The organism is Paenibacillus pabuli NBRC 13638 (assembly GCF_001514495.1).
GTDB lineage: Bacteria > Bacillota > Bacilli > Paenibacillales > Paenibacillaceae > Paenibacillus > Paenibacillus pabuli.
In genome coordinates, this window is record NZ_BCNM01000002.1 from 1 (window position 1) to 230686 (window position 230686).

209 protein-coding genes, 2 tRNA genes and 1 riboswitch (1 of these 212 cut by a window edge) are annotated in these 230686 nt (G+C 46.7%); of the genes, 53 read left to right on the top strand and 158 right to left on the bottom strand.

The genetic code is table 11. From position 1 onward, the window contains the following. Positions 1 to 3665: DNA polymerase III subunit alpha (locus tag PPA03S_RS03555; RefSeq protein WP_062319944.1), on the bottom strand; the 3665-nt coding region annotated here is incomplete at its 3' end. Positions 3666 to 4126: 461 nt separating this feature from the next. On the opposite strand from PPA03S_RS03555, the gene PPA03S_RS03560 reads away from it, so the two are divergent. From PPA03S_RS03560 to PPA03S_RS03570, 3 genes are all read left to right on the top strand, one after another. Further along, positions 4127 to 4456, top strand: a complete 330-nt coding sequence (locus PPA03S_RS03560; RefSeq protein ID WP_024629128.1) for a YtrH family sporulation protein — start codon at positions 4127 to 4129, stop codon at positions 4454 to 4456. Between the two features lie 21 nt (positions 4457 to 4477). Next, positions 4478 to 4966: a sporulation membrane protein YtrI gene (locus PPA03S_RS03565; RefSeq protein WP_062319946.1), complete on the top strand. Its 489-nt coding sequence runs from the start codon at positions 4478 to 4480 to the stop codon at positions 4964 to 4966. Between the two features lie 99 nt (positions 4967 to 5065). After that, the gene (locus PPA03S_RS03570) at positions 5066 to 5407 is read left to right on the top strand and encodes a YtpI family protein (RefSeq protein ID WP_174532104.1); all 342 of its coding nucleotides are present in this window, start codon (positions 5066 to 5068) and stop codon (positions 5405 to 5407) included. Positions 5408 to 5568: 161 nt separating this feature from the next. Here the strand turns inward: PPA03S_RS03570 and PPA03S_RS03575 are convergent, their stop codons facing one another. The 3 genes from PPA03S_RS03575 to PPA03S_RS03585 form a co-directional block, all read right to left on the bottom strand. Then, positions 5569 to 6903, bottom strand: coding sequence for a DRTGG domain-containing protein (locus PPA03S_RS03575; RefSeq protein ID WP_062319948.1), 1335 nt, complete (start codon positions 6901 to 6903; stop codon positions 5569 to 5571). 206 nt (positions 6904 to 7109) lie between these two features. Next, positions 7110 to 7397 carry a hypothetical protein gene (locus PPA03S_RS03580; protein WP_062319949.1) on the bottom strand — a complete coding sequence of 96 codons (288 nt, stop codon included), beginning with the start codon at positions 7395 to 7397 and terminating at the stop codon, positions 7110 to 7112. A 96-nt stretch (positions 7398 to 7493) separates the two neighbouring features. Continuing rightward, complete coding sequence (locus tag PPA03S_RS03585) at positions 7494 to 7841, bottom strand: YlbF/YmcA family competence regulator (RefSeq protein ID WP_062319951.1); 348 nt, start codon at positions 7839 to 7841, stop codon at positions 7494 to 7496. Between the two features lie 270 nt (positions 7842 to 8111). Between PPA03S_RS03585 and PPA03S_RS03590 the strand changes: the two genes are divergently transcribed. From PPA03S_RS03590 to PPA03S_RS03610, 5 genes are read left to right on the top strand one after another with little or no spacing between them, the layout of a single operon-like run. After that, complete coding sequence (locus tag PPA03S_RS03590; RefSeq protein WP_062319954.1) at positions 8112 to 9479, top strand: YheC/YheD family endospore coat-associated protein; 1368 nt, start codon at positions 8112 to 8114, stop codon at positions 9477 to 9479. 30 nt (positions 9480 to 9509) lie between these two features. Further along, a complete protein-coding gene (locus PPA03S_RS03595) occupies positions 9510 to 10697 on the top strand; it encodes a YheC/YheD family endospore coat-associated protein (RefSeq protein WP_062319956.1) in 1188 nt (395 codons plus the stop codon). A 60-nt stretch (positions 10698 to 10757) separates the two neighbouring features. Further along, entirely contained in the window at positions 10758 to 12131 is a 1374-nt protein-coding gene (locus tag PPA03S_RS03600) for a YheC/YheD family endospore coat-associated protein (protein WP_062319957.1), read from the top strand. Then, positions 12131 to 13237 (top strand): YheC/YheD family endospore coat-associated protein, encoded by a 1107-nt coding sequence (locus tag PPA03S_RS03605; RefSeq protein ID WP_062319959.1) that lies wholly within the window; start codon positions 12131 to 12133, stop codon positions 13235 to 13237. Before PPA03S_RS03600 ends, PPA03S_RS03605 begins: the two co-directional genes overlap by 1 nt. Before the next feature lie 35 nt (positions 13238 to 13272). Beyond that, positions 13273 to 14469, top strand: coding sequence for a YheC/YheD family endospore coat-associated protein (locus tag PPA03S_RS03610; RefSeq protein ID WP_062319961.1), 1197 nt, complete (start codon positions 13273 to 13275; stop codon positions 14467 to 14469). An 85-nt stretch (positions 14470 to 14554) separates the two neighbouring features. On the opposite strand, the gene PPA03S_RS03615 is transcribed toward PPA03S_RS03610, so the two are convergent. Both PPA03S_RS03615 and PPA03S_RS03625 read right to left on the bottom strand, forming a co-directional pair. Continuing rightward, positions 14555 to 15241: an HAD hydrolase-like protein gene (locus PPA03S_RS03615; protein WP_062319964.1), complete on the bottom strand. Its 687-nt coding sequence runs from the start codon at positions 15239 to 15241 to the stop codon at positions 14555 to 14557. A gap of 255 nt (positions 15242 to 15496) precedes the next feature. After that, complete coding sequence (locus PPA03S_RS03625; protein WP_062319968.1) at positions 15497 to 16480, bottom strand: Gfo/Idh/MocA family protein; 984 nt, start codon at positions 16478 to 16480, stop codon at positions 15497 to 15499. 409 nt (positions 16481 to 16889) lie between these two features. On the opposite strand from PPA03S_RS03625, the gene PPA03S_RS03630 reads away from it, so the two are divergent. The 4 genes from PPA03S_RS03630 (at position 16890) to PPA03S_RS03645 (ending at position 20487) form a co-directional block, all read left to right on the top strand. Further along, positions 16890 to 18521, top strand: a complete 1632-nt coding sequence (locus PPA03S_RS03630; protein WP_062319970.1) for a thiamine pyrophosphate-binding protein — start codon at positions 16890 to 16892, stop codon at positions 18519 to 18521. A 12-nt stretch (positions 18522 to 18533) separates the two neighbouring features. Next, complete coding sequence (locus PPA03S_RS03635; RefSeq protein ID WP_062319972.1) at positions 18534 to 18902, top strand: carboxymuconolactone decarboxylase family protein; 369 nt, start codon at positions 18534 to 18536, stop codon at positions 18900 to 18902. 187 nt (positions 18903 to 19089) lie between these two features. Next, positions 19090 to 19440, top strand: a complete 351-nt coding sequence (locus tag PPA03S_RS03640) for a hypothetical protein (protein WP_062319974.1) — start codon at positions 19090 to 19092, stop codon at positions 19438 to 19440. 54 nt (positions 19441 to 19494) lie between these two features. Next, entirely contained in the window at positions 19495 to 20487 is a 993-nt protein-coding gene (locus PPA03S_RS03645; RefSeq protein ID WP_062319975.1) for a 3-oxoacyl-[acyl-carrier-protein] synthase III C-terminal domain-containing protein, read from the top strand. A 172-nt stretch (positions 20488 to 20659) separates the two neighbouring features. Here the strand turns inward: PPA03S_RS03645 and PPA03S_RS03650 are convergent, their stop codons facing one another. The 7 genes from PPA03S_RS03650 to PPA03S_RS03680 form a co-directional block, all read right to left on the bottom strand. Beyond that, positions 20660 to 21229 (bottom strand): manganese catalase family protein, encoded by a 570-nt coding sequence (locus PPA03S_RS03650; RefSeq protein WP_062319978.1) that lies wholly within the window; start codon positions 21227 to 21229, stop codon positions 20660 to 20662. Between the two features lie 90 nt (positions 21230 to 21319). Further along, positions 21320 to 21595: a spore coat protein CotJB gene (locus PPA03S_RS03655; protein WP_062319980.1), complete on the bottom strand. Its 276-nt coding sequence runs from the start codon at positions 21593 to 21595 to the stop codon at positions 21320 to 21322. Next, positions 21585 to 21824, bottom strand: coding sequence for a spore coat associated protein CotJA (locus PPA03S_RS03660; protein ID WP_062319982.1), 240 nt, complete (start codon positions 21822 to 21824; stop codon positions 21585 to 21587). The genes PPA03S_RS03655 and PPA03S_RS03660 overlap by 11 nt, the downstream gene beginning before the upstream one ends. A gap of 197 nt (positions 21825 to 22021) precedes the next feature. Then, entirely contained in the window at positions 22022 to 23410 is a 1389-nt protein-coding gene (locus PPA03S_RS03665; RefSeq protein ID WP_062319984.1) for a hemolysin family protein, read from the bottom strand. A gap of 46 nt (positions 23411 to 23456) precedes the next feature. Next, positions 23457 to 24593 (bottom strand): radical SAM/CxCxxxxC motif protein YfkAB, encoded by a 1137-nt coding sequence (yfkAB, locus tag PPA03S_RS03670; protein ID WP_157283929.1) that lies wholly within the window; start codon positions 24591 to 24593, stop codon positions 23457 to 23459. A gap of 218 nt (positions 24594 to 24811) precedes the next feature. After that, positions 24812 to 25936 (bottom strand): HD-GYP domain-containing protein, encoded by a 1125-nt coding sequence (locus PPA03S_RS03675; RefSeq protein ID WP_062319986.1) that lies wholly within the window; start codon positions 25934 to 25936, stop codon positions 24812 to 24814. 69 nt (positions 25937 to 26005) lie between these two features. Beyond that, complete coding sequence (locus PPA03S_RS03680) at positions 26006 to 27436, bottom strand: bifunctional metallophosphatase/5'-nucleotidase (RefSeq protein ID WP_062319987.1); 1431 nt, start codon at positions 27434 to 27436, stop codon at positions 26006 to 26008. Between the two features lie 122 nt (positions 27437 to 27558). Here PPA03S_RS03680 and PPA03S_RS34175 point away from each other — a divergent pair, with 122 nt between their 5' ends. Both PPA03S_RS34175 and PPA03S_RS03690 read left to right on the top strand, forming a co-directional pair. Continuing rightward, entirely contained in the window at positions 27559 to 28305 is a 747-nt protein-coding gene (locus PPA03S_RS34175) for a molybdenum cofactor biosynthesis protein (protein ID WP_062319990.1), read from the top strand. A 124-nt stretch (positions 28306 to 28429) separates the two neighbouring features. Beyond that, positions 28430 to 29479: an HD-GYP domain-containing protein gene (locus PPA03S_RS03690; protein WP_062319992.1), complete on the top strand. Its 1050-nt coding sequence runs from the start codon at positions 28430 to 28432 to the stop codon at positions 29477 to 29479. A 135-nt stretch (positions 29480 to 29614) separates the two neighbouring features. Here PPA03S_RS03690 and PPA03S_RS33635 read toward each other — a convergent pair whose 3' ends face one another. From PPA03S_RS33635 to PPA03S_RS03730, 9 genes are all read right to left on the bottom strand, one after another. Then, a complete protein-coding gene (locus PPA03S_RS33635) occupies positions 29615 to 29746 on the bottom strand; it encodes a YjcZ family sporulation protein (protein WP_208642727.1) in 132 nt (43 codons plus the stop codon). 142 nt (positions 29747 to 29888) lie between these two features. Next, entirely contained in the window at positions 29889 to 30608 is a 720-nt protein-coding gene (locus PPA03S_RS34180) for a M23 family metallopeptidase (protein WP_062319995.1), read from the bottom strand. Positions 30609 to 30986: 378 nt separating this feature from the next. Continuing rightward, positions 30987 to 32384 (bottom strand): Fe-S cluster assembly protein SufB, encoded by a 1398-nt coding sequence (gene sufB / locus PPA03S_RS03700; RefSeq protein ID WP_062319997.1) that lies wholly within the window; start codon positions 32382 to 32384, stop codon positions 30987 to 30989. Positions 32385 to 32404: 20 nt separating this feature from the next. Then, positions 32405 to 32836 carry a Fe-S cluster assembly sulfur transfer protein SufU gene (gene sufU / locus PPA03S_RS03705; RefSeq protein ID WP_024629096.1) on the bottom strand — a complete coding sequence of 144 codons (432 nt, stop codon included), beginning with the start codon at positions 32834 to 32836 and terminating at the stop codon, positions 32405 to 32407. Beyond that, positions 32826 to 34046, bottom strand: a complete 1221-nt coding sequence (locus PPA03S_RS03710; protein ID WP_062319998.1) for a cysteine desulfurase — start codon at positions 34044 to 34046, stop codon at positions 32826 to 32828. Before PPA03S_RS03710 ends, sufU begins: the two co-directional genes overlap by 11 nt. After that, positions 34043 to 35347 carry a Fe-S cluster assembly protein SufD gene (gene sufD / locus PPA03S_RS03715; protein ID WP_062320000.1) on the bottom strand — a complete coding sequence of 435 codons (1305 nt, stop codon included), beginning with the start codon at positions 35345 to 35347 and terminating at the stop codon, positions 34043 to 34045. The genes PPA03S_RS03710 and sufD overlap by 4 nt, the downstream gene beginning before the upstream one ends. 24 nt (positions 35348 to 35371) lie before the next feature. Beyond that, positions 35372 to 36151 carry a Fe-S cluster assembly ATPase SufC gene (gene sufC, locus PPA03S_RS03720; RefSeq protein WP_062320002.1) on the bottom strand — a complete coding sequence of 260 codons (780 nt, stop codon included), beginning with the start codon at positions 36149 to 36151 and terminating at the stop codon, positions 35372 to 35374. 373 nt (positions 36152 to 36524) lie between these two features. Then, positions 36525 to 37100 carry a DUF1802 family protein gene (locus tag PPA03S_RS03725; RefSeq protein WP_062320004.1) on the bottom strand — a complete coding sequence of 192 codons (576 nt, stop codon included), beginning with the start codon at positions 37098 to 37100 and terminating at the stop codon, positions 36525 to 36527. 128 nt (positions 37101 to 37228) lie between these two features. Continuing rightward, positions 37229 to 37690 (bottom strand): Dps family protein, encoded by a 462-nt coding sequence (locus PPA03S_RS03730; RefSeq protein ID WP_062320006.1) that lies wholly within the window; start codon positions 37688 to 37690, stop codon positions 37229 to 37231. Positions 37691 to 37989: 299 nt separating this feature from the next. On the opposite strand from PPA03S_RS03730, the gene mtnK reads away from it, so the two are divergent. Beyond that, the gene (mtnK, locus tag PPA03S_RS03735) at positions 37990 to 39207 is read left to right on the top strand and encodes an S-methyl-5-thioribose kinase (protein ID WP_062320008.1); all 1218 of its coding nucleotides are present in this window, start codon (positions 37990 to 37992) and stop codon (positions 39205 to 39207) included. Between the two features lie 46 nt (positions 39208 to 39253). After that, positions 39254 to 40327 carry an S-methyl-5-thioribose-1-phosphate isomerase gene (mtnA, locus tag PPA03S_RS03740; RefSeq protein ID WP_062320010.1) on the top strand — a complete coding sequence of 358 codons (1074 nt, stop codon included), beginning with the start codon at positions 39254 to 39256 and terminating at the stop codon, positions 40325 to 40327. 123 nt (positions 40328 to 40450) lie between these two features. On the opposite strand, the gene PPA03S_RS03745 is transcribed toward mtnA, so the two are convergent. Next, a complete protein-coding gene (locus PPA03S_RS03745; protein WP_062320013.1) occupies positions 40451 to 40753 on the bottom strand; it encodes a YunC family protein in 303 nt (100 codons plus the stop codon). Positions 40754 to 40983: 230 nt separating this feature from the next. Between PPA03S_RS03745 and PPA03S_RS03750 the strand changes: the two genes are divergently transcribed. After that, positions 40984 to 41568, top strand: a complete 585-nt coding sequence (locus PPA03S_RS03750) for a hypothetical protein (protein ID WP_062320015.1) — start codon at positions 40984 to 40986, stop codon at positions 41566 to 41568. Positions 41569 to 41706: 138 nt separating this feature from the next. Here the strand turns inward: PPA03S_RS03750 and PPA03S_RS03755 are convergent, their stop codons facing one another. After that, on the bottom strand, positions 41707 to 42093 hold the full coding sequence (locus tag PPA03S_RS03755; RefSeq protein ID WP_062320016.1) for a DUF423 domain-containing protein: 387 nt from the start codon (positions 42091 to 42093) through the stop codon (positions 41707 to 41709). 278 nt (positions 42094 to 42371) lie between these two features. Between PPA03S_RS03755 and PPA03S_RS03760 the strand changes: the two genes are divergently transcribed. Both PPA03S_RS03760 and PPA03S_RS03765 read left to right on the top strand, forming a co-directional pair. Beyond that, the gene (locus PPA03S_RS03760; protein WP_062320019.1) at positions 42372 to 42842 is read left to right on the top strand and encodes a hypothetical protein; all 471 of its coding nucleotides are present in this window, start codon (positions 42372 to 42374) and stop codon (positions 42840 to 42842) included. Between the two features lie 37 nt (positions 42843 to 42879). Next, a complete protein-coding gene (locus tag PPA03S_RS03765) occupies positions 42880 to 43728 on the top strand; it encodes a DegV family protein (protein ID WP_062320021.1) in 849 nt (282 codons plus the stop codon). A gap of 61 nt (positions 43729 to 43789) precedes the next feature. On the opposite strand, the gene pdaA is transcribed toward PPA03S_RS03765, so the two are convergent. Further along, a complete protein-coding gene (gene pdaA / locus PPA03S_RS03770; protein WP_062320652.1) occupies positions 43790 to 44569 on the bottom strand; it encodes a delta-lactam-biosynthetic de-N-acetylase in 780 nt (259 codons plus the stop codon). A 154-nt stretch (positions 44570 to 44723) separates the two neighbouring features. Then, positions 44724 to 45122, bottom strand: coding sequence for a hypothetical protein (locus PPA03S_RS03775; RefSeq protein ID WP_062320022.1), 399 nt, complete (start codon positions 45120 to 45122; stop codon positions 44724 to 44726). A gap of 149 nt (positions 45123 to 45271) precedes the next feature. Here PPA03S_RS03775 and cysC point away from each other — a divergent pair, with 149 nt between their 5' ends. Continuing rightward, positions 45272 to 45910 carry an adenylyl-sulfate kinase gene (gene cysC / locus PPA03S_RS03780; RefSeq protein ID WP_062320024.1) on the top strand — a complete coding sequence of 213 codons (639 nt, stop codon included), beginning with the start codon at positions 45272 to 45274 and terminating at the stop codon, positions 45908 to 45910. A 112-nt stretch (positions 45911 to 46022) separates the two neighbouring features. Here the strand turns inward: cysC and PPA03S_RS03785 are convergent, their stop codons facing one another. From PPA03S_RS03785 to PPA03S_RS03820, 9 genes are all read right to left on the bottom strand, one after another. Next, positions 46023 to 47858, bottom strand: a complete 1836-nt coding sequence (locus tag PPA03S_RS03785) for an ABC transporter ATP-binding protein (RefSeq protein WP_062320654.1) — start codon at positions 47856 to 47858, stop codon at positions 46023 to 46025. 12 nt (positions 47859 to 47870) lie between these two features. Next, positions 47871 to 49061: a nucleotidyltransferase domain-containing protein gene (locus PPA03S_RS03790; RefSeq protein ID WP_062320025.1), complete on the bottom strand. Its 1191-nt coding sequence runs from the start codon at positions 49059 to 49061 to the stop codon at positions 47871 to 47873. Beyond that, on the bottom strand, positions 49051 to 49533 hold the full coding sequence (locus PPA03S_RS03795; RefSeq protein WP_062320027.1) for a lasso peptide biosynthesis B2 protein: 483 nt from the start codon (positions 49531 to 49533) through the stop codon (positions 49051 to 49053). The genes PPA03S_RS03790 and PPA03S_RS03795 overlap by 11 nt, the downstream gene beginning before the upstream one ends. Positions 49534 to 49537: 4 nt before the next feature. Continuing rightward, entirely contained in the window at positions 49538 to 49837 is a 300-nt protein-coding gene (locus PPA03S_RS03800) for a lasso peptide biosynthesis PqqD family chaperone (protein ID WP_062320029.1), read from the bottom strand. Next, complete coding sequence (locus tag PPA03S_RS03805) at positions 49834 to 50781, bottom strand: hypothetical protein (RefSeq protein ID WP_062320031.1); 948 nt, start codon at positions 50779 to 50781, stop codon at positions 49834 to 49836. Before PPA03S_RS03805 ends, PPA03S_RS03800 begins: the two co-directional genes overlap by 4 nt. Positions 50782 to 50926: 145 nt before the next feature. Next, entirely contained in the window at positions 50927 to 51061 is a 135-nt protein-coding gene (locus PPA03S_RS32730; RefSeq protein WP_157283957.1) for a paeninodin family lasso peptide, read from the bottom strand. Between the two features lie 83 nt (positions 51062 to 51144). Then, the gene (locus PPA03S_RS03810) at positions 51145 to 53076 is read right to left on the bottom strand and encodes an asparagine synthase-related protein (RefSeq protein ID WP_062320033.1); all 1932 of its coding nucleotides are present in this window, start codon (positions 53074 to 53076) and stop codon (positions 51145 to 51147) included. After that, positions 53073 to 54341, bottom strand: a complete 1269-nt coding sequence (locus PPA03S_RS03815) for a sulfotransferase family protein (RefSeq protein WP_062320035.1) — start codon at positions 54339 to 54341, stop codon at positions 53073 to 53075. Before PPA03S_RS03815 ends, PPA03S_RS03810 begins: the two co-directional genes overlap by 4 nt. Positions 54342 to 54690: 349 nt before the next feature. Further along, positions 54691 to 56025: an MFS transporter gene (locus PPA03S_RS03820; RefSeq protein WP_062320037.1), complete on the bottom strand. Its 1335-nt coding sequence runs from the start codon at positions 56023 to 56025 to the stop codon at positions 54691 to 54693. 262 nt (positions 56026 to 56287) lie between these two features. Between PPA03S_RS03820 and yhbH the strand changes: the two genes are divergently transcribed. Both yhbH and PPA03S_RS03830 read left to right on the top strand, forming a co-directional pair. Further along, entirely contained in the window at positions 56288 to 57454 is a 1167-nt protein-coding gene (gene yhbH, locus PPA03S_RS03825; RefSeq protein WP_062320039.1) for a sporulation protein YhbH, read from the top strand. Then, positions 57451 to 58887, top strand: coding sequence for a SpoVR family protein (locus PPA03S_RS03830; RefSeq protein ID WP_062320041.1), 1437 nt, complete (start codon positions 57451 to 57453; stop codon positions 58885 to 58887). Before yhbH ends, PPA03S_RS03830 begins: the two co-directional genes overlap by 4 nt. Positions 58888 to 58995: 108 nt before the next feature. On the opposite strand, the gene PPA03S_RS03835 is transcribed toward PPA03S_RS03830, so the two are convergent. The 7 genes from PPA03S_RS03835 to PPA03S_RS03865 form a co-directional block, all read right to left on the bottom strand. Continuing rightward, positions 58996 to 61449 (bottom strand): EAL domain-containing protein, encoded by a 2454-nt coding sequence (locus PPA03S_RS03835; protein ID WP_326100174.1) that lies wholly within the window; start codon positions 61447 to 61449, stop codon positions 58996 to 58998. A 293-nt stretch (positions 61450 to 61742) separates the two neighbouring features. Continuing rightward, on the bottom strand, positions 61743 to 64571 hold the full coding sequence (locus tag PPA03S_RS03840; protein WP_062320045.1) for an endo-1,4-beta-xylanase: 2829 nt from the start codon (positions 64569 to 64571) through the stop codon (positions 61743 to 61745). A gap of 190 nt (positions 64572 to 64761) precedes the next feature. Beyond that, positions 64762 to 66522 carry a sensor histidine kinase gene (locus tag PPA03S_RS03845; RefSeq protein WP_062320047.1) on the bottom strand — a complete coding sequence of 587 codons (1761 nt, stop codon included), beginning with the start codon at positions 66520 to 66522 and terminating at the stop codon, positions 64762 to 64764. Positions 66523 to 66533: 11 nt separating this feature from the next. Further along, on the bottom strand, positions 66534 to 68153 hold the full coding sequence (locus tag PPA03S_RS03850) for a response regulator transcription factor (protein WP_062320049.1): 1620 nt from the start codon (positions 68151 to 68153) through the stop codon (positions 66534 to 66536). 235 nt (positions 68154 to 68388) lie between these two features. Beyond that, complete coding sequence (locus PPA03S_RS03855; protein WP_062320051.1) at positions 68389 to 69393, bottom strand: LacI family DNA-binding transcriptional regulator; 1005 nt, start codon at positions 69391 to 69393, stop codon at positions 68389 to 68391. A gap of 129 nt (positions 69394 to 69522) precedes the next feature. Then, complete coding sequence (locus PPA03S_RS03860; protein WP_062320053.1) at positions 69523 to 70527, bottom strand: globin-coupled sensor protein; 1005 nt, start codon at positions 70525 to 70527, stop codon at positions 69523 to 69525. 244 nt (positions 70528 to 70771) lie between these two features. Then, positions 70772 to 72667: a PrkA family serine protein kinase gene (locus PPA03S_RS03865; protein ID WP_062320055.1), complete on the bottom strand. Its 1896-nt coding sequence runs from the start codon at positions 72665 to 72667 to the stop codon at positions 70772 to 70774. 360 nt (positions 72668 to 73027) lie between these two features. Here PPA03S_RS03865 and PPA03S_RS03870 point away from each other — a divergent pair, with 360 nt between their 5' ends. Next, positions 73028 to 73873 (top strand): DUF2161 domain-containing phosphodiesterase, encoded by an 846-nt coding sequence (locus PPA03S_RS03870; protein WP_062320056.1) that lies wholly within the window; start codon positions 73028 to 73030, stop codon positions 73871 to 73873. Between the two features lie 88 nt (positions 73874 to 73961). On the opposite strand, the gene PPA03S_RS03875 is transcribed toward PPA03S_RS03870, so the two are convergent. From PPA03S_RS03875 to PPA03S_RS03885, 3 genes are all read right to left on the bottom strand, one after another. Further along, positions 73962 to 74588: an FMN-dependent NADH-azoreductase gene (locus PPA03S_RS03875; protein ID WP_062320059.1), complete on the bottom strand. Its 627-nt coding sequence runs from the start codon at positions 74586 to 74588 to the stop codon at positions 73962 to 73964. A 237-nt stretch (positions 74589 to 74825) separates the two neighbouring features. Beyond that, positions 74826 to 76049 carry an aminotransferase-like domain-containing protein gene (locus PPA03S_RS03880; RefSeq protein ID WP_062320061.1) on the bottom strand — a complete coding sequence of 408 codons (1224 nt, stop codon included), beginning with the start codon at positions 76047 to 76049 and terminating at the stop codon, positions 74826 to 74828. Positions 76050 to 76189: 140 nt separating this feature from the next. Then, complete coding sequence (locus PPA03S_RS03885; protein WP_062320064.1) at positions 76190 to 76846, bottom strand: response regulator transcription factor; 657 nt, start codon at positions 76844 to 76846, stop codon at positions 76190 to 76192. 441 nt (positions 76847 to 77287) lie between these two features. On the opposite strand from PPA03S_RS03885, the gene PPA03S_RS03890 reads away from it, so the two are divergent. Then, complete coding sequence (locus tag PPA03S_RS03890; RefSeq protein WP_062320066.1) at positions 77288 to 77698, top strand: uroporphyrinogen-III C-methyltransferase; 411 nt, start codon at positions 77288 to 77290, stop codon at positions 77696 to 77698. After that, on the top strand, positions 77695 to 78759 hold the full coding sequence (locus PPA03S_RS03895; RefSeq protein WP_062320067.1) for a phosphodiester glycosidase family protein: 1065 nt from the start codon (positions 77695 to 77697) through the stop codon (positions 78757 to 78759). Before PPA03S_RS03890 ends, PPA03S_RS03895 begins: the two co-directional genes overlap by 4 nt. A gap of 341 nt (positions 78760 to 79100) precedes the next feature. Here PPA03S_RS03895 and PPA03S_RS03900 read toward each other — a convergent pair whose 3' ends face one another. From PPA03S_RS03900 to PPA03S_RS03930, 7 genes are all read right to left on the bottom strand, one after another. Beyond that, on the bottom strand, positions 79101 to 80114 hold the full coding sequence (locus PPA03S_RS03900; RefSeq protein ID WP_062320069.1) for a LacI family DNA-binding transcriptional regulator: 1014 nt from the start codon (positions 80112 to 80114) through the stop codon (positions 79101 to 79103). 98 nt (positions 80115 to 80212) lie between these two features. After that, a complete protein-coding gene (locus PPA03S_RS03905; RefSeq protein ID WP_062320071.1) occupies positions 80213 to 83584 on the bottom strand; it encodes a GH36-type glycosyl hydrolase domain-containing protein in 3372 nt (1123 codons plus the stop codon). A gap of 40 nt (positions 83585 to 83624) precedes the next feature. Further along, positions 83625 to 85790, bottom strand: coding sequence for a beta-glucosidase BglX (bglX, locus tag PPA03S_RS03910; protein ID WP_062320073.1), 2166 nt, complete (start codon positions 85788 to 85790; stop codon positions 83625 to 83627). A gap of 133 nt (positions 85791 to 85923) precedes the next feature. Continuing rightward, positions 85924 to 87522, bottom strand: a complete 1599-nt coding sequence (locus PPA03S_RS03915; RefSeq protein ID WP_062320075.1) for a type 2 periplasmic-binding domain-containing protein — start codon at positions 87520 to 87522, stop codon at positions 85924 to 85926. Positions 87523 to 87577: 55 nt separating this feature from the next. Next, on the bottom strand, positions 87578 to 88480 hold the full coding sequence (locus PPA03S_RS03920; RefSeq protein WP_062320077.1) for a carbohydrate ABC transporter permease: 903 nt from the start codon (positions 88478 to 88480) through the stop codon (positions 87578 to 87580). An 18-nt stretch (positions 88481 to 88498) separates the two neighbouring features. Then, positions 88499 to 89458 carry an ABC transporter permease gene (locus PPA03S_RS03925; RefSeq protein WP_062320079.1) on the bottom strand — a complete coding sequence of 320 codons (960 nt, stop codon included), beginning with the start codon at positions 89456 to 89458 and terminating at the stop codon, positions 88499 to 88501. An 11-nt stretch (positions 89459 to 89469) separates the two neighbouring features. Beyond that, positions 89470 to 90234 carry an alpha/beta hydrolase gene (locus PPA03S_RS03930; protein ID WP_062320081.1) on the bottom strand — a complete coding sequence of 255 codons (765 nt, stop codon included), beginning with the start codon at positions 90232 to 90234 and terminating at the stop codon, positions 89470 to 89472. A 468-nt stretch (positions 90235 to 90702) separates the two neighbouring features. Here PPA03S_RS03930 and PPA03S_RS03935 point away from each other — a divergent pair, with 468 nt between their 5' ends. Beyond that, positions 90703 to 91620, top strand: coding sequence for a serine hydrolase domain-containing protein (locus PPA03S_RS03935; protein ID WP_062320083.1), 918 nt, complete (start codon positions 90703 to 90705; stop codon positions 91618 to 91620). Further along, positions 91617 to 92048 (top strand): GNAT family N-acetyltransferase, encoded by a 432-nt coding sequence (locus tag PPA03S_RS03940; RefSeq protein ID WP_062320085.1) that lies wholly within the window; start codon positions 91617 to 91619, stop codon positions 92046 to 92048. Before PPA03S_RS03935 ends, PPA03S_RS03940 begins: the two co-directional genes overlap by 4 nt. A gap of 93 nt (positions 92049 to 92141) precedes the next feature. Here PPA03S_RS03940 and PPA03S_RS03945 read toward each other — a convergent pair whose 3' ends face one another. The 15 genes from PPA03S_RS03945 to thrS form a co-directional block, all read right to left on the bottom strand. Next, a complete protein-coding gene (locus PPA03S_RS03945) occupies positions 92142 to 92396 on the bottom strand; it encodes an AbrB/MazE/SpoVT family DNA-binding domain-containing protein (RefSeq protein WP_062320086.1) in 255 nt (84 codons plus the stop codon). A gap of 172 nt (positions 92397 to 92568) precedes the next feature. Further along, positions 92569 to 93033 carry a tRNA (uridine(34)/cytosine(34)/5-carboxymethylaminomethyluridine(34)-2'-O)-methyltransferase TrmL gene (gene trmL, locus PPA03S_RS03950; protein WP_062320088.1) on the bottom strand — a complete coding sequence of 155 codons (465 nt, stop codon included), beginning with the start codon at positions 93031 to 93033 and terminating at the stop codon, positions 92569 to 92571. Positions 93034 to 93169: 136 nt separating this feature from the next. After that, on the bottom strand, positions 93170 to 94258 hold the full coding sequence (serC, locus tag PPA03S_RS03955; protein WP_062320090.1) for a 3-phosphoserine/phosphohydroxythreonine transaminase: 1089 nt from the start codon (positions 94256 to 94258) through the stop codon (positions 93170 to 93172). A gap of 405 nt (positions 94259 to 94663) precedes the next feature. After that, positions 94664 to 96088: a type I glutamate--ammonia ligase gene (glnA, locus tag PPA03S_RS03960; RefSeq protein WP_062320092.1), complete on the bottom strand. Its 1425-nt coding sequence runs from the start codon at positions 96086 to 96088 to the stop codon at positions 94664 to 94666. A gap of 413 nt (positions 96089 to 96501) precedes the next feature. Continuing rightward, positions 96502 to 97566, bottom strand: coding sequence for a 3-deoxy-7-phosphoheptulonate synthase (gene aroF, locus PPA03S_RS03965; protein WP_062320094.1), 1065 nt, complete (start codon positions 97564 to 97566; stop codon positions 96502 to 96504). 221 nt (positions 97567 to 97787) lie between these two features. Then, positions 97788 to 98741, bottom strand: coding sequence for a 4-hydroxy-3-methylbut-2-enyl diphosphate reductase (locus PPA03S_RS03970; RefSeq protein ID WP_062320096.1), 954 nt, complete (start codon positions 98739 to 98741; stop codon positions 97788 to 97790). Between the two features lie 67 nt (positions 98742 to 98808). After that, positions 98809 to 100269, bottom strand: a complete 1461-nt coding sequence (locus PPA03S_RS03975) for a sensor histidine kinase (protein ID WP_062320099.1) — start codon at positions 100267 to 100269, stop codon at positions 98809 to 98811. Between the two features lies 1 nt (position 100270). Further along, entirely contained in the window at positions 100271 to 100960 is a 690-nt protein-coding gene (locus tag PPA03S_RS03980; protein ID WP_062320101.1) for a response regulator transcription factor, read from the bottom strand. A gap of 196 nt (positions 100961 to 101156) precedes the next feature. Further along, positions 101157 to 102833 (bottom strand): S1C family serine protease, encoded by a 1677-nt coding sequence (locus PPA03S_RS03985; protein WP_062320103.1) that lies wholly within the window; start codon positions 102831 to 102833, stop codon positions 101157 to 101159. A 148-nt stretch (positions 102834 to 102981) separates the two neighbouring features. Then, the gene (locus PPA03S_RS03990) at positions 102982 to 103644 is read right to left on the bottom strand and encodes a response regulator (protein ID WP_062320104.1); all 663 of its coding nucleotides are present in this window, start codon (positions 103642 to 103644) and stop codon (positions 102982 to 102984) included. Beyond that, positions 103641 to 104678 carry a HAMP domain-containing sensor histidine kinase gene (locus tag PPA03S_RS03995; RefSeq protein ID WP_062320106.1) on the bottom strand — a complete coding sequence of 346 codons (1038 nt, stop codon included), beginning with the start codon at positions 104676 to 104678 and terminating at the stop codon, positions 103641 to 103643. The genes PPA03S_RS03990 and PPA03S_RS03995 overlap by 4 nt, the downstream gene beginning before the upstream one ends. Positions 104679 to 104681: 3 nt before the next feature. Next, positions 104682 to 105737: a cell wall-active antibiotics response protein LiaF gene (liaF, locus tag PPA03S_RS04000; protein ID WP_062320108.1), complete on the bottom strand. Its 1056-nt coding sequence runs from the start codon at positions 105735 to 105737 to the stop codon at positions 104682 to 104684. Positions 105738 to 105914: 177 nt separating this feature from the next. Further along, positions 105915 to 106148, bottom strand: coding sequence for a hypothetical protein (locus PPA03S_RS04005; RefSeq protein ID WP_245683506.1), 234 nt, complete (start codon positions 106146 to 106148; stop codon positions 105915 to 105917). Positions 106149 to 106238: 90 nt separating this feature from the next. Next, a complete protein-coding gene (locus PPA03S_RS34185) occupies positions 106239 to 106745 on the bottom strand; it encodes a 3D domain-containing protein (protein ID WP_062320657.1) in 507 nt (168 codons plus the stop codon). Positions 106746 to 107194: 449 nt separating this feature from the next. Next, positions 107195 to 109132: a threonine--tRNA ligase gene (gene thrS / locus PPA03S_RS04015; protein ID WP_062320109.1), complete on the bottom strand. Its 1938-nt coding sequence runs from the start codon at positions 109130 to 109132 to the stop codon at positions 107195 to 107197. A 78-nt stretch (positions 109133 to 109210) separates the two neighbouring features. On the opposite strand from thrS, the gene PPA03S_RS33200 reads away from it, so the two are divergent. Continuing rightward, positions 109211 to 109468, top strand: coding sequence for a hypothetical protein (locus tag PPA03S_RS33200; protein WP_167665974.1), 258 nt, complete (start codon positions 109211 to 109213; stop codon positions 109466 to 109468). Positions 109469 to 109527: 59 nt separating this feature from the next. Here PPA03S_RS33200 and PPA03S_RS04020 read toward each other — a convergent pair whose 3' ends face one another. Next, positions 109528 to 110472, bottom strand: a complete 945-nt coding sequence (locus tag PPA03S_RS04020; RefSeq protein ID WP_062320111.1) for a putative sporulation protein YtxC — start codon at positions 110470 to 110472, stop codon at positions 109528 to 109530. Positions 110473 to 110651: 179 nt separating this feature from the next. Here PPA03S_RS04020 and PPA03S_RS04025 point away from each other — a divergent pair, with 179 nt between their 5' ends. From PPA03S_RS04025 to PPA03S_RS04040, 4 genes are all read left to right on the top strand, one after another. Next, positions 110652 to 111056: a hypothetical protein gene (locus PPA03S_RS04025; protein ID WP_062320113.1), complete on the top strand. Its 405-nt coding sequence runs from the start codon at positions 110652 to 110654 to the stop codon at positions 111054 to 111056. Between the two features lie 312 nt (positions 111057 to 111368). Beyond that, the gene (locus PPA03S_RS04030) at positions 111369 to 111863 is read left to right on the top strand and encodes a cation:proton antiporter regulatory subunit (protein WP_062320115.1); all 495 of its coding nucleotides are present in this window, start codon (positions 111369 to 111371) and stop codon (positions 111861 to 111863) included. A 4-nt stretch (positions 111864 to 111867) separates the two neighbouring features. After that, positions 111868 to 113106 carry a cation:proton antiporter gene (locus tag PPA03S_RS04035; RefSeq protein ID WP_062320117.1) on the top strand — a complete coding sequence of 413 codons (1239 nt, stop codon included), beginning with the start codon at positions 111868 to 111870 and terminating at the stop codon, positions 113104 to 113106. 112 nt (positions 113107 to 113218) lie between these two features. Then, positions 113219 to 114124, top strand: a complete 906-nt coding sequence (locus PPA03S_RS04040) for a YitT family protein (RefSeq protein ID WP_062320119.1) — start codon at positions 113219 to 113221, stop codon at positions 114122 to 114124. 101 nt (positions 114125 to 114225) lie between these two features. On the opposite strand, the gene PPA03S_RS04045 is transcribed toward PPA03S_RS04040, so the two are convergent. From PPA03S_RS04045 to metA, 6 genes are all read right to left on the bottom strand, one after another. After that, the gene (locus PPA03S_RS04045; RefSeq protein ID WP_062320122.1) at positions 114226 to 115239 is read right to left on the bottom strand and encodes a zinc-binding alcohol dehydrogenase family protein; all 1014 of its coding nucleotides are present in this window, start codon (positions 115237 to 115239) and stop codon (positions 114226 to 114228) included. Then, on the bottom strand, positions 115236 to 116213 hold the full coding sequence (locus tag PPA03S_RS04050; RefSeq protein WP_062320659.1) for an aldo/keto reductase: 978 nt from the start codon (positions 116211 to 116213) through the stop codon (positions 115236 to 115238). The genes PPA03S_RS04045 and PPA03S_RS04050 overlap by 4 nt, the downstream gene beginning before the upstream one ends. Positions 116214 to 116473: 260 nt before the next feature. Next, complete coding sequence (gene mqnC, locus PPA03S_RS04055; protein ID WP_062320124.1) at positions 116474 to 117610, bottom strand: cyclic dehypoxanthinyl futalosine synthase; 1137 nt, start codon at positions 117608 to 117610, stop codon at positions 116474 to 116476. A 244-nt stretch (positions 117611 to 117854) separates the two neighbouring features. Then, positions 117855 to 119048 (bottom strand): trans-sulfuration enzyme family protein, encoded by a 1194-nt coding sequence (locus tag PPA03S_RS04060; protein WP_062320126.1) that lies wholly within the window; start codon positions 119046 to 119048, stop codon positions 117855 to 117857. Then, entirely contained in the window at positions 119041 to 120228 is a 1188-nt protein-coding gene (locus tag PPA03S_RS04065) for an aminotransferase class I/II-fold pyridoxal phosphate-dependent enzyme (RefSeq protein ID WP_062320128.1), read from the bottom strand. Before PPA03S_RS04065 ends, PPA03S_RS04060 begins: the two co-directional genes overlap by 8 nt. A 24-nt stretch (positions 120229 to 120252) precedes the next feature. Further along, entirely contained in the window at positions 120253 to 121170 is a 918-nt protein-coding gene (metA, locus tag PPA03S_RS04070) for a homoserine O-acetyltransferase MetA (RefSeq protein WP_062320130.1), read from the bottom strand. A 195-nt stretch (positions 121171 to 121365) separates the two neighbouring features. Then, positions 121366 to 121491: riboswitch (SAM riboswitch) on the bottom strand. Positions 121492 to 121944: 453 nt separating this feature from the next. Here metA and corA point away from each other — a divergent pair. Further along, a complete protein-coding gene (gene corA, locus PPA03S_RS04075; protein ID WP_062320132.1) occupies positions 121945 to 122880 on the top strand; it encodes a magnesium/cobalt transporter CorA in 936 nt (311 codons plus the stop codon). A 106-nt stretch (positions 122881 to 122986) separates the two neighbouring features. Here corA and PPA03S_RS04080 read toward each other — a convergent pair whose 3' ends face one another. From PPA03S_RS04080 to PPA03S_RS04115, 8 genes are all read right to left on the bottom strand, one after another. Continuing rightward, a complete protein-coding gene (locus PPA03S_RS04080) occupies positions 122987 to 123988 on the bottom strand; it encodes an HRDC domain-containing protein (RefSeq protein WP_062320134.1) in 1002 nt (333 codons plus the stop codon). A gap of 182 nt (positions 123989 to 124170) precedes the next feature. Then, the gene (locus tag PPA03S_RS04085) at positions 124171 to 125049 is read right to left on the bottom strand and encodes an ROK family protein (RefSeq protein ID WP_062320136.1); all 879 of its coding nucleotides are present in this window, start codon (positions 125047 to 125049) and stop codon (positions 124171 to 124173) included. A gap of 71 nt (positions 125050 to 125120) precedes the next feature. Then, a complete protein-coding gene (locus tag PPA03S_RS04090) occupies positions 125121 to 125816 on the bottom strand; it encodes an MOSC domain-containing protein (protein ID WP_062320138.1) in 696 nt (231 codons plus the stop codon). Positions 125817 to 125841: 25 nt separating this feature from the next. Next, positions 125842 to 126945, bottom strand: coding sequence for a phosphodiester glycosidase family protein (locus tag PPA03S_RS04095; RefSeq protein WP_062320662.1), 1104 nt, complete (start codon positions 126943 to 126945; stop codon positions 125842 to 125844). 5 nt (positions 126946 to 126950) lie between these two features. Next, positions 126951 to 127844 (bottom strand): 5'-3' exonuclease, encoded by an 894-nt coding sequence (locus tag PPA03S_RS04100; protein WP_082703998.1) that lies wholly within the window; start codon positions 127842 to 127844, stop codon positions 126951 to 126953. Positions 127845 to 128030: 186 nt separating this feature from the next. Further along, positions 128031 to 128396 (bottom strand): arsenate reductase family protein, encoded by a 366-nt coding sequence (locus tag PPA03S_RS04105; protein WP_062320140.1) that lies wholly within the window; start codon positions 128394 to 128396, stop codon positions 128031 to 128033. A gap of 393 nt (positions 128397 to 128789) precedes the next feature. Further along, positions 128790 to 129773, bottom strand: a complete 984-nt coding sequence (locus PPA03S_RS04110; RefSeq protein ID WP_062320142.1) for an RluA family pseudouridine synthase — start codon at positions 129771 to 129773, stop codon at positions 128790 to 128792. Further along, positions 129770 to 130351, bottom strand: coding sequence for a cob(I)yrinic acid a,c-diamide adenosyltransferase (locus PPA03S_RS04115; protein WP_062320145.1), 582 nt, complete (start codon positions 130349 to 130351; stop codon positions 129770 to 129772). Before PPA03S_RS04115 ends, PPA03S_RS04110 begins: the two co-directional genes overlap by 4 nt. 137 nt (positions 130352 to 130488) lie before the next feature. Between PPA03S_RS04115 and PPA03S_RS04120 the strand changes: the two genes are divergently transcribed. Then, positions 130489 to 131100, top strand: coding sequence for a DedA family protein (locus PPA03S_RS04120; RefSeq protein WP_062320147.1), 612 nt, complete (start codon positions 130489 to 130491; stop codon positions 131098 to 131100). Positions 131101 to 131192: 92 nt separating this feature from the next. On the opposite strand, the gene PPA03S_RS04125 is transcribed toward PPA03S_RS04120, so the two are convergent. From PPA03S_RS04125 to PPA03S_RS04155, 7 genes are all read right to left on the bottom strand, one after another. After that, the gene (locus PPA03S_RS04125) at positions 131193 to 131732 is read right to left on the bottom strand and encodes a bifunctional adenosylcobinamide kinase/adenosylcobinamide-phosphate guanylyltransferase (protein WP_062320151.1); all 540 of its coding nucleotides are present in this window, start codon (positions 131730 to 131732) and stop codon (positions 131193 to 131195) included. Positions 131733 to 131769: 37 nt separating this feature from the next. Beyond that, positions 131770 to 132321, bottom strand: coding sequence for a type 2 periplasmic-binding domain-containing protein (locus PPA03S_RS04130; RefSeq protein ID WP_062320153.1), 552 nt, complete (start codon positions 132319 to 132321; stop codon positions 131770 to 131772). A 160-nt stretch (positions 132322 to 132481) separates the two neighbouring features. After that, on the bottom strand, positions 132482 to 132703 hold the full coding sequence (locus PPA03S_RS04135; RefSeq protein ID WP_323374397.1) for an aspartyl-phosphate phosphatase Spo0E family protein: 222 nt from the start codon (positions 132701 to 132703) through the stop codon (positions 132482 to 132484). Positions 132704 to 132892: 189 nt separating this feature from the next. Continuing rightward, the gene (locus PPA03S_RS04140) at positions 132893 to 134101 is read right to left on the bottom strand and encodes an aminotransferase class I/II-fold pyridoxal phosphate-dependent enzyme (protein WP_062320156.1); all 1209 of its coding nucleotides are present in this window, start codon (positions 134099 to 134101) and stop codon (positions 132893 to 132895) included. A gap of 13 nt (positions 134102 to 134114) precedes the next feature. Further along, on the bottom strand, positions 134115 to 134615 hold the full coding sequence (locus PPA03S_RS04145; protein ID WP_024628343.1) for an Lrp/AsnC family transcriptional regulator: 501 nt from the start codon (positions 134613 to 134615) through the stop codon (positions 134115 to 134117). Positions 134616 to 134774: 159 nt separating this feature from the next. Next, positions 134775 to 135170 (bottom strand): spore coat protein, encoded by a 396-nt coding sequence (locus PPA03S_RS04150; protein WP_062320157.1) that lies wholly within the window; start codon positions 135168 to 135170, stop codon positions 134775 to 134777. A gap of 34 nt (positions 135171 to 135204) precedes the next feature. Continuing rightward, entirely contained in the window at positions 135205 to 135438 is a 234-nt protein-coding gene (locus PPA03S_RS04155; protein WP_062320159.1) for a hypothetical protein, read from the bottom strand. 98 nt (positions 135439 to 135536) lie between these two features. Here PPA03S_RS04155 and PPA03S_RS04160 point away from each other — a divergent pair, with 98 nt between their 5' ends. Continuing rightward, a complete protein-coding gene (locus PPA03S_RS04160; RefSeq protein ID WP_062320161.1) occupies positions 135537 to 136757 on the top strand; it encodes an NAD(P)/FAD-dependent oxidoreductase in 1221 nt (406 codons plus the stop codon). A gap of 67 nt (positions 136758 to 136824) precedes the next feature. Here PPA03S_RS04160 and PPA03S_RS04165 read toward each other — a convergent pair whose 3' ends face one another. From PPA03S_RS04165 to PPA03S_RS04180, 4 genes are all read right to left on the bottom strand, one after another. After that, complete coding sequence (locus tag PPA03S_RS04165; protein ID WP_062320163.1) at positions 136825 to 138042, bottom strand: MFS transporter; 1218 nt, start codon at positions 138040 to 138042, stop codon at positions 136825 to 136827. A 127-nt stretch (positions 138043 to 138169) separates the two neighbouring features. Continuing rightward, complete coding sequence (locus PPA03S_RS04170) at positions 138170 to 138736, bottom strand: hypothetical protein (RefSeq protein WP_062320166.1); 567 nt, start codon at positions 138734 to 138736, stop codon at positions 138170 to 138172. 119 nt (positions 138737 to 138855) lie between these two features. Beyond that, positions 138856 to 139275, bottom strand: coding sequence for a DUF350 domain-containing protein (locus PPA03S_RS04175; RefSeq protein WP_167665975.1), 420 nt, complete (start codon positions 139273 to 139275; stop codon positions 138856 to 138858). Between the two features lie 70 nt (positions 139276 to 139345). Next, complete coding sequence (locus PPA03S_RS04180) at positions 139346 to 141715, bottom strand: endonuclease MutS2 (protein ID WP_062320167.1); 2370 nt, start codon at positions 141713 to 141715, stop codon at positions 139346 to 139348. 187 nt (positions 141716 to 141902) lie between these two features. Here PPA03S_RS04180 and PPA03S_RS04185 point away from each other — a divergent pair, with 187 nt between their 5' ends. Then, complete coding sequence (locus PPA03S_RS04185) at positions 141903 to 142268, top strand: phage holin family protein (RefSeq protein ID WP_062320169.1); 366 nt, start codon at positions 141903 to 141905, stop codon at positions 142266 to 142268. Between the two features lie 213 nt (positions 142269 to 142481). After that, positions 142482 to 142868 (top strand): cupredoxin domain-containing protein, encoded by a 387-nt coding sequence (locus PPA03S_RS04190; RefSeq protein ID WP_326100159.1) that lies wholly within the window; start codon positions 142482 to 142484, stop codon positions 142866 to 142868. 105 nt (positions 142869 to 142973) lie between these two features. Here the strand turns inward: PPA03S_RS04190 and PPA03S_RS04195 are convergent, their stop codons facing one another. From PPA03S_RS04195 to leuB, 15 genes are all read right to left on the bottom strand, one after another. Next, positions 142974 to 145682 carry a cell division protein ZapA gene (locus tag PPA03S_RS04195; protein WP_062320173.1) on the bottom strand — a complete coding sequence of 903 codons (2709 nt, stop codon included), beginning with the start codon at positions 145680 to 145682 and terminating at the stop codon, positions 142974 to 142976. A gap of 138 nt (positions 145683 to 145820) precedes the next feature. Then, entirely contained in the window at positions 145821 to 148274 is a 2454-nt protein-coding gene (gene pheT, locus PPA03S_RS04200; protein WP_062320175.1) for a phenylalanine--tRNA ligase subunit beta, read from the bottom strand. Between the two features lie 72 nt (positions 148275 to 148346). After that, on the bottom strand, positions 148347 to 149381 hold the full coding sequence (gene pheS / locus PPA03S_RS04205; protein WP_062320177.1) for a phenylalanine--tRNA ligase subunit alpha: 1035 nt from the start codon (positions 149379 to 149381) through the stop codon (positions 148347 to 148349). A gap of 458 nt (positions 149382 to 149839) precedes the next feature. Beyond that, positions 149840 to 151732 carry a ribosomal protection-like ABC-F family protein gene (gene abc-f, locus PPA03S_RS04210; protein WP_062320179.1) on the bottom strand — a complete coding sequence of 631 codons (1893 nt, stop codon included), beginning with the start codon at positions 151730 to 151732 and terminating at the stop codon, positions 149840 to 149842. A gap of 478 nt (positions 151733 to 152210) precedes the next feature. Next, a tRNA-Gly gene (locus PPA03S_RS04215) sits at positions 152211 to 152281 on the bottom strand. Positions 152282 to 152292: 11 nt separating this feature from the next. Continuing rightward, positions 152293 to 152366 (bottom strand) — tRNA-Pro (locus PPA03S_RS04220). Between the two features lie 139 nt (positions 152367 to 152505). Then, positions 152506 to 154632: a bifunctional diguanylate cyclase/phosphodiesterase gene (locus tag PPA03S_RS04225; RefSeq protein WP_062320181.1), complete on the bottom strand. Its 2127-nt coding sequence runs from the start codon at positions 154630 to 154632 to the stop codon at positions 152506 to 152508. Positions 154633 to 154923: 291 nt separating this feature from the next. Next, positions 154924 to 155880 (bottom strand): aldolase catalytic domain-containing protein, encoded by a 957-nt coding sequence (locus PPA03S_RS04230; protein ID WP_062320183.1) that lies wholly within the window; start codon positions 155878 to 155880, stop codon positions 154924 to 154926. A gap of 83 nt (positions 155881 to 155963) precedes the next feature. Beyond that, positions 155964 to 157274, bottom strand: a complete 1311-nt coding sequence (locus tag PPA03S_RS04235) for a DUF4129 domain-containing protein (RefSeq protein WP_062320185.1) — start codon at positions 157272 to 157274, stop codon at positions 155964 to 155966. Beyond that, entirely contained in the window at positions 157271 to 158386 is a 1116-nt protein-coding gene (locus tag PPA03S_RS04240; protein ID WP_062320187.1) for a DUF58 domain-containing protein, read from the bottom strand. The genes PPA03S_RS04235 and PPA03S_RS04240 overlap by 4 nt, the downstream gene beginning before the upstream one ends. Before the next feature lie 3 nt (positions 158387 to 158389). After that, on the bottom strand, positions 158390 to 159358 hold the full coding sequence (locus PPA03S_RS04245; RefSeq protein ID WP_062320189.1) for an AAA family ATPase: 969 nt from the start codon (positions 159356 to 159358) through the stop codon (positions 158390 to 158392). A 126-nt stretch (positions 159359 to 159484) separates the two neighbouring features. Beyond that, a complete protein-coding gene (locus PPA03S_RS04250; protein WP_062320191.1) occupies positions 159485 to 160588 on the bottom strand; it encodes an ATP-binding protein in 1104 nt (367 codons plus the stop codon). Between the two features lie 442 nt (positions 160589 to 161030). Further along, the gene (locus PPA03S_RS04255) at positions 161031 to 161447 is read right to left on the bottom strand and encodes a hypothetical protein (protein ID WP_062320193.1); all 417 of its coding nucleotides are present in this window, start codon (positions 161445 to 161447) and stop codon (positions 161031 to 161033) included. Positions 161448 to 161805: 358 nt separating this feature from the next. Then, entirely contained in the window at positions 161806 to 162345 is a 540-nt protein-coding gene (locus tag PPA03S_RS04260) for a peroxiredoxin (RefSeq protein WP_062320195.1), read from the bottom strand. A gap of 279 nt (positions 162346 to 162624) precedes the next feature. Beyond that, positions 162625 to 163710, bottom strand: coding sequence for a 3-isopropylmalate dehydrogenase (gene leuB / locus PPA03S_RS04265; protein ID WP_062320197.1), 1086 nt, complete (start codon positions 163708 to 163710; stop codon positions 162625 to 162627). A 231-nt stretch (positions 163711 to 163941) separates the two neighbouring features. On the opposite strand from leuB, the gene PPA03S_RS04270 reads away from it, so the two are divergent. After that, positions 163942 to 164922 carry an aldo/keto reductase gene (locus tag PPA03S_RS04270; protein ID WP_062320199.1) on the top strand — a complete coding sequence of 327 codons (981 nt, stop codon included), beginning with the start codon at positions 163942 to 163944 and terminating at the stop codon, positions 164920 to 164922. 222 nt (positions 164923 to 165144) lie between these two features. On the opposite strand, the gene PPA03S_RS04275 is transcribed toward PPA03S_RS04270, so the two are convergent. The 4 genes from PPA03S_RS04275 to ilvB all read right to left on the bottom strand — a co-directional run bounded on the left by PPA03S_RS04275 (position 165145) and on the right by ilvB (position 170443). Next, positions 165145 to 166686: a 2-isopropylmalate synthase gene (locus PPA03S_RS04275; protein ID WP_062320201.1), complete on the bottom strand. Its 1542-nt coding sequence runs from the start codon at positions 166684 to 166686 to the stop codon at positions 165145 to 165147. A 235-nt stretch (positions 166687 to 166921) separates the two neighbouring features. Next, positions 166922 to 167914, bottom strand: coding sequence for a ketol-acid reductoisomerase (gene ilvC / locus PPA03S_RS04280; protein ID WP_024628318.1), 993 nt, complete (start codon positions 167912 to 167914; stop codon positions 166922 to 166924). A gap of 298 nt (positions 167915 to 168212) precedes the next feature. After that, positions 168213 to 168695, bottom strand: a complete 483-nt coding sequence (gene ilvN, locus PPA03S_RS04285; protein WP_062320203.1) for an acetolactate synthase small subunit — start codon at positions 168693 to 168695, stop codon at positions 168213 to 168215. Beyond that, positions 168692 to 170443 carry a biosynthetic-type acetolactate synthase large subunit gene (gene ilvB / locus PPA03S_RS04290; RefSeq protein ID WP_062320205.1) on the bottom strand — a complete coding sequence of 584 codons (1752 nt, stop codon included), beginning with the start codon at positions 170441 to 170443 and terminating at the stop codon, positions 168692 to 168694. Before ilvB ends, ilvN begins: the two co-directional genes overlap by 4 nt. Positions 170444 to 171043: 600 nt before the next feature. Between ilvB and PPA03S_RS04295 the strand changes: the two genes are divergently transcribed. Beyond that, positions 171044 to 171487 carry a GNAT family N-acetyltransferase gene (locus PPA03S_RS04295; protein ID WP_062320666.1) on the top strand — a complete coding sequence of 148 codons (444 nt, stop codon included), beginning with the start codon at positions 171044 to 171046 and terminating at the stop codon, positions 171485 to 171487. 6 nt (positions 171488 to 171493) lie between these two features. Here the strand turns inward: PPA03S_RS04295 and PPA03S_RS04300 are convergent, their stop codons facing one another. The 9 genes from PPA03S_RS04300 to PPA03S_RS04340 all read right to left on the bottom strand — a co-directional run bounded on the left by PPA03S_RS04300 (position 171494) and on the right by PPA03S_RS04340 (position 180319). Next, positions 171494 to 171871, bottom strand: coding sequence for a hypothetical protein (locus tag PPA03S_RS04300; protein ID WP_062320207.1), 378 nt, complete (start codon positions 171869 to 171871; stop codon positions 171494 to 171496). 214 nt (positions 171872 to 172085) lie between these two features. Then, a complete protein-coding gene (locus tag PPA03S_RS04305) occupies positions 172086 to 173048 on the bottom strand; it encodes an ABC transporter permease (protein WP_062320208.1) in 963 nt (320 codons plus the stop codon). Next, positions 173049 to 174128 (bottom strand): ABC transporter permease, encoded by a 1080-nt coding sequence (locus PPA03S_RS04310; protein WP_062320210.1) that lies wholly within the window; start codon positions 174126 to 174128, stop codon positions 173049 to 173051. After that, the gene (locus PPA03S_RS04315) at positions 174121 to 175659 is read right to left on the bottom strand and encodes an ABC transporter ATP-binding protein (RefSeq protein ID WP_062320211.1); all 1539 of its coding nucleotides are present in this window, start codon (positions 175657 to 175659) and stop codon (positions 174121 to 174123) included. Before PPA03S_RS04315 ends, PPA03S_RS04310 begins: the two co-directional genes overlap by 8 nt. Before the next feature lie 339 nt (positions 175660 to 175998). After that, on the bottom strand, positions 175999 to 177039 hold the full coding sequence (locus PPA03S_RS04320; protein WP_062320214.1) for a BMP family lipoprotein: 1041 nt from the start codon (positions 177037 to 177039) through the stop codon (positions 175999 to 176001). Positions 177040 to 177615: 576 nt separating this feature from the next. Beyond that, a complete protein-coding gene (gene rplT / locus PPA03S_RS04325) occupies positions 177616 to 177975 on the bottom strand; it encodes a 50S ribosomal protein L20 (RefSeq protein WP_017689664.1) in 360 nt (119 codons plus the stop codon). Positions 177976 to 178053: 78 nt separating this feature from the next. Then, the gene (gene rpmI, locus PPA03S_RS04330; protein ID WP_062320217.1) at positions 178054 to 178254 is read right to left on the bottom strand and encodes a 50S ribosomal protein L35; all 201 of its coding nucleotides are present in this window, start codon (positions 178252 to 178254) and stop codon (positions 178054 to 178056) included. A gap of 24 nt (positions 178255 to 178278) precedes the next feature. Continuing rightward, positions 178279 to 178773, bottom strand: coding sequence for a translation initiation factor IF-3 (gene infC / locus PPA03S_RS04335; protein ID WP_024628309.1), 495 nt, complete (start codon positions 178771 to 178773; stop codon positions 178279 to 178281). Between the two features lie 307 nt (positions 178774 to 179080). Next, a complete protein-coding gene (locus PPA03S_RS04340) occupies positions 179081 to 180319 on the bottom strand; it encodes a glycosyltransferase family 2 protein (RefSeq protein ID WP_062320219.1) in 1239 nt (412 codons plus the stop codon). A 713-nt stretch (positions 180320 to 181032) separates the two neighbouring features. Here PPA03S_RS04340 and PPA03S_RS04345 point away from each other — a divergent pair. Together PPA03S_RS04345 and PPA03S_RS04350 are read left to right on the top strand one after the other, a co-directional pair. Further along, entirely contained in the window at positions 181033 to 181560 is a 528-nt protein-coding gene (locus PPA03S_RS04345; protein ID WP_062320221.1) for a phosphatase PAP2 family protein, read from the top strand. A gap of 50 nt (positions 181561 to 181610) precedes the next feature. Beyond that, positions 181611 to 182759, top strand: a complete 1149-nt coding sequence (locus PPA03S_RS04350) for an MGDG synthase family glycosyltransferase (RefSeq protein WP_062320222.1) — start codon at positions 181611 to 181613, stop codon at positions 182757 to 182759. 94 nt (positions 182760 to 182853) lie between these two features. Here the strand turns inward: PPA03S_RS04350 and PPA03S_RS04355 are convergent, their stop codons facing one another. From PPA03S_RS04355 to PPA03S_RS04365, 3 genes are all read right to left on the bottom strand, one after another. Continuing rightward, positions 182854 to 184407: an ABC transporter substrate-binding protein gene (locus PPA03S_RS04355; RefSeq protein WP_062320224.1), complete on the bottom strand. Its 1554-nt coding sequence runs from the start codon at positions 184405 to 184407 to the stop codon at positions 182854 to 182856. Between the two features lie 103 nt (positions 184408 to 184510). Further along, positions 184511 to 185410, bottom strand: a complete 900-nt coding sequence (locus tag PPA03S_RS04360; RefSeq protein WP_062320226.1) for a carbohydrate ABC transporter permease — start codon at positions 185408 to 185410, stop codon at positions 184511 to 184513. Positions 185411 to 185440: 30 nt separating this feature from the next. After that, entirely contained in the window at positions 185441 to 186346 is a 906-nt protein-coding gene (locus PPA03S_RS04365; protein WP_157283935.1) for an ABC transporter permease, read from the bottom strand. Between the two features lie 402 nt (positions 186347 to 186748). Between PPA03S_RS04365 and PPA03S_RS04370 the strand changes: the two genes are divergently transcribed. Beyond that, complete coding sequence (locus PPA03S_RS04370; protein WP_062320230.1) at positions 186749 to 188995, top strand: helix-turn-helix domain-containing protein; 2247 nt, start codon at positions 186749 to 186751, stop codon at positions 188993 to 188995. A gap of 117 nt (positions 188996 to 189112) precedes the next feature. On the opposite strand, the gene trmB is transcribed toward PPA03S_RS04370, so the two are convergent. Together trmB and PPA03S_RS04380 are read right to left on the bottom strand one after the other, a co-directional pair. Continuing rightward, positions 189113 to 189862: a tRNA (guanosine(46)-N7)-methyltransferase TrmB gene (gene trmB / locus PPA03S_RS04375; RefSeq protein ID WP_062320232.1), complete on the bottom strand. Its 750-nt coding sequence runs from the start codon at positions 189860 to 189862 to the stop codon at positions 189113 to 189115. Positions 189863 to 190014: 152 nt separating this feature from the next. Continuing rightward, positions 190015 to 190215 (bottom strand): hypothetical protein, encoded by a 201-nt coding sequence (locus tag PPA03S_RS04380; protein ID WP_062320234.1) that lies wholly within the window; start codon positions 190213 to 190215, stop codon positions 190015 to 190017. A gap of 271 nt (positions 190216 to 190486) precedes the next feature. On the opposite strand from PPA03S_RS04380, the gene mnmL reads away from it, so the two are divergent. The 4 genes from mnmL (at position 190487) to PPA03S_RS04400 (ending at position 194328) form a co-directional block, all read left to right on the top strand. Further along, on the top strand, positions 190487 to 191440 hold the full coding sequence (gene mnmL / locus PPA03S_RS04385; RefSeq protein ID WP_062320235.1) for a tRNA modification radical SAM protein MnmL/YtqA: 954 nt from the start codon (positions 190487 to 190489) through the stop codon (positions 191438 to 191440). A 1-nt stretch (position 191441) separates the two neighbouring features. Then, positions 191442 to 192029 carry a tRNA 5-(aminomethyl)-2-thiouridylate-methyltransferase MnmM gene (gene mnmM / locus PPA03S_RS04390; RefSeq protein ID WP_062320237.1) on the top strand — a complete coding sequence of 196 codons (588 nt, stop codon included), beginning with the start codon at positions 191442 to 191444 and terminating at the stop codon, positions 192027 to 192029. Between the two features lie 268 nt (positions 192030 to 192297). After that, positions 192298 to 193275, top strand: a complete 978-nt coding sequence (locus PPA03S_RS04395; RefSeq protein ID WP_062320238.1) for a type I phosphomannose isomerase catalytic subunit — start codon at positions 192298 to 192300, stop codon at positions 193273 to 193275. 75 nt (positions 193276 to 193350) lie between these two features. After that, positions 193351 to 194328, top strand: a complete 978-nt coding sequence (locus PPA03S_RS04400; protein WP_062320241.1) for an alpha/beta fold hydrolase — start codon at positions 193351 to 193353, stop codon at positions 194326 to 194328. A 125-nt stretch (positions 194329 to 194453) separates the two neighbouring features. On the opposite strand, the gene odhB is transcribed toward PPA03S_RS04400, so the two are convergent. The 10 genes from odhB to PPA03S_RS04450 all read right to left on the bottom strand — a co-directional run bounded on the left by odhB (position 194454) and on the right by PPA03S_RS04450 (position 208263). Then, on the bottom strand, positions 194454 to 195728 hold the full coding sequence (odhB, locus tag PPA03S_RS04405) for a 2-oxoglutarate dehydrogenase complex dihydrolipoyllysine-residue succinyltransferase (protein ID WP_062320243.1): 1275 nt from the start codon (positions 195726 to 195728) through the stop codon (positions 194454 to 194456). A gap of 5 nt (positions 195729 to 195733) precedes the next feature. Beyond that, positions 195734 to 198607: a 2-oxoglutarate dehydrogenase E1 component gene (locus PPA03S_RS04410; RefSeq protein ID WP_062320245.1), complete on the bottom strand. Its 2874-nt coding sequence runs from the start codon at positions 198605 to 198607 to the stop codon at positions 195734 to 195736. A gap of 606 nt (positions 198608 to 199213) precedes the next feature. Then, the gene (locus PPA03S_RS04415; protein WP_326100149.1) at positions 199214 to 202735 is read right to left on the bottom strand and encodes a DUF5704 domain-containing protein; all 3522 of its coding nucleotides are present in this window, start codon (positions 202733 to 202735) and stop codon (positions 199214 to 199216) included. Between the two features lie 150 nt (positions 202736 to 202885). Then, positions 202886 to 204169, bottom strand: coding sequence for an S-layer homology domain-containing protein (locus PPA03S_RS04420; protein WP_439955827.1), 1284 nt, complete (start codon positions 204167 to 204169; stop codon positions 202886 to 202888). Positions 204170 to 204500: 331 nt separating this feature from the next. Beyond that, on the bottom strand, positions 204501 to 204944 hold the full coding sequence (locus PPA03S_RS04425; RefSeq protein WP_062320251.1) for an NUDIX domain-containing protein: 444 nt from the start codon (positions 204942 to 204944) through the stop codon (positions 204501 to 204503). Positions 204945 to 204977: 33 nt separating this feature from the next. After that, the gene (locus tag PPA03S_RS04430) at positions 204978 to 205496 is read right to left on the bottom strand and encodes a GNAT family N-acetyltransferase (RefSeq protein WP_062320254.1); all 519 of its coding nucleotides are present in this window, start codon (positions 205494 to 205496) and stop codon (positions 204978 to 204980) included. Positions 205497 to 205663: 167 nt separating this feature from the next. After that, entirely contained in the window at positions 205664 to 206086 is a 423-nt protein-coding gene (locus tag PPA03S_RS04435; protein WP_326100148.1) for a GNAT family N-acetyltransferase, read from the bottom strand. 167 nt (positions 206087 to 206253) lie between these two features. Beyond that, a complete protein-coding gene (locus tag PPA03S_RS04440) occupies positions 206254 to 206622 on the bottom strand; it encodes a YybH family protein (RefSeq protein ID WP_062320256.1) in 369 nt (122 codons plus the stop codon). A gap of 29 nt (positions 206623 to 206651) precedes the next feature. After that, positions 206652 to 207161: an 8-oxo-dGTP diphosphatase gene (locus tag PPA03S_RS04445; RefSeq protein ID WP_062320258.1), complete on the bottom strand. Its 510-nt coding sequence runs from the start codon at positions 207159 to 207161 to the stop codon at positions 206652 to 206654. A gap of 316 nt (positions 207162 to 207477) precedes the next feature. Beyond that, on the bottom strand, positions 207478 to 208263 hold the full coding sequence (locus tag PPA03S_RS04450) for a DUF3891 family protein (RefSeq protein WP_062320260.1): 786 nt from the start codon (positions 208261 to 208263) through the stop codon (positions 207478 to 207480). A gap of 193 nt (positions 208264 to 208456) precedes the next feature. On the opposite strand from PPA03S_RS04450, the gene coaA reads away from it, so the two are divergent. Then, positions 208457 to 209386 (top strand): type I pantothenate kinase, encoded by a 930-nt coding sequence (gene coaA / locus PPA03S_RS04455; RefSeq protein ID WP_062320262.1) that lies wholly within the window; start codon positions 208457 to 208459, stop codon positions 209384 to 209386. Positions 209387 to 209451: 65 nt separating this feature from the next. Continuing rightward, entirely contained in the window at positions 209452 to 209814 is a 363-nt protein-coding gene (locus tag PPA03S_RS04460) for a DUF423 domain-containing protein (protein ID WP_062320264.1), read from the top strand. A gap of 68 nt (positions 209815 to 209882) precedes the next feature. Here PPA03S_RS04460 and PPA03S_RS04465 read toward each other — a convergent pair whose 3' ends face one another. The 14 genes from PPA03S_RS04465 to PPA03S_RS04530 all read right to left on the bottom strand — a co-directional run bounded on the left by PPA03S_RS04465 (position 209883) and on the right by PPA03S_RS04530 (position 221690). After that, a complete protein-coding gene (locus PPA03S_RS04465) occupies positions 209883 to 210437 on the bottom strand; it encodes a histidine phosphatase family protein (protein ID WP_062320266.1) in 555 nt (184 codons plus the stop codon). Between the two features lie 30 nt (positions 210438 to 210467). Continuing rightward, positions 210468 to 211253 (bottom strand): glutamate racemase, encoded by a 786-nt coding sequence (gene murI, locus PPA03S_RS04470; protein WP_245683507.1) that lies wholly within the window; start codon positions 211251 to 211253, stop codon positions 210468 to 210470. Between the two features lie 301 nt (positions 211254 to 211554). Beyond that, entirely contained in the window at positions 211555 to 211944 is a 390-nt protein-coding gene (locus PPA03S_RS04475) for a hypothetical protein (RefSeq protein ID WP_062320270.1), read from the bottom strand. Next, positions 211941 to 212192: a hypothetical protein gene (locus PPA03S_RS04480; protein ID WP_062320272.1), complete on the bottom strand. Its 252-nt coding sequence runs from the start codon at positions 212190 to 212192 to the stop codon at positions 211941 to 211943. Before PPA03S_RS04480 ends, PPA03S_RS04475 begins: the two co-directional genes overlap by 4 nt. Before the next feature lie 23 nt (positions 212193 to 212215). Beyond that, positions 212216 to 212908 carry a GNAT family N-acetyltransferase gene (locus PPA03S_RS04485; RefSeq protein WP_062320274.1) on the bottom strand — a complete coding sequence of 231 codons (693 nt, stop codon included), beginning with the start codon at positions 212906 to 212908 and terminating at the stop codon, positions 212216 to 212218. A 234-nt stretch (positions 212909 to 213142) separates the two neighbouring features. Beyond that, positions 213143 to 214027 (bottom strand): serine/threonine-protein kinase, encoded by an 885-nt coding sequence (locus PPA03S_RS04490; RefSeq protein ID WP_062320276.1) that lies wholly within the window; start codon positions 214025 to 214027, stop codon positions 213143 to 213145. Then, positions 214024 to 214605, bottom strand: coding sequence for a GNAT family N-acetyltransferase (locus PPA03S_RS04495; RefSeq protein ID WP_082704000.1), 582 nt, complete (start codon positions 214603 to 214605; stop codon positions 214024 to 214026). The genes PPA03S_RS04490 and PPA03S_RS04495 overlap by 4 nt, the downstream gene beginning before the upstream one ends. After that, positions 214598 to 215182 carry a DJ-1/PfpI family protein gene (locus tag PPA03S_RS04500; protein ID WP_062320279.1) on the bottom strand — a complete coding sequence of 195 codons (585 nt, stop codon included), beginning with the start codon at positions 215180 to 215182 and terminating at the stop codon, positions 214598 to 214600. Before PPA03S_RS04500 ends, PPA03S_RS04495 begins: the two co-directional genes overlap by 8 nt. Before the next feature lie 58 nt (positions 215183 to 215240). Continuing rightward, on the bottom strand, positions 215241 to 216161 hold the full coding sequence (locus tag PPA03S_RS04505; protein WP_062320281.1) for an SDR family oxidoreductase: 921 nt from the start codon (positions 216159 to 216161) through the stop codon (positions 215241 to 215243). 80 nt (positions 216162 to 216241) lie between these two features. Next, entirely contained in the window at positions 216242 to 217558 is a 1317-nt protein-coding gene (locus PPA03S_RS04510) for a F390 synthetase-related protein (protein WP_062320283.1), read from the bottom strand. Continuing rightward, positions 217555 to 218415: an MBL fold metallo-hydrolase gene (locus PPA03S_RS04515; protein ID WP_062320285.1), complete on the bottom strand. Its 861-nt coding sequence runs from the start codon at positions 218413 to 218415 to the stop codon at positions 217555 to 217557. Before PPA03S_RS04515 ends, PPA03S_RS04510 begins: the two co-directional genes overlap by 4 nt. Then, a complete protein-coding gene (locus tag PPA03S_RS04520; RefSeq protein WP_062320287.1) occupies positions 218409 to 219404 on the bottom strand; it encodes an NAD-dependent epimerase/dehydratase family protein in 996 nt (331 codons plus the stop codon). Before PPA03S_RS04520 ends, PPA03S_RS04515 begins: the two co-directional genes overlap by 7 nt. Then, on the bottom strand, positions 219401 to 220699 hold the full coding sequence (locus tag PPA03S_RS04525; protein ID WP_062320290.1) for an ATP-grasp domain-containing protein: 1299 nt from the start codon (positions 220697 to 220699) through the stop codon (positions 219401 to 219403). The genes PPA03S_RS04520 and PPA03S_RS04525 overlap by 4 nt, the downstream gene beginning before the upstream one ends. After that, complete coding sequence (locus PPA03S_RS04530; protein ID WP_062320291.1) at positions 220689 to 221690, bottom strand: beta-ketoacyl-ACP synthase III; 1002 nt, start codon at positions 221688 to 221690, stop codon at positions 220689 to 220691. The genes PPA03S_RS04525 and PPA03S_RS04530 overlap by 11 nt, the downstream gene beginning before the upstream one ends. A 1027-nt stretch (positions 221691 to 222717) precedes the next feature. Here PPA03S_RS04530 and PPA03S_RS04535 point away from each other — a divergent pair. Then, entirely contained in the window at positions 222718 to 223071 is a 354-nt protein-coding gene (locus tag PPA03S_RS04535) for a hypothetical protein (RefSeq protein ID WP_062320293.1), read from the top strand. A 24-nt stretch (positions 223072 to 223095) separates the two neighbouring features. Here the strand turns inward: PPA03S_RS04535 and PPA03S_RS04540 are convergent, their stop codons facing one another. Further along, complete coding sequence (locus tag PPA03S_RS04540; protein WP_062320295.1) at positions 223096 to 223473, bottom strand: hypothetical protein; 378 nt, start codon at positions 223471 to 223473, stop codon at positions 223096 to 223098. A gap of 109 nt (positions 223474 to 223582) precedes the next feature. Here PPA03S_RS04540 and PPA03S_RS32150 point away from each other — a divergent pair, with 109 nt between their 5' ends. The 4 genes from PPA03S_RS32150 (at position 223583) to PPA03S_RS04560 (ending at position 225655) form a co-directional block, all read left to right on the top strand. Then, a complete protein-coding gene (locus tag PPA03S_RS32150; RefSeq protein ID WP_245683508.1) occupies positions 223583 to 224101 on the top strand; it encodes a glycoside hydrolase family 25 protein in 519 nt (172 codons plus the stop codon). 146 nt (positions 224102 to 224247) lie between these two features. Beyond that, positions 224248 to 224865, top strand: coding sequence for a M23 family metallopeptidase (locus PPA03S_RS04550; protein ID WP_062320299.1), 618 nt, complete (start codon positions 224248 to 224250; stop codon positions 224863 to 224865). Between the two features lie 90 nt (positions 224866 to 224955). Then, on the top strand, positions 224956 to 225207 hold the full coding sequence (locus PPA03S_RS04555) for a YqxI family protein (protein WP_501193425.1): 252 nt from the start codon (positions 224956 to 224958) through the stop codon (positions 225205 to 225207). A 22-nt stretch (positions 225208 to 225229) separates the two neighbouring features. After that, complete coding sequence (locus PPA03S_RS04560; RefSeq protein WP_062320302.1) at positions 225230 to 225655, top strand: hypothetical protein; 426 nt, start codon at positions 225230 to 225232, stop codon at positions 225653 to 225655. Positions 225656 to 225705: 50 nt separating this feature from the next. Here PPA03S_RS04560 and PPA03S_RS04565 read toward each other — a convergent pair whose 3' ends face one another. The 7 genes from PPA03S_RS04565 to PPA03S_RS04595 form a co-directional block, all read right to left on the bottom strand. Further along, complete coding sequence (locus tag PPA03S_RS04565) at positions 225706 to 226050, bottom strand: hypothetical protein (RefSeq protein WP_167665976.1); 345 nt, start codon at positions 226048 to 226050, stop codon at positions 225706 to 225708. A 161-nt stretch (positions 226051 to 226211) separates the two neighbouring features. After that, complete coding sequence (locus tag PPA03S_RS04570; RefSeq protein ID WP_062320307.1) at positions 226212 to 227111, bottom strand: TIGR01777 family oxidoreductase; 900 nt, start codon at positions 227109 to 227111, stop codon at positions 226212 to 226214. Positions 227112 to 227194: 83 nt separating this feature from the next. After that, positions 227195 to 227716 carry a hypothetical protein gene (locus PPA03S_RS04575; RefSeq protein ID WP_062320309.1) on the bottom strand — a complete coding sequence of 174 codons (522 nt, stop codon included), beginning with the start codon at positions 227714 to 227716 and terminating at the stop codon, positions 227195 to 227197. Between the two features lie 40 nt (positions 227717 to 227756). Then, complete coding sequence (locus PPA03S_RS04580) at positions 227757 to 228314, bottom strand: DJ-1/PfpI family protein (protein WP_062320310.1); 558 nt, start codon at positions 228312 to 228314, stop codon at positions 227757 to 227759. A 648-nt stretch (positions 228315 to 228962) separates the two neighbouring features. Continuing rightward, positions 228963 to 229694 carry a YdcF family protein gene (locus PPA03S_RS04585; protein ID WP_062320312.1) on the bottom strand — a complete coding sequence of 244 codons (732 nt, stop codon included), beginning with the start codon at positions 229692 to 229694 and terminating at the stop codon, positions 228963 to 228965. 52 nt (positions 229695 to 229746) lie between these two features. Next, positions 229747 to 230298 carry a nucleotidyltransferase family protein gene (locus tag PPA03S_RS04590; RefSeq protein WP_326100142.1) on the bottom strand — a complete coding sequence of 184 codons (552 nt, stop codon included), beginning with the start codon at positions 230296 to 230298 and terminating at the stop codon, positions 229747 to 229749. A gap of 271 nt (positions 230299 to 230569) precedes the next feature. Next, positions 230570 to 230686, bottom strand: the end of a protein-coding gene (locus PPA03S_RS04595; RefSeq protein ID WP_245683509.1) for a DMT family transporter. Its footprint extends 741 nt past the window's final position; 117 of the gene's 858 nt are visible here — the last part of the coding sequence; its start codon lies beyond the right edge, outside the window; the stop codon is at positions 230570 to 230572.

Below are 230686 nucleotides of genomic sequence, written 5' to 3' on the forward strand. Positions count from 1 at the left end.
GCCTGCCGTGGCAGAGCCGCCGGGCGCGAAGCACTGCCGCTGCCGGGCTTGCCGCGCCGGTCGCGGCTGCGCAGCTGCTGTTCCAGTGCCGCCGATGACAACGGCGCCACTTCCTCAGCCAGCAGCTTAAACCCTTCGTCCTGCTGCTGCACCTTGGCGCGCACGACGAGCAGTTCACCTTTCCCGACATGCTGCTGGCTGCGCCGCCATACTTCGTGAAAGAGAACCACTTCACAGCGTTCAATCTGGTCTTCCAGCTCCATGAACGCCATAGCTTTCCCCTGTTTCGTCGTAATCGACTTCACAGACACGACCATCCCGGCTGCGACCGCCATCGTATCGTCAGCCGCTTCCGTCAGCTCCATAATGCGATCTGCGCCGCTGGATTCGAGCACATCCTCATAATCATCCAATGGATGACCCGAGAGATACAAGCCTAACAGTTCACGCTCAAGTTCTAACTGCTGACCTGCGGAATATGGCGGAATTTCGGGGTATTCAATCTCCCAGTTCGGCGTCTCCACAAAATCAAATAATTGAATCTGCAGATCCTCACGCTCTTTCCGCCATTTCAGCGCCGCTTCCACGGTCTCATCCAGCATTGCCAGCAATTGGGCCCGGTGCCCTGGCAGCGTGTCAAACGCTCCTGCCTGAATCAGCGATTCAATCACTCGTTTGTTGCATACACGCAAATCGACACGACGACAAAAATCGAGCAAGCTGTCGAATGGTCGTTCCTGTCGAACGATCATGATGCTTTCCATCGCCTGGGTCCCGACATTTTTCACCGCAGCCAGCCCAAATCGTATCGCCCCGGCTGCTTTATCTAGATCCGAATTGTGATCCGACAATCCATCTTTCCCCTGTACATCAGACATTTCATGCTGTTCGGAATGCGAGGACTCCGCCTCTACAGTCCCCTGCAGGCGTTCGGCCGCAGAAACGGTCATCACGCCTGAATTAATCCGATCTTCGGACTGCTCTGATACAGCCGTCGCTGCCTGCCACTCGTATGCACCACCGTCTTCGTCTAGTGCGGGGCCCGGGTCATCTGGAAGAGGAGCTTCACCGTACTCCGCTTGTCCCGAATAATGCTCTTCATCATGTACGGCGTGTTCCAGCGTAGGACTTGCTGTACCATCTTCACCCTGCTCTCCCACTAAACGTTGGGTTTCCGCCGCTTGTCCAGCCCTGGTGCTGCGGGATGATGCAATCACAGGTGTAAACAGAATACCGCTCTCATTCACATCCGGCGGAAGTACTTCAATATCCATGCGACGGCATTCCACAACGTACTCCGCTACTTTCCGGTGACTGCCCATCACGGCTGTTAACATGGATGCCATAAAATGAATGGGATAATGTGCTTTTAGATAAGCCGTCTGGAAAGCCAGCACGCCGTACGCAGCGGCATGGGCACGTGGAAAACCGTAGTTGGCGAACTTGACGATCATGTCATAGACCAGATCTGCCTCCGCTTCGGTATACCCTTGCTTCAGGCTGCCCTGAACAAAATGTCCACGTTCCAGATCCAGTACTTCCCGTTTCTTCTTGGAAACCGCTCTGCGGAGCAGATCAGCTTCACCGAGAGAGAAACCCGCCATCCGGGAAGCAATCTGCATAATTTGTTCCTGATATACAATGATGCCGTACGTATCCTTGAGGATGGACTCCAGATCGGCATGAGGGTAGTCCACTTCGATCTGTCCATGCTTACCCTGAATGTATTTGGATATAAATTCCATCGGACCTGGACGATATAAGGCCACGACGGAGATTACATCTTCAAATACACTTGGCTTAAGCTCCTTCAGGACGCGGCGTACCCCCGCGGATTCGAGCTGGAAGATGCCCATGGTGTCGCCTCGGCCAAGCATCTCATACGTCAGTGCATCGTCGTCCGGAATATGTCGAAAGTCAGGAATTTCACCGTTTTCGCCAATCCAGCGCAGGCAGCGTTCAATAATCGAGAGGGTTCGCAGACCAAGAAAGTCCATTTTGAGCAATCCAATCGACTCCAGATTTTCCATGGAATACTGTGTTAATGCTGTTCCCTCGCTGCCCTCTTGAAGCGGAACGGCATCCGTCAGCGGATCACGGGAAATGACAACCCCCGCCGCATGTGTGGAAGCATGGCGAGGCATCCCTTCCACCTTCATGGCCATGTCGAGCAACTCACGTGTTTTCGGCTTGGTCTCATACAGAGCCTTCAGTTCAGGCGTGGCTTCCATCGCCCGCTGAATGTTAATGCCGAGCTGAGCAGGAATCAGCTTCGCTGCCTTATCCACTTCGCCGTAAGGCACATTCAGTGCACGTCCGACGTCCCGAACGGCTGCCCGGGCAGCCATCGTACCAAAGGTAATGATCTGGGCCACATGGGCCTTGCCATATTTTTGAGCAACATAGTCAATGACTTCATCCCGTCGTTCATCGCTGAAGTCGATATCGATATCCGGCATGGAGATCCGTTCAGGGTTCAAAAACCGCTCGAAGAGCAGGTTATACTTCATGGGATCAACATCCGTAATACGCAAGGTATAGGCCACAAGACTTCCCGCCGAGGACCCCCGTCCCGGGCCCGTAACGATTCCCTGCCTGTGGGCGTAGGCAATAAAATCCCATACAATCAGAAAATAATCCGAGAATCCCATACTGTCGATAACCCGAAGTTCATAATCCAGTCGCTGTTCAAGTTCGGCTCTGAGCTCTGTGTCCGTCCAGCGCGATGATGCAGTATAGCGCTCTTCCATTCCCTCTTCGCACAATTGACGCAAATATGCAGAAGGACTTTTCCCTTCAGGCAGCGGTCTGTACTCCGGCAAAATCGATTTGCCGAATTCCAGTTGCAGCTCACACGAATCCGCGATGCGAACCGTGTTCTCCAGGGCCTCGGGGACATGGGGGAACAATCGAGCCATCTCTTGTTCACTCTTGAGATAGAGCTGATTGGTTCCGATGCGCAGCCGATTCTCATCATCTACTGTCTTTCCTGTTCCGATACAGATCAATACATCTTGCAGCTCGGCATCTTCTTCTGACAGGTAATGGGCATCATTCGTGGCAACCAGTGGAATATCAAGTTCTGATGCGAGACGAATCAGCTGAGGGTTCACTCTTTTTTGCTCCGATAGCCCGTGATCCTGCAACTCCAGATAGAAATCGGCACCAAAGATAGTTTTGTAACGCAGCGCCGCACGGCGTGCTTCTTCCTCTCGTCCATGCAGCAGATGCTGGGGAACCTCGCCGCCCAGACAAGCACTTAGACAGATAATACCCTCGTGATGGGCAGCCAGACTCTCCATATCAATACGTGGTTTGTAGTGGAAGCCTTCCAAATGTCCTATCGAGCACAGTTTCATCAGATTGCGATAACCCGTCATATTTTTGGCCAGCAAAATCAGATGATGGATCGGTTGATCCTTGCGGCTTCCCCGTTCCTTGCGAGACCCAGCAGTCATATAAGCCTCACACCCGATGATCGGCTTGATGCCTCGCTCCATACATGCTTTATAAAAGGGAATCGCGCCATACATTACACCGTGGTCGGTCAGCGCAAGCGTAGTCATTCCAAGATCTGCGGCCTTATTCACGAGATCCGGTATACGCGCAGCGCCGTCCAGCAAGCTATATTCACTGTGAACGTGCAAATGCACAAAAGAACTCATGTTTTTTTCTTCCTTTCGCCGTGATAAATGCAGCACTATGCTTGTCATCAGTCGCCAAATGCTAGTTGCTGCACTATCTTCTTTCCGTATTTTCATCTTTCGGTTCCGACCGAAAGTCGCTTTCTAAATTCATTCCAGATTGCTTGTCCTGCCGAATGGCGAGTCGATTTCCCAAGGAACATAGGACATCTTATTTGGCTCCCATGCCCTCTTTTTTCCATCGTAAGGAACTCCGGACGCGTTATTCCCTAAAATTCTCTAAATTAAATGCCACAAACGGGCCAAAATTTCGAAATTTTCAGACCAAGTTTTGAAGACATGCTCTAATTAAGAATGCTTTATTATTCTATTTTATCATAACGTTCGGGGGCACGCCCATACAATAGAAGTACAAGCCGCTCCCCCTGTTACGGACCAAAGACAGGAGGTATGCTGCTGGGGTCTGAAAGGGGTGTTGCCGGATGAGCACATTTTTGTCCAAAGCTATTCTTGATTTCTTCATTGCGTTTGGAATCGTGCTGGGCGGCGCGATGATTGGAGGTATAGGAGCCGTGGTCTCTCTCCAGCCTCCGACACAGACGATGCTTGATGTCGCCGGAAAAATAAAAATTTGGGCGCTCGCGGCGGCCGTTGGCGGTACGATTGATCCCATGCGGGTGATCGAAAGCAACGTGCTCGACGGCAATCTGTCACCGGCGGTCAAACAAATTCTGTATCTGATATCCGCTTTTATGGGCGCCCACATGGGTACCGAACTGGTGAAATGGGTCTGCGGCGGAGGACGGGGTTAGCATGACTCCGGGACAGCGCCCATGAGGATTCCGCCTTTTTCACGTTACCGCCCGCTTATGCGCATGACCGCTGTCTTTGTTCTGGGAATGATCGCCGGCTGTGTCGTGTACAATGGTGTATTTCACCTGAGTTACAACGAGTTGTGGCTCAACAATCAGGAGTTGCAGCTCCAGCTGCATCAGAATGAGGAGGATATTAAAACGCTGAAAAAATACAGTAAACGCCAAACCGTCATCAAGGAAATCAAAGTCCGTGCAGAGGAATCCGACAAAGGTCCGGACGAGGCTTCACTGAAAGTGATGTTGCAGAAGCTGGGAGACGAGCTTGAGGTTCTCCGGGGCCGGGATGTCTTCAATATTGACGAGTACAGCAAAATGACACGGATCATGCTGAACCAAAAAGTGTACACGGTCAGAGAAAAGGAATATACCGTCCAGGTAAAAACGATGCTGGTAATGGAAGGTGTGCTGCAAGTTTGGGTACAGATTCGGATGCACGTTCCGGCTTAGAAAAGGGATGACAGCCCCCGGAAAAAAACTGCCCTTGCCCTCTGCCTGCATGGTACAATAAAGGCAGTAAATGCTTTCCAGAAAAGGAGCTGCGTCTTCGTGTTCATCGATGTACTCAAATACGCCCTGATCGCCATCTTTGCCCTGGCCATGGTCTGTTCAGCCTTGAACAGCATTCGTTCGCGCAGGACAACGAATCCCGTCTCCGTAGGCCTCTATCGTTCATGGACCAACATCTGGATGGGCGGCATGTTGATTATTCTTGCCCTTATCCTGATGTTCGTCTTTACCGGTTCCACCTTATCCGTGGTTGTGGAAGCGCTATTTCTGATTATGGGAGCGTATAACCTGTTCGCTGGGTTACGTAACCGCAGTTATTATGCCCGGCTTCAGCAGCATGCGGGTGATGGAACCAAAAAGGCATCCAGTCAATCGGCCTAAGACGCTTCAACCCATTTCCTGTCATCCCAAAAAGAGAGTATCCTCAACGATCGTACAAGCCTGACCCTCGTTCATTTTGGGTAGAGTGGCTGTGTCGATCAGAGGGTACTCTCTTTTTTCGGAACTCATCTGTCCGTCCGAACCCAAGGTTATCCATGTCTCTAGGCATGGTCAATGGATTGCAGCGTCATCACCGCTTTGCAGACCACATTCCCGTCACGGGTAATAACAATATCCATTTTGCAGGTCCGGCGACTCGTCTCCAGAATAATTGGACGAACCAGAATCTGATCTTCAATCTGCACGGGACGGACAAAATAGGTCGTCACATTATCCACCACATGGTCGTTACCTGTAACATCCCAGGCTGCACGACGTCCCGCCTGTGTCATTACATTCAGCAGAACCCCTTCCGAGATGGTGCCCAGATCTGTCGCCATCTGCGGGATGATGAATCCATGGAAAAACAATTCGTTATGCTCTCCGCGCTCTTCAGCGAACCCGTTCCAGATCAGATGGTCAAACGTTTCTCCAAGCTGTGGCTGTTTCTGTGCATCGCGCATGGCCTGCAGCACTTCCTTGCGTGTAACGGATGCAATCAGTTTACGGTTTCGATCCACAATGGGCAGGAAATCAATGCCTTCCCATGTCATGATCTGAGCAGCCGAGGCCAGAGAGGTTTGCAGCGAAGCCGTAATCGGGCGGCGAACAACACACTTCTCAATACTCTGATCTTCTTTTAATTCACTGACATCTTTCAGACTGACAATACCGATAACCCGGTTCCACTCATCGACTACAGGAAAACGATGTTCTCCCGTCTCCGAAACGAGCATGTGAAAGTCTGCAGCCGAACTGGTGACCTTTAGCACCTGCAGACGGGGCTTCTGCCCGATAATATCCTCAACCAGCATAATTTTTTTCTTAATCAGCCGATCGAAGATTGCCCTGTTGATCATTGAAGCCACCGTAAACGTATCATGTCTGGAAGAAATGATGGGCAGCCCGAGTTCATCCGCCATCAATCTCACTTCACGGCTTGTCCCGAAGCCACCTGTGATTAACACTCCTGCACCCTGTTCAAGCGCAAGGGAATGCGCGTTATCCCGGTTTCCAACAATGAGCAGACTTCCCGCGTCAATGTAACGCGCCATCGCTTCTTCTTTCATGGCGCCGATCACATATTTGTGAAGCGGTTTGGCCAGTCCGTCACTGCCGCCCAGCACATGGCCTTCAACGATGGTTACCACATCGGCAAAAGTCAGCTGCTCTGTCATGCCGCGGGGTCTTTTCTCGATCCGCACCGTCCCAATTCGTTCCTTGGTCACGACCAGGCCAAAGTTCTCTGCCTCTTTAACCGCACGATAGGCTGTCCCTTCACTTACCCCCAGCTCCCGTGCCAGTCTGCGTACCGATATTTTGCTGCCTACCTTCAGTTGTTCAATATGTTGAAGTAACTGTTCATGCTTTGTCACGTTTTCTTCCTGTCCGTCCATCTGTACCACCCCCGAAGATGCATCTGTACTATTCTGTATCTATTATATCACGACCTAAGGAAAATAACCCCATTCCCTGTCTCTTTCTTATCAGAATTGACCCAGTCAATCGTGACAAACAACATATCAGATGAACGATTCAATGAACGGCATAAAAAAAAGACCGGTACCTTTCAAATGAAAGGAAAACCGGCCTTGCTCAAACCTTATACAGACTTGCTCTGCTCCTGCTTGTCCAGCAGTTTCATCTCCCATTGCCGCAGCTTTGCCCGGCGAACAGCTTCCAGTGCACGCTTCTTCTCTTCATCTACACCTAGAATAAAATGAAGATGTGCACCGACGATCAATAACGAGAAAAGCACCCAGACGATGCCAAAAATATTAACCCAGTCCATTCCACCGGCGAACGAAATTCGCGGCAGTGCGATCACCAGCATAGACAGTGCAATAAGCAAATAGATTACATGTTTTGCCTTTTTCAACCTTTTCACCATTCACAGCTCCTTCGTTCTTGATCGACTCTATATGTCTAGTCTATGAACGAAGATGCGGTAATATGAAAGGTTCAGGTAAATAATCGGGACAGGTGTTTAAGCTTCTGCGCCACCATAGAGATGACCCAGGCTGTCTGCAATAATTTTGTTCACGTCTTCGATAATGACACTCAGACGACGCTCAGCGTCGAACAGACGACGAATATTCAGGTTCAAACTCAGGACCTCAAATAATTTTTCCATTTTCTCCATCTCATCCGGAGCAGGCATATCCCCGCTCATCATACGTTGCTGCAGCTCCATCTGTTGATCGCGGAAGTTATCCAGCATCGCCTTTGCTTCCGGGTCCGTTTCAATCAGCTTCATTGCCGAAGTAATTTCCTCCACCTCACTGCTTTCTCTCAGGGCTTTGGCCAAGTCATTTGCTTTGTCATAAATGTTCACTATTATTCCTCCTCGATATTGGGTTGTCATTTTTATCATTCATTTAATTCTCAGCGTAACGTTCACCCGTGTTAATACACGCATTTCGGTTCCATCAAACAAAGCTGGCGGGAACAGGCTACTTATCACCTGCCGTCAATTAATGCATTTAATCCAAATGGGTCAATCACCAAGGGTTATATGTCCTCATATGATGAAGCACATGCCATGTTTAGATGCCGTTCAACTTCGAGATCAGACATCAAGTTGCCGCCCGGAAGGAGATCCGTGATGTCCACTAAAAAAGTAACGATTCAGGTTACCGGCTCGGGCATCCTGCAGGACGACGTCATCATGCTGGGCGAAGGGGTACTCAAGGCCCTTAAAATCCCTTCGGGAAGGCCGCTTCAGCTGCAATTCGGCTCTTTCCGCCGTGAAGTCACAGTCATTCCGGTACCACGGTATGACGGGCTGCGCATTAATCAGACGGTCGCCAGCAAGACCGGCCTTGTTCCTCGCTCGGTCCTGAGGGTATCCTATCGTTCAGCCAGCCGTACGCTTCGCCTGGGACCCTACATCAGTGTAATGGTCAGCCAGGATTATCCCGATCAGACCGATCGGCCCTTTGGCTCCATCACGATGTTCTGTCAAGAACTGGTGCATGCCTGCCGTAAGCAGGGCGCCTATGTATCCTTTTTCACACCGGAGGATATTGGAGCGGTAACGGGTTATATGAAAGGCTGGGTGTATGATGACGGCTGGAAAAAGACCGTTCTGCCTATAGCAGACGTCGTCAATAACCGGCTGACGTCCCGTAAGCTTGAGAACAAACCTAGCGTACAGCATTTCATGAAAGAAGTAAAATCGCTCTATGGTACACAAACCTTCAACGAAAAATTTCTGGACAAAAACGAAGTATTCGATGCCCTAAAGTCCATATCGACGCTGAAGAGAGTCCTTCCCGAATCCCATTTGCTCAAAGCTTCGGCTATGCTCAAAACCATGTGTAACCGATATCCGGTTGTGTTTCTCAAGCCGGTTCGCGGGTCACTGGGCAAGGGGATTATCCGGGTCTCCCGTCAAAGCGATGGAAGTTTCCTCACCCTCGCCACTGCCGTTGGAGGTACCCGCAAACAAACGTATACCTCTCTGGATAAACTGTATGCCAGTCTGTCAGGGAAAATGAAAACGACGCGTTACCAGATCCAACAGGGTCTGACTCTTATTGATAATAGCGGCAGACCCGTAGATTTCCGTGCGCTTGTGCAAAAGAACCGTACGGGCAAATGGAGTGTGACCTCCATCGTCGCACGTATTGCAGGGGGCAGCCATTACGTATCCAATCTGGCAAGGGGTGGAAGTCTCAGTACCGTCAAGGAAGCTGTAGCCAAAACCCAGTTGTCCGGGTCAGCCAAAGCCTCGGCTTATGCAGCTCTGCATACGGCTGCTTTGGATATCGCCAAAGGCATTGAGGGAGCGATCCCTGCCCATTTTGGTGAACTCGGCATCGATCTGGCCTTGGATACTTCGGGTAGAGTTTGGCTGCTCGAAGTCAATTCCAAGCCATCCAAGAACGATAATACACCGCTTAGCGAGAGCAAGATCAGACCTTCGGTCAAGGCCATGCTGGAATACTCCACCTACCTGGCTGGCTTCTGAAGAGTCACCATTGAATGGAGGTGCAGAACGATGTTCCCACACACTCAGACCAAAACAGTAGCGATCCTGGTTCGGGCAACAGAAGACTCGCCTCCTTTCGCGGATGAACTCTTCTGTCGTAGACTCAGTCTGGCAAGTTATCGATACGGCTTGAATATCATCGTGCTGGCCGTACCAACTGATCCTCATGTATCCCCGTTGAAACAGGGTTATGCATACATTAGAGGGCAATGGGATACGGTGCCTCTTCCTGCAGTGGACCTGTTGATGGACCGCTGTCTGCAGCCGCTCCCCAAAACATTCAGACAACAACTTCAGGACCTGGTTCCTCCCGGCGGCAGACCTCGCCGTTACTGGTCTGCTTCCTTGCCTGGTAAGTGGAAAGTGCACCGCATCTTGTCTGGTGATGACAGATTGCGTGCGCTTCTTGCACCCACGACAATGCTTCAATCCAATACCTTGTGGCAACGCTGGCTGGAAGAATGGCCCCAAGGCATTTTCTTCAAACCTGTGTCGGGCACTCATGGTAAAGATACTTTTCGTCTCTATCGCGGAGACCATCATTCCTCCTGGATCATAGAGGGGAGAAATACACGCAATGAACTAATTCACCGTACATTTGATCGCCCTCAGGACGTATCAGCCTGGTTGGATTTACACAAGGCCGAAAAAAAGATGATTATGATGCCGTATCTGGAGCTGAGTCATCATGGACGACCGTTTGACATCAGAGCCTTGGTGCAAAAAAATGGGCACGGACGCTGGTCTCTAACCGGATGCATGGTACGGGAAGGACCCACAGGTTCACTCACTTCCAATTTGCATGGAGGGGGAAAGGCTCACCCTGCGCTTCCTTATCTGCTGGAACGCTACGGGAGCGTTCATACCAACGATCTGCTGGAGGAGATCAGGCATGCTGCAGCCCTCATCCCCACCCTGCTCGAGAGCCACTTCGGCAGGCTTGCTGAATTGGGGCTTGATTTCGGAGCAGATGTCCAGGGACGACTCTGGCTGCTTGAAGCCAATTCAAGACCGGGCCGCTCCTCATTTGCAGAGGCAGGTGACCGACGAATGCATGCTCTTACCTACACCCGGCCGCTGGCCTATGCCCGTTATTTGCTGCAACAACATGTTCTAACGGACGTAACGCGTCCACTGAAAATGCCGAATACATCCAGCAAAGCTGGCCTGAAACCCATCCCGATTCACGGCGGCTGAGGCCCGCATCGCCCTGCTTGCCATGGAACAAAGGATCTTTTCAGGATAGGAGGATAAATCATGAGTTTGACCTTTTGCAATCTGCATTTCACAAAGCAGCCGGATAAAGTGGTTTATGTATCCAACGCGTTAATGAAAAGCCTAAATCTATCCGGCAAAAAAACGATACATCTGCGGTTTGGACGTGACCGGGTACCTGCCACGATCAAACCAATCAAAAAAGCAGGTAAACATCTCTATCTCGCCTCAGGCATACGCAATCTGATGAACGTTCCAAAAAGAGGCAGTATCTACCTTCGCAACCTGCAGAATGATGAAGTTCAACTGGGGCCATTGATTGGCGTATTGTCTGACGGACCAGCTACTGGTACCAGCCCTTTTGGCTCCCGTACGGGTTTCATTAAACAGCTGCTCCGCGAAGGCAGCCGCAAATCCTATATTTATGCGTTTACCCCACGAGATATTAACTGGCAGAATGAAACAGTATCCGGCTTTTTTCTTAACGATAATGGAAGCTTCAGTCGGAAAACAGTACCTCTGCCCGATGTCGTGTACAACCGATTGCCCAGCCGCCGCTCCGACTTCTCACCAGCGATCAATCAACTGAGGGAGCGATTCATTCGACGTAAAATCCCTTTCTTCAACTGGAGCTTCTTTAACAAATCAGATATCTACAATTTGCTGGAGAATGACCCGGCAGCAGGGAGATATATACCTGAGTCCATCACCAATCCGACGGTGGAACAGATGAGAGAGATGCTCGATCGCCATCAGTTTGTCTACTATAAGCCTACAGCGGGCAGTTTGGGCAATGGCATCTACCGATTGACCTACTCCCCCAAACGTGGATATTTTGCCCGATATCGAAAAAAAAGCGGCAACGCACTTCTGCGCTTCGGCTCATTTAACAGCCTGATGCGCATGCTTCAAGGCAGACATGGCAAACAGCTTCGCGGTTATGTTGTTCAACAAGGCATCCGTCTTATCGAGATTGACGAGTGCCCCATTGATTTTCGTTTTCACATGCACAAAAACGGCAACAATCAATGGGTCGTCGTTGGCATCGGCGCCAAAAAAGCTGGTCGCGGCAGTGTAACCACTCATATCAAAAACGGCGGCTCCCTGATGACACCGGAGCAGGCACTCAAGCGCAACTTTGGTGAGCGCTCTGGAGAAGTGCTTCAGCATGCCAAATCTGTCGCAATAACACTGGCCCAGGCGATTGAAACCCAGCACCAGCATCTGATTGGTGAGATTGGCTTTGATCTGGGCATTGATCAGGAGGAACATGTATGGATGTTCGAAGCGAACGCCAAACCCGGCCGCTCCATTTTCCGTCACCCTTCGCTGCGGCTGGAAGGAAAATCATCGGTGGAGCACATCCTGGAACATTGCCTGTATTTGAGCAAATTCCGGAAGAAAGACGACATTTGATGGGATTGCAGGATGATTTCAAACCCGTTATTGCTATCCTGACCATGCATGATGATCGACGAATGTTCAGAGGAAACCATCAGAACTTCCTGGATATTGTGCAGACGGGTGAAACTATGGGATATGTGGTGTACGTCGTGACTGTCCGAGATTTAAATGTGAGCGGCCCCACTGTGAAAGGATACACGTACAACAATGGAAGCGGGAGATGGACTTCACAGTCCTTCCCTCTTCCCCATGTACTCTACAATCGGATTCCCAACCGGGAAGATGAACGAAAGCCTTCAGTACAGCGCAAAATTGAAGAATGCATGCGCTCTGGCATCGAGCTGTATAACCCTTTTTTCTTCAATAAATGGAATCTGTTTGAATGGCTTAAGAAATCCAAATCTACCCAGCACTTAATACCCTATACTCGCCGGATGCGAACGGCCTCCGCTCTGGGTACGGTGCTGAGATCATACCCTTACCTGTATCTGAAACCCGAGAGCGGCAAGGCTGGCAAGGGTATCATGATGCTCAAGTTCCAGGAAAGAGAGCGTCTGCCCTACCGGCTTAAAATACAAAGTACCCGTAAGAGTACCACATACAAAACAGCTACACTCGCCAAATTATGGACCCGAATTCGCAAGGAAACCGGCCACACGCCTTATATTATGCAACAGGGCATTGAACTGGCATCATCACACAAACGTCCATTCGATCTGCGAGTACTCGTACAAAAGAACAGCAAGGGTCAATGGAGCGTAACCGGCGTTGGTGCCCGTCTGGCCGGCTCTCGAAGCATTACCACCCACGTTCCGCGAGGAGGTACGGTGGAGGATCCGGAAAAACTGCTAACCGATCTGTTTGGGGAAGAAATGTCGGATTCATTGATGAAACGCGTGAAATCCACTTCATTGTTGATTGCAAGACAAGTGGAACGGGGCTCAGGTCATACCCTTGGCGAGATGTCCATGGACCTCGGCGTTGACGAACTTGGAGAGATCTGGTTCTTTGAAGCGAACGCGAAGCCGATGAAATTTGATGAACCGCAGATACGACGCAGATCTCTGGAACGCATTTTTCAGTACAGCGCCTACCTTGCCCGTCAGTCCAAACGATGATGAACAGGAATAACAGCAAAAGAAGGTGATTGTTTGTGTCCTCACCTGTTCTGGGCATTATGACGTTGTACTTAAATGAACATCGCGCTCTGGAAGAACGGAGTATATACCGCAGAATGATCCTTGAGGGGCGCAAGCGGGGACTCGATATCTATGTGTTCACACCTGCCGATGTACATTCAGGAGGCAAGCGGATTGAGGCTTTGGTCTTTCATTCGGAAAAGGGTTGGTCCCGGGAATGGCGTTCATTCCCGGATATGATCTTTGACCGCTGCCGTATACAGCGTAATCACAGATTCCAGCAATTGCTTGCCTTTCGGGAAAAATATGGGCACCTTCTCTTTTTGAACCGTCCACTACGCAATAAATGGACGATTCATCAGACGCTCTCGGGGAAATCAGCCTTTCGTGAGCATCTGCCAGATACCGTTCTGTTTCAGGATATGTCCGATGTGAATCGAATGCTGAAAGCCTCCTCACTCATCTATCTGAAACCCATTAATGGAACGGGAGGACGAGGTATTCTCCGTATCGAACGCAGCGGTAGCGAGGCTAACACGGTTCTAGTGCAAGGACGGGACCAAAAGCGCCGGATCATTACCCCGCGCAAAGTCCATCTGTCACGCCTTGGTTCACTACTCACGCATTGGAATATGAAAGATAAATACCTTGTTCAGCAAGGTATTCAACTTCAGCTTCCGAATGGTCGTGTTCATGATTATCGAATGCTGGTCCAGAAGAACGGTGAAGGGGAGTGGGAATTGACCGGTTGTGCAGGACGGATGGGCGCAGAGAAAAGTGTTACTTCCAATCTGCATGGCGGCGGCCAGGCTATTGCGATGCACAAATTGTTGAAACAGTGGATTACCGATGAGGAGGAACGGACTGAAATCAATGCCACTGCAGAGAAATTCGGGATTGACGTTGCCACATTTCTGGAGAACACCTATGGTGCCTTGTGTGAATTGGCTCTGGATCTGGCGATAGACAAGAGCGGACGCATCTATTTGCTGGAAGTGAATCCAAAACCTGCGCGTGAGGTGTTTGCCCGTATTGGTGAGCAGGATACCTACACCAAAGCTATTACCCAACCACTGGAGTACGCCTTGTGGGTGTACCGTAACCATCCACATTCGAATCGTCCCCCTCGCGGAGTAAAGGTAACCAAACCTGTCAAACGCGTAAGAGGTAAAGCTTCAACCCTCAAAAGAACCAGAAAACCACCATTATAATTGGCGGATAATTAACATTAAAACGAATTCTTAAACAAAAACCTACCACTCCACGTCCATGCGGACGTGGGAGCGGTAGGTTTTTCTATTCTGCTTCCCGATATAAACGAAGGAGTTCCGTAAAATCAGAGATCAGTGCATCCGATCCGGCAAGTTCTTCGTCCCGACCGAACCCCGCATAGGCGCAGCCGATAACGGTCTGATTGTTCATTTTGCCTGCCTCCACATCAGAAGAGCGATCCCCGACCATCCATGCATCCTGAATCCGATGCTTCTCAAGCAGGATTTGAACCAGGTTAACTTTGGATGGTGTCTTGTACTGTCCTGCACTATACACGCCTTCAAAGAGCGGCATGATCTCATGAGCAAAGGCTACGCCTTTGACATAATCCTCCAGACCGTTACTGGCAACAAACAACCGCACACCCTGTTCCTTCAATGCTTCCAACGTCTCTTTTACATGCGGGTACAACTGAGAGCTTCCCCCATCCAATCCCTCAATCTCCAACTGGAGCAACAGTTCGTCAGCACGTCGATGGGCCGCTACGGACGCTTCAGGCATAACCACTTTCCATATATCTTCAAGTAACATTCCTAGGCTCCCCAGCATCCGTTCTTCAGGGGGAGTCTCTCCCTCATAATGCCCCTCAGCTCGCAATGTATCGAACAACTGCTGATAGGCTGGAAGCAACAGGGTCTCAGTCTGAAACAACGTACCGTCCATATCAAATATCATTGCTTCCGGTTTACGCAATACCGTCTCTCTCGTCATGTCCAATGTTCCTTTCCGATTGGGATATGTATTCGGAATCGTTCCCCCTCCATGATAAACATAAACGTTTGCCAGTGTAAACCGCGCAATGTAAAACAATTGGTATCATCAACATTATACACAACCAACAAACCTGAAGTATCCGCTGTTGTTGAGAACACCGCATCAGCAACGGAAGAGGTATCGGCCATGACGGAGGAACAACTTGCTTCCTTGCGGGAAATATTGAACACAAGTCTACTTCGAGCGTCAGCATCATTTTAGGGACGGGATTGATTCGGGATTACGCAGCGCCTCAAGAACTAGTTGGGCCTGATAGCCATCGTTAAAATCGTATATTTTGGCAGGTTTCCCCTGAATACGTGCAATGACATGTTTGAGTACAGGCAGCTGACTTAAAGATTCCTGTACTTCAACTAGGCCCAGGGGTTGTCCAACAGGTCCGCTCCACAGCTGATCCCAGTTTTCTAGAGCAATCGTTCCTTCCGTGCCATATACAATCATGGAGACACGTTCCTCACCTGCAATATGGGCGATTCCGTTCAACTGGACTCGGGTTCCATCCTCCAGCTCCATTGCGGCTTGAATTTCATGTTCACATTCATCTGTGTTTTGAGGATACTGAACCTGACTGTCAATCACACGAATAGCTCCAAACACGGTTTGGATCATATGAATCCAGTGGATGCCGACTTCAAGAATGAAACCTCCCTGCTCCCGGCTGGTAATCCATTCATTCTGCTGCCACGCCCGTGGCCACTGGGGAAATTGCAGGATCAGATCCATTTTTCGAATCGTTCCAATCGTCTGCTGCTCGATCAACTGTTGCAGCTTCACAACGGATGGTTCATGTGGCATGGAGAAATGGATAGCGTGCACGACCCCTGCCTTCTCAGCTCCCACCAGCATCGCTCTCGCTTCCTCCACACTGTTTGCCAGCGGCTTCTCACAGAACACGTGAATCTGGCGCTTCAATGCCTCCATAACGACGGGATAATGAAATTTTGGCGGCACTGCAATATAAAGCAGATCAATCGAATGTTCATCCAGCATTTGCTTATAATCCGTATACATTTTTGTATCTGGATGAGAGACAGCAAACGTTATCAAATGTTCCTCACTTGAATCGCATACCGCTACGATCTCGACGTTTTCGGACAGCTCTGCCTGTTCCGCTTCCCGTATCATATGTAATCCCATTTTACCCAACCCAACAACAGCCATTTTTATCGTTGTCATTCATCTCACTCCAATCGGATTCCAGTATAACAGAAAGTTAATTCTTGCCAATCATTTGCACTGATGCGAAATACGAAACGTACGACTCTAATTGATCTACAGATGAAATAATTTATCAAATTATATATTTTTTTATATTTTATTCAATATTTATTTCTTCGTAGGTAATTTGTCGCGGGAATATATAACCCGTTTAATTTCCTATATTCAACAAGTCATTAAGCGCTTACAACCTAAGAATCAGGAACTTATACTCATAAAATGAGTTGACAAAAAACCACAAAAAAAGATACTCTTCCTAGTAACAAGGATCCATTTCCTTTTACAACCTTAGACAACGACATACACACCAAAAATGGAATCTGACCTGTGGGTCTAAAAACCTATTTTGTGAAGCGAGGTGTCCCGCATGAGAACAGTTGCGGACTATTTGGCAGAAGCTCTGCGTAATTTAGGCATTACTCATGTCTTTGGTATTATCGGAAAATCCATATGTCCTGCTGTCCTGAAAATGGTCGATTATGGCTTGGAATTCATTCCAGGCCGCCATGAATCCAGTTCAGGCTTTGCCGCCTCTGGTTATGCCCTCCAGACAGGGAAGCTGGGTGTCGCCTTTGCCACGTCAGGTCCGGGCGGAACCAACTTGCTCACCGCCGCAGCCCATGCCAAGGCCAACAACTTGCCTGTCCTGTTTATTACGGGTCACCAATCCATTCAGGAACTGGGGCTTCCACAATGTCAGGACTCCTCTTCCTATTTGGCCGATCTGGCTGACATGTTCCGTCCGGCAACGCTATTCAGCAAACTGGTGGAACGTGGTGATCATTTTAGCACCCTATTGAATCACGCCCTTTCCATTGCACTTGGTCCCAACAAAGGGCCGGTCCATCTCTGTCTTCCGTTTGATGTACAGACTGAAAAACTCGCTGATTTCCGGGTTGTCATCCCGGAGCCTGAGCCCCTGATTAGCGTATCCAACCTGAATCGCGTTCTCCCCTTACTTCAACAGTCCAGTCACCCTTTAATCATTGCAGGCAAAGGTGTCAGTCGCGCCAGAGCCCATGATGAATTGCTCCAATTTGCCGAACGTTTCCATATTCCTGTCATTACTTCTCCAGGTGGAAAAGGGACCATTGCTTGGGATCATCCTCTCTACCATGGGCCTTGCGGTGTTGGCGGCTTCCCTCATGCAGATGAGCTGCTGAATCAAAGTGATCTCTACATTGTGCTCGGTTCACGTCTAAGTGATATGACGATCTGTAATTTGAAACCTGAGAACCATCCTGCACATCTGATTCAATTCGACGCCGATCCTACATTCGTTGGTAAAATCCTTAAATCTCAAACCTTACATATCACCGGCGATTTGAAGGACAACATGCAATTTTTACTCGGTACAATGACAGACCAACCTGCTCTGCAAATGGAAACGACAACGGTTGATTACACCGTTCCCCTGCCGGATCTGCCGAATCTGTCTCTGGCTTCCGTGCTGGACGAGATGAGCGAGTTGCTGCCGTATGATCATAAGCTCTTTGTCGATGATGGGAGCCATGGTTTTCACGCGGTGCAGCGATATAAGGTTAAGAAACCCGGCAGCTTTGTGTTTGATGCGTACTTTGCCTGCATGGGTAATGCCATCGGCATGGCTATCGGAGCGAAAACTGCCGCACCGGAAGAAACCATTGTGTGTATCACAGGTGATGGATGTTTCATGATGCTTGGAACCGAGATCAACACCGCTGTCTGCCACAACCTGCCCGTCATCTTCATCGTTGTGAACAATAAACAGCTGGACATGGCACTCAAAGGTATGGAGAAAACAACAGGCAGAATCGATGGCACCTTGTTTGAAGTTCCCATGGACGCAGCAAAATTTGCTGAATCTCTTGGTGCTGTAGCCTTTCGAGCAGAAACTCGCGACGAATTCGCCTCCGCTCTTCAGACAGCACAGCAGCTGAACCAGGTTACCGTCATTGAGCTTCTGACTGATCGCGACGAGATTCCGCCCACGGCTCACCGTACCGTGACTTTGAATTAGGAGGAGCAAGGCATGAGTGAACAAGTAACTCAAGGATTAGAGCGTTTTGCAAAGCTTTCCGGTGAATATGGTGCCAGAGCACTGGCACCGATAAAGGATCAGTTTCCTGAGCTCGCCGAGTTTATTATGGGAACGGCTTACGGAGATATTTTTCAGCGAACAACCATTACGGATCAGTGGAAAGAAGTCGCAATAATCTCTTCATTAATCACGCAGGGACAATATGAACAATTAGGCGTTCATTACACGATGGCACTTAGCGTTGGTGTAACTGTGGATCAACTTAAGGGAATTCTGCTTCACCTGGCACCGTGTGTGGGGGCTCCCCGTGTCATCAGTGCTTTTAATATATTGCTTGCTACACTTGAAGAAATCCAATAATTCACTCTTCTACATTTTTATACACGATTCGACTTTTTTATTGATCTTATTACATCTCTACCTTTATAATATGGTTAAATTATCCTTCGAATCCGCCTACATCTCAGAAGCAGTTGAACGAGGGCCTCAAGGCCTATGATTTGGTTAGCAGGATAGCCTTAACTCATTTAAAGGAGAGAGAACAATCATGGGAAGTTTTATACTGAAGACCGACGTTCCGAACAAGGTGCTAAACATTGAACTGGAGGGCTCTTTCTCTCAAGAAGACGGTTTGCGTTCCATCTCGGCATATCAGGATACGATTGCTCCGATTAACACCAAGGAGTATGCGTTGAATATTGATTGCAAAAGGTTAAATGTAACTGCTCCGGAAATTGTGCCTCTTCTCGAGGGCTGCCTGCAGATGTTTAAAAAAGACGAATACAAAAAAGTGGTGTTGACGCTTGAGAATAATGCCATTCTGAAAATGCAGCTGTCTCGTCTTGGGCGGTCTGTCGGACTGGACAATCTTGAGATCATCTCCACGGTTACTACCTAATATAGCAGGCGGACAAGCTGGGGGTTCACCCATCCGCTCAGGAGGAGAATGAAGATGGCAGGGATTCGTATTGTAGATATCGATATCTATCATCCAACGAACAAGGTGGGCAATGACTTTTACATTGAACATTTTGATGCGAGAGGTACAGATATTCGGGGATTGTTAAAGGCACTGGGACGTGATACACGTTACAAAATTGACAACGATGATGAAAATTCACTAAGCATGGCCTTTGAGGCGGCCAGTAATCTCCTCGAAAAGACCGGACTCACTGGTGTCGATATCGATTTGATTGCTTATGCAAGTCAAACGCCGGAATATATCTTTCCTACGAATTCCTTAATGATTCATCGCCTGATTAACGGGGCATCCCATACGATCTGTATTGACAGCAATGCCAACTGCGCAGGCATGACCGCAGCCTTTGAACAGGTAAGCCGCCAGATGCTGGGTAATCCCAGAATTCGTCGTGCTTTAATTATCGGCTCGGATTACGTGGCTCCTCATGCCAGTCCAGACGATCCCGTATACTTTGCCAATTTCGGGGATGCAGCAGCAGCTGTGATTGTTGAACGGGACGAACAGGCAGTCGGTTTTATTGACTCGATCTATCAGACCGATACCTGTGTGTATGGCAATTCCCTCTTCCCGGCAGAAGGTCTGGCAAAACTGGGCCAAAACGGCGTTGATGCTGGTGCCTTCCATGTAAAGTTCATACCGTTTGATGATTCGATCTGTGTAGGTGCAGCCTCTGAATCGATTCGCACTCTACTGAGTCGTAACGAGATTGGAGCAGAAGAGATCAAAGCCGCTTGCTTCTCCCAATTGTCCATCGGTAATATTCGTTCGGTATCCGAGAATATCGGCATTGCTGAAGATATCGCCGTCTACATCGGAGACGAGTTCGGATACACCTCAACCAGCAGTCCGTTTATTGCATTACATCGAGCGATTACGTCCGGACAAATTCAGCGTGGTGATAAAGTGCTGTTCTGGACTGTTGGAGCTGGGTGGCAAAATGTTGCCATGGTTGTTGAATATTGAGAGCATGATACACCGATTTCAAAGAAGCTGGACAGACCTTTTTACCCAAAAGGATTGTCCTGCTTTTTTTTGTAATGCTCTGGAATGGTGACTTTCACGGAAATAAGACAGATCCATGACAAAAACCGCTCTCTAGGAAGAGAACGGCAATAAGAACGATATGTGGTCCTTTTCAGAAAATTTTCTTCGTCTCCCGATCATCCTTCAGAATCTCTACTGCCTCCCGGAAACGCAAGGAATGCACAATCTCCCGTTCCCGCAGAAACTTGAGACTATCCTGAAGATCAACGTCATCCGTCAGATCAATTAACCACTGATATGTAGCTCTGGCCTTCTCTTCCGCTGCAATATCCTCGTACAGATCAGCAATGGGATCTCCCTTCGCTTGAATATAAGTTGCGGTGAAAGGTACACCCGAAGAATTCGTATAAAACAGGGCAGAATCGCGCTGTGCATAGTTCGGCCCAAGTCCCGCTTCTTCCAGCTGTTCCACTGAGGCATCCTTTGTTAGCTTGTAGATCATCGTGGCAATCATCTCAAGGTGTGCAAATTCCTCCGTACCGATATCATTCAATAGCCCGATAATCTTGTCCGGAATCGTATACCGCTGGTTCAAATACCGCAAGGCAGCCGCCAGTTCTCCATCTGCGCCTCCATATTGTTCCGCCAGCAATTTTGCCATATGAGGATCACATTTGCTAACCCGAACGGGATATTGCAGTTTTTTCTCATACACCCACATACAGACGCCCCCTTTAGAATTTAAATTAATCTGCTTACGTTTCCCCGAGCTCCCGTCAGGATAGCTTGCAAGGAAGCTCAGGGCTGTTACTCACACTTGCCAAGGCCATGGTGTCTGAGACCACTCCCAAGGATATTTGGAGAACGCATGACCAAAGTTCATCAGCGGTCCGTACAATTGCTGAAACTCATGCGCCACTCTCATGCGCTCCTGGCTGAATTTGTTATACTGCTCAATGCTCTGATAGTCACCCGGATGGGTGTCCAGATACAGGTTCAGCTCAACCAATACAAAATCCAAGGCCTGGAGTTCCTCCAACAGTTCATAGTATTTTGCATCACAGACTTTTGGTGTTTCAGGTTCCATCCGCTTCCACCTTCCTCCCCTTCGATCTCGCAGGTGTATATGGACTGTACAAAGCAGGCCACAACGTTCCGATTCTCAAGGCTTCCGCTGGACTGTATTGGGGCCAGCCCATCGGCTGAAATGGGATAAATAATTGCGGAGGAACCAGATAGGTACGGATTTCAATCGGTTTACATGGATCAAACGGCCCCACAAAAGGGGCGTACGCTCGAAGCTGCGGATCTTTCATTAGAAACGCCTCCTTCATCAATGAAATGATGCTTCCCAACGACACATTCTTGTCATCGCTTTCCCGTCTCTATATTCCTATGTTTTAGATTTTGCAGCTATACGCCTTCCCAATAAAAAAAGACCTTTGGAAGGAACCACTCGGGCCGTTTCCAAAGGTCTTACTTTCTTCTGCATACAGAATAGCTTGTATTCAATTCACCTGTTCGTTTCATCATCATTCTGCAAAGAAGGCAGCTCGGATAATTCCTCTTCGTGATTATTCTCTTGAGGAATGGTCTGCTTGTATACCTTCACTCGGGTAATCCGCAGACGAGTGGATTCCTCCACTTCAAAGACATATCCGTTCTGTTCCCGTGTTTTGCCTTTGGCCGGACTGCCTTCAAGCTCCTTGAACAGCCAGCCACCAATCGTGTCGACTTCCTGATCCTCGATGATCGCTCCGGTCCATTCATGAACCTCTTCAATCAGGGAACGTCCATCAATGGAAAAGGCCTCTCCGCTGCGCTCCATATGAGGGCGCTCGTCTTCAAACTCATCATACAGATCGCCAACGATCTCTTCCAGAATCTCTTCCGCAGTCAGCAAACCCGCTGTGCCGCCGTACTCGTCAACCACCAGCGTCATCTGGGAATGTTTCTTCTGCATGAGACGCAGCACATGACTGATCTCCATTGATTCTGGGACGTTCAAGATCGGACGAACAAGTCCAGCGAGATTTTGCTGCTGTTCCGGTTCAGCAAGAAGCAGATCGGTAATATGGATGAAGCCGATGATTTCATCCTTATCCTCTACCGCCACAGGATAACGAGAATGCTTCGTTGTATTGATAATTTTCAGATTTTCTTCCAGAGACATGTGAGTATATAGACAGTCCATGTCGGTACGCGGCAGCATAACTTCACGTGCCAGCATGTCCGAGAAATCAAAAATATTGTCCATCAGTTTGATTTCGTCCTTGTCAATAACCCCACTTTTGGCGCTCTGCTTCATCAAAATACGAAGTTCATCTTCCGAATGGGCTTCTCCTTCGCCGGCCGGTTCAATACCTGCCATTCGAAGCAATGCATTGGCCGACGCATTTAATACCCAGATAAACGGGAAGAAGATTTTGTAAAATAACAGCAACGGTGCCGACAGTAACAAGGCCACTCCGTCTGTTTTTTGAATCGCCAGAGATTTGGGCGCCAGTTCGCCTAATACAATGTGCAGAAACGTAATGATACAGAAACCGATGATGACCGACACCGTAGATATAAGCCCCGTATCCGCCACACCAAGTTTGAACATCAGCGGCTCCACCAGCAGTTCGGAAATGGCCGGCTCACCGAGCCAACCAAGGCCCAGCGATGTTAGCGTGATCCCGAACTGGGTTGCCGACAAATAAGCATCCAACTTCCCATTCACCTTCAATGCATAACCAGCCAACTTATTCCCTTCACTCTGCAATTGAGTCAGGCGAGTCTGTCTTACTTTAACCAGGGAAAATTCCGCTGCGACAAATACGCCGTTCAAAAATACGAGCAAAAAAACACAGACCAGATTAAATACCAACTGCCCGAGATGAAATTCGGTATGAATACCCAAGTCGAAACTCCCCTTTTTGATCTATTTCAGGAATACACCTGGAATATCAACGTGTGATTGCTTTTCTCGATTTGAAATCCACACCTTTGTAATACATATCTGCCACCAGCAGATTCGGTCCGCAGCAGGATGCAGCATCACAATGACAGTTCACGGTCTGATTCAAAGGATGTTCCGCCGACCATTCATGGAACACATCATCCAACTTTCGGTCACGAATGTTGCCAAACGCCGGGATATCCGCAAAATCGGTCACATACACGTTACCTGTAAACATGTTGACGTTCACCCGATTACGACCGTCAGGATCGTTACGTACAGTTACATTAGGTTCGTTATACAAACGATTGATCAGTTCTCGATCCTGATCGGCAGCACTGCATGCAAAGAATGGGAGTGTACCAAACAACATCCACATGTCTTTGTCACGCACATCCAGCAAACGATGAATAGCCGCTCTCATGTGATCCAGAGAAAGCACGGGCAGCGTAGAAGCAAAGTTCGAATTATACATCGGATGTACTTCATGACGCACACAGCCCATCTCACGAATCAATTGATGAATGCCCTCAAGCTTGTCATGGGTACGGAAGTTAATCATGGACTCCGCTGAGATAAACATGCCCGCTTCGCTGAGTTTGCGGGAATTTTCAATCATTTTCTCGTACATCTTCACTGCGACTTCACGTTTTACCGGTCTTCCGCTGTTCGCAAACCCGACTTGGTGGAAGTCATCGGCATTCAGATAGTTGAATGAGATATGCATCACATCCAGATAAGGCAACAATTGCTCGTAACGATGGATATCCAGCGTCAGATTCGAGTTGATCTGGGAACGAATTCCCCGTGCCTTGGCATATTTGAGCAGCGGAATGATCATCTCGTCCACAGTTTTCTGGCTGAAGCTCGGCTCCCCGCCAGTCAGACTGATCGTCTGAAGATGCTCTACCTCGTCCAGCCTTTTCAACATCAACGGCAAAGGAAGTGCAGGTGCTTCGCGCATCGTCAGCATATCGCCTACCGCACAATGCTCACAGCGCATATTGCACAGATGAGTCACAGTCATTTCTACACTGGTCAGCACATGGCGTCCATATGTACGCAAAGAGCCGATCGGATCCCAAGGATCATTAGTCGGCGATAAAGGCATCGGCTGTACCGATCCTGAGTTTAGCATGGTCATTGTTCTTCACCTTATTCCTTTTATTAACCTAAAAAGTTTATTTTACATCATACTCCGTCAATAATCTTTTTGGAGTTATCTTTAATCATAGCACAATTCCCTGTGCTCTGGCATGAACATGCTCTGTCCATTACATGACAAAAAAACGCCCCCGTAATCTGCGAGCTTCACGGACCCACAGATTACGATATGAGCGCTGACTTAGGTTAAGATAGACGTCAGCTATCAAAAAATTCACTTCTTGCTTGAGTTGGCGGTAAGTCTTCAACACCTTCAACACCTGTAATCATAGTAGACAGGGCTGTAGACAAATCGATCTCATAAGGTGCGCTTAGCATCTGCCCGTCAGCATCCTTGAGAACACGAATACGCGGACGCTGCGGAATACGTGAATGAATGTCTGCAACTACCCCGATCTCTCCCGTACTCAACGTGACAGAAAGGCCAAGAGGGTAGATTGCTACACAGTCTCGGAACTTCTCCAGCATCCGCTGTTCATACAGTGTACCTGAACCCGTGTATAAGACTTCCACCGCCTGATGTGGCAGCAAAGCTTGTTTATACACCCGATTGGTCGTCATTGCATCATACGAATCGGCAAGAGCCAGCCATTTGGCATACTCATGAATTTCATTGTCTTTCAACCCAAATGGATAGCCGCTGCCATCGATTCGTTCATGGTGCTGTAATGCGCAATGTGCAGCAAGGAGCGGTATACCCGGTTCATCTTTGAGAATACGATGTCCATATGTAGTATGCTGCTGTATGATTTTAAATTCCTCGTCGCTCAATCGGGCAGGCTTGTGCAAAATCTCTGGAGCGATCTGCGTTTTACCGATATCATGCAGTAAAGCTCCCAATCCAATCTCCATTAACTGCTGCCGAGTATAGCCCGATGCCACACCAAGAACCAGTGTATATACACATACATTGAGAGAGTGATTATACAAGTCAAAATCACTGGAGTTCATGTCCATCAGCATAATCATGGCTTCCTTCTGACTACCAATGTCCTCCAGAATCGTATTCATTAACCCACTGAGTGCTTTACCAAAGTGCGGCATTCGACTTTTGGTTTTTAGACCCGACATGCTATGGAACTGCTGTTTGATCTCAACCAATGCTCTGCGCCTGGTCTCTTCCCGAAGCATATCCGGAATAATGATATCTTCTGTAGCTGCATCATTGACATATACATATCCAATCCCCAAATCCTTCAAACGTACAATCAACCGACTGGTCAGTTCCACTCCCTCACTGAGCAGAACCAGACCCTCTTCACTATAAATTCGTTTCCCCAGCTTCATGCCAGGCTGCAATAGGTTTATATGTACTAAACGCACAGCCTATCCTCTCCCGCTCCGTAGATGTAATTTCCACTAGCCGCCGCTTCAGCAGAAGGCAAGTACTTGTTATTTTGCATGCCAGCGGGATCGCAGACTGTCATCGAGCGCCCCTGGTCTTTTTAGTTCTATTTCAAGCAGATCACGTATGAATTCCGGTAGACGATAAGAAGTGCCGGTTCCACGTGCAAGTGAATGATAACCCACATTAAACGTAAACATGTCGAGAGTCCCAACAACGTATTCATCTTCATCATGAACCCGCTTGCCATCTATATACATGGCACCAATCTTCTCATACGCAGGCAAATGTGGATGATATTCAACCTCCATCCCATCCATGCACAATGTTCCAAGAATGTCCCCCCGGAATCCAAATCCGATAATGGGTTTACGTGAAAACTCTGGCAACAGGGACTGTTCCAGTGCTTCACGAATTTGACTTCCATTCAAACATATTGTACAGGCATTAATTGGAGATGGACATAGGGAATGTAACATTCCTTTTGTAATATCGCCCTCCGGTAGATCTCCAAGAAGCTGCCCGGCATTAACAAGTGACACTTGTGCGCCCGTAAACCGGCGAACCGCCTGGGCAAGCAATGAAGCAAACGGAGATTCTCGATCGTAATCTATGGTTAGGGTTCTGTCCGTAATAACAGCTGTCTGCCCAAGTGAACGTGCGGCTTCAGTTCGGTGTGTGGCTATAGCCAGGGAAACCTGTTCTTCAAGCATCACGTTCTGGACAGGAACACAACCACTGCTCACCAGTCTAACTTCATTGGTTCCACATTCCCGCTCCAATACCACTTTACCGAGCCACTGGCCAAACTTGCCTGCTGCTCCAAGAACCGTTTGCCCAATAACGAATGGTTCTTCGAGAACATGATGTGTATGTCCGCCAAGGATGACATCTATGCCAGGGATCTGTTCAGCCATTCTTTGATCGGTTGAAAGCCCCAGATGTGATAAAACAACCAGTACATCCACCTGAGGGCGCAAGGCTTCCACTTGCTCACGCAATGTCTCCACTGGATCCAAAACATTCCATCCCAGCAACTCATAAAAAGCGGTAAAGGGCGCTGTAGACCCAAGCAGACCGATACGAAATGCACCCTTTTCCACAATAACAGATGATTTCATCCAGACAGGTGGCAGGCCCGTTGCCTGCTCCACAACATTTCCACATACCACAGGACACAGCAGACCCGCATAAGATTGGGACAGCTGCTCTGGGGTGAAGGTCAATCCTTCATTGTTGCCAATCGTTACGGCATCATAACCGGTCAGATTGAGTACATCTACATTGGCTGCCCCCAGAGTCCCTTCCGTCTCAACCGCCATCCGGTCCATATGGTCCCCGATATCAAGTACCAGAACATCCTCGGCCTGTTCCTTTTCCTGTCTGATCATGGCGGCGATGGAGCTCATGGTGCCAAAATGACTATGGATGTCATTCGTATGCAGAATTGTTAACGTTTGTGTCTTCATGGTACTCATCACACCGCCTCCTCCATATCCTCTTCTTAACGTACATTCCTCTAATGGATAAGCATAACATTTTCCGTGTCGTTATGATATATTTAAAGGGTTTAGAGATGAAAAAGAGGTGAGCTATTCGCATGAAATTGACCATTCAATTATTCGCAGGAATCGCTGAACGACTGGGCACATCCCAGCTTGAATATGAGTACCCGGGGACTGATCCGACCCCAGTACAGTTAAAAGAAAATCTGGGTGTCGCTTATCCTGAAGCGGCTGCTTTAATACGTGTTTCCTTTTTGGCAGTAAATCAGCAGTATGCTCCTGCCGATATTTTAATCAAGGCCCAGGACGAAATCGCTTTAATTCCTCCCGTGTCTGGAGGAGATGGTACTGATTCGAGCGATCATGAACATAGGTCTTCTTATCCGGAACACCGAACCGATGACGGATTATTTCTTATAACCCAGTCCCCATTGTCCGTTGAAGCAACAACCGGGCTCGTCATTACTGCAAACCATGGAGCGGCCCTTACGTTTGTAGGTACTACCCGTGAAATGACCGGAGAACAACGAACCGTCTATCTGGAATACGAAGCCTACGTCCCCATGGCGCTTTCACAGATGGCGAGGATTGGCAGTGAAATCTCCGAACGCTGGCCAGGTGTGCGCTGTGCGATCAGCCATCGAATTGGCAAGGTGGACGTGGCTGAGATCAGCGTCGTGATCGCTGTTTCCTCACCTCATCGCAATGACTGTTATGATGCAAGCCGTTATGCCATTGAACGACTCAAACAGACTGTTCCCATCTGGAAAAAAGAAATATGGGAAGATGGCTCGGAATGGAAAGGTCATCAGCTAGGACCCTGGAACCCCATGGACAACTGAATAATTAGTCATTAAACCTCTTGAAGTAGTGATGAAATTAGTAAATAAGTCGTTGTCAACCCATTTTTTTCTTGTTATTATAATTCTATGTGTCGATATTAGTCGAGGAAAAGGTGGTTTATACGTGAGAGTGCATGTTACTGATCTTAAACCTGGTGACCTGTTAAAAAATGATGTGTACAACCGTTCGGGTCTCCACATGCTGATGAAAGGTTCCACGCTCAGCGACGATGATATTTCCAAGTTGCTGCAGCACGGGATTGATTATGCAGATGTAGAGCATACAACAACCGACCTACACTCTGATGCACAAACCTTACCTTCCGATCAAACCCGTTTGTTAACGACCTTGTTTAACGATACGATCAAAGGTACCGAATCTCTGTTTCAACAAGCGATGGAGAAAGGTTTTATTGACGAGACTCAGGTCGATGAAATTCTGATAACCCTGACGGGACAGCTTGAAAAACAAAAGGATGTTGTCTCCTTGCTGCTGATGCTTGACGGGGACAATGATTATACTTACAACCACTCACTGCAAGTCGGAATGCTCGCTTTTTATATTGCTGGCTGGATGGGCTACAATCCTGAAGAATGTCTCAATGTGGCAAAAGCAGGATACCTTCATGATATTGGCAAGTCCAAGATTCCTCATGAAATATTACATAAGCCGGGGAAATTGACCCCCGAAGAGTTCGCAGAGATGAAGAAGCATACGTTCTACGGGTACGATATTATTAAGGAATCCACTCAGGATGAACTTCTCGCCAAAGTCGCGCTCCAGCATCATGAGCGAGAGGATGGAAGCGGTTATCCACACGGACTGAAAGGAGACGAGATTCACCCTTATGCCCGTATAACAGCCGTAGCAGACGTTTACAGTGCCATGACAACCAACCGGGTATATCAGACCAAACAGGAGCTAATCTCCGTTCTGTGCGAGCTGTACAGCCTTAGCTTCGGTCAACTGAACGGCGAGGCTACCCAAGAGCTCATCAAACATATGCTGCCCAATTTCATAGGCAAACGGGTTCTGCTTACTACGGGCGAAACTGGCCTGATTGTGATGAACAATCCCGCAGATTACTTCCGACCACTCGTACAGACCTCTACAGCCTTTATTGATCTAGCGAAGGAAAGAGACATCGCTATCGTTGAAATTTATGTACAGTAGCATGAGTTGCACAGTTATGCGATGTAATAGATATAGCATGTCAACGCTCAGAATACAGTATTGCGTTACTACATGTGCTAAAAAGGGGAGCCATTATGGCTTCCCTTTTGTGAATTCCTATTCCTACATTCCGGATTAAACGCAGAATGCTTTCGTGATGATAACCAACAGAATGAACAGTACCAAGATCGCACCAGTGTTTGTGAACATATTGTATCCACCAACGCCGCCTACATTGCCCCCACAGCCATATCCTACTTCGCTCATGTGATTGCCTCCTCTTTCTTCAGGTATACCCTAACATATGACGTTGGCCGTTTCGATGAACCGGGCGAAGTGGCAACATTCCATAAATGGTTGTCTGCCTGGTTTAAGACAATTAGTAAAGTGGTTATTCCTGATCCGCCAGCTAATTTGGGGAATTGGGTGAAACCTTAATTCCCTTTTCCTTGCGATACATAATGACAAGCATTCTCCAAAAATCATAACTGCCTGTGTCGTTCATCATAAACGACTGGTAGTGATGGTACGCTTCCTCTGCCCAAGGCGGGCATGCCATGTCGGAGGTCTTTTTCTGCTGCTGAATCCAAGCTGATTGGACTTCCAGTGTCCGTTCCATCGCGATAAAGCGTTTCTTCTCATCCGCCGTCATAAGCATCTCCTTCGTTTCTCCGTCAGCTGAACTATATGCAGATTGCAAGTAGAACCCTGGATCAACAACACCATTCTCACTAGCCGTATATCCATACGATGGTGTGCTGGACTTGCGTACCTCGTAGTGCACATGCGGCCCCGTACTTTCCCCTGTGCTACCCTGGTTGCCAATCATCTGCCCTTGTTTCACTTGCTGTCCGAGTTTCACTTTAATTCGAGAAAGATGAGCATAACAATGCAAGTACCCCCTATGATCCTCTATTGCAACAGTAAGCCCATAACCGCCGAATCCTGAGCCCGTAACACCTTCCGCAGCAAAACGTACGGTCCCGTCCATAAATGCATATACAGGGCCATTCCATGGCTCTGTGACCAGGTCAACGCCGCGATGGAACGTCTGCCCGCCAGAAATAGGATGAATACGATAGCCAAATGAACTGGTAATGCGATAGCCTTCAAATGGATTTAAGCTCATACATTCACATCCTTTTCTATCATTAGATGCGTAAGTCTAGCAAATAGCTTGTGCTATTGATCCTATTTTATTACAAAAAGCACTGCCCAGAATCGCATAAGGAAACCTCCTGGTCTCTCCACGCATATATACTAGACGGTGCAGTTACACTTAAAACAAAATGTTCTGTAAAGTTTAACTATATTCCTCCTTTCAACCAACCGCCTAAAATTGAATCTTCCAGCCGGGAGTGACATGAGAGTAAATGATCATAAAAAAAGATCGAGGGATTTAACTCCCTCGATCTTTCCTTGACCCTGTATAAGACTACGTGAAACGAATTGACGTAGAGCCAGCGTAATCAGAATCTACGTTTCCGAAACGGATTATGACAGCGGATTAACCGATACTGCCTTCCATTTCGAATTTGATCAATCTGTTCATCTCTACCGCATATTCCATCGGTAGTTCCTTCGTGAACGGTTCAATAAAGCCCATGATGATCATCTGTGTTGCTTCAGCATCGGTCAGACCGCGGCTCATCAGGTAGAAGAGTTGATCCTCGGACACTTTGGATACCGTAGCTTCATGCTCCAGCATAATGTTATCATTCATGATTTCATTGTAAGGAATCGTATCGGATGTGGACTCATTATCCAGAATGAGCGTATCACATTTGATATTGGATTTCGCGCCTTCCGCTTGGCGACCAAAGGAAGCCAGACCACGGTAGGTTACTTTACCACCATGTTTACTGATCGACTTGGATACAATCGTTGATGTTGTATCTGGAGCCAAGTGAATCATTTTCGCCCCTGCATCCTGATGCTGATTTTTACCAGCTACAGCGATGGACAGAACCGAACCTTTAGCTCCGCGGCCTTTCAGTACAACGGCTGGATATTTCATCGTCAGTTTGGAACCGATGTTGCCATCGACCCATTCCATCGTTGCATTCTCCTCCGCAACTGCACGTTTCGTAACCAGGTTGTAGATATTTGGTGCCCAGTTTTGAATCGTTGTGTAACGAACACGGGCATTTTTCTTACAGATGATCTCAACGACAGCACTATGCAGTGAGTTCGTGCTGTAGATTGGAGCTGTACAACCTTCTACATAGTGAACGAAGCTGTCTTCGTCCGCAATGATGAGTGTACGCTCGAATTGTCCCATATTTTCGGAGTTAATCCGGAAATAGGCTTGCAGAGGCACTTCACATTTTACGCCTTTAGGCACGTAGATGAAGCTTCCTCCGGACCATACGGCACTATTCAATGCAGCAAATTTGTTATCAGCCGGTGGAATAACGGTTGCGAAATATTCACGCAGGATTTCCGGATGCTCTCTAAGTGCAGTATCCGTATCCATGAAGATTACGCCCTGATCTTCCAATTCTTTTTGCATGTTGTGGTATACAACCTCGGACTCATACTGAGCCGATACACCTGCGAGGAACTTTTGCTCCGCTTCAGGGATACCCAGTTTATCAAAAGTTTCCTTGATTTCGGAAGGTACCTCTTCCCATGTTTTTCCTTGTTTTTCAGAAGGACGAACATAGTACTGGATGTCATTGAAATCCAAACCGTCGAGATCTCCGCCCCATTTAGGCATTGGCATTTTTTCGAACTGTTTCAGGGACTTCAAACGGAATTCCAACATCCATTCCGGTTCGTTCTTGATTTTCGAAATCTCCGTAACAACTTCTGCAGTCAGACCTTTACCGGTTTGAAAGATGGATTTGTGTTCGTCGCGAAAACCATATTTATACTCTTCCATTTCTGGTGCTTTTTTAGCCATCTTGCTCTACCTCCCTATCGTTATTGTACATTGTCCTCTTCGTCAATTCCTTTGCGTAGTGCATTCCAGGCCAATGTGGCACATTTGATGCGTGCAGGGAACTTGTTCACACCGGATAGGGCTTCGAGATCTTCATAATCGTCGAAATCGACTTCTTCCCCTTTCATCAGTGAGGAGAAACGGTTAGCCATATCGAGTGCCTGATCCATCGTTTTGCCTTTGACTGCCTCCGTCATCATCGATGCCGAAGACATGCTGATGGAACAACCTTCCCCCGTATACTTGGCTTCCTGAACGATTCCGTCTTTCAGCAAAAGTTGCAGTGAAATCCGGTCGCCGCACGTTGGATTATTCAAATTCACCGTGACAGCGTCATTATCAAATGTTCCGCGGTTGCGCGGGTTTTTGTAGTGGTCCATTATGACACGCCGGTACAGATCATCAAGTTGCATCGCCAAAATACTCCTTTGTCTGGATTAAGGCGCTGACAAGCCGGTCCACATCTTGTTCGTTATTATATAGATAGAAGCTGGCACGAGCTGTTGAACTGACTTCCAGCCAGCGCATCAGCGGCTGACAACAGTGGTGTCCGGCACGAATGGCTACGCCACTCGCATCCAGCACGGTTGCCACATCATGCGGGTGCACATCACCGAGGTTAAATGTAACCACTCCGACATGACGCTTGGCTGGTCCATAAATGGTCAGTCCGTCAATCTCAGCCATACGTTCCGTTGCATAAGCTGCCAGCACACTTTCATGATGAGCTATCTCATCCATGCCAATCTGCTCCAGGAAATCGATAGCAGCACCCAATCCAACCGCTCCTGCGATAATCGGGGTCCCACCTTCAAATTTCCAAGGAAGCTCTTTCCAATTGGATTCATAGAGACCAACATCATCAATCATTTCACCGCCGAACTCAACCGGTTCCATGGACTCCAGCAGCGCCTTTTTGCCGTAAAGTGCACCGATTCCGGTTGGTCCGCACATTTTATGGCCGGATAATGCGTAGAAATCACAGTCCAGATCCTGCACATCCACCTTCATGTGCGGTGTGCTCTGCGCACCGTCTACTACGATGACAGCACCATTGCGGTGTGCAATTTCAGCGATTTGTTTTACGGGATGAACAACACCCATAACATTGGATACATACGCAATTGCTACAATTTTGGTCTTGTTTGTAACCGTCTTTTCCACATCAGCAAGATCAATATTGCCATCTGGCTGAAGCGGAATGTATTTCAATGTCGCACCCGTTTCCTTGGCTACCTGCTGCCAAGGAATCAGATTGCTATGATGCTCCATCTGCGTAATAACAATTTCATCGCCTTCTTTGCATACTGTGCGTCCGTAGGACGAAGCCACCAAATTCAAAGCGGTCGTTGTTCCACGGGTGAAAATAATCTCCTGTGTGCGCCGTGCGTTGATAAACTTGGCAACTTTCTCACGCGCGCCTTCATAAGCATCTGTCGCACGACTTCCAAGCGTATGAACACCACGATGCACATTAGAGTTCTCGTATTCATAATAATGTTTAATCGCTTCGATTACAGCCAGCGGCTTCTGCGAAGTCGCGGCGTTATCTAGATATACGAGCGGGTGTCCGTTGATTTCCTGGTGGAGGATCGGGAACTGCTCGCGAATGGACGGGTTCATTGTCCCAGTTTCCGTTCGATGAGAGACTGCAATTGGGTACGCAGTGCTTCCAGAGGAATATCCGCCACCACCGGAGCCAGGAAGCCGTAAATGATCAGGCGTTCCGCATCCGTACGGTTAATCCCGCGCGACATCAAGTAGTGAATCTGCTCTACATTGACTTGACCTACAGAAGCCGCGTGACCTGCTGTTACATCATCCTCATCAATGAGAAGGATTGGGTTGGCATCTCCACGTGCTTTAGGGCTCAGCATCAGTACTTTTTCTGTTTGCTGTCCATCCGCTTTGGTAGCGCCTTTCTCAATCTTCGTAATTCCGTTAATGATGGCAGAAGCTTCCTCACGCATAACTGCACGAGTGATCATCTGGCTTGGCGTGTTTTTACCAAAGTGACGTGCTTCAGTAGTGTAGTTGATTTTCTGGGAACCGGAGCCTACTGCAATGACTTTGGAATCAGAGCTTGAGCCGTTTCCTTTGAGAACTGTCATCGTGTTGCTTGCCGTATCGCCGTTGTTCATCTCACCAACGATCCACTCAATCGAACCATCGTTCTCTACTACTGCACGGCGGAAAGATACGTCTGTAACACTCGCGCTCAACTGATGAACCGAAGCGAAACGAACTTTGGCGCCTGCTTTCACGAATACTTCCACAACACCGTTATGGAAAACAGGTGAAGACAATTCGCCGGATACGTAGTTATCCACATAAGTGACAGAGCTGTTTGCTTCAGCAACAACAAGCACGTGTGGAGCAAACGTTGCAGATGCATCATCGGTGAGGAGAACTGCTTGCAATGGAACTTCAATCTCTACGTTTTTTGGAACATAGAGGAATACTCCGCCGTTCCATAGTGCTGCGTGCAGGGCTGCAAGAGAATGCTCATCTGCTTTCACAGCCGTATTCAGATATGGTTTTACCAGATCGCTGTGTTCGCGAACGGCTGTAGCCAGATCCGTGAAGATAACTCCTTTTGCTGCAAGATCAGCAGACAACTTGGAGTATACAGTACCGGAATTGCGCTGGATAACCAGACTGCCTTCGGCTTGATCCTGAACCAGATCCTTAATGGATGCAGGCACTTCTTCCAAAGAAGTAATTGCTGCACTTGTTTTATATGTGCCATACTCGCTGACATTCCAGCGTTCGATTTTTTGTTTTTCCAGTTTGGGAAGCGCAAGCCCACTTGCAAGCTTTAGGGCTTCGAGCCGCTGCTCGGTCAACCAGCCGGGTTCATTGTTGCTTTCCGACAAGGCGCGAAGCGCTTCAGATTCAACCGGAAGAATTGTTTGTGTAGTCATTGATTATCCTCCTCCGTTTTGTCTTTACGCTTGACCTACAGTTTCGTCTGTAATTCCCAGCTCTTCCTTAACCCAGTCATATCCTTCAGCTTCCAGACGATGAGCGAGCTCAGGTCCGCCAGATTTCACGATACGACCTTGCATCATTACGTGTACGTAGTCAGGAGTAATGTAGTTCAACAGGCGTTGATAGTGAGTGATGATCAGGAATCCGCGATCTTCGCTCTTCATTGCGTTTACACCGTTTGCCACGATTTTCAGAGCATCGATATCCAGACCGGAGTCAATTTCATCGAGTACTACGATTTTTGGATCAAGCAGCATCATTTGCAGGATCTCGTTCCGTTTTTTCTCACCACCGGAGAAACCTTCGTTCAGGTAACGGTGAGCAAATTCAGGATTCATGTCGAGCTCTTTCATTTTACCTTCCATTTGGCGAATGAACTTGATCAGGGAGATCTCGTTACCTTCACCACGACGTGCGTTGATTGCGCTACGCAGGAAGTCAGAATTCGTTACACCAGCAATTTCACTCGGGTATTGCATAGCCAGGAACAGACCTGCACGAGCGCGCTCGTCTACAGCCATATCCAGTACATCTTCACCATCAAGTGTAATTGTACCGTCAGTTACTTCATATTTAGGGTGCCCCATAAGTGCAGAAGCCAGTGTTGATTTACCTGTTCCGTTCGGACCCATGATGGCGTGGATTTCTCCACCTTTCATTTCCAGGTTGATGCCTTTCAGGATTTCCTTACCTTCGATCGTCGCTTTCAGACCTTCAATGACGAAATTCGTAGCCATGTGTATTGTTTCCCTCCATTGATTAAATTGATGTTTACTGTCGAAAACGAAAAAGCGCCTATTAATTATCTGAACAGGGCTTCCCCTGAATTTCTCCTGTACTCCAATCTCCAAAGCAAGAATCACTTTAGAATAATTCTAAACTGATTCTCAATGATTATCAAGTCATTTCCTAAGAACTCTTTTGTCCCTTACAGGAAACATTATTCTATCTGATTCTATAATAAAAGACGGATTGAATCAAATGACAATGCTCTTCGTCATAAATAAACCGTGAGAAAAATCACAGTAATTCACTTTTTATCGAATCTGCTCCTCTCAAACCAAAAAAGGACTTATCCATCCACCGGACAAGTCCTTTCGTTAAATAACATTACATTTTGAGTGCCTCGTTAATTTTCTGCACCTGTTCGTCAAAATCCGCAACGTCCAACACCGGCGTCATTTCGCGCGGCACCGGACCATTCGGAATGGAAATCCATGATCGGCATCCGTTGTATTCGGGCAATACGGGAATTTCCATCGGTTCCTTCAAACGGTACACTCGAAGTATCAATACGTGAAGTGGATCTTTGCGTTTCCACTTCAGGCGGTATTCGGCAAAATCCGCCGTCCACATATGAAGTTCAAGAAGTCGATCCAGCATCTCCTGATCTCTGATCTCCAGATCCTGTGTCACTTCAGCATATGCCGTGAGACGGATCGTCGAAGCCTCCGGCACCCATTCGGCCAGTGATTCCTCAACATAGAAATGATCAGAGGACTTTACCAGTTCTTTACGCTGATGTTCGTAAGTCGGATACAGATAGAATGCTGGACTTTTCAACTCAAAACGTTTGGTTTCCTCCACAATCCCGCCTTTACGCATCACCATAATCTGGCGACCTGTTTCCAATGCCCGGATTGCGGAGGCCCATTCTTTTAATGCTGGTATCGTTGTGCCTAACATAAAGTTGTCCTCCCGAAATCAGTCTTGTCAGCAGTATAGTCGCTTGACGTTATTCTGACAATGTGAATGGGATAAAAGCAAATCTCTATTGGCAAGGCGACGAACCAAATCGACCGGTAAGACTGGAATTAGCCCAAGAAAGAGCGAAGCATCCACATATGTTTCTCCAGATCGGCTTTGAAACCTGTCAGCATATCGGATGTTGGTTGGTCTTCCGCAGCTTCTGCTACTTCAATACCTTCCTGATACTCGTTCGACAATGTCGCAAAATCCTCAATCAGGTTCTGCACCATTGTTTTTGCGTCTTCGCCACCTGCTGCTTCCTGGATGGAAGACAATTCAAGATACTCTTTCATTGTAGCCGCAGGGCTTCCCTTGAGGGTAAGGATACGTTCAGCTATTTCATCCATTTGTACAGTTACTTCATTATAGAATTCTTCGAATTTTACGTGCAGCGTGAAAAAGTTAGGTCCTTTTACGTACCAATGATAGTTATGGATTTTAACATACAGGACGTTCAGGTTTGCCACCTGACGATTAAGTACTTGTTCCACCGATTTTGCTTGATTTGTTTTGTTTTTTGTAGCCATCTTAATCCCATCCTTTTATTATAAAATTAGTCTGACATACACTTGAATCAGGTTCCCTGAATGTGAATGACAGAGATTTACCATTTCGGCACCACCTGATGGCGGAGAGCTTTGTCGGCGGTATTTCTATCAACCGTCCGGCCTATTTGTTTTTACCCTTGCACAGGAAGTTCGAAACAAGTCTAGTGTGGGTTGTCTCAAAAAAAGGGTACAATTCCCCAGCTATTTCCGATATACTGACATATACCAAGCAAAGAAGTGGGTTTTCCTGTTTCTTCATATATATGGAGGTGGCATTCTTGTCCCAATATCACCCTTTAACCCCCCAGGAAGCAATCGAACTGGCCAAAACATTACCGGGTCCATTTGCGGCAGATGCAAATCTGGCATGTCGTGAGGTTGGCGACGGCAATCTGAATTTGGTTTTCCATATCACGGACCAGAACTCCGATAGAAGTATCATTATCAAACAGGCTCTTCCTTATGCGAAAGTGGTCGGAGAATCCTGGCCGCTGTCTCTGGTACGTGCCAGAATTGAACGGGAAATCTTGCAGGAAGAGTATCGCCTCTGTCCGGGAATGGTGCCTGAAGTGTACCATTATGATGACGATCTTGCGTTAACGGTGATGGAAGATTTGAGCGATCATGTGATTATGCGCAAAGGCCTCATTGATGGCGGAACATATCCTCTCTTTGCACAGCATATAGGGGAGTTCATGGCAAGAACATTATTTTTCACGTCAGACCTTGGCATGAACCAGCAGCTGAAGAAGGAGAAACAAGGCAGATTCGTCAATCCGGATCAATGCAAAATAACAGAAGATCTGATCTTTGATGAGCCATATCGCATGGCTGAGAAAAACAATTATGAGCCTTCCATTGAAGATGAAGCGGAAGCACTTCGTACAGATGGAGAACTTCATCTTGAAGTAGCCTTACTGCGCGAGAAATTTTTGACTCATGGTCAAGCTCTGCTTCATGGTGATCTGCACACAGGCAGCATTTTTGTTACGCCTGAATCCACCAAAGTTATTGATCCCGAATTTGCGTATTTTGGTCCCATGGGATTCGATGTGGGGGCCGTACTTGCCAACCTGCTTCTCCATTACGCTTCCCTGCCAGGCCGAATTCAGGATCAGACGGCTCTTCTTGAACGTGAAATGATTTTGCTGGATATGGTTCATGACGTATGGACTGAATTCGAATCCCGTTTCCGCAGCCTGTGGGCTTCGGATCTGGTTGATCCCATGGCTAAAGCGCCTGGCTATGAAAACCTTTATATACAACAATTATTCAGAGATTCTGCTGGCTTCGCAGGTGCAAAAATGGTCCGCCGTATTGTCGGACTTGCACATGTCGCAGATATCGATACGATTGAAGAAGCGACAGAACGTGAACGTGCTCAGCGCAAAGCGCTGGCGATCGGTAAAGCACTCATCAAGCGTAATCGCACTCTGAATACTATCGGTGAACTCCTAGATACTGTAGCTACTGCGGTTACTACCCTCAAAGTGTAACTAAAGGAACTCATAAAGGCTTAACTCAAGGAACGGAGGAACATCCATGACAACCCCTGAACATCAGCCTCTGTCCTCCCTTATATGGAAAAAGGACAAGCTCGAAATGCTTGACCAGCGTCTGCTGCCTGAAACGATTCTGATGCTGAAACTGTATACACCCGAGGAAGTATGGGAATCCATCCACTCGATGAAAGTACGCGGTGCTCCCGCGATCGGGATCGCTGCTGCATTCGGCGTAGTACTCGGTGCCAAGGCATATGACGGACTAGCCGTACAAGGCTGGCTGGATCATGTAAAATCCATCTGTGCTCATCTTGCCACGTCCCGTCCCACAGCAGTCAACCTGTTCTGGGCGCTGGATCGCATGATGCAAAAAGCCAGTGACCTTGCTGAATCCGGTGCAAGCATTGAAGATAGCAATGCTGCTCTTGAAGCAGAAGCTCTCTTAATTCAAAAAGAAGACGAAGAAGTTTGCCGCATGATCGGTGAAAACGCTCTTCCTTTGTTCGCAGACGGAATGGGTGTACTTACACACTGTAATGCAGGCGGACTTGCAACCGCGAAATACGGAACAGCGACTGCACCGATGTACCTCGCTCACGAGCGCGGCATCAACCTGAAAGTATTCGCAGACGAAACCCGTCCTGTCCTTCAGGGTGCACGCCTTACGGCCTTCGAGCTCCAGCAAGCCGGTATTGACGTTACCTTGATCTGCGACAACATGGCAGGCATGGTGATGTCCAAGGGCTGGATTCAGGCCGTTATCGTTGGTACAGACCGCGTCGCTGCCAATGGGGATGTAGCTAACAAAATCGGAACTTACAGCGTAGCGGTCCTTGCCAAAGCGCACAATATTCCGTTCTATGTAGCCAGCCCACTGTCCACCATTGACCTGTCTACGCCATCGGGAGATCTTATTCCAATTGAGGAACGTGCTGCGGAGGAAGTAACCGAAGGATTTGGCAAACGTACAGCACCGCAAGGTGTGAAAGTATTCAACCCGGCTTTTGATGTCACTCCTAATGAATATGTAACGGCCATTATTACGGAAAAAGGTGTTGTTCGCGCTCCTTTCCAAGAGAATCTGGCTGCCTTGTTCTCCAAGGATGAAGCTTAATTCGCGAAAGCAAAGTACACCAAGATGTAGTTATGGTTGTAAAGTTCGTTTTCATTTTTGAAAGGATCGATAACAAGGGCTTCCCACTTGGGGAGCCCTTGTTCATCATTAATTATTCATGGACTAGATCATCTTGAGTAATGCTTCTACACCCGTCATGCCAACCGTTATGCCTATCGCTTCTGCTTCCGTTGTCACCGACTCCATAGGTGCATGCAGCAGCTGGTCCAATGTGCGCACGCCAACCGCCCGAGCTGCAATAATTTTGCGATCCCCAAGCTTCTCATTAAGTAATCCCACATCGAGTGCTCCGCACATGATATATCCTTTGGATGTATTAATCGTCAGTAATGTCGTTTTGGGCAGCTTCACCTCTACCCCGACCAAGACATGCTCTCCAACCACAATCGGCTCCATTGTCACCATAATTTCCCGATACACCTCCTCTTCCACAGGTCACGATAATTGTATGCCTGTTGCTGAATTGCCGTGTGGACACCTGCGGAAAAGGGATGGAAATGCTTATATTCTGCTTCAATTCGCCAATTCGGCTACTTATTTTCTATGTCTCCAGCACTATGATTATTGGTATTTTAATGATATAGTGTATTGAAGCGTTTTATAAGCTGACATATCTTTTAACGGGGCTGGGATGAATGAAAGAAACCTTATCCAACAAAGAAGAAATCGGCTTTTTATTTAATGTCGATATTCTTATTAAGAGCCGCTCGAATGCATTGGCACTGCAGTCCCTGTTGGAGTTCATAAACAAAGAGGAACAAATTGCAGACTTTCGGATTCAATCGGGCATAGAGCTTGGCAAAATTATCGAAGTGACACTCCAGTCCAAGAAGGACGCCTTCGCTTCACTTCATAAAGGACGAAAAAAATCACAACCTAATGAAGAACAGAAGACGTCTTCTCCAACACAAGCGACGGCTTCACCTGTTCCTGTTCCAGCCGCACCGCAGAACCAGACAGAAACACCTGCTTCCCAGAAAACGCCTTCGGCCGAACCACTCAACACTACCAACGGGAATTCATTCGACGTATGGATTGATACCCTGATCAAAGAGAACCGGCTTACACGGATTGTTGTGAACAACAAGAACGGCAAACATCAGAGCATTCCCTGTCGCATCTTGAATTTTGACCGGGAAAACAGTATTGTGAGCGTCTACCATGTGGATGAAAAACAAGTGTATTCGTTCCGAACCAATGAAATCGATGAGTTTCTCTAACTTAATCAGCATTTAACCAAAAGCAACTTACGAGGGAATTTCACACATTTCCTACGCAAGTTGCTTTTTCTGATGTTCTTTCATGTAACAACTAAATGGCACATTACAGGTTTTGCAGATACGCAGGCTTGAAGATGATTAAGAGCGATCTTTGCCCCGCTGCCATACGTCGATTGCCAATAACAGCCACCCAACAATAAAGGCCACTCCACCAATTGGTGTGATTGCTCCCAACATTTTATTACCTGAAATACTCAAGACATACAGACTGCCCGAGAAAATGATAATTCCGACGAACAGTAGGCGAGCTGCCCATTTAAGCTTGGCGGACGGTCCCAACTGACCTGCGGTTAAACCAATAATGAGCAGTGCGATTGCATGTATCATGTGATACTGTACTCCAGTTTCATACACTGCTATGGCATCTGCTCCAATTTGATCCTTGAGCATATGGGCACCAAATGCACCTATTGCGACAGACAGCATCGTCAATACAGCACCAACCATCATCCATTTCCGTTGCATGTGCTTCTCTCCCTCAATTCAATCTCTCACTATTATTTTAGCGAATCCTTGTCGTGTTTACCAGCGAGCTACCGTGTCTGAGCGCAAGCATATGTCTGCTTATATATAGTTTGTTCATCTTTTTCCTCGAAAACGGTGAAAACTGGCTTAAAACCTTGATTTTTATCGATAATTATGGAAAAGTAAAAAGGTGTGTCTACATGCTCTGATGAGAATCATAACATCCCGATGGGGTTAATTACATTCATGACAACAACTAAGGGAGAGATAAACCATTTATGGACAACCATCATAACCAGAATAACTACAATTCTTATCCATCCGGCTCGGGCTCAGATCATTCAGATCCCGACCATTCGTTTACGCCTTATCCACCAGCACCGGAAGATCGTTCTTTGGATCGGCTCAAGCATTCCGGCCCTGGCATTGCAAGCTTCGTGATTGGTTTGGTTTCAATCATTGGCTGCATATTAACTATCTTTATGGCTACTTTGGCTATAAACAACTCCATTGGCATTGTAACCACACCGATTCAAGTGGAAGAAATAGCGCTGCATCCAGCTGTCGTTCTGGCTTCACTCTCCATTCTTGTTTGTCTCGTGCTTAACCTGGCCGGACTCATACTAGGCGTGATCGGTCTTGTTCTGAAGAACCGGAAGAAGGTCTTTGCCATTATCGGAACGTTGCTTAATGGGATCATGATTCTGGCCACAGCAGGGCTTGTTATTGCAGGCATCTACATGATATAAAAGCTTATACAAATTTTCGTATCCAAAGGAGAATGACATGTCACGAATCAAAATTTTCACGGACAGCACAAGTGATCTGGCCCCAGCATGGATCCAGCAGCACGATATTGGTATCATTCCTTTATATGTCGTATTTGGTGACGAATCACTGAAGGACGGTGCTGAAATCAAGCCAGAGCAGCTCTATGAACGTGTAAGCAGGGACGGGCGTCTTCCCAAAACGGCAGCACCTTCCCCTGCTGATTTCCTGACGGCATTTCAACCTTACATAGAACAAGGACATGATATTTTATATATCAGCTTGTCTTCTGAACTTTCGTCAACATACCAAAATGCGATATTGGCCAGTTCTGAATTTCCGGAAGGACGCATTTCTGTCGTCGATTCTCTGAATCTGTCTTCCGGGATTGCTTTGATGGTGATGAAGGCTGTTCATGCAGCAGAAAAAGGACAGAGTCTCAGGGAAATCACCCATCTCGTTGAAGCGATTAAACCGAATGTCCGAACTGAATTTGTCATCGATACACTGGAGTATCTGCATAAGGGCGGACGCTGCTCTGGTATGCAGAACCTTATTGGCAGCCTGCTGAAAATAAGGCCGGTCATTCGGGTAGCGGATGGCAAAATGTCACCAGCGTACAAAGTCCGTGGCAAACGCGAAAAAGCTCTCGAACAAATGCTCCAAAACACACTTAGCCACAAGAAACAGATCGATCCAGATCTCGTTATTGTCGTCCATACCATGGCTGAGGAAGATGCGCTTGGTTTACAGAAGTCACTGCAGGAGCAGACAGGAGCACGAGTGGAGTTAACTACAGCTGGCTGCGTAATATGCAGTCACTGTGGTCCCAAAACGATCGGAATCATTTATAACACGGTTCTATAAGTAAAAGGGCATCCTGGGCTATAATAGCTCGGGATGCCCTTCTTTATGTTGAAGCCGTATATTAGTAACTTTTCGTTTTTAGATCATTCAAATTTTTGAATGCATATCCTTGTTTGCGAGCCTCATCAATAATGGAGCCCAAGGCCTCCGTATTGTCTTTCGAGACGGAATGAAGCAGAATGACTGCACCCGGATGCAGCTGTTTCAAAACTTGCTGACGCGCGTAGTCTGCCCCTCTTTGAACTTTGGTATCCCAATCTTTATAGGCAACGGACCAGAATACATTGACATAACCCTGGGCATGACTCTCCGCAAGCGTCCGGTTATTGAAAATTCCGCGCGGTGGCCGCAAAAAAGTCGCTTGCTGACCCGTCAACCGATTAACCTCTGATCGAACCTGATCAAGCTCTGTTCTCAATTTCTCATTGGAAACCCTGGTCATATCGGGATGGCTCCAGGAATGGTTACCTACAATATGCCCTTCTGCTGCCATTCGTTTTACCAGTTCAGGCTGATCCTTCAGATAATGTCCGGTAACAAAAAAAGCAGCGGGTACTTTCTTGTCACGAAGAACATCCAAAATGGCTGGGGTAAACCCGTTCTCATAACCATTATCAAATGTAAGGTACAATTCTTTCTGTTTGGTATCCCCCAGGAAGATGGCATCATTATTTTGTAAAATCTGTTTAAACCCTTCCTGATCAATGGAAGGCAACTGGCCGTTTTGACTTTTTTTGAAGCCAAAGTGATAAGCTCCGTTTATAGGCGATGCTTCAGTCTGTGCCGGTAATATACCGAAAGTCAATATCGCCAGCAACATGTAAAGAACCATTCGCTTCATGGCTATCCGCTCCTGTTCCTGAAAATTTCGGTTTGTCGTTTCCATCACGAACACCTTCAGGTAATATGCCACAGGAACAGCTGATGTATGTAATTTTGAATCACAAATCACTTCACATACAAGAACCCGTAGGCTCCCACTCCCATCTCTTCATTCAAAATCGCTTTTGGTCTCGTTCAGGATGATGAAACAATTCAAGTAATGTCTGAGGTTTGCCACTGGAAGCGAGCCACTCTCGAACCATTTCTATGGCGCGGGTCTGCCCGTCTCCGCTATCACGCCAGGTCAGCAGCTCAATAACCTTAATAATCAAGGCAGACATATTATGGTTATCGTGTTCAGATCGATCTGCCCGCAATTTGTGGTACAAGGCTTCTTGCTCCCAATCAAGCAAAATCTCGTCACCAATAGTAGGTTTCATCAATGTATATGCCCGGCCGCACTCTGAACAACGAACTGCACTGATTTGCTCCTGAGCAAAGCTTACTCGAATGTCCTGCCCGCAATCCGCGCATTGGAAATAAACCTGTATGTTGTGTATGTTATCGTCCATGTTGGTCTTCCTCCTGCTATGTATGTACTACATCTATACCCGAAATGTCGATGACTCACGCTAAAATTGTTCAAATTCACAAGGTGCTATAATCTTGTAAATATGTTAAAATATTATACATATCATGAGTAGGAAGAGGCGGGATATCCATGTCGAAGGAAGAACGTAACATTACCTGGCAGCAATCCAGCTTAAACAGACAGGATCGGGAGAAACATAACGGACATCGAAGTTGTGCCTTATGGTTCACCGGGTTATCTGGTGCAGGAAAATCCTCTCTAGCATTTGCTTTGGAGCAGTACCTGCACGAAAAGGGAGTTCATGGTTATGTCCTTGATGGGGATAACGTACGACATGGACTGAATCGGGATCTTGGCTTCACGGCGGAGGATCGGCAAGAAAATCTGCGCCGAATCGGTGAAGTATCCAAGTTGATGGTAGATGCCGGGTTATTTGTTCTTTCTGCCTTTATCTCACCTCATGCACAGGATCGGGAGATGGTTAAACAACTCTTTGAAGCTGATGATTTCATTGAAATCTATGTTCGTTGCTCCATTGAAGAGTGTGAGCGGCGTGATCCGAAAGGTCTTTACAAAAAAGCCCGCAGCGGTGACATTCCGCATTTCACAGGAATATCTGCTCCCTATGACATTCCGGAGAGCCCTTCCCTTGTCATCGATACCGAGGAGTTGTCCATTGATGAAGCCGTGCAGGAAATCGTGCAGCATCTGGAACGGATCGGGGCCCTTAAGCTAACAAATCCTGTAAGTAATGCTATGGTTCATTAAATCGTTGGTTACGGACAATCGTTACTAAAAGAGACATAAAAGGCGCAGCCTCAATGGTGCGCCTTTTTCATTTGTGTAATGCATTTTACAGTCCCGGATTAGCGGTGATGTTTCACTGCCCTACTACATCTGCCTGCATATTCAACAGTTTGCTGAAGGTGCCTACCGAATCAGCTGCCAACTGCTGATACCCCCCTTGTTGGATAACGATTCCCTCATCCAATACAATGACCCGGTCAGCTGTACGAATCGTGGATAGTCGATGGGCTATGACAATAATGGTAACTTGCCCTTTCAGCCGCTCCAGGGCCTCATGAATATGCTGTTCGTTCTCACTGTCCAACGCACTTGTCGCCTCATCCAACACCAGTACAGAAGGATTCCGAAGCATGGCACGGGCAAGCACCAGACGCTGACGTTCACCCCCAGATAGCCGGATCCCCCGATCCCCAATCAGGGTATCCAGTCCTTGTGGCAATTTGCGGACAAACGTGGCAGAGGAAGAAAACTGTAATGCTTGCCACATCTGTTCTTCACTGGCATCCGGATCCACCAGGCGCAAGTTTTCACGAATGCTTGTATGGAACAGGAAAGGATCCTGAGACACATATCCAATGGTACTTCTCCAGGCCAGCAATCTCTCCTCGGTCAAAGGCACTCCATCAATCAGAATCTGTCCACTTTCTGGACGTACAAGTCCCATAATCAGATCGATCATTGTACTCTTTCCGGCGCCCGACTTTCCTACAATGGCCGTCATGCCTTTTGCAGGAATGACAGCATTCGCTTCATACAACGAGTATGTATCGCTGCCTTCATATCGATAATTGACACGCCGACACTCAATGGATTCCTTGAAAATCAACGGTTCACGCGGACCAGGTGCCGTCAAGTCCTGATCATTTATTACATCGGAAGCCACGGCGTTACCACCAATCTCGCGGCTTTTCGCCGTCTCCATTTGCAGCTGCCTCACAATCCGAAACGCGGGCAGCATGGAACTCATATACTCCAGATTGGATTGAATGGACGTAAATCGTGGCCACAACCGGGAAAAAATAAGGATAATGAGCAGCAAACTTGCCGGAGGAACAGCGAGCACATGCAGGGATAAGTAGATAAATGCTGCAATAATGACAGCAGCCGATACCCGGTGAATCAGCTGTGTACCACTGTTTAGCTGACTGAACTGAATCACGTTACGTTCAATCTGCCCACATATGCGCTCAAACCAGCTAATATGTGATTTTTCGAGCATGTTACTTTTGATATCCTTGATCCCGTTAAAGTGCTCCGTAATGCCATTATAGTAGCTTTGGGAATATTCGGACGTCTGATCCCCGATTTGTTTTGCCTGCTTCACAAACTTTCTAAGGAAAATAAACAATGCCAACCCGCAGATCAGTACAAGCGTAGTTAACTTGGCAGACAACCAGAAAGCCAGACCAATTTGAATGCCTGTGAAGATCAAGGAAGCCGCCATTTGCAGCAAAATATTCGTTCCCTGACTAACTCGCGCAAGCTCGGTCGTTAATATATGATTAAAGTCGGATTTTCGTTTTTGGAGAAAAAAAGACCACTGCGCCATTATGATGGCTCGGTAGGTTTCCATGCGTAACGTTCGAACAAATTGCTGCTGGATCCGAGTGTTTCGAATCGTCTGAAGGCGTTGAAGCCACGCCTGTCCAGAGACGATGACTACAAAGGTCAGCAGCACTAACAACAGCCTACCGTTCTCGGGAATACGATTTAATAGGTCTGCAACCCAGGGTAAGTGCAGACTCGAAGAACCCATCTCAAAAACACCAATGAGACTTAACATCGGAACAAGCATATAAATGCCAATTCCCTCCATAAGACTAATGCAGATCATACCTAGAAGGTTCCAATATAACACTGGACCCGTTACCCGGTGCAGCTTTCGCATAAAAAATTGCAGTTCCGAAATCATGCGTTATCCTTATCCCCTCTCCGTCATCGTGTTCCTTTTTATTCGCCGCCAGAACCAGAGAAACGGACGTAATGGAAAATACAGAAAATGCAATGAACGTGGAAGCGGCAGCTGATCTACATCCCAGGTAGTTGGATATAAACGCTCTATGAAGAAAAACAGTTTCTGCCTTGTACTGCGCAGTGCAAACAAATAGGAACGATAACTCTTCACATCGGCCGGACTTTCAATCATCTCATTCATGAACAATACGCCGCGTCTGGCTAATTTCTCTCCCGCACGTTCGTGAGAAGACAACAAAGCCAGATAATTGGCATCCAGAGGGGTGTTCAACAATACCGAGGCAAGGCGAAGAGCTTGTGAACCGATGGGTAACCTTCCTTCTGCTTTCAGGCGTCGTTCCACTTTGTTCACGTCCAGGGGCATGCTCCGAATCATCTGGTCAATATCCAGTAACCAGCGCAGCCTGAACCATCCATGTCTTGCGCCATGCGTCACCAAGTATGCCCACAGATCCTCCCTTTCCAGCATACGGACGGGCGTTTGGGTGTAGGAACTGAATCGGCTTCGTTTCCACAATAGTTCAAAATCGGTTTCCCTTCCGGAATCCGGGTTCAGACGCCAATGAATCTCTACTTGGGTTCTCTTGACCGGGTGTTTGTAGCAAATATGATGTTCCCGCCATTTCGAGCTGGAAACGGTAGCTGTTCGCTTGCCTTCCTTGGATTCATAACCAAGTGATTCAAGGATCTCTTCAGCGGACTCCACGTCATTAAAGGGGATGAGGATATCCAGATCTTTCGATGTCCGCAATGAGATATCCCCGTATAGATCATGAGCCAGTGCAGGGCCTTTAAGTGTAATATTGCGAATGCCCCGTTCGCGGAAAGCACCACAAACCTGCTCCATCTCGGCAGTCAGATGTAACATACGGAACGTATTCGCCGTATATTGCTGCCTCAGGTTTTCTACAACAAAAGCGGGAATGATCGCTGAATTCCAATCTTTTATTTTCAGATAGAGAACAGAGTACAATCGATGATGATAGACAAGCCGCAAAAAGAGCTGCCAGTCTGTTCCCTGCAGTCGCGTTTTGACATCCTCAGAGGCTAGATCTGTGAGTTCACCTCTAATCATGCTCAAAATCAGCTTAAGCTCCTGCGGAAAATTGATTGTATAGTATTCAAATTCATGTGTCATAGACAATCTCCCCAGATCCCTTCTCAGGACATCGTTTGCCAAACACGCCGACAACCGTATATTGGTCCATAGTATCAGCTCCGGTCACGATCAATTTACCACTTCGCAGCCAGGCATGAGCCATCATTTGTCCAGTTTCATTCCGTGCAGTTCCCATATATAGAGTACTGTCAATTTTACGACGTTCCAGCATCTTCATCGCAGCAATAGCCATCACCAGACAACGGCTTTCCCATAATGTGTATTTGCTGGCTACCAGTATGGCTTTGGAGATATTTCGTATCGTCTTCACTTCATTTCTTTGAAGTCCACTCATCGGCGTTTCGTACATTGGTGTACCCAAACCTGGAGCAATCTTGGCAAAGGGCATCGCCTTCAGGATTCGTGCCCATCCAAGATGGATGTAAGCCTCCCACACCAATCCACGAATTTCACGTGGCAACGAGAAATAAGCTTTTATTTTACGTAACATCGCTCTATTCTCCGCGGGTAACTTCAATTAAACCTTCTTGCGTCAGATGCTCAAGAAATTGTACAACCTGATCCTGGCATACTGCTGGTTCAATATCATATTCAGAGGCTAACACCTCTACCAACTCAGCCAAAGTTTGTTCCTCACTCAGCAGATCCCAGATGCGTCCACCGGTGCTGCCCAGGTTATAGTACTTTCCGGTATGAATGCTCATCATGACTTTCTCTCCGCCCATATCACTGACCAGGTTGCCTTCCTTGCGCATTAAACAATCTTCGCCATTCATTGGTTTAGTTGTTGTCATTGTCCTGTATACACTCCTTTACGTACATGATCGATAATCCGGTCTGCCATCTCAAATGCAGTAAAATCAGGTCCTGATCTTGTGATTCTGAAGACTTCGATACTTGCGGACAAACGTGAAACCGTCTCAAATAACCACTGCGCCAGACCTTGTCTGGAGACAAGCCCACTACGGAAGGTATGAGAACAAAGCATATGCAAGCGTTCCAATCCGGCAACTGCCATCAGCTGAACGGGTATTTGTACTTCCTCCGGCTTTGGATCAAGCTCAAATACAGCAGCAAGCGGAACAGATCTATCATGAAAATAGTGCTGGACAGGAATCGCGTATTTCGTAATCTCCGCATGCACGGTTGCATAATCCTGTTCCTTCATGCCGAATCCGTCCAGGCTGGGCTGCCACAACTTTTGCTGCGGATACCCGGGCGATACAATCGCTCTACCGCCTGCATCCCACGTCAGTGCCACAACATCATCCGTCAAGAGCGGATAACCACGCGAAGCAAGTGCTGCGGATAATGTGGACTTTCCTGCACCGGAATGCCCAACAAATGCATACGCCCATCCATCAATGACCACTGCGCTTCCATGTAGAGGCAAAATGCTGCGCTGCATCATAATGACGGCCATACATGTGCCTAGGATAAATAATCGTACCTTTTTATTGTCAGCTCCCGGTTCAGGAGATACTATGATTCTATTTCCCTGTTCCATAAAAAAAAGACCGATATCCTCAATTCGAAAAAAAAGACTTCCATCCCGGGCAACAAAGTTGTCTTTCCCCACGTCCCACTCGTTCCAACGTGATGTTAAATCAGCTATCTGGATGTGTACATCAACAGTGGCAGCATCTGATTCTGTACCGCCCTGCACGATTTGGAGTTCGGGCAATGGAAATTGGCTCAGCCAACGCAAGCCATAAGCTTCATACTGCACAGGCAACAATGAATGACTCCTCCTTTGCAATTCTTCATGGATATAAAAAAAGCCCTTATATTCATATTGCTCAAATATAAGGGCGGAGGCGAAAAGATGGATTTGTTGCCTTTCCGCCCTTTAAGTATAATGGCACAGGTTAATGCTTAATTACTTAGGAAGTAGACGGATCGTAAATGTCAGCATCATGAACGGTAACCCAGTCGATTTGTCTGTAACCCGTTCCCGCCATAGTTTGGTTTACTTCCAGAACTTCCAGTGCAGGTGCTTGCCATTCTTTCTTTTCCATTTGCATTGTATTCACCTCCCTTCATGAGTCAACGGATTAATGAGCCATTATTTCAGTTCATGTCATTCATTCCACTTGTCATATCAAAACTTTCGTAAGAATCGATATACGATCAAGCTGTGCATCATCAACCGCAAGTCCGGGTGGGAAGCAAGCTCCGGCCGGGGATCGGGAAATTTGGACAGTGCTGATTGGATTCGCTCTGTGTTCAATATGCCAGCGACCCGGCTGTCAGAACATAACGTGCGCAATTCATCCGTAAAGGCATTCCAGTTCGGAATCATGCGATGCAACCAATCTGCAGGCTGGACTCCGCGTACTCGCTGATTTAATCTCACTTTATCAGGCAGCTCGGGTGAGGTAGCCCGACGAATTAAGGACCGGTCCGTCCCTTGACTCACATATTGTTCAATCGGCACGGACAGACAGAAGCGAATCACTCTGGCGTCACTGGTAGGGTCTCGCTCCCATGCTCGATAACGAAGTGAGCATTTGGTAGCTACTGCGCCGTTTTTGTTCGCGATAGCCAGATTGTTGAACTTCTCTGCTCGTACTTTGAGTGCATCGGCCTGAGCACCGCCTTGTAACACGATAATCGATTTGAGCCGATCCAACACACCCGTTCGCCTTGCAAAATCCGGATGAATGAGCTGCACAGATGCGGGCTGGCCGGCTCCTTTGGACATTGATTTAAACCATTCCGGATATGCTTTTCGTCCGGTAATTTTAGCAATACGCGAGAATTTCATCCCGGTCCGTTCACTGTACTGCTGCATTTCCCGAAGCCACCGGAACCAGCGTCCGCTTTTCAGCAAACTGGCATAATAGTCCAATGCAGGTCCCCATGAAACGGTGAAGTTGCCTCGTGCTCCAGTCAATAGAATACCTGCATCCTGCTGGCTCGCTTTTTCATAGAAACCGCGAATCCAGAACGAATTCTCAAAGTATTTGTAGGGCATTTCCATAATATCAAGCCAAGTATCCACTTCACTAAGAGGGCTTCTTCCCTCAAAATCGAGATAGTTCTCTGTAATATTACCGACATGATTAACCGTGGATTGAATAAACGGACGTTCATCTGCTAGCAGTGTTTTTGACGTATAATCCGTAAAATCAGGTACTGGAACGTAACTGTACGCATTTAACCTCTTTCCCTGGCTCCGCAATGTTCCAGAGGCAAATCCAACAACCGCTCCAGAGTCCAGGCCTCCACTTAATGCCGCAGATACCTGTCTATGTGTCCGCAGACGCGATGCGACAGCTTGACCAAATATCTCACGGAAAGCCTCCACATATTCCCCATCGGACTTGAGCTTTAGCGGCTCTACTTCATCCCAGCGATGGTATTGTTTCTGTTCCAGCCTTCCATCCCTGAAGCTAAGCGTATGTGCAGGAGGAAGCTGGCTCACTCCTCGATAGACGGTCGAATGAATATCCGCGGAATCATGCATGTCAGGGATCGCGAGAAATTCGGATAACCAAGTTTCATCCAATTCTTTATGTACGCCCTCCAGCTGCAGCAATGGCTTCATTAATGTACAGAAGGCAAACCTTGGACCATCGTGTCGAAAATAGAAGGATCTCATGCCTGTAATATCTCTGGCAGCAAAGAGTCTGCGCTTGCGATCGTCCCAGATCGCAAAGGCGAAATCACCAAGCAGTTTGTCTGCCAGATTTTCATCCCATCGTTGATAGGCTCTCAAGATCAGCTCACTATCCGACAACCCCGCCAATTCCGTTCTGGATATGGACAATTGGTCTGCCAGCTGTTCCCGATTGTCGAGAATGGCATCGGCCGTGATCGACAGACCGCTTACCTCATCATACAAAGGCAATTGCTCGCTGACCGACTCCGGTGTAATCCACTGGGCGTGGCAACTCAAGAAGGCTTCATTCCCCTTCCACACGCCCGTTGTATCTGCCGGAACGTGTCCCAGACTGGCGTACAGCCGCCAACTGTCCTCCCATAACGCTTGCTGACCATCGGTATGAACAATTCCTGCTATCGCGCTCATGACTTTCCTCCCCGGAGTATCTTGCGCTGTGAAGCCCAGGCGCTGATCTGGTGACCGAACGGTATCCAGGATTTGATACGCTGAATTTTGCTGTGAGCAGATGCTAGCTGTGCCTTCAATCGTTCCCGCTCAGTGTATCCTCGCTCCAGCCGATTATCAGCTGCCCGCAGTGCAGCTTCCAGCTGCCTGATCGTTGCCAGTGCTGCCAGTGTCGGGTCAGGTGTTTCCGGTTCATTCATTGCTCGATCATTCCTGTTTCCGGGATGCTCGTTCCTTATGACCTCTACAGGCTTAATCCGGTAACCTTCCTGCCAATTACATCCGGTTGCTTCAGACAATTGACGGGTAAGCCGCTGTATGACATCCTGATCCGGGCTCGCTTCGTAACGGATACCGGTCCATTGCTCTGCCTCTTCCAACTGTTCACTGTATCCCAACCGATGGAACAGATCTGCACCGACTATGCGGCAGTACATTTCAACTTCCTGTGGATTAAGTATGTTTTTCCAGTTGTTAACAGAACCTTTATGTGCTTCCTGATGGGAAGACAAGAACGGGTCACCGACCCCCATACTGTAAAACATGTTGGATTTAGCACTATCCAGAAACCGTCCATATTGCTCTATACCTTGTTCATATCCGATGCCAAGAAATCCGCACAGTTTCTCCATTTCTTCCTGAGGGCTGGACACAAGCTGTTCATACTGTATTTCATAGGCATGCTCATGTTTTTCCGCAAAATAATCATTCAATCGAAGCATACCCAGCGTAAGATCGACTGCCTTCATATTGAGATTAGGACTCTGCAAACTATGAATCAGTTCAAAGCCTTCTCCTGTATGGCGATTTACCTTTTTGTAGGATGCAGCTATGGCAAGGGGATTACGCTGGAGATGAATACGCTTGGACTGTGGGAACAAGCGATCCAACCACTCCAACATATAATAGTAACGAGGAGATTTATCTACGATAAAGTCAGCACCGCTTCCTTCCAGAAATCCGTTATAAATTTCAAGAGCAAAGCTTCGGCAGGCCTTCTCAAAACCTTCGTCAGACACCATAGCGCTGTAAAACTGACGGATGATCGCGCTTCCGCCATAGGGGCGGGAATCAGCCTTTTGCAAATCTACAAGATTCATCAGAAACCACATTTCCTGCGTGGCAAAAATCCGGCTGTGATTTTGTAGCATCACGGTGGATAGCGAACTTCCACTACGAGGTACACAGAGTAAAAAGACAAGTCCGTTACCTTGAACATCTACCAATGGCAGCCTCTCCTCTGTAAAATTAAAATAAGCGTGGCACTTGGTAAAGCTATCTATAGAAATGGATTATATACTTTCGACAACTTTTAGATACGGTATGTATTCATAGTTTTACTCTATGATACAAAATGTATCATGTCAATCTTTTATTTTCACCTTTTCATAATATTTTTCTTTATACTCTATTCGGCTATCTGTCGTTTAAGCACTATATACATATTCGATTGCTCTTTGGATTTATGACAGGTTGCATAAACATGAAAAAGCCCCGAGAACTGTTTAACATTAACAGGCCTACGGAGCTTCTATTATTAATGAGGAACATTAGCTGCACCTCTATATGAACCACTTATCGCATTGAACTGACTTTTGACCCTTTTGATGAAATACGATACTTCAGATCCTGTTCTGCCTGATCTGCCTGAGTAGCATCGGACATTCCCTGCTGAACCTTGACGGTCAACAATACTGCAATTCCTGCAACGAAAAAGAAAATTAGAGACAGAATGCCCCACCGGGTTGAACCTGTGATTTGACCTACCCACCCAAATACAAACGGTCCAAAAATGGAAGAAAATTTCCCGGTAATATTGACGAACCCAAAATACTCTCCTGTTCTGCCGGCAGGCATCAGATTACTGAACAGGGAACGTGCTGTCGATTGACTTATGCCCTGTACTACACCTACCAGTCCGGCAAGCAGATAGAAATGAATGGCATCCGTCATAAAATAGCCCAAGATCACGATGCATATGTAGATGGACAAGCTCGCCATTAATATTCGCTTCGCTCCCGAACGTTGTGCCCATGCACCCATCATCAACGTGCAAGGGTAACCGATAAACTGGGTAAGCAGTAAAGCGAACATCAGATCGGCGGTCCCAATTCCAATGCTTGTGCCATAGATCGTTGCCATCAGGATAATCGTATTGATTCCGTCGTTAAAAAACCAGAAAGCGACCAACATACGCATCAATTGGGGAAAACGCCGGATCTGACTAAAGGTTTGGCGAAGTCTGCGCATGCCCACCCTCGCAGATCCTTTCCACGAACCGGGCATATCCGGTGCAGCAGGCCGACGCTCAGCATGGCGAAATATAGGAATGGAGAACACCAGCCACCACAGCGCGACAGAGATAAAGGCAAGTCTTGTTCCGGCAAGTGTACTGCCCATTCCAAACCAACCGGGCTGTTGAATCATCAGCAGATTGACTGCAAGCAGCAACCCGCCCCCCATATAACCATAGGCATACCCTTTGGATGAGATCAAGTCCCTTCGGTCGGGGGATACCAGATCAGGCAGCATTGCATCGTAGAAGGTATTGCCCCCTGCAAAACCGATCGTTGAAATGACCAGCAGAGCAGAAGCCAGTATATAGTCGCCCTCTCCGATAAAGCTGAACCCGAGCGTAGCGATGATGCCAATGATGGAGAACACTCGCAAAAAGTCGCCCTTGCGTCCCGATAAATCTGCTAAAGTTCCCAGCAAGGGTGTTAACAGCGCTACGCATAACATGCCCATGGAATGTGTATACGCCAGATACGATGCGGCAGTATCTGCATCCAGGGTGGCGGCGGCCACTGAAGCATAGAAGACGGGAAGAACGGCTGCAAGAACTGTCGTCGCATAGGCCGAGTTGGCCCAATCATACATAATCCATGCCTTAACTGCCCGATTATCCAAATGGTATCCTTCCTTTTGCACACATCCTTCCGAAGGATGTCAGAGTGAATGCCTGTCCCTATTGTAAAGGAAGATTGTCACAATTGTTCATTATTTCTGTAAAAAGTTCACGACTATCTCTACAATTCAGATGGCTCCAAAAGGGAAACTCGTGTAATTGTATCATTTTATCTACGCATGCATCACATATCGTCCCCGCCCGTGAATATACTTAATTACCGACAGGCCAAACTGTGCCGCGTAATCAATGGGGGGTGCCTATATGTCAAATTCACACCAGCCTTACTCGTTCGTCGTATCTCGGGAAGATTGGTCGCTTCACCGCAAAGGGTACCAGGACCAGCAGCGCCATCAGCAAAAGGTTAAAGATGTCATCAAACAGAATCTGCCTGATCTAATTACCGAAGAGAACATCATTATGTCTGATGGAAAACAAATCATTAAGGTACCAATCCGCAGCCTGGATGAGTACCGTTTTGTGTATAACTACCAAAAGCAAAAACATGTGGGTCAAGGAGATGGTGACAGTCAGGTCGGGGATGTCATCGGACGTGATCCCGCTTCACAGAAACCAGGCAAAGGCGAAAAGGCCGGAGATCAGCCAGGGCATGACATCGTCGAAGCCGAGGTGAGTATCGAGGAATTGGAAGATATGCTTTTCTCCGAACTGGAACTTCCGGATCTGAAGCAAAAAGACAAGGATCAGATCGAGACACATACCGTTGTATTCAACGATATCCGCAAAAAAGGCATGCAGTCCAACATTGACAAGAAACGCACCATTCTGGAGAATCTGCGTCGCAATGCCACAACAGGCAATCCAGGCATTCATCATATCAGTCCGGATGATCTGCGTTACAAGACATGGGAAGACAAAATCATTCCACAGTCCAATGCGGTCATCATCGCCATGATGGACACTTCCGGGTCCATGGGTTCCTTTGAAAAATATTGCGCCCGCAGCTTTTTCTTCTGGATGACCCGTTTCCTGCGCCGCCAGTATGAGAAAGTGGAGATTGTTTTCCTCGCTCATCATACCGAGGCCAAAGAAGTGACCGAAGAGGAATTTTTCACCCGGGGCGAAAGCGGGGGGACCATCTGCTCCTCTGTATATATGAAGGCATTGGATATTATTGACAGCCGTTATCCTCCTTCCAGCTACAACATCTACCCTTTCCACTTCTCCGACGGGGATAACCTGACCTCGGATAATGAGCGGTGTGTCAAACTGATTGGTGAGTTAATGAAGCGCAGCAACATGTTTGGATATGGCGAGGTGAACCAGTACAACCGCAGCAGTACACTGATGTCCGCCTATCGCCATATCAAGATCGACCAGTTCATGTATTATGTGATCAAAGAAAAAGGCGAAGTGTACAAAGCTTTGCGCAGCTTTTTCCAAAAACGGGAAGGAGGCAGCGTAGGATGACAGATGAAATCCGCGATCTTGAATACGCCATTGCTGAAATTATGGAGATTGCCGATGGATTTGGCCTCGATTATTATCCCATGCGTTATGAGATATGCCCCGCAGACATTATTTACACTTTTGGGGCTTACGGGATGCCAACCCGGTTCAGTCACTGGAGCTTCGGAAAAACTTTTCATAAAATGAAGATGCAATATGATTTTGGACTCAGTAAAATCTATGAACTTGTTATCAATTCGAATCCTTGTTACGCCTTCCTGCTGGATGGAAACTCGCTGATCCAGAACAAACTGATTGTCGCACACGTGCTGGCGCACTGTGATTTCTTCAAGAACAATGCCCGGTTCTCCAAATCCAATCGCAATATGGTCGAAAGCATGGCGGCCACCGCTGATCGGATCAGTAACTATGAGATGGAATATGGAACAGAGGCCGTTGAAGCGTTCATTGATGCGGTCATCGCCATTCAGGAACATGTTGATCCCCAACTGATTAAACCCCGCCATTTGGACAAACAACGCTATATGGAGATGAAAATGCGGGAACAACGCGGGGAGAAACCACCACGACCTGAAGGTCGCTATGATGATCTGTGGTCACTGGATGATGTCCAGAATGAAGAAACACCTGTAGAAGGAATTCAGGTACATCACTTCCCGCCTGAACCGGAAAAAGATGTCATGTGGTTTATCCAGGAATTTTCCGAAGTGTTAACGGATTGGCAGAGGGATATTATGAGCATGATGCGTGAGGAGATGTTATACTTCTGGCCGCAGATGGAAACTAAGATCATGAATGAAGGCTGGGCCTCCTACTGGCATCAACGCATTATACGTGAACTCGATCTGAACAGTGAGGATACAATTGAATTCGCCAAACTGAATTCTTCGGTCGTGCAGCCATCCAAGCAAAGTCTGAATCCCTATTATTTGGGACTGAAAATTTTCGAGGATATTGAACGTCGTTGGGATCATCCCTCCCGGGAGGAGCAGGAACGCTGGGGACGTCAACCGGGCCAGGGTCGTGCCAAAATGTTCGAGGTGCGCGAATTCGATTCTGATACCTCGTTTATCCGCAATTACATGACCAAGCAATTAACCGAAGACCTCGACCTATATGTATTCGAGAAAAAAGGCCCGGACTGGAAAATTACCGACAAGTCCTGGGAAAACATACGGGATCAACTTGTATTTTCACGCATCAACGGCGGTTCTCCATATCTGGTCGTCCAGGATGCCGACTATCTGCGCACAGGAGAACTCGTGCTCAAACATCAATATGAAGGCATCGAGCTGGATCTGAAATATATGGAGCGGACCCTTCCGTATCTGTATCGCCTATGGGGACGTACCGTCCATGTGGAAACGCGTGTTGAGGATAAGCCGATCTGGTTCACATATGATGGCAAAAAGCATCACCGCAAGTTTCTATAATCACCCTTTTCTACTCCTTTAGCATGCTCTCAGCATTTATAAAAACACCAAAAAGCGGCAAGTCCCTGACATATGACGGGGACTTGCCGCTTGGCATTTCATGCATTATTAGAGAACGGATGGAGTGCCGTGCATCCGAAGCGGCACGAAAAAGTCATGTTCCACTTCATTGGCCGGTAATGGACGACTGAAATAATACCCCTGGATTTCGCGGCAATCATTTTGCATCAGAATATCGAGCTGCCCTTTCGTCTCGATCCCTTCGGCAATCACGTCCATCTTCAAATGCTGTGCCATCGATATGATCGTCGCTACAATGGCCTGATCACTTCGACTCTTGGTAATGTCCGTTACAAAGGAGCGGTCAATCTTCAGCTTATGAATGGGGAAATGCTTCAAATAACTCAGCGAGCTGTATCCCGTCCCGAAATCATCCAGGCTGATTTTGACCCCGAGCGCTGTAAGCTCATTCAGTATACTTGTAGATACGGATGCGTCCATCATCATACTCTCGGTAATCTCCAGTTCCAGATAAGTGGCATCAAGTCCCGTCTCCGCAAGTGCATTTTTGACCTGCTCCACCAGGTTGGACTGATGAAACTGCTGACTGGACAAGTTCACCGATACCGGAATCAGCGGTCCGCCACTGGCGTGCCAAAGTTTCATCTGTCTGCATGCTTCGCGCAGCGTCCAATTCCCGATTTCGTAAATCATGCCCGTCTCTTCTGCAATTGGAATGAACACATTCGGAGCCAGAACACCCTTAAGCGGATGATTCCAGCGTATCAAAGCCTCTACACCGATCATACGGCTGTCTTCTGTACGAATCTGGGGCTGGTAGTACAGGACCATTTCATCTCGTTCCAGCGCTTTACGCAAATAACCCTCCAGTTCAATTCGTTCATATAATTCCGAATCCAATTGAGCGGTATAGAACTGATAACCGTTTTTGCCGTTTTTCTTGACTTCATACATGGCTGAATCGGCATGTTTCATCAGAGCGTCTGATCCTGTTCCATGAACAGGATACATGGCAATTCCGATACTGGCTGTAACGTAAAAGTCATTTTCCTTTAATCGATATGGCAGCTGAATGGCGCCAACAATCTGTTTCGCAAGTTCAGCCACCCGTATCTCCGATCCTTGCTCATTGGTTACAACCAAGGTGAACTCGTCGCCTCCCATACGAGCAAGCATGACATTATCTGCTGCTTGGGGATCGGATTCCTGTATGGCATCCATAATTCTGCCACTCACTTCCCTTAAGAACAAATCACCTACGGAATGTCCCAATGAGTCATTAATCATCTTGAAGCGGTCGATATCCATTACCATAACAGCAAATGAGGAACCTGCTGCCGTTGAAGCATGGATTGTTTCTTCCAATACCTCGTCCAGCTTGCGACGGTTCGGCAATCCCGTGAGCGGATCATGCAAAGCCTGGTGACGTATGCTTTCCTGAGCCTGCTTCTCCTCGGTTACATCTTTAATCAGAATGTGGCTTCCCTGATGTTTACCATCAATCAGTACGGGTACGACGGCAATACTCAGATCAAGATCATGACCCTGGACATTTTTCATTTTCCCCATAAAATGCTGCTGGTCGCGTCTATCATCATCCCATACCACACCATGCGTTTCAACCGTCCCATATATTTCAACATGCTGTGTAATTTCATCGATCGAACGATGTATAATCTCTTTCTCCTGGTAGCCCGTAATTCGTGTAACAGCAGCATTAATTCCCTTGATAGCCCCCTGCTTGTCCACTGAAATAATAGCGTCCGAATGGTTGTCGTACAGAGCCTGATACCACTGTTCATTTTCACGAATCCGCCGATCCTTCTGCGACAGTCGCTGATTAATAAATATGCCGAACAGGGTCAATCCCAAGGCTATAAAGGTGCCTGCTGCGATCAGATACGCCAGTATGGACGGCTCAATCTGCTTGATCGAACCTGCCATGGTATCATGTGTGCCATGTGCATTATGGAATTGAGCGGCCGACATTCCCATATAATGCATTCCCGAAATTCCCAGCCCCATAATGAGTCCACTGCCCATCTTATATATCCAAGTATATTGTGACTGACGCTGGCGAAAGTAAAACATGAGCCACAATGCAGCAAAGGAAGCCAACGCCGCAATCAGAATAGATAACACTACGATGCCTGGCTTATATGTAATCGGAATGGACATGGCAGCCATTCCCACATAATGCATACTGCTTATGCCTGCAGTCATGAGCAATCCTGCAATCAGGAGCTTGCTTATCTTCCCCGATTGCTGACCTGCAATATTTAATGCTACACCAGATGCGATAATTGCAAGCAGAACAGATAGAACAACCTCCTTAGTGGAGTAGGACACATGCATAGGAAGAACAAAAGCCAACATGCCCACAAAATGCATGGACCATATCCCCAAACCCATGGAGACTGCCCCGCAAGTTAGCCACACATTTCGGGACATGCCGTTCGCCAGACTCACCCGGCCTGCTAGGTCAAGTGCTGCATAAGAAGCTAGAGCTGCAATAATGTAAGATAAAAAAACCAGTTCCAAGTTGTACGTTCCATGTAGGTGCTCCACTCATTCTGTCCTTTCAACCGGGAAATGCCTTCTATGTAAGCAAAAATGTAAAAAAGAAGCGAGTGCGCTGTCTGGATGACAGGCACTCCCTCCGCATCATTTGTCTTGTGACCACTGACTTGTATAAGCCGGAGTCATACATCAGAAACCCGTTATTTTAGATGTATATAGTCTAAACGTCCCGGCATTTAAAATCAACACTTTTTCCCAGAAAAACGGATATCATATATGAACAAATTTCCTTTCAAAATTCACTTTTGATTCACTTATTTTCGGACCAGAAGCAAGTTACCAAAGCCGGATGTATTTTGATACGAATTGCCTGATTGATCACTCCAGATGGATACGTTGCTTCGTTGACCATTCCCGGCATGATCGTCGTTCACCTGCAGGTCAAATCCAATCCATGTATTCTTACCTGTAGGGACTTGATCCAAAGGAATCGCCGCCTCGATAACATATCCTCCACTTGTCAGTCGGGCAGCCGACTTGAATCGTTCCTTCAAGGCATTTCCTCCAAAGGAAGATTCATTATCAAAGTTAACCCGGTACTGCGCGTCATCCTCCTGGTAGTACGTGGTCTGATTGTGGTTGGGGTCGATAAACAGTTCGACGGAGTCCTGCTCATGTGCATTTTTGCTCACTTTACTTAATAACGGATCGTTGACATCTGCAAATACATACAGATAGTTCTCATCCCATAACAACTGGGCAGTCGCCGTTGCGCCCGAATTCCCAATTACCCAGACATCCGTCTTAACTGACGCTGTCTTCTCCCAGATGCCTTCCTTTTTCCCATCTACTACGGGTTTGCCATATGTGACCTTGGTGTGCTTCAGGGCAGAACCCAGCTTCAATTTGCCTCGATTGTCAGGCTTATCGGGCTGCTGGTTGGAAATATCATTCCAAACAATGGTGGCTGTCTGCCCACCAGCATGTTCATCCGTAATTCGGTAATCCAGGGACAGTACTTTCCCTTCGGTAAGTAAAGAGGCTGACAAAGGCAGTGATGCATATACGACATAACCCGTTTTGGTCTCCTGTACGCTGTATACCTTCTTATCCTTGCCTTTGCTGCCTTCACGTTTGAACGTATACTGACCATTCTCAGGTGATGGATGATTCTGCTTGGCAAGTGAAACATCTGCAGAGGTTTCAGCGACTGTATCCTTGGTGTCTTCCGCAAGGAACACCTGCACCTGATCCCCTTTGCGACGTGTAGTATCCTTCACTTCCACTCGCAGATTCACCTTTTTGGTATCCCACAGCACTCTAGCCTCACCGGTAACCTCTGATGTACCTTCTGCAAGATGATTAATATCAATCCCTTTCACAGCGCTCCAGAGAACATCTTCCTGTCCTTTGTGATCCGGGAATGAGGGGCTGGCCTTAAGCGCTGTCCATTCATTACGGTAGATCGGAAGGGTGGTAGGGTCCACCAATGCCCAATAAGCCGGTTTCGCTTTCAGTTTCCTGTCAAACAATAACGGTGCATCTTTGCGTCCTTTAACAGGATGGTTATCAAGCCATGTACCATCATCCGCAAGTCCCCAGACCGTAACACTGTCCATTACACCACGTTTCCCCAATTCATCGAACAGATCAAATAGTTCACGGTAGCGATAGGCCTGCTGCAGCATTATTTCATCCGTAACAGGCATCTCCTGCTCGGAAGAATTGGAATAGATCGAAACGTCCAGTTCGGTAACCTGTACATTCACACCAAGAGCCGCAACTTTGTTAAAGGCCTCACGAATCAGCTTCACATCCGGTCCGTACATGGACACATGCATCTGGAATCCAACCGCATCAATCGGTGTGCCTTTAGCCAGCAGTTTCTCTACAAGCTTCACCATATCATTCAGTTTGCTTGCACTGCCCTCCAGTCCATAGTCATTAATCACCAGTACGGCATCGGGATCAGCCTCACGGGCATATCGGAATGCCAGCTCAATGTAATCACTGTCATCTCCGTCGCCATCCACATCCCCAATGATGTCTCTCCACTTGGAACCACTTGCCTGATTACGCAAGCCGCCTCCGTCCGAGATGACTTCATTTACGACATCCCATGTATGGACCTTTCCTTTATACCGACTCACGATGGTCTGAATATGGGTTTTCATCCGTGCAAGCAGCTGTTCCCGCGTGGCAGGTTTCGATGCATCATTCGGATCAGTAAAGAACCAATCCGGTACCTGACTATGCCATAACAGCGTATGACCTCTGATCTCCATATCATTGGCTTCGGCAAAGTTCACCAGCCGATCCGCCTCTGACCAGACAAACTGTCCCTCCTGAGGCTGCATCGCATCCATTTTCATAAAATTCCCTGCTGTTATACTGTTAAAATGTTTGGTCAACAACCGGGAATGCTGGTCTTCCGGGTCCAGTGCAGACTGGTCGATTGCAGCCCCCAGTGCATAATGTTGTCCCACGATATCAACCAGACTCGGAATATTCGGCTCAATTTCAATTTTCTCAGCAACCGTAATCAGAACATCATCGATATAGAAGGAAATCGTATCTGCTGGCGTCACTTCCTCCGACTTTTTCCATGGGGTCTCTGCATACATCCGGAATCCGGTGATGCCGCTATTTTCGCCAGGGATGACCACATCGGCCTCGATCTTTTTCCACTGTCCTTTGTTCAGGGTAGCGGAGGCGAACGTGGCATACTCAAGACTCGAAGCATCTTTATTGTATTCTTTCTCCAATGAACCGTTAATGACCTGACTGTCAGGCCCCTCATCGTACATGGCCCAAAATGAAATATGAACCGTGCTGCCTTTCTGTACATGGTCCAGTACCTCAATTAAGGGTCCATGGAACGTTTCGGTACGAGATGAGGTTCTCAGACTGCGTGTACTGTCGTGACCCACTCCTGTCACAATATCGAGTTTTTCACTCGCGCGTGCACGCCATTTTCCCAATATACCGTCTTCAAATTGAGCCTCAAACAGCGCTTGATCACCATTCCCTGCCTCAACGTCCGCAGCTGCCTGTGCACGTGTCCCTCCTGCACCTATACCCGGCAACAGACTGAAGAGCAGTACAGCAGCTAACCCCAAGCTCCACCATTTTCTCTTATGCATCCGATCTCCTCCTTGGTTGTTTGTTAGACTAACCCCTTACTCCGTCATGTGTCAGCCCTTTACAAGATCGTTGTGCAGGATTGGATAGACTTAATGATCGGAAAATTTGTAAGCACTTTCATTATACGATTGCCAGCAAACTTTGTTTACCCGTTAAACTATAGATCTTGCTCCAAAATCTTTAGAGATTCTATTCCATTCCTGGCTCCTCTAATGGTATAACGATCTCCACACGTGTGCCTTTACCAAGGGTACTGTCGAATCGGATGTGGAAACGGTTATCATAGATCAACTTCAACCGATAGATCACATTTTGTACTCCCACACGGTCCCCCATCGAATCCTCCGTTTGCACATAAGCTAGCAGCTGTTTTCTCTTTTCCTCCGTCATACCTGCTCCCGTATCTTCCACAACACAGATGAGTTGATTCGCTATGCGTTTAATGCGAAGCCGTATCTCTCCCCCCTCCTTGAGAGGTTCAATGCCATGAATGCTGGCGTTCTCGACAAATGGCAATAGTGTCATCTTGGGAATGAAACATTGGCCAGCTTCCGGGTCCAGTTCAATGGAATAATCCATCTTGTGCCCGAACCGATATTTCTGTATTTCGATAAAACAGGTCACATACTCAAGCTCTTCCTTTACGCTAACCCTGTCACGATTCCAGGTCAGGGCATTTCGAAAAATTTTGGCCATATACTGGATAATTCTTGCTGTCTCATCCTCATCCTTCATCAGGCTTCGCATGCGGATGGTCTCCAGCGCGTTAAACAGAAAATGTGGATTAATCTGACTTTGTAACGCATTTAACTGGGCATGACGCCGCTGCAGCTCCAGATTTTTATGTTGAATATCTGCGACATACACATCATTAATCAAGCGGTGAATGGTCATCGTCATGCGATTAAACTCGGCCGTGAGCTGACCAATCTCATCCGATGTTTCCGGCTGTCGAATGGGCTCGAATCGTTGAAGCTTGACTTTTTTCATATGCTCCAGCACACGCGCAAGCCTCACATGGATGTTTCGTGTCGTCCAAATAATAATCAAGGTGGGCAGAATAATATTCAAACAAGCCAGCAGGATGACCAGATGAAGCGGTTGCCTCAGTTCTCTGTAAATTTCCGTTTCATCAAATAAACCAACTATTTTCCATCCCGTCAGTTCCCCGGACAGTGGATAGACCATCTCAAATTCATGTTTCCTTAATTGACTCCCGATGTCGCTGTACGCCACAGTCTGACTTGTCCATGGCACATCCGAATCGGTCGTGTAATCTACTGTGTCTGCTGAGTTGACCAGAAACAACCGCCCTGGAATCGTGATATTCGTGAAAATTTGGCGGATCGTTGACGTTTTCAGGTCCAGCCGAACGAATTTCTCCTTCCACCCAGGATTGGCAGCATAATAGTCCAGCTTGCGGAGTATGCTGAAGGTTTGCTGAGTTCCTCCAGGACTCCATCGCATAAAAATGGGGGAAAATTGCGGGCCGACTGTCAGCTGCCGATAAGCCTCGGATCGCCTTACCTTCTCGTCCAGAAACTCGACTCCCCCGGAGGGCAGCACGGTTGTATTATCTACATAGATGGTCAGTCCCTGAATCGAATGAAAACCAGAATGGTACGTATTCAGAATTTTGCGGAGATACAGAGCATAGGCCTCAACATACTGGATCGGATGGGCATACTCCGTGTCGAGCATGTCAGTCAACAGAATATCCGTGTACAAGCTGGATGAGATATCGACCGCATTGCGAATTTCACCAGTAAAATTGGTACGCACCTGCTCCATAGCCTTGGACAAATCGGACATGCGTTGTGATTTGACGTTCGCCGTCGTCACCTGATAGAAAATCACATTACTGAAAATGACCGGTATAAGAACAAAAAAGACATATAGAATCAGCATTTTGTCTCGCAGACGGATATTGCTGAGGAAATTCCGCTTCACGGCCGGATCACCTACCCCTCGCCCATCAAACGGTTCCGATATTCCGTAGGCGAGGAAGCCTCTATTTTCTCGAATTGAGTAGCAAAATAATCACTGCTCCCGAACCCCACCCGCTCGGCCACCTCATATACCCGCAAATCCGTCTGCCTCAACAGCCTTTTAGCTTCCTCTATGCGAAGCTGAAGCAAAAAGTCATTGAAATACATGCCGTAAACCTTGCGAAAGCGTTGCCCCAGATACACCGGATTCATGTAAAATTCGGAGGCAATACTCTTCAGGCTTATATTTTTGCTATAGTTTTCCTCAATGTAACTTTTGATCTTGGGCATGGCTCCCTTCTGAATCTGCAGACGCTGTTCAGCCAGCCGCCGGGCTGCTTCTTCCATAAAAAAATTCAGCAATTGGTGTGCATCCACCAGCCTCCCCCGCTCGGATTGCCAGTCCAGAACAGGTTGAAGCGTAGTCATTGTTTTCACGTCGGCCTGAATCGATTGCAGGATGGAGACAACGGAAGAGACCAGTTGATGTACAGCAGAAGTCACAGCAGCCGGGGCATAACAGGAAGCCCGCATTTCGGTGAACCAGTCACCAAGCGTCACTTCCATGGCCTCCATCTGCTGCTCTTCCATCAACCTTAGCAGCTGCTGCTGCTTTTCATGATCCGTATGCATCCATTGCACCTGTGCATGCTGTACCTCATCGAAGAGCACGACCCCATCGTCCTCTGTACTGAATTTGTAGGCGATTGCCTTTAAAGCCGTTTGATAGGCATGTCCAATGAGCAGAGGATCTTGACAGGTGGCACCTGCATAGATACATACTCGAATATTTTCCATTTCCATGAAGCTGGACTGTATTTTCTCTACGGTTTTTCGCAAATTGTTCGCATCAGTACACAGATGTTTGCCCGTAAGTAGGACTCCAACACGCTCACCATGCTGCTTCAGATGCATTAGCGAATCTTGCGGATACATCCGCTTGAGAACTGCTCGCACTATCTGATGAAAGCTACCGAGTTGGGCCACGTCTTCTTCTCCGGCACATGTGATTTTCGGTGCATCAGAACATAATCGCGGGTTGTACTCAAACAGCAGGTATGCCAGCATATCCCCTGATTGCGTATCCGTGAGTTCCAACCATTGCTCAGCAGCAGAAGAATCAGCCTCTCCATACATCAGCTGTTCCAGACACCGCATGTATTGCCGCTCCCGCTTCTCCTGCTCCGCAGATTTACGTTGCTTCAGCACTGCTGACAATCTACACAAGGTCGCCTCAAGTTCAATCTCATCAATCGGTTTCAAAATGTAGTCCTGTACACCGTACCGCACCGCCTGTTGTGCATAAGTGAAGTCATTATATCCACTCACAATGATAAAATAGGGCATTTTCCCGCCTATTTCATTTTGCTCCCCATCCAGGTTAGTCCGCCGAATTAATTCCAGTCCATCCGTCTCCGGCATTCGAATGTCGGTGATGACGACATCAGGTTGTAGCCGTTCAATCTGCTCGTAAGCCTCATCCCCGTCATCGGCCTCGCCAATGACCTCGAATCCGCATGCTTCCCAGCGAATCAACTTCCTAAGACCTTTGCGCGCGTATACTTCGTCATCCACCAAAAGCACCTGATGCATTAGATCAACCCCCTGATAGAATGGACTACACTACTTTCCTGAATATCGACCACTCAAAGTAAGCGGTTACAAAATATCATTTATGGTATTTATTGTTAGTTGGAAAGTGGCAAAAAGTCAACAGCTTTTCCTCTAACCTGAATGGCTCCGGTTTCATTCTAGCCCACCAACCATTAGGGCGGATCCGTAACGCCAAAAAAGCACAGCCTGTTAGCTGTGCTTCGTGCCATCGTCATTACACTTTCGCAGGTGCGGTTGTTTGACGGATCACCAGATTGGATGGCTCCGTAATGACTGGAGGCGAATATGAAGGATTCTCAATCATGGCGATTAGATATTCAATCGATTTGATCCCAATAGAATGAATATTTTGATTAATCGTGGTTAAGCCCGGTTTGAACACTTCAGCATAGTACGTGTTATCAAATCCGACAACCGAAACATCCTCCGGCACCCGCAACCCATGCTTTTCAATCTCGTGGATCGCTCCGAAAGCGGACATATCTGAAGCACAGACAATCCCCGTGGGTTGTTCCTTCAATGCAAGCAATCGGCGAGCTGCCTTACTGCCACCATCGAAAGAGTAGTCACAGACCTCCAGATACACGGTTGAATATGGAATGCCGCAGTCACGCAGCCCTTCCCGATATCCATCCAGCCGAAGATTCGCTACGGCAGGCCCAAGTGTACCTGAAATATAGGCAATTTTTTGGTGACCCAGCTCATGCAAATGTTTGACGCTCATGGCAATCGCATTTGCATTATCCGTCGTTATGTATCCTGACCGCTTGCCAAACAAGTCGGTATCAATGAACATCGTCGGAATCTCCGCAGTAACCAATTCCTGAATACTCTTGTTGTCTCTTCCTTCCCCGAATACAACGACGCCATCCACATTTCGGCTGCGGCAATGTTTAATAAACGAGTATGTTGGATCATCAAAACGTGTAGATAAGCGAACAAGATCGTAACCGCTGTTTTCGAGCGCTGTTTTGATTCCCTCAAGCAGCTCTGACACAAACGGGTTGGTAAAAGGTACAGTCAACAATACACCTACCGTCCAAGAACGGCGTTTTACAAGTCCACGTGCAACCACATTCGGTTGATATTTCAATAGTTCGATAGCTATATTGACTTTTTTGCGAGTTTTGTCACTTACATCGGGATAATCGTTCAGCACTTTGGAAACGGTTGCAACAGATACGCCCGCCTCTTTGGCCACATCATGAATAGAAGCCACTTGATCACCTCAACCTCTTTCAAATCCCCTGTCTCCGGCTGCAATCACTATGACATCGGCAGGTTTGTCTACCCATTATAGCTTAAAACAGCCCGAAACGGTATCAATGGTTCCAACCCGTGCTACAGCCTACGCTTGATGATCCAATTTTCTTAGATCAAGTGCCAGTTTCTCCATTGTCGTTGCAAAAACCGCAAGCTCTTCCGAGCGGGAAGCCTGACGTCTTGCCCCCGTGGCTGTGTGCTTGGATTCCTGTTGAACACTGCCCAGCTTCTTCATAATCTGGGCCAGATTCGTCTGGATTTTCTCTTGGGCCTCTCGGGAGCTGGCGGCAAGTTTGCGCACCTCACTTGCAACCACTTCGAACCCCCGGCCAAACTCTCCTGCATGTGCAGCTTCAATAGCAGCATTCAAACCGACAAGATGACTCTGATCCGAGATTTCTCGAATGAGCTCCCCCATTTTGCCAATCTGGTGTATTTCCTTGGTCAGTTCGTCCAACAGTCCATTCGCCTGATCTTGAGAGGCTGCCGTTTCCCTGGCGACATCAGATATCGCCTTTGCATTTTCGTTCAATTCACTAATCATGCCCGTCAATTGCTGGGTGATCTGTGTGATGGCCTGCAAGGTATGCTGTTGATCTTCGGCGAATTGATTTAATTTTTCCTTTTCTTTCTTCTCGTAAGCCTCCAAAACGAGCTGTGAATCGAGGTTAAACATTTTACTAAGCGCCTGGATAATCAGATGCCAGCCTTCAGGGATAACTTGCTGGAACATGCTTGTCGCAATATCAAGGTATACCATATAGGTACCCAGATAATAATCTTCGGACAAGCCAATGCGGGAATGAACCAGTCCGATCGCGATGCGCTGATCGATATATGCATCATCAACCACACCATCCGTCATGGATAGCCAGTATAACTTCTGTGTTTCTTTCAGACGATCAATGGTAGAGAACCGGGCAATCAGGTCGACCAAATCCGGATAATTTCCCACATGATTGTAGAAATGGTCCACAACTTCGTCAACGACTTTCACAAAAGCAGGTCGATGATCTGCGAGCAGCTGCAAATCCCCGGCGGTTAGTCCAATATAATCAAGTTGTTTTTGTCTTGCCAAAGCAATACTCATAACTAATTCTGTCAGCTCCTTAATAACCACAAAAAAGTTCAAATTGTAAATATCTGTATCGATTATAGACTAAATGGCCTAATTTTACATATACCATTCGAACTAATTTGCCATGGAATTGACTTCCTTGGTCAGTTTGGTGGAGAGATTTGTGTCTTAATGCATATAAAAAGGCCCCCAATCCTGCTGTGAAGGAGCCTCACAGCAGGATTCAGGAGCCTGATCCGGAATGGTTCGGTGCAGGTCAGCGATTCAACAAACTGCCCACATAACGGAGCAATTCATTCGCGCTGGCTGCGGTGTATCCATGTTCTTCAATTAACCGTTTAATCACTTCATTCATTCGTTTCAGTTGTGTCGCATCCGGTGTCTTGGTTGAGGTTGTGATCTTCACAATATCCTTTAAGTCAGTGAACAGCTTCTTCTCAATCGCTTCACGCAAGCGGTCATGGCTGCTGTACTCGAATTTGCGCTCCTTGCGAGAATAGGCCGAGATGCGGATCAATATCTCTTCCCTGAACGCCTTTTTGGCATTTTCAGAAATACCAATCTGCTCCTCAATCGAACGCATCAGACGCTCATCCGGGTCCATCTCCTCATCTGTCAGCGGATCACGGATTTTGGACCAGTTGCAGAAGGCCTCGATGTTATCCAGGTAATTTTCGAACAGCGTTCTGGCCGACTCTTCGAACGAGTAGACAAATGCTTTTTGCACTTCCTTCTTCGCCAGTTCATCATATTCTTTACGTGCCAACGCAATAAAGTTCAGATAACGCTCGCGTTCCTCTTTCGTAATTGATGCGTGCTGATCCAGACCATCCTTGATCGCCCGGAGAATATCCAGCGCGTTAATGCACTGAAGATTTTGCTTAATCAAAGCACTGGAAATCCGGTTAATGACGTAACGTGGATCAATTCCGGACATGCCTTCATCCAAATATTCATTTTGCATCTCTCGCAAATCAGCTTCTTTGTATCCTTCGACTTCTTCACCGTCATACATCCGCATTTTCTTGACCAGATCCATACCTTGTTTCTTCGTTTCTTTCAAGCGAGTAAGTATGGAGAAAATGGCTGCAGTCCGCAGGGCATGCGGTGCAATATGGACATGCTTCATATCACTTTGTTGAATGAGCTTGCTGTAAATCTTTTCTTCCTCGGAGACCTTCAGGTTGTAGGGAATCGGCATGACAATCATCCGGGATTGCAGCGCCTCATTCTTTTTGTTCGATATAAACGACTTGTACTCGGATTCATTGGTATGCGCCACAATCATCTCATCCGCGCTAATTAATGCGAATCGTCCTGCCTTGAAATTTCCCTCCTGGGTCAGTGACAGCAAATTCCAAAGGAATTTTTCATCACATTTGAGCATTTCCTGGAATTCCATCAATCCGCGATTTGCCTTGTTTAACTCCCCGTCAAAACGGTAGGCACGCGGATCAGACTCGGAACCAAATTCGGTGATGGTTGAAAAGTCGATACTGCCCGTCAAATCCGCGATATCCTGGGATTTCGGATCGGATGGACTAAATGTTCCAATCCCCACCCGGTTATCTTCCGAAATCACGACCCGTTCCACCTTCACCCGGCTAATATCTCCGCCGTATTCAGTGCGAAGCCGCATCTGGCAGGATGGGCAGAGGTTGCCCTCAATGCGGACACCAATCTCCTTCTCCACTTCAGGACGAAGCTCCAGTGGAATCAGATGGAGGGGCTCCTCATGCATCGGGCAGCCTTCAATGGCGTACACGGCCCCCTTCTCTGTACGGGAGAACTGTTCAAGCCCACGTTTGAGCAACGTCACGAGCGTCGACTTCCCTCCACTGACCGGTCCCATAAGCAGCAAAATCCGTTTGCGTACATCCAGACGACGAGCGGCCGAATGGAAATATTCTTCAACCAGCTTTTCAATGGACCGATCCAGCCCAAAAATCTCCTGTTCAAAAAACTTGTATCGTTTGTGCCCACCCACTTCTTCTACACCAAACGATTCGATCATCTGGTACACTCGAGCGTGAGCCGTCATTGCCGGAGTCGGGTCCTCTCTCAGCAGTGCAATATAATCTTCAAATGTTCCGTTCCATGTCAAACGGTCACTCTCTGCCCGATGTTCCGCAACGCGTTCAAAAATATTCATGCTTGGTACCTCCCATGGCTCCTTTAGTGTGATTGTCAACCATTCCGAATGGTATGAAGAAATCAATAGAATTACGGCTCCTGCTTGAATACCAATCTGCGGTCCGGATTAGTCCCGCCACCCTCTGTCCAAACAACTTGTATTGTTGTGAAAAGTGTATTACATACCTATGCGGGAAATCGGATAAGTTGACCTCTTTTTTTCAATCCCAAGGTCTTAATTTGAGGCTTTCCCTGTTCTATCAGACATCTTATGCCCTCAGAAAAAAAAGAACGGATATGATATAATGAAGGTTCTAAATTCGGAAAACGGGACAAAACATGGCCATAGACGGGCCACTTCAAGGAAGGAGCAGAAACGATGGCAGTGCAGTACGAAACAGAGTTATATTCGCCTGTAAAGGCTTTTTTCGAACGTCGCGGCTACGACGTGAAGGCTGAAGTCAAACATTGTGACCTGGTCGGGGTCAAACCGGATCAGAATGAACCACTCATTGTTGAAATGAAAAAAACATTCAATCTGTCTCTGCTGCTCCAAGGAATGCAGCGCCTGAAGCTCAGTCCCTTCGTTTATTTGGCTGTGGAGCGGAATCGTAGCAAACGCGGGGCGGTGAACCAGCGCTGGGGCGAATTGACAGCATTGTGCAGACAGCTTGGTCTGGGGCTCATGACCGTTACCTTTTACAAAACCAAAGCTCCCCTGATCGATGTGCTGTGCGAACCTGCTACCCAAGCTCCCCTGTCTGGTAGCGGCACCGGAGTCCGCAAGGGCGGAATCCGAAGACAACGACTGCTGCGTGAATTCGACGAGCGGAGTGGTGACTACAATACAGGAGGAAGCACACACAGGCAGTTGGTCACTGCATACAGGGAAAAGGCATTACGCATCGCTTCTGCCCTTCGTGCTCAGGGTGAATCTTCCCCGGCTTTTCTCGCCAAGCAGACAAGTGTCGGATCCGCTGCCGCCATTCTGCAAAAAAATTATTATGGCTGGTTCGAGCGGCTATCCCGCGGACGATATGTGCTGACAATTAAGGGTGTTCAGGCACTAACCGATCATGCTCACATGCTTGAGGATAATGATATGATTGAGCAAAGTATAAATGAACCAGAAATAGATATTTCCCTGATTCACGGTGATGACGATAGACTACAGCACATTGCGGAAATAGCAGAGCCGTACCTGCTCCCAAAAAGGAATGTCTGAGCCAGTGAGCTTGAAGTAAAAATGAAATGCAAAAAGCCTGTTATCTCCTTAAGGAAATAACAGGCTTTTTGCATTTCTATATATGCTATTAGAAGCTTGCTGCTACTTCAGAAGCCAATTTCAGACCTGCTGCCACGATATCTTGGGAACGGTCAGGGGAAGCGTTGTGGCCTTCAACGATAACCAATTCAGGGTTTTGAATACCCCAGAAGTTCAGTACATTCGTTACATATTTTACGGACATTTCAGCGGATGCCATAGGCTCAACAGAGTAAACACCGCCACGTGCGTTCAGCAATGCCACTTTTTTGTCGCCAACCAGGCCTACAGGGCCTTCAGCAGTGTATTTGAACATTTTGCCAGCTTGGCTCAGGTAGGAAATGTAGTTCACCAGTGGTGCTGGAACAGTGAAGTTCCACAGTGGGAACGCAAATACCACTTTGTCAGCTGCCAAGAATTGATCTTGCAATTGTGCTGCCAGTGCAGCCGCTTTTTGCTCTTCAGCTGTTGCTTCGATGCCGTTAGCTGCTTTGTATCCACCCGTAATTACAGTGTTGCCGTAGTAAGGAAGATCTGTATTGTAGAGATCCAATTCGGTAACTGTGTCACCTGGGTGGGACTCTTTGTATGCGCTCAGAAATGCATCGTACAATTGTACGCTGACTGCTTGATCTGCAGGACGGTCGTTTGCTTTGACAAATAAAATGTTAGACATGTTCGTTCCCCCGTTAGTTAAAATATATGAGTGCTTCTCCTGAACTTGCAATGAATGCAGCTTATATAAAAGAAACAACAACTCATTAATTCATATTATATATAAAAATGTTAGTGGATGCAATAACGTAATTACTTTGGGGGCAGCACATCTATTCCTAATCCAATTGCCTGGACCTTCCAATAGTCAAAGTTCCAGGCGTTAATTGAATTCAATCTTTATCTTCCTAAAAGCATTCTAGCTCCGGGCTGTAAACTCGGATATGGACTCACTGATCAGATTCATGCCCAGTAACAACTCATCCCGACCAGGGTGGCTGAAGTTCAGTCGGATGTACCGATGATCCTGTGTCCCTGTAGAGCACAGAGAACCTGGAAGAAAAGATACCCCTTTTAACAGAGCTGCTTTGAGCAGCGCTCCGCTGTCCAATCCATCCGGCAGCTGTACCCACAGATACATTCCTCCTTCTGGAATGCTGTACTGGCACCCCTTCCAGCCCGGACGTTTCAACAATTCGAGCATCAGTTTGAGTCTGGTTTTATACTCCCGATTCAGCATGGACAGGTGATCACTCCATTTAAAAGGAGAATGGGCCAGCAGTTGAAATAACAAGCGCTGATTCATCGGACTGGATTGCCCATCTGCTATCCTTTTCACTGAAGCCATAGCTTGGATCAGCGCAGGATGTCCGGCAGCCCAACCCGTACGCAGGGCTGGTGCTACGGTTTTGCTAAATGAACCAATGTAGAGAACATGTCCACCCTGATCCGCTGTATCCAGCGCAAAGAGGGAAGGATATCTCCGATAGAATTCCCCTGGCTCCAGACCATCGAAGTGCAGTTCGCCATAGGAATCATCCTCCACAAGCAGCACACCATAACGTGAGCACAGATCCAGCACTGCCTCACGACGTTCCATGCTCCACAGCACACCTGTCGGATTGGAAAAACTGGGTGCAGCAAAAAGCAGCTTCGGTCTCACCTGCTGCATGTGATGCTCCAAGAGGTCAGGCAAAATACCGTCGCCATCACCTGTCACTGGCACAATTTTGGCACCCTGCATTTCCAGAACCTCAAGACAACCAGGAGAGGTAGGGTGCTCAACCAGTACAGAATCTCCAGGTTCAAGTAACAATCGCATCACAAGATCGATGGCCTGCTGAGTACCTGTTGTCAATAGAATTTGCTCTGGAACCGTCCGTATGCCCTTGCGTGCATTCCAGTCTTTGTCCAGCCACTCTCTCAGGGGTCTGTACCCAGCCGGCTCACCATATTGTAATGCAGAAGGACCAGAACTAAAAACAGAGACCGCTGCTTCTTCCAGAAGTTTGAATGGAAATAGCTCCTCCGCAGGCAGTTCTTCTGCCAGCGAAATGAAATAATCCCGGCCAGACATTTCACGAATATCCCTCAGCGGTGATGACAGAAGCCTGTTTGTACGGGAGGCGAAGAAATATTTCATCGGTCCGTTCCCCTTTCATCCCTATTCGAACTGTGCTCGCAGTCCGCAGCCCCTACAACCTATTCCGGTTGGGCACTGAATATGACCTGATCGAACACCTGACGAGTCATTGTACATAGGGATCACCGGAACTATGCTCGTCAGGATACGGTTTTGGTCTGCCTCGCATATAAAGCGTAACGTTCAATGGCCTGTGCCCTGCTGCTGACATCCAGCTTCACATATATTTTACGCAGATAGTTATCAATCGAACGTCTGCTAACGTTAATCTCACTGGCTATTTTATCATAGGTTACGCCCTGTACAATTCTTTCCATAATAAAAGTTTCCGTTTCGGTTAATTCAACAATAAGCTCTTCTGCCGGAGATTCGACAGGCTGAGCCCACTCCGGACTGGCTAACCAGGATAAAGGAATGGAAACACATCCCTCACGAAGTCCGGAGATCAGATGGATCAGCTGGCTAGGGGAAGCCTGTTTGGACAGCATACCACTTGCACCAAGGCTGATTAGATGTCGAAATAACTTTACATTGTCTTCATCCGTCAGAATAATGATATGGCTATGCGCCGACAGATTTTTCATCTGTGCAATATACTGATCCGCCTGACCCTCAGGAAGCCGATAATCCATCAGAATCAGATCAGGCTGGTGAATGTTCACCAGCTCAAGGCCTTCCGACCCGGTCGAAGTCATACCCCTCACTAACAGATCCTGCTGCTCTTCCAAAATTAATTTCGTACCCAGCATGCTGGTGGGGTGGATATCTATGATGACCACCTGCCATACTTTTTTCATTGTTGTTCCCCCTGTTATGTATTGGACAAATTCCTTTTCTACTCTGAGCCATGATGATGCTACTCCCCCTGCGACAGTCCGTGTATAGAAGAAGCAAGAGTCGTATTATGTCGAAAAATAGAATTTCAGACGAGAAAGCTGTAAAAACAGCTCTATTTCTACTGTGTTTCGCAGTCGCAACATCAGGACTTTTGCCTTTTCAAACCAGAAAAGATCAAAACATAGTATAATTTTCCTGCATTACTATCTAAAAAAGTCGAAAAACTTGCCCAAAGTTCCTACTTATTGCATCTATAAGAAATTGTATCCTAGGACTTCCTTCCGATGCAATCTCTTTTTATCCTATTCTTTAAAGAATTTCATTTTTGCGTAATCAATAGTGGCATGATAGAATGAGGACTGGAAAATTTTTTGTACCTATAAATGACCAGGAGTGATGATATGAAACCTTCTGCCCAACCTTCTGACATCCATCACACCCGGAGCGCCAAAGGCAAGGCCGGATCTTCAGTCAAGCTGTTTCTGGTAATGTGGATCGTTCTCATTGCACTTGGAGTACTTGGAACCTACTATTATAGTAACCACCTCCAGCAACAGATGATAACTCAGCTTCAGACCCATAATCAGCAGCAGATTGCAGCACTCAAAGCCGACTACGAAAAGCAGCTAACAACGATATCTCAGGAAGTATCGGACCTGCAGGGACAGGTGCAGTCCTTTAATGAATTGCTGACTTTTACCAAGGATAATGCAAACGATAAAACCGACAACAGCAACAAATTGTATACCCAGCTGAGCGAAGTCAAAAAACAACTGGAAACACTCCAGAAAAAGATGGATCTGCTCAAATGATTACACCGGTAAAACAGGTTAATCGTTTATTTATGCTTGCACTTGCTCCTTTTGTTGGACTGATGTTATGCCTGCTGCTGATACGTCCACCGCTTGAACCTGCAAACTTCATCGAATCCGGTCTGGCTGAAGAGACCGTTACATCCCAGACCCAGGCGATTAGCCAGGAGCTTGCAGGGGCAAAAGAAGCTGCGGTTCAAACTTCTTCTTCTATTAAAAGAACAACACAACTGTACAATCAGACAACAAGCACGATGTCTACCCTTGTACAGAAGGCGAAGGTTCAAGCCGCTCGCCCGGAAACGATCTATAATCAACGGATCTCATCCAAATTGGGCGTTCCGTTTGAACGGATTAACAGTGATCGCCTTACGATTGAACTTTACAGAGTCAATCCAGGCTCCTATAAGGGCTATGCCATGAAAATCAAGCTGAAAGACCCTACCGCCATGAAAATGGCTTTAGACAGCGAGCTTGGCCGTTCTGAGACAACCATGCAGGCGGTGAAGCGTAATGGTGCCATTGCTGGCATTAATGCTGGCGGGTTCGCCGACAGCGGAGGTAAACGCTACCCGCTGAGTACAACGGTTATGGACGGCAAGTATGTGAACGGTTTTCAGGCCAGCTTTAAGGATTTATTTTTTGTAGGTCTTGATCATTCCGGCAAGCTGGTAGGCGGCAAATTTTTCGACAAAAGTTCCCTGGATCGCCTGCAACCGCAATTCGGAGCCACATTTGTACCCGTGCTGCTGAAGAACGGACAGAAGACGGTGATCCCGGACAAATGGAAAGTGTCACCCAAACGGGCTCCACGTACTGTTATTGGCAACTACAAAGATGATCAATTGCTGATCATCGTGGTTGACGGGTACAACGAAGCCGGCAGTTCAGGCGCCACCCTCGAAGAGCTGCAAGGCCGGTTGTACAAGCTTGGCGTCGTCGACGCCTATAATCTGGATGGCGGCGGATCATCCTCCCTGATCGTGAACAACCGGGTTGTGAATAATCCTTCGGATGGGAACCTCCGACCGGTACCTACTCACTTTTTATTTTACAAATGATGGTGTGAAGCATTCCTTTTCTTCATATAATGGTTATAATAGAAGTAAATGAGATTGTACAGGAGGTGCCATGTATGTCTTTTTCACTGACATTTTGGATTATTGCTATCGTATTGACTCTCTTCATTACAGGCATTCTCACTTCATCCTACAACAATGACAAAACAAAAGGCCTTTAGGCCCAGCCTCTCCTTTGGAGAGGCTTTTTCATTTTTTGTACGGATCAAATAACAAGAGACAAGGCTTAAAAGAATAAATGCTGCAATTCTTCTAAGCCTTGTCTCTTGCTGTACAGTCGTCGTTTGACACCTCATCCACAGGATAAAATAGGGGACGCCTAGTCAATAGCTGACCGCCTTTTCGCTTTGCGCTTGCACAAGACCCTCCTGAACCTGACGATTCACCGAACCACCTTCTACTAAAGTTACATAGATGCGCTCATGATCCACAGGCTCTCCAGCAATAATCTTAATTAATTGTTCAGCTGCAAGTGCTCCCCATTTTCTTTTGGAATAATCGATAGTGACCAATCTTGGCTGCACATATTTGCTGAGTTCGATATTATCAAATCCAATGAGATTAATCTCCTGACCAATAGTTAACTCACTGTCGGCGAGACGATCACACATGCCAATCGCCATCTCGTCATTCAGGCAGAATACCCCCACAGGCTGCGTATATTCCTGAATGATGCGCTCGGCTGCCCGTTCTCCGCCACTCTTCTCGAAATCTCCCGTAATCTCAATCCATTCCACATTTGCTTCCCGCTCCGATACCTGCCTCACAGCCTTCAACCGCTGAGCCGAGTCAAAGGAACCTTCCGGACCTGTCACGACATAGATCTTCGTGTGTCCCTGTTCAATCAAATGCTCCATTGCAAGTGTGGCTCCTGCTTTATTGTCCAGTAACACCTGATTAATGTTGGGATGATCCAGTTCCCGGTCCAGAACGACGATCTTGTGTCCTCTGTCCGCATATTGTAATAGTTCCTTGCTCGCAAATGTATGGTCGAGAATAACAGCACCATCAATCATTCGCTCTGGAAGCATCCGATGAGATTGTGTCCCGCTGCAGACGATCAGGTCGTATCCTTGCGCGTTACATACAGATTTCATGCCACTAAGCAAGTCTCCGTATACATCCCCGCTAAAATCCGTCAGAAATACACCTAAAATTTTGGATTCTCTCTTTTTCAATGTTCTGGCAGCAGCATTCGGAACATAGTTCAGCTCTTTGGCGATGGCCAAAATTTTGGAGCTGGTCTCATCTGTCACTTTGTTGCTGCCATTTAGCGCATACGACACGGTAGAGATCGAAACTCCCGCCTGTTTGGCGATATCCTTGATACTGACCACATTCTTCGCTCCCCTGTTATGTTCATCAGGCCCTTCAAGCCGAAGGACCTGACATCTTAAATATTCATGTTTCAATAAACGGGTTAAAATCTACACGATTAACTGTATATTTCGATCACGTTATTCTCGCTCAGGCTCTGTTCAAGAATCTTACGCGAGATACGCAGTCCGCCAAGGCGATAAGGTTGTTGCAATCTTGTTGTCTCCAGCTCATCGCCATTCAGCACTGCACGCTGCACGGGTTGTCCGCTGAGATGATAAACAAAGGTCACTTTCTTCCCATCAAATTGGAAATCAAAATGCATTCCATCCAGGCTGACAGGCAGCACAGGGTCCAGAACCAAATCTTCCTCCTCCTGACGAATGCCAAGTGCGTTCGAAATGAGCTGGTTCATATAAATTCCCGGTCCACTGGAATAGATTCTCCAGCCGCCTTTTACCTGTACCTCTCCGGTGCGGAGTTTGTCGAATTGCTCCTGTGCTTCATAGCGGTTGTTGAACTTGCCGTCAGAACTGCTGAAATAAGCATTGCTCTGCCGCAGATCAGCATTAGGTACAGCTTCCTGAATGCCCACCGGGTTAATGATGCTCAGACCATTCCACACCTCATCCGGATTGCCCAACTTCGCCATAGCTTCAACATAGCGGATGTGAGCATGAACATACTGCAAGCCCACTTCACGTCCGAAGTTGGATGCCTGCTCTGCACGTTTGAAATGAGTGCTGACGCCGCCATCATACTGTGCTGGACGATTCATCAATCTGACGCCATCCGGGCAGTACAGCTTGTCCTTGATCAGTTCATAATGGGATTGGGCTTGCTCAGGCTCCAGCAACTCGGCAATCATGCTGCGTGTCATGGGCAGCAAACGGTATTGAATACCTGTCTCGCTATCATCGGGATGCAGCATGCACTTTGCTTGTGCCGGATCTTCCATATAGACAAAGCCAGGAATCACATCGGTATCCAGCATGTACTTGCTGAAATCCCTTTTCACCCCGGTTGCCATGTCGCTTAATTCGGAAGAAAGCTCCGGTTTCACAGGCGCAAGCGCTCTGGCAAGCTGCTTCAACGTTTGATATGTGAGCGCTACTGTCCAGCTGCTGACCATGTACTGCTTCAACTGGGCATTGGCAGGCTGTAATGTATCGTCCCAGTCCCCATCACCATAGGAAGAGAGGAATGTATCATGCAGAAAATGACTGCGGATATACGCCAGTTCCTTCTGAGCATGTTCAAGCATGCTGCCTGTATGATCCGTAAAGTCAAAACCATGTTTGACGGTATAAGGCACTTCTTCATTCAGAATCGAATAATCCTTGGTGGCAATCAGATAATCACTTAGTACTTTAAGTGGCCAAACAATAATGTCTCCATGGCTTTCTTCCTGCTGCACTTTGAAATATCGATCGAACATGAACCATTGCGGCCAGTTGCCGTCATCCTCATACTGATGCGAGTACACCGTCTTCAGAATGTCTCGGACCTGCTCATACTTTTGTGTAGCCATAAAGTATTCAACCGGACCCTGGCAAACATCCCGTGTTCCCCAAGCTGCACCGCCATATTGCTCCAGACCGTGAGGAACAGAGTAATGCACCAGCATATTGTGGGTGTACCACCATGCAAGAGCATTGACTTTGAACAGCTCGTCTGCTCCTTGCTTCTGAGGTCGGGATAACTGGAACCCATTCATCACTTCAGCATAGAAAATTCGATAGGCAGCCACTTCTTCTTCGAAACTGCGTGTTGACGATGCAATCTGTCCACCTTCCAACAGACCTTGAATGGTCAATGTCCATTCAGCACTGCTGTCCAGCTTCAAAATCGTCAGTGAAGCGTCGCCGGCGTTTACTCCACTTGCCAGTTCAGTCTCATCACCAACCTTCACACCAGCTCCGCTTACCCGCATACGGTACTCCAGATTCGGATACACTTCGGCACTAAGGGAGCTACGATCTGCCTTGAAGCTCAATTCGCCATTCTGCTCAGTAACCTGAACCGGCAGCTCATATTCGTTCACATTCATCGTAATCTGATTGGTAATCAGGTATCGATAGGCTATTCCTTTTTTCGACTTCACATGAAGATGTACTTCAGGAGTATCCAAAGTTGTATAATTCGTGATGATCAGCGTATCCTCAGCTGTTTTGTAATACCAGCGAACATAGTTGAAGCCCATTTCGAACAGGGAAGGCATCGTAAGCAGGCGGAAGACTCCCTCCACCTCGACGTAGATCCGCTGACCGGATGATTTGGGTATATTAAGTGCACTACGTGCATTACTCATCATTTTATTGAAGTTCGTATTACCGACAACCACATGGGAGTTAAAAATACCATACATATAGGAAGAAGTCGTGATTACGTTCTGTCCCATCTTCACATTGTTGCCGCTCATCAGAATGTGTCCATGCGGACGTTCCACACGCATTTCCTTTTCCTTGAGCACAATATGCTCATACGTATCGGTAAAGAACGCCAGCAATTCGCCATCCGCGCGCTCTTCCTGATGTCTCTTCGAAGCCGGGAAGCAGGAATTGACTTCTTCTTCAGTCATCGATAACGTAGGCAAAGGCTCACCCATTACCGGATGGAGAGATACTTTGGGGAATACGTTGTATACTGCTTGTGCTGCGCCTGCATTCTCTTGACGCTTCGCTTCATACTCGTCCCAGGCCTGTTGGACAACATCCTGGTATTCGAGTTCCTTCACCGCATCCGCATGATTGGCCTGAAAGAGTCCATAGAACACAAAACGAGCTTCGTCATTCAGAACCACTTTCTCGGACTGAAGGGCTGTGTATGCAAATTCATACTGGTATACTTCATTCGCCAGTGTCTGTTTACCCAGACTTTCAGGCACATTCGTTTCCTTGTAACTCAAACCAAAGAACTGAAATCCATCGGTGGAGTAACCTGCTGCGCGGGTTAATGAACCCTGTTGAAGATAAGGAAAAGATCCACCTTGTGGCTGATTCTGCCGTGAAGCTACGATATATCCCAGCTTCTCATCCTCAAATACAGCATGGTCAATGTATTGCGACAAGTAAGCCTCATTGCTGCGTACTGCACCAGGATCGGCATTACCTACATCCTGACCATAGACGACGTCGACCTCTTCTCCATTACCGTTTACCGTTACGTCCCAGAACCATACACCTTGTGCTGTCGGAGCAAAAATGACTTGATAGCCTACACCCTCAGCGGTGCCTGACCATACCATACGACTGCCATCGGTGCTCACCTGGCTGTCGGATTCAATGCCAAGCATCGGAACAAAGCGGATACCGGATTCACTGTGAAACCGCAGATACAGATTGTTCATGGAGCCGTCCACTGGACTAGCCATCCACTGATTAATCATCGTTGTTCCGCTTACTGCTTTGAACAAATCACCGCTTTCCCAGAACGTAAAGATCAATTCACCGGCTTGCACGTTGATTTGGGATTTATTCATGGTCTTCATATCTCTTCTTATCCTCCTATCCATATGGAGCTGTTTCCCATTAAACCAGCTTGAATGCACTCTCCAATGTATCGCGGCTATTCGGACCTACGAAAAGCTGGAATGTTCCTCTATCACTGCGGTGACTCAAATCAGAATGATGATAACGAAGTTGTTCCTCGTTTAATGTAAATGTAGCCGTACCACTTTCACCCGGTGCGAGTGACAGCTTGACATACCCTTTCAGCTCACGCATTGGACGCACAACTTCACCGGTTACATCACGTACGTATAACTGAACCGTCTCCACGCCAGCACGCTCGCCAGCATTGGTTACACGCACTTGGATCGTCAGAGGTTGATCAGCAGTCATTTCAGTGCTTGAAACTTCCAGGTCACCATACTCAAACGAGGTGTATGACAAGCCGTAGCCAAACGGAAGCAGCGGATCATTCGGACTATCAATATATTTGGATACATAACGCTCTTCGGTCTTTTGTGGATTCAGTGGACGTCCTGTATTGAAATGATTGTAATATACCGGTATCTGACCTACAGATTGCGGGAAGGACATCGTCAAACGGGCAGATGGATTCACCACGCCTGTTAATACATCTGCAATGGCCGTTCCGCCCTCACTGCCCGGGAACCACGCTTCAAGCACAGCATCGGATTCTTCAAATACACCATGCAGGTCCAGAGGGCGTCCGTTGAAAATAACGCTGGCGATTGGTTTACCCGCTGCTTTGAGCTGTTTAACCAATTCCAGTTGGGCTGCTGGCAAACGAATGTCCGTACGCGAGCCGCCTTCACCACTCATTTCGGAATCTTCACCTAGCGCAAGCACGATCAGATCAGCTTTGCTTGCTACTTCAAGCGCTTCAGCAATCTGTTCTGCCGTGATGCTGTGAACATTGCTGCCTTGAGCCATATGGACCTTCCCGGCAGTAAGACGTTCCTGCAAAGCAGTTCCGAGTTTAACGGCATCCTCTTTGACACCTTCACAGGACCACCATCCGAGAATGTCTTCACTTTGGGCAAAAGGTCCAATTAACGCTACATTGGCTTCTGGCTTCAGCGGAAGAACGTCATTATCGTTTTTCAATAATACAGCGGATTTGGTTGCAAGCTCATACGATACCTGGCGATGCTCCTTGGAGAAGACAATCTCACGTTCACGTTCCGGATCAGCTGCACGCAGTGGATTGTCGAACAATCCCAACTTTTCTTTCAGTTGCAGAATACGCAGCACCGCTTCATCAATGAGCGTTTCTTCCACTTCTCCGTTCTTGATCAGCTCTGGCAGATGATGGACATAACAAGGTGTCATCATCTCAATGTCCACGCCTGCACGAATCGCACGATATGCAGCTTCACGGTCATCTTCAGCCGCACCATGGGCAATCATCTCGCGAATGGAAGCCCAATCCGAGATCAATACGCCGTTAAAGCCCCACTCATCACGCAAAATGTCGCGCATCAGCTTCTCATTTCCACTCGCTGGAATACCCTCTACCGTATTGAACGAAGCCATGACCATCTCGACACCTGCATCCAACGCTGCCTTGTAAGCGGGTAAATAATATTCACGCAAGTTACGCTCAGACATGTCAACCGTGTTGTAATCCCGACCACCTTCTGCCGCACCATAAGCAGCAAAGTGTTTGACACAAGCCGCCAGACGATCCGGCTCATCCTTCAAACTGTCACCCTGATATCCACGTACAAACGCAGCAGAGAACAGACTGTTCAAATAAGGATCTTCGCCTGTCGACTCCATCACACGGCCCCAGCGGGGATCACGAACGAGATCGACCATCGGTGCAAAAGTGACATGGAGGCCAGAAACTGCAGATTCACGCGCTGCGATCTCGGCACTTTTCTCAGCCAGTTCAGTGTCCCATGAACAGCCAATCGCCAGCGGGATCGGGAAAATGGTTTTAAACCCATGAACAACGTCCGCCATAAACAAGAGCGGAATGCCGAGACGGCTTTTCTTCATATAAGCTTGTTGCACATCAATGATGGCCTGTGCACCGGACAAACCCAGAATGGAGCCACTGGCATCCACGGACTGCTCCGTGATTCCCATCTCTTCCATCGGCCCTGTGATCTGACCTTCAACATTCGTTCCTTCGTAAAAGTTGGCAGTCAACTGAAGAAGCTGAGCTGTTTTTTCCTCCAAAGTCATCTGTTTCACCAGGTCTAGCAGCTGCTCATTATTCATAGATATTATCCTCCACTACATGTTGTTGAAATAAAAAACCCGGCTGCGTTCGGGGAGAGACCGCGCACCGGGTTCGAATGGACGTGACCGACAGAAAACTCTGTTATGTCTTATCCTGTTAATGACTGAATGCTTACTTGAATTTCTCGTTCAGTTCATCCAGATAAGGTTGAACCAGGGACATTTTACTGTTGACCCACTCTTTCCAGTTGGCCTCCAGATCTCCATTTTTAAGGATCAGGTTGGCATATTCATTCTGATAATCGAATGAAGCCTGACTTTTAGCTTTGGAATCGTACAGGTTAACATCCCAGTCGTATGTTGCGAGTGATTGACCTTCTGTACCGAGTTTTGCTTTTTCTTCGAACAATTTCACAGCTCTATCACGGTAATCTTTTTTGATAGCAGGGTTTACAACACTGAAGTCGTCACCCAGGAGATACAGACCTTCGAAGCGTGCTGGATATTTGTCTTCCAGGACAGTTCCTTCCGGCAGCAAGCTAACCAGTTCGTTGTTTTCATCATATTTCCAATCTTTTCCTTCAAAGCCCATGTTGATGAGCAATTGTCCTTCTTTTGTAGTGGAGTAGTCGATCAGATCCATGATCCGTTCGAATTTCTCGTCACTGATATCCGGGTTGAAGATCAATGCAGACCAGAAGTTAGCTTGCTCCATGTTACGGTATTTCCCATCATCGCCCAATACGATTGCTGTGTGTACCAGTTCATCACTATCTACACCCAGATTCTTTCTCATATCGGAATCCAGACCTTGTCTATACGAAGCCAGTCCGCCCAGACTTGTTACTGCAGCTGTACCGGTTACTTTAAAGTTATTTTGACCTTCATTGTTTTTCCATGTGTAGAACTCAGGATTGAGCAATCCATCCTTGTAGGCTTTTTGCATCAATTTCAACCCTGTCAAAGTCTCAGGGTCTGCTGGTCCCCAATGGAACTTGCCATCTTCACCTTTGTAGAAAGGAGAATCAGTCATGGCATGCACACTGTTCGGCATAATCATGTTTGTCATGGCATCTGCCGCATTATAGGACAGAGGTACAAGTTTGTTGCCCACTTTGCCTGGATCTTTTTCTTTCACAAGCTTAGCATATTCATTCAATTCGGATGTTGTATAAGCATCTTTCAGTTCAAAACCAACGGCTTCAGCCCAGTCTTTACGAAGCGCAATGACACCAATTTGGTTCGTCAATGGGTCAGCAGGTTTGTTCTCGAAATAGATTGGTCTAGGCAGGACGTATGTTCCGCCTGTCAGTTCTTCCAGCTTGTCTCCAAGACCAGTCAACTTGTAGGCTGCTGCCACGTTAGGCCAGCGTTCTTTCCAGTCATCCGGGAATTTGTAGAACAGGCCTTGATCGATACTGTTCATGGCATCGCCATGCACATAGTTCCATACCGCTACATCCGGCAAATCGCCTGAGTTGATCCACAGACGAAGCTTCTCGCCCCATGAATCCCAATCGATATAGTTGTAATCCCATGTTACATTGAACTTGTCTGTCCAGAACTTATGGAAATCATTATCCAGGTTCCCGTTTTTGATTTCTGTCAGGTTAGCTACAGAGATCGTCAGGTTGTCTTTGTAATTTCCCTCTGCATCTTTTTCGTTACCACCTGAAGCTCCTTGACTGGAACAAGCGGTCACCATCAGCATAACTACACTAAGCGTGATGGCAAAGAGAGCTCTTACTGACAACTTTTTGTTCGTTTTCATGCTTTTACCCCCATGTTTTTTAGTAGAATTTCAAGTCAAAATCCTATGCGTATAATCAGGTCTTGATAGCCCCTGTTAATACCCCTTTGGCAAAGTGTTTTTGCAGCATTGGGAAGAAACACATAATTGGTACCATCGTTACAAATACCGCCGCCATCTTCATACCCATCGAGAAATTGCTCACTTGGGTTGCATCTACGCTCGAAGCATTGGATGCGTTTGTCTGGGATGTGACAATAATCGCTCGCAATACATTCTGCAGCGGCAATTGATCCGCTTTTCGCAGGAAGATCATCGCATCATACCAACTGTTCCAATAGGCTACTCCGTAGAACAGCGTGATGGTAGCCATAATCGGTGTTGCCAGTGGAAGAACAACCGAGAATAGAATTCTCCACTCTCCGGCACCATCTAATCTCGCCGATTCCATCAGCGATTCAGGCAAGGTGTAGAAGTAGTTCATCATCAGAATCATATTGAAAGCACTGAAGCTTCCCGCCAGGATAACGGACCACAGCGTACCTGTAAGGTGAAGTGATTTCATGACCAGGTACAACGGTACGATACCACCATTGAAAATCATGGTGAACAGTACCAGGAAAAAGAGAAATTTCTTGAACGGGAAGTTGCTGCGGCTAAGGCCGTACGCCATGCTTGTTGTCAGGAACAAACTGAGTGGCAAGCCGATGACGAGCAAAATAATGGTGTTTTTGTATCCCGACAGAATCGTTCCGTTAGCAAACAGCGCTCTATAGGAATCCAGAGTGAACTCCTTAGGGAACATCAAAAATGGATTGTCAGCATATTCTTTTTGTGTTGCGAACGAGATCATGATGACATTCCAGAACGGAATCAGAATCATCAGGGCAAGCACAAGTAATATGGCGAAGATAATGTAATCGAGAAATGTCATTCTTTCTGTACCAATTCTCGGCTTTTTGTTAGCTCTCTTGCTCATTTCAATTTTCCTCCTCTCTTATCGGAACAAACCGTCTCCGCCAAGCCACTTGGCAAATCTGTCTGCGAGAAGCAGCAAGACCATATTCACGAGGGAACGGAACAAGCTGACCGCTGTCGAGAATGAGAAGTCCGTTGAAGACTGGAACGTAATCCGATAGATGTATACATCCAATACTTCCGATACATTTTTGGTTGCGGCATTCGCCAAGTTGAAGATCTGGTCGAAACCGGAAGACATCAATCCACCGACCGACAGGATAAACATGACGGTGATTGTAGGAAGAATGTTTGGCAATGTGATGCGGAACATCTGCTGCATACGGGATGCTCCGTCAATCTGTGCTGATTCATACTGATCCTGATCGATACCGGAAATGGCAGCCAGGAAGATAATCGCACCCCATCCACTGGATTTCCAAATATCCGTCAACAGCAGCATCGGTACAAAGTTGGACTCGGAACCCAGGAAGTTAATGGTTGGCAATCCGAGTAATCCGAGTGCGCTGTTCACCAGTCCGTCATAAGCCAGAACGTTGATGACTACCCCGGATACGATGATCCATGACAGGAAGTGCGGGAACGTAAGCACCGTTTGGAACCACTTTTTCCCTCTACGCATCCGTAATTCATTCAGCAACAGGGCCAGAATGATAGGGAACGGGAACTGAATAATCAGTTTTAAAATATTGATGTACAGCGTACGCCATACCGCGTCGATAAAGGTTGGATCACGGAAAACGTATTTAAAATTCTCAAATCCACTCCATGGGCTTCCCCAGATTCCCAGGTTCGCCTTGTAGTCTTTAAACGCAAGAGACAGGCCGCCCATTGGCATGTAGGCAAACAGGATCAGCCAGACGAGCCCCGGAATAAGAAGGGTGTACGTCATTCTGTGCTTCCAGATTTCACTCCAGAGCGAATTGCCTTTCAAGTTTCCCTTCAGCTTTTTGCTAGGTCCTTCGGCTGCAGGTTTCAAATTGCATCTCCTCACTCTACTTTGGTCTTGTCGTTATACAGAAAATCAAACATCGTTCTCAGGTGCTGCTCCCAAAATCTCCATTCATGCGTTCCCGGCGTCTCTACATACTGAAACACAAAATCCGTTTCATGCATGTATTCAGCGAATTGGCGATTCATACCCACGAAGGGATCAATGTCACCGCAACAACTCAGAATATCTGGTAAATTTCCACCTTGCTTCAGCAGCTTTGCAGCCAGTGCGTACAGATCCTGATCAGGTTTTACCTGTAACCGTTCTCCAAAAACCGCTTTCATTTCCTTGACCATACCTGATGGCATTTCCGGGTCATGAAGCCGGGTCTGAATATCAGTTACTCCTGATAAGGACACCGCCTTGCGATACCTCTCTGGATATGTCAGTGCACATTTCAATGCACCATACCCACCCATCGATAGACCGGCAATGTAAGTTTTGGCAGGGTCTGTATTCAGAACGAGCTGACGCCTACAGAATTCAGGCAGCTCCTGAGTGATGTAATGGAAGTAATTCAGGCCGTATTCCATATCGGTGTAATAGCTTCGGTTCGCTTCCGGCATAATGATGGTACAGCCATATTGCTCTGCGTACATTTCAATTGTAGTCAAACGTTGCCATGTACTTGCATTATCGCCTGCCCCATGCAGCAAATATAGCGTACCGCCTGAAGTGTCTCCGGAGTCACTGGACACTACGTGTATGCTGGTATTCATGCATAATGTAGGCGATCCGGTTTCGATCGTTATATGCGCCATGTGTAACCCCTTTCATCGTCGGCTGCTGTCTGTAATCTTCTGTTGCTCTGCCTTTTTGTCGCAACCCACCGTAATTCCCCCGTATTTCACTTGGTTATCGAAACGATTCTCTCGAATCGTTTCAAAACATAGCCAACGTTGATTTACATGGACTTGATTACAGCACTTTTTATGTGGAAGCGATTTCTTCGAATCGTTTCGAATAAATCATAATCCCGAAGTGCAAACCCTGTCAATAACCTTTTTACAAATTTCGCGCTTTTTTCTCGAAAATCTGCTTTTTCATGTGTAAATTTGCGCCAAAAGGCACTTTTATTGTGAAATAATGTACTTTACGTAACCTTTTGCGCATCCTACATTGACACTTGGCCGATGTTATACTAACATAAATTCTAATTTTTGATCCAGATTACGGAAACGTTTCACCAAAACCCATGAAGCACTTTTTTTTGCAGAAAGGATGGTTCGATGTCAAGTATTATTCATTCTTTTGTCCGTCATATGGAAGAACAGCAATTAAACGTTCATTCTGTTCGAGTATTACAGAAGGGTGATACTCTCGGAGCGTGGGATCGCACTACAGATATGCGACGTTTGCAGCATTCCGTCAGTAAATCGTTCACCTGCATGGCGATTGGATTGGCTATAGAGGCAGGCATACTTTCACTTGAATCCAGGCTTGGCGACCACTTCACTTCACCAACACCTGCTTCTCATTTAACCGCCTTCCCTCCTGAGGACCTCACCTTGTATGATTTGCTGCGGATGTCCTCAGGGCATGATGTCCCTGTGTTATGGGCAGAAGAGCGAGCCACGCTTCCTGAGAAAGACTGGGCCAAGTATTATATGTCGCTTCCTTTGGACAGAGCCCCTGGTGAAACGTTTACATACAGCAGTGCAGATACGTTTATGATCTCAGCCATGTTCCAGGCTGCCTCGGGTCAAACCGTGAAGGACTATCTGATTCCACGGCTATTCGAGCCACTGGGCATTTCGAATGTGGAGTGGGAAACTTCTCCCTTGGGCATTACATTGGGCTGTGCTGGCTTGCAGCTCACCAACGAGGAATTAGGCAGATTTGGCCAACTATTGCTTCAGGAGGGCCACTGGAACGGCAAGCAGCTCATCCCTGTGGAATGGATCCGAATGGCTACAACACAACAGATCCCAACACCAGGAGACGGTGACTGGGGACAGGGTTATGGATATCAATTCTGGAGATGTTCCCATAACGCTTACCGTGCTGATGGCGCCAATGGTCAGCTATGCGTTGTCCTACCTGAGCTGGAGTCGGTCGTTGCCATCAATAGTGATGAACAAAATATGCAAGCCATTCTTGACCATGTATGGTCAGATATATTACCTGTTTTGGAGGGGAATATTTGAATATTCGAACAGCAGTTGTTACAGATTACCCGGAGTTAAGAAACATTTATCTGGAGTCGCGTCGGGCCCGTTTTCACTGGACAACTCCGGAGGAAATGTCCTTTCAAGATTTTGACGCAGACACCGTGGATGAGCATATTATCGTGGCTGAACAGGAAGATGGACAGCTCCTAGGTTTCGCTTCGCTGTACCTACCTGATAATTTTATTCACCTTCTGTTTATCCATCCCGGTTTTATGGGTGGGGGCACAGGTTCGCGCTTACTTGATGCGTCGATTTCACTCATGCAGCAGCCTGTTCGATTGAAATGCGTATCTGATAATCATAAAGCAATTGGCTTTTACGAACGACAGGGTTGGAAAAAAGTCATTGAAGAGGGTGCACCCGGGGCGAAATATTGGGTGATGGAGTACAACACTAACAGCTGATTCCCGTTCATTTGATCCTGGTAAACTCTAAAAGTGGAAATGGTTCCACAAAAAAAGTATCATGACCTTCAGGAGGCCATGATACTTTTTATTTTACCCATGCTGTGGAAGCTGGGTCATTTCCTCTAAACATTGTGCGCATATGTAACGCTCTTTGAACTCATTGACTTCTTCCATCGATCCACAAAAAATACATTTTGGACGGTATCTCTCCAGAATGATATGGTCCCCTTGTACTAAGATCTCTACAGGATCTCCCTCATTCATTTGATACCTTTTACGCAAAGATTTAGGCAATACGATCCTACCCAATTGGTCAACTTTGCGAACGACTCCAGCTGGCTTCATAGCTACGGCACACCTCTCCTATCTTACTCTAAATTTCTAGGTACATTTGTACTATGTTTATTAATTCGCCAAGATTTTGTCGAATCCTGCTGGAAATAAACATTTTTTGTCCTTTTTTTTGAAAAATGTTTTTTTAGCGAATTCTAACCGTTATTCAAACGCCTCAATCGGCTTAATCCAGGCCAGGGAAATCGAGTTGACGCAGCGCCTCATATACAATGATTGCTGCGGAGTTGGACAAATTTAACGACCTGACGTCACCTGTCATTGGCATTTTCATACATGTATCGGGATTGGCCGCAATTAATTCTGGAGGAAGGCCTTTAGTCTCCTTACCGAACACCAAAAAATCTCCATCCTGAAATTTAAAATCACTATAACGGTTTTTCGCCTTCGTGGTTGCGTAGAAAAAACGCCCTTCAGGGTACTTTTCCTGGACCTCGGCAAACGAATCATGATATTCAATATGAACAGCACGCCAGTAATCCAGACCCGCCCGTTTCAGTGTGGCATCATCCGTACGGAATCCGAGTGGACGCACAAGATGCAAATGTGTGCCGGTAGCCGCACATGTACGAGAAATATTGCCCGTATTTGCCGGAATCTCCGGTTCAACCAGAACGATATGTAAAGCCATATGTGTTCAATCTCCTTTTCATTTCATATCAACGACAATTCTCTAATCTTAAAGAAAAGCCCTCCACACGTCAATGTGGAAGGCTCTGCTAGGCAGGATTGTGAGTGTTTGAATTCACAACTCGCTGCCAGGTTGTTTATCCATTTGTCTTCTGGAAGTGGCTCATGAAGTCCGTAAGTGCTTTAACACTTTCATATGGAGCAGCATTATAAATGGAAGCACGCAGGCCACCAACACTCCGATGCCCTTTCAGACCAACGAAACCTTCTTGTTCTGAAGCCTTGATAAACTGTTTCTCCAGCTCCTCGTTAGCCAGGCGGAAGGTCACATTCATCAGGGAACGATCAGCCGGGTCTACGCAACCACGGTAGAAATCCCCGGAGGAATCGATGGCATTATAGAGCAATTCTGCTTTTTTCGTGTTCTTTTGCTCAATCCCGGTGAGTCCACCCTGTTCTTCAATCCATTTTAACACCTCATTCACCATATATACGGAGAAAGACGGTGGTGTGTTATAAAGAGAATTGTTTTCCGTATGTGTGCTGTAACGCATCATCGTCGGAATTGTTTTTGGTGATTCGCTTACCAGCTCTTCGCGGGCAATAACTACGGTAATCCCTGACGGGCCAAGGTTCTTCTGTGCACCTGCGTAGATCATACCGAATTGATTCAGATCAAACGGTTTACAGAAAATGTCACTCGACATGTCTGCAATAAGCGGTACAGAACCGGTATCTGGGAATGACTTGAATTGCGTTCCTTCAATCGTTTCATTCGACGTCAAATGAACGTAGGCTGTGCGGTCCGGCAAATTAAGATTCGACACATCCGGCAACTTCATGAATTTATCAGCTTCGGAAGATGCAGCGACCTGTGCTTCCCCAATAAGCTTCGCTTCAGACAAAGCCTTCTTGGCCCAGCTGCCTGTCATGACGTAACTGGCTGTCTGCCCTTCCCCGAGCAGGTTCATCGGCAGCATGGCGAACTGTGTGCTCGCTCCGCCCTGCAGGAAGAGCACTTTGTACCCTTTTGGATTGCCTAGCAGCGACAACAAGCGCTCCTGAGCTTCATTATGTACAGATTCATACACGGCTCCACGGTGAGACATCTCCATAATTGACATACCTGTGTTACGAAAATCAACAAATTCTGCCTGAGCACGCTCCAGTACCTCAAGTGGCAATGCCGCAGGTCCTGCATTAAAATTATACGCTCTCTTTGTCACAAAATTCCCCGCCCTTTCCATCCGTAGCTGACATATGAACAGCATTTTGCATAATTCGATTAGAATCGCTCACGGGTGTAAGAGTTGGACAGGAAGAAGCATCCTGACCCAACCCGCGTATAGACGAATTGAATCATTTCGATCTATATCTTACCTGTTGAAAGTCGCTCTATGGATTTATGCAAAATGCTCTCCCAAGTGAATATTATGGCTATGATATCAGTATTCCCTACCTGCTTCAAGGGCAATATGCACTGAAGCTGTGAATACAGGCTATCAAATTACTTTATCACCCTGCAAAGTTAACGCACTGCATTGTTTAATTCAAGGAAAAGCCTCCGAGAGCGAGTCCCGAAGGCTTTGAGTTGAAACAGATCATTCTGTTCTGTTTCCATCCCCAACTGATTAGCAGTCGAAGTAAAGGCTGTACTCATGCGGATGAATGCGGATTGCTACTGCTTTCGCTTCGTCACGTTTGAGGTTGATATAGTTATCGATGAATTCTTTGGTGAATACGTCGCCTTCAGTCAAAAATTCGTAGTCCGCTGCCAGAGCGTCAAGCGCTTCTTCCAGAGAAGCTGGCACACTGCGGATGTTTTCTTTATCTGCATCAGACAGATCATAGATGTTTTTGTCCAGTGGACCATATCCGAGCTCAGTTGGATTGATTTTGCGTTTGATACCATCCAGACCCGCCATCAACATTGCAGAGAATGCCAGGTAAGGGTTAGCAGTGGAGTCCGGTGTACGGAACTCGATACGACAGCCTTTCGGTGTCACAGCGGCAACAGGAATACGTACTGCTGCGGAACGGTTACCTTTGGAGTAAACCAGGTTAACCGGCGCTTCATAACCAGGTACGAGACGTTTGAATGAGTTCGTACTAGGGTTAGTCAAAGCGATCAAGGCTGGTGCGTGGTACAGAATACCCCCGATGTAGTGCAGAGCCATTTCGCTCAGGTTAGCATATCCCGCTTTGTCATAGAACAATGGGGAATCGCCATCGAAGATGGATTGGTGAACGTGCATTCCGCTACCGTTGTCACCAAACAGTGGTTTCGGCATGAATGTTGCTACTTTACCATATTGACGTGCAGTGTTGTGCACGATGTATTTGTATACAAGCAGGTTATCTGCTGTTTTCTTCAACGTATCAAAACGGAAGTTGATCTCGGCTTGGCCTGCTGTCGCCACTTCGTGGTGGTGACGTTCGATGGAAAGGCCTGCTTCTTCCAGAATACGACACATTTCGCTGCGGATATCTTGTTGTGTATCCACTGGAGCTACAGGAACATAGCCGCCTTTTGTGCGTACTTTGAAGCCTAGGTTACCGCCGTCTTCCTTACGGTTTGTGTTCCATGAAGCTTCTTCGGAATCTACGAAATAAGAAGAGCTGTTTGTGCCACTCTCATAACGTACATCGTCAAAGATAAAGAATTCGGATTCAGGTGCGAAAAATGCCGTTGTGCCCACTCCGCTTTCTTGCAAGAACGCTTCCGCCTTAACAGCGATACCGCGCGGGTCACGCTCATAGCGCTCGCCATCCGGAGTGAAGATATCACACATAACATTCAATGTAGGGTGTGCTGTGAACGGATCGACATAAGTCGCTTCAGGATCTGGAATCATAACCATATCGGACTCTTCGATTCCACGGAAACCTTGGATAGAAGAACCATCAAAGGCTACTCCATTTACGAAAGTATCTGCATCAACTGCTGAAGCTGGCAACGAGATATGATGCGCACGACCAGCCAAATCTACAAAACGAAAATCTACCCACTCGATGTTGTTCTCTTGAATTGATTTCAATACGTTTTCAACCGACATGTATTCGTCCTCCCAAATATTCCGAACATTAAACAACCCCGCTAAGAAAATGTCCATATTCGAATTTTTTTCTGTCGTCATTATAAATTCTTAAACATGACATCGTCAATACTTATGTAAGGTATTTTTTGCGACTATGTAAGCTATGCTTACATTTTATAAACCTATATATTTCACTTAACAACGAATAAAAGAAATATTTAACCGGTTTAATGCGGTAAAGTACCTATAGAATTAGCCTAAATTATGGAAAAAACATTACATCATAAATGTTTCTTATCACCCTTGATTAATAAATACGTTCAATGGCCCAAATAACATAAAAAACCGGACATTGGCCCTGGCTCCATTCTCACTGAACGAAGCCGTGGCCAATGCCCGGATCATTATAGGTCTCACATTATTGTAATAACTTATACGCCAACTCGAGCCGGGAAGAACGCTGCCGGTTGTTTAGTCGTGCTAAACGATTTACCCACAATCGGGGCCAACTTCTCGAGATCCAGAAGCAGGTTGGCAAATTGGTCAGGGAACAGTGATTGTACTCCATCCCCTGTCATCGAGTTATCTGGATCTGTGTGCATCTCAATAATCAGGCCATTGGCACCAGCAGCTACAGATGCCTTCGTCATTGGTTCAACCAGTTCACGGCGTCCAGTACCATGGCTGGGGTCCGAAATAACCGGCAGGTGGCTCAGAGACTGCAGGACAGGGATCGCCGACAGATCGAGCGTATTACGTGTGTAGGATTCGAATGTACGGATACCCCGCTCACACAGCATAACATTCGGGTTACCACCTGCAAGGATGTATTCAGCAGCGTTCAACAATTCATCGTAAGTCGCACTGAATCCACGTTTCAGCAATACTGGTTTGCCACACTCACCCAATTTGCGCAGCAAATCGAAGTTCTGCATGTTACGTGTACCTACTTGCAGAATGTCTGCGTACTCGGCACAGATATCCACATATTCAGGTGTCATGACTTCTGTGATGGTCAGCAGATCATGCTTCTTGCCTGCCTCTGCCATCATGATCAATCCCTCTACACCTGTGCCTTGAAAGCTGTAAGGACCTGTACGCGGTTTAAATGCGCCACCGCGGAGCACTTGTGCACCAGCAGCTTTAACAAGTCCGGCAATTTCATCAATCTGTGCTGCTGATTCAACCGCACACGGTCCACCCATAATCACAAGTTCTTTGCCACCGATGTCTACGCCTTTGATCGAAATCACGGTATCTTCCGGATGGAAGTCACGGCTTGCCAATTTGTAGGACTTCGAAATCTTGACGACATTCTCCACGCCCTTCATTTGACGCAGATGTTCAGCCATTTTCGGCTCAACCTTGCCAATCAATCCAATGATGGTCCGATCTTCTCCACGAGAAATGTGAACCTGAAGTCCTTCTTTCTCAATTGTAGCGACGATATCCTGAATATGTTCCTCCGGCGTAGCCTTACCTGCAATAACGATCATAATAATATCCACCCTTCCTTGTATGAGAGCACATTGAATATTCATTGTGCGTCTGATTCAAATTCAAAACTCTTCTACACTTAAACGCTTGTTCGCTTTTAAGCTTTTATCTACTAAAGTAAATATAACATATTCCCCCTTTTCCGTCAAGCCAACTCCACCCTTCTCAAAAAAAGAAACCTGCAGTCAGCACCGGATCTCGGTTCTGATCTGCAGGTCTTTTAGGTGGTACGTGTCTTCTCCCTCACAGGAGGAAGCAACTTGCTCATATTTACTGTACGCTTGATTTCCCACGTTTCCGGTTTATCATGTTCATATTGCTCCAGATAAAGGATGACTTCCTTCGTGATCGGCGTTGGCGTTGAAGCTCCTGACGTAACCGCCACCTTGTTCACACCTTTCAGCCATTCCTGCTGTATCTCTGCCACATCGGATACACGATATGCCGTAACCCCAGCAATCTCCTCCGATACTTGAGCAAGACGGTTGGAGTTATTGCTGCGAGGATCACCTACAACGATGACCAGATCCGCCTGCCCTGCCTGTTCAGCAACAGCTTCCTGACGAACTTGGGTAGCCAGACATATCTCATTATGAATCTCCGCGCCTGGATATTTCTCCAAAAGACGGCTCATAATGTGTTTGATGTCCCATTGGCTCATCGTTGTCTGATTTGTGATCAGGATTTTGCCTGGAGGTACGTGTAGTCCGTCGATCTCCTCTTCCTTCTCGATCAGATGAACATGATCGGGTGCAACGCCTATAGCACCCTCAGGCTCTGGATGATTCTTTTTTCCAATATAGATAATGTCATATCCTTCAGCCGTCTTCTCCCGAATCAGGTCATGGGTTTTGGTCACATCAGGACAGGTAGCATCCACTGTCGTCAGACCTTTATCACGTGCCATTTTGCGTACTTCCGGAGATACACCATGGGCCGTGAAGATGACTGTTCCGCTCTCCACCTGACTCAAAATATCAATCCGGTTCGGTCCGTCCAGCGTAATAATGCCCTCATCTTCAAATGAATCCGTCACATGTTGGTTATGCACAATCATACCCAATATATAAATAGGCCGTGGTAGATCCAGATTGCGTGCCGCCTGACGCGCCAGCACCATGGCATCCACAACTCCGTAACAATATCCTCGCGGCGAAATTCGCAATACTTCCACTTGGTTGCCACCCGCTTTCTTTCTCGGCAAGGTTGCCGATGTAATTGCAGTCCAGTCTATTATACCCTTATTCGATAGGCGGAGCAAAGACAACCGGCAACCAGATAATAAAGGTGGTCCCTTCTCCACGTCGGGTTACAACCTCGACAGATCCATGATGCTCTTCGATGATCCATTTGGCAATCGAGAGTCCCAATCCTATGCCCGGTGTGGCACCACGGGATTCGTCTGCCCGGTAGAAGCGATCGAAAATAAACGGTACCTCGTCCCGCTCCATTCCAATTCCCGTATCACTGATTCGCAGTCCTACCTGACCTTTATACAATATCGCATCAAGTGTTACCGAACCCTCCGGTGTATACTTGAACGCATTCTCGATAAAAATGAACAGCATCTGTTGCAGGTAATCTTTACTTCCATTCACATATATGCCATTCAGGATGGAAAGATCACCTGGACGCCAGTCTGCCTGGTGATCAAGGAATTGCGATCTGCGAGCCACTTCCTGCACCAGAATTTGCAATGGAATCGGATTCAGTTCAATTTTCTGTCCTGTATCGGCTCTGGCCAAAGACAGCATATCACTGATTAGCCTGCTCATGCGTTTGCCTTCATCCGCCATATCCTCGATCGCCTCAAGAGACATCTGTTTAACCGTTTCTTCATCCAGATTCGGCCGGTCGGTGCTTTCCTGATCCCAAAGCTTCTTCAGGAAGTCGACATTCCCACGAATTGTCGTCAGCGGTGTGCGCAGCTCATGTGAGGCATCAGATACAAATCTGCGCTGGGCTTTGTTGGTCTCCTCTAATCCGCGGAAGGAAAGCTCTGTTCGTTCAAGCATATTGTTCACTGTTTCAATCAAACGTCCTATCTCGTCCATGGGGCCCGTGTATTGAATACGCACACTAAGATCATCCCCGGACTGAATCTGATTCGCCGCATCAATAACGTTGACGAGCGGGCGCATGGATTTGCGAGCCAGAATAAGGCCCGAAGTAATCGCGAGTGCCATGGCCACTAACCAGCCAAAAACGAGAATATTGCGCAAAGCCTCCAGCAAGCGTTCTTGAGAGCTCACATTGGTTCCAACTTGAAGGAGCCCCCTTATTTCATTGGTTCCTTGCAAAGACAGGGGCTGCTGATTAACCAGAAAAGGAGTGCCGTTTACATAGATCTTGGATATTCCACGTGCCTTCTGAATCTCATTGGATTTCACCACAGGAAATTGTATTTGAAGCTTCTCCATATTTCCCGATATTTTGCCTGATCTGCTCTGGTAATCCCACAATTGGATATATATCTGGGCCTCCTGAAGCTGACTCTCGGTGAATGGGTCAAGATCCAGCGACTGTGAAAGAGGGTTGACACCAATTTGATTCGTAATTCGCTCACTTTTATCTTTCAGCTGCTGTTCCACTTCTTGATACGTATTAAAATAGACAAAAGCGTAAATCACAACACCCCAAAAAATAAGTACGGCTGCCAAGATGCCTGAGTACCACGCGGTTAATCTTAACCGAATGGACATGTCAGGAGTCACCTCTCAAAATATAGCCGGCTCCCCGGATCGTCTGGATCAAACGTTTGCCGCCGTATTCTTCGGTTTTTTGTCTGAGCATGGCAATATATACTTCGAGCACATTGGACTCGCCACTGTAATCATACCCCCAGATTTTGTCCATGATCAGATCACGGGACAGCACACGTTTGGGATTCTGCATGAACAGGTTCAGCAATTCAAACTCCTTGGCAGTCAGTTCCAGACGCTGACCATCACGCAGTACCTCACGGGAATCATTATCCAAAATAATATCCTCATACATAAGACGATTATCCGGTGTATCCGCTATATCGGCTTTACGACGAAGCAATGCACGGACACGAGCCAACAATTCTTCAAGTGCAAACGGCTTCACCAAATAATCATCTGCACCTGTATCAAGTCCTGTTACCCGGCTTTGAACTTCATCTTTGGCTGTCAACATCAGCACAGGTACTTTGCTCCCTGCTTCTCTAAGTCTGCGGCATACTTCGAACCCGTCAATTTGTGGCATCATCACATCGAGAATAACCACATCGGGTTCCTTATCCATTAGTTTACTAAGACCCTCAGCACCATTGGACGCCGTCTGAACCTCATATCCTTCAAATGCCAGCCCCCGGCGAAGCATGGACACAATTTTTTCATCATCATCAACAATCAATATAGTTGAGCGCATGGTCTTTCTCCTTTATCCCTCATGTTTTATTCCTATTGTAACAGGCAAAAGCGCAATCTGCATCTTCTCGAAATACCCTGTTCCATAATAGGACAACCCTATAACTTCATATAACTCTTCCGTGCAAAAAAAGCGGAAGGGCCTTCAAACCCTTCCGCTCTCCTATAACGTATTCTTCAACCCATTTCGTCTTGTATTATGGTTGCTGCTGCTGTTGATCTGTCGTTTGAGTTGTATCATAATCGTTTTTGTTGCCGATTTTGATTTTGACATCCATTTTTTTGCCGTCACGTACCACATTCAGTGTCACTTCACTGCCAATTTTCTGTTTCTTAATAAAATCGATCAGATCCTGACTTGTACTGTAGGCCGTACCATTGGCACCTGTAATGATGTCATAGGCACGCAGATCTGCCTGATACGCAGGAGATTGATAGATCGTGCTGGCTACAACGGAACCTTCGGTAATATCCGTTCCCATTTGTTTAGCCACTTCAGGAGTGAGGGCCATCAAAGATGCGCCGATAAATGGTACTGGCTCTTTGGGAACTTCTTTGTTTTGTTTCAAATATTTCACCGCATCCGAGATCACGCTCGATGGGATGGCAAATCCAATCCCTTGCGCATCTGCGCTAACCGCTACGTTCATACCGATAACTTCCCCATTCAGATTAAGCAGCGGTCCGCCCGAGTTACCAGGGTTAATGGATGCATCCGTTTGCAGCAAGTGACTGTATTCACGAGTTTTGCCTGTTTCTTCGTCGGGAATGCTGATAGTACGCTCTTTGGCACTCAACACACCTGCGGTAACCGTGTGCTCAAATCCCTCCGGGTTACCGATCGCAACAAGCCATTCTCCAACTTGTGTGCTGTTGGAATCACCCAGTGGAGCTACAGGGAAACTATCGTCACCGCTATTTTTCTCGATTTTCAATACGGCAAGGTCGAGATCAAAACTGCTTCCAAGCAATTTCGCTTCATACGGTTTACTGTTGTTCTCCAGCGTAACCTGAATGACATCTGCTCCTTGAACCACATGCTGGTTCGTCAGGATATAACCTTCTTTGTCAAAAATAAATCCGGAACCAATACCAAGCGGAACCAATTGATTGCTGCTTTGTTGCTGTTGATTTTGGCCCTGGTAACTATCTGTTCCGCCATTGCTTCCGTTACCAAAGAAGTATTGGTACAATGGATCACTCATCGTAGAACCACCTTGACTGCTGCCACGTGATGACTGTTTGGCAAGTGTTTCTATTTTGACTACAGCAGGACTTGTGCTCGTTACCACGGATGAAACATCCTCTTTACCGGTAGGCAGCAGCGATGCAGTCACATTATTGCCACCACCCGTGTTCGTGGACGTTGATTCCTGAGCAGAGCTTTGATTCTCGGCACTCGTCAGAGCTTCCTGCGGTGTAAACATATTTGTTCGATCAGCTGTATACATCAGCACTGTAATGACCAGCATCCCGGCGATGAAAGAGAACAGGAGCGATCTTACGGAAGAACGTGGCCGACGGTTATTATAATTCCAGTTGCCATTGTTCTTACCGCCGTTCCCTTGATCTCCTCCGTTGCCTGAACCATTACCGCCCCCTCTGGATGACGTATTGGCTTGATCAGATGATTCGTTGCTGTAGTAAGTAGGTACTGGCTTCACAGGATCCGGTCTTGTAATCTGTACATTTCCTTCTTCACGCTGATTATGTTCCCCATGGTAGCTTGCTGTATCTTCCTGATTCACGGACTGAAAAGGCCCATAAGAATAATAATAGGAGGAATCGTCCGTTCCCGATGTATTGCGATTCTCCGCTTGTTTTGTATCATTTTCCTCGTCTTGACGGTTCGCTCTGTAATTACGTTCGTCCATGCCTCTCTACCTCCCAATCTCTTGTTCGCAAGAGATATTCTTTAACTGTCCTTATTTTGTACTTTAAACCTTAACCGTACCTTAAAAACAATTAAAAAGGAGATAAAAGCAAGCCGTTATAGAGCATTTTCCCCGCCAAATCAGCATTCTAACTCTTATTTTTCACCCAACCCTGACGATGGGCGTATATGGCCAGTTGTGTGCGATCGTCCAATTCACATTTCATCAGCAGATTGCTCACATGGGTCTTAACCGTTTTAATACTAATATGTAATTCTTCCCCGATGTCCTTGTTGGTCTTCCCCTCAGCAATTAACAAAAGCACTTCTTTTTCCCGTTCCGTCAGGCCTGACTCATTCTCTCTTGCTGTACGCTGTCTGATGCCACGGGTCAATGCCTGCGATACATCGCCTGTCATTACAGGCATGCCTCGGTATGCTCCCTGCAGAGCATAGATCAGTTCTTCAGCAGATACCGTCTTCAACACATAACTGACCGCGCCTGCTTCAATGGCCTGAACCACCAGATCATCCTCAAGAAAACTGGTCAACATCACAATTTTCATTCCCGGAAATTCGGTCATAATCGCTTGTGTCGCTTCCGCACCATTCATCACAGGCATCATTAGATCCATCAGGATCAAGTCAGGCAGTTCACTCTTATCCAGCTTGCGCAGTCGGTCCAGTACATCCTGCCCGTTGCTTGCTTCCCCCATCACATGAAATGTGGGTTCCAGCATAAGATATGTTTTTAAGCCCATCCGCACCATATCATGATCATCCACAATCATTACATTCACTTTTTCGCTCATTCCATTTCCCCCTCTGGTTCACTCGGAAATTTCGGGATGAATACTCGCACCGTCGTTCCCGCTCCCGGCTTCGATATAATCTGAACCTGACCTCCAAGCTTCTCTGCCCGCTCACGCATCGTTGATAATCCGTATGAACCGGGACGTTCCGCTTGCTGCAAAAAACCTTGGCCATCATCGCTGATGCTCATGCTGATCTGATGTTCACTTTCGCGTATGGACAGGCTGACCAGTCCAGCCTCCGCATGTTTGACCACATTAGCAACGGCCTCCTGGATAACAAGAAACAGCTGGTGCTCGATGGCATCCGAGATCCCGCCATCCAGTTCCAGCTCTTTGACGCCTTTCAATCCGTTCTGTCTGCAATAATCCGGGAACCATCTGTCCAGCGCTTCGGCCAGGTCCCGACCTTCCAGTTCCACTGGGCGAAGCTGGGCAATAAGTCCTCGCATCTGCCGCTGAGCAATATGAGACATCTGGATTAATTGCTCAAGTACCTTGCTGCCATGCTCCGGATTCATCTCCAGCAAGCGCGGTAAAGAAGAAGCCGACATGTGCATGGCAAACAGCTGCTGACTTACCGTGTCATGCAAGTCTCTTGCCATGCGTTTGCGTTCTTCAAGTACGGCTCGTTCTGATGCCTGTTCCTTCTCAATGACTTCCTGCTCACCGAGCCGCTGAAGCAGTCTCATTTTTTTCTCAATCGAATCCATCATGACATTGAATTCCTGATATACCCGGCCGAATGAGGCATCATCTGCTTCAGGCATGCGAACAGAGAGATTGCCTTTGGACACTTTCAGCATATTGAGATCCAGAAGGTCAATCTTGCGCTGAAGGCGCAGTGCAGCGATATACCCGGTAATCACAGTAGCCAGTACAACCACGGCAACGTAGGTCCAGGCGCGCTGGCGCCCGGTTCCCATCAGCACCTCCCCGTACAGGAGATAGAATCCGCCCAAGGCAATGAGCCCGGTCAGCGAAAAGTACATCATCAGTTCCCACTTATTGGCCTTGAGAATCGTTCGTATCATGCGTTAACCCACCTTATTCACTTTAACATCTCCGATAAACACACTGACGATAATCCGTACTTTTTTGCCCGCTTCATGGTAGTGTGAAGTTTCAGCCTGCGCGCTGCTCAGGAATCCTCCCCGTTTCTGGTTCAACAACGACATGTCTCCAATGAAGGAGTTCGTCGTCACGGTCACACCCAGATCCATATCCTCCGGTACAAATACTTTTACATCTCCAATAAAAGAAGAAATGTTAATCTTCGTCTCGCCATACGGAATCTGAGCTTTTGTCAAATCTATAACGGTATCGCCAATAAATGCCGAGATGTTCATGGGTTTCAGCGAGAACACTTCCTGTCCCATATACAAATCACCCATAAATGATGATTTGTTCATCGTACGCCCGTCTCCACCATAATAGTTGGCATCATCATCGTAGTGGTCGTCGTCATCAAATGCTCCATATGCTTTTTTATTTGAACCGTAACCTTTATGCTTGTGCTGATGATGTTGATGTTTATGATGGTGTTGATGCCCGTGTGATTTATGGTCTTCCTTATCTGTATAAAATGAGCCATGCGAATCATTCTTCGGTTCCTGTTTCGGTTTGCCAAATGTTTTCTCGAACTGTTCGTCAAACGAAGACGGCATTTCCAGGTCCTCAGGGGACAATGGCTTATAAGGGGGCTCCGGTGGTGGAGGCGGTTGTACTTGGTCATGATGTTTACGGTCACGACGACGGGGTCCGATCAGAACAAACAAGCCCCCACCAATCAGCATCACCGGAATTAGGTAGCGAATGAACTCACCCATCGAGTAATCAATCCACCCGAGATTACGTGCCAAGAAGTATCCACCAATCGCCAGTACAATGGCAGGTCCAATCAATGCATGACTTCCATTACGCCGAATTTCGGTTATACCTTTTACGCCCCACCAAATCAAAAATAACGGCCAATATGTTCTGAACATGTATCCTATATCAATGTCGTATCCCAATTGCCTGAACAAAATGATTGCACCAATCGCAATAAGAGGAATACCAACCCACCAGCGGTCCCGCGTAGATCGTTTCATCGCTCATGTCTCCTTCTTCTTTATTCTGTACTCAGTTTACATCAGATAAGAGTCGGTTAACAGCGGCGGCAGATGGAATCATTCTCAGTCTTGAGACCGATAGGGAAGGATATTTATGTAAAAATATATAAATAAAAACACCCCGGAGCTGCTGCTCCAGGGTGCCTGAATCCTTATTTATTTCTGAAATTTCCCTGCTCGGCCCGCTTGGCCTGTTTGACCAGTGTTTTCTACACCGAACTCGGCATTGAATTTTTCATCAGGTGTTTGGAAATTTTCTTGCACTTTGTTTTGCTCGGCTTGTTTTACTTTGTTTGCTACATTTTCTTGACCAAACTCCGCATTATACTTCTCGTTTGGTGTTTGGAATCCTTGGGATTTCTTAGCCACAACGATCACCTCTCTCTTCATATTTACGTTGCATTGCTGCATCGCGGGGTTCGTCCCCAGTCAGTATTATGTGAAGAGAGCAGTTTAGTTATTCATGTGTAACCTTCCAAATTAAATAGCCTTGTCCAACCAGGAATCCGGTATCGATTTGTACACGTCAATGGCTTCCGAGAGCTCTTCCAGCATTTTTTCAGTGCATTTTCCAGCACCTTGTTTGATGACCTGCACTTCGACGTCCTTTTTCCCCCATTCCTTGTACACTTGCTTCGTGGTTGGGAAATAGAGATCAATCTTGTTGCCCTTGATCGCTGAGCCCGTATCTGCAACAATGCCGTAACCGTAGCCGGGAATATATAAAATGGAGCCCATCGGAAACAGCTTCGGATCAGCTGCAATCGTTGAGACGGTTTCTTTGTCGCGCCGCACCTTTACCCCTGAATACGTAATTCCGTATTGTGGATGTTTAGGCCCCTTTCCGGTTGATTCCACACCTGCTGTGTATCCGGTCGCCGTCACTTTATGTGTGTCTAATACCTGTTCTGTACGCGGAGCGAGCACTGGCATGGACGGGTCATTTCCGATCTGCCTGTCTGGAAATTGTGGTCGTGGAATGACCATTGGCTGAGGAGACCACAATAAAGCCATATAGACCATGCTTGTTAGTTGAGCCTCATCGCTGTAAGCATAAACAGCCGTTTCCGATTGATGACCCTCCAGCTGAGCTGAATTTTCGCTGTGCCGACTATTTACATGCAAGACTGCACTTTCCTCTTCAAAGGTATACGCTTCTGCCAGATTGGAGCCCATGACTATACCAATAAGCAGCACACAGCAAGCGATGATGAATCGCACGTTATTCTTTTGAATTAAGAATTGCTTTTTCATTATAGAACCTCCCCCTTACTGCAAAGGTTTTCCAAAATGAAAAAATTCTATACTTTACCCTTGAAGAGACGAATGAGCCAGCACGTTCGAAAATCAAAAAATAACAAAAACCCGTCTAAACACCAAGGAATTAATCATTGGGTTCAAACGGGTTTCTATATTAGAAGGGCACTATTCTGAAATTACACCAAACGTGTTGTAATCTCTTCTTTGAGTTGGGCTACAATTTCGTCTACGGGCTTCATGCCGAGATCGCCTTCTCCGCGTTTTCGTACGGATACGCCCTGAGCATTCCGCTCATTTTCACCAACGACGAACATGTATGGCATTTTTTCAAGCTGTCCCTCACGGATTTTATATCCGAGCTTCTCATTACGCAGATCGGCTTCAGCTGAGATTCCCGCACGTTTCAGCTTCGCCTCCACTTCACGGGCATAGTCATCGAAGTTACCGGATACCGGGATAACCTTCGCCTGCACAGGAGACAGCCACAGCGGCAGAGCTCCTGCAAAGTTCTCCAGCAAGAAAGCAGTGAAACGTTCCATTGTACTGATTACACCACGGTGAATAACGACAGGACGATGCTTCTGTCCGTCATCTCCTACATATTCCAGTTCAAAGCGTTCTGGCAAAAGGAAATCCAGTTGAACGGTGGATAATGTCTCTTCTTTACCCAATGCTGTTTTGATCTGTACATCCAGCTTCGGACCATAGAACGCTGCTTCGCCTTCTGCTTCATAGAAAGGAAGGTCAAGTTCTTCCACAACTTCACGCAGCATACGTTGAGACATTTCCCACATCTCGTCGTTTTGGAAGTATTTCTCAGTATCCTTCGGATCGCGGTAGGACAGACGGAAACGATATTCGTGAATGCCAAAATCCTTATAGACCGTTTGAATCAGCTCAATAACACGAGCAAATTCTTCCTTGATCTGATCCGGGCGTGCGAAAATGTGAGAGTCGTTCAACGTCATTGCACGTACACGGTGCAGACCTGTTAACGCCCCCGACATTTCATAACGGTGCATCATACCCAGCTCGGCAATCCGAATTGGCAGATCGCGGTAGCTATGCATGCTGGATTTGTACACCATCATATGGTGAGGACAGTTCATCGGACGAAGAACAAGCTCCTCGTTGTCCATAACCATTTTCGGGAACATGTCTTCCTGGTAGTGCTCCCAGTGTCCGGATGTTTTGTACAATTCCACATTACCCAGAACAGGTGTGTATACATGTTGGTATCCCAAGCTTTCTTCCAGATCCACAATGTAGCGTTCCAACGTCCGGCGCAGTTTGGCACCGTTTGGCAACCAGATCGGCAATCCTTGTCCAACCAATTGGGAGAATGTAAAGATTTCCAGCTCTTTGCCGAGTTTACGGTGATCCCGTTTACGAGCTTCTTCGAGGAAATGTAAATGTTCATCCAGCTGTGCTTTTTTCACAAAAGCTGTACCGTAAATACGTTGCAGCATTTTGTTTTTGCTATCTCCGCGCCAGTAAGCACCGGCAACATTCATCAATTTGAATACTTTGATTTTGCTGGTGGATGGTACATGTGGTCCACGGCACAAGTCAAAAAATTCGCCTTGTTCATAAATGGAAATCACACTGTCTTCCGGTAAGTCACGAATTAACTCGAGCTTGTAAGGATCGCCCACTTCTTCAAAAATGTTGATTGCTTCCGCGCGGCTAACTTCCTTGCGTACAATTGGCAAGTTTTCATTAACAATACGTTCCATTTCCTTCTCGATCTTTTGCAGATCTTCGGGATTGAGCGGTTGTTCCAAATCCATGTCATAGTAGAAACCATCTTCGATGACAGGGCCTACACCGAGATGTACCTCTTTGTTCCCATATAAACGCTTCACCGCTTGAGCCATCAAGTGAGCTGTACTGTGACGCATAACTTCCAGTCCTTCTGGTGAATCCAATGTTACGATCTCCACCAGTGCCCCTTCATGCAAAGTAGTAGATAAGTCTACTACGATTCCATCCAGCTTGCCGGCAACGGCATTTTTGCGAAGTCCGCTGCTGATCGAAGCCGCCACATCTTCAATACTGCTTCCGTCGGCATACTCACGAACCGATCCATCCGGTAATTTAATGTTAACTGCCATTTGTCTCATTCCTCCTGTAAATGTAACCTGCATCCATTCTATTGATGGACCGGATTATCTATTGCAATTCCTGCCATTATGGGAAGAAACGCAAAAAACACCCGTCCCGGCAAAGGGACGAGTGTAATATACTCGTGGTTCCACCCTACTTCGGCTGCTTCATCCATATTCAGAAGTACAGCCCTCATTGGCATGACGGTAACGGGCATGACCCGGCATATCCTTACTCACGGATCATTACCAACGATTGAAGAGGTAACTTCCAAATCCCGCTTTCAAAACTGCAGCTACAAAGGGGTAAACCAAACGTGGCATCCGGAGGAAATTTCAGCCTAGTTCCCTCTCTCTGCACCGACCTTGCGTATGGCTCTTGTCTTTGTCAACGCTTTTGATTATCAACAGTTATTATAATTGCCGAGATCGCTTGCGTCAAGACTTGTCAGCAATCCTGAGCGCAACACTTCGCACTCCGGACAATGCTGACATAATTGCACCTTGTCTTCAAAGATCTGACGGATAGTAGAGATGACTGGCAGCTCCGGTGTTTTGGTGTGCAGCATGACTTTTTCGGGTGAGATGGAGATCAACGTACTTACAATCATATCTTCGATATCCATTTCCAATTCAAGTCCAGGCATTTCCACGACGACCTGTTCATCTTTTTGTACGGGCAGCGCTCGAAGTTCAGCATCAAATACCTGGAATTCATGCAAACCTTTGTGTACCAGATGCACAAGCGGAACCTTGGCTTCCTGAAAGAACACAAAATATTTGAGCAGCCCCATAAATTCTTCGTATTGGCGATCCATCCAGAATTCGTCCAGCGCGTATTCCACCAGTTCATGTAGTTCCTGTTTGTATTGCCGAATCCGGAAATTAAGGATACCTTCCAATTGAAAAAAATGAACATCCTCCAAATCCTGCTTAAGACCTGTTACCAAAGTAGCGCGGCGGCGCTCCCGAAGTCCTGGCTGGTCCAAATCACCATTGATTAAAAGAGGCATGCAGATCCGATTGACTTTCTCCACCTCGTGTTCATCCATCACCGAGCAAGCTTTGGAAATCATCTCTTCCACCATATGCCGTTCACGCGTATCCATAATGAAATCTGCAAGACCCCTCGCAAGCAACTCACTGATTTGAGGAAGCCACTGCTGGAAGTCAGCGTGATTCTCATTCCCTCTGCATACCCAGGCCGCTCTTCCATCATTATGTTTGAAGGTGAGCCTAAATCCTCTTTTGCTTATATGTAAACCTTTGGTTTTTTCCTTCACACAACGATAAAATTGATCCGCTTCCTCCTGCCCCGATACCTCGGTCCATACGGCGAACAGTTCCATAAGAATCACTCCTTTCCTTCCTGTTCAAAGTATATGGCAAGGCCGATAGGGATATACGAAGCGGATTGATGGAAAGCGTGTCATGATTTCTCAGTATATTATCATTCCGTTTGGAGTTAAGCCAAAAATGTGTTATTATTTTTATAACAGTATGTTTCACGGAAAGGGGGGAAGCCAAAATGAGACAACAACCAAGAATACTCCGTTACGCGTTTATTATCATTTTGTGCGTATTCCAAGCGTTGTCCTTCCCTATTCCGATGCAGTCGGAATCCGCTGTCGAGGTAGCCGTTGAGACGACTTCCAACAAGGAAGTGCTTGTCCACACATTGGAGTCTCAGCAGAAACCTGTCATTCGCAAACACCCACAAGTGATGTCGAAGCTGATTGCGGTTTCGCATAACAAACCTGTCTTTCTTGTGCTCGCTTTGTTGCTAATGCTGCGAATTCCTACACCGCATCTGCCCTTTAAACCGTTGATTTGTCTGTTTAAACGCAGATTATTTCTGCTACCCATCAAATTCACCAGCATGTATGTATCTCCCACCCCTTCAGCACCAAAATACGTGAACGCTCTACGCTAGCCGTTTATCGTATTTGTAGGTTGCTTTGCATGGAGACACCTCTGTCTGAAAGACGGTGTGCTTGTGCATAACTTATAACCCTTTTAGCTAATGTTAGATCTCAACTAATCTTCATAAAATGCACTTAATTGATAACCATTATTTTGTTATACCCATTTTCATCAATCATTCCAAACACAAGGCTGTGTGTCAGGAGCACCTGGCTCTGTTTGCCCGCATCATTTAATGTTCCTTAGAGCAGCAGATCATTCTATTTTCGGGAAATAAGCCTGTCTTCTGTGGCAGCCTTCAATTTAAGGAGGCATATTATCCATGGATGTACGCGAAACAGATTTGCCAGGAATCGGCAAGAAATTTCAGATTGAAACGAGCAGCGGGGATAAACTTATTGTCATTATTCACGATGATGGCCGCCGGGAAATGTATCATTTTGAATACGAGGATCCGGACCAAAGCATCTCCATGGTAACGCTTGATGACTATGAAGCAAGACAAATTGCTGCCATTGTTGGTGGATTGACCTATAAACCAAAGCAGCTCGAAAATATTGAAGTAACGTTTGATGATCTCATTATTGAATGGTACAAAATTGAGCCATCCTACGGATGTATCGGTAAATCGATTGGTGAACTGGATGTTCGTCAAAACTCGGGAGCAACGGTGATTGCTGTTGTAGAGAAGAATCACAAAAAACATATCAGCCCCGGTCCGGAGGTCGTGATTAGTGCAGAATCCACGGTAGTAGCCGTTGGCGAACGCAATCAGCAAAAACTATTCAAATCCCTCCTCCTGACCGGAAGGGGGTGAGTCGATGGATCATTTGATATTCGAAGTGGGTCTGGCGCTTGTGCTCATCGCAGCAGCCGGACTCTTATCCGCAAAACTGAGATTTTCGGTCGTTCCATTTTACATCTTGATCGGGATGGCCGTTGGACCACATGCCATGAAGATCTGGCATCTAGATTTCCGCTTCATCGAAAGTCAGCCGTTTATTGAATTTATGGGCCGCATCGGCATCCTGTTCCTGCTCTTCTATCTCGGACTGGAATTCTCGGTTGGTCGTCTGATCAAGTCGGGTAAATCCATTGCCGTCGGCGGCTCGATTTATATCGGGATTAACTTTACGCTGGGATTGATTTTCGGATTTGCTTCCGGTTTCCCCGCAGCAGAAGCTCTTGTCATTGCCGGTATTACAACGATTTCATCCAGTGCCATCGTCGCCAAAGTACTCGTTGATCTCAAACGAACAGCGAATCCGGAGACGGAAATGATTCTCGGAATTATCATGTTTGAAGATGTATTTCTCGCTGTATATATCTCCATCTTGTCTGGACTTGTGCTCAGTGATTCATCCTCCATCGGAGGTGTCATTGTATCGGCTCTCGTCGCGCTCGGATTCATGCTCATTGTCATTATCCTTGGACGTAAAGCAACACCGTTGCTCAACAAAGTGCTTAAGATTCGCTCGAATGAGTTGTTCTCCCTTGTGATTTTCGGTGCATTGTTCCTCGTAGCCGGATTCTCGGAAACCATCCATGTGGCGGAAGCGATTGGCGCCTTGCTTGTTGGTTTGGTTCTCGCTGAGACGGAGCATGCAAAACGGATTGAACATTTGATTTTGCCATTCCGTGATTTCTTCGGTGCAGTCTTCTTCTTCAGCTTCGGATTGTCCATCGATCCGCTATCTCTTGGTGGCGAAGCCGTATGGCTTGCGTTGATCGCAGTGGTACTCACACTATTCGGTAACTTCCTTGCAGGCATGCTCGCTGGACGCAGTGCAGGATTATCACCGAAAGCATCAGCCAATATCGGTTTGACCATTGTGTCACGAGGTGAATTCTCCATCATTATGGCCAATATGGGTAAAGCCGGAGGGCTTCTGCCGCTGTTACAACCGTTCGCCGCATTATATGTACTCATTCTGGCCATCCTTGGACCATTGCTAACCAAAGAGTCCAAACATGTATTCAGATTATTGGATAAAATTTTCAAATTCAAAGATCCTCGGAAAAAGAAAGAGGAGCCCAAGGTTCTGCAGCAAGAAGGATAATTCCCTTGTCTGTTCTGAACAGATAACGTATCGTACTTGCGGCTCTACCGCCGATCTTTCTGTGATTAACCCAGGGGGAAGGCCACGAAAGCCGCACAAAGGAGGATGACCTATGAAAGCACCTCTGATATCGGCTAATCCGGTGCCACAAACCGCCAAGACCCGATTGTCATCTACCCGTCGCATGCTGAATTTATTGTTTGTGATTGCGGGTGGAATTCTGGCCTCCGTGGGACTTGAATTGTTTCTACATCCCAATAAAATCATTATTGGAGGTATTACGGGCATCTCCTCGTTGTTCGCTCACTGGACCGAAATGAGGATTGGTTTGTTCCTGTTTTTGTTCAACGTTCCGTTTATTTTTCTGTCCTATCGACTCGTGCAAAAGAAATTCGTACTGGTCACTGTTCTGGGTTTGGTTGTCTTTTCGATTGGTGCCATTGTGCTTCATCCCATGCCGCCGCTTGTCGAGCACCCGCTGGCTGCCGCCATGTTTGGCGGATTATGTCTCGGTTTAGGAATCGGTCTGGTCGTGCGATATGGTGGGACACTGGATACGCTGGAAATCGGTGATCCGTCCTCCCGTCCACCAGAACGTGTGTTTAGCGGGAAACGGATGCTTATCGAAAAAATAATCATGCTGGTCAACTTGTTAATTCTAACCGCTGCTGGTGTTGTCTTTGGTTGGGATCAAGCGATGTATTCAGTAATCGCCTATCTCATTGCTTATGAAATGGTGTATATGGCTTTTCGCGGATTCACTGCTAAGCGTAAAGTATGTATCTTATCCACACAAAGCGCCCAAGTTGAAAAGGCCGTCCGCAAACGGCTGCGCCGTGAACCTGGAGCATTCGATTCTTCATCCGACTCAGGGCAACCTGCACTGGCTGAGCATTGGATTCAGCAAGTTCCGGGAGCACTCTACTATGAGATTCATTTCCTTGAAATGATCTGGCTGAAATCCATTGTGCGCCATATTGATCCACATGCAGGCATTGTGACGAACCCGGAGAAATAATTTCTGGATTCTTATAAGCTAGGCCAACAAAAACTCTCTCTGATACCTATGAATGTTAGCCATTCAATCAGGATCAGAGAGAGTTTTTTTCATTCATTCTTTTATAACTCTACTATTGCTTTCACTACATGCGAATCTGGTTGTAACCAGGTATTGATCGATTCAGGCAATTGCTCAAAACTCGCCCGATGTGTAATGTAATCATCCATACTCCATTTCTTCTCCCGCAAGATCGACATGACCTGTTCAAAATCTTCTCGGGTCGCATTTCGACTGCCCAGTATACTCATCTCCCGCTTGTGAAAGTCAGGATCATGAAAGGAAATGTCGGCTTTGACCAGCCCTACAAAAATCAATTGACCGCTATGGGCCACGTAATGAATGGCTTCATTCATCGAATGTGCATTTCCTGTTGCATCAAAAACAGTGGTTGCATAGTCTCCATTCGTAATTTCGGCTACTTGCTGTGCGGCTTGCTCATTGGCCTGGACCAAGAAGTCCACTCCGGCCCAGGAGCGGCTTCGTTCCAACCTGTCCATATTCCGATCAATGGCAATGACCCGAGCCCCGGCCTGTTTGGCAATGGCCATTACGCCAAGTCCAATTGGTCCAGCACCAATCACAACAACCTGTTGACCAGGCTGTACGGCTGCTCTTCTGACCGCATGAGCGCCAATACTGAGCGGTTCCACCATCGCCGTTTCATCCAGTGTAAGTCCTTCTGCCCGAATGAGATGGGAGACAGGCACAACGATCCTCTCCCTCATGCCGCCGTCCACATGAACACCCATGACCTGCATGGACACACAGCAATTCGTTTTCCCCGATCGACAAGCGATACAATGACCACAATGCAAATATGGAATAATACTTACCTGATCTCCCGGCTTCAGCCCTGCTTCATTGGGTCCGATTTCTTCAATAATCCCTGCCAGCTCATGGCCCAATACACGAGGATAGGTGAAAAATGGCTGATTGCCCTTATAGGCATGCAGGTCCGTTCCACAGATTCCGATTCGACGGATGGCTACCAATGCCTGATTCTCGGCTCTCTCGGGCTCATCCATGTCCCGGAACGCCAAACGATTGATTTCTTCACATACTACGGCTCTCATTCCTGTTCCCCCTCCATTGATTCTTGTAGCTTCATGTGATGTTCGATGTTGTATTCAGGTCGGCCGCTGGCCCAGCTCACATTATGAATTGGAGCCAAAATACGCAGTACCTCGGATAAAAGTTCCTGATCCATTGGTTCTTCCAGCCAGGCTACATTGTTACGGATATTATGTTCACTTGCACTGCTGACCAGTGTCGTTGGAATCCGTTCATTGGCTGTTGCAAACTGCACGGCAAGCTTCGCTATATCACTGCCTTGTTCCATACAGAACCGGGCGGCTTGCAAGCAGACCTGTTTCACACGATCATCTGCCGGATGCCAGGCAGGAGTCCCTCTTGTGCTTAATAGGCCCATAGAAAGTGGCGAAGCATTTACAAGGCCAATATCTTTCTTTTCCAAAAGGGGAAGCAATGAGAGCAGTGAAGTATCATTCAAGGCATAGTGGCAATAAGAAATGATGGCGTCGGCATCCACCTGTGGTAGTACTTTCTCAAACAATGGCAAAGGCAGGCCACAAATGCCCGCATGACGAATTACACCCTGCTCTTTGAGACGGAGTAAGGTTGGAAATGCTTCTTCAATGATAATCTCCGCCGGTACAAATTCAATATCATGCAGGAACAGGATATCGATATAATCAGTGTGCAGCCGGTTCAGGCTCTCCTGTACACTTTCATGAATCCGCTTACGTGAAAAATCAAACGTATTCTCTCCGTATCGTCCAGCCTTGGTTGATAGCGTGAACGAGCTGCGCGGCAAACTGCGAAGGGCCTCTCCGAGTACAATTTCGGCCTTCGTTAATCCATAATAGGGCGAAACATCTATATAATTCATCCCTGCATCAATCGCAGCATGAACTGTACGAATACCCTCACTTCGGTCAATATCGCGAAAAACAGAACCCAGTGAGGATGCTCCAAAGCTTAATGCAGGTACGTTCAGTCCCGTCTTTCCAAGTATTCTTTTTTTCATCATCTTACCCCTTCCTAGCATGTCTGTTTACTCCAGTGTCCTTTCATTGTAACAGTTCAATTTCAATATAAAATATCGCCAAATGCGTAATATGTACTGTTTGATGACCTGGCATCACCGATGGGAAAAGGCGAAATAAAAAAGCCCGCTGTTTTCCCCGTGAAGGAGTAACCAGCGGACTTCAGATCCATAACCTATTAAGTGTGATCGCATGGATTCAATGGATCGATTGGATTAGTTAGATCGTTTTATAATAACAATTAGTTCTGCATCACAAAATCTTCATGAACAGCATTCTCTTCATCGAACATCCGCAGGATGTCATATCTGGTGTTACGTTGTGCCGGAATATAACCCGACTCCCGAATTAACCGCAGAATCGATTCGATGTTGACTTTATATGTCGCACCTGCAGCAGACACCACGTTCTCTTCGATCATCGTGCTACCAAAGTCATTACATCCGAATTCGAGTGATTTCTTGCCAATCTCAGGTCCCATCGTAACCCATGAGGATTGAATGTTCTTGATATTATCAAGTACGAGTCGGCTAATCGCTACCGTTTTCAGATACTCTTCCGGTGTCTGACGCTCCAGTTTCAGGTTCGTATTATCCGGCTGGAATGTCCAAGGGATGAACGCCAAGAATCCTTCGGAATCATATTTGTTCGCGATGCACTCGTCTTGAGCTTCACGTACACGAAGCAAGTGCAGTGCACGTTCTTCCATCGTTTCACCAAGACCGATAACCATCGTTGCCGTAGTATTCATGCCGATCCGATGTGCCGTCTGCATAACGTCCATCCAGTCGCGCCATGAACCCTTCAGACGACTGATTTTGCGACGTGTGCGGTCATCCAGAATTTCGGCACCACCACCTGGCAAGGAATCCAGTCCCGCTTCGTGGATTGCACGTACAACCTCTTCCAACGTAAGACCATCGGACACTTCGACCATTTTCATAATTTCGGCCGGAGAGAAAGAGTGCATTGTAATATTAGGGAAACGCTCTTTGATTGCTTTGAGCAAATCAGTGTAGTAGCTAAACGGCAGGTTCGGATTCGTTCCACCCTGCATCAGAATTTCCGTACCGTTCACATCTTCCGTTTCCTGAATTTTCTGGAAAATGAGTTCATCGGGAAGTACATACCCTTCTTCAGAACCCGGTCTGCGGTAGAAAGCACAAAAACGGCAGTACACATCACACACGTTCGTGTAGTTGACGTTACGCCCAATAACAAATGTTCTGTATGGTTCGGGGTGCATGCGTTTAACAATCACATTGGCGGCGGCCCCGATTTTGTCTACCTCATTTGATTCAAACAGCTGAATTGTGTCTTCCAAGTCCAATCGTTCGCCCCGAAGGGCTTTATCTAAGATACGGTCTACCGTACTCATCGTAAAAAAGCCTCCCTCATGAAGAGAAAATAGTATTACGATCCGTCCCAGCTTGTTCATATAGATGAAAGTTTTGGTGGCAACATCGTATTTCTGTACTCCACATATCGTAACACAGGTTACATGTGAAAAAAAGCACCTTATGAACAGGTGCTTTAAAAATAAGTAAAAATTTTTACATATCCTTATGATTTCAATCTTGCTTCAGCATACTCCCTCACTCGTGGTACTTCATACCCTAATTCTACGATTCCTGAAGTGCCTGATCCAGATCAGCAATCAGATCATCAATGTCTTCCAGGCCAACGGAGAAGCGCAGCAATCCGTCCGTTATTCCTCGATCACGGCGAACCTCAGCCGGCATGGCCGCATGGGACATCATCGCCGGGTACGAGAGAATGCTCTCCACTGCCCCAAGACTCACGGCAACAATTGGCAATTTCACGCGGTTAAGTACTTTTTTGGCACGATCCCCCGAACCAACGTCAAATGAAACTACAGCGCCGTAGCCACTCGACTGACGCTCATGCGCTTCACGACCTGGATGATCCAGAAGTCCAGGATAGAATACAGCCGTAATATCATTCCGTCCACTAAGCCATGCTGCCAGCTTCGCTGTGCTCTGTTCATAATGTGCCATACGTGCACCCAAGGTTTTCATTCCGCGCATCAACAGCCAGGATTCTTGAGCACCTAGGACCGTTCCAAGTCCATTCTGCAATTGTTTCAACTGTATTCCCAACGCTTCTGTCCGGGCAACGGCCAATCCCGCAAGTACATCACTGTGTCCGCCAAGAAACTTGGTGGCACTATGTACGACAATATCGACCCCAAGCTCTATCGGGCGTTGGTAATAAGGGGTCATAAAGGTGTTATCCAGGATTGAGATTAACTCATGCTCCTTCGCCCAGGAAGTCACGGCCGCAATATCTGTAATTCGCAATGTCGGGTTGGATGGCGTCTCCATATAAACAGCCTTGGTATTCGGCTTAAGCGCCGCTTTTACTTCATCTATATTGGTCATGTCTACAAATGTCGTTTCAATCTGCATCCGGCTGAGGATGGACGTAAGCAAGCGGTATGTGCCGCCATAAACGTCTTCCGTCACAATCATGTGATCACCTGCCGAGAACATCATGAACACACTGGAGATCGCAGCCATGCCTGAGGAATATGCGAATCCACGTGCTCCGCCTTCAAGCAAAGTGATGTAATCCTCCAGAGCCTGACGAGTTGGATTGCCCGAACGACTATAATCATGTTGAGGCGGGTTAAAAATATCAAAATGATGGAATGTGGAGGCCTGGTAAATCGGCACACTGGAAGCCCCTGTCGTTTTATCGATTTCGTCCCCGAAATGCAGCAGCTTGGTATCGAACTTCAGGTCGGAATGAACATTCCGTTCATGATTGTTGGCGTTATTGTTTTGCTCACTCATGATGCGTTCCTCCTTCAATCTCCTGCTGTGCAGCTGTGAGAGCATTGCCCAGATCGGCAATCAGATCTTCGGCATGCTCGATCCCTACTGAGAAGCGCAGCAGACGGTCATCTACACCTACAGCGTCACGAATTTCAATCGGGATATCCGCATGGGTCTGTACCGCAGGATAGGTCATCAACGACTCAACTCCACCAAGACTCTCCGCAAAAGCGATCAGCTTGATGTGACGCAGCAATGGTTCAACATATCGAGCATCCTTTACTTTAAAGGAGAAAATGCCAGTGTTCCCGCTCGACTGTTTATTCTGTATTTCAAATCCGGGATGATCTGACAGACCCGGATGGTACACTTCACCAACAGCTGGATGTTCCAGCAGGTACTTGGCAATCGTCAAGGCATTATACTCATGACGTTCCATGCGCAGAGCGAGTGTCTTCATGCCTTTCATCAGCTGATAGGAGTCGCTTGGAGACAACACTGCTCCAATGGAATTGTGCAGAAACGCCATTTCTGCAGACAATTCTTCCCCTTTTGTAATAATTAATCCCGCAAGTACATCGTTATGACCACCCAGATACTTCGTAGCACTATGGATGATGATATCGGCACCGAGTTCAATTGGACGCTGGAAGAACGGAGTCAGCAGTGTATTATCTACAATGGTCAGCAAGTTGTGGCTCTTGGCCCAGGAACTAACGGCTTCCAGATCTGTAATCATCATCAGCGGATTGGTCGGCGTCTCAATAAATACGGCTTTTGTATTCGGCTGTCGAATATTTTCCATAGCCTCAAGGTCATTGGTATCCACATAACTAGCCGTTACCCCGAAGCGGGATAAAATGCGTTCAAGCAGACGATACGTTCCACCATAGAGGTCGAGAGATACAATCAGATGATCTCCTTGACCAAATAGGGCAAAGATCGTTTGTAAGGCTGCCATGCCGGAGCTACAGGCAAAACCGGCATCACCGGATTCCAGCGCTGCCGCTGCTTCTTCCAGCACTTTACGGGTTGGATTGGTCGTACGAATGTAATCAAAACCTGTACTCTGTCCAAGCTTCGGGTGGCGAAACGCAGTGGATTGATAGATTGGAAAATTAATGGCACCCGTTACCGGTTCATTGATGGACCCAATTTGAGCCAATCGACTTTCAATTTTTAACTTGTTATCTTCCATTGCTGCATCCTCCTGTGATCTCGATTAAATTTGCGGTCCAATATCGTAAGGTGTCTCTTGATATACATAGTAATTGAGCCAATTAGAGAATAATAAGTTTGCATGTGCCCGCCAAGTAGCCGGAGGGACACGGGAAGGATCATCATTCGGAAAATAGTGTTTAGGAAGAGCCATATTCATTCCTTTGGCTGCATCCCGGTCATATTCCCATTTCAATGAAAGCGGGTCATACTCGGCATGTCCGGTTACAAAAATCTGCTTGCCATCTTTGGTGGCGACCAGAAAAATGCCAGCTTCCTCGGATTCAGCCAAAATCTCGAGATTATCATTCTTTTCAATGTCTTCACGGCGCACTTCCGTGTGACGGGAATGCGGAACGTTGAATACTTCATCGAATCCGCGCAGTAACTGCACATTGGATTTGTTGATCGTATGTGAAAATACGCCAAAACATTTCTCATCCAATGGAACCTTCGGAACACCAAAATGGTGGTATAAACCCGCTTGGGAAGCCCAACAAATATGCATGGTCGACGTTACATTGGTTTTGGTCCATTCGAAGATCTCCTGGATCTCCTTCCAATAGTTCACGTCTTCGAAGTCCATTTGCTCTACAGGAGCACCTGTAATGATCATGCCGTCAAAACGGCGATGTTCGATCTCGTCAAAGGTTTTGTAGAACAGGTCCAAATATTCCTGTGATGTATTCTTGGATGTATGGGATTTGGGGTGCACCAGAACGATATCCACCTGAATGGGTGTGTTTCCGACCAGACGAAGCAATTGCGTTTCCGTCGTTTCCTTTGTAGGCATCAAGTTTAATATAGCGATACGGAGCGGACGAATATCTTGCTTATAAGCAGATGTCTCGTCCATAACAAAGATGTTTTCCCCTGCGAGCACTTCCTTGGCTGGCAGTGTGTCTGGTATTTTGATCGGCATGTTGGTTCAAACTCCTCCTTATGCATAGATAGATGCAGCATGGGCTGCCATGAGCTTGCCTTAGGCGCTGGATGCCATTAGATCAAGTAAACAAGCTCAGGTTTCGTAGCGAAAATCACTGCTGAGAAGTCGGGGCATATAACAAAGACCTTCCTCGGATTCCGAGAAAGGTCATATGTAAATAGATATGCGCCTCTCTCATCTCTCAGTTACAACAGTGCCACATGGACACTTGGTCGCTGCAAGAATTAGCACCGTACGGGTATACCGCCGGTTGCCGGGTTTCATCGGGCCAGTCCCTCCACCTACTCTTGATAAGATTTCGCTGTATTCAATTGTAATTTAAAATGGTTCACCGTCTACTTTAAAACATTAATCCACTCACGTCAAGATGCAGTTCATCATCTTCACCTCTGGACCCGGAACCGATCAACTTCCGTTGTCATACACTGCTTCAGGGCGCGAAATCGACACATTTTTGCGCTTGAAAGCACCCTGTACCAGCGGTATACTAAACAAGTGTTATAGACCCTTATGTGAGAGGTGACATATTCAATGGATGGCGACCCGAGGCCTGACTGGCAGCCGAGTTCCTACAAACTGCATAGAGAATTGACATCAGCATGCCGGCAGCGGGACGTTACTTCCGTTTGTATATAGAGCGAATGCAGTCCTGATCTCCAGGCTCCGCTGCCGACCGACTGATCTCTTCTTTTTGCGCCCAAATTGACAAAAATCCGCCAGCTTGGCGGGTGCAGAAGGAGTAGATAAACAATGAAAATCCGGTTGGTAAACAACGGCGTATTTATCCCGGTGGACGACATTCAGCAGGCGCTGACTCCACCAGCGGAGGGATTTTACTGGATTGATGCGGACGTAGACGATTTGGCGGTACTTCAACCGCTGTTCTTAATTCATGATCTGGCAGTGGAAGACTGCTTGAGTGACGAAGAACAACGTCCGAAGATTGAAATTTATGAGAGCCATTATTTTATCGTCATTAATAGCATTCGTTTTGATGATGAAGAGATTTTTTTGCGTGCCGTCAACTTGTTCCTTGGCAGACACTTTATTATCAGTGTTACCAAACAGAAAGTCAGCGAATTGCGGACATTGAAACCGATCCTGTGGGAACAGGAAATCAGTACGCCGGATAAGCTGCTATATCTGTTGGTTGACTTAATTGTTGATAATTATTTCACAGTTGGTGACCGAATTGAAGCGCGCATCGAGAAGCTAGAAGAAGACATTCTAATGCACACCAAGAAGTCTCATCTGAATGAGATTATCGGGCTGCGCAGTGAGATTTTGTGGCTGAAGAAAGTGCTGGGACCTCAGAAAGAGGTCATTAACACACTCAATAAAAAAGATCTGCGTCTTATTGATGATCAGCTGCAAAAGTATTTCAGTGACATTTATGAGAATGCTGTGAAAATATCCGAAACCTTTGAGACGTATCGCGACCTGATGGGGAACTTGCGAGAAGCTTACCAATCCAGTATCGCTAACCGAGCGAATGAAATCATGCGCGTGTTTACCGCGATAACCACAGTCTTCATGCCACTAACGGTCATTACCGGCATTTATGGAATGAACTTCGACAACATGCCTGAGCTACACTGGAAGTATAGTTATTTTGTGGTCATCGGATTGATGGTTACTCTGGGCCTGAGCATGTTCTTTATTTTCCGCAAGAAAGACTGGATTTGAACGACCAAAGACCAAAGCTGAAAGACGAAGCGCTCCATTCGGAGAAAGCGCCTCGTCTTTTTTTATTGTATTTTAGTACGACTACTGATTACCCTTTCTCCCCGCTCTAGCCCGCATGTTGCTCCGTCTCTGTGTGGCGACGGAAACGAATTCGAATCATGCGCAACCGTTCATAGACCTGCTCCAGACTGCCTCCGCCGGGCTTCTCTTCTCCATACACTTTATGTAACACGGGCTTCAGAAACGTATCTCCCAGCTCTTCGTAGGCGCTCCATACCGCCTCTTGCTCCTGCTCAGGCATTACGGCCAGCTCTGCATCCAGCAAGCAGTCTGTATCATACCCCTCCAGATCCAATGTTTCCAGCAATTCAATCAGCTCCCGTCGAGACAATCCGGAACGATTCACGATTTCCTCCAGCGTATGTCCTTCCTTCATGGCTTCAAGAACCTGCTTGCGTGTTGTAAATCGGTCGAGCTCCTGCTTGTATTTCTGCTCTCTCTGCTTGTACAACCAGCTCTCATAATCTTGTTCCTTCAGAGCCGTATACACCCAGTCCAACGGAAAAGATGTGGAACGTTCCAAGCCATTGGTCAGCTCCAGCCATTCTGTCCCGTACTCAGAAGCTTTGCTCTCGCCCACCCCTGGCAGCTGCATCAATTCGTCCATGGTTTGCGGTACAAACGCACTTATCATGCGCAATAGACGGTTCGTTGCAATAAAATAAGGGGCTTTCCGGTCTGATGCGGCTCTCTTCCTGCGCCAAGTGCAGAGATCCGTATACAACTCCTCATTGTTAACCAATTCACTGTAACATTGAAGACGCTGACCACTATAACTGCGTGATTTCGGATCGTCATTCTCATGGAACAGCCCCTGGAGCAATGGGCGATATCCTTCTTTCATCTGTACGGCTAGCTGATGACGGTATACATGGAGTAACTCATCCCACGAACTGCCCTCGTACCAGATCACATCCTCTCGGTCACCTTCCTCATAGCGACTCCAACCCAGGTTCCATGATCCTTCCTCTTCACCAATCCATAACTGAGCCTGCTCTTCATTCATACCTGAAATTCGAGATAATCTGTTCAAAAAAATGACTTCCATTTCTGTCCCTCCTTCAATAATTCAGCTTCGCAAAGTCTGATCATGCTGTTTCAAGACAGCACAAAAAACACCTCTCCTGCAAAATCCATGCAAGAGAGGTGCTTCCTCATTAACCGTGCTATGCTGTTGCTCATATATTACCACAATGGAAAAATTCGTCAACCATTATATTGTAAATGCATTTACTTGTTCAATGCCAATTTGGCCAGGGCAAGCGAACCACACAGTCCCGCATTATCGCCAAGTCCTGGAGAAACAACATACTGGTCAATATCGGATTGAAGTGCCGGATGCTGAACATAGCCAGCGAGCAATTCCTGCAATTTGCTACGAACCATCGGGAACAGATGCTCCTGCTTCATCACACCGCCACCCATTACAATTTTCTGCGGAGTGAGAATCAATACATAATTCATGAGGGCATGCGCAAGATAATGAGCTTCCATCTCCCAGGCCTTGTGATCAGCTGGCAGTTCGTACGCTGGTTGCTCCCAACGTTTGTTGATAGCGGGACCTGCCGCAAGCCCTTCCAGACAGTCTCCATGATACGGACAGAATCCTTCATATGTATCCTCGGGATGTCTGCGCACAATAATATGTCCCATCTCTGGATGAGACAATCCATGAACCATTTTGCCACCTACAACAGCACCTGCACCAATGCCCGTTCCAACAGTGATATACAGACAGCTCTCCAGCCCCTGTGCAGCGCCCCAAATCGCTTCCCCGAGTGCAGCTCCATTCACATCCGTATCAAACGTCATCGGTACATCAAAGTGCTCCTTGAGCTTGCCGATCATATTATACTGACCCCAATGCGGCTTGGGTGTTGTTGTGATGAAACCATAGGTAGGGCTTCCTTCAATGGGATCAATCGGACCAAATGAACCTACGCCCAACGCCTCAATTCCTTTACCCTCAAAAAAAGCAATCACCTGAGCCATTGTCTCTTCCGGTGTCGTCGTTGGAAAACTTACACGTTCAAGCACTTCCCCTTTTTCCGTACCGATCCCACATACAAATTTGGTGCCTCCAGCTTCAATTGCGCCTAAAATTGTCATGTTAGTCACACTCCCAAGTCAGTTTAAAATTAAAATGGAATTCTCATCTGTTTCTCTGTACAACCCTTGGCTTAACCCTGTTGCTCACTTTCAAGCTTGTTCAGACGCTTCAATAAGGTCTGCTTCCAGCTGTCAGATAGGGTTGGGATGGCCAGTAAAGTACGCATACCCATGGTGTCCTGTTTACCCTGATGCATAATTCGATTGGCATCAAGAATGGTCAGCGATGCAGGATCGGTGCTGATTCTTCTGAATGTTGCATGGGGAGTTACCTCACCTTCCTGCAGCACCCGAAAATAAAATCCGGTATGCCCGCTATCCTGAAAATAAACAGGAAGCTCCTTGTAGTCATACCTTGCGCCAAGCTTGAAACAGGGCTGTCTTGGCTGGCTGACCTGAACGGTCGCTTCACCTAACTCGTACACATCGCCAATTCGAACTTCATCTTCCCTACAGCCTTCAACCGTCAGATTTTCCCCGCAGGCTCCCCAATCGAGCTTGCGATTCATTAGTTCTTCGAGCGCCGCATAACGACTGTAATCGTATACACAAACCGCCTTATCCGGCCCCCCATGATGCTCCAGGTCCGCCTGGGCATCCCCTGTCATTCCGGTAAATGACAGGAAGACCGGGCTGGATACGGGATGTTTCACAATGCCGCTCATCACTTCACGCTTCTGGCCAGGCAATGCTTGGGGTTTTCCCACGTTTAGGGCTAATACAGCCGTTTTACTTTCATCTGGCTTCCGGTTATGTGTGAGTGTCATCTGACCCAACCTCCCATAATAGCTTTTAACGAACAGAACCACCAAAAACAAGCGTATTACTTAACAAACGGCCCGGGGAAGTAAGCATCTTGCCTCCAGCGTACATGCCTGAAGATGCACCACCATCCAGATTCATCGCCTGTTTGGCTCCGAGCTTCTGCATGACTGCTGCCCATTCCTTGACCGTCGCTCCCGAAACAGTAGCCAGCATAACCGAACCGTCGGCCATAATGGCAATACCACTTCTTGCACCGGAGGCATTCAGGATTTTGGTATCCTTGAATCCTTCACTTGCTGGGCTCACGGCAACTTTGCCGTCTTTCACCAAACGCGGACCTGCTCCCACAGCAGTAACGACATCTTCCCAAGGAATCTCCTTGCCAGCTGCATTGGTGTATTTGTAGTTCATTTCTACGGTTGAACCTACAGTAAAGCGGTCCGAAGAAGATTTTTGATTCCCCGTGAAGACCAGCACCGAGCCATTCTTCGGAATGGCTACATTGGTGTTAGGCACTTTCTTCGTGACAACCCCTTTCTCCATCACAACTGCGGTTCCTCCTTTGAACCCGACCGTGGAGCCCCGCTCTGGCGTGTACAGCATCGTAATACTTGCATTTGCAGAAGGTGTTCGATTGATAAAGGTTGCGTACCAGCTTCGTGATTTGCCTTTTGGGTCTGTAACCTTCCCCGTTAAACTCACCTGAAGCGAATCCATAACGGCTGATCCGTCTTCCTTAAATCCAATCGTTGTTCCGTATCTTCCAATATGTATAACCTTGCCATTTGCTATCAACATGCCGTATGGATCTGGTGCTCCGTTATAGGCTTCAAAAAATGCTCCGTTAATGGCCGCTTGGGCGCCATAAGCCTTAACAATTGAAGGTAACGTTGCGGTCTGACCGACTTGCTTCTTCGCCAAACCTACGGTAACTGGTGTACCCTTGGGAATACTGACCGTCTGCACGGTAAAACTGCGTCCTGCTGCTTTTACGTTCTGTACTTTGGTGCTAATTGCCGCTTTGGCATCCGCTGTCTGTGGAGCACCTACCGCTCCTGAAAGGATTACAGGCAAAGCCAGGACGAGGGCCATAGCCCCTGTCCACCACTTGCCCGTCCGTTTTGTCTTCATGCTACTCACCCTATTGCCACTCCCATCCAAGAGCCCAGGCTCTTCATCTCAAGTTGTTCGAACTTGTCCATCACCATATCCGGATCAAGCCGCAATTCACATACATCCAGTGCACAGGCAACTGGAACAGCACAGTGTATCTCTGCCAGTTTGCGTGACAGATGAAGCATGTCGATATCATTCTCAATCTTGTTACGTACCGAAGGGGTAAGCTTGTCCATATTGTCCAGAATTCCTTCAATGGAGCCATACTCCTGCACAAGCTTCAGAGCCGTCTTCTCACCAATGCCCCGTACTCCGGGATAATTGTCGCTGGCATCGCCCATGAGACCCTTCATATCGATTACCTGCCGAGGTGTCAGCTGTTTCTCTGTCATTAGGGATTCAGGCGTGTACACCATGTAATTGCCATGACCTTTTTTCATAATAATAATGCTGGTACGGTCATCAATGAGTTGCAGCATGTCATGGTCACCCGTAAGTACCAATACATTCATGTCTGTCTGTTCCGTATAATATTTAGCAAGTGTACCGATGCAATCATCGGCTTCGTATCCTTGAGCGCCAATATTCGGAATGCCCAAACTATCCATTACTTCGCGAATCAGAGCAAACTGGGGAATCAGATCATTCGGAGCTTCCGGACGGTTCCCCTTATACGCTGCATATTCTTCACCGCGAAACGTCTTGCCTCCCATATCCCAGCAGCATACGACATGACTTGGTCCAAATGTCTGGACCGCATCCCAGAAATAACGGATAAATCCGTATACTGCATTGGTAGGCACTCCTGCCTTTGTACGTCTGATATATCCGCTCGCAGATGTCGCATAAAACGCACGGAACAACACCGCCATACCGTCTACCAGCAACAAAGTAGGTTCATTACGTTGATTCACTTGATTTTGTTCTCTCCTATCCTGTATATAGCAAATAAAATATCGAACTAATTCTATCATTATAGCATAGTTCCGCCAACCATCGACCAGCCAAAAAAGCCCTGAATTTTGAACATTCAGAGCCACTTTCAACCTTGGCCCAACTAATAATCAAGAAAATGGTAAACTGTACCAACAGTTCACGATCTAAGCGTTGTTCCATTCTTGCTCATACGTGTCTTCCTTAAATCCGACAGTCACTTTTTCCCCATCTGTCACGATTGGACGCTTGATCAATCGGCCATTGGAAGCCAGTAAACGGATCTGCTCTTCTGTGGACAACCCCGGCAGTTTGTCTTTCAATTGCTGCTCCTTGTACACTTCTCCACTCGTATTAAAGAACTTCTTCACTTCAAGTCCGCTCTTCTGAATTAAGCCGGTTAATTCTGTTTCGGTCGGGGGAGTATCAAAAATAGGAATTAACTCCAGCTCATGCCCCTGAGCTTCAAGCCATTTTACCGCTTTGCGGCAGGTGCCGCATTTGGCGTACTGATATACTTTCAGATTACTCATCGTTACTAATCCTCCCTAGGTTGCTCCGGTATCGTGTTGCTCCGGTGTTGCTCCGGCTTCGATTTCTCGCTTCCCTTGGTTTGCTTCACAAATCCAAAAGTCGCTCCAAACCGATACCATCGCAATGTAACTTTAAACCTTCTTTCGAATGACCAAAATATACATTCGAGTTATATCATTTTAGGATCAAATACCATAAATCTTTGAAACCTTACCTTAAAACCTTAAAAGCTTAAAACCTTTAAAACCTTTAAAACCTATTAGCCTACGGCGTTTTGTTCGTGTGCACTTTGCATCCCTCACAGGGGGATTAACTAACTAACGTTGATATACAACAAAGGACCGTGCACTAAGTTACTGCATGCGCAAATCACAGACCATCTCACAGGCATTTTACAACGTTTCTCTTGGAGCTGCCTCCGCATCCAAACGCGCCTCTAATGCAGCCATATCTGCTGGCAAAGGCGCGTGGAATGTCATTCGTTTCTGTAAAACCGGATGGTCAAATGCCAGTTCACAAGCATGCAATGCCTGACGATCTATCCAAGTATCCCGTTCTTTCCGAACAGCCATAGTTTGCTCATCAACCTCATGCACAGAAAGGGTTTTGTACATCCGATCCCCCATTAACGGGCAACCGATCGATGTCATGTGTACACGAATCTGATGGGTTCTCCCACTTTCCAGCTTCAGGTTAACCGCACTGGCGCTACCTCCCGACCAGCGGGTGACCGTTGTATATAACGTTCTGGCCGCATACCCGTCCGGTGTGACGATTCGACGATGTGGCTCTTCAGGGTCCCGATCAATTGGGCCATCTATGGTTCCATTTACCTGGGCAGGACAACCGTGCACAAAAGCAATATATTGTTTATCCACCGTCCCTGCGATCATCTGTTCAGACACATGCTGATGAACGTACGGATTTTTCGCAATGGCCAGGACACCAGAGGTTTCCTGATCCAAACGATGAATTGGTCTAAAGCGAAAACGCTCGCCTTTGGACTTCCAATAATGGACAACCCCGTTAGCCAATGTCCCTGTGTAATGCCCATGTGTTGGATGGACAATAATTCCAGAATCCTTGTTCACGATAAGCAAGTGCTCGTCTTCATACAGTATTGAAAAGGGAATCGGTTCGGGCAAAATATCATCCGACTCCTCCTGCTCCATCCGAACTTCAACAACATCTCCTGCGGATACTTTGACGCTTATATATACACGTTCTCCATTAAGCATAACTCCCTGCTCTGTGAGTTTGATTCTCGACAGAAGCTTGCGCGAAACCTGCAAACGGCGTTGAAGCACGGTCTTCAGCAGCCAGCCATCTTCATGCTCGGTAATCGTGTAGGCAAGCGGTGAATAATAGTCGCTCATTCTTTATCTTGGCGGCGAAATACTTTTTTGCTCCGCACATACTCAATGTCCGCTACCTGTTGTCTCGCATTGGCAGTCCGTGCAACAACGAAGAAATAATCCGACAGACGATTCAGGTAACGACGTACGGAAGGGTTGATATCCGTATGTTGCCCCAGGGTTACAGCGCGGCGTTCAGCACGGCGACATACCGTACGGCAGACATGCAAGGTGGACGAGAGCAGACTTCCCCCAGGCAAAATAAACCGTTCCACCTTCGGATTCTCCGCATCATACTGATCAATCCATTGCTCCAGCCGGGTAACCATGTCATCCCGTACTTTATACTTCGTTTCGCTAATTCTCACGAAGGCGAGATCGGACCCGCAATCGAACAATTCCTGCTGAATTTCAAGCAAATGTTCACGCAGATCTTCAAATTCCCCATTCGCTTGATCAATGAAACTGATGGCCTGTCCAACAAAACAATTCAGCTCATCAATTGTACCGTACGCTTCTACTCGATCATCATCTTTGATAACCCGTCCCCCGATGACCGATGTCTGTCCCTCGTCACCTGTGCGTGTGTATATACCCATTATAGCCCCTCCTATTGTTAATATCATTCGCATCGTATTTTTCAGAAACCAGCGATAGTTTCACACGTATATATGAATTGGTGTACTCTGCCGAGTATACGACAAATCCTTGCAAACCAAAAGTAGAGGAGACGATTATGCAAAACTGGATAACCGATTTCATGGAACAATACGGCTACATAGGCATTGCACTCATTATTGCTCTGGAAAACGTATTCCCCCCCATCCCCTCCGAAATCATTTTACCTTTTGGCGGCTTCATGACCACCTATACCAGCCTGACCCTTCCCGGTGTTATTATTGCAGCTACTATTGGCTCTGTCCTTGGTGCTGTCATATTATATGGGATCGGATTACTGATTGACGTCAATCGACTGGAGAAGATTGTTGAACGTTGGGGTCATATTCTGCGGATCAAAAAAGAAGATATTCACCGTGTCGACGCATGGTTTGACAAATATGGAATGTGGACCGTACTATTCTGTCGCATGGTACCGCTTGTCCGAAGCCTGATCTCCATTCCTGCTGGCATGTCCAACATGAAATTTGGCTTATTTCTTCTCTTCACAACCATTGGTACACTCGCCTGGAATATTATCCTCGTCTCCGTTGGTGCGGCTCTCGGGGCATCATGGGAGAGTATCCTGCACTTTATGGACGTATACTCTCTGATCGTATATGTATTACTGGCGATTATTGTTGTGGGCTGTATAATCTGGTGGATCAGACGAAGTAAAACTCGAAAATAAGAATTGTCCAATATCATCCTTATAAGATAAAGCCTCCGTACCACGATTATGTGGTTACGGAGGCTTCTTTAAACTTATCCATCCTTTACACACTACCCATCCTCATATCGTATCTGCTGAGCCTTAAGGTCCACAGCCAAGCCTGAAACCAGTATGTACATCTGTTCCGAATATTTCTGCAGCGCGCGATTAATCGACGCCATTCTCGCTGCAAAGATTCGTTCTTCCTCAGAAGGATACAGAGAGCCCTGCATTTCATTCGTGATCACCAATAACTTGCCTTGATAAGACAACAGGGCGTCCAGCAACTGCTGTGTCTCAAGACGCTGATGATCCAGGTCATCACTTGCCCTGAAACCTGCCGCCATCCACGCTGTCAGACTATCTACAATGACAATTCGTTGATCTGCCAGAAAGAGATTGGATTCCCGATTGATCTGGTGAAGCACCTCTGTCAGGTGCTGGCCGTTCCCAGCCTGAATGGCACGATAATGAGCGGATGGCAATTCGGGAATCACGGGATCATGATCACCAGTGGATAAATAGATGCCCTCCCGGCTAATCCGGGCTGCGTAACTAAGCGCAAATCGGGTTTTACCACTGCCTATGCCGCCTGTGACCGTAATTAGCAATCCGCTCCCCTCCTTCAGTAACCCGACTATAGTGCATTTATTCTGTCAGCGCCTTCAGCACTTTCTTGGATTCTTCGACATTGGCAGCTGACACCGGAATGGTAGCAAACAGATTTTGGGCAGCATAATCTACATCCTTGAACATTTGCATGTCTTCCAACGGAATGCCATAGAGATGCGATTCTTTTTTGATATCCGAACCTTCATCTCCCTTACCTTTCTCAACCAGTACCCCACCATCAAACACACCACGTTCATACTTTTTCGGATCAAACGTGTCATCCAGCGGAATATTGGAGCCATTGCTTCCGTATTGCTTCATGTCCGACTCAGGCAAGATGAAAATGTCATGCCCTCCTGCCGCATACTCAACCATAATTTTCTGAACATCATACATTGCGCTGGTGATGACCTCCACCTTGGGCTCCTCGCCCAACTTCTGCTGCAAATTAGCCTGCAACTGTTCCGAGATCACAGATGGATTCCCTTGATTGTCAATAATAAAAATGGTAAAACCGTCCTTACCGCCACAGCCAGCAAGTAAAAAAATCATAGAAATGATTGCGGTAAGCCCCCAAAATCTCTTCATTCCAGTTCCCCCTTTAATCTCCTATGTACAATATATCACAATTGTTCCACGCAAAAAAATAAACAAGCGGAATAAGGAAATCCCACGGATAAAATAAAAAAAGACCCCTCAGGGCCTTCTTTTAATCCGATAAGCGTAACGTTTCGATATGACAGAAAGACTATTTCCCTTTTATAGGATTGGCTTTCATGTATTCATTAATCTTCAAATCCAGCAAACTGCTGATTTCAATTACAATATCGGATGTGAATGATTTCTCTTCAAGAAATATCTGTTCCATCTTGCGGCGTAGCATATGGATCTCATCTTCCAAGGAAACGTTATGCAAAGATGCGTGATCCGGTTTCACCGACCATCGGTCGCCATGATCGCCTTCTGCCAAATAATGCCCACGATTAGTCGGTAAATCATATTCAACACAAAACAAAGCCAACCCCTCCTTGGAAAAATTAGTTTCCAAATACAAGAAAAAACTTATTTCAAATTGAAATTATATCACAATATTTTGTAAAAGAAAGTTATTTTTTTCTAATTTGAAGAAACTTCACACTTTTCAACCTTTCACTTCCTATTAACCCTCTTTTTGCAATTTGTAAACAAAGCTTCCGATTCGTTCCAAAGCTTCATTCAACTGGGTCACGGATGTCGCATAAGAACAACGAAGGAACCCCTCACCTTGAGGACCAAATACATTACCAGGAACAGCAGCCACTTTATTTTCCGTTAACAAGCGTTCAGCAAACAGATCAGAACTGAGCCCTGTCTTCTGGATACTCGGAAATGCATAAAATGCACCCTGCGGTTCATGACAGTCCAGTCCAATATCCCGAAAACCCTGCACGATCAGACGTCTACGCTGGTTGTAGGATTCGACCATTCTGTCCTTCTCACCCAAACCATTCGTCAAAGCTTCAAGTGCAGCCACCTGTCCCATGGCAGGTGCACACATCACGGTATACTGATGAATCTTCAGCATGGCTGCAATCAGTTCGGGATGTCCACACATATACCCGATCCGCCAGCCGGTCATCGCAAAGGCCTTGGAAAACCCGCTGACCAAAATGGTTCGTTCCTTCATATCCGGAATCGAAGCAAAGCTCACATGCTTTTGCGTGTACGTTAACTCCGCATAAATCTCATCCGCAATAACAATCAGGTCATGTTTTTTGATTACTTCCGCAATAGGCAGCCATTCTTCATAAGTCATGATGGCACCTGTCGGATTGCTTGGATAACATAGAATAAGAACCTTGGACTTCGGCGTAATACCCGCTTCCAGCGCTTCGGCAGTCAGTTTAAACTGATCCTTCGCATAGGTTTCTACACCTACCGGTATACCTCCACCAATCGAAGCAATTGGTGAATAAGCTACATACGATGGTTCCGGAATCAAAATTTCGTCTCCAGGTACAATTAATGCACGCAAGGCCAGATCAATGGCCTCACTGCCACCAACGGTAACAATAATCTCATCTTTGGGATCATATTTGGTATCAAACTGCGTGTCCAGATAATCACTAATGGCTTCCCTAAGTTTCGGCATTCCGGCATTGGATGTGTAACTGGTCATGCCTCTTTCGAGTGAATATACACACGCTTCACGCATATGCCATGGGGTTACAAAGTCAGGTTCACCTACACCTAGTGTAATGATGTCCTTGTTGTCACCGACCAGATCAAAAAACTTGCGTATGCCAGATGGCGGTATCTGCTGCACCAAAGGGGCCAGATACGAAGTCATTTTCTTGTTGTTTCCTGTTGTCTGTTCATTCACTATCATGACGCATCTTCCTTTACGGCGAGATCATGAGACGGTTGTCTTCCTGATGGTCCTCAAAAATAATCCCGTCCTGCTTATATTTTTTAAGAATAAAATTCGTTTTGGTTGAGAGTACAGAGTCAATCGGAGACAATTTCTCCGATACAAAATTAGCGACTTCACGCAGATTACCACCTTCTACTTCGACGAGCAGATCGTATGCACCTGACATGAGATATACCGATTTCACTTGTGGATACAAATAGATACGTTCAGCAATTCCTTCAAACCCGCGACCACGCTCCGGCGTTATTTGTACTTCAATCAAGGCCGTTACTTTCTCATCATCGATCTTGCTCCAGTTCACAACGGTCGCGTATTTAACAATAACGTGATCCTGTTCAAGCTGTGCCACTGCGTTCTTGATTTTATCTTCCGACTCCCCCAGCAGCGTCGACAGCAGTGCGGGAGTCCTTCTCGCGTCTTCCTTCAACAAATCCAGAACTTTTAATTGCAGATCGTTCAAATCCTTCATGTCTTTCCCTCCAGCGTCATCCAGGTTCCTGAAAATGAATTAATACTTATATTACATGAATTCAACGATCATGCAAAGACAAAAACCGCTAGCCCTGAATTCGGGCAAGCGGTGGTATGGTCTATAACAGTCCCCTGCTTAAATCCATAATTACAAAGGTTACATGTAATAAGGGTTACCGTAATTCGATTGATGCTGTGGCACATTAGGCGTCTGACTGTAGTGACTGGACTGCATATTCTTTTCCTGAATGAATTGCTGGCATTTCTGTTGGGTCTGCTGAGCAGATTGAATCTGCTTGTCCACATCCTGCCTAAGTGCCTTTGATCCTGCAGAATACATGTTGTTCTGCTGCATCACCTTGAACAGTTCACCTTGCAGCCGAAGCGTATCATTGGTTAAGTCTGTGAACATCCGGCGTGTCATCGGACAGGAAGATTCAGTTGTGGCTGTCGTATACTCACGCGCTGTTCGTCTTAAATCTGCAAGAATCGACTTTAGTAGGTCCTGTTCCTGCATAAAAGATCCGTTAGTTGATAAAGATTGAGAATACACACGGTTTCCTCCAATACGATAGTTTAAGCTTCAATTACTGTGCTTGTGTCGGTGCAATAGATTGATGCTGCTGAAGAGCGTTAACAAGTGTGTTGAGGTGCTGTTCATGAGAATGAACATAGTGATTCAATGCCTGTTGGATTTGCGGGTTATGTGTGATGGAAGCTGTTGCTGCACACTGCTTGATTAGCAGCTCTTCATTGGAGATCGAATCCGCTATATAGTTCAATTCTTTTGGACTTAGCGCTTGCATTTGTGTATTGTGCATGTGCTATTTCATCCTCCTTACTCAAAAGTTTATGCGCATTTATTGTAACCTGGTCCTGTAAAAGTATTCATTAATTCAATCCTACTGAGGTGAACCCTATGGAACTTATAAATGGAAATCCGTTCTGGCCTACCACATTACAACCGAACTTCAATTATCCCGTTCTCAATACAGAGATCTCCTGTGATACCTTGATCATCGGAGGAGGCATGGGTGGAGCACTCTCCGGCAAGCTTTTAACTGAGCGCGGAATAAATACGGTTGTCATTGATAAAAGAAAAATTGGCACCGGAAGCAGCATGGCTAACGCAGGTTTGCTTCAGTGTGCCAATGACAAAACACTTACCTCATGCATTAATACGTTTGGTGAGCAACAAGGGGTGAGATTTTATGAATTGTGCCGCAATGCGATGCAGCAGTTAAAGGAGATCGTGTCGAATCTTGAGATGGATACATGGTTTGTCCCGCGGACGAGTCTGTACTGTGCCAGCACGGAAGACGATGTGATTAAGCTGGAAGAGGAATATAATACGCTGAGGCAATATGGCTTCGAAGTAGGGCTATGGAATCGGGAGAAGATTGAGAGTCATTATCCATTTAGCCGTGCAGCGGCCTTATATACATATGGGGATGCAGAAGTGAATCCTTACCGATTAGTGCATGCTCTTCTTCAATCGTCTGCACAAAAAGGAGCACGTATATTCGAACAGACCGAAATGACACACTGTGATTTTAAAGAAGATGGGGTGGTCTGTTATACGCCTCAAGGCACTATCAAAGCTAAGCATGTCATTTTCTCTACAGGCTATGAAACCCAAGAGATCAAAAATGACCGCGGTGCCTATCTACAGAGTACTTATGCGATTGCGACCAAACCAGTAAAGGATCTCAGCAGCTGGTATAAGCAAAGCATGATTTGGGAAACATCTCGTCCTTATCTGTACATGCGGACCACACCGGATGGCAGAATTATTGCTGGAGGTCTCGATGAAGATATTCCTCGTGAGGAACAGCGTGCTATACGAGCCTTGAACAGAGCACAGGTTTTATTGGAGAAAGTTACTGAGTATTTTCCGCTGTCAGATCTCGAAATTGATTATGCCTGGGAAGCCACTTTTGGCGATACACATGATGGACTTCCGTTTATCGGACCACATCCAGAGTACCCCAATTCCTATTTTTTGGAGGGTTATGGCGGTAATGGTACCGTATACAGCATGATTGCTGCATCCCTTCTGACGGATGCTATAATAGGCGAAGAAAATAAGGACCTGGAACTTTTCTCATTAACCAGATCGAGTAAACCCTCTCCGGTCTAAAATCAAAAATACAGTTCCAAAAAAGGGTACAGTGCAGAAATTCCACTTCTGCACTGTACCCTTTTAATCATGATTCAGACTGTTTTGGATGTTCCGTTTGCACAAGTATTTTGCGCATGAAAATCCAACCGATTAGCGGGAAAGCCCCCAAAGAAACTATAAGCCAAGTTAACGTTTGTAACGAAGGTCCATTCTTGACCGTGATGATAAATACAGCAAGGCCGAGTAAACGACCAACCATCAAACACAGCTCCCTTAATACGACAAGTTCGACTCTTTTTTCTACATTTTCACCACTTGTCCCCATCAAGTCGAATCCTGCGGATATCATTGGCAGCATATACAATGGCATCGACAAAGCAGACCCGATTCCCATAATTAAAAGGGTTCCGTAACTGACTTTCCATAACAGTGGAATCAATACCACGAATAACAGCAGTGCTCCAATAAACATTCCTTTGGATCTATATTGTGGCTGAAACCATTTGCCTGCTGCCCAGTAACTCACCAGTGCTACCCCTGAAGTGATCAAAGAGAACTGACCAAGCTTATACTCCTGCTCTGTTGCAACATAGACGAGCAGTGCAATCAGAAAGGCAAAGACTCCTTCACGAGCACCTTGTGCACACAGTCCCATTCCTATGGGTCTCCAAGCGCTATCCTTCGCAGCTAACTGTCGCCATGGTTCAGACCATCGATATGTGCCACTGACCTTTCTCTTTTTCAGGAAGAAGCTAAACACCACAGCAATCACATAGATCACCAGCGACACTGTAAAGATAAGGCGATATCCTGAGTTATCGGTCATTCGGGAAATAACAAGACCAGAGAACCATGGGCCAATAATGCCTGTCATCGATCCCAAAAGGCCCACCCAACCATTGAACAAGTCCCTGTTCTCCCGATCCGTCACTTCAAAGTACACAACGTTGAACGCAATCCAGAACAATCCAAGCGCACATCCGAGCAAAATTCCCAGGGGCCAAATCCAGTCAACCGCTTTGGACCCTGCCCATAACACAAGCATGTAAAACACACCTGACAAGCCGGTCCCCAATCGCAAAGCACTCATCTTATTATGTTCCTTGACCCATTTTCCCGCCACCCAAAAGGTGAGTCCCAGTGCTACTTGTTGGCTAACCGTAAACCATCCCAGCATCGCGTAGTCCGGACGGCTTTTCCACAGATATACATTCAGAAACGTCCCTGACAAAGCTCCAGCTAACACAAACAATCCATTCACGCCTAGCAGCAGAATGGATTGTCGGCCCAGAGAAATCTTCATCTGTCCCCTCCTTTTTCCACATGAAGCTGGTACTTCACAGGCAGGTCTCAGGGTTAACGTACCCCAAGTAGAAGGAAAACATGTTGAATTTTCCGGAATTTTATATTTTTAAACCATGTTATACTGTTTATTTCCGTGCACTAAGATTTTGAATCAGGCGAAGACGATCATCTTCAGAGAGGTTATATTGGATCTGGAAACATCCCGAACATACATACATTTGTACAGAGAAAGGTGCATCCAGCAACGAGTCCGCGCCAGAGACGGCATTGGCAACAGGATTAAAGGTATCCTTCGTTGCTTTCTGTGTACCCGTGAGAATCATAAATTCACGGCAATGCGGACATTCTGGCACCTCTTCTTGCAGATCAAGCTGTTTCTCCACACCTTCTTCATATTGAATCAGATCATTACCCTCATCCGCATACTTCTGTAATGTACGAAGCTCTGGCAATTTTAGCTCTACTTCATTCCCCCACAGGGCGGCGAGATCCGTAGTTTGTTCATCGTCCGCTACATCATCAACATCATAAATGTCTTCCTCGGAATCGTCATTCTCTTCATCACCGATATTGATATTTAAGGTACGATACCCCTTAAGCTCATTGTGACAATAAGGGCATTCTTCCTCTGGACCGAGTTCCTCGTCCCATACAATTTCGGTTTGGCACCATGGGCATACTGTTGTTTCCATTATTAAATCAACCTTTCTCTCCTAATATCATGTGTTCATAACATAAATGATGCCAATCGCAAAAAAAACAATGGATGCAGCAAACAGAATCCGTATCAAAATTTTCATCAACGGTCCCCCTACATGATGCTCGCGCCAATAACAAATGACAGCGAGACGGAAATAATCATGGATATCAATCCGACAGCCCGGTTATCCGCTTCAATCTCCTTGTCAATGGAGAACACCGGTGTTAGGAATTCGAATAAAAAATAGGCAATGAGCAGAAGGGCAAACCCTACAAAAGACCACGTCATGGCTTCATATACCGAGGATTTGGCTTGAATGCAGAAATGAAGCACATTACAGATTCCGAAAATCTTGCCTCCTGTGGCCATGGCTACCGCCACATTTCCCTTCTTGATCTCATGCCAGCATTTGTATTTGGTCACCAGTTCGAAGCAAGCGAGAAATACAAGCAGTTCCATAATCGCTACCGAGAAAAATCCGAGCACCATCCCCAAGGGATGAGACAGCAATTGGTCTATCGTCCCCTTCACTCACCGTTCCCCTTCCCGATTCAGCTGCCTCAATCGGTTGGGCAGCTGAATATCTTTGATCATGGTCGGGCTATTCCAATTCTGCGACGGTCACACCGTTTCCGCCTTCTCCGTAATTGCCCAGCCGGTAACTTTTTATATGTCTATGCTTACGAAGGTAATCCTGAATACCGGAACGTAAAATTCCTGTTCCCTTACCGTGAATAATATAAACCTGACCCAAATTAGCCAGGAAAGCTTCATCGATAAAACGATCCGTTTCCATCAGGGCCTCTTCCAGATTCGTTCCCCGTAAATCCAGTTCGCTCTTCACATTGTCATCACGGGTCCGTTTCACACCCGTTACCGGTTTCTGCTTCGGTTTGGATTCCGCTGGGGCAGACTGCTGCAATTCAAGATCATTCAGGGACACCTTCATTTTCATAATTCCCAACTGTACTATTGCTTCTTTGGTGCCTGACATCTCGACCACGTGGCCTTTTTGATTCAAACTGTAAACGAGAACTTCATCGCCCGGGCCGATCGCCCGAGTCTTGGTTGCAGTTGCATTGCGCTTCACCGTTTTTTTACGTTTTTCTGGTTCAGCTTCATCCAGCTGTTTCCGAGCAGCTATAAGCTTGTGCTCTTTAACGGAGGCCCCTTCTTCCATGGCAAGCTGGCGGAGATCCGCTATAATTTTCTCTGCTTCTGCTCTCGCCTTGTCCACAATGGCACGGGCATCTTCTTCCGCTTTTTCAATGCGACGGTCACGCTGCTGCTCCAGCTTCTCCAGTTCTGCCTGATGCCGACTACGCAATTTCTCCATATCTTGGCGCAGAAGTTCCGCGCGCTCACGTTCCTGCTCAGCCGTAAGCCTGTTCTCTTCGAGAGATGCAATCATATGCTCAACCCGCTGGTCTTCTTCCTTCACTTCACCACGCGCATAATTGAGAATGTATCCCGGTAAACCCAAGCGTTCGGCAATTGCAAACGCATTACTCCGCCCTGGCACACCAACGAGAAGTCGATAGGTTGGGCTCAGTGTGTTTACGTCAAATTCCATACTCGCATTAATAACACCTTTACGCTCATAGGCGTAAGCTTTCAATTCACTATAATGCGTCGTCGCTACCATACGGCATCCCGTCTGGTGCATATGCTCCAAAATGGAAATGGCCAGTGCCGAGCCTTCCGCCGGGTCCGTACCCGCTCCAACCTCGTCTAGGAGCACCAAACTATTGGTGGTCATGTTTTTCAATATTCGAATAATATTTGTCATGTGGCTGGAGAACGTACTCAGGTTCTGTTCGATGCTCTGCTCGTCACCAATATCCGCGTAGATCGCATCAAATACACACAGTTGGCTGCCATCCTCAGCTGGAACGAACAATCCTGACATCGCCATTAGGCTCAGTAATCCAATTGTTTTGAGCGTAACGGTCTTTCCTCCCGTATTGGGGCCCGTCACGATGATGGACGTATACTCATTGCCCAGTTCAATATCGGTCGGCACCACATTTTCGATGGAAATCAGCGGATGTCGTCCCTTTTTAATCTTGAGAAATCCGCGATCATTCATCCGTGGCAACGTGGCTTTCAGTTCCCGTGCGAGTCGTGCTTTGGCAAAAATAAAATCAAGTGATCCCAGCAGGTCGACATCATACAACAGCCACTCCACCTGTTCACTGACAAGAGCCGTCAATTTCTGCAAAATCACTTCAATTTCGCGTTCTTCACGAATCCGGGTCTCACGCAGTTTGTTGTTCATGGCAACGATGGATTCCGGTTCTATAAACAGGGTTGCACCCGAACCGGATTGATCGTGCACAATCCCACCGAAATAGGAACGATACTCCGCCTTTACAGGAATAACAAACCGATCACCACGAATGGTAATGATTTGATCCTGCAACATTTTGGATACCGTCGAAGAACGAATCATTGAATCCAGCTTCTCGCGAATGCGTGCCTCACCACCGCGAAGCTCACGACGAATCTGCCCAAGCGTTACACTCGCGCTGTCAGAAACTTCAGCATTATCGTCGATACAATTGCGAATCGCATCTTCAAGTGTCTTCTGTTCGGATATTTGATCACTGATATAGAACAGCGATTCCACTTTTTCATCGTCATGAAGCGAAGCAATCTGGCGTTTTAACCGACGTGCAGCAAAGGTCGTGTTGGAAATCCCCAGAAGCTCATGCGGATTCAACGTGCCTCCAATTTCTGCTCGTTTGACGGAGGCCGTAATGTCTACAATTCCCCCAAAAGATGGAGATCCTTTCAGACGGTCAAACATAAAAGCTTCATCCGTCTGCTGCAGAAGTCTTTTCACTTCTTCCAGTTCACTGATCGGTTCCAGTAGATCCGCTTTCTTTTTACCCATCGTAGTCTGGGCAAAGCTTTGCAATGTATTTAAAATTTTGCGATATTCCAATGTGTGTAAAATTTTCGTGTCCAAGTGTACAACTCCTTCCAAACTATAACTGTATTATAACGAAAGAAACTCCCTTTCGCTATTTAACGAATCCTTCCACACATAACTTGGGACTTGCCGCCGCAAACTACAAGTGTCAGGATTGTGCAACCTCTCCCTTTAACAGGATTCTCATTGCCCAATCCCATCTGAATAAAAGGAGGTAAACACCATGAATTTTCTGGGACATGTCGTGCGATTTATCATCGCCGCAATTGTATTGATGGTTGTCAGCTGGATCGTACCCGGATTCGCCGTTGGCGGTTTCTTGAGTGCTCTGATGCTTGCTCTGGTTATCGCCCTTCTCGGTTGGATTATTGAAGGTATCTTCGGTAAAAGGGTCAATCCTTTTGGCCGTGGTATTGTCGGCTTCATCGTCAGTGCACTGGTGATCTGGATTGGACAATATGTTGTAGATCATGTGCATGTCAGTCTGCTTGGTGCCGTTCTGGCTGCATTGGTCATTGGGATCATTGATCTCTTCATTCCGGTCTCCACGCCTTTTGATGCTGGAAGAAGATCTAAAAATCACGCATAGACTCCACTGTGCCTACTTAACCCCCTATACCCTGTTGCCAGCTTCCCCTAAACCTCTGATGGCTTATATGCCTGATGAGGTTTATTTTTATGCCAAGCTTATGTGAAGTTCAAAAAAACGACATAGGCAGCATGTACAGGCATCGTCAATTTACGGTATGATGGCTGGAGAAATCATTCAAATTTTATCCATATCACGCTTTTAAGGAGGCACATGATGAAGAGAGGCATGGCATGGCTTGCAGCCTGTATGTTGACCCTGGTCCTTGCTGCATGTGGAGGAACCGGACAATCCGCCGAATCAAACGGCGAATCCGATTCGGGTGTTACAGCAAGCGAAGAACTGGTAATCAAAGCGAGCAACTATGAATTCGACCAGCCTGAATACCACTTGAAAAAAGGGGTACCGGTTAAGATTGTCTATGAAAATACGAACGGTAACCATGGCGTTCTCGTGCCAGAGCTGAACCTTCGGCTGGATACCAAGAACAATTCCAAAGTGATTACTCCCGACAAAGCAGGGGAATTTGAAATGTCCTGTTCCGTTTATTGTGGAAGTGGTCATGGAAGTATGATCTCCAAAATTATTGTTGACGAATAGAGTTCAAAACAAGGAGCCCCCGTAACGACGGGAGCTCTTTCTTCATTATAACAAATTGTACACAAGTGCGCTGTGCAGGATTCGAGTTATGACATCATCATCAGGTTAGGTCTGATCCTGCTCAATCAATTCAATCCATTCGTTATATTCCGTCTGCAATTTCGTATATTCATCCCGTAACTGGCGGTAATCCGTATTTAGCTGCTCCGCCTTTTCTTGCTCCATCTCACGTTCAACTTGCAGTAAACGCAATTGATGAGCTGCAAGTTCATACCGCTCACCGATCTCCAGCAATTCATGTTCCATCGTTTGTTTTTCTTCGATCGCCTCGGTATGCTGCTTGGCAAGCTGCTCGCGCTCCTGCTTCAGCTCTTCTACCTTTTCAACACTGGCGGCGCTCTCTTTCTGCCAGAGGTTTAATTCGTTCTCCAGTGCCGCCCAGCGATCCTTCCAGGATTGCTCCTGAGCCGCCCATTCATCTGCACGACGCTGCCAAACCTGTTCTTGTTGCTCCGCCTGTTCTACCTTGGTGCTTAACTCACCTTCCCTAGCAGTCAGCTGTTGCAGGCGAGAAGAAAGCTCTGCTTGTTTCGCAGATAATTCTTCATGCTTGATTTGCCACTCCAGTGCTTCCTCCTCTGTCTGAGTTAGCAGACTGCCTTGTTCATTCATCCGTTCAGATAGCTGTTTGGCATGCTGTCTGGATTCTTCAAGGGCACGAACGATTTCTTCCTTTTCTTCACTCATTTTATTCAGTTTGCGATTATAGTCCTCTTCACGTTGAAGTGCATCGCTGTAATCCTTACGGATTTGTTTATAACTTTCCTGCAGCTGGTACAGCTCTGCACGGACTTCATTCATTTCCTGGCTAATTTCTTCTCGTTCTTGCTCCATGAGGCTTGCTCGCGCTATATAACGTTCGGTTTCTTCACCAGCATGGCGAGCCTCTTCTTTAACCACAGACAATTCATCATGAAGAGACTGCACGCCCAATTCCAGCGTCTCATTTTGCTCTGCAGCTTCAAGAACCTGAGTTTCCAATTCACCGATCTCAATCAGACGTTGTTCCGCTTTTTCTTTCCAAGATTGCTCGCTTTGCGTCAGTGTACTGATCTCATTTTGCAAAGTGCGAACTGCTGCATGGGCCTGCTCAAGCACTTTTTGCAATCTGCGCTGCTCATCCTCGGATTTCACTTCGGCTTCACGGAGTTTTGTGATCTCCTGTTCAAGCTGGGCATGCTGCTCCTGAACTTTGCGCAGCTGTGCTGTCAGAGAGGTTTCACGCTCAACGGTCTCGTTATACTGCTGCTTCCATTGCTGCTGCGCTTCCCGGGACTGTTGGACATCAGCTTCTGCGTTACGAAGCTGTTTATGCAACTCTGCACTGTCTGCTTTCAATTGTTCCAGTTGCTGCTCAAGTTCCGTAATTCGACGAAGCTGAACATCCTGTTCCTGTTTGTATACGGCTTGTTCATTGCGCAACGTCTCCGTTTGGCTACGCTCCTGTTGGAGCTGCTGCTCCTGATCCACCATTACCTCTTGAGCATTCTTGAGTTGCTTCCGTACTTCGACTAATTGACCTTCAATATCTGTCAGGCGCACCTGCGCCTGTTTACGTTCTTCCTCAAGCTGCTGCTTCAGCTTGCTGCGTTCCTCTTGCAGCAAAGCCTCAGCCGTTACTGCTGCTTCGGCTGCCTGAGCCCGGGCCGCTTCATTGATTTGTTGAATCTGCTCTTCATAAGCTGCTTCTTTTTCCAGCCATTCCAATTCGGCCTGTTCGGATGATTCCTTGAACGTTGCATTCAGCTCTTCGATCTCAGCTCGTCGCTTCTGCTCTGCTTGTTGCAGCAGTGCTGTCTGTTCTTCCTTTGCCTTTACAGTCAGTTCTTGCGCATGGTTCGCAGCAGTTTGCTTTGCCTGCTGGATACGCTTTTCCATCTCGGACTGAAGTTCACGATATCGAAGCTGGGCATCTTCCTGAACTTTTTGCAATTGGACCTCGGCTTGTTCCAATTCAGATAGAATTGCAGCTTCGGCTTGTTCTTTAGCCACTTGTATCTGCTGTGCAGCCTGAACTTCAATTTTCTGACGCTCTGCCACAGCTCGTGCTTCTGCTTCTTTCAGTTGAGCCGCTGTCTTATCCTGCAGTTCCTTGTATTGTGCGGTCGCTTTGGCCTGAGCCTGCTGTAGCTCCGTTGCTGCGCGTGACTGTGCTTCCTTCAGCTGGATCGCCGCTTGAGTCTGTGCATTTTTGAGTTGATTTGCTGCTTTTTCTTCCGCTTCTTTCAGACGGACCTGCGCCTTCTCTTCCGCTGCTTTCAATTGAGCCGCAGTTTGAGCCTGAAGCTTCTGCTCACGATCTGCTGCCTGAGCTCGTTCCTGCTCAAGCAATGCATTGAGCTTGGCCACCTCTGCCTGCTGGTCCTTCTGGAGCTTTGCAAGAGCCTGTTCCGCCTCATTCTTTAGCTTCGCTGCTTCAGCCAAAGCGAGATCTCGACGTTCCAATTCCTGCTGATGTTCACTTTGTATGGCGTTCAGCCGATTGAGTTCATTTCTCATTTCGGTACGTTCACCGGTCAGCATTTTCAGCTCATTCCGAATTTCCTGAGTCTGAAGAGACTGCTCAGCCATATGTACAGCTGCCAGCACCGCAATGCGCGGAGTATCCAGTCGGGAATGATGTTTGGAGATGGCGCTCATTCGCTCATCCACCAGATTAGCTACTTGTTTCATATAGTCGGCACTGCTGCCAACCAGTTTATAGGAAGTCCCGTAGATCTCTACGGTGACGCGTGTACGATCAGGTGTAGTCACAGTTGTGCCCTCCTTCAAGTCTGTATGTTGATTCTAAGCTGTAAAACAAAAAAAGTCACATCGATCCTCTAATGCTAAGGATTCGATGTGACTTCAAGCAATTCCTGCTAATCTTTGTTCAAAAAATTGACTTATGTTCTATTTACGCAATTCGGCTCCGAATTGCTCTTCCAGACGAGCAACCACACGAGCATGAACCTCGGTAATTTCTTCATCAGTCAAAGTCCGTTCACGATTGCGATAAACGAGAGCCATAGCTACGCTCTTCTTGTCATCACCCAGTTTGCTGCCTGTGAACACATCAAATACCTGTACCGTTTGCAGCAGCTCACCCGCAGATTCACGAATGGCACGCAGCATATCCCCTGCTTCGATATCTTTGCTAACAACCACGGCAATATCCCGCTCAACTGCTGGGAAACGTGGAAGCTCACGATAACGGATGTCCGTATCCGCTTCGCTGTAGATCGCTTCAAGTCCAATCTCGGCGAGGTACACGTCGTTCAGATCATATTGCTGCTGCAGTTCAGGATGCAATTGACCCATCGTACCGATCAATTTGCCTTCACTGCCATCTTTAGCTTCCAAGTATACAGATGCAGAACGTCCCGGGTGGAATCCTTCAGGACTGTCAGCCACCAGACGAATACGTTGCTCCAGACCCACGTAGGCGAACAGGTTCTCAAGTGCACCTTTCAGATCGAAGAAGTCCACTTTTTCTGCTCCCACATTCCACTGCTGGGATGCCCGATTTCCCGTAAGCAGCAAGCTCAACACCGGAATTTCGTGTGGCTGCTTGGTCAGCTTCTCCTCTTCGGTGAAGAACACACTGCCCACTTCGAACACAGCCAGTGAATCGGCTTTGCGATTCATGTTGTACACTGCTGCATCCAGCATTTGCGGTAAAATGCTCTTGCGGAGCACACTGCGATCCTCACTCATTGGCATAGCCAGCTTCACCGCTTGACTGCCTTCTGTCAAAGCGGGGAACAAGGATACGTTGTTCGGGTGAACGAACGAATAACTGATCATTTCCTGCCAGCCGCTGCCTGCAAACAGACCACGAATGGTACGTCGCATTGCCTGGGATGGTGTGTAAGCACCTGGTGTTGTTGGTCCTTCGATCAATGTGGTTGGAATATTGTCATATCCATACAAACGGGCAATCTCTTCAAACAGATCCACATCAAGGGTAATATCCCCTCTGCGGCTTGGCACTTCCACATCAAGCAGACCCTGCTTCGCATCACCACACGCAAAGTGCAGACGAGCGAAAATGGTTTTCACTTCAAGGAGGGACAAATCCGTTCCCAGATATCGATTCAGTTTATCCAGCGACAGCTGCACAACACGTTTATCCGCACCCGCTGTTCCCGCTTCCACAATCCCTTGATGAACTTCGCCTTCCGCATAACGCTGGATTAACTCAGCCGCACGATTCAACGCCGTAATGACAGCAGCCGGGTCAACTTCCTTTTCAAAACGCATGCTTGCTTCGGAACGCAGCCCCAGTTGGCGCGACGTTTTCCGAACGGTTCCGCCGTCGAACTTGGCGGATTCCAGCAACAGATTCACTGTGGTTTCCGATACCTCGGAATTTTCGCCACCCATAACACCCGCGATGGCTACCGGTTTCACGCCATCTGTAATAAGCAGCATATGCGGTTCCAGCTTGCGCTCCTGGCTATCCAGGGTCACGATCGTTTCGCCTTCTTTGGCCATCCGCACTTCAATGTGGCCCTTCTCCAGCTTATCTGCATCAAATGCATGCAGCGGTTGTCCGTATTCCAGCATGACATAGTTCGTGATGTCAACGATATTATTAATCGGACGGATACCAGCAGCCATCAACCGGTTTTGCATCCATTGCGGAGACGCTCCAAGCTTGATCCCAGTTATATAGCGGGCTGCATAATGACTGCATTGTTCGCCAGCCGTAATCTCAACCGAGATATGATTCGCAGCCGCATCACTGATTTCCACCAGCTGCTCTTTGGGATCAGGCAGCTTCACTTCACGACCCAGGATGGCACCAACTTCATAAGCCGCGCCACGCATGCTGAGACAGTCGGAACGATTTGGCGTCAGGTCCAGTTCAAGCACATAATCATCAAGACCGAGAACCTGGCTGATTGGCGTGCCAATCTCCGTCTGTTCTGGCAGAACGAGAATGCCTTCCTGCTGGTCTTTCGGCAGCAACTTGTCGTTCATACCCAGCTCTTTCGCAGAGCAGATCATGCCAAGGGACACGACGCCGCGCAGCTTGGCTTTTTTGATATCGAGTCCACCAGGGAGCTTCGCTCCGACCAGGGCAACGACTACTTTTTGACCAGCATCCACATTTTTTGCACCACATACGATTTGCAGATCCTCTTCCTGACCGGCATCAATCACACATACATTCAGCTTGTCAGCGTCAGGGTGCTTCTCCTTGCTCTTCACGTAACCGACAACCACGTTATGCACGCCCTGGTTCCGGTTCTCCACTACATCAATCTCGATCCCCGCTCGGGTGATTTTCTCAGCCAATTCTTGCGGTTCCACGCCTTCCAGCGCGATATAATCAGACAGCCAATCTGTCGATACTCTCATGGACGTTCACTTCCTAATCTATGAATTGGTGTTGCAAATGAAGGGCGTTCGCCCTGTATGCTACTTCGGTATTTACAGTCGTCCGAACTGTTTCAGGAACGCCATATCACTGTTGTAGAAATGACGAATATCATCAATGCCATATTTCAGCATGGCAATACGCTCTACGCCCATTCCGAATGCAAACCCACTGTATTTCTCCGGATCATAACCGCCCATCTCGAGCACTTTCGGATGAACCATACCGCCGCCTAGGATTTCAAGCCAGCCCGTCTGTTTACATACCCGGCAGCCACTGCCGCCGCATTGTACACAAGTTACATCCACTTCCGCACTTGGCTCCGTGAACGGGAAGAAGCTTGGACGCAGACGAATTTCGGTGTGTGCACCGAACATTTCGCGTACGAATTGCAGCAAAGTACCTTTCAGGTCACTCATGCGAATGTTCTCGCTAATGACCAACCCCTCAACCTGATTGAACTGAAACGAATGCGTTGCATCGTCATCGTCACGACGGTATACTTTCCCCGGACAGATGACCTTAACAGGTACTTCGCCTTTCATGCTTTGCATGGTGCGAACTTGAACGGGTGACGTATGTGTACGCATCAACAGATCCTCCGTTACATAGAAGGAATCCTGCATATCACGCGCCGGATGGTTCTTCGGCAGATTCAGCGCTTCGAAGTTATAATAATCCATTTCAACCTCAGGACCTTCCGCTACGCGGTAGCCCATACCGATGAAAATATCTTCGATTTCCTGTACCACTTTGGTCAGTGGATGCAGTCCGCCCTGGCGTCCGCGACGTCCCGGCAGGGTCACATCAATTTTCTCGGATTGCAGACGTTTCGCCGTCTCTTCCTTTTGGAACTGCTCCTGCTTGCTGTCAATGACTTCTTCAATGGCACCGCGAACATCATTGGCAACCTGGCCGATCACCGGACGTTCCTCTGCACTAAGCGCACCCATTCCGCGCAAAATCTCGGTCAATGCACCCTTCTTTCCCAAATACTTTACACGCAGATCACTCAGCGTCTGTGGATCGTTCACGCCAGACAGCTGTTCCAGCGCTTCGATCTTTAATGCCTCCAAACGTTCTTTCATGTGTAAATGCCCCCTTTATGTGGTTTAATGCAACAAAAAAAGGCCTTCTCTCCCCTGAAGGGACGAAAAGACCGTGGTACCACCCTTGTTAGACATTCAGTGCTGCCCTGCCCTTCCGGCCTGCAACATGTCTGCCTCACTCTATACGGAATAACGACCGTTAACCGTTAACCCCTACTAACTCCTGCGATGAATCGCATGATATGGTTCAGGGAACCGCTCCGGAGTGAATTTCAGCAGCCTTGTTCTACAGAAACGCTCTCAATCTACGGCGCTTCCTCCCTGTCCAGAGGCACTGCTTACTTGTCTCCATCATCACGTTTGCATGTCAGAAAAACCTTTAAATTTACTGATGATCGTCCATTATTATATGCAAAATCACTCGAAATAGCAAGCTGTAAAGCCGCGTGATGTAACGTTATGCCCAAAAATGAGATTGAATTCGCTTCGTCAATCCATTACTTCTGTTTTCGCAGCTCATGCAGCTGCTTCAAACGACGCTGAATTTCGCGAACCACGGCAACCTCAGCCGCCCGTTCGACTGCATCATCAGGCTTAGTTAACACCTCATTGCCTGCACTGTTCATGGGAGATAACAACTCGGACAACCGCATTTCAAGCCGCAGCCGTTCATCGTCTGACTCCCGAACCTCTAGGGCAGACTCTCGCAGTTTGATAGATTGCTCCCAGTCCTCCACTCCACCCTCAAACAGCGCAGTCTTGCCACCCGCCTCCAGATCAAGCAAACGATTGGCGAGTACTTTGGTCAGCATACGGTCATGGGATACGAGTACCAGCGCTCCGGATGCCTGCTTCAATATATTCTCCATTACTTCCTGTGTGTCAATATCCAGATAATTCGTCGGTTCATCCAATACCAGCAGATTGGCCCCACCGAAATACAACCGCAGGAAAGCAACCCTGCACTTCTCCCCCATACTCAAATTCCCAATACGCTTGAACACATCATCCCGCGAGAATAAAAAGCATCCCAGAATGGTACGTGCAGCGCTTTGGGTCATAGATGGGAGACTGAGCAAACTGTCCAGGAGCGTCTCACTTTCCGGTAACCCCTCAAGCTCCTGCGAAAAATAGCCGATCTTTAGCTGCGGATGGCGTGTCACCTTGCCTTGGCTTGGTTCCAGTTCGCCAATCATCAGTTTGAGCAGTGTCGTCTTGCCAGTTCCATTCGGTCCGCGTACGGCAAGACGATCTCCACGTTCGATGGCAAGCCGAAGGTTGTGAAGCAATGTAAGCCCTCCCGGATAACCAAAGCTAACGTCTTGCAGTGCAAGGAGCTGACGGGCAGCCAGTGTATCCACCTGCAGTTCCATGTTTAATTTGGCAGCTTCACCAGGTTTATCCACCCGTTCTTTCTCCAGACGCTCCAATTGTTTCTGTTTGGCATGGTAGCGGGAAATATTCTTGTTGGCCTTTGCTTTGTAGAAGCTCTGAGTGATTTTGACCTCCACATCGGTCGCTGAATTATGAGCCTGATGAAACCACTGCTGATAATTGCGAATCGTCTCTTCCAGCGCCTTCCGCTCCAGCTCCTGCCTGCGGTACGTTGCTTCCTGCTCACGCCATTCGCGTTCCTTATGGCCTTTGTAATCCGTGTAGCCCCCTTTATATTTGGTCAGTGCATCCGAGCTGAACTCAACAACACCCGTTGCCACCTGGTCAATAAAGGTCCGGTCATGAGAGACAAACAGCAGTGTACCCGTATAGGAGGAGAGCCATTCTTCAAGCCAGCGCATACTTTCTTCATCCAGATGATTTGTCGGTTCATCCAGAATCAAAAATTTCGGTTTACTGACCAGCAGTCCCGCGAGTCTAGCCTTTGTTTTTTGTCCGCCGCTCAAGGAATGATACGGCCTGCTCCAATGTTCCGACGATAACCCGAGACGCGTCAGTACCTTCTCTACCTCAGTCTCCCACATATACCCGTTCAGCAGCTCATATTGTTCCATTGCGATAGTATACGCTGCGAGTAACCGCTGCTCATCTTCTACATTACTCTTGCTCATCTGCCGTTCCAGCTCTTCCAGGTCACGCTTCACCTCGTAGATCTGCCCACTTTCCTGCCGGACGGCATCAAGCACATTAATATCAGGTTCTATCACGGAGCGCTGGCGCATGAATCCCCACTCCTGCTGCGGAATGTGGCGTTCAATACGTCCACCCCCTTCTTCTTCTCCAAGAATGATGCGTAGTAAGGTGGTCTTGCCACACCCGTTGCGACCCAAAATGGCAAGCCGCTCACCTTCATTTATTTCCAGATTCAATCCTGCGAACAACTCATTCCCGTTCCATTCTTTCGATACTTCATGTAGGCGTACCATTGTCATCATGAGGCCTCATCCTTCCTGCAATTCAAAATAAAAAAACCGCTGGCATCAGCCGGCGGTCTGGCAATTCAGGATTGGATAAAGCGTCAACAAACAAGCATAAGATACCCACGGTATGAACAAAGAACCCTTATAAGGGTATACACAAGCCAGAACAGCCTGCCTGGTTCCATACCTGATCCCATAGCTGAATTTGGACACACGAATCCCCTCATTGCTCAGCCGCTTTTTGGCTGACTGCGTCAATACACTCTCTGCAGTTACTGGGGTTCAATTCATGTGTTTTACTTCATGGGACGTATGGTTACCTCTCATTCATGTGTAGTATCGATTTCTCCGTTATTGTACCAGATGATGGGGAAAAAGCAAAGGTTTTGAATTCGAAATCCACATCTCATCCCAATACAATTGAAATACATATGCCTCCAAAAAAAAAGAAAAACCCTTGTTTTCACAAGGGTTTCGGATGTTGCTTTGGTTAAGCGGGTGATGGGAATCGAACCCACGCTATTAGCTTGGAAGGCTAAAGTTCTACCATTGAACTACACCCGCACGAATAATAATCGGGACGACACGATTTGAACATGCGACCCCCTGGTCCCAAACCAGGTGCTCTACCAAGCTGAGCTACGTCCCGTCAAGTTTCGAGGAACATTAACACGAATTTTACAAAAATAATATACCACGAACCTCCAAGGCTTGCAACTTTTTTTTCATTTCCAACCTAACCTTTCAAAACAAAAAAAAGACAGAAGCGTCCTACGCCTCTGCCCATCCTATCCCGTGGGTTTATCTACATCACACAAAAACTTCTTCTCGAAGTCCGCTGCTGCAATCGGCTTGCTGAAAAAGTACCCCTGAGCCTCGTGACAATGCTGATTACGAAGAAATGACAGCTGGTCCTCATTCTCAACACCCTCGGCTGTTACTTTCAAATGCAAGTGATGGGCCATGGACGTAATGGTCGACACAATCGCGGCATTGTTACTATCCTCCATGACTTCATTGACAAAGGAACGGTCGATCTTGAGCCGGTCAATTGGCAGATCTTTCAGATAATGAAGGGAGCTGTACCCTGTTCCAAAATCATCAATACTGATATGCACACCAATCTCCTTGATTTTCCGCAATTGTTCAAAGGCACGATCTTTATCAAACGTCATGCTTTCCGTGATCTCAAGTTCGAGCCATACTGGTTCCAATCCTGTTTCCTTAAGGATGCTGCTAATATTATCCAGCAGATGGGAATGCCTGAACTGTCTCATAGAGAGGTTAACTGACACACACAGTTTGCGGTAACCTGCTTCTTGCCACCGTTTGTTCTGAGCACAGGCCTCTCGCAGCACCCATTCTCCAAGAGGAACAATCAGCCCGCTTTCCTCTGCAAGTGGAATAAATTCTGCAGGGGATACCGATCCTCTAAGCGGATGCTGCCAGCGTACCAAAGCCTCCATACCCACAATCAAGCCACTTGCCAAATTAACCTGCGGCTGATATACCAGGTAGAACTGTCCCCGATCCAATGCTTTACGCAGATCATTCTCAAGCTGCAACCGCTCCTGGGCTTTCATCTGCATCGCATGGGCATACCGGTTGAGCTCCACTCCCTGATCTTTGGCATGATGCAAGGCCGTATCCGCATTCTGAATGATCTCCTCCGGTGAGTCTCCGTCGTGCGGGAATATCGCCATACCAATACCCAGGGTAAGATGATATTCGTTTCCATCTACCGTTACAGGTTTTTCGAATAGTTGCAAAATGGATCTTGTCCGCCGTAATGCTGTATCTGTAATGAAGAAGTCTGTCATGGTCAAAACGAACTCATCTCTTCCCAGTCCGAACACTTCCTCTCCCGGGAGTGAAGAATGTTTCAGACGCTGCCCTACCTGACGAAGTACACGGTTAGCTGCTTGTTGACCCAGTGAATCATTAATCGTTTTGAATCGGTTAATGTTTAGTACCAGTACGCCGACAAGCTGCTCCTCCACCACAGCCTCGTCCATCATCACTTTAAGTCGTTGAGAAAGGCGACGACGATTCGGCAGCCCTGTTACATCATCATGATGAGCAATAAAGTTCATTTTTGCTTCAGCTACCTGCTGTTTGAGGAAAGGCATATCCACTACGGACGAATACAGTCCCTTCTGGATAAAGAAATAGGCCAGACAATCGCTGAATAGACCCAACAACAGATTGATATCATTAATCTGCGTTGCGGAAACTAAGTAACATTCGCCATAGAAAAAACACAGGATAGCGCAAAGAATGGAAGGCAAATCTCCATCTCTGTTTTTTTTCCAATGAACGAATAACACTACCGCAGTCACACCATACAGGATGCCCACCAGAAAATGACTAAGGGTAAACATTCCGCCAATCACATCACCCGCCATTAAGTTTGGCAGCACGGCCCATTCCTGAATAGCCAATATGTACAATACAACAAACATACCCAGCGTTCCGCTAAACAGTAAAAATTTGCGTGGTAACGCAATTTCCTTCTCTTTGACCGTATAGATGAACAGCAAACCTGCCGCACAAGCAAGAGATCCAAGCGTCATCATTTTCAGCGAGAAATCGGACTCGGCCATGGCACCACTCGGCATTTCTTCGGCAAAAGATACGATGTGAACCAATTCAAACAAACCAATTAATAAAAACAACGTAGTCATCATGACCCTTCTCAGGGTCAGCCTTTGCGTCTGGAATAACCAGCTTTGATTGTAAATGCCGATACAGGCCGCTGCCGCAGCGAATCCACCCAAGAGTGTCAGAACCGGGTAACCCGATATGATCAGATCAGAGCTTGTAGAAGAACGAAACCATTGACTTGCGAGGAAACACAATAAGCCGCCTATAGCGACCCAACCTATTTTTCTCTGATCTTGCTGATTAGCCTTCATGCCGTGTTTTTCCTTCCCGGGATCACCTATCCTGAAATACCTTAACTATAAAAATATCTTTTGTTACAATATTCGACATTTTCATATCTACCAACGTTCAATTCACATGCACAAACATGCTATCTGGTACATAATAACATTTAATTCCGCAGACGTGAACTAAAAAATATGTACTCCTAGGAATATATATTCATATAAACGTCGAAAAATAAGGCATTTAGAACTAAAAAAAACACAGAATCCTCACAGGACTCCATGTTTCTTTAGTTTACAACTGTATTTAAGCCTATTTTATTTATCAAAATTCACTTCTGGTGTGGTCAGTTTATCATAAAAATCGACAACTTTATCTTTATCCGCCGACGAACGCAGTGTCATTGCCGAACGAGGATGCTCGTCCAACGTACCTGTAATCATGTAAGGCAGAATGTAACCCCACTCTTCTTTTTCTCTGAGCGGGACCATCAATTGCTCCAATACACCAAGTACAGGACGCAAATTATATTTCGTGCCTTTCAAGTGGGCAACAAGCAGTTCAGTCGGACAGTTCCCGGCAGCACGGCCCATCCCGTATACAGAAGCATCCAGCAGTTCAACGCCAAGCTCAGCTGCGATCAGTGTATTGGAGAATGCCAGTTGCATGTTATTGTGCGTATGAACGCCAAGACGTTTGTTTGGCAAGTGAGTCTTGAACTTCTCCACCAGATATTTCACATCGTTATGATCCAGGCTACCATAGGAGTCTACTATGTATACAACATCCACAGCACTTTCCTTGATTAGTTCAAATGCTTCCAACAGTTCATTTTCCATCACGTTAGACAATGCCATAATGTTGAGCGTTGTTTCATACCCACGATCATGGAACGTTTGTACCAGGGCAAGCGCCTTGTCTACATCCTTGCTGTAGCACGCTACACGGATTAGATCCAGCATGCTTTCGCTGCGTGGCAGAATGTCATTCTCGTCCACACGACCGACATCAACCAGTGCAGACAATTTGGTGTTGCCTTTTTGCGGGATAACCTTGCGCAGGAAATCATCATTCAGAAAACGCCATGGTCCTGCTTCTTCTGCCCCTTTCAAGAGCTTGGGCGAGTTTTTGTATCCAATTTCCATATAATCAACGCCAGCTTCATTCAATCCAGCATAGAGCTGTTGAACAAAGTCCACGCTAAAGTCCCAGTTATTTACCAATCCACCATCACGGATTGTACAATCTACTATTTTGCAATGATTTGTCTTCATTAATGTCTGCTCCTTTTCTGACCAACTTGTGTATTCCTCTCATGATACTTGAACGCAACAAGAAAAGTAAAGGGATTCCCGACTTATTTACTTCGATAAGATTTCCATATCCGATCAATCTCACTCATCTCGGAATCGTCTGGAGATTTCTTGCCATATCGAACAGCATTATAGTGATCTGGCAGCATTGCAGAGAGCCGCTCATCATCTTCTCTGGCTTCATGCTGAACAATGGTCTCTGCGGCCTCCAGTGGCGTATGTGCCCCCTGTATATCCACACCCCGGGCTGCAGCTCTGTCGATCCACTTCCGGTAATAAAATCGAATACGTTCAGCATCCTGCGAAGGCAGCGGCTCCTTCCTGCGGAACCAAGTTTTCCGCGTTTTCGCCGGCGCCTCTAACGTTTCACTGATATCCACATACTCTGTCCGGGGTTCACCCTTCTTCTGACCGGGCTGCAGCAGCCCTTTGAAACGATCCATAAGTTTGTTTATGGCCTTCTGGCCCAACCGCAGAATAAGCCACAGGACAACTACTGCAACAGCCCCCATAACTACCCACCCCAAGATATCCCAGAAAACAGAGGGCTCCCCTGATGCCTCCATCCCTTCAGGTAGCATCGGTGGTTCATTTGGAGCTGTAGGTGTAATCGGAACATCCTGATTGGAGCTCGAACCCAGTAAACCTCTGATCCAGGCAAGCAGACGGTCACGCAATGGACCTAACCAGGCAACAAGACTGGGGAAAGCACCAATTCCTGCAATTACAATCAGCATCCATCCCAAACGCTGATGATTCGCTCGGGCGAACTCACGCAGTACAATCCTTCTTTGGCCATCATTCAATATCGCCCGATCCAGCTGCACACTGTATTGACCTACCAACCAACCAGCAAAACTGATGACCCCTGCTGCATATATGGTTCCTGCATACCCTCGGAGAGGTTGCATGAATTCAATTCCGTTGGCTGCCCCACTGCATACGATCGCAGTGAGCACACCAAAAATCTGCAAGCGCCAAATCAAAATGGAGCGAAAGACAGGTTGGACATTCAATCCAACATAGGCAGAAATCACTCCCCATACCGCTGCTGTCAGCAAATCAGGTAAAGGAAGCCCCAATATTAAAGAGATAATGAATGAGACCAACAGCCCCATAATCAGCGCTGCGCCCCATCGAATAAAGGTGTTTTTTTCGCTAATAGCTGGCCATCTGTGCTGTACCCACTGACCTATCGATCCAGCCACAACGAAGATCCCCATCAATGTGTATGGCAAATGTCCTGCCGCATACAGTGATGTAAGTGTCAAAAACGGGTAGAGGTACACACCGATCAATAGAACGGCCAATGTGGATAAAAGTACTCTTTCCTTGGAACTCCTGGAATCACTCATGCACTCACCGCCTTTGAATCGCTTTTCCCACCCTCTACCGGGAGTACGGTCACACGATGGCCCTGTTCATGCAAACGAGCAATCTCATGATCCATGGCAGGGGATACATAGGATGTAATTAAGAGATAACTGCGAGCCTGCTGTGCTTCTTCGTTTCGTTGTACTTCATCGCTCAGGAATTGCTCCATCGGAACCATGCATTTTAATTCCGTCTCCGCCATAGCTTCCAGTAACCTCTCCAGATGAGGACTGCCGTAATCCGGCTCAATCCGCAATGGATCCTGCCCTCCACTCACACGATAACCATTATGAGCAAATCCTGCAGGCAACCCTCTCCCAATCGCGTCCGCAGCTGCAGTTGCCGCATAACGGAGTGCCCGTTCGATCGTCTCGGGACGGGTAACAACACTCCACATGTCTGCAGACTCCTGAATGTTGACCACAATCCAGGATTGGGGGTCGGCAGTCCATCCCTGTTTGTATACCTGAAGTTCACCCGTACGAGCACTCGCTTTCCAGTGAATACGATTCATTGGGTCGCCCGCACCATACGGACGAACGCCGAGGATGAGAAAGGGATCTTCAACAATCCAGCGGGAGACTTCGACCTCTCCCTGCCATACCTGATAGATCGCGGGAAGATCTTCAGCATGAACGAGTGAAGGATACACAATCATGTTTAGATGAACGGGAATCGACTTGGTTATGCGCCAAAGGCCAAAGAGATCCCCTCCAGTCATGGTCACGGTGTTTAACGTATATATTCCACGTCTGCTGCATACGAAGGGATGCTTGCGCGTAATACGAGTAAACGGTTTCAATGTGAAGATGCTTTTATGATTCTGGTAGATATCTCCCTGGCTGATATCCATGCCTGAACCGGATCGAAAAACAAAAGAGACGGGCATCATGGCTTCAAGTCTGAGCCAGGGAACCGAAATTCGTTTCTCATTTGAAATCGTCTCTACCATCTCGAGCTCATCTCCGGCGTAACAACGCATTTTGCTGAATTGTCTGGTGTACTTGAGCTTGTATAAGGCGGGACGGCCGAACCATATGCCTTGTACTCCAATAATGATGACACCAACAATGACAAGCCATAATAATGCCATAAGCTATCGCCCGCTGCCTGCAGCAAGATTTTCTGTCGGCACGTCCGTCTGAGTCAAAAGCTCCTGAATGATGCGTTCCGCCAAGCCCTCTTGCTGCCTTACCCGGTTACGGAATACAAGTCGATGGGCTAGCACGGGCACCGCCAATATTTTAATATCATCAGGCAGAACGAAATCTCTGCCATGTAATGCAGCCCAGGCCTGACTCGCCTTAAGCAGCGCCTGAGCCCCTCGTGGACTTACGCCCAGTGACAACTCGGCATGCTGTCTGGTAGCTTCTGTCAGACGGATAATATATCGCAACAGATCTTCGTCGATTTGAACCGATGTATACGCGCTCTGTGCCTCAAGCAATTGCTCACGACTAATGATCGCAGACAGGTCGGTGACAGAACGACGCGCTACCGTCCGTCTCAAAATTTCTACACTCTCTTCACTGTTTGGGTAACCCATTCGGATCTTCATCATAAACCGATCCATTTGTGCTTCGGGTAACGGAAAGGTCCCTTGATTATCTATCGGGTTTTGTGTGGCAATGACGATAAATGGACGCTCCAGTTGTCTTGTGGAGCCATCAATGCTGATCTGGCGCTCTTCCATACACTCCAGCAAGCTGGATTGAGTACGCGGTGTAGCCCGGTTTATTTCGTCTGCAAGGACAAGGTTGGCAAAGAGAGGGCCGGGTCTGAATTCAAAATCACCTTCTTTTTGATTGAAGAAATGAATACCCGTCAAGTCGGACGGCAACAGATCCGGTGTGAACTGAATACGCTGAAAGGTGCAGTCCAGTGAAGAAGCTACTGATTTTGCCAGCATGGTTTTCCCCGTACCGGGTACATCCTCCAGCAGGACATGCCCTGATGCAATGATAGCTGTCATCACCAACTCAATCGTATGGTCTTTCCCCACAATGATCTTTCCAACATGGTTCATTAGCTGTTTGTTCATTTGTTCCATTCCCTGGATATCCATATCAGTCCATCCTCCCGTAAAATAAAGCTTATGTATTCGCATTCATTCTAACTATAACCCTAATCGTTTCAATAAAAAACAACAGGAACCGGCAGTTAGCCAATTCCTGTTCCATTGCTCTTGTCATTACACCAGAGGGAGCATGATCATGAAACGGGTGCCCTCTCCTTTTTTGCTATCCACAGAGATGGTACCTCCATGATTTTTGATAATCCGGTAACTCACCGAAAGTCCCAGCCCCGTTCCGCTCTCTTTGGTGGTAAAGAATGGATCAAACAGTCGTACAAGTGTATTGTGGTCCATTCCCTGCCCATTGTCCGCTATCGAAATCTGCACATACTTGTTCTCGGTTTCCATAGAGACTCGAATCAGACCTGCATGTTCTTCTCCGACATCCTCTATGGCATCCATCGCATTTTTCACCATATTCAAAATAACCTGCTTAATCTGTTTGACATCAATAGACACATTTAACGGGACTTCTGCTTCATCTAAGATGATCTCGCATCCCTTCATTAACCCTTCGCTTTCTGTCAGCAAGACCACCTCTTTGAGCAAAGAGTTAACTGACATAATGGTCTTCTGCGGGGCTGACGGCTTGGAGGAATTCAGAAATTCGTAGATAATATCATTCGCCCTGTCAATCTCCGTCAGTATGATTCGAGCGTACTCGTCTTTTCCCAATTGCAGCAAATGAGGCCGAAGCAGCTGGATGAATCCACGAATAGCCGTCAAAGGATTGCGAATCTCATGGGCAATGGATGCCGAAATCCGCCCCAACATTGCAAGTTTGTCATTCTGATAAGCGGTCTGCTCAATTTGTTTATAATCGGAGACGTCCTTAACACTGAACAGAAAGTCTCCATCCATCTGATCCCCATACGTTACTGTAACCAGCCAATGCCTGCCATACTCATCAATCAGCTCATGATAGCGCTTACGATGAAAGATAGTTTCCCGATAGATACGTAAAATTTTCTTTTTCTTGAATCGGCTCATCTGTGGATGATGCAGCATTTGCATCAGGGTGCAGCCGCTCAACAGACTTCTTGGAAGCTCCAACAATTTTGCCATCTGAACGTTAATAAACGTCAATACACCGTGACTGTCAAACAACATAATACCGCTATCCAGATGTTCCAGGACATTCTCATACTTGTTGTTATCCAGATGTATAGGCGGGAATCCATTCGTTGGTCGAGGCACTGTATCCTGAAATTCACTAATCATGTCAGGTTCCTCCTTTTCACGTAAATGATAAACTTGCCATTCGGACATCATATCATCACAGAAACAGGAAGGGCCGATTTTATTGTTCATTACCGGTGCCCTTTCGTTAGGGGGCTGAGCCGAAAATATGGATGGCATGTCCGGAACCCAAGCTGGTTTATTCCCGGTAACCAACAGTTGATCCGGAAAACAATATACGTTTGTTCCATTCTAACCTTCTCCTATTCCCAAACACGAACAATTTTGCTCCGCCTCTTTTGCAAGTCTGTTTTTATCATAGACAAGTTTATAGAAGAGAGTCAATCGGAGAAAGTGTCGAATGGAAATTATTTTAAAAAAAACCGCGAATTAGTTTCCACTCAAAACAAAAACGAAGCCTTTTCGCTCGATTGCGAATCAGCTTCGTTCGTATAAGTTTAAATTTTAAATTCTTCAATTCAATCTATAGCCCACTCTTGTTATGCTGAATTTTGAGTCGCCGCTGACTCATCACGGCTAATCGGCGCTTGAGTTCGCTTTCCCATTTCTCATCCTTCATTTCCTTGGCAAGCCGGAGTAGATCCAGAGACATGTCGATCTGGCGCTGTACAATGACCATTCCTTCCTCGCTTTCACGATTCACGCAATTTTCAAAAATCGCATCTTCATCCTCTGTCACGTAATCTTGGAAATCAATCTCCGACGCACCATCTCCATGCGCATATTCGGCCAAAATTTCATATTCATTTTCCACTTTATAATGCACTTCCACCCGGTGACATACCGGACAAAACAGCAGGGGAACATTATGAACCTGGGTGCGGTAATGCTTCAGCGTGCCCTTTGTTCCCACCATACTTGCCCCACAACAGTAACTCATTTTTGTTCACCCTCCTTATAACGTGCCGGGACTTTTTATTGGACATGCACGCCCGTACACTTCAAGCACTTCCGAAAAAGGAATAGTTCCATAGTGTATCACATTCTTGTACTAATTATAATTGCAGAGCACCGGAATAATTCCCGGGTTTCCATACCCTATTCGCCTTAAAGCCCTTCGATTCCTCTTTCCAAAGAATAAAATGAGAGCTTACTTCTAATACATCATTACCACCTTTGTATCCCTGTTTAAACACTTTTCTTTCTTAAGGGCTTATATTCGGACAAAAGGGTGAAAAAAGCCCTCAATCCCAGAAGGGATGAGGGCTTGAACCATAAACGTTCAAGTTCAATCAGGCTTACAGGTTGCTGTCGCCTGGTTTCCAGTTCATTGCACACAATCCGCCGGATTGCAGTGCTTGCAGTACACGAAGTGTTTCTTCAACACTACGGCCTACATCGTTGTGGTTAACCACTTGGTATTTCAATTCGCCTTCTGGATCGATGATGAACAAGCCGCGCAGTGCAACGCCTTCTTCTTCAATCAGAACGCCATAATCTTTAGCAACTTGTTTCGTGATGTCGGAAGCCAGTGGGAAGTTCAGTTGACCCAGGCCATTGCTATCTTTTGGAGTGTTGATCCAAGCTTTGTGGCTGTGTACGGAGTCCACGCTCACGCCAAGAATTTCTGTATCCAAAGCTTTGAATTGCTCCGAAGCATCACTCAAAGCTGTGATTTCTGTTGGGCACACAAAAGTGAAGTCCAAAGGATAAAAGAAAAATACGAGCCATTTGCCACGATAATCGGACAGTTTTACGGACCCAAAGTCTTGTCCATCTCCCGATACTGTTTCCATTGCAAAATCCGGTGCGGGTCTACCAACCAAACGTTCTGCCATAATTAAAAATTCCTCCTTTGGTATTATGTAAGCACTCCATTTGAAATGCTCATCATCAAGAAAAACGCGAACGCTTTTCCTGTAATTAAAATGGTTTGGTACTTGATAACAAGTACAAGTAAAATGTTATCATCCGGACTTATCAAAGTCAAGATTATAATCGTTGTTTTTTTATAATGATTATAAATAAGGATTTTTCGTGGCAAAAATCATAAAGGAACAGCCCTCTGTACATTCCATAATTGGAAACAAAGGGCTGCCATGTTGTGGGTAATATAGTTACGCCTGTTTACGAATTGCTGCGACGATCAAATCGCCCATTTCGGTTGTGCTGATTGCTGTACTCTTGTCTACAGCAATATCACTCGTCCGGTGTCCTGCGTTCAACACATCAGACACAGCAGCTTCAATGGCATCCGCACCTTCTGCATAACCAAAGGTTGTACGGAACATCAGCGCCAGCGAGAGAATCGTTGCAATCGGATTAGCTAATCCTTGACCTGCAATATCCGGCGCAGAACCGTGTACCGGCTCATAGAGTCCGAAGCTGCCCTCTCCCAATGATGCAGATGCGAGCATACCGATGGAACCAGTCAGCATCGCTGCTTCATCACTCAAGATATCTCCGAACATGTTTTCCGTTACGATGACATCGAAGCTGGACGGACGACGCAGCAATTGCATCGCGCAGTTGTCCACAAGCACATGCTCCAGTTCAACATCCGGATAATCCGGTGCTACCCGGTTTACAACCTCGCGCCAGAGACGGGACGTTTCCAATACGTTGGCTTTGTCTACAGAAGCTAGCTTTTTGCGACGTCCTTGCGCAATTTCGAATGCCTGACGAACGATCCGCTCCACTTCTGTAACATTATATGCACACGTATCTACTGCCTCTTCGCCCTGTGCACTTTCACGTCTGAACTTCTCTCCGAAGTAGATACCACCTGTCAACTCACGTACCACCATCAGATCTGTACCTTCAAGTACTTCAGGCTTCAGAGTTGAAGCATCCTTCAAGCAGTCAAATACTACAGCTGGACGAAGGTTGGAGAACAATCCGAGCGCTTTGCGAATGCCCAGTAGGCCCGTTTCTGGACGTAATTCCTTGCTGTTGTTGTCCCATTTAGGACCGCCAACGGCTCCAAGCAGGACCGCATCTGCACTTTTACATACCGTCAGCGTTTCTTCAGGAAGAGGTGTACCCTTCTCATCAATCGCGATTCCGCCGAACAGCGCATGCTCTGTCTCAAAACGGTATCCGAACACGTCCTCCGTACGCTTGAGAACTTTCTCTGCCTCAGCTACAACTTCAGGACCAATTCCGTCGCCTGCAATTACTGCAATTTTTTTTACATCTGCCATGGGTTGTCCACTCCTTATATGCATTCATTCGGTTATTCACATCAATATTAACGTGTCATTTTTAACTCTCTCTTTTGTATCATATTCGAAGGTGATTTGACCAAGATATACAATCTATGACTTTAATAGTTTTTGCCTATAAGCTGAAATTAGATTAGTTGTTTAGTACCTTTGACTGGGTTAAAATGAAGCCTGTAGACAAATTCAGGTAACTCAGGAGGGATTGCAATCATGCAATACACGTACTTGGGAAAGTCAGGTCTTAAAGTCAGCCGGATCTGTCTCGGCACGATGAACTTTGGTCCTGCTACAGACGAAAAGGAAGCATTCCGGATCATGGATGCAGCACTCGATGCCGGTGTGAATTTTTTTGATACCGCTAACATTTACGGCTGGGGCGAAAATTCAGGTCTCACCGAGGAGATCATTGGACGCTGGTTTAAACAGGGCGGCGGCAGACGTGAAAAAGTCGTGCTCGCCACCAAAGTCTATGGATCGATGCATGACGATACAGACGGTCCAAACAACGATGCAGGTCTCTCCGCCTACAAAATCAGACGCCATCTGGAGGGTTCCCTCCGCCGTCTGCAAACCGATCATATTGAACTGTACCAGATGCACCATGTGGATCCCGCCATCTCATGGGACGAGCTCTGGGGTGCGTTCGAGAACGCTGTCCATCAGGGCAAAATTGGTTATGTAGGTTCGAGTAACTTTGCCGGTTGGCAGATTGCCGTTGCCCAAAGCGAAGCCAAGAACCGCCATTTCCTCGGCCTTGTGTCCGAGCAGCATAAGTACAGCCTCAACTGCCGTTTGCCTGAACTCGAAGTATTGCCCGCAGCGAAAGAACTAGGTCTTGGTGTTATTCCCTGGAGTCCACTTGACGGTGGGTTACTGGGACGCAATGCACTCCAGAAGCTGGAAGGTACACGCAGTGGGGGCATTGCTGAGCGAATCGAGTCCCATCAAACTCAGCTGGAACAGTTCGCAGCACTCTGCCGTGAACTCGGTGAACCGCAAGATACTGTCGCTTTGGCCTGGGTTGCCGCCAATCCGGCAGTTACCGCACCGATTATCGGGCCGCGTACGCTGGAACAGTTTGAAACTGCGCTTAAATGTCTGGATGTCACTTTGGATGAATCGGTCCTCAAACGTCTGGATGAAATCTTCCCGGGACCAGGAGGACAAGCTCCGAACGCATACGCTTGGTAAACGTAAAAAAGCTTAACCGATTATGTCCTTTTAATGAACTATATTGATTTTCCGTTTATCCTATCAAGTAACAGCAAAAAAGTCTGACCCTCCAGAGATTTGTGGGTCAGACTTTTTATGTACCTCACTGAACTGCAATGCACGGTGGCTGAACTCCATCTCACCATCTGCGTTCAGCACCAAAACAGTCCAATGAAGAATTATGCTTGCTGCAAATGGGTGTTACAGGTTGACATTAACACGATTTGTATACGTCTTGCGTTTTTCAATTAACTTGTTCAATCCATCGACATAAGCACGTGCACTGGCACCCAGAATATCGGTGCTAACGCCACGTCCTTGTACAGATATTTGGTTTTGGGTAAGTACGACGTGTACCTCACCCAATGCATCCTTACCATGCGTAACCGATTTGATCGAATAGTCGGATAACGTTACCTCTTCCCCGCTCACTTGGTCAATCGCATTGTAAATGGCATCTACCGATCCGTTTCCTTCTGCTTGTTGTTCCACCGTATCACCATCAAGTGTAGCAATACGAACTTTAGCCGTTGGAATGGATTCATCACCATACGTCACAAAGATGGATTCCAGCTTGAATACCTCTGGCGCATCCTGCAATTTCTCTTCGATGACCGCCAGCAAATCTTCATCTGTCACTTCTTTTTTCTTGTCAGCCAGATCTTTGAACTGGGCAAAAGCACGGTTCAATGCTTCATCTTCCAGTTCATAACCGAGCTCAATCAAGCGCTCACGGAATGCATGACGTCCCGAGTGTTTACCCAGTACGAGCTTGCTTTCCTTCAGACCGATGGTCTCTGGCGTCATAATTTCGTAGGTTGTTTTCTCCTTCAGCATGCCATCCTGGTGAATTCCGGATTCGTGTGCAAACGCATTCGCACCAACAATCGCTTTATTCCCAGGCACAACCATACCTGTCAAACGACTCACGAGACGACTGGTCCGAGCAATTTCAGACAGTTGCAGCGAAGTCTTCGCCTGGAAAAATTCCTGACGTGTCTCCAGTGCCATGGCAATCTCTTCAATGGCAGTATTACCAGCACGTTCACCGATTCCGTTAATGGTGCCCTCAATTTGATCGGCTCCATTCAGGATCGCTGCGAGTGTGTTGGCAGTAGCCATCCCAAGGTCATTATGACAATGTGCACTCAGCTGCACCTTATCAATGTTGTTTACGTTTTCTTTGAGATGTTTAAAAATATTTCCGTACTCATATGGGCTCAGATAGCCCACCGTATCCGGGATATTCACAACGGCTGCGCCTTCTTCCACAGCCATATTCACCATCTCAACGAGAAAATCATATTCCGTGCGACCTGCATCCTCCAACGAGAATTCAATCTTCGAAAAAGTTTTCTTCGCATAACGAATTGCGGAACGTGCTGTATTCAGAACCTGGCCTTTATCCATGCGCAATTTGTGATGACGATGAATGGGTGAAGTTGCCAAAAAGATATGGATGCACGGGTCCTGAGCGCCCTTCAGCGCCTCTTTTACCGCATCAATATCCTGCTCTCTTGAGCGGGACAAACCAATAACGGTAACGTTTTTGACCGCTTTGGCAACGGCATTGACTGCCGCCAGATCGCCTGGAGATGCCGCCGGAAAACCGGCTTCCATTCGGTCAATACCAAGCCGTTCGAGCTGGTGGGCAATTTCCACCTTTTCACGAGTGTTCAGATTGACTCCCGGGGATTGCTCTCCATCACGCAGCGTTGTGTCAAATACATAGATTTTACGCACGCCTCGCACCTCCTAGACTTGTAATGTATGGCTTTCTTCTAAACCAGCAATAGCGGCACACGCATATGCACGGCCGCTATTCCCGGTTAAAGCTGTAAGTTCTCTTAAAATACATGTTCAAAAAGTCAACGATTCAGCACCGAGAAGGTGAACGCAAGATTCGATGTCGAGTTCGCTTCGCGGGCTACTTCGTGATCAATTGGGGACTTTTTGAATAACCTCTAAAAGGCGATGCTTACTTCTTGATCCAGTGCATCATCTCACGCAATTGTCCGCCAACCACTTCGATTGGGTGTTCAGCTTCGTTACGACGAGTAGCTGTCAGGAATGCACGTCCGGATTGGTTTTCCAGGATGAAGTCACGTGCAAATTTACCTTGTTGGATATCTGTCAGGACTTCTTTCATTGCTTTCTTCGTATCTTCAGTTACCACGCGAGGTCCAGTTACATAGTCACCGTACTCAGCAGTGTTACTGATGGAATCACGCATACTTGCAAGTCCACCTTCATACATGAGGTCAACGATCAATTTCAATTCGTGCAGACACTCGAAGTATGCCATTTCAGGAGCGTAACCCGCTTCTGTCAATGTTTCAAATCCAGCTTTTACCAGGGCACTTACACCACCACACAGAACAGCTTGCTCACCGAACAGATCTGTTTCTGTTTCTTCGCGGAAGGAAGTTTCGATAACGCCTGCACGTGTGCAGCCGATACCTTTTGCGTAAGCCAGACCGATATCTTTTGCTTTACCTGTTGCATCTTGCTCGATTGCGATCAGGCCCGGTACACCGAAACCTTCCACGTAGGTACGACGTACCATGTGGCCAGGGGACTTAGGAGCTACCAGCAATACATCGCTGTCTTTTGGAGCAACGATTTGACCGAAATGAACGTTGAAACCGTGGGAGAAGAGCAAAGCAGCGCCTTTTTTTAGGTTTGGTTCGATTTCGTTTTTGTATACAGAAGCTTGTGTTTCATCAGGCAGCAAAATTTGAACAACGTCGGCACGGCTAGTTGCTTCAGCCGGGGACAGAACTTCAAATCCGTCATTTTTTGCAGTGTCAAAAGATTTACCTTCACGAAGTCCGATGACTACGTTCAATCCGCTGTCACGCAGGTTTTGGGCTTGGGCATGACCCTGGCTACCATAACCGATTACCGCGATCGTTTTTCCTTTCAATACGCTAAGCTCTGCATCCTGTTCATAATAAGTAGTTACTGGCATGTTTATAAGTCCTCCTTTGTATTGTAAAGAACCCTTCATTAATGAGCGGGTGTCTCAAGGGACCGGCACGCTTTCTTGCTTTAGCGACTCTGGTCTGATCCGATCCATTCAGACACCCGCCCATTAATGCGGGGGTGTGGCTGTATTGTCAAGCGTTACATCGCTAAAATGTCGAATTGCAGCTAATACGGGACTGGCACTTCATTTAAGATTAACAGCATCTATTCTGCTCTCTGTAGCTACCGTACTGAGTTATCCTGAGAAGATGATCAGACCCTGCATTTTTCAATATAATTAATTATGCGTTGCCCCGAACCAATGCAGTTACGCCTGTACGTGACAGTTCGCGAATGCCGTATGGCTTGAGCAATTCGATCATCGCATCAATTTTATCCGTATCTCCGACCGCCTGTACAATTAGGCTGCCTGGACCGACATCGACAACCGATGCACGGAAAGTCTCAACTACACCGAGAATTTCAGGACGTTCCGACGGCTCAGCCTTCACCTTGATCAACGCAAGTTCACGGGCTACCATCGGTTTCAGACTGAAATCAACCACTTTGATGACATCGATGATTTTGTACAACTGCTTTTCAATCTGTTCCAACGTTTTGTCATCACCAATCGTCACAATAACCATCCTTGACAAGCCTGGTTCCTCGGATTGACCTACCGTTATACTCTCAATGTTGAATCCTCGTCGACCGAACAACCCCGATACCCGCTGAAGGACGCCTGGCTGATCGTTGACCAATATCGAAATCGTATGTCTTATCATTCTTCAGCATCCCCCATCAGCATTTGATCGATTGTCGCCCCTTGCGGAACCATTGGATACACATTTTCTTCCTTGCGTACTACGAATTCAACAACGACCGGTCCCGGAGTATCCAGGGCTTCCTGCCATGCACGCTCGGCTTCTTCCTTGTTGGTTGCACGCAATCCTTTTACTCCATAAGCTTCGGCAAGTTTCACAAAATCAGGACTTCCTGCCAGATCGATATGGCTGTAACGATTCTCATAGATAATCTCTTGCCACTGACGCACCATTCCAAGCACCTGATTGTTAATGATAACAATTTTTACCGGAATGTTGTTAATGGCACAAATCGCGAGTTCCTGAGAACACATCTGCATGCCGCCGTCACCGTTAATGGAAATAACGAGCCTGTCCGGGTTGGCCATCTGAGCACCGATTGCAGAAGGGAATCCAAAGCCCATTGTTCCAAGTCCACCAGAAGTTACCCATGAACGCGGCTGATTGAATTTGTAGTATTGTGCTGCCCACATTTGGTGCTGTCCTACGTCTGTAGTCACAATTGCTTCGCCTTTGGTAGTATCATTCAGCATTTCAATAACCCATTGTGGTTTCAGCACTTCATCTGAATCCGTGTAGCTGTAAGGTTTTTCTTGTTTCCACTGCTTGATCTGGTCTCTCCACGCATCTGCACGTTCTGCACGCTGAACTTCCTTGTTCGCTATTTCGAGCACCGTCTTCACATCACCAACGATTGGAATGTCGGTTGCAATGTTTTTGCCAATTTCAGCCGGATCAATATCGATGTGAACAATTTTGGCATGTGGAGCGAACCCGTCCAGCTTGCCTGTTACCCGATCATCGAAACGCGCTCCAATGTTGATCAGCAAATCTGCTTTTTGAATCGCCTGATTGGAAGTGTATGTTCCGTGCATACCCGGCATCCCGGTCCACAATTCATGACCACTCGGGAAAGCCCCTAGTCCGAGAAGTGTTGTCGTAATTGGGATACCCGTCTTCTCCACGAATTCGAACAGTTCTTCATGTCCACCTGAGTAAACCACGCCGCCGCCTGCTAGAATCATCGGACGTTCTGCTTCCTGAATAGCTTGAGCCAATCGATCCACCTGAAGTTTATTTGGTACAGTCCGCGGGTTATACCCTCTCAATATAACAGGTTCAGTCATCGGTTCAAACAACGTTTTGTTAGCCGATACATCCTTCGGAATATCGATCAGTACCGGACCTTTACGACCCGTATTGGCAATGTGGAATGCCTCATGAATGACACGTGGCAGATCCTTTACGTCTTTTACCAGATAACTGTGTTTGGTAATTGGCATCGTAATTCCGGTAATGTCTGCTTCCTGGAAAGCATCCGAGCCAATCAGGCTGGAAATAACATTTCCTGTAATGACTACGAGTGGTACAGAATCCATATATGCCGTTGCAATACCGGTAACCAGATTGGTTGCTCCTGGTCCGGAGGTAGCGATACAAACACCGACTTTTCCACTAGCTCGTGCATATCCATCAGCTGCATGGATGGCACCTTGTTCGTGACGGGTTAACACATGCTTGAAGTCCTCGAAACCATACATCGCATCGTAAATGTACAACACTGCGCCGCCCGGGTAACCAAAAACGCACTCTACACCTTCCAGCAACAAGCTTCTCAGCAGAATTTCGGAACCGCTAATGACCTCCGGCTTCATCCATTTTTCACGTAATTCATCTGTCGATCGTACTTCTGGAATTTGAGCTCCCATTAGTCATCCTCCTCTCGGAATTTACATCATTCTGACATTTAAAGTTACAAAAAAAACCTTCCATCCCTGCAAACAAGTTCATGCTTGCGAGGGACGAAAGGTTATTGCTTCCGTGGTACCACCCAACTTTGTCCGAAATTTCGCAATAACGGACCTTACCAGGTACAAAAAACGATAGATCAAACGACATAGCCGTTCTCCATACCTGTTGTCTGTAACGCAGACATACGATTTTCCCTAATAACCAAATGGAGTGACATCCAATGCTTTTCAGGAAAACAGCTCCGAGGTGAGCTCGTATATAAGGGGTAATGGTGGTGGTTTCAGCAATTCCAGCCACTCTCTGAGCAAAAGAGCCCTTAAAACTTCGTCCTCTTCATAGCCGATGAAATATTCTCGTTAAATGTTAGGAACATTATATGATTCCTCTAACCGATAAGTCAATACCCCTTTTGTATAAAAATTCAGAACGTCCCTAAACCTTCATCTCCAGCCTTTACCGTTCCCCCCATCTCTGCGCTTCATTCAGTCACCTTTTAACTTCTCTCAAGCATAGGATATACGAGCAGCACGACTGGTCTTGAAAGGAGGCTTCCCATGGTGATTCGGCAACGCAACTCCAAGCTGGATGATGCCGCCATTATGAGGCTGATTGACTCTCAACTTGTTCCTTTATCTCATATGAGCGAAATTGAAATCAATAAAATACGCAAAGAAATACCCCTGCGAATGAACAGGGGCATGACCTTTGTTGTCTCACCAGAGCCAGACAAAGAAGCTGTTGCATTCATCCATTTTCTCATGCATGGTGAACTGCTTTATGTGGATATGATGGCTGTTACCACCAAAGAACAGCGAAAGCGATACGGACAGACTTTGCTGCACAGAGCCGAAAACTTCGCTGCATCTCGAGGCTGCAAAAGATCCAAAGTTATGGTGGATGAAGGCAATGCAAAGGGACTCCAATTTTACCAGAAAAATGGATATATCACCATTAGATACATTATGTTAAGCCGATGTTATGAGTTGGAAAAAAGGCTGTAATGCGGCCTAGAAAAATCCTGGTGGTCGTGGTCCGTAGGGTCCATATCCAGGACCTGGCCCAAATCCGCCACCAAATCCAGGGCCATATCCTGGGCCCGGTTTGGGTCCAGGCCCATACCCAGGGCCATATCCAGGACCACCTGGGCCGAACCCAGGACCAGGGCCGTAGGCATAAGGCAGCGTAGCGACAGCGAGTAAATCAAATAATACCAATGGCAAAATCGCTTTGGTTCGCACTTTTTTGCCAACAGTACGTTTCAGCACCAGTTTATTGCCCGATACTTTCAACAGTCTCCCCGTCACCCGAGTACCGTCTTTTTTGATCGCGACAATATTTTTGCCTATTAATTTTATCGCTTCATCACGCGTAACATGTTGTTTCATACTATCCCCTCCTCCTCGGATCGTTCAGAACAGTGTATTCGTCCATGACTGGCTTCGCCTGTTTCTTTGTCCCTAAATGAAAATATGGGTGCCTTTCTTCTTGTAAATAGAGAAGATTCGTCGTTTGTATAGCTATATGTATCAAAAAAAAGGCCTGCACGAGGCAGACCTTTTTAAGCTATAAAATATAATTGGTACCACATGATTTCTGTCTTTACCTTTTCCCCGGATCATATGGTTCGCCGAGTGCAGAAGGAGCAGAAGAGCGTCCAACAGCCGCAACGAGTACGATGATGGTGAGCAGGTAAGGCAGCATATAAATAATTTCCTGGGGAATACTTTGAGACCATTCAAACAACTGTACATAGTTTCGAATGGCTTGTGAGAATCCAAAGAATACAGCCGCACCAAAGGCACCAATCGGATTCCATTTACCAAAGATCATGGCTGCAATTGCAATATAACCCTGACCGGAAACGGTATTATGGGAGAATGTGCCTGTCGTTGTCAGCGTAATTGCGGCTCCACCAATGGCAGCTAGCGCACCGCTGATCATTACTGCAACATAACGGTAACGTCGCACTTTAACACCCACGGTATCGGCAGCACTTGGATGTTCACCAACGGAACGAAGACGAAGACCGAATGGCGTTTTGTACATAATGTAATACGTCAGGAAGACGAACAAGATAGCCAGATATGTCGTCGGGTACACACTCTTGAAGAAAGCTTCCCCAAGTAAAGGAATATCTTTTAACAGTGGCACATCAAACTTGCTGAATCCTTGTACCAATGGTGAGTCACCTGATCCTTCAAACAGCAGTTTTACCAGATAAAGTGTACTTCCTGCTGCCAGGAAGTTAATGACGATACCACTTATAATTTGGTCAGCCTTAAACGTAATGGAGGCTACCGCATGGATCAGGGAAACCACTACTCCCAGCACGACTGCGAACAAAACCCCCATCCAGGCAGACGTCGTTCCACCCATGCCAGCTTCTTGTGCATAATGCGCAGCAATCCCCGCAGCAAAGGCACCAAATACCATAAAACCTTCAAGTCCAAGGTTGGTCACACCTGATTTTTCCGAAAAAATCCCGCCCAGGGATGCAAAAATCAATGCCGTGGCAAAGACAAGCGTCGTATTGATAATTTGCCCAATTGTCAACAAGTCCATCTACAACACCTTCTCTTTCTTGCGCTTGGAATAGAACGGTTTAAGTACCCAGCGCACGATGCCTTGTGCCGCAATGAAGAAGATAATCGAACCGATCACAATTCGAATAATCTCGGGCGGTACATCCGCAGCAAAGCTCATTCCCGCAGATCCATAAGTGAGCGTACCGAACAACACCGCGCCCAGCAACACACCAAACGGATGATTCAAACCAATCAGTGCAACCGCGATTCCATCAAAACCTGTTCCTGGCGAGCCTGACATAACAGTCTGATATTGGAACACCCCTAGTACCTGGAATGCACCGCCAAGACCTGCAAGCATACCACTGATAAACATGGCTTTAACGATATTGCGATTGACATGCATACCCGCATATTCTGCCGCATTCGGATTATATCCTACGGCACGAATCTCGTACCCTTGTTTGGTTTTCCACATGTAAAAATAAAAGAGTACAGCCATGACAAGAGCAATCAAGGTTCCCATGTGTACACGGGAGTTACCCATCAGCTCAGAAAGCCATGTCAGACTAATTGATGCGGTATCACTGATATCCACCGAACGATTTTCACCTTTTAACAGCAGGAATTGGCGCACGATCAGGTTGGCCAGGTACAGACCAATCCAGTTCAGCATGATACTACTGATAACTTCGTTTACCCCACGCGCTGCTTTCAGGTAGCCGGCAATAGCTGCCCATAGACCACCAAATACCGCACCAGCGATCAAAGCCAGCGGAGCATGAATGTAGATCGGCAGACCTGCAAACTTTACCCCAACAAAGGTGGCCGCTGTCATGCCGACGAGAAATTGTCCTTCTCCTCCGATATTGAACAGCCCTGCACGTGACGCAAATGCAAAAGCAAGTCCAGTCATGATCAAAGGTGTCATCTCACGAACGGCTTCACCAAAGTTGTACATGTCTCCGAAAACCTTTGTAAACAACGCACTATAAGCTTCAATCGGATTGTATCCGCCGATCAGCATGACAATACCACCCAGGATCAGACCCATAATGATGGCTACAACAGGTAATATAAATGAATCACGGGTAAACCATTTTAATACGTTACTCATGCACAGTACCTCTCTTTTGGGTGCTGCCCGCCATCATCAAGCCGAGCTCCCTGTCATTGGTTTCTTCCGGCAGCACCTCGCCCACGATCTGTCCTTCATAAATGACCGCAATTCGGTCGGATACGTTGATAATTTCATCCAGCTCAAATGAGATCAGCAAAACCGCTTTACCCTGATCACGTTGTGCAATCAACTGCTTCTGAACAAACTCAATCGCTCCTACGTCCAGACCACGAGTCGGCTGGGCAGCAATAAGCAGTTCAGGATTTTTATCAACCTCACGTGCAATAATGACCTTTTGCTGGTTCCCCCCGGACAAAGAGCGGGCCTTTGTCTCAATGCTAGGTGTACGTACATCAAATGCCTCGACAAGCCGCTTCGCCTGCTTTTTGATGGCATCGAAGTTAAGGAACCCTTTTCGGGTATAAGGCGCTTTATAATATGATTCCAGTACAATATTTTCGCTCACTGAAAAATCAAGAACAAGTCCGTGTTTGTGTCGGTCTTCCGGAATGTGGGCTACCCCCAATTCCGAAATATGACGTGGTGAATGATTGGACAGCTCCTTGCCTTCAAGGCGAATCGAACCGCTATCTACTTTACGCAGTCCGGTAAGAGCCTCAATCAGTTCGCTCTGTCCATTACCATCGACACCTGCAATTCCTACAATCTCTCCTGCACGCACATTCAGATTAAGTTCGTTCAGAACTGAAATACCCTCTTTATTTTTAGCAGTCAATTTGCTGACTTCCAACACGTTGTTTCCAGGTGTAGCCGGCTTTTTGTCCACCTTAAATGTGACATTACGTCCAACCATTTTTTCTGCCAACTCATTCGGATTCGTTTCTGATGTTTTAACCGAATCAATCACTTTACCACGACGAATAATCGTCACCGTATCGGAGATCTCCATGATCTCTTTCAGTTTGTGTGTGATTAGAATAATGGATTTGCCTTCGGCCACCAGCTTTTTCATGATAATCATCAGTTCTTTGATTTCCTGAGGAGTCAATACTGCTGTAGGCTCGTCAAAAATAAGAATGTCCGCACCACGATACAACGTCTTTACAATCTCAACACGTTGCTGCATTCCGACGGAAATATCATGAATTTTGGCATGCGGGTTCACTTTTAGTCCATACTGTTCAGACAGACGCTGCACTTCAGCAGCGGCTTTTTTATAATTAATGTTGAGACCTTTCCTTGGTTCAGATCCCAAAATAATGTTCTCTGTTACCGTGAACGGCTGTACAAGCTTAAAGTGCTGATGCACCATGCCGATGCCAAGATCGATGGCTTTATTAGGGCTGTCGATGATGACAGGCTTGCCATTCACTTCAATGGAACCTTCATCCGGCTGATAGAGACCAAAGACAATGTTCATCAACGTTGACTTACCAGCGCCGTTTTCGCCCAGTAGAGCATGGATCTCGCCTTTACGAAGCTGAAGGCTGATAGCGTCGTTGGCAACAATGCCTGGAAAACGCTTCGTGATTTGTTTTAACTCAACGACGGGGGTTGCTGCACCCATATAATCACCCTTATACCTGATATAGTGTGGTTCCGCAAACGTAAGAAAAACGTCTAACGACGTTTATTCAAGGAAGATGACCGCATTTTAGCGGTACTTTTTCTTGGGATTATCGAATCCTTCAGTTTCACTGGAAACTTCTGCATTCCATAATCTTAAGAAAAGCTCCTACCGGATTGATACGAAGTCTTCTTTCTTTTGCTATGGGTTATCCCCTAGCATGCACTGCATAGCCTGTACAATTGTTATGATGACTTGAGCAAATTTTCCTGTCCTGACAATCATAAGGCCGGTCAAGACCGGCCTCGTTGATTATTCTTTTATACAGACAGAATCAAATTATTCTGTAGGAATTTTGATTTCGCCGTTGATGATTTTTTCTTTGTACTCGTCCACTTTGGCAAGTGTCTCAGCAGAAACATTTTTCGTCGAAGTATCAGCGATACCTACACCGTTTTCTTTCAAAGTCAGGTTCTCAGCTCCGCCTTTGAATGTTCCATCGATAATTTCTTGGTTTACGCGCTTAACAGCTTCGTCAACTTTTTTGATCATAGAAGTCAGTGTTATTTCATCACCAAACTCCAGGGATTGGTCTTTATCTACACCGATAACCCAAACGTCTTGACCTTGTTCCTTACGAGCGATTGCTTCTTTGAACACACCATTACCAGTAGCACCGGAAGCGTGGAAAATGATATCTACGCCTTTGTTGTAGAGTGTTGCTGCTGCTGCTTTACCCAGGTCAGGCTTATCAAATGCGCCTGTGTAGTTGGAAATGAACTCAGCATTAGGATTAACAGCTTTAACGCCTTCTCTGAAACCAACTTCAAACTTTTTGATCAGTGGGCTTTCCATACCGCCAACAAAACCAATTTTGTTCGATTTCGTTGTCAGACCTGCTACAACACCTACCAAGTAAGAACCTTCTTCTTCAGCAAATGTTACCGATTTAACGTTAGGAGCATCAACAACACTGTCGATGATCGCGAGTTTGGAATCAGGATTTTGTTCAGCTACAGTCTTGATCGCATCAGCCAATTGGAAACCGATACCCCAAGTCAGATCATATCCACCTTTAACGAACTCGTTCAGGTTCGGAATGTACTCTTCATCGGATTTACTTTGCAGGTATTTAACAGCTACACCTGTTTCAGTTTCAGTTGCTTGCAGAGCTTCCCAAGCGGATTGGTTAAACGATTTGTCGTTAACGCCACCTACGTCAGTAACCATACCGATTTTCAAATCGGATTTAGCTTCAGTGTTTTCGCCACCTGTATTTCCTCCGGCATTTGTTTCCTCTTTCGGTTTGCTACCGCAACCTGCGAGCATAACCGATACTGCCAGCAACATGACCAAAGACAAGCTGAGCATCTTTTTCATTTCTCTGTTCCCCCTTAATGATATATACCTAATTCCTGTTCAGGCCAAAACGGAACGGATCAACAGATCGATAATATGGCTTTTATGCAGAATGTATGGTTTCTTCGACATTAAAAGCGCATTCTTACCCCTCAAAGATTGTGTCACCTGTCGAAAAACCGAACATTATGACATGAAGAGAAAAGTTTAGGACTAGCCTACTAGAGGTGATTATACATTCAACCCGTGGTAAAATCCAGATGTTTCATCACCAATTATCACTTATTTTTGTTCTTTTTTTGTTGAAAGCGCTTAATATTTTAACGGTTTAACACACTAACGTTACAATGATGTAATGTTAGATAACAAAAACTTACCATACCTTCTGGTGTGAAGTGGTAATCCTCTGTTTTTGTTTGCATTATTTCACCGTTCGTATTTTATGTATTTAGACATTCTGTTATTCACTAATCCTATGCTTCCATTGTGTCCTTACAGGCCGCAACATATTCGCTCAAACACCGGTATTCTCTTTAACCGATCCTCTTTAAGCCGTAAAAAAAGCCGCCATAGGTACGGCGGCTTGCATAAACAGTTTTAAGCGTTGATTTTGCCTTTAGCTACAGTAGCCAAAGAGTTGAACGCATTGATGTCATTCACGGCCAGATCAGCCAACATTTTGCGGTTCATGTCTACACCAGCAAGTTTCAAACCATGGATCAGTTTGTTGTAAGACAAACCATTCATACGTGCTGCAGCATTGATACGAACGATCCACAGTCTGCGGAAGTTACGTTTGGTGTTGCGACGGTCACGGTATGCGTAAACCAGGGATTTCATTACTTGCTCATTAGCTGTTTTAAAAATACGGTGTTTGGAACCGAAATAACCTCTTGCCAGTTTCAAAACCTTTTTATGACGACGACGTACTACAAAACCGCCTTTTACTCTTGCCATATTAAAGAACCTCCCAAATAAATATTAAATGTATCCGTAGTATGTGTACGGCCTAAGCCGATCCCCCATACGGATTTACTATTTCAAGTTAGCCAGACCTTGTTTCAAACGTCTTACGTCCCCGGCAGCCATAACTGGGTTACCGTTCAGAACGCGCTTAGCACGTTTTGATTTATGGGAAAGCAAGTGGTTTTTGTGAGCTTTGTAACGAAGGACTTTACCGGAACCGGTAATTTTGAAGCGTCCTTTCAAACTGCTGTGTGTTTTCATTTTAGGCATTTTGTGTTTCCTCCTTCAATGTTATCAGGCTTTAGGAGCCAGAATCATGATCATACTGCGGCCTTCCAATTTTGGCTGACGTTCAATGGTGCAAAGTTCAGCAACTTCCACCTTAACACGCTCCAAAATCCGTTGACCAATGGCGGCATGCGCAATTTCACGTCCGCGGTAACGAACGGAACATTTTACCTTGTCGCCTTCTTTCAAAAACTTAACTACATTACGAAGCTTCGTTTGATAATCATGCTCCTCAATATTGGAACGGAACCATACTTCTTTAATGTCAACAATTTTCTGGTTCTTACGGGCTTCTTTGTCTTTCTTTTGTTGCTCATAGCGGAATTTGCCATAGTCCATGATGCGGCATACCGGCGGTTTAGCCTGTGGTGCCACATTGACCAGGTCCAAGTTCAGGTCAATCGCCATTTGCAGTGCTTCCCGAATCGGCGTGATCCCAATTTGTTCCCCTTCAGCTCCGACAAGGCGTACTTCCTTCGCCCGAATCTCATCATTAATCATGTGATCTTTACTAATAACCGTCCACCTCCAGGTCATTTTGAATATCCTGTTACACAAAAATAAAAGGGATGCCGGTTAAGCTACCGACATCCCTGTAATCAACACAATTCTTCATGAGTATACAACTTCATAAATTATTGGGATCGTTGACCAGTCAACATAAGTTGATCAGGTGAGAAGTCGGACTTCTACTTGTGATTCCATCGCTATTCATTTAACGCACTTGAATACTATACCATCCTACCGAAAGATTGTCAACACGTCTTCAATATTTTATTGGACATGTTTTCAACAAGCTCAATATTTGTTATCCCTGCTTGCTCTGCACCTCATCCAAACGTACAACACGTGTATGTTGGGTATGGCTCCATTGTTTGTTGTTCTGCGTAAAGAACGCATAGAACGTAATTGGATACCAAGAGAGCAGGTAAATCGGGAACAGGATCAGGTACAGATATACTTTGGCAAACGTAACCTTCTCCAGGGCCATGGACAACAGGAATGTCAGGATATTCAGTCCGATCGCTACAAATCCTACCCAAAGCGGGAAGTACCCGTATATGTTTGCGATATGCGGACCACTGAATATGGCTGTATCCACCCACAGGGCAGCAGTCATCAGAAACGTAAGCAGAACGACGTAGACGTTTGCGCCATACACAGCAAGGTCAAACTTCACCAAGCTTCTTTCTTTGATACTTTGCCACAGCAGCGGGAAGAAATATCTACGCGCGACTGTAAAGTGACCTTGCATCCAGCGAAGACGTTGTCTTGCAGAAGCTTTAAAAGTTAACGGTTTCTCATCAAATACTTTGGCATCATAGTTAAAAACAGGGTATACGTTACGCTGAACACTGCGCATCGTAAACTCCAAATCCTCAACCAGACTTGTCGCGCCCCAGCCAATTTCCTTGAGCAGGTTGGTCTCGAAGCACATTCCAGTACCTCCGAGGAAATTCGCCATATTCAGGTTATGACGTGACAACTGCCACAAACGGTTGATGTACCAGTACGATACACCGTATGCCGCTGTAATCCAGGAATCCTCCGGATTTTTCGTATCAATGTATCCTTGGATAACACGGGAACCATTGCACAAGTCATCGTTCATCTCAAGCAAGAAGTTACGGTCAACCAGGTTATCTGCGTCAAACATAACAACCGCGTCGTACTGACGTGGCAATTTCCACAGATATTTCAGCATCCATTCTATCGCGTACCCTTTACCCCTCAGATCGGCATTGGTACGTACACAAGCATTCAGTCCGTGCTGCCTTACAATTTGAGCCGTTCCATCCGTACAGTTGTCGCAAATGACAAACACATCGTACAGATCTTCCGGATAATCAAGCTGTTTCAAGTTCTCCATCAAGGCACCGATGACCTGTTCCTCATTGTGTGCTGCAACGAGTACAGCGAATGACTTTGTCGCCGGATAATGGTTTTTTTTCTTTTTCTTAATCAGACCGAACAGCGAAAACGTGAATTGGTACACGGCTAGCAGTGCCAGAATGACCTGCAACGTGACGAATATAGCGTCCAACATCGTTCTCTGTTACCCCCTTTTTTTCAAACCCAGATTACTTTAAGACGTTTCTCTTCCTGATTCTGCATCTTTATTTTTATTTGTGATCTGCAGAATATGACCCTGTTCTTTAGTTTACTACGCAAATATTTGAGGCAATGTTTCAAGCATGGTTATTGCCATTTGGCTGCTTTATCGATTTTGTATGCTTTTCAGCCATTTGTCAAAACCGCAATTTCACTTCCTGAAGCAGAAATGTGAACTTTAAACGCTGAATTGGCAGTTTGTGATACTGCAACCTCGCATTCATGCCTGTTATATCTTATTTTCAGCCGTTTACTTGATTTTTATTTCTAAAGTCCCTGCTTTTTTCTCCAGGCTGATACAGATTAACAGAGGCTCTATATTAAATAACGTAAACAGACCACCAAAAGTTTAATTTAAAACTCACATTTTTTTACCTCATTTCAGCCATGTTGAATCATTGTATCTTTTTTGGCTCGTCCGAGTCAAAAAGTTAAGTTGGGTGTTTATCCACTCTTTAACATGAAATTTACTTTCTTCACATGTGTTCTTCTTGAAAAGGACAACATTTAAAAATATGATAAACATATACCTGAAATAACCTCAAGTTTACGAAAAACGGTTATATATTAATCAGGACGAAACCGGACACAGCAATTCACCGGAAATACTGCCGCCAACTTGGGCGGCCTGACTGGCAGGAGGCCACTATGAGCCGTTTATTCGTAAAGTTTCAAGAGTATGATCGAAATGTATTTATGTGGATTAATGGTCGACTTCATAATCGATTTATGAACTTCTGGCTGTATTATTTCACCCATCTGGGCGGAGCAACATCTTCTATTGCAGTATCGTTGCTCATCTGGCTGCTGGCTCCCGCCCCCTGGAACACAACAGGGCTGCAAGCTTGCATTGCGCTTGCGGTGAGTCATATTCCCGTAGCCATCGCCAAAAAACTGTATCCGCGGATCCGTCCTTATCTTGCCCTGCCGGATACCATCACCTTCCGTAACCCCCTGACGGACCATTCGTTCCCTTCAGGGCATACGACCGCCATATTCTCGGTTACGGTTCCGTTTATGGTCATGGAGCCATTCTTGTTACTGATGCTACTGCCTGTTGCCTTAATTGTCGGATTTTCTCGAATTTACTTGGGATTACACTATCCCTCAGACGTACTTGCAGGAGCCACAATCGGTACTTTAGTCGCACTTGCAACAGTTGCTTTATGGACATAATGTGGATATGTTAGACTAAGGAAAACCTAGCAGGAACAGGTGAAGCAAGCGTGGAGAAAAAAAGAGTATTACTATTATCTGAAGGCTTTGGCGCCGGTCATACGCAAGCCGCTTATGCACTTTCCAGCAGTTTGAAGAAACTGTCGCCGGATGTGCAAACCAAAGTGCTTGAGCTGGGAAGTTTTCTGAATCCCAGAATGGCGCCACTTATTATTACAGCATACAAAAAAACAGTCATTAACCAGCCCAAGCTCATCGGGTATGTATACAGGCATCAATATAAAAAATCCCTGAATCGGCTGACTACACTCGCTTTGCACAAGCTGTTTTACACCCATACGCGCAGTGTTGTGCGTCAGCTCCGTCCAAATGCTATTGTATGCACCCATCCTATCCCCAGCGCAGTTATATCCAGGCTCAAGCGCCTGGGCGTACAGGTTCCGCTTTGTACAGTCATCACCGATTATGATGCGCATGGGACTTGGATCAGTCCTGAGGTGGACTTGTATCTCGTCTCAACCGATGAGGTAAAGTCCAAATTAATGCTGAGGGGTGTGTCTATTGACAAGATTAGGGTAACCGGCATTCCAATCCACCCCAATTTTTGGGAACATCCCCGACGGGATGAGATACGCAGCAAGTTCAAATTAAAAAATATGCCTACGGTGCTTGTTATGGGCGGAGGCTGGGGCATGCTCAGTGATGAAGTAGTGAACCAATTACTTACACGCTGGCATGCGGACGTACAGATTATTTTCTGCCTTGGTCGCAATGACAAAAGTCGAATCAGCATGGAACAAAACCCGCTGTACCAGAAAGAAAACATTCATATTATCGGTTATACCAAGGAAGTGGACAAATTAATGGAGGTATCCGATCTCCTTATTACCAAACCGGGCGGAATGACGTGCAGTGAAGGTTTGGCAAAAGGAATACCCATGCTGTTCCACAATCCCATACCGGGTCAGGAAGAAGAGAATGTCCATTATTTTACCGCCAGGGGTCTGGGTGAGCCGATTACCTCACTTGACGTGGTTGTAAAATGGATGAATAAACTTCTCCATCACTATCCAGATATCGTTCGTAAACGCAAACGCCAGTTGGCGCAGATCGCCAAGTATCATCCCATGCAGAGTGCACAGAGTATTATCGACCTGCTGGACCTGCGTCCCTACTCTACTGACCAAGCCAAGCCTTAACGGCTGCAAACAAGCTCTCATACCTATAGTCAAGGTGCCTTCAAATAAATGAAGGCACCTTTTTTCGATATAGAAATATGAGGGAAAGTACAAACTACTGAATACCCGAAGACTTCAAATATTCCTGCCACTGTTTGGTATACTCGGTTTGAATTTTTTCCAGACCTGCCTGTTTGGCTTTCTCCATAAATGTGTTTAATCCCGCTTCCACGTCTTCCACCAAACCTACATTAAGCGGATACAGATATTGTTTCTCAACCTGTTCAAGTGCTGCCTTTTCGGCCTGATACGGGGTCCAGTCTTCAGCAAATCCTGTAAAGATATCCGGCTTTTTGATTTTGTCCAACTCTTCAAACATGGTCAGCACATCATCGAAGGTTTTGTCATAGAGCATGAAGTCTGGATTACGCCAAGCCCAACCATTCATTCCTTCACGCGGGAATCCGTTGGTTTGAGCCTCTCCCACCATTTTGTAATAGCCATCTTGCACTTCAAAATTTTTACCTTCCACACCATATTCGGTGAGCCAGTTATAACGTTTATCCGTAACGAGTTTCTCGTAAAACGCCAATGCCTTCTCCGGGTTTTTGCTGCTCCGCGGGATTGCGAAACCGTTGTGTATCGGATGAACCGGCTGTGCAAACCCTTTCGCATTCGGGTAAGGGAAATAACCCAGCTTCCAATCCGGATGCGTGGACTGCACCTTGATTACATCAGCATTGAACTTATTCGGATTCTCTCCTGACAGAACAACAGCTGATTTTCCATTTTGCAGCAATGAGTTGGAGGTATCTTTTACATTCAGTACGTTTTTCGGAAAAAAGCCTTTATCCATCCAACGTTTGTATGTTTTCAGGTCTTCCAGATGCTGTGCTGAACCCCAATAGGACGTTATGTTTGAAGGTGTATCATACATGATGTCCAGCCCGTATGGGAGCTGCCCGGCCGTATTCACCAGCTTGGATGTCAATTGACGAATACCGTGGGTATGGTTCGCATTGCTATCCGCGATTGGCGTCATACTCGGTTCATTCGCTTTAATTCCTTCCAGATAAGCTTCAAGCGTCTCCAATGATTCCGGTTTAGGAAGATTATACTTCTCACGCAGATCCTCACGGTAGGCAATTCCTTCTGTCACATACTCTATCCAGGTGGATGGCACGGTATAGATTTTGTCATTGATTTTGACCGCATTCCACATGTCTTCGGGTACGTGGGATTTTAGCGTTGGCGCCGCTTTGGGCAGCATCTCATCCAGCGGGAGGAATGCTCCTTTTTTTGCATAAGACTGGTAGAACGTCCAATCCGCAGTAAAGATCAGATCCATCGGCTGACCGGAGGACAGCAGCAGTTTGTATTTTTGATCCCAGTCGGTCCAGGAGGTGTAGTTGAATTTTACGTTCACATTCAGATCGGCTTCAGCCAGTTTGTTGATCTCGGATTCAATCACGGGTAGATCTTTGGGTGCATCACCGAGCATGTAAAATTGCAGTGTTACCTTCTCACCTTTGTTCTCCGAAGAACCTCCCTGCTCGCTTCCTTGCGCCAATCCTCCTGAACTATTATTACATGCGGCGATTACCCCGGCGAACAGCATCAGGGCAAATACCAGAGACAGGTGCCGAAATGTTTTGTTACGCATACGCATCCTCCCTTTTAGTGTTAGACCTTATATGTTAGCGCAGATACGCCGTGGTACAGAGCGGGAAGAAAACCTTGCAGCAACCCTTCGTTCACAGCGCGTTCACGTTCTAACCTTTTACCGCCCCAATCGTAAGTCCTTTGACAAAATAACGCTGGACAAATGGATACAGGAACAAAATTGGACCCGTCACCACGATCGCCATCGCCATTTTGGTGGATTCGGTAGGTACATCCTGGCTTAGCGTGATACCGGTTCCTATGGCCATCTGATCAATGAAGGTAATCGTATTCATCGTGTTGTACAAATAAAATTGCAGTTGGTACATGTCCGGATTGTTAATGAAGAGTGATGATGTAAACCAGTCATTCCAGTAACCTAATGCAAGAAACAAACCTACGGTTGCGATCCCTGGCATCGCGAGTTTCAAAACAATACTGCAATACATGCGAAAATCATTCGCCCCATCAATCTTGGCAGATTCAATCAGTTCTTCAGGAACGGCTGAACGAATGAAATTTTTCATCAAAATAATAAGGAAAGGGGTCATCAGTCCCGGGAAAATCAACACAGTGTACGTATCCGTGAGATTGAAGTAATTGGCCAGCATAATGTACCAGGGTACCAATCCCCCACCAAACAGGGTTGTGAAGTAGATAAAGAACGAAAAGGTATTGCGGTACTTGAAGTCTTTGCGCTGCAGCACGAATCCTGCCATCGTAATCAGAAACAATCCGAGGGCAGTACCTACAACGGTTGTAAAAACCGTTACGCCATAGGCTTTGAGCACCTGGGTCGGGAACTTGAACACCATCTTGTAACCTTCAAGGGAAAAATCCGTCGGGAAAAGATGGTATCCCTCTCTTACAATCGATTCGTTGCTGCTGAACGAACCGGATAGAATGAGCAAAAACGGGAGCAAACATATTATTGAAAGAATGACAATGATGCTGTAAGCAATCACTTGAAACAGCAAGGTAAACTCCGAATCTCTGGCACGAGTATGCATAGTGGATCTCCTTTCTGCCCTGCGGGCATTCTAGAACAAGGCGTAATCTTCGTTCACTTTGCGGATGATATAATTCACGGTCATGATCAGAATAAAACCAAACAGCGACTGATATAAGCCTGCGGCAGTAGCCATGCCGATATCAAACGTCACTTTCAGGGAACGATACACATACGTATCGATAATATCCGTAGCGTTATAGAGAACACCGTTATTTCCAATAAGCTGATAAAAGAGATCGAACTGGCCTTTCATGATACTACCAAGCGAGAACAACAACAGGATGACAAATGTCGGCTTCAGCATGGGGACGGTAATGTACCAAATTCGCTGAAAGATGTTGGCCCCGTCAATTCTGGCGGCTTCGTAGTACTCATCGCTAATCCCAGTAATGGCTGCGAGGTAGATGACCATGCTATACCCCAGATTTTTCCAAAGGTAAAAAATAATGATCAGGAATACCCAAATCCACGGTGTATTGTATATGTCGATTGGGCCTGCCTCGAAACGTTTCAGTACCGTGTTCACAAAGCCGGATTCATAGTTGAACATGTTGTAAGCGATTACACTTAATAGTACAAACGAGATAAAATACGGTAAGAACATTATGGATTGCGTCATTTTTTTGAACAACCTGCCCCGGATTTCACTAAGCATAATGGCGCAAAGGATAGCCACCCCATTTCCTAATATAATGAAGGCCAGATTGTATCCTACGGTGTTGGTAGTGAGCTTCAGCAGCATTCCAGATTGCCATAGAAACTTGAAGTTTTCCAGGCCCACGAAAGGACTTCCAAACAAGCCTCCTTCAAAATCATAACGGGTAAACGCATAATAAATGCCCACCATCGGAAAATACGAGTTAATCAGAAAAAAGATCAGGGTTGGCAGCAGCATCAGGAACATGATTTTGTTTTTGTTCAATTCTTTGAGCATGGCTCGATCCCTCCCGAATTTCTTGCGGCGCGTTGCGCAGTGAAGCTCTGTTTTTATTGTAGATGCCCTCGCTGCAATCGGATACTGAATCATTCGATCAGATCATGAACGATTCTGCTCATTGCAATATGAACAAAATGAACAAACACTGAATGAACGGCAGTGTGTTCACAAATCTTGAAATCGTACATAGCCTAAACATAGTGAACAATAAAGCGAAAGTTGAACTTTAGCCAAGAAAATCGAGTATAGTCCCCCTGTCTATCATTGATGTAAACGCATACATTATATATAATTCAAGATACCATCCGTGATTCGCCACAGCCTTATATGAAGCCCAATACTTGGCTATGAAGTTATAATTCGCTCATCCAAAACAGGGAGGCACGGGGAGGACAGGACATGCGTAAACGTTCAGCGGACAGTCAGAAGGTGTTTACACGGATTTGGATTGGGGTTATTATCAGCACTGTTGCTACATTGCTCGTGGCAGCCACCATTTTGTATGTCAACTATAATCGTATTGCTCTCCGCCAGGTCTATCGCACAGATATGAACAGCCTTACCCAGACCAGTCGGGAAGTCTCCAAGATGACTGAGACCGCCAAATCATTGTCTTATCAGATTTACCAGGACTATACCATCTCATCACTTCTGCTCTATTCCAAACCGAGTATCTATGAAGTTACTTCCGCGATGAGACAGCTGGATAACTACCGGATGTCCCTTCCTTTTATCGAATCCATCTATGTATATAATTCCAAAAGTAATGATTTCTTCATTAGCTCCAATGAAGTGCGCAATGGACAGCAATCCATCACGGAAATTGACGATCAGGGGATAACAAGTATCCTTGAGCGATTTCATGAGTACAAACCTTTTGTGCCGATTCCACGTACATATCAGGTTGGTTCCACAGAAGCGACCGAAGTCAGCAGCTATACGTATCTCTGTTACGACACGATCAACGACAACGCCAAACTGAACTATGCGGTCATCGTAAACATTAAGGACGATTGGCTCAGTCCCAATATGAATTCAGTTGATCAGCCAGGCAACGCGTTTATTATCAATGAAAAAGGACAGTTATTATCCGAGTTTAACCATCGTTCTTTAATGAAAGACCTTTCCAATGAAACGTTTATACAACCGATCCTTCAAAATACAGGGCAGTCTGCTTATTTTACCGCAACGGTTGATGGAGAAAAATCATTGATTACCTACACCTCACCTGACAACCTCGGATGGCGCTATGTGCGAATCACGCCTTATGACCTGATTACCGCAGATATTCGAAATATGCGAACACATACCGTTTTGTTTTGCCTTGGACTACTCATTGCCGGACTACTCTTATCCTACCTGGTATCCCGAAAATTGTATCATCCGATTGATAAAGTCATCGTCCGTATGCGTGTAATGGAAGCAGAGCGTCGCGGAAGCTTGCATTTATTGCGGCAGGACTTCCTGCGCGGGGCTCTGCAAGGCCGGGAAACCGTAACTGGACGCATGCTGGAGGAACGAATGAAGTTTTATGGTTCGTCTATCGATGTGCATCGCCTATCCAGATTGGTGCTGCTTCGCATTGATCATTTTGCCGACTTCAGTGAGACTTATCGGGATGAGACTCAACTTGTGAAATACGCTATGATGAACATTTGTATGGAAACGGCCGACCTTTACTACCATACAGAAGCTGTGGATATGGGAGGAGATCTGATCACTTTAATCTTCAATGATAAAATACATGAGGATGGCACTCACAAACATGAATCTATTGAAGATCTGCTTCGCATGATGCAGACTGCCGTGATGACTCATTTGAAATGCTCCATTTCTTTTACGATCGGGCCAGCCGAAGAATCTCTGGAAAACAGTATTGCCGCTTATACGCGATCCGCAGAAGCATCGCTTCATCGTTTGTTTATGGGCCCTGGATGCCTGATCTATACCTCGGACATTATGGCGTATCAAACCAAAGAGTATGCTTTCCCTGTTGGAAAAGAGAGACAGCTGATCGATTGCCTGATGACTGGCAAAACAGCCGAAGCCAAACAGGTTTATGCAGACATCGTTGGTGAAACGGCAAAATATCCGTTTACTGTATTCCAATTGGCTTTATCCCATCTGACCATGACGTTGAACCATGTACGAAATACACTCAAAAAGAACAATCAGCTTACGATCGATTCCAGCTCCGACAGTTCGATGTTACCTATACATGATGCCGAGGATCTCAGTGAAGTTCACGCACACTTCTACCGGATGTTCGATGAGCTTGGATCCAAAGTAGAGGAGAAACGAACGCTTAAACACGAAGAATTAATTCGCAAAATCAACTGTATTATTGAACGGGACTATGCGGACACCAACCTCTGCCTGACTTCAATTGCCGATGAACTGGTCATGTCACCCATATACGTCAGCAGGCTCTACAAACAATTAACGTTAAAGGGACTGACGGATGTAATCAACGAGACGCGAATAGCCAAAGCCCAGCATTTGCTTATGGAGACGGATAAATCTGTTGCCAATATTGCGGAACAAACAGGATTCACGAACAGTTCTTATTTTTATCGCATGTTTAAGAAGTTCAACGGGGTTACTCCGAACGATTATCGCCGAAAAGAGCTGCATTCAGAGCTTTAGCTGAGGGAAATAACAAATGTGAGCGGGTTATGAAAAATCGTTAGTTATAAATTGAAAATGCAGATAGCAAAAAGCGTTACAAGGGCCTGGTGCCCTTGTAACGCTTTTCAAATCCAATTACTCTTGTTCCTCGTCAGACTCGTTCGCAGCTTCCCGGACTTTATACTTGTCCAAACGGATCTGTTGGTACTCGCGCAGCGCATCTTCACCAACGATCACCTCAACCCGGTGAATGTTCATGCCTTTGCCCATGAATTTCTGTTCATACTCTGTCATAACATGTTCTTCGTTCAATCCATCGCGGTGCAGATTCAGGGACAGATTGGTCATTTGCAGACCAAAGTCAGCAATCGCGTTGAGTGAAAAATCGAATAATGTCTCCGAGTCTGTTTTGAAATGGATCTGTCCCTTTTTGTTAAGGAGTTCCGTATATTTCTTCAGGAATCGTGGATGAGTCAAACGACGGCGTGCATGCTTGGCTTTAGGCCAAGGATCGCTGAAGTTCAGATAAATCCGCTCCAATTCCGCCTCTTCAAATACGTCCTCGATCTGTTCAATATTGGCCAGGGCCAGCTTCAGGTTGGGAGGTGTGTCCACTTCCGCCTGACTCCATGCTTTCCGTGCTTTCTCACTGGCACGACGAACCAGCTCATCATACATATCAATGCCGATAAAATTATATTCCGGATATTTATAACTCATTTGGCTGATAAATTGACCTTTACCCATACCAAATTCCACAAAGATCGGATGGTCATTACCAAACAGTTCAGACCATTTTCCTTTATACTGTTTGGGATCAAGAACAACGAGATCGACTTGCTGCTCCAGATTTTCACGAATCCCTTTTCTGCCACGTAAACGCATCTTATTCCTCCGTTTATCCATACTTGTCTCAGAATCATTTTGCCGAAGAACCGGCGAATTGTAAAGAGCAATGAAAAAGGAATCTTCGGATCTGCCACTTTGGGGCAAATCTCAAAGATTCCCTCTTCGATTTATTTGGAATTGGGGTCCAACTACTTTAATAGTTCATAGTCTACCTTATCTTGGTGTGAAAAATCAAATGTCTTTTCGAAAGCATCGCGAACTTTTTGTCTTGCAGCCGCTTTCACTTTCGGATTGCCATTGAAACGAACACCTGTCAAAGCGAGAGCTTCTTCTGCCGTCAGTTCTACAGAAACATGATGAAGATCATTGTTTTTAACTTGGGAATTCATTCATATCACCTCACGGTATAGTATGGTCCATGACGTCAACATTGATTCAAATGCTATGATGAATAGTACCCATTGGATGGTGTCTGACGTTGGTTTAAATATAACATAAGGTGTAAACTATAGCAAGGATAAAACCACCATTCTATGGCCTATTTTTGCGACTAGATTCCCCTTTTTTTGAGTTTTTTGATACAATGGTAAAAGTTCATGAAGCGTTGATTTCGGTAAATTAATAAGCAAGACATCAGGCAGCCAAAGGAGTATCCTTAAGATGAATGCACCTTCACTACAACCTCCTCTTTTATGGGGAGATAAACGATTCCATACATGGAATTATGAAATGAGAGACGAGTTCAACAATAAAGTCTTCAAAGTCATGCTGGACGCCGGATTTACCTGCCCTAACCGTGATGGGTCCATTGCCAAGGGTGGCTGCACGTTCTGCAGCGCTCGTGGATCCGGTGATTTCGCTGGCAGCAGACGTGATGATCTGGTAACCCAATTCAATACGATCCGGGACAAACAGCATCTGAAGTGGCCTACAGCCCATTACATCGGCTACTTTCAAGCCTATACCAACACGTATGCTCCCGTTGAAGAACTGCGTGAATACTTTGAAGAGATTTTGAAGCAGCCCGGGGTCGTCGGTTTGTCCATAGCCACTCGCCCTGACTGTTTACCGGATGACGTCGTGGATTATTTGGCTGAATTAAACGAACGTACCTACCTCTGGGTTGAAATGGGACTGCAAACCATTCACGAGTCCACATCAACTCTAATTAACCGTGCACATGATACCCAATGTTATGAAGAAGCGGTCGCTAAGCTCCGCGAACGGAATATCCGTGTGTGTACACACATCATTTACGGACTGCCGCAGGAAACTCATGAAATGATGCTGGATACCGGACGGGCCGTAGCCCACATGGATGTACAGGGAATCAAGATTCATCTGCTGCACCTGATGCGCAAGACGCCGATGGTGAAGCAGTACGAAGCCGGACTTCTTCGTTTTTTGGAACAAGACGAGTACATTAAGCTAATCGTTGATACGCTGGAGATGCTGCCACCGGAAATGATTGTCCACCGCCTGACAGGTGATGCCCCGCGTGATCTACTCATTGGTCCGATGTGGTCCATGAAAAAATGGGAAGTACTGAATGCTATTGATCGGGAACTGCGGCAGCGGGATTCATGGCAAGGTAAATACTGGAGGGGAGCATAAGATGGGCTTTCTTTCGGTTCTAAGTTGTGCCCATCAGTGGATTTCTTCGCGGCTGCAGCCTGGAGATTTGGCCATTGATGCTACGGTAGGCACTGGTGCGGATACACTGTTTCTGGCACAAAAAGTGGGTAAACGAGGTCAAGTTATTGGTTTTGATATTCAGAGCGAAGCCCTGACATTGGCACAAGCCCGAATTCGCAAACAAGAAGAGGACAGCGCCAAAATGGGCTCCATCTCCCTGCTTCAATTAAGCCACGATCGAATGGCCGAAGCCGTTCCGGAATCATGGCAAAGTGCTGTTGGGGCTGTCATGTTTAACCTCGGCTACCTGCCTTCGGAAGGTGCTGACGCCTCCATTATTACTCAAACGAACAGTACCCTTGCTGCACTCGAGGCCGCACTGGGCTTGCTTAAGCCGCGGGGTATTATTACCGTTGTCCTGTACCCGGGCCATGAAGGAGGCTCTCAGGAGGCGGAAGCGGTATTGGAGTGGGCATCTGCTCTGCCTGTAGAGCAAGCACAAGTAGTAATGTATCGCCAATTGCAGCGAGAAGCTTCACCTTTTCTGATCGGTATTGAGAAAAAATAATTTCCTTTAGTACACAAATGCAATAAACTAAACACAATCGCAGCTAAGAAACATGTGTTCCATTTATGCGATTTGTGTACTACATAAAGATGTGCAACCGTATTCACCCTTTTCAAGAGCATATTGCATCAATCCATAGAGCGTTATTCAATCTCTTACGCCCCAAGCGAGTTTTAATTGAATGAGCAATATGCTGAATTCATGCCGCTGCGCGGTTATGACTGATTAAAGCGATCCACCATTTCATATACTAGAGGAGAGATTAGGAATGCCTACGCCATATCCACTGCAATTTCAACCAGAGTTTAAAGAACGTGTATGGGGAGGTCGCGCACTGGAGCAATTCGGCCTGACACCGCCTGAAGGACATATTGGAGAAGGTTGGATGATTGCGGATCATCCCAATGGTACAACCAAAGTATTAAATGGAGCACTTGCTGGCAAAGGACTTGATGAAGTTCGTGAACAATTCGGCACAGCATGGCTCGGAACCAAAGGTGTCTCGGAAAAAGGCGGACGATTCCCGCTTCTGATCAAATTGCTCGACTGTAACGATGATCTGTCCGTACAGGTTCATCCAACGGATGATTACGAAGCTCTTCCTCCTGGCGAACTTGGCAAAACGGAAATGTGGTACGTACTGGATGCCAAACCAGGAGCGCACATCATCTACGGTTTGAATGAAGGCGTTGATCGCGCAGTGCTGAAGGAAGCTCTGGAGAATGGTACCGTTATGGATACCCTTCGTCAAGTTCCTGTGGAAGCAGGCGATACATTCTTTATCCCTGCCGGGACCGTACATGCTCTCTGTGCCGGTGTAGTCGTCGCTGAGATTCAGCAAAACTCGGATACAACGTACCGGATTTACGACTACAATCGTCCAGGTCTGGATGGCAAACCACGCGAACTGCATGTTGAAGATTCATTGAATGTAACCGCTTATGAGGGTGCTGGAGCCACAACAATGAAAACCAGTAACGCGACGCCAGGTGAATGGCTGAAGCTGGCCGAATGTCCTTATTTTGTCGTGGAAAAAGGGATCGTCACGAATCGCTGGGAGCTCTCCACAAGTGCCGAAAGCTTCACTATCCTTGTGGTCTGTGAAGGCAGCGGGACGCTGGAATGGGACAATGCTGAATCGGAAAGTATTGAACTGAAGGCCGGACAATGCTACTTATTACCTGCCAATCTGGGCGCTTATACACTGGATGGCAACACTACGGTTCTACGCTCTTACTTGCCATAATCGATTGATGTTCTTCTAAAATGGTTAGTTCTCAGTAATGGCTTTAATGTGACCTGTGAAGGAGGATGACATGAGATGCAGGAATCTACCTTTGGCCTGATTGGCAATGAAGGTACCCGTATTCATGTGTACCGCTGGCTTCCCGATCCGGAATGTAATATCAAGGGTGTGGTCCAGATTGCACATGGCATGAGTGAGACCGCTGCCCGGTATGCAGAATTTGCCGAATATCTCACCAGGCACGGCTATGCGGTCTATGCTAATGATCATCGTGGTCATGGCAAAACGGCAGAAAACCCGGATATGCTGGGCAATGCAGGCGAGGATGCCTTCCGCTGGATGGCGAGTGACATGATGAATCTGGGGGAGGCTGCCGCTAAAGAAAACCCGGATGTGCCTCTCTTTCTGATGGGACACAGCATGGGGTCGTTTTTGGTGCAGCATCTAATGTACGCCGGCCATGAGCGCTATCATGCATTTATTTTGTCCGGTACCAATGGCAAACGCGGTCTTCTCCATATTGGAGAGAGACTTGCCTTCTTGCAGTGTGGCATTCAAGGGGCTGCGCATCCAAGTATGCTGCTCAATGCACTCGTATTCGGCGGATTCAACCGCTCCTTCCGTCCGGCAAAAACACCCTTTGATTGGCTATCTCGGGACCCCGAGGAGGTCAAACGGTTTATCGATGACCCTCTATGCGGAGCCGTCTGCTCCGCAGGGTTTTTCCATGACTTTTTCAAACTGCTGCTCGAAATTCACATGCCACGCAATATGAAACGCATTCCCAAGGATAAACCTGTATATCTTTTTTCAGGTGAACAGGACCCGGTTGGTCTTCACGGAAAAGGCGTCCTAAACCTGGTCTCCCAATATCGGGAGCTTCAGCTTGAGGATATTGAATACCGCCTCTATCCGGGCGGACGGCATGAAATGCTGCATGAGACGAATCGAACTGAAGTTGCCGAGCACGTCGTGGAATGGCTGGAAAGACATATGCCTGATCTTAATGTCCATTATTCCATGATAAATGCGGAAAGCGCTGATCTCGTATAATGTGATGCGAACGCGCATACAATGATGAAAAAAGCCTCTGAACATGGTGAACAGCGCAAGCTGCTAACCCGTTCAGAGGCTTTTATTTTTATTATAAGATGGCAATTAAATGTTATGGGTAAGGATTACCCCTCGATCAGCAAAGACTCTGGATCTTCAAGTAATTCTTTCACCGTCACGAGGAAACGTACTGCTTCGCTTCCATCGATAATGCGGTGATCGTATGACAGGGCGATATACATCATTGGACGGTTCTCCATCCGCTCTGCATCAATCGCTACTGGACGAAGCTGGATTTTGTGCATACCCAGAATTCCCACCTGAGGTGTATTCAAAATGGGTGTAGACAACAGGGAACCAAACGTTCCGCCATTGGTAATGGTGAATGTTCCTCCTTGAAGATCAGACAACGCCAGTGTGTTGGAACGAGCTTTGGACGCCAGGTCCGCAATGCTCTTCTCGATCTCAGCGAAGCCCAAACGGTCCGCATCCCGTACAACCGGTACGACAAGGCCTTCTTTGGCAGATACGGCGATACCAATATCATAGTACTTTTTGAGTACTACGTCTTCGCCATCAATCTCCGCGTTGATGGTTGGGAACTTTTTCAAAGCCCCTACAACCGCTTTGGTGAAGAAGGACATGAAGCCGAGATTGATTTCGTGTTTCTCTTTGAACTTGTCCTTACGGCGTTTACGAACATCCATAATTGCCGTCATATCCACTTCGTTAAACGTAGTCAACATTGCTGCGGTCTGCTGCGCTTCTACCAGGCGTTTCGCAATGGTTGCACGACGGCGGGACATACGTTGACGCTCTACTGGTTTGGTATACGTGGAACCTCCAGATGCCGGAGCACTAGGTGATGCCGCAGGAGCTTTGGCAGGGGGCGCTGAAGGAGCGGCTGCCTGAGTAGTGTGAGACTTCACATCATCCTGATACACCCGTCCAATCGGATCCTTGCTCTGTACCTGATCCAGCTCGATGCCACGCTCACGCGCAAGTTTACGTGCAGACGGTGAAGCTGTTTTAGAACTATCCGAAGAATCCGCTGCTGCCGCAACGGGTGCTGGTGGTGGTGTTGGAGCTTCCGGTGCAGGCACAGACGCTTGTTTTTGCTCCGTCGCTGCTGGTTGGGAAGCGGACGCGCCGCTTCCTCCTCCGGCTCCGGCCGAGAGTGTTCCGATCGTTTCACCGATCTCTACAGTCTCGCCTTCCTGGCGAATAATTTTCTCAAGTACACCGCTCTCTTCAGCACTGATCTCAATATTTACTTTATCCGTTTCAAGCTCCAGAAGAACATCACCCTGATTAACGGTATCTCCTTCTTTGACCATCCATCTGGATACAGTTCCTTCCGTTATTGACTCACCCATTGCAGGTACTTTAATTTCACTCACAGCTGTTACCTCCCCAGTGGAATATTATTCTTCGTCGTTTGCTTCAACGCGGCTGTAATAATCTGTTGCTGTTCCATGCCATGCACCAATTGATAACCGCTGGAAGGACTCGCATGTTCCGGGCGACCTTCGTATTTAACGGCTGTGCCTGCTGGCGCGATCTCACGAAGACGAGGCTCCATGTATGTCCAGGCACCCATGTTTTTGTTTTCTTCCTGTACCCATACCAGCTCTTTCAACTTGCTGAAACGAGCGAGTACGCGCTTGATTTCTTCCGCCGGGAACGGATACAGCTGCTCAACACGAATGATGTGTAACCAGGACCAATCTGCTTTATCTTTCTCAAAAGCATCTTCCAGATCGATGGCAATTTTACCACTGCACAATATAATGCGCTCTACGCGATCCGGTTTTGTGCCCAATCCCGCCTGCTCCAGCACGGGTTCAAACTTGCCTTCACTGAACTCTGTTGCAGGTGATGCAACACGAGGATTACGAATGAGACTTTTCGGTGACATCATCACAAGCGGACGTGCATCTTCCGTTTCAGTCAATGAAGCCTGACGACGAAGCAGATGGAAATATTGCGATGCACTCGTCAAGTTCGCAACGGTCATATTATCTTCTGCACAAAGTTGCAGGAAACGTTCCAGTCGAGCACTTGTATGCTCAGGTCCCTGTCCTTCGTTAGCATGCGGAAGCAACATAACCAGGCTGGATTTTTGAGACCATTTGGCACGACCCGCAGATACGAATTGGTCAAAAATAACCTGTGCACAGTTGGCAAAATCTCCGAATTGCGCTTCCCAGATGACAAGCGTATCTGGCGAATAGACGTTATATCCGTATTCGAAACCAACAACGGACTCTTCCGACAGCGGACTGTTGTAGATCGCAAAGGACGCTCTTGCCTGCGGCAGATGATGCAGCGGGCAGAATTTCGCTCCATTTTCCGAATCATGCAGCACTAGATTCCGATGGGCAAACGTGGCACGTTCTGCATCCTGTCCACTAATCCGGATCGGTTTGCCATCCGCAAGAATTGTTGCGAAAGCAAGTGTCTCTGCAAGACTCCAGTCTACCTTCTCGCCTTCATTCAGAGACGTGCTTCTACGCTGCAAAATGCGCTGCAACTTCGGATACACATTAAAATTTTCTGGCCATTTCAGCAAGTCTGCGTTAATTGCACGCAGATTCTCCAGTGGTACGGCAGTTGGAATAATCGAAACCGCTTCTGGTTCGCTAATCTGACGCTGGTAATATTCATGTACCTCATTATTCTTCATCTGCTCATATGCTTCTTTTAAGCGGTTCGTCACAGCTTCACGGATGCTGTTGATGGAAGCATCATCGATAACGGATTCCTCTTTCAGATGATCCTGATACAAGTGACTAACCGTTGGATGAGCTTTTACTTTGTCATACACTGTCGGCTGTGTTGTCTCCGGATCATCCGTTTCGTTATGACCATAACGACGGTAACCGATCAGGTCAATCAGGAAGTCCTTTTTAAACCGATTACGGTATTCTGCTGCCATACGAATGGCTGCGATACATGCGTCCGGATTGTCTGCATTGACATGCACAATCGGAATCTCATACCCTTTGGCAAGGTCACTCGCATAATACGTTGACCGTGAATCGCTGCTGTCTGTTGTGAATCCGAGACGGTTGTTCACGATAATATGAATTGTGCCGCCATTTTGGTAACCAGGCAATGCTTTGAAATTGAGCGTTTCGGCTACGATACCTTCCCCAGGGAAGGCCGCGTCACCATGCATCAGAATCGTTGCAGCTTTGGTAACATCCTGCTTCGGATAACCCGGATCACGGCGGTCATCCTGTGCTGCACGTGCAAAGCCCTGTACAACCGGGTTGACATATTCCAGGTGACTCGGGTTATTGGCAAGGGTAAGACGCGCTTGCACGGTTTCACCGTCTTTTACATAGCGGTTTGCACCCAGATGATATTTGACATCCCCCGTCCAGCCGTAATTGATTCCTGTTGAACCTTCGGAAGGAACCAAATCCTTGTTCGGAGAATGATGGAATTCAGAGAAAATTTTGCTGTATGGCTTGCCCAGTACATGAGCAAGTACGTTCAATCGGCCACGGTGAGCCATCCCCATCAGAATATGACTGGAACCTGCATGTGCCATAATTCGAACTGCTTCATCGAGCATAGGGACAAGCACGTCGTTACCTTCTATAGAGAAGCGTTTTTGCCCGACAAATGTTTTGTGAAGGAAATCTTCAAATTGCTCCACTTCAACCAAACGTTCCAGCAAAGCTTTACGCTCTTCTGGATTAAGCGGTGCCGGCGAAGTACGAGATTCTGCACGGCGGTTCAACCACTCTCTCTCATGAACTTCATGCACATGGCTGAATTCATAAGCAATAGGACCTGTATATATTTGCCGCAGGCGCTGGATGGCATCCAATCCTGTTACCGTCTGTCCATCTGCACCTTCCCAGATCAGGGAAGCCGGCAGAGCTTTCAAATCTTCTTCATTCAATTCAAAGTGCTTCGGTTCAAGTAAAGAAGTATCTGAATCTTCACTGATTCCGAGTGGATCAATATCGGCCGCAAGGTGACCATAGGTTCGAATATTCATAACCAGCTTCCCTGCTGTAACCGCTTTCTGTAATAATTGAATATCCACGCTTCCGGAAGCCTTTTGGGCGTTGCCAGAATACGAGGCTGTATGTGCATCCCTGCCAGACATCGGCGGAGCACCCCATTGTTCAAATAATTCCCGATAAGCTGGTGTCACTGCACCCGGATCTTGGGAATATAATTCATATTGTTCCTGTACGTATCCCATATTGGGGCCATAGTAACTTTCCCAGGGTTTCTTGTTGCCTTCCTCGATCGTCATCGACGTTCCCTCCGTCTTGATTTAGTCATAAGTTTTTGACGGAAATCATTGACTAAGCCGTAATTTGCGTTCGTTCAACATTTTAAGCTAAATTTTTCATGAAGTCCAATAATCGTGCTGTTGGTGGTAGTAACGTTGTTCCGACGCTCCCGTCAAGGTTTGTCTGCGTTTTCAAAATCATAGTTATACGATGATTGTATATACCGTCGCACAGATGTCGAATACTGTCCTTATCCGTTCGAAGGTTACACCTTCCTCAACGTTATCCATTGAAGTCCGTGTTCTAATATCTATTCTATAAACTTTTGCGCTCAGGAGCATTTCCTATTTTTAGTCCAATCGATGCATAAATTAGATGAATCGAATAATTGGAACATTTCAGGTGCAAAAAATACTCTCTCTGTAGCCTCCTTTCCTTAGAATTGTGGTCTATTATGGACAAAAACAAACCGTCAAGATAAATATTAACCATTTGGCATGGTATTCAACAAAAAAATGGGCGTAGACAGCGTTTTCAATATATTCAGCAAAAAGCCGCCTATAAATGCCTATAAGCATCCGGGCGGCTTCTTTTTGACGTGGTTTATTTAGACTGACAGACTTTTATTAATGTGGCACCTGGGACTGAAAATCGTTCCGGCTGGACTGATCTGCGTGATAAAAGACCACATCGCCATCCTTCAGGGGCCAAGTTCTGCCTTGACTGTCTACTGGGAGATTGTTGAAACCTTCCAGCTGCCACTGATTCATCAGTGGCGCATAAATATATTGGAGGTGTGGAGCTTCTGTATTCCCATCCCGAAGCGTTTCGATATTAAAATTGACCACGATATATCCTTCCTTCAGAAATGCAGAAGCCTTTTCATCCAGTTTATTTTGTCTGGCGAGCGATTCGAGATCGGTTCCTTTTGGCACAGCGTATACATCTGCAGGCAGGCTGTATTCTCCGTACCAACGCTGGATCGCCGCATTCGCTCGGTCCACACTAACACCAGTAGGAATGTCTGTCTTTGGTCCAATCAGTGTACGAATGGAAGCGGGCAGGATCATCCAATCGTAGCGACCTACCCACGTTTTCTGGTGAGAGGTTTGATCTACAAGCTTAATCATATAATCAGAGAGCGAAATCTGGTTGCGTTCATCGGAGGGCAGTTCATAAGTGTACTGGTAACGCGCGGTATCCCCCAATTCCATACCGGGTACATTACGTAACCTTGAGTTCAGGACAACAAACCGTTTCTCTGAATCCTGCTCCGATCCGATCCGAATAAGTCGCTCTTGCCCACGGTGGTAGTATAGATCGACTTCCTGTCTGGAAGAGCCATCTTCGCTCACAAAATAAAACGTTGGTGTAATTCGAACACCATCCTGTTTGCCAAACATATTGCCTTTTGTTTTCAGGTTGAACTTGATATGGTAACCCGTTTTCACCGCAACATTACTGAAACCCTGTACAGGATGGCTGCCTGGGCGAACTGGTAACACAAACGGTGCCAGATTTCCTCGCGGATCACCATCAATACGGTTAAGTCCTGTCCAGTAACTCACCCCTGTCGGCTCTGAACTCCCCAGCTGCTTGCGGAACACGTTCTCCCAATTATAATCGGCGATATCCGTAACGTGAAAATCATACAATCGCCCAATAACCTCCACCGGAACCGTATCTGCCGCAGCATGATGGGTCAGATTCGTGTTGGCATCCTGCTGTTCGGTGAATGTAGAAGGAGCATTTTCCCCAATATTGCGAAATTCAATTCGGTAATGTCCTTCATCCACCCATACTGGAAGGTAGAAAACGGTATCCAGTTGGTTGACCGGGATGTCTACCCAGGTCTTGGCTGGAATGAACTGACTTCTATCGGCGTTATAGACATCAAAGGGAAAACGAACCTGCTTGATGCGAAAATACTTGGCATAGTCCCTATTGCCATAACCCGGGTAACTGGTTACATCCAGATGCTGCCCTGAGGTCGGGATGCGTACGATAAACGGCCGTTCCAGAATAAGTGCCGAACTGGTCGGATCAGGCACTGTTTTCTGGTTATGCGGCTGATCATCAGACACCCATGCGTAGTTAACGACAGGCGTATGCACCGTAACAGCATTGATCCCTTGAATAGAAAACTTCTGATCCTGACCCCCTTTAATGTTGCCAGGAATCAAACCATATGCGATCTCGCCCGTTGTCGGTTGGTCCGCTTTGTTGACCAGTGTATTCTGAATCGTTAAACGATTTTGGTACAGCACACTGTCACCGATCATGTCAGGCAGCGGGATTGTCCCAGGTCGCGGAGCAGTCTTATCCACTGGAGCAGGATCCATCACAGTGGCTCCATTAAACACTACCTTGTCATTATTTACAGTGTTCTCCTTGACTTCAGTCTCCGCTTTGGATTGGAACATTGACGTTTCAACAGGTGTAGTCGGTTCAGTGGAACCGCCCGGAACCGTTTCAGTTCCAAGATCGATTTCTTTGCAAGGTGCAGGTTTCACATGTGCGGTAACGGCATCATCATTAGCCGATTGTAAGGTCGGCGGCGTATATCCGTTTGGAGTAAGTGTAACTGTACCACCATAGCCACCAAGTGCATAATTAGAAATTGTAGCTTGACTGAGCTTGTATACTTCCAAATTGTCAATTTGCCAGTAACTATATTGTCGTGTAACCTGCATTGGTTTTTCCACAGGAACATCGATTTCCATAGGTTTTGGAGGTGTGCCTGGGTCATTCGGTCCTGTCGAGGCTCTGCCCGGGATCGTCCATGTTTTGTGATACTTCTTTTTTACATTGACCGTATAAGTCACTGTTCCCGTCATGTTCACCCAACTGTGCTGAAATAAGTATCCTTTAGCCATGACATGTGCATAGAGATCTTCAGACGTCGGGATGCCTCGGGTGACATCGAACTTCTCAGATCCCCGATCATCAGCTTTCAGCACGCCCCGGACGGAAGGGTCCATGACAGCCGATTCGATCAACGCTCCTTTATTAGGTGGGCTGATGGTCACGGGGCAACCCACAACACCACTCCCGTTCCCTGGATCAGTTCCCCCGTTTCCTGTGCAATCCTTTACATCTAATACCTGCGTTCCTTGCTCGCTCAACTGCTGGGCAGGGTCCATAAATCGCGCGGTGATGGTGGTGCTGCCGACGATACCTTTGATCGTCATTTTCCCATCGGCACCTATGGTCGCTACTGCTGGATTAGAGCTTTGCCAGGTCAATTTGGGATGAGCGGTAAGCTCATGAACAGAAAGATCTGACTTAGTCAGGATCGCTTTGGCTTGCAGCGTTGTAGCTGTGTCTCCTTTACAGGCGTTTGGCAGGTTCACAATGAGTCCCGGTTCGGACTTAACCGTAATATCAGCAGTATCCGAGATGAGGTATGTACCGTTGTTCCAGATGGCTCGTACAAAAGCAGTACCCGGCTTTTCAGCCTTAATGATCCCTGTTTTTGGTTCAATACTCACAATACTCGGATCGGATGACCACCAGGTGGTCTCAGCTTCGCGCCGACTTACGTCAATGCCTTCACTAAATTGAGCTGCTCCATAGTTCTTCGTTTTAACTTTGGCTACCATTTGTTTGGTTTCTCCAACCGTTAGGGTGGAATCTGGGGTTACGTCAATCTCCTTTTCTTCATATATCTTTCCTTCCCAGAAAATATCAACTGGCGTGTAGTACACAACTGAAAACTTTGGTTTATTTCCAGGTCGAGTTCCGAATTGTTCACGCTTTGTATAGGCATATCCTTTTCCAGTATAAGTATTTATATCTGCATTATTTATACTTGTTACATTTGGATGACCAATACCTTCGTAACTTCTGGAATCCTGATATTTAACTCCTTCTGGTGTGGGTTTAAGTTTTATGTCAGTGACCATCTCGGGTTCAATTGCCACTCCCCTGTAAGGATTCCAACTCTCCGCAGGCCAACGACTCATATCTACACTATCTGGAATTGGGGTTTTAACCGGATAAGCATCTGAGTCAGTTCCACCATTAGCGACAATTTTGTAAGTTCCATTGTAATCAGCTCGAAATTCTCCCGAATCCAGTTGATACCAATAAACACCTGGAGTTCCTTCAGTCTTGAGAGCATCCACTGTCACAGCGGGGCCTTTCATTGATTTTGGACCATAGGGATCACTCAGAGCGTATGAAAAGTTTGCTGAAAAAGATAAATGAAGGATTGTCATAAAAATAAATGTTAGCGATACGATTATTATATTTATCCCCTTAATTTTCTTCATTCTAGAATCCAACTATAGCAACCACTAGTTATAAATTTGAACTTTAATTCCAGCGTCATTTTTAATTAGATATCCTCCCTTTTTATCCAAGGTATGCGAAGACCAGAATCTCATTGGTGAATTTTTTTCAAAAGGAACACTGTTATCATGAGAAATTGTTGTAAAGCCTCTATCTTTACCAAAGGTTGTGTCCACTAGACTTTGGATAGGCAAAGCTATATTCTCATTTGAACGATATAACGTCATTAAATCTGCATTTTCATTTTTTGATGTGAATGTCATTTCAGTAAAAGTCACAAATCTATCTGTTTCGTGCTTCGCTAGTTTATTAATAAACAGCGAAGCGTAAAGACCTTTTGGCTTACTTCCTCTTGTATCCACTACAATAAATCTGTGGTACTTCACAACACCAACATTGTTTTTCAATGTGTACTCGGTGTTAACGATAACTGCAAAGCTACCTTTGATATATTTATAGTTTGAAACAGTCGTTAAATTCGTTCCCGTCGTGCCAACCTCACGCATTTCATTCAGATCACTGTACTTCCCTGCATCCGTACCTTCTACATCCATATAACGCAGCAAAATGGCAGACACTTCGGCTCGCGTTGTTGGATCAGCAGGCTTCAAGGCACCATCCTCAAATCCACCGACAATGCCAGTCCCGCGAACAAGTGCAAGATAAGGAATTTGTTCTGCACGAATTGTTCCCCGATTCACTTCAGGGGTAGGTAGCAGTGTATTTTGGGTATCGTCAAAAGCATCCTGGAAACTGGTTCCCGACTTGATCAGTCCGTTCGCAATCCATTTCATCATCTCGTAGCGTGTCAGCTCGGCATTGGGATTGAATCCTTTGGGATAATCATTAGTGTTAATGAAGCCTTGACCGACCAACTGTGTCACAGCTGATTCAGACCAGTGTCCCTTGAGATCAGCAAAAGGATTCTCGCCTTGTACCTTTTCCAAGCTGGTTGCACGGCTGAGAAGTGCAGCATACTCACCACGGGTGATTTTGGCATTGGGGCGGAACGTACCGTCCTGGTAGCCGGAAATCAGATTTTTATCATAGGCTTTGACAATTGTAGCTTGCGCCCAGTGCCCTTTGATATCTTTGAACTTCGTAAGTGCAGAAGCCGTTGTGCCCGCTCCACTCGTGCTTGTAGCAGCATCCACAGTAGACATCAGACCCACGGTTCCAGTAGTCAGCAGCGTTCCTGCCAGCAAAGCCGTCGTCAACAATCCGACTATCAACACGTTTCTTTTTGACTTCCTACCATCTAATCTCATCTGTTTCTTCAATCTACTCACTCTCCTATGTACCTTAGTATGGGGCAAACTTCTGCTTCATCAGCACTCTACTACTCTTCAATTCAAAACCTAAATTTGTCATAATCATCAATATTCTACCATGCAAATCTAGGCTATTGGTATTATTTTTCAGCCATCCCCATCACTACAAGGCATGCAACCTCCCCTTCCAAAGACCCAATTCATCCCTAAAAACACAAAAAAAGGCCACGAATCCGCAGATTCATAGCCTTATGCTTTAAGGTGTCAGTCTTATTCAGTTGAAAAAATTGTAATCTATCTATCACAGAATAAACGATTCTGTTCCATTTGACCAGTCCTAAAATTCAAATCAAAGTAGGTTTCTATTAAAATTGTTAATCATATACTGTGCAAATGGCGTCAACGATAACGCTCCGACCTCTTCCATAGTACACCATTTTGCACCCAGTGAATCTTCGCCATCCGGTTGCCTTTTGATCTCATAAGGCCGACTTTCACTTGTCAAATATACATCGTATAGAATTCCAATATGGTGCAGCTCTTCCGGCTCGCCTTCGTAAACCCACTCCAATACGTTCGATTCCGCAGAATGAATCACCAATTGTAGATCGGAAAGGCCCGTCTCCTCTTCAATCTCACGATGTAAGGCGGTCTCCGGTTGCTCACCAAACTCCAACCTTCCTCCAGGTAAATCCCATCTCCCCATATAGGCTCCTCTTGCCTTATGAACTAACAGAAATTTTTGCTCCCAAGTGACTAAACCGTATACCCCCATGTGTGTGTACCGATCCATTTAAAGGTTCTTCCTCTCATCTGTAAGATGCGTTCATTTCTTGTTCTCCTCTGCCACGGTATCCAGGTCCAGAGCCAAACGGATCATATCAACGCAGCGAATGCCATCTTCTATAATCTCTTCTTCATAATGTTTCACAAAGAAATCCCGATCGACCCCTATAATGCGAAAACCGCAGCGTTGATACAGCTTCAACTGATGAAAACTCGAGTTGCCTGTCCCAATTTCTACCGTTCGACCACCGAGCCTGCGTGCTGCTTCTATCGCTTCCTTGATCATGTGTTTGCCAACGCCCTGCCCCTGTAATTCCTCCTGTACGGCAATATTTACAATCTCTACTGTCTCTGGACGTGTTTTCAACAAAACAAACTCTCCCACCATTTCTCCTTCGTACTCAGCGATAAAACAAACACCGCGACTCAGATATTCGTCAACTATGGCTTTGGACGGATCAGCCATCAGTAAAAGTTCATAAGGTTTTTCTTCTTCCCAGTCCAAAATCCGGAACGACAATTTCACACCAATCTCCACCTTTTCCTCGTACATATTCATTTACGCCCCGTTTGCAGAAGCCTATGTATGGCTAGTTCACCAAATATATAACAACCTTCCGTATATAAATGTTTGGGTCTGAATTCATATTTTTCTCTTTTTATAACCTCGGGCTACTGCGGAACGATTTTTATTTTTTATTTCAACCATCTAGTTCACCAAATCTATTAGCTACTCACCGCTCCGGATTGATTTTGATAATGACGAATCACCATACCAGATGCTTTCTGCATGCCCTGTCTCTCATAGAACCCCTGAAGTTCGTTATCGCACAAAAGATCAATCATGTAGAGATCACCCAGGCGATTAAACATACGCTTGATGAGATCTGTTCCGATCCCTTTGCCCTGATACTCTGGCAGCACCTCCAATAATGGAATAAATGCACTAAGAACTCCATCGGAAATCGCCTGAATAAAGCCCACCACATTTCCGGTTTCTTCATCAACAGCCAATTCGACAGCATAGGATTGTTCCAGCAGCTTCAGAAAAGTAGTATTAGACGGAGGGTTGGGCCAACCTTCGAAAAAATTCCCGCTAAGTTGGTCTACACCTACCCCCTCCAGCGATTCACGAAATGTAATCTCCATAATAGAAAGTCATCTCCTTTTTAAAAGTAAACTTCATTATATCATAATATCTGGATATAAATATATAGAATTGGATGATAAAATATGAGACTTGCATCAAATAGAAGCCTCATTTATTAGCTTTATTAAAATAAACTGATCCAAAAACGCACGTCCTGTTCCTCACGTTAACTCCCCGTACTTAAATGTTCATGGATTAATTTCCATTCTCCGTTGATGCCTGCAACAAAAACATTGGTAGCCCGACCTTTTCCAGAAGCCGGCTCCCCTTGAACCATTCCTTTCCAGTGATAGGTATAAATACAGACCGCCTGCTCTTCGCCAGTCGTAATCCACGTTACATCTTCTGCACGATATACCTCATCCTGAACTGTCTTCCAAGCGTTTTCAAAATAAGCCCGAATTTCGTTAAGCGTAGTACAAGACGTTCCGGTAAACCAATATACGGCATCCGGTGATAACCATTTGCTTACCTCATCAAACTGATGTGTATTGGTCGCTGCAATGTATCCTTCCAGTGCATGCTGGTAGCCCATAATTTCTTCCGCCTCCTGACTGTTTTGAATTATTTGATTTCACTCTGTTCAAGAACCGAATCGCTATACACCATAAACGTCTCTTTCAGTGTACGTCCGGTCGATTTCTCCCAGATCACACTCCGCTCAAACGTACCTGCTTGAAAAAATCGCGGGAAACGTTCTGCAAACCAATCCTGCATGGGCAGCTCAAGCGCCTGTCCTAAAGACACCCACAACAGTTCGCCTTCCGGTGGCTCGTTCAATAGCTCTCCCTCATAAGAAGTAGCCACGTAGTTGAAAACCATATAACGCAATCCTTGCTCCGGATCACAAAATTCATCAAGACCTTTGTATGTAATTTCTTTCACCACAAGTCCTGTTTCCTCTTTAACTTCTCGCACTGCACCATCCACGATACTTTCCGGAAAATCAACTTTCCCTCCAGGAGCAATATATCCCGGAAATCCTTTGTGATCCGGTCGATTCATTAACAGGACCTTATCTTTACGCTTGTCCCATACCATGCACATCGTTAATATTTCAGTTCGGTTGTTCATGTTTATCCTCCCAGTTGCCTTATACAAAACCTAATCCCTTGCAATTCACACATATTCACTACGACGACAGAAGAACCTTCCGATCGCTTTTATCGCCAGGTTTTCTGTCCTGTTCCGTTCTTGTGTAATCGTGGAATTAAGCTTATATGCTTCGTTGTACACTAACAATTCTTGTACGTAGACAGATTCTCCTGCTGCAAATTCAATTACGATATAAACGCATACGAAAGACGGACACCGGAAATATTTCGGAGGCCCGCCTCTTTATGATGTATGCAATGTTTTGTTTATGAACCGAATATCAAATATGCGATACTCAGCTCATGCCTGTAATTAACACCCGGCGCTCTTTCCACTCCGCACGGCGATACGCCTGCAGCATACCGAATTTACGGATACTCGCTTTCGGCACCGATTTGTAAGGCATACTAACTGTAAAGTCCTCGTCAAACGGCACAAAGGATATCCCTACTTTCTCGTTCGAGAGCCATTCCGCCCGAATCGGCTGTCTTGAACATGCATCGAAGGTACACCCGAGTCCATCGGCAAAGAAATCATACCGTGCGGCAGGTGTCCCAGGTTCCTCCATACAGAGAAAGAGACTCAGCTGATCACAAAAAAGCATGATTTCCACATCACTTTTCAGCCTTTGTTTCAATGTCTCACGATCACCAAGCTGCTGTTCCCAGCTTAACTGCTGCTCCCGTTCAATGTTCAGATACTCCCTGATGTCTTCATCATCATGCTCATTCACACCCAAATTGTTCTGAAACAACTCGGTGTACATCATGCTGCATAACAACCCGGCGTACAGGTTTTTCTCCCGTACTTCTTCAATGCCTTTACGGTAAAATACAAATCGTGGACGCAGCGGAAAATCACGAAACGAATACGGTGTCTGACTATAATCATTCCAGAATGGAGCGGCATCCAGTTCAATCCATCCTCGGTCATGCTCTCTTGCAGCAAGAATCAATTCTTCCCGATGCGCTGCATCGGCGAGCAACTCCGTTTTCCAATGGGAAGCCATTTCTCCGGCTGCTAGTCCATGCTCATGCTGTGCGGTCAAAACAAAATCATGCTCTCTCTCATATACGATCATTTGCTGTCACCCTTCCGCATGGTATACGTTGACTTTAACATAAATTGGTTTAAACTTTCCTATTAGTTGCTTTTCATTCAACTTTCAGGGAATATACTAAGGTACCCTCAATGTAAAGATGTTGTCAGTTCCCTGAAATTTGGTACACTAAAGATTGTGCCAACATAACATTACATACAGAAAGCGGGATCTCATGAATTTATACTCTCCTTACATCGAGTTTAACCGCAAGGAATGGGCTGACTTGAAGGAACATCAGACCACTCTTCCACTAACGGAAGCGGAATTGGAACAGCTAAAGGGATTAAATGAAGAGGTATCCATTCAAGAAGTCGAGGATATTTATCTACCTCTTACCCACTTTATTGACTTATATGCAAGAGCTTCGCGAGAGCTGAATCGATTAACGGCCTCTTTTATAAAAAAAGAAGCACCTCCCGCTCCCTACATCATTGGTATTGGGGGAAGTGTTGCCGTGGGCAAAAGCACAACGGCCCGTCTGCTTCAGGCTATGCTTTCCAGAGGCAAGGGACATCCCAAGGTGGATCTGGTCACCACAGATGGCTTCCTGTATCCCAATGCTGTGCTGCAAGAGAAAGGCATCATGAACCGGAAGGGATTCCCGGAAAGTTATGATATCAAATCCCTCATTCAATTCATGGGTGACGTCAAATCAGGCAAACCGGAAGTCATGGCTCCCGTTTACTCCCATCTTGCCTACGATGTCATTGCTGGTGAGGAGAAGGCCATCTGTCAGCCCGATATCCTCATTATCGAAGGAATTAACGTGCTCCAGGTCAAGAAGGAAACCCCGCTGCTCGTCAGTGACTTTTTTGACTTCTCCATCTATATCGATGCCGAGGAGGATCATATACGCCACTGGTACATTGAGCGTTTCAAACTGCTCCGCAATACAGCGTTTCAGAATACGAATTCCTTTTTCCACAGTCGTTTTGCCAATCTGGAAGAAGAAGAAGCTGTACTTATGGCAAGTCAGATCTGGAAAGATATCAATGCCAAAAACCTGCACGAAAATATCTTGCCAACCAAAGGACGGGCCCGACTGATTTTGAAAAAGGAAGCCGATCATTCCATTCAGCGTATCCAATTGCGCAAACTGTAATCGTAACAACAAACGCTGACATCCGGCTGTACTGCTTAATACCCAAATAAAAGGAGACAAGACACATGCAGACCCTGATTATACTCGGAAGTATCATGATGTTTCTTGCTGTTGCCCTCGGCGCCTTTGGTGCACATGCGCTCAAGCGCAGAATGTCTGCTGACATGATCAAAATATACGAGACCGGCGTCCAGTATCACCTAGTTCACGGACTAGGGATCATCCTGCTCGGACTGCTCGCCGATCGACAGGATCAGGCTTCTCTCGTTTTGCTCGCCGGATGGCTGTTATTTGCCGGTATTCTCCTATTCTCGGGCAGCCTGTACGTACTGAGCGTTACAGGTGTCCGTAAACTGGGAGCCATCACACCTCTTGGCGGAGTAGCATTCCTGGCGGGATGGGTCATGTTAATCATTGCCGTATTGTAGACCATAATTGTATACGGAAGAGAGTGTTCTAGCCGATCATCACTGTCGCTGGAGCACTCTCTTTCATTTTAATCTGGCCATATACGGCGAATGCTGTAGGAGGAGGTTTCATCCCCAGGCTGTTTTTTCAAGACATATACATCAGGGTTGGTGAAATTTTTCCACGCTTCGAATCCAAAGGATGCATCGTAACTGCGAAGCAAAAGGGATAACATATTGCCATGTGTAATCACCGCAGCAGTACGCTCCGATCGGTTCCATAGCTCCCCTAACACCTCAAGTCCCCGCATGGTAGCGAAACGCGTAGACTCCCCCCCTTCTTCCGTCCAATCCTCGTCGGTATATGTACGTTCGAGCACATCCATCCAGTTGTCCAGATGAAGGGTACTCAGAACCCTCTCCTGAAGACGTTCATCCGTATGTATATGTTGAAGGGCGGCTCTGCCCAGTGGTGCTGCGGTCTGTAGGGCCCTTCTCCACGGACTCGACACGATGTACTCGATATGGTGCGCTGCCAGCATCTCAGCAAGTTCTTCAGCCTGACGAAGTCCCTCGTCTGTAAGCCTGGCTTCCGGCTCTTGTCCTGTGGCTTTGGCGTGACGAATAAGATAAACAGACTCCATAGCCGTTTACCTCACCTCCTCTCGTTTAGCTTACAAGGAATGTTGTAACTCCAAATAACGGAGCGCGATGCTCATGTTTTCCAAGTCTTGTGTACGACCAGACGAACTCAGAAATGTAATTTGCTGTGCTGTATTCGCACCCGTCTGATTGCCTAATCCAAGAAGCTGCTTCACACGGTTAACCGTACCCGTACTGCCATCAATAATTTGGATATGATCAGGCAGAACTGACCGAAGAATGGAGGTGTAGAACGGATAATGTGTGCAGCCCAGTACAACTGTACCGTATAAATCCAGATCAAGATCAGCGAGCTTAAGACGGAAATATGCTGCAATCTTCTGCGGGTCAAAATCCAGCTGCTCACACCACTCCACGAGCTCAGGCAGCGGAATGGAATCCACGCTGTGATGATCATCCACTCGGGATACCAATTCATTATATTTCTTTTGGCTCAAGGTCAGGGCTGTAGCAAATACGAGTACCCTTTTGCCGCTTTTTCGATTCATTTCCACTGCCGGTTTCACAGCAGGTTCCATCCCGATGACAGGGATATCGTACTTGGCCCGCAAATCCTTCACGGCCAGACTCGTTGCTGTATTACAGGCTATTACGATCGCTTGCACATTTTCCTGAACAATAGCCTCCACGCAGTTGAAAATATGTCCTCTAACCTCATCCGCAGACTTGGTGCCATAAGGAACATGCAGTGTATCTGCATAATACAGAAACTGTTCTTCAGGGAATTGATGCAAAGCCTTATGCAAGACGGTTAAACCACCGATTCCCGAGTCAAAAAATGCAATTTTCTTCTTCAAGGGTTTCACCTCTATAACGTGTATTCTTTCGGGTTCCTGGAACCTCTCATTCCTGCTCATGATGACTGGAGGTGAGTTATGTTATTCCGGATCATCACAGACGTTAACGCTTGACGACCCGCGGTGATCGTTTCGGTTACGGATCGTTCTTCCGATCGCTGTTGTCTCCAAATTTTTTGATAAATTTTATAAATGTGCAAATTCGGAGACAAAGGCGAACGCTACCGCTTCTTCAGAATCGATTCCGTTCCCTCCACTACTTCCGCTGTAAATCATACACAATGATGATGAGTCATTATCATTATTCTACATTCATTTTATACTGTCTGAGCCAGTCTTTGCCACTTTGCCAATCCTCCACGGGATTACGCTCTCCGAGCAGCTCGGTACTTGCCTGAGCCATAAGCCATTCTTTAAGGCCATTATCTGCACTGGACTCCAGCTGCTGAATCAGGATGTTCAGCCCATCTTCCCCCGTATTTATGATCTGCTCCCACGCTGCTGGGTTGTCAGCGATATAATCATTAGGGTTACTGCTTATCATGCTTCCAGGCTCGCTCACGATCTGTTGAAGACTGCTCTCAACCTCCCACGCTGCGTCCTGACTCCCCGCTTGATTGGGGCATGCTGCAAGCATCCATGCAGCTGTACATAGCACCAATGTGCCGCTAACCATCCATTTGCGAATCATTGCATCACTCCTGTTCCCCGTTCAGAATAAGCTCCCATTTCTCTCGCGTAATTACCGGAACGCTCAAACTCTTGTACAGCATGTGCAATAAACTCCGCAAAGCTATGATCATAATTATACTCATCCCGATAGATACGGATATGCGCTTCAATGACATATTGCAGGTCCTTTTCTACAAAAGTCCTAATCATATGCAGCAACTCCCACTTTGTTGCCGGGTATCCACTCAGCGTATTAACGTTTTTCATTAAGCATACATAACTTCATCCTTTTATGGTGTTGTCGTGATGCTGAAATCCACACCAAACTGGATTAAACCCAGCTTCCGGGCAACTGCCTGTGAAGCTACATTATCCCATGATGTACTGTAGAGCGGAATTCGCCCACTCTCTTTAACATGATGCTGCCAGCATTTTACCGCCTCCGCTGCATACCCCTGACCTCTGAAATCAGGGGCCGTATACAGACTTGCCTCAGCCCCCTGTGTGGATACACGAGCTGAACAACATACAGCGACAGCCGAACCCTCAATGACATAAGCGGCAACGGGCATTTTTGCAGACAGATGCTCCATTAAATCAGGAAAATGTTCTGCCAGCTGAAAGGCACGATGACGATCAATAAGCTGAACATTTGGATGCCATTCGCCACACTTCTCGGGAAATGCGTACGCCGGACCCATCCACACACTCTGCACTGGCTTAAACGTCTCCACCATCCGAATCAATTTCGGAATATCAAGCGGAAGACCGGATTCACAGCCTAGTTCCTCGATCAGATTGATCGGTAACTGCTCGTGATAATAGGAGCATTGCCCGGCAGAAGTTATTCCAATAAATAAGGCTGGAGCCTGGCCGCCATCCGCTTCGTTAATGCTTAACAGACGTTTCCGATCGTCCATCGTATACAATGTATCTGCCTGTATTTGCATCAGACCCAGGGGTGAAATGTTAGATAGATTCATAATTACGGAATGAGCCTCTGCAATAATTGTTCGCCTACCCTTCTTTTTCCAGCTTCATAGTGTTTCTGAAATTCAGATACTACTCCTGACATCGAATAATTGCACATGGCCAAGCACCCCCTCATTAATTTCCATTATACGGTATATTTCGTGCAGATACGAATCCAATGTGCACAATTGCGTATGGGTAATATACGTGAGGATTTTACGTATCAGACAACGATCCAATATAGCTTATTTATTCTGCAGCACAGCTTTTTTCCATGCAGCACCTAATTCAGCAACCGACTCATATCGCTGAGTTCGTTCTGGATTAACCGCACGAACAACCACCTGATATAATGCTTCTCCGGCATCCCATCTGGCATACGAACGATCCAGCTCTCCACCAAGCAATGAGAAAGCCATCGCTCCCATATTGAACACATTCGTTAGTCCATCAATCGGCGCACCCAACTCAAATTCCTCAGGAGACATAAAGCGGGATGAACCCCACATCCGTCCCATCGTATTCGTGAAAGAGCCTTTTCGATACAAATCAATATCGCATATTTTCATCGTTTGTTTGTCAAAATCATAGATCAGACTGCCATCGTAAAAATCAACGGCCACATACCCTCTCCGCTGCACTTCGATGTGGAAATCCAAAATCTGCTCCATCGCCTGAATGCGCGTCTTTACCGGAAGTTGTCTGAATCGATAATAGGGGGAACGAGGGTCCTCATATTTGGCTGGCGGTGGATAATCCCAGTGGGAATGCAAACATTCCCCTTCCACCCAATCAAATACACAGACGTAGCCATGTTCTGTTGTAAAATGATCTTTTAACTGAATCAATGTGTCATGTGTCAAATCTTCGTATATCGAAACGGATGCTTTCAGATGATGAATCGCTTCGGCAGGCGTTCCTGTACTATTGGCATGGATTGTGCGTGCTCCCGCGTATTTCACGAATTTCCGCTCTCCGTCCTGACCCAGAACACCAAAGGACAAATTGCCGGAATCCTGCTGATCAAACACCCGAAATACGGTACCCATGCGCACGATCCACTCGAATGAATGAGGTTCTTTTAACTCAAAGGAAATGCCGTCAAGTTCAAGTTGAACCGTGTCGGTCATATGTCGCCACCCGCCTCAACATGCTCACCGCTGACATTCAAACGATCAGCATAGAAGTACGTCATATGAGCCTCATCGTAACCCTTCCCCTGAACGACCAGTGCATTACGCTCAATGCCATAGGTCTCAAATCCATACTGCTCATACAATCGCCTTGCTGACTTGTTTGTGGTAACCACACTGAGATTGATTTGCTCTATGCCTTCCAGTCCTCTGCCCCGATCCAATACTTCGCGGAGCAATCGGGAAGCAAGTCCACATCCACGATATGGCGGTGAGACATAGACTCCCCAGATGTATCCTTTGTGCCTCAGTTTAAGTCCCTGTTCTCTTTTGAATCCCATCGTTCCTGCGAGGATGCCTTCTTCTGTATACGCCCCCAGAATGTAATCATCAGCTTCATTATGTATACGTTCCTGCACTTCATTCATGGGAAGCTGAATCGACATTTCAAAGGAAGCCCCGAAGGCTTCCGGATGATTTTTCAGCGCTTCCAGCCGCAAAGGCCAATACTGTTCTGCCTCATCTCTGCGTATATTACGAAGAATGAACACGTTCTCCTTTGGACCTTCATTCATTCTCAACCACTCCCTGCATTTCATAAGGATAATCGATCTGCAGCTTCACGTTCGCTGCGGCTTCCTCGCCTGCAAGCAAACCTACGACATAGACCCCCAGATCAATGGACGTCGCTACCCCTCCAGCTGTAATCACATTTCCGTCTTTCACAATCCGGGTTTGAATCACCTCGGCAACGTATGGCTCAAGCAGATTATAGACATTGGGATGCGTCGTTGCTTTTTTACCTGTTAAAAACCCCGCCGCCCCCATCAGCAGAGAGCCTGTGCACACCGACACTTTCAGCGAAACATTCTCGGCCTGCCTCAGCCAGCCTATGAAAGCCTCATCAAACCGAAGCTTTCGGGTTCCCATGCCACCAGGCACAAAAACGAGATCATATTCCGCCAAATTGGGCTTCACCCGGTCCACCTTCAACGTTAGGCCTGATTCGTCCGTAACCTGACCTGTCATCGCACATGTTTCCCACGTCGTGCCTTTGGTTTGTTCAAAGTAATTCAACCGATTGATCACATCATAAAATCCTGCAAAATCGAGGAAAGTCAGACCATCAAACAAAACAAAAGCGATTTTCATATGGAAACTCCTCCAGTGTTATTAGTTGAAGATTCATTGATATTTGCATCTGGTCCGCCTATCTCAGTCCACGCGCGATAATCCACTCCAGCCATTTCCATGGAAGCAGCCATTTGCCGATGATAAGCAAACGCGAGCCTTTGCCCAGCGCATAACGAAGCCTTGGTGCACGCATCCGTGCAATGCGAGCAATCAGATCGGCCACCTCCTGCGGATCAGGCGCAGTTTCTCCAGCATGCTGGGAATAGCGAAGAACTGCGTCCAGCTTATCTTTATAGGGAGAATGATCGCTCCTGTGAATTTCACCCAGGCCTTTATTCCATATGGGTGTGCGATAAGCACCTGGCTCTACCAACACAACCCGGACGCCGAACGAGGACATCTCATGACGCAAACTTTCCGTGAAACCTTCCACGGCGAATTTGGATGCAGCATACGGCGCATACCCCGGAAAGCCGGACAATCCACTGACGCTTGACAAGTTGATGATCAACCCCTGCTTCTGCTCACGCATGACAGGCAGGACCGCACGTGTAACGGCAATTAGACCGAACAGATTCGTTTCCATTTGCCTACGCCAATCATCCATGGATACTTCCTCAATAAATCCGCCAAGCGCAAATCCCGCATTGTTCACCAGCATATCGATCCGCCCATGGTTTTGAAGTACCGCCTGAACAGCCTCCTGCACCGAATCAGCATCCGTCACATCCAGCCGAATATACTGCAGTCGATCCGAGATACCCGCCTGCCCCGCCAACCTTGCCAACTCCGTATTCCGACTCAAATCTCGCATCGTTGCTGCAACATGATATCCTTGTTTAGCCAGCGTAACCGCCGTAAGCATGCCAAATCCACTTGATGTACCCGTAATTAACACCACGGGAGCGTTTGGATCGAACTCTTTCGACTTTTCCACGGTTGAACCTGTTTTGCCCCCTATATGTTCATCCTCTGTCTGTATCTTCTGTTCTGTCATCTGCATCACCTCTTCCCTTGGTGAATTTAGTAGATTTAGTGGATTTATCTTCGTTACCAATTTTCATCACAACGCTTCACTCAAGTGTGCTGTCTCTCCACTCGGCGCAGCTTCGTTATTCCCGGTTCAAATGTATAAGGAACGAATCTGATCTCTGGTATCGTACATTCCAGCCGCTCTCCCAGCTTCATCAGCTCCCGCTTGACATTGGTTTCCACCCGCTGCATCCCTTCTCCTCCTCCAAGCCGAAGCGATACTTCCAACATCCCGTTACCTCGCTGCACGACGCGATAATGCTCAATAGCTGGAGAGGCTGCAATCACCGCACGCGTAACAAAATCCGGAAATACAGGTACGGCTTCGCCCGTTTGTCGATGTGGAAAATAAAGCGTGTCATCACAGCGGCCTTCGATCCGCTCAATGGCCGTGAACGGAGACCCACAGGCACAAGGAACCGCTGCCTCGGTCAGAATGTCGTTCAGCCGATACCGGATTATCGGCTGTGAGGTTCTGGAGAAGTCCGTAATCACAGGCACGAACCTCCGGGTCGCAGGATCAATGAACTCTTTTTCAATATGAACAATGTCTTCATTCAAATGAAGTGTGCCGAAGCGACAGGTTGCGCCCAAGAACCCTTCCGTACATTGGTACACCTGATGAATTGTTTGCCCAAACACATGCTCCAGCACCTTGCGATCCAGCGGGTCCAGCACTTCGGCAACTGAAATGATTTTGTCCGGTACAGCAGTCAATGTACCTGACGTATAGGCGTCAGCCAACATTCTCAGCATGGAGGGCGGCGCTACCCAGACGGTGGGTCGGTAGGTTTCCATACGTTTAACCAAGGTATCGACACGCTCTAGCAGATCAAAATATTGAAATTGCAACTTGCCCCGCTGCACTGATTCATACAGATTACTGTTCGCCCGCAGGAAAAAGGCGATCTTGGCAGGCTTCCACAGTCCGCCAGGCAGAAGCTTGGCCAGCACCGCCCCTGTCCACGCATCCTGTTCCCGATCACTCACCAGAAACAACCCCCGGTTGCCTGATGTGCCTGAGGATAAACCTACTGTCACGCCCTGAACGGATGGCTTGAAATTACGCGTTTCCTCGCTTTCCCCGGCGAGAGCCATCGCTTCGTCCTTGGAAATGCCCATCGTGTTAAGCTGATCGAAATGCTGCATCATGATCGTTTTGTCAATCAGCGGAAAGCTTCTCCACTTGCATGCATCAACATCACCCCACCACTCCCGGTAAAAAGGGGACTTTTCACGAACCCGCTCCACTTGCCGAATGATCTGGCGTTCCTGCCAGCGTTCAAGCTGCCCTCGTGTTTTCCATTTTCTCAATCCCCGTGCAAGTGCATAATGATAGACAATACGCAGTGTACTGCTCATATGTCCTCACCCGGTATACCCCAAGCATTCAGCGCTTCCTGGCAATGACTGGGCACAATCCGAATCGCTGGAAACTGCTGATGCAGCTGAACCAGTCTGTCAAAATTCCTTCGATACGCCTGACGATCCGACATAATGATTCCAGCGAGTGCGTGAGGTCTGCGTTGTTCCTGAAAAGCACGACTCGACCACACTGCGTCCGCGCACAGAAAATAATCATGCGACTCCGTACTGAGCAAAATTCCCATCATGCCTTCCGCATGACCCGATACGTCAACACCCAGCAGACTGCCATCACCGAAAATATCGTATACCTTGGAAAAAGGAAAATCCTCACCCGCTGTCACCCATCGCTCCGGCTGCTTCGTAACAGGCAATGATCGGGCATTAAAGTCCTCTGGCAGCAGCCCGGACAGAAAGCCTGCCCTTACAGCCGCAATGGGTCCAAGTGAACGTACAGCGTCATAGGCTCTTGGCAGAAAGATCAATTGTGCCTGTGGGAAATCCCGCACACCTGCGATATGATCCCCATGAAAGTGCGAGAGGATGATGTACCGAATATCCGAAGCTTTCAGTCCTAAGCGAGCCAGAAAATGTACCGCACTGTCTTCTTCACGATAGACCACAGGTGTAATATGACGGTAAAGCGCGTTTGGCAAATGAGCCGTTTCCTTGAAAAAACGGGAGCTATATCCCGTGTCCAGCAAAATTGGACCATGTACAGGATGGATGATACACGCAAAGCCAGCCGGAAAGGCCACCGGACGCAAACGTCCACCACGCAGCGTCAGAAATTCCGGATGTGTGCAGTAACCCGCTGCGCCCAGATGGAGCTTTACCGAAGTTGTTGTCAGCATGATTCAGCCCTCCACCAGTCTGCAAATTGTTGTAACCCCTCATCAATGGTCACCCGAGGGACATACCCCAGCTTCTCACGGGCATCCGTAATATCCAGCGTCTGCGGGATGGATAAGGAACCGACCGTATACCGTGTCAATTGAGGTTCACCTAACGCAGGAAGAAAGCGATGTACACGTTCCAGCACTCCGGCTGCCCCGTATGCTGCTCGGTAGGGAATGTTTCGACGGTGTAAAGGCATTTCCAGCATTCCAAACAACGTGCTCACCAAATCCTGGAACGGCCTCGGATCTCCATTGGAAATATTGTAGGCACGACCCAGCGCTTCTGTCTTGGCATCCCTGCATAACAACAGCGCATCCACCACGTTATCGACACAAGTCAGGTCAATGAGTGCCTGTCCGCCTTCGATCATGGGTACACCCGATTTGGCATTTGCTGCAACGATTCTGGGAAAAAGCGTCTGGTCATACGGGCCAAAAATGGCTCTTGGACGAATCATGATCGATGGAAGTCCATTGACATGAGCCTGCAAAACCACTTGCTCAGCGAGCCGCTTGGTGGCAGCGTAATGATTGGCTGGTTTGGATGGCAAGGGGTCATTCTCATGTATGTCATATCGGGGACTGTAGTTAAAATACAGACTTGGCGTCGATACATGAATGAAGCGCTGTACGCCACCTTTCATGCACCGATCCACCAAATGCTGTGTCCCCTCCACATTGCTGCTGTAAAAATCCCGATACTTCCCCCATGGCGACGATAACGCTGCACAGTGAAACACTACATCCTGACCCGAACAGGCCTCATTTACCGCCGCCTGATCCCGTATATCTCCGTGATAAAATCGGATGCCTGCCGCCTCAAGCTGTGCACCGTGCTTTTGCTGGCGTCCCATACCCGTAACTTCCCAGCCTTGCTCTGCAAGCCGAATCGCCAGATGCCTGCCCAGACATCCGGTTGCTCCTGTAACCAATGCTTTATTCATCGTTGTTCACCGTTCCATTCTATGTCGTGAGTCAAAGCTTCAGTCAGCGAAAGCTTATGCTGCCTTGCCAGCCGCCAGGCGGAGAGCACAACCCCAAATTGCTCAAACCAAGGTTTCGCATCGTGTCTCAGGTACACCACATCCCTCGTTCCCCGCCAGGCTGCCATCCATGCTCGCAGGTCGCCCTTCCCCCAGAGCTGCTGCAATCCACTTCCCAGCATCGGAAGCATCAACATCGCTTTACTGCTTTGCTTGGGGATAACTACTTCTGCGGCTTTCGCCAGTTCATCAGGCGCAATTAAAGCGCGTACCAAGCCATCTCCTGGGTGAAACAAATGAATGCCACTGGTCGCCCTCGGATTACACTCAATGGCATACACTTGTCCGTCCGCTGTTTCGATAAAATCAAAACCAATCTGCCCGCTAAACCCTGTCGCCTGTACAAATTGCCTTACCCACTCGTAAATTCCTTCATGCTCCACATGTTCAAAAAAAACACTCGCCCCTACGCTGCCCGTTCGATAGCGACTGTCGTAGGTCGTATGTGCAACGATTGTCCCTTCATAAGCTACACTGTATGTACATAACATTTGTCCGGCAATATAAGCCTGAGCAACCCAAGGGGAAGCTGAGGATATTTCCGTGTCACCAAGAGTATCGTCGTTCTGTAAGCGGTGCTGCTTCATTTTAATTGCGTGTATCTTCTGATCAGGTGAGCCTCCATCAAAGTCTCCTGTAGAGGACATTGGCATTCGAACTCTGGCAGCAAAGCGGGAGTATACCGGCTTCCATACCCATTCCCCCTCTATTTCCAGATCAGCCTGCATTTCCATCCATTCCTGCCGACTGTTGATCAGACGGGTAACCGGAACCGAAAGACCGAGCGATGCTGCGAGCTGGATAAAGTCATATTTATGATGCAATTCATGCAGCTGCTCCAGAGACGAAACAAGTACATGACAATAATGGCGCAGCCGCTCTGCTCCTTGAGCAATATAAAAAACTTCTTCACACATCGGAATCAACACGTCGATCTGCCAGGCTTGAACCAGAGTCTCCATCTCGAACAAGTAATTCTCTGTTTCATGACGTGGAGATGGAACCGTGAAGCACTGCTGCAACGCACTGGACCTTCTGCACAAATGACGCACCACGCTCTCCGCTACGTAAACCCGGTGACCTGCACGATGAAGCATACGCGCCAGATCCAGGGTTACCGGTGCCCGGCCGCCCGTGAGCAGCACATTTAACGATGCGGATGCTTGATGTTCATTCTTCGTGAATCTAATAGTCAAAAATGAGTCCTCCCAGTGACAATCCAGCGGCTGTACCGATCATCAACACCCGATCTCCACGCTGAATGCGCTCTTGCTTGATCGCTTCATGCAGCCCCATCGGAATGGAAGCGGCAATGGTATTGCCGTGATTTCGTGTAATGTCCATAAAACGGTCCTCTGCGATCCCCAGCTTTTTGCGAATCAGTCGCATCGCCATGGCACTTCCCTGATGCGGAATCACCAATTGGAAATCCTTCATCTGGTTACCGGTTGCCTGCAGCATATCGTCAATAAATGTAGGCAGCAATCGGGAAGCCATACGGAAGATGGCCTGTCCATCCATATGAAAAAGATAGGGGGCCGGCTGCTCGGCTACATAATTCGAGGCATGCAGACGAGTGCCCCCACCGGCAATTTCCGAAAATCGCGCGCCGCGGCTGTACGTTTTCAGGGAAGCATGTACAATCTGCGAAGACTCCCCTTCTGCAGTGCGTTCAATAATGACGGCGGCGGCTCCGTCACCGAACAGGGCAGCACTTTCCTTGTTCGACCAATTCAATCCCTTCGAAGCGATCTCCGTAGCTACAAGCAGCACTCTTTTATAACGCCCGGCATCTACCATATAGGAAATGACATCCAACCCGTTCAGGAAACTTAAGCAGGTGGCATCCATGTCAAAAGCCGGTACACCTGAATCCTGCTGCCCCATCGCCTGCTGAATGAATACGGCCGTACTGGGTAAAGGTTGTTCCTTCGTACCGCTCGTGCACACCAGACAATCGATATCTGCGAACGTCAATCCCGCATCCGCAAGTGCAGCTTCAGCAGCCCTCGCTCCCATGAAGGAAGAGGTTTCTGCACCGGAAACATAGTGACGTACACCAACACCTGTTGCTTTACTGACCCAGCCCGCAGGCACCTGCAAACGGCGATCCAGCTCCTCGTCGGTTACTTCCTGTTCAGGCAAATACTTGCCTGTTCCCACAATTCTTACTCTTCTAAGCTGCATATGACCTACCTCTTTCTCTTCTTCTGACTGATCGATATAAGTTCAACTAATGAATATTTACACTAAAACTCCGGTGACAGAACACCCTTCCGATCGCTGTTATGCTAAACATGATGATGAAGTGCTTTAGAAAATACAGCAGAAAGGGCAGATATCTCTGCCCCTCCGGGAGGCCACAGAAAAAGTCCATAACTTATAAACAAGATACCCTTCCTCGATTTTTATAAGGAAGGGTATCTTGTTTGGCTGTATAATTGTACATTGATATAAAGTTCCCTACCAAAATGACACTTTCATAAAATTATACCCTTTTGTTTTTATTTAACGTGCAAATTTGGAAGTTGATCTATCCCATCAGTAATTTATCCAGTCTGGTAGGCAACTTTATGTTACTCCCTCCTAACTATTTATCCATGTTATTTACGGCGTTTCTCATTTGTTCATGTTCCCCTAGTCTATCAACATCGTTCCAGAATATATCATACATAATTAATAGTATATCCCAAATGCATAAAGGAAAACTATTCCTTCTCAGTGAATTTGCACGCAAGACGCATTTCTTCATGTACGGAATGCTTCTTGCGTGCTAACTTTAAAAAAGGTGAAATACCCAACCCACTCCACACAGTAGGCTTGCATCCCATCTGATGTGCCAAACATAGATACTAGATTCTACTGTATTATTTGTTAGATCTAAAAAAAGAGACAATTTAATTCGAGCATCCTCGGTAGTACATTGCAGTCCACTCCCTTTTGAGATGTGTTTCGCTCGTTTTCCCATGCGGAAAGTTCGCGAGCCAGTTCGGTTTTGTCTTTTCTTTATGGGGGGCGATTGTGACGATTCACGCTTTGGAGCAATCAAAATTCCAATAAAATCCATTGGGTTGAATATCTTCAGTTACTACCTTATCGGCGAACATGTTTGTTTCTTGCTGTTTGAATTTTCTTCATTAAAGAGTGTGAAATATGGGTTTATACCAAGCGAGAAAATAGGGGGAAACATCACTTTATAGTGGGAGGATTTTTTATGATAAGGACTATTGTATTCATGCTGACTTCGATGTTGTTCCTTGTGGCATGTTCAAACTCAAATCATGGAGAACTTCAAAGTTGGGCATTTGATGTTGTAACGTGGAAGAATGGGGTATACAAGGTAACAAATGAAACTGTTACTGAAGTGGAGGAGGAAATTGGAATTATTAAAAAACACTCCACAAATGAAAATAATGATTTACCGAATTTGTTTTCCAACAAGTATAAAAAAGGGACAAAATTATTCAAAATAAAGAATTTCGAGACAACCGATTATATCGCAGTAAAGGATAATGACACCTACTATAAAGCAGAAAGAATGGAAGGAATGAAAGCAGCAGCCGATTAAGGCTGCTTTTTTTATTAAATCATTCTATTGTAAAGTAGATTCCTCCATTAGTTTCAATTCAGAGATAATCTTATGACTTTGTAAATTTGTAAGTTGCTCATTAGCCTCTACTTTAAATATACTCACATCTTCATTAATTGGAATATACTCCTTGTCTCCAGTTTTCTTTAAATAAAGAATTACACTATCATTTTCAACAAGAGGGGTTGTTCCATGATATTTGACTACAACATTTTGGTCTTCACCACCCATTTGAGAGAGTGAGACTTTTTGATTGAGTAAAGCCGAGTCACCTTTTAGAACTTCTTGAATATATATTTCGGATTTTTGCTTATAATCATAAAAATTTTCACCCGTTACAACCGTACCATTTTGGGCTGTTACGTTTGCCTTAACAACCAAATCTGATCCCTAGCAAGATCCTTTAAATTGAGATACCACTTACTCCAAGATATATCAAGATCAGGGAATTGACGTTTCTCGGTACCGGGGCAAAATTGACTGGTTTCAGGTGAAAGCGGACAAGCGAGAATTTGTGTTCATTAAAGCTACTGAAGGCCAGACATACACTGATCCGAATTTCACGGCCAACGTTAAGGGGGCGTTGTCGGCATGGGTGATGGTTGGGATGTATCATTTCCTACGAGCCACATCGGCAGCTGCAGCAAGGGCAGAGGCAGTCCATTATGCAAAATCCCTCGAGGAGATCGGCGGGGAGAAAGCCCTGCAACTCCCGCCTGTAATGGACTACGAGAACAATCCGAACGGGATCAGCAAGAGACAGATCAACATTGTGGCCAAAGCATTTCTGACGGAGCTGGAGCGGCTGACAGGTGTCAAACCGATCATTTACACGGGCAATTCATTTGCAAGCAATTTTGATTCTGGTTTATCGGGTTATGACTTATGGATTGCCCGCCATAGTTTAACACAAAGGTTCCAGATGATCAGCCTGCATGGAAGACCTGGACCATATGGCAATATAGCGATGCAGGCAAGGTTCCAGGCATTACGGGCAATGTGGGTCTGAATGAATTCAACGCCAGCCTATCGGATCTAAAAGCGAGATACGGGAAGGAGAAAGACATGAGTAATCCATTTGACGGGTACCGGCTCACAAGTCCGTTCGGCATGCGCAAGCATCCAATGAGCGGGGTTAACTAGTTTCACAGGGGCATGGATCTCGTTGTCACACCTGCAGACGGACCAATCTATGCATTTGTGGCTGGCGAGGTGCTGCATGCCAAAATGGGTGTGTCCGGATCCGGTTTTGGAAATTATGGTGTGAGGGTGGCCATCAAAGATGAAAAAGGTTATCTGCACGTTTACGCCCATCTTTCAGATGCAGGCGTAAAAGTTGGTCAACAAGTAAAACGTGGGCAGCTGATCGGCAAGCAAGGCAGTAGTGGCATCAGCAGCGAGGCACATTTGCATTATGCAGTGCGTAAATCTTGGACACCTCAGTTTGGTTACACTGCCACAGAAGCGGGCGTTGCGGAGCCGACACAATACTTAATTAATTATTATGGGCAGACGCCCGTTAAGGAGGACAAAGCGGTGTCACAAGAACATGACATTAACGTTGTGAGCCCATGGGCTGAAGCATCTTGGACAGAAGCGCAGGCTAATGGATACTTTGATGGGACCCGTCCTGGTGCGCCGATTACAAGGGAAGAGACAGCCATCGTGATGAACCTGCTTAGGAAAAACCTCCTAAAGCTGATTGCAGAAATCAATGGCAATGTGGCCGATCTATATGATTTATTTTGTAATAAAAGTAAAAAATCGAGGTAAAACGATGTTGAAAACAATTAAGAAAAAAACGGTATTAGTTATGTTTAGTTCTGTACTTGCTCTCTCCTTCACGCTAGCTCCGATTTCCGCATTTGCAAGCACTCCACAACTTTATGGGCGCTTAAATACGGCGGAGAACTAATTGAAGAGTTGTTGGAATATCTGGCCAAAAAAGAGTATGCTGATTATGTAAAAGAAAACCGTTTATCTATTGCAAACTTCTTAGAAGAGACTGAACTGGTGGTAGAGAAAAACTTAATTGGATTTTTAATATTCGAATGCAGTATTCCACAAGGTGCAGCGACAGAAATAGCTAAGGCTATTATATATATTGCATTTTAATAATTTACAAGGTAGGAATAGAATGAATGTAGATGAACAACTTGAGCTTTTGAAATATCAAATCAAGCTCATTAGAACAGTGGTTGCCTCGGATGAACATCCATATTTCATGTTCCTACTTGATCACGATTTTAATGAAAAGCAAACTCGTTCTTTGACCGATGTGTTATACATATTTAACCGCAGGCTAAAAGAACAATCCAATTCAAGAGACGAACAAATGGAGCTTTTTCATTGGGAGAAGGTAGAAGATATAAAGGAAAGAAATAAATTCTTTTCAGTTCCTGATGATTTCCTATTGAGTGATTCTCCGCCAACATATGATGAGTTCGTATCTCTCGTGAAGTTGATAGTGCCGGCAGATGTAAACCCATCATATCTTTTGAAATCTCTTCAGATGCAAGAGATGTATGTTAATCTGTGTGAATACTTGCTTAAACAAAAGTAAAAAAAAGCGACCTCACAAGCATATCGCTGGCGGGGTCGCTTTTTTTTACTTTATATATATAGTTTGAACACGAAACGTGTCTGACGTTTATTTGTCCGCAGCTCAGCTGCAGCTCTGCGCCCCAGTGATGTCCCCTGCACTGTTGTATCTCCAAAGCATCGTATCTCATCTCCATCTGATAAAAAGGTTGCTGGGACCATTACTGATAATGTTCTTTCTGGTGCATGTGCCAAACCCAGTTCATGCGTCGCAATACTTTGAATTGCATTATCTGTACTGATGTATTCTGATTGTGAAGTATAAAAACCATTCACCCAAACTTTAACCGATTTAAATGTCTTGTTCGTATTATAGACAGGCTCCATGATCCCACTATACGCCCAACCTTCCTCCACCCGTAGACGAACCGCTTCTCTCTTCGTTTCTTCGCTGACATAACACAAATCCCCTCCAGTATTCAGTGTTTGAGTTCATTGTAACATTTCCTCTTTTTTCACTGTCTACCATGAGGGGATAATAACACTCCCCCTCCGGCTGTGGTATCTTTTTTATTCAGTCACGTTGACTCATTTCCCTGTTTCAAAATCTCGGCAAGTGCAAGATCGAGCGTATCATATTTGAATGTAAATCCTTCTCTTTCCAACCTCTCGGGAATCACCCAGCGACTTTTGAGAACCAGTTCTGTTTCGGTCCGAATGAATCGCGCGCCCAGTTCCAGCATCCAGCGAGGTGAAGGAAGTCCAATCCGCACTCCCATCTGACGTCTCAGACTCTCCATAAGCTGGCGGTTCGTAACAGGATGCGGAGAGGAAGCATTAAATACGCCCTCCAGTTGCGGATGCTGCTGAACATAGATCACCATGCGGAACAAATCCTCTATATGAATCCAGCTAAACTGCTGGGTTCCAGTTCCTTGTGATCCACCCAGCCCAAAGCGGACCAGATTGGTCAGCGGCTCCATGACGCCGCCTTCTCCCAGCACAATGGCAATCCGTAATGCAATCTGACGTGTAGACGGCAGACTGAATTCAAAAAAAGCCTTTTCCCACGCCTTGGCGACATCCACCGAGAAGCCGGAGCCAATCTCGCCCTCTTTCTCTGTCATGGGGCGATCTTCTGCATGTCTATATATCGTGGCCGTGCTCGAATTAATCCATAGTTCAGGAGGATGGCTACAAGCCAGAACGGACTCGCCCAAAATGCGGGTTGTGCGTGTTCTGGATTCCAGAATGATTTTGCGGTTCTCGTCCGTATAACGGCAGTTTACAGATTTCCCGGCCAGGTTAATCAGCAATTCAGCATCTTCAAGTGCCTGTATAATCCCTGTGCGGTCTTCCCAGGAAATATGACCAGACTGACGCGAGATGATAAACACCTCATAGCCTAACTTCTTGAATCTTTGGGCAAAATCCTGACCAACAAACCCTGTTCCACCCGCCAACACAACCTTTTTCACGGTATCCCCTCATTTCCCCATACTGGGTAAAGAAAAACATTCTATATATGAATTAACACCGTCGCCGCACGTTTCGTTTGATTTCAATTCACTCCCAATGCTGCATATAAACGGCTGCGTTCTTCGATCGCCCATGCGTTCGTTGGGTTTTGCTCCAACTGATACCGGAGCTCATCATGGAAATCATGAATCATGAATCCTTCGGGCAAATTCCCCAGCATGGCTGTAAAATCGTATTCTGGCAGTTTTCTTTGTCCCTGAGCGATCTGCTTCAACCATTCCATCCATTCGGCAAGCGTCAGCACTTCTTCCTGCCATAATTCGGCCTGTAATCCAAGTGCATCCTGAAGCTGCTCATAAGCAGGTGGATCGGCCAAGGGGCGACATGCTTGCACAGCCAGTTCATACAACTCGATGACTGCGCGCCGCACCTCATGCGCAAGCTCGATCTCCAATCCTTCGATGAAGTCCTGAACCTGGATGCTTAATCCGTCATCGTATAGTAATGGTGCATGCGCCAACAGACGTACAATCTCTTCCATGTCCTGCGCTGAAACTTTCTTTTGCTCATAGAGAGCGGGTAACATATATACTGTAATGATCATTCACTCCTACATCGTTCTTCTATTAATGACGTATATTATATCATGATTTGTCGTTGAAATATTTGAACACTTGAATCGTTTCTTCCAGATCTTCAGGACCTGAATATATATTCATAACTTTGCCGATTTCGATTCCAAAATCCACATAAGCATTCGCCTTGGCTGTAATGATATGTCCATCAACAACAACACCTTCATTCACATATTCCCCTTGGACCGTGATTGCTCTCATCTCGGATTCAGCATTAGTCGTAAATGATCTGCCTTCCAATACTTGCGCTTGACCGAGCAACAATGTTCCTGCACAGATGGCTGCAATGGGCGTCTTACGCTCATTAAGTTCTTTGATGAAGTACATCAAGCCCGGGTGGTGCAGCGATGCCGTAACATCTCCTCCGGGAATTATGAAAAGATCCACTTCGGATGAATTAATCTCATTTAATAGAACAGCGGGATTAACTGAAAATCCCTCATAGGATTGTAACGCTCCCTTTTCCAGAGCCACCGTAATGATGTCTCCTTGCGTTTTCATAAAATAGCTGGCTAACATAATCTCAAAAGATACGTAGCCTTCAAATAACAATATGTATGTTTTCAAATCAGCTGCACCCCTTCTTTTTATCCTTCTACCCTCGATACATACCATTCCGCAAAAGTTGTAAAGCAGTCTAATGATTATTTCTGATCAGATAATCATGGGTCATTCTCAAAAATTAGTTGTGGGCATCATTTGAATCCCTCAGCCGGATAAAATGCTTTTTGATTCTGCTCTTGGCTAGTAACTAATGCATCCTCTCATGTTTGTACCCCATTTATGTTTCAATTTTCCAACTACCTCATTGTACAAGATTCTTTCGATTGATGGTGTGTTCCAACAAAAAAACAGCCCCACGTACGCCGCTTTGGCATACGGAAGCTGTCTCAGTCAAACTAAACGCCCTGTAAATTTTCAGGAAGTAAAACATCTACATAAGTGGAAAGTTGGGTGCACTGATAATTCGGACGGATAGTTCACTCAACACTTGTTCTGTTCGTTCAAGGAGTTTGTCAATGTTGGTTGGCTCTGCAAAAAAAGAGTCTGGATCGTTTTCTATTGAAGATATATATTGTATCGTGCCGATAAATAAGACAATATCCAGTCCGGGATTCTAACAAAAAGGCAACGTTCACTCGATTAGGAGTTGAGCGTTGCCTTTTTGGGCTCGATATATTTTATTGCAATCCATTTCTGAACTCGCGCAATACCTCAGATAAACGCTTTAATCGCCGCAAAATACTCACGGATCATATTGATCGGTTTCAGATAACCCGGTGAAGGAGCCGATATGCCATATTCAGCGGCGTAACCGTTCTTGGCGGCCAGATACTTGGATCTGAACATATGATAGTCACTCGTGACAATCATGATCTCGGGATGCTCCAGCCCGGAGGCATCAATGATTTTTTTGGAAAAAGCCAAATTCTCCTGGGTGCTCGTTGATCGATCTTCCATAATGACTTGTGCGGGGCTAATGCCCTGATCAACAAGGTAGTTTTTCATGGCGAGTGCTTCCGGAATGGATTCTCCCGGCCCCTGCCCGCCGGATACAATCACTGGTGTCTGAGGATGACTGCGAATATAGTCCAGACTAGCATCCAGCCTTTGTTTCAAGGTCAATGACAATTCCGTCCCCTTGATGCCCGAACCGAGAATAATGACATAGTCTGCTTCTTCGGGATCATTCGCGCCAAGCTGAGTAAACACAAGGGCTTCGATAATGACAAACGAAACCGCAACGATTCCGAACCCGGTAAGCAGGATGCGTTTCAGCAGGATATGCCTTTGATAGTCAATCCGCCTTAACACGATAAAAGCGATAGTGATCATGCCAAAAAACTTCACCGCGAAGTTCAAGCCCCAGAAGACCAGAAAGAACACAAAACATGCAATGAAAATAAGATCAAGGATCAGCCCTTTTTCTTGTATAAACTTTTTCATAAATCCAGTAACACTCCTTCTTGAGCCTGCACTTCCGTCACATGCCCTTGATTCAGGATCTTATGATTGTAAGCATGGGCCACTGCTGCTGCCAGCACTTCTTCTCTACACGCTGATTATAGTCGTCTGCATCCGAGAAAAAAGGACTTTGGCGTACAATTAACGAATACAGATCCTCCAGCCCATGCGGGGCACAAATATCAACCTGCTCCTGTTTACCTAACCGTATACCTATGGCAGTAACGATTTCTGGCCAATATCGAAGAGCATCCTCTGTGGATTGATAGGGCTCGTTTCCATTACGCAGATGCATCCTCGCCTGATTTTTCACCGACCACTTGGAATTGCCCGTCTCCTCGCGAAGCCTTTGTTCCAGCAGCAGGTCCCGCTCCTCACGCATGTCTTCCGTATCGTAGTAAACCACATCAATATCGCTGTGCAGTTCGCGAAGAGGATAGCCATGAAGCACATCCCAGATATAATTACGAATATACCCCGCACCTATGTAACACTGAGGCAGATCAAGATTGCGAACCCGCCGTAGGTCCTGTATTAATTTTTCATGCTCCGTAATCGTCTGGATCAACTTTTCCTCATGCAGCATATAGCGTCTCTCCCTGTCACTCCGTCCTGATAATCGTAGAGCTATCATTACTCACTTTTACTTTACCGATACATTTCTAGTTTCCAATATATCATGTTTGAGTACCTGCGATAAAATAAACAAATCCCCTCTGGCAATCATCCTAAGCTCATCTGAACAGATGTTCCTTAAGATCATTTACCCTGAGGGGATTAATGAAGGGATGGTGCTTTGGAGTTGACAGGTGCACGGAAGCATGGGGAAGGACCGCACTAAGGGATCAGGACTTCGCTTATCCCCACATGCCAATTAGCAATATGCCGCCAAAAATAACGATCGAACAGAGAATACGCTTTTTCCCCTGCTGCTCTTTCAATAACAAAATACCGAGGAAGGCCGCAAATACCGT

Excerpts from the sequence above, each read along its gene's own strand:
- PPA03S_RS03775 (WP_062320022.1), bottom strand. The coding sequence starts at position 45,122 with ATGGACGATAACATACACAACATACAGGTTTATTTCCAATGCGCGGAT.
- PPA03S_RS04095 (WP_062320662.1), bottom strand. The coding sequence starts at position 126,945 with ATGAAGACAAAACGGACGGGCAAGTGGTGGACAGGGGCTATGGCCCTC.
- PPA03S_RS03640 (WP_062319974.1), top strand. The coding sequence starts at position 19,090 with ATGGGAAGTTTTATACTGAAGACCGACGTTCCGAACAAGGTGCTAAAC.
- PPA03S_RS04170 (WP_062320166.1), bottom strand. The coding sequence starts at position 138,736 with ATGGAAACAACAGTATGCCCATGGTGCCAAACCGAAATTGTATGGGAC.
- rpmI (WP_062320217.1), bottom strand. The coding sequence starts at position 178,254 with ATGCCTAAAATGAAAACACACAGCAGTTTGAAAGGACGCTTCAAAATT.
- sufC (WP_062320002.1), bottom strand. The coding sequence starts at position 36,151 with ATGGCTACGAATTTCGTCATTGAAGGTCTGAAAGCGACGATCGAAGGT.
- PPA03S_RS04380 (WP_062320234.1), bottom strand. The coding sequence starts at position 190,215 with ATGAATTCCCAAGTTAAAAACAATGATCTTCATCATGTTTCTGTAGAA.
- PPA03S_RS04245 (WP_062320189.1), bottom strand. The coding sequence starts at position 159,358 with ATGGATATCCAGGGAATGGAACAAATGAACAAACAGCTAATGAACCAT.
- PPA03S_RS03975 (WP_062320099.1), bottom strand. The coding sequence starts at position 100,269 with ATGTCCATTCGGTTAAGATTAACCGCGTGGTACTCAGGCATCTTGGCA.
- rplT (WP_017689664.1), bottom strand. The coding sequence starts at position 177,975 with ATGGCAAGAGTAAAAGGCGGTTTTGTAGTACGTCGTCGTCATAAAAAG.
- PPA03S_RS04020 (WP_062320111.1), bottom strand. The coding sequence starts at position 110,472 with ATGGAACTGTTCGCCGTATGGACCGAGGTATCGGGGCAGGAGGAAGCG.
- yhbH (WP_062320039.1), top strand. The coding sequence starts at position 56,288 with ATGTCAAATTCACACCAGCCTTACTCGTTCGTCGTATCTCGGGAAGAT.
- PPA03S_RS04230 (WP_062320183.1), bottom strand. The coding sequence starts at position 155,880 with ATGAAGACAAATCATTGCAAAATAGTAGATTGTACAATCCGTGATGGT.
- PPA03S_RS04445 (WP_062320258.1), bottom strand. The coding sequence starts at position 207,161 with ATGAACAACCGAACTGAAATATTAACGATGTGCATGGTATGGGACAAG.
- PPA03S_RS03660 (WP_062319982.1), bottom strand. The coding sequence starts at position 21,824 with ATGAAAGATCCGCAGCTTCGAGCGTACGCCCCTTTTGTGGGGCCGTTT.
- coaA (WP_062320262.1), top strand. The coding sequence starts at position 208,457 with ATGAATTTATACTCTCCTTACATCGAGTTTAACCGCAAGGAATGGGCT.
- PPA03S_RS03760 (WP_062320019.1), top strand. The coding sequence starts at position 42,372 with ATGGACAACCATCATAACCAGAATAACTACAATTCTTATCCATCCGGC.
- PPA03S_RS03615 (WP_062319964.1), bottom strand. The coding sequence starts at position 15,241 with ATGACGAGAGAGACGGTATTGCGTAAACCGGAAGCAATGATATTTGAT.
- PPA03S_RS03990 (WP_062320104.1), bottom strand. The coding sequence starts at position 103,644 with ATGAGCGAAAAAGTGAATGTAATGATTGTGGATGATCATGATATGGTG.
- PPA03S_RS04505 (WP_062320281.1), bottom strand. The coding sequence starts at position 216,161 with ATGACAGAACAGAAGATACAGACAGAGGATGAACATATAGGGGGCAAA.
- PPA03S_RS04315 (WP_062320211.1), bottom strand. The coding sequence starts at position 175,659 with ATGGGTGCAGCAACCCCCGTCGTTGAGTTAAAACAAATCACGAAGCGT.
- PPA03S_RS04400 (WP_062320241.1), top strand. The coding sequence starts at position 193,351 with ATGCAGGAATCTACCTTTGGCCTGATTGGCAATGAAGGTACCCGTATT.
- thrS (WP_062320109.1), bottom strand. The coding sequence starts at position 109,132 with ATGGCAGTTAACATTAAATTACCGGATGGATCGGTTCGTGAGTATGCC.
- corA (WP_062320132.1), top strand. The coding sequence starts at position 121,945 with ATGAAAATCCGGTTGGTAAACAACGGCGTATTTATCCCGGTGGACGAC.
- PPA03S_RS03710 (WP_062319998.1), bottom strand. The coding sequence starts at position 34,046 with ATGAACCCGTCCATTCGCGAGCAGTTCCCGATCCTCCACCAGGAAATC.
- glnA (WP_062320092.1), bottom strand. The coding sequence starts at position 96,088 with ATGTCGGTTGAAAACGTATTGAAATCAATTCAAGAGAACAACATCGAG.
- ilvN (WP_062320203.1), bottom strand. The coding sequence starts at position 168,695 with ATGATAAGACATACGATTTCGATATTGGTCAACGATCAGCCAGGCGTC.
- cysC (WP_062320024.1), top strand. The coding sequence starts at position 45,272 with ATGTCGAAGGAAGAACGTAACATTACCTGGCAGCAATCCAGCTTAAAC.
- PPA03S_RS04115 (WP_062320145.1), bottom strand. The coding sequence starts at position 130,351 with ATGGGTATATACACACGCACAGGTGACGAGGGACAGACATCGGTCATC.
- PPA03S_RS04475 (WP_062320270.1), bottom strand. The coding sequence starts at position 211,944 with ATGATTCGCAAATGGATGGTTAGCGGCACATTGGTGCTATGTACAGCT.
- PPA03S_RS03790 (WP_062320025.1), bottom strand. The coding sequence starts at position 49,061 with ATGACACATGAATTTGAATACTATACAATCAATTTTCCGCAGGAGCTT.
- PPA03S_RS04500 (WP_062320279.1), bottom strand. The coding sequence starts at position 215,182 with ATGAAAATCGCTTTTGTTTTGTTTGATGGTCTGACTTTCCTCGATTTT.
- PPA03S_RS04065 (WP_062320128.1), bottom strand. The coding sequence starts at position 120,228 with ATGGAAGATAACAAGTTAAAAATTGAAAGTCGATTGGCTCAAATTGGG.
- PPA03S_RS03905 (WP_062320071.1), bottom strand. The coding sequence starts at position 83,584 with ATGAAGACCATGAATAAATCCCAAATCAACGTGCAAGCCGGTGAATTG.
- PPA03S_RS03605 (WP_062319959.1), top strand. The coding sequence starts at position 12,131 with ATGGGATTGCAGGATGATTTCAAACCCGTTATTGCTATCCTGACCATG.
- PPA03S_RS04415 (WP_326100149.1), bottom strand. The coding sequence starts at position 202,735 with ATGAAAGGCCCCGCTGTGACAGTGGATGCTCTCAAGACTGAAGGAACT.
- sufU (WP_024629096.1), bottom strand. The coding sequence starts at position 32,836 with ATGCAACTTGATGATCTGTACCGGCGTGTCATAATGGACCACTACAAA.
- PPA03S_RS04005 (WP_245683506.1), bottom strand. The coding sequence starts at position 106,148 with ATGAAGAGAGAGGTGATCGTTGTGGCTAAGAAATCCCAAGGATTCCAA.
- PPA03S_RS03600 (WP_062319957.1), top strand. The coding sequence starts at position 10,758 with ATGAGTTTGACCTTTTGCAATCTGCATTTCACAAAGCAGCCGGATAAA.
- PPA03S_RS04040 (WP_062320119.1), top strand. The coding sequence starts at position 113,219 with ATGAAAGCACCTCTGATATCGGCTAATCCGGTGCCACAAACCGCCAAG.
- PPA03S_RS04370 (WP_062320230.1), top strand. The coding sequence starts at position 186,749 with ATGCGTAAACGTTCAGCGGACAGTCAGAAGGTGTTTACACGGATTTGG.
- PPA03S_RS04360 (WP_062320226.1), bottom strand. The coding sequence starts at position 185,410 with ATGCATACTCGTGCCAGAGATTCGGAGTTTACCTTGCTGTTTCAAGTG.
- sufD (WP_062320000.1), bottom strand. The coding sequence starts at position 35,347 with ATGACTACACAAACAATTCTTCCGGTTGAATCTGAAGCGCTTCGCGCC.
- PPA03S_RS04035 (WP_062320117.1), top strand. The coding sequence starts at position 111,868 with ATGGATCATTTGATATTCGAAGTGGGTCTGGCGCTTGTGCTCATCGCA.
- infC (WP_024628309.1), bottom strand. The coding sequence starts at position 178,773 with ATGATTAATGATGAGATTCGGGCGAAGGAAGTACGCCTTGTCGGAGCT.
- PPA03S_RS32730 (WP_157283957.1), bottom strand. The coding sequence starts at position 51,061 with ATGGAAAAGAAAGAATGGCAAGCACCTGCACTGGAAGTTCTGGAAGTA.
- PPA03S_RS04310 (WP_062320210.1), bottom strand. The coding sequence starts at position 174,128 with ATGAGTAACGTATTAAAATGGTTTACCCGTGATTCATTTATATTACCT.
- PPA03S_RS03840 (WP_062320045.1), bottom strand. The coding sequence starts at position 64,571 with ATGCATAAGAGAAAATGGTGGAGCTTGGGGTTAGCTGCTGTACTGCTC.
- mqnC (WP_062320124.1), bottom strand. The coding sequence starts at position 117,610 with ATGAGTACGGTAGACCGTATCTTAGATAAAGCCCTTCGGGGCGAACGA.
- ilvB (WP_062320205.1), bottom strand. The coding sequence starts at position 170,443 with ATGGGAGCTCAAATTCCAGAAGTACGATCGACAGATGAATTACGTGAA.
- PPA03S_RS04320 (WP_062320214.1), bottom strand. The coding sequence starts at position 177,039 with ATGAAAAAGATGCTCAGCTTGTCTTTGGTCATGTTGCTGGCAGTATCG.
- PPA03S_RS03860 (WP_062320053.1), bottom strand. The coding sequence starts at position 70,527 with ATGAGTATTGCTTTGGCAAGACAAAAACAACTTGATTATATTGGACTA.
- PPA03S_RS04490 (WP_062320276.1), bottom strand. The coding sequence starts at position 214,027 with ATGACCGACACGGTTCAACTTGAACTTGACGGCATTTCCTTTGAGTTA.
- PPA03S_RS04080 (WP_062320134.1), bottom strand. The coding sequence starts at position 123,988 with ATGGAAGTCATTTTTTTGAACAGATTATCTCGAATTTCAGGTATGAAT.
- PPA03S_RS03870 (WP_062320056.1), top strand. The coding sequence starts at position 73,028 with ATGGCAGTGCAGTACGAAACAGAGTTATATTCGCCTGTAAAGGCTTTT.
- PPA03S_RS03795 (WP_062320027.1), bottom strand. The coding sequence starts at position 49,533 with ATGTTACGTAAAATAAAAGCTTATTTCTCGTTGCCACGTGAAATTCGT.
- PPA03S_RS04045 (WP_062320122.1), bottom strand. The coding sequence starts at position 115,239 with ATGAGAGCCGTAGTATGTGAAGAAATCAATCGTTTGGCGTTCCGGGAC.
- ilvC (WP_024628318.1), bottom strand. The coding sequence starts at position 167,914 with ATGCCAGTAACTACTTATTATGAACAGGATGCAGAGCTTAGCGTATTG.
- PPA03S_RS03920 (WP_062320077.1), bottom strand. The coding sequence starts at position 88,480 with ATGAGCAAGAGAGCTAACAAAAAGCCGAGAATTGGTACAGAAAGAATG.
- PPA03S_RS03655 (WP_062319980.1), bottom strand. The coding sequence starts at position 21,595 with ATGGAACCTGAAACACCAAAAGTCTGTGATGCAAAATACTATGAACTG.
- trmB (WP_062320232.1), bottom strand. The coding sequence starts at position 189,862 with ATGCGTTTACGTGGCAGAAAAGGGATTCGTGAAAATCTGGAGCAGCAA.
- PPA03S_RS04050 (WP_062320659.1), bottom strand. The coding sequence starts at position 116,213 with ATGAAAAAAAGAATACTTGGAAAGACGGGACTGAACGTACCTGCATTA.
- PPA03S_RS04560 (WP_062320302.1), top strand. The coding sequence starts at position 225,230 with ATGAATGTAGATGAACAACTTGAGCTTTTGAAATATCAAATCAAGCTC.
- pdaA (WP_062320652.1), bottom strand. The coding sequence starts at position 44,569 with ATGAAGCGAATGGTTCTTTACATGTTGCTGGCGATATTGACTTTCGGT.
- PPA03S_RS03595 (WP_062319956.1), top strand. The coding sequence starts at position 9,510 with ATGTTCCCACACACTCAGACCAAAACAGTAGCGATCCTGGTTCGGGCA.
- yfkAB (WP_157283929.1), bottom strand. The coding sequence starts at position 24,593 with ATGACCATGCTAAACTCAGGATCGGTACAGCCGATGCCTTTATCGCCG.
- PPA03S_RS04535 (WP_062320293.1), top strand. The coding sequence starts at position 222,718 with ATGATAAGGACTATTGTATTCATGCTGACTTCGATGTTGTTCCTTGTG.
- PPA03S_RS04260 (WP_062320195.1), bottom strand. The coding sequence starts at position 162,345 with ATGGCAGAACGTTTGGTTGGTAGACCCGCACCGGATTTTGCAATGGAA.
- PPA03S_RS03830 (WP_062320041.1), top strand. The coding sequence starts at position 57,451 with ATGACAGATGAAATCCGCGATCTTGAATACGCCATTGCTGAAATTATG.
- PPA03S_RS03650 (WP_062319978.1), bottom strand. The coding sequence starts at position 21,229 with ATGTGGGTGTATGAGAAAAAACTGCAATATCCCGTTCGGGTTAGCAAA.
- PPA03S_RS04240 (WP_062320187.1), bottom strand. The coding sequence starts at position 158,386 with ATGGCATTATTATGGCTTGTCATTGTTGGTGTCATCATTATTGGAGTA.
- PPA03S_RS04250 (WP_062320191.1), bottom strand. The coding sequence starts at position 160,588 with ATGATTAGTGAATTTCAGGATACAGTGCCTCGACCAACGAATGGATTC.
- PPA03S_RS03915 (WP_062320075.1), bottom strand. The coding sequence starts at position 87,522 with ATGAAAACGAACAAAAAGTTGTCAGTAAGAGCTCTCTTTGCCATCACG.
- PPA03S_RS33635 (WP_208642727.1), bottom strand. The coding sequence starts at position 29,746 with ATGAGCGAAGTAGGATATGGCTGTGGGGGCAATGTAGGCGGCGTTGGT.
- PPA03S_RS03800 (WP_062320029.1), bottom strand. The coding sequence starts at position 49,837 with ATGACAACAACTAAACCAATGAATGGCGAAGATTGTTTAATGCGCAAG.
- PPA03S_RS04345 (WP_062320221.1), top strand. The coding sequence starts at position 181,033 with ATGAGCCGTTTATTCGTAAAGTTTCAAGAGTATGATCGAAATGTATTT.
- PPA03S_RS04515 (WP_062320285.1), bottom strand. The coding sequence starts at position 218,415 with ATGCTGACAACAACTTCGGTAAAGCTCCATCTGGGCGCAGCGGGTTAC.
- PPA03S_RS03575 (WP_062319948.1), bottom strand. The coding sequence starts at position 6,903 with ATGGACGGACAGGAAGAAAACGTGACAAAGCATGAACAGTTACTTCAA.
- bglX (WP_062320073.1), bottom strand. The coding sequence starts at position 85,790 with ATGAATAATGAGCAGCTGCTAGACCTGGTGAAACAGATGACTTTGGAG.
- PPA03S_RS03895 (WP_062320067.1), top strand. The coding sequence starts at position 77,695 with ATGATTACACCGGTAAAACAGGTTAATCGTTTATTTATGCTTGCACTT.
- trmL (WP_062320088.1), bottom strand. The coding sequence starts at position 93,033 with ATGGCTTTACATATCGTTCTGGTTGAACCGGAGATTCCGGCAAATACG.
- mtnA (WP_062320010.1), top strand. The coding sequence starts at position 39,254 with ATGACAACCCCTGAACATCAGCCTCTGTCCTCCCTTATATGGAAAAAG.
- PPA03S_RS03930 (WP_062320081.1), bottom strand. The coding sequence starts at position 90,234 with ATGGCGCATATAACGATCGAAACCGGATCGCCTACATTATGCATGAAT.
- PPA03S_RS04090 (WP_062320138.1), bottom strand. The coding sequence starts at position 125,816 with ATGACACTCACACATAACCGGAAGCCAGATGAAAGTAAAACGGCTGTA.
- PPA03S_RS04395 (WP_062320238.1), top strand. The coding sequence starts at position 192,298 with ATGCCTACGCCATATCCACTGCAATTTCAACCAGAGTTTAAAGAACGT.
- PPA03S_RS03580 (WP_062319949.1), bottom strand. The coding sequence starts at position 7,397 with ATGGTGAAAAGGTTGAAAAAGGCAAAACATGTAATCTATTTGCTTATT.
- PPA03S_RS03565 (WP_062319946.1), top strand. The coding sequence starts at position 4,478 with ATGAGGATTCCGCCTTTTTCACGTTACCGCCCGCTTATGCGCATGACC.
- PPA03S_RS03680 (WP_062319987.1), bottom strand. The coding sequence starts at position 27,436 with ATGAGTACCATGAAGACACAAACGTTAACAATTCTGCATACGAATGAC.
- mnmM (WP_062320237.1), top strand. The coding sequence starts at position 191,442 with ATGGGCTTTCTTTCGGTTCTAAGTTGTGCCCATCAGTGGATTTCTTCG.
- PPA03S_RS04030 (WP_062320115.1), top strand. The coding sequence starts at position 111,369 with ATGGATGTACGCGAAACAGATTTGCCAGGAATCGGCAAGAAATTTCAG.
- PPA03S_RS03875 (WP_062320059.1), bottom strand. The coding sequence starts at position 74,588 with ATGTCTAACATTTTATTTGTCAAAGCAAACGACCGTCCTGCAGATCAA.
- PPA03S_RS04450 (WP_062320260.1), bottom strand. The coding sequence starts at position 208,263 with ATGATCGTATATGAGAGAGAGCATGATTTTGTTTTGACCGCACAGCAT.
- PPA03S_RS04155 (WP_062320159.1), bottom strand. The coding sequence starts at position 135,438 with ATGCACAATACACAAATGCAAGCGCTAAGTCCAAAAGAATTGAACTAT.
- PPA03S_RS04300 (WP_062320207.1), bottom strand. The coding sequence starts at position 171,871 with ATGAAACAACATGTTACGCGTGATGAAGCGATAAAATTAATAGGCAAA.
- PPA03S_RS04465 (WP_062320266.1), bottom strand. The coding sequence starts at position 210,437 with ATGGAGTCTGTTTATCTTATTCGTCACGCCAAAGCCACAGGACAAGAG.
- PPA03S_RS04530 (WP_062320291.1), bottom strand. The coding sequence starts at position 221,690 with ATGCAGCTTAGAAGAGTAAGAATTGTGGGAACAGGCAAGTATTTGCCT.
- PPA03S_RS03885 (WP_062320064.1), bottom strand. The coding sequence starts at position 76,846 with ATGAAAAAAGTATGGCAGGTGGTCATCATAGATATCCACCCCACCAGC.
- PPA03S_RS34185 (WP_062320657.1), bottom strand. The coding sequence starts at position 106,745 with ATGGTCATTCCACGACCACAATTTCCAGACAGGCAGATCGGAAATGAC.
- PPA03S_RS03850 (WP_062320049.1), bottom strand. The coding sequence starts at position 68,153 with ATGCATCAGGTGCTTTTGGTGGATGACGAAGTATACGCGCGCAAAGGT.
- PPA03S_RS04225 (WP_062320181.1), bottom strand. The coding sequence starts at position 154,632 with ATGAAGGCTAATCAGCAAGATCAGAGAAAAATAGGTTGGGTCGCTATA.
- PPA03S_RS03730 (WP_062320006.1), bottom strand. The coding sequence starts at position 37,690 with ATGGCTACAAAAAACAAAACAAATCAAGCAAAATCGGTGGAACAAGTA.
- PPA03S_RS04110 (WP_062320142.1), bottom strand. The coding sequence starts at position 129,773 with ATGAGCGACTATTATTCACCGCTTGCCTACACGATTACCGAGCATGAA.
- PPA03S_RS04085 (WP_062320136.1), bottom strand. The coding sequence starts at position 125,049 with ATGACAATTTTAGGCGCAATTGAAGCTGGAGGCACCAAATTTGTATGT.
- PPA03S_RS03745 (WP_062320013.1), bottom strand. The coding sequence starts at position 40,753 with ATGGTGACAATGGAGCCGATTGTGGTTGGAGAGCATGTCTTGGTCGGG.
- PPA03S_RS03560 (WP_024629128.1), top strand. The coding sequence starts at position 4,127 with ATGAGCACATTTTTGTCCAAAGCTATTCTTGATTTCTTCATTGCGTTT.
- PPA03S_RS04025 (WP_062320113.1), top strand. The coding sequence starts at position 110,652 with ATGAGACAACAACCAAGAATACTCCGTTACGCGTTTATTATCATTTTG.
- PPA03S_RS04140 (WP_062320156.1), bottom strand. The coding sequence starts at position 134,101 with ATGATAGTGAATGAACAGACAACAGGAAACAACAAGAAAATGACTTCG.
- PPA03S_RS04435 (WP_326100148.1), bottom strand. The coding sequence starts at position 206,086 with ATGGAGATTACATTTCGTGAATCGCTGGAGGGGGTAGGTGTAGACCAA.
- PPA03S_RS04255 (WP_062320193.1), bottom strand. The coding sequence starts at position 161,447 with ATGAGTTACTGTTGTGGGGCAAGTATGGTGGGAACAAAGGGCACGCTG.
- PPA03S_RS04185 (WP_062320169.1), top strand. The coding sequence starts at position 141,903 with ATGAATTTTCTGGGACATGTCGTGCGATTTATCATCGCCGCAATTGTA.
- PPA03S_RS03765 (WP_062320021.1), top strand. The coding sequence starts at position 42,880 with ATGTCACGAATCAAAATTTTCACGGACAGCACAAGTGATCTGGCCCCA.
- PPA03S_RS04190 (WP_326100159.1), top strand. The coding sequence starts at position 142,482 with ATGATGAAGAGAGGCATGGCATGGCTTGCAGCCTGTATGTTGACCCTG.
- PPA03S_RS33200 (WP_167665974.1), top strand. The coding sequence starts at position 109,211 with ATGGGAAGAAACGCAAAAAACACCCGTCCCGGCAAAGGGACGAGTGTA.
- PPA03S_RS04235 (WP_062320185.1), bottom strand. The coding sequence starts at position 157,274 with ATGAGTGATTCCAGGAGTTCCAAGGAAAGAGTACTTTTATCCACATTG.
- PPA03S_RS03880 (WP_062320061.1), bottom strand. The coding sequence starts at position 76,049 with ATGAAATATTTCTTCGCCTCCCGTACAAACAGGCTTCTGTCATCACCG.
- PPA03S_RS04105 (WP_062320140.1), bottom strand. The coding sequence starts at position 128,396 with ATGAGTAATCTGAAAGTATATCAGTACGCCAAATGCGGCACCTGCCGC.
- pheT (WP_062320175.1), bottom strand. The coding sequence starts at position 148,274 with ATGAGAGTATCGACAGATTGGCTGTCTGATTATATCGCGCTGGAAGGC.
- PPA03S_RS03625 (WP_062319968.1), bottom strand. The coding sequence starts at position 16,480 with ATGACAACGATAAAAATGGCTGTTGTTGGGTTGGGTAAAATGGGATTA.
- PPA03S_RS04550 (WP_062320299.1), top strand. The coding sequence starts at position 224,248 with ATGGATCTCGTTGTCACACCTGCAGACGGACCAATCTATGCATTTGTG.
- PPA03S_RS34180 (WP_062319995.1), bottom strand. The coding sequence starts at position 30,608 with ATGAGCTTAAATCCATTTGAAGGCTATCGCATTACCAGTTCATTTGGC.
- PPA03S_RS04510 (WP_062320283.1), bottom strand. The coding sequence starts at position 217,558 with ATGAGCAGTACACTGCGTATTGTCTATCATTATGCACTTGCACGGGGA.
- metA (WP_062320130.1), bottom strand. The coding sequence starts at position 121,170 with ATGCCGATCAAAATACCAGACACACTGCCAGCCAAGGAAGTGCTCGCA.
- PPA03S_RS03725 (WP_062320004.1), bottom strand. The coding sequence starts at position 37,100 with ATGTTAGGCACAACGATACCAGCATTAAAAGAATGGGCCTCCGCAATC.
- PPA03S_RS03985 (WP_062320103.1), bottom strand. The coding sequence starts at position 102,833 with ATGGACGAACGTAATTACAGAGCGAACCGTCAAGACGAGGAAAATGAT.
- PPA03S_RS03945 (WP_062320086.1), bottom strand. The coding sequence starts at position 92,396 with ATGAAGCCAGCTGGAGTCGTTCGCAAAGTTGACCAATTGGGTAGGATC.
- PPA03S_RS03890 (WP_062320066.1), top strand. The coding sequence starts at position 77,288 with ATGAAACCTTCTGCCCAACCTTCTGACATCCATCACACCCGGAGCGCC.
- PPA03S_RS34175 (WP_062319990.1), top strand. The coding sequence starts at position 27,559 with ATGAAATTGACCATTCAATTATTCGCAGGAATCGCTGAACGACTGGGC.
- PPA03S_RS04590 (WP_326100142.1), bottom strand. The coding sequence starts at position 230,298 with ATGCTGCATGAGGAAAAGTTGATCCAGACGATTACGGAGCATGAAAAA.
- sufB (WP_062319997.1), bottom strand. The coding sequence starts at position 32,384 with ATGGCTAAAAAAGCACCAGAAATGGAAGAGTATAAATATGGTTTTCGC.
- PPA03S_RS04430 (WP_062320254.1), bottom strand. The coding sequence starts at position 205,496 with ATGAATATGTACGAGGAAAAGGTGGAGATTGGTGTGAAATTGTCGTTC.
- PPA03S_RS04165 (WP_062320163.1), bottom strand. The coding sequence starts at position 138,042 with ATGAAGATTTCTCTGGGCCGACAATCCATTCTGCTGCTAGGCGTGAAT.
- PPA03S_RS04145 (WP_024628343.1), bottom strand. The coding sequence starts at position 134,615 with ATGAAGGATTTGAACGATCTGCAATTAAAAGTTCTGGATTTGTTGAAG.
- mnmL (WP_062320235.1), top strand. The coding sequence starts at position 190,487 with ATGAATGCACCTTCACTACAACCTCCTCTTTTATGGGGAGATAAACGA.
- PPA03S_RS04575 (WP_062320309.1), bottom strand. The coding sequence starts at position 227,716 with ATGATCATTACAGTATATATGTTACCCGCTCTCTATGAGCAAAAGAAA.
- PPA03S_RS04485 (WP_062320274.1), bottom strand. The coding sequence starts at position 212,908 with ATGAATCTATCTAACATTTCACCCCTGGGTCTGATGCAAATACAGGCA.
- PPA03S_RS04130 (WP_062320153.1), bottom strand. The coding sequence starts at position 132,321 with ATGAAGAGATTTTGGGGGCTTACCGCAATCATTTCTATGATTTTTTTA.
- leuB (WP_062320197.1), bottom strand. The coding sequence starts at position 163,710 with ATGGCAGATGTAAAAAAAATTGCAGTAATTGCAGGCGACGGAATTGGT.
- PPA03S_RS04520 (WP_062320287.1), bottom strand. The coding sequence starts at position 219,404 with ATGAATAAAGCATTGGTTACAGGAGCAACCGGATGTCTGGGCAGGCAT.
- PPA03S_RS04425 (WP_062320251.1), bottom strand. The coding sequence starts at position 204,944 with ATGGATCGGTACACACACATGGGGGTATACGGTTTAGTCACTTGGGAG.
- PPA03S_RS04355 (WP_062320224.1), bottom strand. The coding sequence starts at position 184,407 with ATGCGTATGCGTAACAAAACATTTCGGCACCTGTCTCTGGTATTTGCC.
- PPA03S_RS03865 (WP_062320055.1), bottom strand. The coding sequence starts at position 72,667 with ATGAATATTTTTGAACGCGTTGCGGAACATCGGGCAGAGAGTGACCGT.
- PPA03S_RS03810 (WP_062320033.1), bottom strand. The coding sequence starts at position 53,076 with ATGAGCGCGATAGCAGGAATTGTTCATACCGATGGTCAGCAAGCGTTA.
- PPA03S_RS03935 (WP_062320083.1), top strand. The coding sequence starts at position 90,703 with ATGTCAAGTATTATTCATTCTTTTGTCCGTCATATGGAAGAACAGCAA.
- PPA03S_RS04495 (WP_082704000.1), bottom strand. The coding sequence starts at position 214,605 with ATGAATGAAGGTCCAAAGGAGAACGTGTTCATTCTTCGTAATATACGC.
- PPA03S_RS04120 (WP_062320147.1), top strand. The coding sequence starts at position 130,489 with ATGCAAAACTGGATAACCGATTTCATGGAACAATACGGCTACATAGGC.
- PPA03S_RS03750 (WP_062320015.1), top strand. The coding sequence starts at position 40,984 with ATGAAAGAAACCTTATCCAACAAAGAAGAAATCGGCTTTTTATTTAAT.
- PPA03S_RS03635 (WP_062319972.1), top strand. The coding sequence starts at position 18,534 with ATGAGTGAACAAGTAACTCAAGGATTAGAGCGTTTTGCAAAGCTTTCC.
- pheS (WP_062320177.1), bottom strand. The coding sequence starts at position 149,381 with ATGAAAGAACGTTTGGAGGCATTAAAGATCGAAGCGCTGGAACAGCTG.
- aroF (WP_062320094.1), bottom strand. The coding sequence starts at position 97,566 with ATGATCGTTATTGCAGGTAAGGCTACGCCGGAGGAACATATTCAGGAT.
- PPA03S_RS03590 (WP_062319954.1), top strand. The coding sequence starts at position 8,112 with ATGTCCACTAAAAAAGTAACGATTCAGGTTACCGGCTCGGGCATCCTG.
- abc-f (WP_062320179.1), bottom strand. The coding sequence starts at position 151,732 with ATGATGACAATGGTACGCCTACATGAAGTATCGAAAGAATGGAACGGG.
- PPA03S_RS03755 (WP_062320016.1), bottom strand. The coding sequence starts at position 42,093 with ATGCAACGGAAATGGATGATGGTTGGTGCTGTATTGACGATGCTGTCT.
- PPA03S_RS03630 (WP_062319970.1), top strand. The coding sequence starts at position 16,890 with ATGAGAACAGTTGCGGACTATTTGGCAGAAGCTCTGCGTAATTTAGGC.
- PPA03S_RS03645 (WP_062319975.1), top strand. The coding sequence starts at position 19,495 with ATGGCAGGGATTCGTATTGTAGATATCGATATCTATCATCCAACGAAC.
- liaF (WP_062320108.1), bottom strand. The coding sequence starts at position 105,737 with ATGAAACGATCTACGCGGGACCGCTGGTGGGTTGGTATTCCTCTTATT.
- PPA03S_RS03995 (WP_062320106.1), bottom strand. The coding sequence starts at position 104,678 with ATGATACGAACGATTCTCAAGGCCAATAAGTGGGAACTGATGATGTAC.
- PPA03S_RS03980 (WP_062320101.1), bottom strand. The coding sequence starts at position 100,960 with ATGCGCTCAACTATATTGATTGTTGATGATGATGAAAAAATTGTGTCC.
- PPA03S_RS04440 (WP_062320256.1), bottom strand. The coding sequence starts at position 206,622 with ATGGGCTACCAGCATGCACTGGAAGGATACATTGCAGCGACCAATACA.
- PPA03S_RS04585 (WP_062320312.1), bottom strand. The coding sequence starts at position 229,694 with ATGAAAAAGTTTATACAAGAAAAAGGGCTGATCCTTGATCTTATTTTC.
- PPA03S_RS04480 (WP_062320272.1), bottom strand. The coding sequence starts at position 212,192 with ATGAAAAACGTTAATACGCTGAGTGGATACCCGGCAACAAAGTGGGAG.
- PPA03S_RS04365 (WP_157283935.1), bottom strand. The coding sequence starts at position 186,346 with ATGCTCAAAGAATTGAACAAAAACAAAATCATGTTCCTGATGCTGCTG.
- PPA03S_RS04160 (WP_062320161.1), top strand. The coding sequence starts at position 135,537 with ATGGAACTTATAAATGGAAATCCGTTCTGGCCTACCACATTACAACCG.
- PPA03S_RS04270 (WP_062320199.1), top strand. The coding sequence starts at position 163,942 with ATGCAATACACGTACTTGGGAAAGTCAGGTCTTAAAGTCAGCCGGATC.
- PPA03S_RS04305 (WP_062320208.1), bottom strand. The coding sequence starts at position 173,048 with ATGGACTTGTTGACAATTGGGCAAATTATCAATACGACGCTTGTCTTT.
- PPA03S_RS04410 (WP_062320245.1), bottom strand. The coding sequence starts at position 198,607 with ATGACGATCGAGGAAGGCAACAAGAAACCCTGGGAAAGTTACTATGGC.
- PPA03S_RS04460 (WP_062320264.1), top strand. The coding sequence starts at position 209,452 with ATGCAGACCCTGATTATACTCGGAAGTATCATGATGTTTCTTGCTGTT.
- PPA03S_RS04060 (WP_062320126.1), bottom strand. The coding sequence starts at position 119,048 with ATGAGTGAGCAAAACAATAACGCCAACAATCATGAACGGAATGTTCAT.
- PPA03S_RS04340 (WP_062320219.1), bottom strand. The coding sequence starts at position 180,319 with ATGTTGGACGCTATATTCGTCACGTTGCAGGTCATTCTGGCACTGCTA.